This is a genomic window from Streptomyces sp. NPDC002851 (assembly GCF_053591935.1).
In genome coordinates, this window is sequence record NZ_JBSFUT010000016.1 from 1 (window position 1) to 187,143 (window position 187,143).

Here is a 187,143-nt window from a genome sequence, read left to right on the forward strand (position 1 = left end):
GTCCCGTCGGGGGCCGCTGGGCACCGTTCCCGTACGGTCGCTGGATTTGCGCTGGATCCCCAGAACCTCCGGCACGGTTCTTGCAGGTGACAGCGGTTTCCCACATATTCTGGTGATTCGTCTCGGGGCCGCCGTAGCATCGGTTCTACGGTTCGGCAAACATGCAGGTCGGCTAGGTGCGTTCCAAGAGGTGGACGGCGTCGTCCCACGACCGTTGCTGGATCCGTGCTGGATGAGCTGACAGTTCGTCATTCGTGGTCAGCTCTCGTTCTTCGTACGGTTGCTGGATTGTTGCTGGATGCGGCTGTCGAGGCCTCGTTGAATGAGACCGGTACGGCCGCCGCGAGCACATCCGTCACACCCTCGCCTTCATGCTTGTCCACCGGTAGGTCACTGATCTCCTGGCTCGCCAACGAATCTGAAAAGGGAAAGTTGACGACGTCATGGTGGCGCAGCGCGGCCATCCCCAGATCGTGTATTGAGTGTCGGAGGCGGGAGACCAGCCAGATGGGCATCGTCGCCGCGCGGTCGTTCCCGGGACTAGGGGCACGATCGATGCGATGTTGCCCGTGCCCACGGTGACCAACAGCAGGCCGAGGGCTTCCTTGCGCAGTTCGCCGATCGCCGCTTCCCGGATGCTCCCCAGGAGTTCCTCGCGCTGGTCGGCGAGATGCCGCTCCAGCGCCTGTTCGGCCTCCCGCCGTGCGTTCCGCTCCTTGTCGGTGTCGTCCCACAGCCGGTGCACCTGTTGTTCCAGCCAGGTGAGCTGAGCGCCGAGGGGCCCGGAGGGCAGGCTGCCGCGAGTCACCCGTCCGGTCATGCTGGCTGATAGGCCAGCAGGCAAGGGGATGTGCATCTCGCTACGTACCGGACGACGGCAGAGCCGACGGATGGCCCGGTACAGCAATGCCACCGTCCTGCGGCGTCCGGATCGGAATCGCTCACCCGGAGGAGTTCGAGTCCTCACGGGAGTGGCGCCGCGCCAACGGCGTTGCCGTTCACGTAGTCCGAGACCGCGCGACCGAGAGGAGCAGCACATACGACGACGGCCCCCTGCGCCAACAGGGGGCCGCTCACGTAGTCCGATGCGCCCCGATCAATTGGAGGAGACGTCATCAGTTCTGACCCGCACCGCCGGGCACGGCGTCGTACGCGGCGCCTCGTCCGCCGTCGGATCGGCAGGAGTCATGCTCCTGCTGTGGTGGATCCAGCGGCGCTGACAGCCGGATTCCTGGGGCCCCCAGCGGAACCTGGGGGCCCAGGCACGCGGCGTACGCGTCTAGCCGTGCCAACCACGGTAGAGCGGGATTGAGGAACATCGGCGTCGTTGTCCACCCAGGCGCGTTGACCTTCGGGCAGTAGCCCATGGCTCTAACGTCGCAGCATGACGGAACCGATCCCCAACGCCACCCAGGCCGTTCGCTACGCCATCGAGTTCCTGACGCCCTATGTGGCGGCGGACACCGAGCAGAAGCGCCAGGAGGCGGCCGATTACATCGCCCAGAGACTCAGCGGGCCCGATCCCCTCGAACCCATTCACGTGATCCGGGGCCAGCTCTACCTCAACGAGCTACTTCTGCTTTTCCTCGCTAAGGCGAACGGCGCCCAGCCCGAGGAGTACCGGGAGTGGGCCTTGGAGTGGCTGCGCACCAACTCCCCTAAGTTTCCCGAGTAGGGGCCTGCTTGGTCGGCTCAGCCGCACGGCCTCGAAGTTGGCGGTTATTGGACACCCTTGCTGGACACTGGGAGCCGACTCGATCCGGCGTGCCCACCTCAGGCGTCGACGTTCAAAAATCGATCCGTTTGTGAGAAGCACGGGCATGCGGGAATGGGGGCTGCACCCCGAGCATGCCCTACTCGGGATCCGCCGTGCCCTAGGGGACCAGTGTCAGGTCGCTCCGTCCCGTCAGCTTTCGTGCGAGCCAGACGAACGGTTTGTCGAGGTTGGTGCCGGCCAGTGCTGAGGTCTCGCAGTAGGGGAAACCCTTGTCGAGGTGGAAGGTGAGCTGGTCGGCAGGGACCGCCCGCTTCTGGGCGTCCGCCTTGTTCCCGACCACAACCGCGGGGACGTCGTCCGTGGCGCGCGCCACGTGCTGGTGCCAGTTGGGGATTGCCTGGTAGCTGGCTAGCGAGGTCACGTCGAACATGAAGATGGCGCCGTCGGTCGATAGGTAGAACCCATCACGTACGGCGTCGACGCCGAAGTTCTCTTGCCCGGCGGTGTCCCAGCATTGGAACCCGATCTCGCCAATGTTGGTTGACGGGCAGACAGGCGTGATCTCGGCGCCGAACGCGGTCAGGTACTCGCTCTTCGCACCGGCCCCGGCCTTTCTCACGAAAGTGGTCTTGCCCGCATTTCCGTTACCGATGACCACGATCTTGAAAAAAATTGGTTGTGTCCGCAGGCACCCCATCCCTTCACCCGGGGGCCCCGGTGATCGAAAAGTCTGCCGGGCCCCTGTTGGGGCCCTTCCTCGGGTGTCCCCGTTCCGAAGATCACGGAGTCCCGCAGAACACTGCACTCATTCGGGCCTTTGTAACCGTGGGTTTTCGGAAGACCCTCCCTGCGACCCGAAAGTTACGCCGTCTGGACGAAGTGCCCCAGAGCAGTTCAAGAGCCTCGCCGATCTCGTCGTCCGCGACCGAGGCCAGCGGCCGGGACTCGCCGAGCCGTTCGGCGGTCTTGCCCACCCCGATCCCGTAGTTGCGGACCGTGTTCGGGTTGCCGAGCGAGCCCAGGAACATCGGCCGCCGTCCGGACGGTGAGCGCCTTGCCGGTCGGCAGCTGTACGACCGTGGGCACCGCTTCCGAGGAGGAGATGGAGCAGGCCAGGCCGCGCTCGCGCCCGCCAACTCCGGGACGAGGACGAACTGTCGTTCCGCGAGATCGCCGCCGTGCTGGAGGCTGAGGGCATCCGGCCGAGGCGGGGAGCGCTGGCCCCGGAGACCGCTCGCCGGGTGCTCGCCAACACCACCGACCGGCCGCCGACACTCCAGCCGCACCGCAGAGCCGGGGGTTGAGCAGTGGATCTCATGACGTCCCGGTGGTCGCTCGCTGGAAGGCGGCGAGATCATCAACACTGATGCCCAGGCCCAGCAAGCTCATGATGTGCAGTGCGTACTTACGGTCTCCGAACCGTACGACGCTCCCATCGGGCTCACGACTCGCGACTTCCTCGACCGGACGTCCGTTCTCGAACTGATTTAGCACCCAACACAGGTGCTCGAAGTCTCTGCAATTGATGGTGGGCCGATTTCCGATCATGCCCTTACGAGACGCTTGCCGACTCGTCCGATCAAGGCGCCGCGCAGTAGAAGCGGTGCGCTTGGAACTGATGGGGTGCTGACACCACCGCGGCACGCCCGATCGTTGCGCACACCGTTGTTGGACGCCCAGGCGAGGTCCCTGACCACAAGGTGCGGATGCTCAGCAACCGATCAGTTCTTGGACGCTTCCAGAGCACGGACCGGTCTCGAACCGAGAAATTCCGCAGGCCCACGAGGTGGTGCCTGTGGCAGCCCGCCACGGATCACCTCCGCTCGCGCGGAGACCGGCGGCAGGCGTCTCCGCTGCGCTGCGTCACCGGCGGATCACCTCCGCTCGCGCGGAGACCGGTCAGCGGCGCGAGTGTTCCCGATGCGGAACTCCGGCTCACCTCCGCTCGCGCGGAGACCGGAGCTCCCGTGAGGCGTCCACCGGCATGGCGTCCGGATCACCTCCGCTCGCGCGGAGACCGGCGGGTCATCGGCCCCATGGGCAGCGGGAAGACCGGTTCACCTCCGCTCGCACGGAGACCAGACCACATCCGGCGTCCGCCCGTACGCGTTGGTCGGATCACCTCCGCTGGCGCAGAGACCGGTGACGCGTCCACAGGTGACGTCGCAGGTGCGCCGGATCACCTCCGCTCGCGCGGAGACCGGAGCTCGATCTGAGACGGCAGGAGCGTGGCCACCGGATCACCTCTGCTCGCGCGGAGACCGGTCCAACAGACGGCCGTAGTCGGGGTGCATCGACGGATCACCTCCGCTCGCGCGGAAACCGGCTCCTCAGAGCGTTGGATACTCCGCATTACGTCCGCTCGCGCGGAGACCGGGCGCTGTCGTCGCTCGGCTCGCGGATCGTCAGCAGTTCACCTCCGGTGGCGCGGAGACCGGCCCTCTTTCCGGCCGGATACGGAGTCGTGATCGGTTCACCTCCGCTCGCGCCGAGACCGGATGAGCAGCACCATCCGGCAGAGCGCCGGTACCGGTTCACCTCCGCTCGCGCGGAGACCAGGCCCGGACGAAGCCGCGGACGCCGTAGGTCTTCGGTTCACCTCCGCTCGCGCGGAGACCAGGGCGCCGGTGGCCGGTATTCGGCCCGGTACAGCGGTTCACCTCCGCTCGCGCGGAGACCAGGACCCCCACTTCTCCCAGGAAGATATGGACGCCGGTTCACCTCCGCTCGCGCGGAGACCAGGTCCGGGGCACACCTCCTGGACGGCGATGTTGCGGTTCACCTCCGCTCGCGCGGATACCGGCGCATCCAAGGCGCACACGAGGAACTGATCGACGGATCACCTCCGCTCGCGCGGAGACCGGGGGGCCTCGCACAGCGCGCAGTCCACCGGGTCCGGATCACCTCCGCTCGCGCGAAGACCGGCGTGATACTGCCCGGCTCCGAATCCCGGTTGGCGGTTCACCTCCGCTCGCGCGGAGACCGGTCAACGAGGGTGGACGACTACCTCGCTGAGGGCGGCTCACCTCCGCTCGCGCGGAGACCGGCTGGAAGACAAGCTGCCCGCGTAGGCCAAGCTCGGATCACCTCCGCTCGCGCGGAGACCGGCCACCTCGCCCACTCGCCCCAAAAGGGCTAGCCGGATCACCTTCCGCTCGCGCGGAGACCGGAAGCCCACCGACTTTTCCAAGGGCTTCGAGGACGGATCACCTCCGCTCGCGCGGAGACCGGGCACTTGTGCCCGTGCTCGTCCTCAAGGTCACCGGTTCACCTCCGCTCGCGCAGAGACCAGTCTTCCGAGACGGCGGAGAACTGCTGCGCCTCCGGTTCACCTCCGCTCGCGCGGAGACCAGCATGGAGGAAGAGCGTTATGACCGCAGTTCGCCGGTTCACCTCCGCTCGCGCGGAGACCGGCACGTCGCCCGGCAGGCCGACTTCCGCGGCTCCGGACCACCTCCGCTCGCGCGGTGACCGGTGAGGTTCTCCACCTTCAGTTTGCCGAGCGCTGGTTCACCGCCGCTCGGGCGGAGACTGGAACTCGGCCATCAGCTCTGGGTTGGTCATCGGCTCACCTCCGCTCGTGCGGAGACCGGCGGTGCGCGGCGTCGTACGCGTCCATGACGGCCGGTTCACCTCCGCTCGCGCGGAGACCGGATGCGGCCGTTGTCCCGCACCAGGTCGAGGGCCGGTTCACCTCCGCTCGCGTGGAGACCGGTGCTTGATGTACCGCTCGGCGTGAGGCTGCACCGGATCACCTCCGCTCGCGCGGAGACCGGAAGATGTTCCCCGCGATGAGGAACACCCAGGTCGGATCACCTCCGCTCTCGCGAAGAGCACAATCAGGCTTCGAAGGGCGGCATGTCCTTGCCCGGTTCACCTCCGCTCGCGCCGGGGGGCAGGCCTTTCCGACCCAGGTAACACTGTGTGCGACCATGCTTGGGGTCTATGTCTGACATTAGCCACCAGAGCCGCGAACCTGACGTGCGGGCGGCGTGGGCGAAGCTCGGGACGAAACGCGATGCTGTGCCGCATCCGCTGATCTGTCATGCGTTGGACACGGCTGCAGCAGCGGAGGCCATCGCCCGCACTATGTGCCGGGGGGCTCCGGGAGCGGGGCTGCGGCGGATGCTGGAGCCGCTGGGAGAAGCGGAGTTGTGGATCGCGGCCATGTGCGGACTGCACGATCTCGGGAAGTACTCGCCGACTTTCCAGAGTTTGCGGCTGGACGTTGCGGAACGGCATCTGCCCAAGGTGGCAGGACGGGACATGCGGCGGCTGTTGGAGAGCCCTCTAGAAGGCGCTCGCCAGGACGTGCATCACGGCTGGTACACCGCCGTGCACATGCGCGAGCAGCTGCTCCTATGGGGGGCGAAGCCAGACGTGGCGCGGGATATCGCGATGGCGTTGGGCGGGCATCACGGTTCCTTTCCTGACGCCAGCACGCTAGCGGGCGCACAGCACTCGCCAGGAGAGTCAGGACACGCCCTCTGGGCCAACTGGCGCGCTGGCCTAGTGGACGCCTTCCTCCAGGCGTGGGCGCCTACGGCATCTACCGTGGCGTGGGGGCAGGTTGAACGGGATCCGGGCGCCATGGTGGTCCTTGCAGGATTGACAACCGCCGCTGACTGGGTCGCATCCGACCGGCGGGGACTGGCAGATGTGCAAGGGGAGTTCAGTCTTAAGCAGTACACGGACCAGGCGCGCCGGACGGAGGGCAAGAAGGTCGATGGCATCCGGTGGCAAGCGTGGATGCCTCCCAACGACGTGTCATTCCATGGGCTGTTTCCAGACAAGAGCGCTGTGCGGCCGATCCAGAAATCAGTGGAAGAACTGGTCGCCTCAGTGTCCGGACCGGGGATCCTCCTGATGGCCGCTCCAGCCGGGGAGGGGAAGACCGAAGCCGGGTTGCAGGCCGTCACGTCATTTGTGAAGAAGCTGGACTTGGCCGGCTTCTACGTGGCAATGCCGACTCGGGTCACGAGCGATCAGACGTACCGCAGGGCAGCGGAACTGCTGGAGCGTCTAGGCGCGACGTCACCACTGCAGCTCCTCCACTCCTCCGCGGCCGAGGTGCTGGCGGCAGAGCGAAGCCGCAAGGACAGGGCCGGCACACTGCGGCCCAGCGGAGTTGCCCTCGACATCGACTTGCCGACAGCCGCCGCCATACACCACCAGGGAACGAGACAGGTCAGGGAAGCACGCAGCTGGTTCACGCAGAAGAAGCGCGGCTTGCTGGCGCCCATCGGCGTCGGGACCATCGACCAGCTCCTGCTCGCCGCCTTGCGCGGTCGGCACAACTTTCTGCGCCTGACCGGAGTCTCGGGCAAGGTAGTGCTCTTCGACGAGGTGCACACCTACGACGAATACCAACTGACCTTGCTGAAGGCTCTGTTGACCTGGTTGGGCTTTCTCTCGGTTCCGGTGGTACTACAGTCGGCTACGCTCTCCACCCGGCTCAGTCACGCGTTGGCGGACTGCTGGGTCAATGGAGCGCGCACGTCTGCTCCCTGTGGCTCGGACGTCCCCGGCCAGCTCCTTCCGACGCCACTGCCGTATCCGCGCGTGATGTGGGTCGAGGCACAAGCCGCCGAACCTCTCGTGCAACATGTCGCCGCCTCCGCGTTCGCCAAGGATCGTGTCTACCGGATCCACCAGCCGGAGGATCTGAGCCGGGACACCTGGGGGCAGCACGTCGTCAGCGCATTGGAACTGGCCGCGCAGGACCAGTGCGTCGGGGTGTTCCACAACCTCGCCACCCAGGTCGACCGCGATGCCGCCGCAGCCCGTAAGGAGATCGAGGAACGCACCGGTTGGACGGGGATCGAAATCTACGGGCTCCACGCCCGGATGACCGACCAGGAGCGAGCGCAGGCCGACACCACCGTGCGGGGGGCCTTCGGGCCGCCGGACGACCCGGTCACCTCCCGTCCTACACGGGCGGTTGTCTTCGGTAGCCCGCTGCTCGCCGAGGGCCTGGACATCGATTTCGACACGGCGTTGATCGCCCTGGCACCGATCGACCGTATGCTGCAGGCCATGGGCCGGGTCCGGCGGCACCTCCGCGAGAGACCCGGAGGGAACGGCCCCATCCCGATCTCGATCATCGGTGTCTGGGAAGAAACCAAAACCGCCCGGAACGGCCAGAAGACCGTCACGGTTCACTTCCCCCGCTACACCACCACGGTGACCAGCACGGCACTGCTGCTGCGCACCTGGGCGGTGCTGCGGAACAGAGCGGAGATCAGGCTGGATGACCTCCAGCAGCTGATCGACGCAGTGTACGGCGCCGTGCCCGGGCAAGAAGACCCCATCGCCTGCCCGGACGGATGGGAGGCCCAGTGGCAGACAGCGCACGAGACGATGTGGAAGAGCATTAACAAGAAACAGACGAAGGCCCGCGTCGGCACCATCCCACTGCCACGTGCAGAGATCAGCCTGGAAGAACTGACACGCGCTCCGACCAGCTGGCGCGGTACCCGGCTATCACATGACAGCGATTCGTGAACTCACAGCCGCTCATCGGCTGGTGATCGCCCCGGAGAGATCTGAAAAGGCCGTACTCCCGGGGGGAGATCTGCGAGACTACTCCAACGCTCCCGGTCAGGTGTGCCACGGCGCCAACGGGGCGACGGAATCGAAGAGTTGAAGTGGGTGGGGATCACGGGGGTGTCGTTCAATCTGCTGCACGAGCCGTGGCTGCCAGTCGCCCGTCTAGACGGCTCGTCGGCGAAGCTCAGCATCATGGAGGTGTTGGAGCAGGCTAAGGAGTTGCGGGGGCTGGTTGGTGAGACGGCGACCGTCAGCTCGGCACTTCACCGGCTCCTACTAGCGTTCCTCCACCGTGCCTTCGACCGCGTAGACGATGCCCATTGGCGCAAGTTGTGGCTGGCTTCCTCCGAGGCGGGCTTTCCCAAGGCGGAGCTCAATGCATACGCAGAGAACTGGACTGCGCGGTTCGATCTCTTCGATCCGGAGGCACCGTTCTTCCAGTGCCCTGCCGCGCCGGAGCCCCAGAGGTGGCGCAGTCCCGCCGTGCTCGTGGGATATCGCGCCCGCGGGAACAACGCCACGCTGTTCGACCAAAGCACGGACGACGAAACGCTGCTGCTCGCTGCGGACGAGGCGGCACGCTGGCTGGTGACGACCCAGGCGTATGACACGAGTGGCAAGAAGACGGGCTACGACGGTGTCGGCAACCCCTCTGGTGATGCACCTCCCACAGCGCAGTTTGGCTGCGTACTGGTGGAGGCCGACACGTTGTATCGCACTCTTCTGCTGAACCTGATGGACTACGACCCCAACGCCTGGCGGCCCGCTCCCACTGGCCCGGATGACTGTCCTGTGTGGGAACGTCCTCCGCCCGAGGCGGTGCAAGAGAGCAAAAAGCGCCCACCACGCGGCTGGACGGACGTTCTCACTTGGCCTTCGCGCCGTATCCGCTTCTCGCACACCACAGTGGACGGTCGACCCGTGGTCGACGGCGTGATCGTTTCTCCCGGCAGCACATGCGACCTGCCAATCCGGGACTGTGAATACATGGCGGCGTTCCGGGCTCCGTGGTTCGCCGAGTCGGCTTCGAGCACCAGCCGTACGATGCCCAGGCCGGTCCGTCTGGACACTCTGCGCGGCGTGTGGCGGCACAGCCAGGAACTCCTTCTGCCAGCCGAACGGCGCTGGTACAAACCGTACGGCAAGTCCGGGCTCAGATTGAGCGAGACAGGATTCCCCGAACAGGAACCGCAGCGGCTGCGACCTGCGGCTCTGGAGCGCCTCGCGTACCTTGCCGACACAAAGGCCCTGCCCAAGGACACGGTCTACACGCTGCGTGTCTTCGGCCAGCAGGCTGGATCGGGGGGAAGCGGCTCCATTGCGGCCTGGTGCGAGGAGGCGGTTCCAGCGCCGGTCGCTTTGCTACGCGCCCGCAACCCGCGCATCGGGCTGCTCATCGGAAGCGCAGTGGCTCTCGCTGACGATCTGGGATCCATCCTGCGCGCCTTGGAACGCGGATTCCGGCACGAGTTCGACGGACAGTTCACGCTGAAGGAGGAGCGTAAGAAGGAGGATGCGGGTTACCGGTACCAGTCAGAACTCCGCTACTGGCCTCACCTGCAAGCTGAATTCGCCGAACTCCTCCGCAAACTCGCGCTGATGGAGGACATCGAACCCGGCAGTCGTCGTGCGGAATTGGAGACCGGGGCGCTGAACGAGTGGCGCGTCCAGGCCGTTCGCGCAGCCGACGCTGCCGCCCAGCATTGGCTGCTGCAGCAGACACGTGCTGGACGCACCCTCCTGGACGCCAGCGCGCACCACCAGCGTTACTGCGGGAACCGCCAGAACGTCATCCGCGTGTTCGCCCGAGCCGTGGCCGCACGGACCGCGTCGGAGGAAGCATGACCGATCAGCCCACTAACGCGATGCCTGACGGCCGCGAACTGAGAGACAGGCAGAAGGCCTTCGTCCGGTCCCTGTACTCACTGGCCTCCGGACAGGCGCGCAGCAGCAATGGGCAAGACCAGCTCGGGGGTGCTGCCCGCGGCATGTTGGCCCATCTCCGGCGCAGCGCGACACAGGGCCAGCCCAACCTAACCGTCTGCTCCATGGTCTTCGAACACGATCCGCCCCCATCCCAGGTCGACGCCTGGCTGTTCACCGCGAGCCTCTTCGGCTACGCCCCGCAAGCCGCTCCCGCCTCTCAAGAGCTCCGCTCGCTCGGCGCTGCGTTGGGGCACCTGGCCCGCGGGCAGCAGGGCGAGGGGGCGAAGCGGCGGATGGAACACCTCCTGGCCGCGGAGCCCACGAGCCTGCCGTACTACCTGCGCCAGTCCGTACGGCTCGTACACCAGGCCGGCATTCCGCTGGACTTCCTCACCCTCCTCCAGGACATGGTGATCCTCCTTCCCCAGGCTCAAGACGGACGCGACTCGGTCGGCAGAGACCGGCTGCTGCTGCGCTGGGCACAGGAATACCACCGCGCGAGCCAGAGCGAGAAAACCGCCGAGGACAGCGAAGAAGCCGGACCCGAGACCGACGCTGACCTGTACCCGGACAACGAGGACCTGTAGCCAAGCCATGACCGGCTCGCCCCCTGCAACTCATCGGCACGCAACCGACACCGGAGAGTACGTTGATCATCGAGCTTCACCTGCTGCAGTCCTTCCCGGTAAGCAATTTGAACCGGGACGATCTGGGCCAGCCCAAGACGGCCCGCTTCGGTGGCGTGACCCGGGCCCGGATCTCCAGCCAGTCCCTCAAACGCGCGGCACGCGACAGCCTCGATAAGTATGGACTCAACCCGGAAGAGCTGGGAAAACGCTCTAAGCGGCACGGCGAGAAGGCGGCCAGCATCCTCGTCGAACGCGGGATCACGCAGGATCTCGACGATGCCCGCAGTGTGACCGAACTCGCCTTGAAGGTCTTGGGCTTCAAACTGGACGACAAGAAACGCCTGTCCTACCTCCTCTTCCTCCTCTCAACTGCCCCTTATACGCTCGCAGATGCCTGTGAAGAGCACTGGCACACCTTCAAGGACGAACTCGACAAGCGCGACGCGCAGCTGAAGGAGAAGAGCGGCAAGAAGTCGAAGCCAGCGAGTGAAGCGGACTGGATCAAGGCCCTGCAGAAGAGCAAGCCGGGCGAGGGGCCTCTCCTCGCCTTCAAGAAGGCGACGGAAGATGCCTTCCTCCAAGGTGGCCGCCAGGCCGTTGACATCGCCCTCTTCGGCCGCATGATCGCCGACCACTCCCACAAGAACGTCAGCGCAGCCTCTCAGGTCGCCCACGCACTGTCCACACACGGAGTGACCACCGACTTCGACTACTTCACCGCTCTCGACGACTTCTCCCGAGGCGAGGAACCGGGAGCCGGCATGGTCGGCACCATCGAGTTCAACGCCGCCTGCTACTACCGCTACGCGAATCTCGACCTCGACCAGCTGCACGCGAATCTCTGGCTGAACGGCAAGGACGCCGAGGCTGTTCCCGACCCCGAGGACCTGATCGCTCGGGCGGCAGAGGCGTGGCTGCGCTCCTTCATCCACGCCGTACCGAACGGAAAACAGACGACGATGTCCGCCCGAACGGTGCCCGAGACGCTCTTCGCCGTCGTCCGCGACCAGGGCGCCTGGAACCTAGCCAACGCCTTCCTGAAGCCGGTGACTGACACCAACGACCTCCTAGCCGCCTCTACCAACCGACTGCTGCGGCACTACAGCAAGATCGCAACCTTCTACGGCGACGAGCAGATCCGCGGCGGCGTCTTCCACACCCTGGCCGACGACGTCCCAGAGGCCGCCGGCATCGTTGATCCCGCGGCCACCTGCGACGAGTTCATTCAATACGTCCTCGACGCCGCTGGGTGTGCCCGATGAGTGTGCTCCTGCTGACTTTCGACGCGCCCATGCAATCCTGGGGCCAACGGTCACGCTTCACCCTCCGTGACACCGGCGACGAGCCCACGAAGTCCGGTGTAATCGGCCTGCTCGCCGCCGCACAGGGCATCGGACGCGACGAAGACGAGCGCATCCGCCGCCTCGCGACGCTACGGATGGGCATACGCGTGGACCGGGAAGGCGTACGGGATGTGGACTACCACACCGCGCAGAACGTTGCGAAAGCCGATGGCAAGGGCAACCAGCCCGTCGTCTCCCGCCGCCACTACCTCGCCGATGCACTCTTCCTCGTCGCCTTGGAGGGGGAAAACACACAGCTACATGCGTTCCACCAGGCCCTCCTCGCCCCACGCTGGCCCCTCTACTTCGGCCGCCGCTCCTTTGCCCCCGCCCGCCCAATCGTCGCCCCCGACCGAACAGTCGCCATCCAAGACCTGGCGCTCGAGGAGGCCTTGCACACCCAGCCCTGGACCGGCTACGGCACCCCACCCACCGAACACCTGCGCACAATCATCGACACCACCCCCACGGACCCAGGCGCCGAACTCCGCTACGACGTCCCCGACTCGTTTCGGACCAACAACCGGCAGTACCGAGCCCGCTACGTCCGCACCAGCCACGTGCCCTGCCCCGCGCCCACTGCTTCCAGTTCCGCCCTTCAACCCCCGAAGAAGCCATAATGACCACGGCGTCCTCTGCCTCCGATCTCTGGCTCACCCGCATCCTCCTGGATCCGCGCAGCCCTGACGTCCGTCGCGACCTCGCCAGCGCCACCGCTCTCCATCAGACGCTCATGCGCCTGTTCCCTGACGACCTTGGGCTGCATGCCCGTCAGACGGCAGGCGTCCTCTTCCGCCTCGAGGAACAAGCTGAGACCCGGACGATCCTGATGCAGAGCATCCTGGAACCGCGCCTGGAAAACCTCCCCCTCCGCTACGGCAACGCGCTCTCCAAGCCACTCACGCCCCTACTCACTCACCTCCAGTCCGGCACCCCCATCCGCTACCGCATCACCGCCAACGCCATCCGCCGCTTGGGAAAGAACCCCACGACCCCCAACGGCCGTCCCGGTCAGTACCTGCCCCTCCACGGCGCAGACGCGGAAGAATGGTGGCACCGCCAGTCCGCCACGTGCGGCATCACGCTCCACACCGTCCTCGCCACCTCCCTCCCATCCGCCCGTGGTACTCGAACTCCTGACAAACGACGCATCCTCCACGCCCGCACCCGCTTCGACGGCACCGGCACGGTCACTGATCCTCAACAGCTCGCTGAGCGCATCCGCACAGGAATCGGACGCGGGAAGTCGTACGGCTGCGGAATGCTCTCTGTAGCGCCCACGAGAAGAGCAGGGGAGGGCGACCTGATCAGCAATCACTAGACCATGAGCTGGCAAACTGGCCAGAAAGCCGCAGCTCACGCAGGGGCTTCTCCGCCCAAGCGGAGGTGAATCGCACCAAGAAGTGCAGGATGAATACAACAATTCGGCTTCTCCGCGCAAGCGGAGGTGAATCGCACGTCTCGGTACCGTGCCGGTTAGCGGAATGGGCTTCTCCGCGCAAGCGGAGGTGAATCGTGCCAGCGGGCGCTGCGCGGCTTCATCGCCCGGGCTTCTCCGCGCGCGGAGACCGGGAACGTCCCGTGCCCTTCCTCGTAGGTGTCGTCGGATCACCTCCGCTCGCGCGGAGACCGGTCTCCAGGCCAGGGGCTTTCCCTGTTGGTCTGCGGGTCACCTCCGCTCGCGCGGAGACTGGCACTCGAACGAGCGACGGCTCGGGCTCCCGTCGATTGACCTGCGCTCGTGCGAGACCAGACCGAGGGCGACGAGTTCCGCCTCAACAACAACGGTTCACCTCCGCTCGCGCGGAGACCGGAGCACCCAGGCCAAGCCCAGGAACATGCCTACCGGATCACCTCCGCTCGCGCGGAGGCCAGTTGGCGTCGTTGGCCGTGCCGATGGGGCAGGTCGGTTCACCTCCGTTCGCGCGGAGACCGGAGACCGGCGATGTCCTTCCGGGTACACATGCGCGGCTCACCTCCGCTCGCGCGGAGACCGGGGCGCAGGATTGCGGTCATGATGAGGGAGCTCCGGATCACCTCCGCTCGCGCGGAGACCGGATGCGGCCGTTGTCCCGCACCAGGTCGAGGGCCGGTTCACCTCCGCTCGCGCGGAGACCGGCCGGTGTCCGCATGCACATACAGGCACTCGTACGGTTCACCTCCGCTCGCGCGGAGACCGGTACGTTGTCCGGCAGGCCGACTTCCGCGGCTACGGACCACCTCCGCTCGCGCGGTGACCGGTGAGGTTCTCCACCTTCAGTTTGCCGAGCGCTGGTTCACCGCCGCTCGGGCGGAGACTGGAACTCGGCCATCAGCTCTGGGTTGGTCGGGATCGGCTCACCTCCGCTCGCGCAGAGACCGGGAAGTGTCCAACTGGCTGTACGTCGCCAACGACGGATCACCTCCGCTCGCGCGGAGACCGGATGCCCGACCAGTCGTGGGCCTACCTGGTCGGCGGTTCACCTCCGCTCGCGTGGAGGTGGCCCGGTTTTCGAGACCGCCCACGAGCTCGAGATCAAGTCCGCTCCGCGCCTGCGGAGGTGAACCGCCCTACGGGCTTGAGATGTACGCCGGGATGACCGCCGCTTCGCATCCGCGGAGGTGAACCGGAGTCTGGCAAGCCCCCCTGGCCGTTTGCTGATCCGCTCCGCACCCGGAGGTAGGCCGTTGATCGGCCCGGGGATCTGCGTCGCGGACGCTACCTCCGCAGCGGAGTGTAGGAGCAGGTGCGACTGGTACGGGTCTCGTCTGGTGACTTGGCTGCGTTGCTGAGCTGGTCACCGTTACCCGTGGCTTACGGTGTCGGCCACGGATTCCGCGAGTTTGACCATTTCCAGGTGATAGGTGCTCTTGGCCGGGTTGGGGTAGCGGACGCTGTGGCGGTAGTAGCGGTGGAAGGCGATGATGAGCGCTGCGTGCTCGATCTCCATGGGCAGTGCGGCGGCGGCCGTGTCCGACAGCGGTGTGACCTGCTGGTAGCCGTTCACCAGTGCGTTCAGTCGCTCCGTCGTGAGGACGCCGTCTTCCTGTGCCAGTCCCACCGCTGCCATCCCGAGGTCGAGCAGCGGGTCGTCGAGTGAGACGGTTTCCCAGTCCAGTACGGACAGGCTGCCGTCGTCGTGCACGATCACGTTGTCGGCGAAGAGGTCGCCGTGCGCGATCTTCTGTGTGCGTTCGCTGGCTGCTTCGGCGTTGCGGATCTGTGCCAGCTGGTCGGTGAGCCAGGTCGCGAAGGTGCGGTCGGCGAACTGCGGGATGAGGTTCAGCTGGGCGGGGGAGAGGCGGCGGGTGCCGGCCGGGATGTCGTCGAGGCCCTCCGACTGTGGGTCCAGGGCGTGGAGTTGCGCGAGGATGCGTCCCGCCTCGGGGAGCAGTTCTACGGGGAGCGGCTCATGCACTTGCCCCGCGATCCACTTCTTCAGGATCACGGGGCGGTCGCCGAGGCTCGTGATCAGCGATCCGTCGATGGCGGGGACGACCTCGGTGGTCGGCACGCCGAGGCGGAAGACGGCCTGGGTGTGCGTCGCCAGCCGGTGGGCGCTGTTCATGTCGTGGTTGTCGAGGATGGTCAGCGTGAAGTCGCCGCAGATGCTGGAGAGACGGAAGCTCGAGTTCGCCGCGCCTCCTTTGACAGGCTCCAGCTTCGCCTCGTTGAGGTTGTAGCGCTCGCACACGGCGGGCAGGTCGATCTGGTCCATCGTCGTGTACGTGGCCACCCGGTTCAGTCTCCTGTGTCTCTGTATCCGGCGGCCTCTCGGCGCCGGTCGTCCACGATCGAGGTCCAGCGTGCCCGGACCTGATCCTCTTCGTCCACCCACTGAGCGCGCGGCAGGTCGCCGGGCGGCTCCTCGCCTGCCATCAGATAGGCCAGCTCAAGGAGGTAGGCGAACTCCTCGCCCCGTACGCAGGCGCGCAGCTGCTCGCGTGCTTCGCTCAGCAGGGCGGGCTCGCCGAGCACGGCGGCGTGCAGGCAGAGGGCGAAGCGCACATACGCGATAGAGGAGGTCAGCCCGGCCTCGCGGGCCTCGTCGGCGAGTGCCTGGGCGCGGGTCGGTAGGTCGATGGCGACGCCTGCGTCCCGTACGAGTGAGGCGATCTTCGTCTGGATTTCCGCCCACCGGATGGACACTCCGGCCAGTGCGTCCTCGGCTCGGGTGATTTCCTCTCGGGCCCGTGGGCGGCCCTGGAAGGCGGCGGCGAAGGCCAGGCAGGCCTGCGACAGCGCGGCCTCACCCGGCTGGCCGAGGCGCAGCGCCTGATCGCGGTTGACCGCATAGGAGGAGCAGGCGAGCGCCATGTTCCCCTGGGTCCACCACAGGTCGCCGAGCGCACGATCGCGGCGCCCTTCCACACCGAGGGCCTCGGCGGTGGCGTACACCTGGGGAAAGCGCCCCACCCGGCGTGCGAGGTGGACCAGGCCGCGGGCCGCCGTGGGAGCGAGCCGCCCGCCGGCGTCGGCGACCTGACGCATCCCCCGCAGCGAGCGGTCGAAGTTCCCCAGGTCGCGCTCGCACTCCGCGAGGAAGTAGCGCGGCAGCTCCAGCAACGGCGCGGGCAACTGCCCGGAGGCCAGCACCACACGTAACTGCTCGGCGGTTTCGCCCCGATGACGGCGCTGGCGCCGTGCGATCGCGGACAACGCGACGGCCAGGGCCTCGGCGGGACTACTGATCGACGCCTCGCCACTCGCCCCGGCCGTGGACGGCAACTCAATGGGCTCCCACACGAAGTCGTCGACGTAACCGAATGCCGCGTCACCCAGCCAGCCCAGGTCCAGGCCGTAGTCGCGGGCGAGGGTGAGGCCCTGGCGCAGGGCGGCCACCAGACGGGTCCGGTCTGTGTCCGCTTCCCGTCCCAGGGCGTCGAGGGTGCGTTGCGCGGCCCGCCGCCAGTCCGCCTCACTCCAGCGGTCCTCGCTGGTCGAGTCCGCCTCCAGCATCGCCTCCCGTACGAGACTGTGCAGCCGGTACGGCCACGGGGCCCCGGGATCCATGTCCACGAAGGGACGCTCGACCAACTCAAGCGCCGGGGCATCGTGATCGAGGCCCGCGGCCGCCGCGGCCAGTTCGACGGAGAATGAGTCGAGCAGGCTCACCGCGCGCAGAACCCGCCTCACGCTCGGCGTGAGATCGCGGAAGGTCCGGGCCACCAGCGCCGGGAAGTCCAGATTGAACTCATCCAGCTCCGGTACGCGCCCGTTCCTGCGGTACAGGTCCAGGAACCGCATCACCGCGAGGTCCAGATACAGCGGCAGCCCATGGGAGTTGGCCGTCACCAGATGACGCGTACGGGTGTCCATGAGCGGCTGGCCGTCGACGGTCAACCGCTGGCACAGGTACGTCTCGCAGTCTTCCGCGGACAGATAGCCGACGGTGTGCTGGCGTGGCTCTGCCACCGCGCCGCCGACGAGCAGAGGCCAGAACTCCGCCCCGGCCCAGTCCAGTTGCCCCTCCAGCTTCGGATCGTCCCACTGCAGCCGGTTGCGCCCCGTGATGACGAACAGGACGTTCGGCATCAGCCACACCACCCGCTGGATCAGGCGCTCCAGATCGCGGTGCACCCGGTCCCTGACGTCCTCAAAGGTGTCCAGGAGCACGACGAGCGTGGCCTGACGCTTGGCCGGGACCCGGCTGAGATCCCACGCGAGCAGATGCGCGTAATAGCTGAGCGCCTCGAGGTCCGGGTCGGCCTCCAGGAGATCGGCCAGACGCCGGCACTCGGCCAGCGAACGCACCTGGTGGCGGCGGTCGCGCAACGCCCGTACGAGCGAGCGCAGCCCCTGCCCGACGAGCGCGCCCGTCGTCCCGGGCAGCGCCACGGCCTGTGCGACGTCCGCCAGCACCGACTGCATTTGCCCGGACATGGAGCGCGATCCCGGGAACCGGCTGAACCAGGTGCGGCGCCGCAGATACTCCTCGAGCGGCTCCCCTGGATGGTTGCGTTCCCAGTAGCGCTGAAACGCGATGTCGAACGCCGGCATAGGCTCGCCCAGCTCGGCGACGGCCAGCCGCAGGGCGAGCATCAGCGACTCGAAGTCCCCGCCCGCATCACGGGACAAGTCGATGCGCACCGGCGCCACCCGCCCCACCTGAGGATCCAGCGCAGGCCAGTTGGCGCCCCGCGTCTCGCTGTCCACCAGGTGCTCGGCGACGCCACGCGACAGCGTGGATTTGCCTATGCCTCCCACCCCGTAGAAGACGAGCACGTTACGCCGCGGCGCCTCCAGGTCCTCCACGTCGAACCCAGGCTCGCTCACCCACCGCGTATGGCGAGCGAGGCTCTCCGCCACCGTGGCCCACTCATCCCGCCGGTCGGCGAAGAAGTCAACGGCCTTCAGCTCACGGTCATTGGACCGGAACAGCGCACGCAGATCCGATCTGGACACTCTTGGCTACCCCCGGTCATCAACGACTCAACTCACCCAGCTCAGCAGCCTATTTGATGAGTGGTCAAGCACAGGTCGCGATCCGGACAAGGCCCAGGGCCGCAGATCCGTCTAACTAACTCCTCGGCACCTGCCTCCCGTTGCGATCGTGGCCGTCCCACTCTCGCGGAGCCTGGGCATCGACGTCGTCCTGCGTGGCCTGCCATGCCGGTTTACCTCCGCTCGCGCGGAGACCGGTCCGCAGGGTTCCAGTCGTCGGGCACCGTCGCCGGTTCACCTCCGCTCGCGCGGAGACTGGCACTCGAACGAGCGACGGCTCGGGTTCCCGTCGGTTGACCTCTGCCCGCGCGGCGACCGGGTGACCAGCCTGGTCCGCGACGAGCTGGACACCGGATCACCTCCGCTCGCGCGGAGAGCCAGAGAATGCGGTGCCACCCTCCCGAACGCCGATACGGATCACCTCCGCTCGCGCGTTGACCGGGCGACCTGCTCCGGGGTGAGGATCACAGACTGCGGATCACCTCCGCTCGCGCGGAGACCGTTGCTGCGCCTGCCGGGCCGGGGCGATCGGCTCCGGTTCACCTCCGCTCGCGCGGAGACTGGGCCACCAGCAGCGGGATCGGCGAGGGCACCCGCGGATCACCTCTGCTCGCGCGGAGACCAGACCACCGATGTACGGGCCCGCACGCAGGACGTCGGATCACCTCCGCTCGCGCGGAGACCAGGTTCGGCCGCCACAGCCGGTCCTGGTAGGCGGCGGATCACCTCCGCTCGCGCGGAGACCGTTGCTGCGCCTGCCGGGCCGGGGCGATCGGCTCCGGTTCACCTCCGCTCGCGCGGAGACTGGGCCACCAGCAGCGGGATCGGCGAGGGCACCCGCGGATCACCTCTGCTCGCGCGGAGACCAGACCACCGATGTACGGGCCCGCACGCAGGACGTCGGATCACCTCCGCTCGCGCGGAGACCAGGTTCGGCCGCCACAGCCGGTCCTGGTAGGCGGCGGATCACCTCCGCTCGCGCGGAGACCGGCCCAGAGTCGGCACGCCGTTCGCACTCGGTTCACCTCCGCTCGCGCGGAGACCGGTCAACGCGGGTGGATGACTACCTTGCTGAGGGGGGATCATCTCCGCTCACGCGGAGACCAGGACATGGCGGCCAAGGCGTTCTCCGCCGTGGCCGGATCACTTCCGCTCGCGCGGAGACCAGGAGCTCTGTGCGGGAGACGATGTCGATCCGGCCGGATCACCTCCGCTCGCGCGGAGACCAGGGCGTGCGGCTGCGCACGATCGTGCCTGCGCGCGGATCACCTCCGTTCGCGCGGAGACCGTGACACCACCGGCGTCAGCTTGGGCATCCCGTCCGGATCACCTCCGCTTGCGGGGAGACTGGGCCGTCATCGGCGGCATCTCGTCCATCAGCAGCGGTTCACCTCCGCTCGCGCGGAGACCGGGAGCTGGTGCAGGAGTACGGCACGCTGCCCGCCGGTTCACCTCCGCTCGCGCGGAGACCGGAACGCGGCACCAAGGTTGATGGTGTTGGCGGTCGGATCACCTCCGCTCGCGCGGAGACCGGCGTATATCCCACCGCGCTGGCCTTGTCCTCGACGGATCACCTCCGCTGGCGCGGAGAAGGTCGAACGTCAGGTTCTCCAGCAACCAACTGGACGGATCACCTCCGCTCGCGCGGAGACCGGGGGCTGCACCTCGGCACGAACACGCTGCGGCACGGATCACCTCCGCTCGCGCGGAGACCGGAAGGACGACTGGCTCTACGAGCTGTGGCACAGCGGTTTACCTCCGCTCGCGCGGAGACCGGGCCACCAGCAGCGGGATCGGCGAGGGCACCCGCGGATCACCTCCGCTTGCGCGGAGACCGGAGCAGTACCCCAGCGAACAGGATCGTGTGGGACGGATCACCTCCGCTCGCGCGGAGACCAGGCAGGATCGACGCCCTCTTAGTCCGCCTCGGCCGGATCACCTCCGCTCGCGCGGAGACCAGGATCTGGACGTGCGGGTTCATCGCACAGGCTCCGGATCACCTCCGCTCGCGTGGAGACCGGCCCGACGATGGGCCGCGGATCACCTCCGCTTGCGCGGAGACCGGGCGTTCCGCGGCGCGTTCGCCCTCGCGCTCGACGGATCACCTCCGCTCCGCTTGCGCGGAGACCGGCGCTGCTGGTGCTCAGTCGCTGCCTGCGCTGCCGGATCACCTCCGCTCGCGCGGGGACCGGGGCGGCGCGACCAGGACGTGGCAGTTCTACCCCGGATCACCTCCGCTCGCGCGGAGACCAGGCCGGTACCCACGCGGGCTGCTGTGTGTATGACGGTTCACCTCCGCTCGCGCGGAGAACGGCGCGACAAGTACCTCCCCGCGCTGGCCGAGTTCGGTTCACCTCCGCTCGCGCGGAGACCGATGCGGCGAAGACAACGGTTTCGTCTTGGACTGCGGATCACCTCCGCTCGCGCGGAGACCAGGTCTTGGACGGGCGGACCCCGAACGACAGCCGCGGATCACCTCCGCTCCCGCGGAGACCAGGTGTAGGCGTGGTAGGCGGCGTAGGCGTGGGCCGGATCACCTCCGCTCGCGCGGAGACCGGGCTAGGCGATCGGGTTCCTCTGGCTCACCGTGCGGTTCACCTCCGCTCGCGCGGAGACCAGCCACCCGTGATGACGGCGGCCGGGACGGGCACCGGTTCACCTCCGCTCGCGCGGAGACCAGCCGCTGCGCAGCGACCAGGAAGCGAAGAACGCCGGTTCACCTCCGCTCGCGCGGAGACCAGTGCCAGTCCTTGGCGTCCGCGTATCCGGCGATCGGTTCACCTCCGCTCGCGCGGAGACCAGTCCATGGCAAGCCCAAGCCCGCTCCTTGAGGACGGTTCACCTCCGCTCGCGCGGAGACCAGGTGATCGACTTCCTTCGTCGCTCGGACGACGACGGTTCACCTCCGCTCGCGCGGAGACCAGGGCCTGCCCGGCAAGGCCACGTTCACGATCTACGGTTCACCTCCGCTCGCGCGGAGACCAGCCGAACGCCGTCAGCCTGGGATGGTGGCCCCACGGTTCACCTCCGCTCGCGCGGAGACCAGTCTCCTCACCGGCCTCGCCGTATTCTCCCCTGCGGTTCACCTCCGCTCGCGCGGAGACCAGCCGCCGGACTCGCGCAAGTCCGACACAACCGGCGGTTCACCTCCGCTCGCGCGGAGACCAGGCGGCCCTGCACCGTGACCGCGCCCTCCACGACGGTTCACCTCCGCTCGCGCGGAGACCAGGGTGGCGCTGCCCGAGTGCTCGCGTGATGGTGCGGTTCACCTCCGCTCGCGCGGAGACCAGGGCCTCGACCTGGACTGGCTCACCGACGCCGCCGGTTCACCTCCGCTCGCGCGGAGACCAGGTTGAGCTGATCGAAGTGGGCCCTGCCCACACCGGTTCACCTCCGCTCGCGCGGAGACCAGCAGCCCTCGGTGCCCGCAAGGTCGATGTTCACCGGTTCACCTCCGCTCGCGCGGAGACCAGTCGGGCCCCGAGTTCGGTCGCGCCCCATGACGCGGTTCACCTCCGCTCGCGCGGAGACCAGTCCAAGATCCGGCAGATTGAGCGCGGTCGCGGCGGTTCACCTCCGCTCGCGCGGAGACCAGACAAAGGAGGGGGGACCGTGAAAGCCGGACAACGGTTCACCTCCGCTCGCGCGGAGACCAGGCGTTGAGGGCGTTCGGTGTTGGGTGGCCGGCCGGTTCACCTCCGCTCGCGCGGAGACCAGTGGGGCACCCCGCGGGCGCCAACAAGCCGGAGCGGTTCACCTCCGCTCGCGCGGAGACCAGCGCCACGCCTCCACCCCGTCTAGAAGGAGCTGCGGTTCACCTCCGCTCGCGCGGAGACCAGGAGAACCTGCCCCACGGCTGGGACTCGATCGTCGGTTCACCTCCGCTCGCGCGGAGACCAGGTGTTCTCGGCCTCAAGTACCGCGTTCCCGTCCGGTTCACCTCCGCTCGCGCGGAGACCAGGAAACTCGCGGCTGGCGCAGCCACAACCGCAACGGTTCACCTCCGCTCGCGCGGAGACCAGACTTGCTGACCTGGGATTCTACGTGGGCTTTGCAGTCTCTTTACCGTTGGTGGAGGCGCGGTGCATGGGCCCAGTCTATGAAGGCTGAAGGTGCCGATGGACCTCCTGTTTGTGCAGGTCGGGCTCGCTTGTCAGTGGGGGCTGTTAGTCATGGCGTCATGATGAAGCGCGACGTTGCTGTGCCGGTGTGCATGACTGTGGACGTCAGGTTCTGGGGCAAGGAGCGGGGCCTGCCGCGGCCGTATCCGGTGGTCTGTCACCTCCTGGATACCGCTGCTGTCTTCGGGGCGTTGTGGGATGTGCTGCTAGGGGAAGGGGTACAAGAGCGCCTGTCTCGGGCTCTTGGTCTGTCACCGGGGGAGGCGCGGTCGGTTCTGTCGTTCTGGGCGGGGCTCCATGATCTAGGGAAGATCACGCCGCCGTTCCAAGCGCAGGTTCCGGAAGCGTTCTCCGCGGTGCGTGGTGATGCCGCATACGCGTGTGCTCAGGGTGCAGAGCGGGAGCGGGCGTTCCGGCATGAGACTGCTACGCACTGGGCGCTGTCGCAATTGCTGGATGAGGCAGGCTATCCGGGGGCGCGGCGTACGTTGCGGCTGGCGGTGAGCCATCAGGTGGCCCAGTTGCTCGGCGGGCACCACGGCTGTTTCGGTCCAGTGCTCGAGGCGCGAAAGCTGGCGTCGGCGAGCGACTACCAGCCGGGGCTGGGGGAAGAGGGCTGGGCCCGGCAGCGTGCGGCACACTTTGCGGAACTGCGTCGTGTCACTGGTGCTGCTGCGGTGCCGCGGCATGGGCTGCCAGCTGAACTGGCTGTGATCGTGGCTGGGTTGGTGGTGGTCGCGGACTGGCTGGCTAGCCAGAAGCAGGCGATCATCCCCCTGATGCCGAGATCGGGCTGGCGGGGCACGCCCGATGACCTGGAGGCCCACTGGATCCAGGCGCGGAGGGCTGCTCCCGGGCTGGTGCGCAGGGCGCGTCTGGGGCGCGTCGACTTCACCGTTGAAAAGTTCGCGGACATGTTCCCGTTTGAGCCCAATGCCCTGCAGGTCGATCTCGTCGGCCGCCTCCCGTCGCTGGTGGAGGACAGGGGCTCGGGTCTGCTGCTCGTCACCGCTCCGACGGGTGACGGCAAGACCGAGGCCGCCCTGTACGCGGCCTCGGTCTTGGGTCGCTCGGCCGGCGCCCGGGGCCTGTATTTCGCCTTGCCGACGATGGCGACCGCGGACGCGATGTACCCGCGGGTGCGGGAGTTCGCCCGCGGGGCGTTGAGCGGGGAGCGCGCACTGACACTGCTGCACTCCATGGCCTGGCTCAGTCCGGCTTACCGCGACGACGGGCAGATGAGCACGGCCAACTCCGGTGAGGAAGCGGTCAGCGCCGATCCTGCCACCGAGACGGAGGCGGGAACCTGGCTGCGCGGCGCCAAGCGCGGCTTGCTCGCACCGCTCGGCGCGGGCACGATCGACCAGGCTCTCGCCGCGATTCTTCCGCTCAAGTACAACGCGCTGCACCTGTTCGGGCTGTCCGACAAGGTCTTCGTCGTCGACGAGGCCCACGCCTACGGGCCGTGGATGCATCAGCTGCTGTGCCGACTGCTGGAGTGGCTCGGCGCGTTCGGCGCACCGGTCGTACTGCTGTCGGCGACCCTCACCGGCCGTACGGCGCGCTCCTTGCTGGACGCCTACCGCCGCGGTGCTGGCCACAGTGAGGCGTCGGCGGTCGAGCCCTGTTACCCGGGGTGGCTGTATGCCGATGCCGCGACGGGTGAGGTCTCTGTGCCCCGGCACACGGACAGTGGTCGTGCCCGCACCCTGGACGTCGAGCTGCGCCACGTTGCCTGGGACGTCGGTGACGGGCCCGTCACGCCTGTCCGGCCCGGCGGGCGGCGCGCTGCTCTGCGCGAGGCACTGCGTCCCGTAGCCGAGGACGGTGGCACCGCCCTGGTGTGCTGCACCACGGTCGCCGAGGCTCAGCGCACCTATCGCGACCTGCGTCGCGCGTTTCCTGAACTGGCCGACCGCGACGGCGGTTTGAGGCTGCTGCACTCCCGTTACCCCGCCAAGGTCCGGCAGCGCATCACCGCCGAATGCGAGGCGGCATACGGCAAACCGGGGGGTGAGGGCGACGTGGCCCGGCCGCGTGAGGCGTCCATCCTGGTCGCCACCCAGGTCGTGGAGCAGTCCCTCGATCTCGACTTCGACCTGGTCGTCAGCGACCTCGCCCCACTGGCCCAGCTCCTGCAGCGTGCCGGCCGCGGGCGGCGCCACCAGCGCGGTGCCGCGGGTCGGCCCGCCTGGGCCCTGCCCGAGGACCATCCGCGGCTGGTGGTCCTCGAACCCGTCGACGCCGAGGGCATCACCCAAACCCCGCGAAGTTGGGGGACGGTGTACGACGCCGGGCTGCTGCGGCGCACCGCGGTCCTGCTCGCCGAGGAGGCACGCGGCGGCCTCGCCGTACCGGGGGATGTGCAGCGCTTGATTGACGGTGTGTACGCGGAGGAGTTCGTCGACCGGCTGCAGGAGGCGGCCGAGCGGGAACTGCGCCGTATGGACGCCGAGCGTGAGGCGGGGGAGATGGCCGAGGCGCACCTGGCCCGCATGGTGACGATCTGCGCGCCCGCCGACGTGGCGGGCAACCTTCATGAACTCAACCGCCGGGAAGCTGGTGTCACCCAGGATCTGCTGACGACCCGTCTGGGAGCCGACAGTGGCCGCGCGCTGTGCCTGTACGAGCAGGCCGACGGTGCACTCACGCTTGACGAGGCAGGGGACGTGCCGTTGCCGGACGGCGTCGGGCTGTCCCGTGACGACCTGGCCCAGATCATGGCCCACGTAACCCCCGTGCCGGGCCGATGGCTGCAGGGCGGCGAAGGCCACCCGCCACCCAAGGGCTGGGACAAGCAGCCCGTCCTCAAGGATCTGGTGCTGCTGCGGATGCAACCGGACACCAGTGATCGCGAGGGCGGCGGCGTGACCTGGAGCGGCCGCCACGGCACCCGCACCATCACGATCTCTGAGGTCGGCCTCGAAGCCGACTGAACCGATCAATTCCGGTCACTTCACCCGAAGTTGGATCCCTTGGACAGGAACCTTGCCCACGATGGAGGACGCACACAGCCCTCTGGAGCCGCAGGGCCGGTGCCAGCCCGCTCGCGCGGGCACCGGGGCTGGGTGTGCTCGCTCCCATGGACCGGAACCGGCTCACCTCCGCCCTCGCGGAGACCCCAGCCGCCATTGTGCCCGCCGATACACCACGATCAGGAGCCCCATGCCCTCCGGTACCTACAGCCTCCTCGATGAGCGCTGGATTCCGGTCCGCTGGACCGACGAGGCCCACCACGCCAGCACCACCCCCCTCCCCGCCCGGGTCGGCCTGCGGGAACTGCTGCTGCGCAGCCACGAGATAGCCAGCCTCGACATCGCCAACCCGCCCGCGCACGCCGCGCTGCTGCGGATCCTGTACGCCGTGACGGCCCGAGTGACCGAGCTGGACGAGTCCGTCCCCGGCGACTGGGGCACACGACGGGAGACCGTTCTCGCACGGGACTGCCTGCCGGAGGGCGGGATCAAGAGCTACTTCGACCGCTACGGCGAGCGGTTCTTCTTGTACGACCCTGCGGGCGGCCGACCCTGGATGCAGGATCCGCGCCTGGCCGAGCAGTGCGACACCGGCAACACCGCCGGAGTGAACAAGCTGATCATGACGCGCCCTTCGGGCAATAACCACGCCTGGTTCGGGCACGGCAGCGACACGGCCCCGGATCTCCCGGCCGTGCCGGAGGCGATCTTGAACCTGCTGGTGTGGCACTACTACGGACCTCCCGGCCAGTGCTCCGCCCGCAAGGTGAACGGGGTTAAGAGTTCCAACACCAAAGCCGGGCCGCTCCGCAGCGCTCTGTCCTACCACCCTGAGGGTGACACGCTCTTCGTGACCTTGCTCGCGGGCCTGGTGCCGCCCGAGGCCACGGTGCGACGTGAGGAGGACCTGTGCCCCTGGGAGTGGGAGCAGCTCCCGGACCCCGATGCCGCACCGCCGGTGCCGAAGGGCCCCTGCTCGCAACTGACGGCCTGCTCCCAGCACGCGCTGCTCCTCGTGCCGGACGAAGAGAACCCGAGGCTGGTCCGGGACGCTTTCATCACCTGGGCGTATCGCAACGGCCGTATCCCTCGCGCTGACGACTTCCTGATCTGGCAGTTCAAGCAGGACAGCGAGCCGTCTGCGCGTCCGGTCGAGTCTCATCGCGCGCTGTGGCGCGACCTGGACGCGCTCTTGCTCAGGGAACCCTCCGGCACCGTCCAGCTCAGGCGGCCACGGGTGTTCTTCCACGCCGTTGAGGTCTCGGAGTACCTGCGAGTGCGCTCTCTCGGCTTCGATCAGGAAAGGGCGCAAGTCAAGGACACCCAGTTCGTCGACGGCACGACACCCCCCATTCTCGAGTTCGCCGAAGAGCGCGCCCCGCGCACCGCACCGGCAGTGGGCCGGATGCGCCAGCTCGGCGAGACGTACGGGCGCCGCCTGGAACAGGCGGTCAGGAAGGCGTGGGTGGAATACCTCCAGGATTCCAAGGCAGAAGGTGACGCCTGGGCGGCTGAGGCCGCGATCCACTACTGGCCGGCGGCAGAGGCCGAATTCTGGTCACGCTTCGGTGGCTTGGATCCCACCGGCACCGCTCTGGACGCCGGATTCGATCCGGCAGCCACCCGCTCGGCGTTCCTGCGCCTGGCCCTGAAGGCGTACGACGCCGTGACCGGCCCCGTCACCGGCACCCAGCGCGGCGCCAAGGCCGTGTCCCAAGCCCGGATCGAGCTCTACGGCGGCCCACGCAGAACGAAGCAGAAGCAGCCCGCCTAGCCCCTGGCACCCAACGCGAAGGATCACGAACACCGATGAGTACGCACAACAGCGCCGACACTGCCGACGCGTCCGCGCAGCGGCGCGAGCGCCTGCTGCAGTACACCGCAAGGATGGAGCAGCTCTGCCGGGACGACCCGGGAGCCCGCAGCGCCCTGCGCAGCGGACTGCGCCGCGCTCTGAACGACCGCCGCTCCTACCGGATGCACCGCTTCATCACTCCCTGGCTCTCCCGGCATGGCGTGCACCGGGAAAGTGCCCAGCGGGCCTACTACACGGTGGCTGCAATGATCGCGTCCCAGCCGCGCAGCAGCCCCGCCTCCACCGTGGCTGATGAGGAAGCCGGGTCCGGCTCTGCACCGCCGGCAGACCACACCGCGGCCGCGGAGGAGCCGGTCAAGGAGAAGCGCGCCGCACGGTACGGCCAGAGCCTGGGCGCGTCCTTCGCAGTGGCCGTCACCGGAAGCTCGGTGAGGGACAAGGAGATGCGCGAGTCCACGGCCGAGACCCGACTGAACCTGCTCACCCGGCAGAGCACCGAGGGACTGCACCGCCATCTGCCCGCCGCCGTCGGCTACTTGCGCGACCTGGACGTCCCCGTCGACTGGGCCCAGCTCCAGGACGACCTGATGGCCTGGCCGTACCACTCCGGGCGGATCGCCCGCCGCTGGCTCCAGGACTACTACCGGCGGCGCGACGAAGCCCTTCGCCAGCAGGCCGACGACGCCGACCGTGCCGACGCCACCGCAGCCGTCGCCGATTCCTGACAGAACCAGAACCGCCTTTCCACCCCCTGCAGCACCACACCGCTAGGAGACAGCCATGATCCCTATCGCCCGTTTCATCGACATCCACGTCCTGCAGACCATCCCGTTCGCGAACCTCAACCGCGACGACACCAACTCCGTCAAAACCGTCCAGTATGGCCATGCGCTGCGCACCCGGGTCAGCAGCCAGTCCTGGAAGCGTGCCGTCCGCGCCCTGTTCGAGGAGCAGATCGGCCAGGCCGCGCTGCGCACCCGACGCATCGGAGAGCGCGTCACCCAGGAACTCCAGCGCCGCGACTGGCCGCAGGAACTGGCCCAGCGCGCAGGCGCCCACATCGCCGCGGCCAGCAGCATCAAGTTCGAACTCGCCAAAAGCTCAGCCGAATCCAAGCAGACCGTCCCCAACAAGGCCCTGACCAATGCCCTGGTGTACGTCCCCGAGACCGCGGTCACGGAGCTGGCCGACCTCGCCGCCGAGCACCGCGAGCATCTGAACACCGCCAAGGACATCAAGAAGCCCACCGACAAGAGCGTCCTACCCAAGGACGCGGTCGAGGCCGTCCTGCGCACCCGCAACGGGGTGATCAACCTCTTCGGTCGCATGCTCGCCGAAGTCGACGACGCCAGCGTCGACGGAGCCCTACAGGTCGCCCACGCCCTGACCACCCATGAAACCGACGTCGAACTCGACTACTTCTCCGCCGTTGACGACATCACCGCCGCCTGGGGCGACGCCACCGGCAGCGGTCACATGGGCCACGCCGAATTCAGCGCGGGCACCTTCTACCGCTACGCCACCGTGGACCTGCGCGACCTCGCCCACAACATCGGCGACGACCCGCAGGCCGCCCGCGAACTCACCACGGCGTTCTTGACCTCCTTCATCGAGTCACTGCCCCAAGCCAAGAAGACCTCCACCGCCCCGCACACCATCCCCGACCTGGTCCACATCTCGGTGCGCTGCGACCGTCCCCTGTCGTATGCGGCTGCCTTCGAAGAGCCCGTCCAGGCCCGCGCCCAGGGCGGCTTCGCCGAGGTCTCCCGCACCCAGCTCGCCGACTACGCCCAAGCCGCCAACACCCTCCTGGGCACTGGCCGCATCCTGCGCTCGGGCTGGGCCGGCCTGGCGGCCAAGGAACTCACCGGTCTCGGCGAGCGTCACACGTCCTTCGACGGCCTGGTCACCGCTGCCCTGGACACCGCCCTCGCCCAGAACACGGCCGGGGCCACCGCATGAGCCCCGGCACCGAGACTGGCACCGCGCCCGAGGCCGGACTGCTGCTGCGGCTGGCCGGGCCCCTGCAGTCCTGGGGGGAACGCAGCCACTTCAACGACCGCGACACCGCACGCTTTCCCACCCGTTCCGGCGTCATCGGTCTGCTCGCCGCCGCCCTCGGGCGCCACCGAGGACAACCCCTGGACGACCTCGCCCGCCTGTCGCTGACCGTCCGCACCGACCGCCCCGGCGTCCTCCTCAGAGACCTGCACACCGTGGGCGGCGGCCTGCCCCCCAAGGCCACCGTCACCACAGCAGCAGGCAAGAAGCGCTCTGGCGACAAAGCCACCGTCCTCACCCACCGGATGTATCTGGCCGACGCCTCCTTCACCGTGGCCCTCACCAGCGCACCCGAGGACACCCCCGTCCTCGACCAGTTGGCCACCGCCCTGCGCTCGCCGCAGTGGCCCCTCTTCCTGGGCCGACGCTCCTGCCCGCCCGAAGGCCCGCTGCTGCTGGGAACCACACCAGACGCCCTGCGCCACCTCCTGCTGCTGCCCATCGCAGCACCCCGACCCACAAACGGCGCCACCGGCATCGACTTCCTCTCCGACCAGCCACTGGACCGCCTTCCCCTCGACGCGATCGAAGCGACAGCCACCTCCAGCCCTCTGGACGGCGCACACCCCTCCAGCGAGGTCAACGACCAGCCCGTCTCCTTCCACCCCCGCACCCGCGCCTACCGCACCCGCCCCCTGTACCGGCGCACCCTCACCCTGCCCGCCGACCAGTACGCGGGCCTGGGCACCGCCCACCTCAACGCTCTCGGCACCTACGTGCACCAGCACCTGAATCACCCAGAAAGGAGCCGTCGTTGACCACCACGTGGCTCACCCGCATCGTCCCCGACCCACGATCCCCCCACGCCCAGCGCGACCTCACCGCAGCCGACGCCGCCGTGGGCCTGCACCGCCGCCTCATGGCGCTCTACCCCACCGACGCCGGCCCCGACCCGCGCGCCCAATTCGGCGTCCTCTTCCGCACCGAGGACACCCCCACCGGCCCCCACATCCTCCTCCAGAGCACCCACGCCCCTGACCTCTCCCGCCTGCCCGACGGCTACGGCACCTCCCACAGCCGCCCCCTCGACGCCCTCCTGGACGCCCTCAAGCCGGGCCTGACCCTCCGCTACCGCTGCGTCGCCAGCGCCGTACGCAAACCCGGCGCGACCACCCGCGAGCTCTACAACCTGCCCGCCGTCGTCCCTCTCAACGGCCCCGCGGCAGACGAATGGTGGCTACGCCAGGCCGACGCCTCAGGACTCAAACCCCTCACCCTCCACTCCCAACCCCTCGAAGCAGCCCAGGGCACACGCGGCCCCCGCAACACGGACAAGCGACACCGCATCCGGCACGCCCGCACCCGCTTCGACGGCACCGCCGCCATCGTCGACCCCGCCCAGCTCCGCAAGAAGATCATCGAAGGCATCGGCCGCGGCAAGGCATACGGCTGCGGCCTGCTCAGCATCGCCCCCGCACGGAACCCCACATGACCTCCACGACCCCAAAACCCCCACCCAGCACAGCGGATGCCCGGCGCAAACTCGCCGCCCCCACCGTCGCCATGCTGCCCCGCATCGCCGACTCCCTGTCCTTCGTGTACCTGGACATCGTCCGCATCCACCAGGACGACACGGGAGTCTGTGCCGAGGTCACCAGCGAACGCCGCGGCACCGAAACCATCTACCTGCCAACCGCCGCCCTCAGCTGCGTCCTCCTCGGACCCGGCACCTCCATCACCGCCCGCGCCCTGGCCACCTTCGCCCGCCACGGCACCACCGTCCTCGTCACCGGATCCGGCGGCGTCCGCTGCTACGCCGCCGCCCAGCCCGACTCCCTCACCACCACATGGCTCGAACGCCAGACCCGCGCCTGGGCCGACGACACCCGACGCCTGGCCGTCGCCACCGCCATGTACGAAAAGCGCTTCGGCAAGGACACCGTCCCGCCCGGCACCACACTCGCCCAACTACGCGGACTGGAAGGCCAACGAGTCAAGGCCCACTACCGCCTCCTCGCCCGCCAACACAAGATCGGCCGCTTCCGCCGCACCTACGACCCCGCATCCTGGGACACCCAGGACCCCGTCAACCTCGCGCTCTCCTCGGCCAACACCTGCCTGTACGGCATCGTCCACGCCGCGATCCTCGCCCTGGGCTGCACACCCGCCCTCGGCTTCGTCCACAACGGCAACCAGCAGGCATTCGTCTACGACATCGCCGACCTCTACAAAGCCGACCTGACCATCCCGCTCGCCTTCTCCCTGCACGCTTCGCCCAACCCCGAAGCCGAGGCCCGACGCTCCTTCCGCGACGGCCTACGCCTGTTCAAACTCCTCCCGCGCATCGTCACCGACATCCAAGACCTCCTCGAACCAGGCACCACCCGGGAGGTCCCCGACCCCGAAGAACACCTCGTCGACCTCTGGGACCCCATCGCCGGCCCCATCCCCGGCGGCACCAACCACGGAACCGACACCTGACACCACAGCCCAAGGAACCCAGCCCGTGGCCTCCATGATCGTGCTCTCCGCCACAGCCGTCCCCGACCACCTCCGCGGCGCCCTCACCCGCTGGCTCCTGGAGGTCACTCCCGAGTTGTACGTAGGCACCGTCTCCGCCCGCGTCCGCGACGAACTCTGGGATGCGGTAGCCGCATGCACCGGGGACGGGATGTCCGTTCTGGCCTACCCCAGCGACAAGGAACAGGGCTTCGAACTCCGCACCGCAGGAACACGACGCCGTACCCCAAGAGACTTCGACGGCCTCACACTCGTCGCTACCAGCAAGATGGCAAAGGAACTGCAATGCCCCGATAGCTTCGCAGGTCACGAAGCCTGCTCTCCGCGCGAGCGGAGGTGAACCGGCGAGTCCCTCGGCTGCGGCGGTCATGGCCATCTGCTCTCCGCGCGAGCGGAGGTGAACCGTTGAACAAGCGCTTCCGCAATGGCACGTGGTTCTGCTCTCCGCGCGAGCGGAGGTGAACCGCTGTACGAGGTCGCCGCCCACGTCCAACTCTCCTGCTCTCCGCGCGAGCGGAGGTGAACCGGGTGCGGCGGGACGTGTCACGGTGCCTCCCCACTGCTCTCCGCGCGAGCGGAGGTGAACCGGCGCTCAGTTGACCGGCACGCCGTCCTGGCTGCTGCTCTCCGCGCGAGCGGAGGTGAACCGGCGCAGACACCGCCCGGCTCGACTAAAGAGACCTGCTCTCCGCGCGAGCGGAGGTGAACCGCGACGTTCGGGACCCGCCCCGTTGGATTTCCACTGCTCTCTGCGCGAGCGGAGGTGAACCGATGAGCCCGATCTTCGGCAACACATTCCTCGTCTGCTCTCCGCGCGAGCGGAGGTGAACCGCCGGAGGCCGCCGCGTGAGTCCCAAACGAGGACTGCTCTCCGCGCGAGCGGAGGTGAACCGGACCACGGTGTAGAGGATCAGAGGGGTGAACGCTGCTCTCCGCGCGAGCGGAGGTGAACCGCCGGGCTCTCCGGCCCAAGGGTGGACCGCCTCCTGCTCTCCGCGCGAGCGGAGGTGAACCGTCACTGGTGGTGTGCACGCAGGTCGCAGAGGCCTGCTCTCCGCGCGAGTGGAGGTGAACCGTCACTGGTGGTGTGCACGCAGGTCGCAGAGGCCTGCTCTCCGCGCGAGTGGAGGTGAACCGCTCGTCCACGACCATGCGGCCTGGTTCGAAGCCTGCTCTCCGCGCGAGTGGAGGTGAACCGACCCGTCGCGTATAGAGGAGACGTTTGGGGTCCTGCTCTCCGCGCGAGCGGAGGTGAACCGGAGTCGGACCGGATCGCGTCCACCGCGGCGATCTGCTCTCCGCGCGAGCGGAGGTGAACCGAGAACATGGTCAGATCCTGGCACGCGGCAGCCCTGCTCTCCGCGCGAGCGGAGATGAACCGGCGGCAGGCGACGCCTATACCGCCACGATCGACTTGTCTCCGTGCGAGCGGAGGTGAACCGAGGCGGTAGCAGCGCCGGGCCGTCACCATCGCGTGCGCTCCGCCGACGCCGGTGTTGATCCGGTCGTCCCGCTGCTCTCCGCGCGAGCGGAGGCGAACCGGCGGATGCCGCCTCGGTCGTCACTATGGAGCCGGAGGACCCCGGTACAGCGGATTCCTCCGACGCGTATGGCTTTGATCCGCCTGTTCGCTGTCAGTGCTGCGATCTAGAGTGGTTCCTGAGGTCGGGTCGTATGCGGGGAGCCCGGCCGTACGGGGAGGGTGTTGTGGCGGAGAGCGGGGCGGTGGACCCCGAGATGCTCAAGGCGCAGGCGATCGCGACCGCGATGGTGGTGGCTGCCACGCCGAAGCAGTTGCGGGTCGAGGGCGAGACCCTGTCGACGTTCAAGAAGCGGGTGGACCGGCTGCTCATGCAGCTGGAGAAGTCCAAGGCCGCGCCGAAGAACATCGCCAACGGCATGTTGCCGTCCGGGCGTCTGGGGGACTTCGACGAGGCTCAGGATCTGCACAAGGCGTATCAGCACGTCCATGGTCAGTTGGAGAGCCTGTCGAAAATGTTGGGCCTGCAGATCGAGGCCTTGGTGACCACGGTGGACGCGTCCAAAGCGGGCTATCAGAACCTGGACGCGGAGGTGAAGGACCAGTTCAGGCGCATCCGTACCGAGGCAGACGCCATTACGGAGAAGTGGCACCGGCAGGAGGCTGAACCCCGGGGCCGCGGCGACGCTGGGGCTGGTGCCGGGGCGTCCGAGCCGGCACCGGAGCCGACGGACAAGGAAGCGGGGGGGCTGTGATGTCGGTCTCCGACTGGATAAAGGACACGCAGGACCGGGTCGTACGTTCCGGCATTACCGCCCGCTTTCAGACGTACGACCCCGAGCAACTGTGGGCGATGGTCTCAGCCGCGGACGGCTCCACCCCCAAGGAACTGGGCGATCTGCTGACAGCGGCGGCGAAGACGATCCGCCAGATCGGCAGCGACCTGCGCGACCACAGCATGGCGGTGGAGTGGGACGGCGAGGCCGGGGATGCCTTCCGCAAGTGGTGCCACAAGGCCGCGATGACGACGCTGCGCCTGGGTGACTACAGCGAGTCCGCCGGCAAGTGGATGAGCCACGCCGCCGACACCTTGTATGAGGTCAAGCCGCAGATCGAGTCGCTGCGCAACCAGACCAAGGCATCGCAGGCGATCCTCAACGCCCACTCGGCCAACAACGCGGACGTGGGCAACCACGGCGGCGGCTCGTCCGACGCCGAGGTGAAGAGCGCGAAGTCGCAGTACTCCAAGGACCATGCGGATGCGGCCCAGTTGATGACGAAGCTGGCCCAGTCGTACTCGGCCTCGACAGAGCAGATCCAGAAGCTCGAGGCTCCCAAGTTCCCCGAGCTTCCGGAACGGTTTGTACCTCAGGCGAAGAACATCGACTCTCGAGGTGATCTTGCGCGCGATGCCTACACTGGTGCGTCTACACCGTCGCCTGGCTCTATAGGCGCGCACGCCGTACCGGCTTCCCCTGCCGGTAGCGGCACTACGCATCCGGCGCAGGTGACGCCGCCCGACACGAGTCCATTGCCTCCGAGCCGTCCTGTCGGCACAGAGATCGACAGTGTGGTGGCTCCGCCGGAACCTCCGACAGCACCTGTTGCTCCGAGCCCCGGCACGCCACCAGTTGGCAGGCCGGACGGCGCAGCTCCGCCGCCCCTCGCGGTGCCTCCCCTTCCCGGACGTCCCGGCCCAGTGCCCGAAGCCCTGCCGACCGGAAGGCCGACAACCGGCGGGCGCGCACCGTTGCCTCCCTCCCAGGGAGCGATGCCAGGGCGAGGGACTCCCCGGCCTGTGGGCGGCGACAACGGCATCATCGGGGGTCGTCAGGTTCCGTCGGCCAATCGCCCCTCCGGACCTGTACCGCGCGGCACGGTCATTGGGGAGACGCCCCGTCCAGGGCAGGCAACAGTCGGTCGGCCGACCACGCCTGGCATCCCCGGTGGCACTGGAGGAGCCCCAGGACCGAGGCCGGGAGCGCCACCATCTAACGGCATTGTCGGAACACCCCGGCCCACGACATCCGGGGGAACTCCAGGAGCGCCCCGGAACGCCACTCCTGCCTTCCGCGGGGTCGTAGGCACTTCGCACAGCCCCGAGCCCAGGCAGCAGGCTGCTGCCCGGACGGCAGGCAGTCCGACCGCAGGTGGTGTCACTGGAGGAGTGCCGCGGCCAGCGGCTCAGGGGCGCAGCACTGGCTTCACCTCGGGCGGCAGCGGCCTCGTCCGTTCCGAGGGCGGCGCCAGCGATCCAACGCGCCCCGGACAGAGGCCACATGAGGGCTCCGCCTCTCCAACAGACCAGCACAGCCCTCCGCAGAGCCACGACCGCTCAAGCGGCCGCTCGGGTTACGCGACTGAGCCTGAAGAGACCTGGTATCAGGATCGGCGGCGGCCCATTCCACCCGTGATCGAGTAATGCCGCGCCGAACCATTACGAGGACGAGGATGCCCAGCAGCGGGACAGCACGACGCTACGGCCGAACGGCAACCGCAGCTCTGGCGCTGCTACTGACAGTTGTCGCAGCGACGCCGGCCCACGCCGCCAGCATCCGGTCACAGCAGTGGCATCTCGACGCCATGCACGCGGACGAGATGTGGAAGACCAGCACAGGCAAGGGCGTCACAGTCGCGGTCATCGACAGTGGCGTGGAGACCCCGATGGAACTGCGCGGCCAGGTGCTCGACGGCAAGGACTTCACACCCGAATCCGGTGATGAGCACGATGACCTCGACGGGCACGGCACCGGCATGGCCGCACTGATCGCCGGCACGGGAGCAGGGCCTGGTGGCGACGGCGCCTATGGGTTGGCCCCAGGCGCCAAGATCCTCCCCCTGAGAGTGTCGACCAGCACCGGCGGGCCGGCCTTCGACAAGATGCTGACCTCCGCCGTCCGGTACGCTGCCGACTCCGACGCACAGATCATCAATATCTCCATCGCTTCCTCGAAGAAGATCTCGGGCATGGACGAAGCCGTCCGGTACGCACTGGCCAAGGACAAACTGATCTTCGCTGGTGCGGGCAACGGCGGTGAGCTCGGCAATCCCACCGAGTATCCCGCAGCAACGCCGGGCGTGGTGACCGTGACCGCACTCGACCGAGACATCAAGGTCACCAAGGAGTCCAGCCACGGACCCCATGTGGATCTGGCGGCCCCTGGGGACGAGATGGTCGCCGCCTGCGCGGGCAAGACCGGTGTGTGCAAGTCGCACGGCACCAGCGACGCAACCGCCATCGCCTCCGCCTCCGCCGCCCTCATCTGGTCGAAGCACCAGGACTGGACCAACAACCAGGTTCTGCGGGTCATGCTCAACACCGCGAGCAAGCCCAAGAGCGGCAAGAAGCGCACCGACTACCTCGGCTACGGCGCCATCCGCCCCCGTATCGCGCTGAAGGCCCCAGGTGATCCCGGTCGTGCCGATAAGTACCCGCTGCCTGACCTCGCGGCTGATGCCTCCAGCTCGCCATCCCCCGATGATGCAACTCCCGGCACCAGCAGGCAGAAGGATCAGCCGCCGACACAGGAGGCCGCACCGAACTCTGGCGAGGGCACCACGGCGCCGTGGATTGCTCTGGGCGTCGGCGCCGCGGTCCTCTTGGGTGTCGCAGTCGCAGTTCCCGTCCTCCGTCTCCGGAGGCGCTGACGCCAAGGACACCAGCGACTTCTCGGGAACTGACTTGGTCTATCCCTCATCCTCCTCACATTTCTTGAGGAGGTCGGTGGTCTCCGTGTTCTTGAGGAGAACATCGTCACGGGCGTCAGATTCCAACCCCGCAGGCGACTTGAACCCCTTCTCTTGGGCCGCCGTCCAGGAATGGAGCATGGCGATGCTCTGATTGCGGAAGAAGTCTGGAGTTGATCCTGGGCGGCCTGCTCGCCTTGGCGCTAAAGAAGCAGCCGCCTGCCACCCCACGCCAGTCGTATCCCCGTTGCCTTGACCTGCACTTTCTCCCGCCGTGCCTACTCTCAGCGGACAGAGCCTCCCACGGTGATGGAGTTGGCTTCTTCCGGGCACGTGGTTGCGTCTCGGACATGTCGTTGCAGGTCAACGTTTGGTGCAGCCGAACCGTTTGCCCGCCGTGTCGACGAAATTCTCGAACAGATCTAGCGTGCGGGGAACGCCTGGCTGCCCCATGGCGTCGTGGTAGCTCTGCCCGATGTCCATGGAGAAGTACGTGGGCCTACCCGAGCAGTCAGCGACCACATGCCAGGAGTCGAACCCCGAGACCCGATGACCCGCCACCTGTGCCTGCTCCTCATACCCGCGCGAGGACCGAATGCCCGCGATGATGTGCGGCTCCTGGGTCACGACAAATGTGGCGTGCCCCTCAACCTCGCACGACCAGACAGGCTTGGTGCGATCCTGGAGCCTCTCAAGGATGTTCGCCTGGCCCTTCTTCCCGGGGAACTGCAAGCCGTCAATGCCACATACCGCACTGCTTTCTGATGGGCGCGCATTGGGGGCAGCAATGAGGGCGTCGGGGGCGCTGAGGGCTTGTTTCCCCGCACAATTGGCGCTCTTGGCGGCGTTATTGGCGACTTCGGTCAGCATCCGGGAGACCTTCATCGGGTCCGATCCCTCCGGAGCGTATGCCTCGACGATGGCGGGACCGTCGTCTGTGGTGCAGGCGTCGGGGAGCAAAACCCAGCTGTGGTCTGAGCCCACCGCACCCGTGGCACCGTCGGCGAAATAGGACATCCTGGCCGGGCTCAGCCAGCGACCATTGTCCGCGAAGGGGAAGTCGCCGCGCTCGCGGCTCCCCGAGATCTTCAGGGATTCGGTCTCTGACCCCAGAAGGAAGGATGAACTATCCACGGTGCAGGTGAAGTCAAGCCGGTCACCTGACTCGACATCCAGAGCCACTCCGTCGGCAATACGTCCGGACTTGGTGAAGACGGAGCCCGCCGATTCGGCGGATACCAGCCCTCCGCACACGCTTTCCCGGCCGAAGAGGTTGGTGTTCAACCACAGATGCGCACCCACGGCCAGGACGACGACTGCTAGGGCTGGGGCAATGATCTTCCGTCCGAGATGTGGTCGGCCGCTGCTGTTCGTCATTTCATTTCCTCGTACGCAGTGCCGTGAAGGCGTCCTCGCGCCCGGTGATGAAGCTCTGCCTCGCCTCGCCCATGGCATGCCCGTGCGCCTCGGTACCACCGATGCCGTGCTCGCTGCCCCAGCCGCGAAGAAGCGTGTTCGTACCGCCGATGCCGGTTTTTTCGGAAGATGCGGTGCTGTCCTTGGACCTGGCCGCGTCCTCGGCTGCGGCAGCTACGTCCTTGGAGTACTCGTAGGTCGCCGCGTTGAGCCCACACCGTGGTACAAGAGCGGCAAAGACCGCACCGACTACCTCGGATACGGAGCCATCCGCCCCCGCATCGCATTGAAGACCCCCGCCCCTGGCCCTGCCGACAAGTCCCCTCTGCCCGACCTCGCGGCCAACACTCCCAAGTCCCCGTCTACCGATGATGCAACTCCCGGCAGCAGCAGACAGAATGATCAGCCGCCGGCACAGGAGGCCGCACCGAACTCCGGGGAGGGCGCCACGGCGCCGTGGATCGCTCTGGGCGTCGGCGCGGCGGCGCTGTTGGGCATCGCAGTCGCGGTTCCCGTCATCTGTTCCCGGAGGCGCTAACGTCAACTCGGCCGGCGACGTAGCAGGGCGTGCGCCTTGGTCTATCCCTCATCCTCCTCGAACTTCTTAAGGAGGGCAGTGGTTTCTCCGTTCGTGCGGGAAACGTCGTTAAGGGAGTCGCTCTCCAGTCCGGCAGGAAGCTTGAACCCTGGTCCTTGGGCTTCTGCCCACGAGCGGAGCATGGTAAGGCTCTGATTGCGGAAGAGGTTCGAGAGTTCCTGGTTGGTGTCTCCCAATTCCTTCTTCCAGTTGCTGACGATGTGTCCCACAGGGTTGGCTTTATATTCCGGCACTTCGGTTTCAGAGGAAGATGCCATGGCGTTCCGTACGCGCTTCCTCCAGTTCTCGGCGTCCGCTTGCTCGAGACTGGATGTCACATGGCTGGCGATGCCGTCGTATGAGCCGAGGGCCAACGAGTTCCCCAGAGATGAATTCCTCAGCGAGGGCGTCTTCCCGTCCTTGTGTATGTCGGAAAGCTTCTGCGCGGCGTGACGCCCTTCCGCGCTTCTCATTTCGGCATACGCCGAAGGTTCTTCTGACACGGCCCTCATGAGGGGAACCAGTTCGTCATCAGCTACCGTCATACGAACCTGCCCCGAGAGGTCCTTCCAGGGCTTTTCATCAGAAAGGTGCAGTACGTAATCTGCGTCGAGTCCCCTGAGGATTTCATGCGTGTCGAAGGTGTAATCGGCAAGGAGCTGCGCCAGTGGAGTCCTCAATGAGCTCTCAATGGTGAGACTATTACGCTCGCGGAGCTGTCTGCTGATCGATGAGATGATCTCGCGCATCGACTGGGCCTGCTCCATGGAGTGCTGTCCAGGCTTGTCGCCTGCCGCGGCGTCCTTGAGCCTCTCAGCCAGTGCTGAGCAGTCAAGCCCGTCTAGCTGGCCCCCTCCGAGAGCCTTCTCGATACCCTTGTCTGCGCTGATATCGGCACAGGTGACGGTGTCGTCATCCGAATTCACCCACACCCAGGTGCCGATGCCCCCAGCCGTCAGAACGGCAATGCCGACCGTCAGCACTGCCACTCGCATGCCGCGAGTAGAAAACAGGGACACGAAGATCCTTCCCGTTCTATCCACAATCTGAGCTAGCTGGGAGTGTCCTTGAGCATCCCCGCTGCGTCCCCAGCGCCACGGCTGTGCCCGGAGAGGATTGCCTCAGTGAGGTCCTCCGCCATCTCTCTACCTTGCTTGGTCTTCAGGTCGTAACGCTCCTCGCCCCAACCGTGCACCATCAGCTGCATTTGCTCCCGTGCCTTCAGAAACCGGTCATTGACGGCCTCGTTGGCCTCAGCATCAGCGTCTTCCTTCAACTCGCCGCCCCAAGCCCATGCCCATGTGTCCACGCCTCGTTGCAGGGCGTCTCCAACCACGATCGACCCGCCCGCCGTTGGGATGGCCATCGGGGTAACAGCGCCGCCGATGATGTGGTAGGCGACCTTGGACTTCCAGTCCGCGTCGGAATATGCGTCCATCCGATCGTCATCGAGTACGTCCTCGCGGATTGAGGTGAAGACGCCCATGGCTGCACCCGCCTTGTTCAGCGTGTTGCGCTCGGAGGTTGACGTGGCATCCTTCGGGAGGTGGTTGAGTTCGTCGTTGATGAAACGGGATTCAGCCTTGTGTAGCGTCCCGTATGCCTCCGGATCATCGGAAAGCCCTCGCATGACATGAATCAGGCTGTCTGCATGAGACGCCATATGCGCCTGGCCCGGATGCTTCTCGTCCGGGAAGAACCCATCCTTGGCATGCAGCGGATAGTCGCCGTTGAGCCCACCGAGGATTTCGTGGGAGTCAGGCGCGTATTCGCCGAGCGCCTGCGCGATGGGCATTCTGAGGTTCTCGTGGATCTCGGTGTCGGTCCCGCCGTCCAGAACGTTGATGATCTCGTTCATGACGCGGGCCTGTTCCGGGCTGTGCGTGTAGGCAAGCCGGGGATGCTCGTTCTCGCCGATCGGACGATGCCCGGTCGCGGCCGCCTCCAGGGCTGCTGCGAGCCCCTGCCTGCTCGTCGGGTCGTCTTCTTGGGTCCCGGTTGCGTAGAGGATCTTCGGCCAGTCTCGTACCGCCCCGTCTGGCGCTCCCTCGCTGTCGCCCGCGAGGTACTTCAGGTGATTGTTCCCGACATGGTTCTCACCCTCGCCGTTCCCCTTGGGGTCGAAGAAGGCAGTGGCGGCATCGGGATGCTCACTCATGACCTCCATGAGGCCGTCGATGGCATCACTCTTGATCCCCTCGTGGCCCCCTCCCACCTGCGTGAACATGCCCTGGTGATCCTTCTCGGCCTGAATGAGGTCGTCTCCGAGCTCGTACAGGAATTGGCCGTCGAACCGGGCATTGCTGTCCTTCATCAAGCTGACGAGGGACTGGTAGCCATACAAGGGGTCGGTCTTGCTGCCGAAGTTCTTGACTCCGGTCTTGTCGAGGTCGTTCGTCCACTCGCGATAGAACTTGCCCTCGTCGCTGGCGAGCCACTTTTTGAACGCCGGGGAACCAGGCGGCATTTTGGTGACGTTGCCCTTGACTTCGGTCGCACGGGCGACTGTTGTGGCCAGGCCCTCGCGCAGCTCCGCATACTGTTTCCGCTCTGCCTTCCCGCCGTCGCGTGACAGGTTGTTCAGCTGGTTGGCGAGTTTGACGGTGCCGTCGGTACCCATGCCGGTAAGGAACGTCTGGGTGAAGCCCTTCCTGTGCTCGTTGTCGCGGAAGGCTCGCTGGAGCTCTGCGCGTTCGGCGGCAGAGACCTCTTCGCCTCCGTTGATGCGCATGGCGATCTCTTTGGCGTGCGCGGCTTCGTACTTCTCGACATCGCCCTGTGCTTGAGTGTTGAAGCCGTTGATCGTTCCGTCCCGTACGTCGCTGTCGAGAACAACGGCTTCAAGGGCGATCTTTACACCGTCGTCAGCGTCGGTGACGGCCTTGACCGCTTGCTGAATACGTTCCGCCCAGCTGGATTCGGCGCCTCGCAGGTCCGGGTCGTGCTGGGCTGCCCTGACTTCTTGCGGGGATAGGCGGGAGTAGTCGAGCTGCACCATGCCTTGGTCGGACACGCGCATGCCCGCTTTGACGGCGTCATCACGCACTGCCTTGACCTTGTTACGGAGATCGACGAACTGAGCGTGGGCGTCCCGCAGGAGGTCAGCAATGGCCTTTGCCTCCTTCTGGGCCGCCTTGTACTCGCTCAGCGTGATACGGAAGCGGGCGTTAGCCGCCTCCGCGCTCAGGCCCTGCCAGGTCGGGCACAGGGTGATGCCATGGACACTCTTGTCGTACGTGTCCTCGAGCTTCTTGAACTTGGCCGCCATGGCGTCCCATTGCTCGGCCGCCGTGGTGAGCTTGGACAGGTCCGTCGTCATGACTTCGTGGTACGTCGGCATGGTTCCCCCGCGGTGTCCCTCGTGCTGATCAGTACTTGTCGATGCCGGAACGACGTCGGAACTGCGAGGCCACCGCCGCGTCGTTGTCACCGAACGACACGGCGGTCCGGCGTAGCTCCGCCTCGTCGGACTGCAGCCGACCGATCAGCGCTTTCACCTGGCTCTCCCACTTCTTGTGGGCCTTCTTCAGCGCGGTAGACGTATCCCAGCCATGGCCGTCCTTGGCGTCGAACTCCTTGACTGCGGCAGTCGTCGTTTCCTCTGCGGTTCTGCCAGCATCCGCCGTGGGACCTTTCAGGTGCTTGTCGATCGCGTCGGCAGCCTTCCGCTTCTCCGCCGGGCTCGATGCGAAGTCCGGAAGGCCCGTTCCACCAGCGGGCCCGCCACGGCCTTCGCCATCCGGAAAGGCGCCATTGAGCTGCATCTGCGCGGACCTTTGCGCGACAGCTTCCGCTTTGCTCTGCTCCCACTCGTCCCAGACCATGCCGTCCCCTCCCCGACGCCGACCGATCTTGGACCACACTACGTAACAGCAGTCACAGCGAGAAAGGCGGGAGCAGGTCAATGTCAGCGTTGCCACGTCCTGGCCACGGTGTGCTCTGCTCCAAGAGCTCCATGACTTCCTGGGCACAGCCCCATGACAGGGTTACCCCGGCTCCGCCGTGCCCGTAGTTGTGGATGACAGTGGTGCCGTCCGCCTTGCGCGCTGCCTCGACCCGGACCTCGTGCCGGGTGGGTCGGGCTCCCACGCGGTGCTCGATGACCTTCGCGTCAGCGAGACGGGGCTCGATCGCCGTGCACCTGTCGATGATGGCCTGGGCTGCGGCCTCGTCGACCGGCAGGTCGCCGTTGCCGCCGATCGCGGTGCCACCGAGAGTGACGGTGTCGCCGTGCGGATAGATGCAGACGAGGTCCGGGGACAGCCCGGTGTCCTCGGAGAAGAACTCGGTGATCCCGGGGTTCTCCACGATTACGTGCTGTCCGCCGATCGGCCGGACGTCGGGGTCCCGTGCCAGGTCTCCTGCAGTTAGGCCGGCGCAGTTGACGATGGTTGTCGCGTGGGCAATGTCGTCCAGGCTCCGGACAGCGCCTGCCTCGATCTCGCCGCCGAGGGCGAGGAAGCGAGTCCGCAGGTAGTCGAGGTAGACCGGCATATCGATCAGCGGCACGGTGAAGCGGTGGCCGGATACGAATTCTGGTGGGAGTTCGGCAGGTTCGCAGGTGCGGAAGCCGGGGAGCAGTTTGCTCCATGGCGGTGCTTCCAGAGGGTGCCGGGCCGCCTCCACCCCCGTGACCAGGCGGACGCCGGTGCTCTGGGGCACGTCGGGGCCATTCATGCCCCCTGAGCCCTCGTCGGCGGCCTTGGACTGCTGCTGTGCAAGTTCCCGGAAGGCTTTGAGCGAGACCAAGCTCCACTCCCGCACTTTCACCCTGGGCTCCGCGAGATACGGTCCCCACATCGCGCCCGCGGCGAGTGACGTGCGGCCGGGGATCTCCTCGGCCACAATCCGTACCGGCAGTCCCGCTTCCCGCAGGACGACCCCGGTGGTGAGCCCCGAGACGCCTGCGCCCACGATGACTACGAGTTCAGCCTCAGTCATGAAACGACAGTAGTCGTCGCCGCAGAGCGATCGAAAGCGCCCGGCTGGCGGCTGTTGTTACGGCCGCTTCGCCAAGCCCTGCTCCAAGTCCGGCAGGAAGTCCCGTACGTACGGGTTCCGCTGTTTCCTGCGCAGGTCGGCCGCCAGCTGCCGCAAGAGGGCTGTGCTGCGAGGTGAACGTACGGTTTCGAGGCGGGTGACTGCGGTGGTGCCTATCTCGCAGGCGCGTTCCAGGTCGCCCGACGCGCTGTACCCGAGCGCGAGCCACGCTCCTTCGTACAGGGCCCTGCGTTGGCTCGGGTCGCCCTTCGCGACGGCGTGGGCTCCTGACTCCAGTATGGACTCGCCTTGCCTCACGAAGCGGCGGCCCCTTGCGGAGCGGTTCTCGTGGAGGGCTGTGCGACCGAGGCTGATGAGTGCGTAACCGGCCTGGCATTCCAGGTGGTTGGGGGTCAGGAAGTACATCCAGCGGGGATCCTGCTCGGTGCTCGAGCGGTGCTCGATCAGTTCCCTGGCCTGGGCGCTCGTGCGCTCGAAGTCCGCTCCGCGGCCGGCCGCGGCGTACCCGTAGGCGAGTCGGGACAGGACCGAGGCCCGCACAGCGGACGTGCTGCCCTCGCTGGCGCGGCGGGCGGCTTCGCCGAGTGCGATGGCGTCTGCGGGGTGCTGTCGGGAGGCGGCCTGAAATGACATGTCCGCGAGGATGTGGGCGCACAGGGCCTTGTCGTTGACCTGGTGTGCGGCGCGGAGCGCGGTCGCGAAGTACCGCTGGGCCAAGCCGTGTTCGGTGGCGTCGAAGGACATCCAACCAGCGAGCTGGCCGATCTCTGCCAGTGCGCGGATGAGGCGTACGGTCGCGGCGTCGCTGAGATCGCCCTCGTGGAGCAGCAGGCCGACGGATCTGAACTGGGCGCTGACGTAGGGGAGATGGCGGGCACCGCCGTGTTCGTCGTCGAGCAGTTGCAGCAGCGGCAGGTTCTGCTCGACCTGCGCGACCAGAAGGTCTTCGGCGGTGTCCATGGCGAGCCGAGGGCTGAATGGGCTGCGGCCCGCCCCGGACTCCGCACCGGCGGAGGTGAGTCGTGCTGGAACCACCACCGACGAGGAGAGGCGAACCGGACTCCGCACCAGCGGAGGTGAGTCGGCGGTCATGCCGAAGTCGGCAGGGTCGTGGTCTGGGACTCCCGCCAGCGGAGGAGCGTTGCAGGCCGACTGCAAGTACGCCCGTCGTGAGTAAGTAGCTGTTGTCTTTCCGGACTTGAGGACGGTGCTTCTCGCTGGCTAGGCATAGGGTCGGTGATCCGGTGGGAGTGGTGGGCTGTCGTGATCACTGTTCCTGGGGAGGCCGTTAATGCCGTCGGTCGTGGGGTTACTGGAACAGCGTGAGCTCGCTACTCGTCGCCGGGTGGAGGGCTGCGCGAGGAAGCCGACCAAATTCAGGCCGAGTTGGCGGTGGCCGAGCAGGAGTGGAAGGAGTGGGCCATCGCCCGCTCGCGGATCGGCGAGGTCCTGGCTCCGGTCGACGGTACTGGGCACGATCATGCTTCGGCCGCGCCCACTGAGCTGACAGCGGCGACCGCGAAGCCCCGGTCGCAGGTGCCGGTGTGGCGTGAGGGTCTGTCTTGCGGTGTGTCGGTGGACTAGCAGCGCATCGTGCATGCGCTCACGGACCGGCATCGGCTCCACCAAGGACCCTTGACGTGCCAGGAGCTGGCCGCCTTGTTCGGCCTGGACGTGGTGCCGGCCAAGGTGGAGGCGCTTCGGTCGAAGGCGAAACGGCTGGTGGCCTGTGGCTGGCTGGCTGAGCGGCAGACGGGCCGGTTCACGCTGGCAGACGCCGTCGCGTCGCGAGACGGCGGATGGCCCGCAGCAGGGTGGACCCGCTGACCGGGACCGCCATGTGCGCCGTCAGCCGTGCTCCGGCCTGTCCGCCGAGTGCGAGCGCAACGCGTTCCAGCAGACCCTGCGCGGCTGGGGTGCGTCGGCCATAGCGGGTAGTGAGGCCGTCAACCTGCTCAGCGAACGTCCGCTACCCGGGTTGTCGCAGAAGAACCTGCGGACCCCCAGCTCTATCCGGGTTCCCGGCCAGCGACGGCGGTGTCGACCAGGGTGCGCTCGTAGCGACTGTGCACGCGCGGTGACACCGTTCCACATCCAGGACACCGGGCCTCCGGCCCAGCGCAACGCGCCTTGATTCGGACTGATCTCCCGATCGTGGCAACAGCCTCCACCACCCACCCTCGGCAGATGCGGAAACAGGACTCTCAGCAGATCAGCACCTTGACCACCGAGCACCCCGGACGAGTATCACACCATGATCAGCTTCACGGAAATTGCCGAAGACCCAAATCCGCCTGACCGCTGCCACTGGCCCAACATGACTCCGACGTCTGGGACTTCCGGTCATCGAGCAAGCCGGTAACAACGTCCTCGTGGCGTTCGATCCGATCCCCCCGGGTCTGAGCACCGCTCAATGGAGGTGACGGGATAATGCGCCTAAACTCATCACAGGAATGGAATGCGGGAACAAGCTTTCAGTGGCCTTCGAGTCCGGTGATGGGCTGGCCGGTGAGGGCCTGGGCCACCTGCCACAACTGTCCGTCTCGGGATGCCTTAGTGAGGACGACGTCGCCGGGGCGGAGGTGGGAGTGGACGAAGGTGGCGGCGGTCTGGTTGTCGGCGACGATGGCGACTTCGGGGACGCCTGCGTCGGCTGCCGCGAGGGCGAGTTGTTTTGCGAGGTCACCGCCGACGGCGACGAGTAGATCGACGCCGGTTTCGGCGGCGAAGCGTCCGATATTGCGATGGGTTTCGACTGCTTCGTTGCCGAGTTCGAGCATTTCGCCGAGGACTGCGATGGTCCGGCCGCCTTCGCGTCGGCGCGTCTCCTCGGGTGGGCCGAGGATGACGCCGCGGCCGGCGTAGAAGCGGTCCAGGTCCGGCCAGGGGACTTCGTGGAATTGCTGCGAAGTGCCGGGGAAGCCCGACGGGTTGTGGATGACCACGTGCTCCTGGGTGGCGCCGACGGCGAGGACCAGGTGGCCGCCTTGGCGTGGGGGTTCGGGGTCGAGGGTGCGGATGGAGGGGTGGACGGAGAGGATCACCAGGTGGCCGGTGGCGAGGTGTTCGGGGATCTCGGTGGCGGGCAGGTCGGGGCGGGCCTCTGCGTGGATGTCCCAGCGTTCGCGTAGGTACGCGGCGAAGGGGCTGTAGATGAGGCCGTCGAGGCCGCCGTCGTCGCGTTTGACGTAGGCGCCGGCCTTCAGGCATTCCTCGGCCAGGGTCATGGCGGTGGGGGCCGTGTACTCGTCGCGGTTGCCGTGCCAGTGGTGAAGGGCCATGCGCAGGCAGGCGATGCCGCACAGTCGCCAGGACCACCACTCGTACGTCTCCGGGCTGTCGGCGCCGTACGTGTGCCACAGCGGGTCCTCGGCGGCCGGGATCTCGCCGCGGATGATGGCGGGGACCAGTTCGGGGGATGCCCATTGGGCGTAGTACGGGACGGGGTGGATCACGGGCGTGGCGGTGTCGGGATCGCTGGTCTGGCTGTTCGGCATATAGGTCAGTCTTTCGGTCAGGGCACGTAGGAGGGTTTGGTGAAGGCGGTCTTCAGGACGTGTCGCATTAGCTGTGGGTAGCTGATGCCTGCGGCCTTGGCCATGGTGGCGAGGTTTCCACGGGTGGACAGTCCAGGGAGCGTGTTGATCTCCAGGACTGCGGCGCGGTCGCCGTGGACCATGAAGTCGACTCGTGAGACGCCGTGACCGCCGACGAGGCGGTGCACGTCGAGGGCCCGCTGCTGGACCTGGCGGGTCTGCCAGTCGGGCAGCGGGGCCGGGCAGTACTCGCTGCGCAGGGCGGGGTCGTGTTTGGCCTCGTAGTCGTAGAAGGGGCGGGTCGTCTCCACGCCCAGGATCGGCAGGGCGGTCAGTCGGCCCTCGATCTCCAGGACGCCGACGGTGCACGGCATGCCCTGGACGTACTCCTCGGCCATGAACTGTGCGTACGCGTGCTCCCGGGCTGCGTCGATGATGGAGGCCAGTTCACCCTCGTCGCGGGCTACTCCGGAGACCAGGCTGCCGCCGCCGGAGCAGGGCTTGAAGAAAACCGGCCAGCGGCCCAGCGTCAGCTTGACCATGCTGACCATGTGTGCGGTCGACAGCCCGGGGTCGAGGTCGAGCCAGTCAGGGGTGTCGATTCGATGGGCGGACATGAGGCGCTTGAACGTCGGCTTGAACATGCCGATCGCAGAGGCCATCACGCCGGAACCGGTGTAGGGGACGCCGAAGGTGTCCAGGGTTCCCTGGATCTTGCCGTCCTCGCCGCCGAGCCCGTGCAGGCCGAGTAGGGCGACGTCGATGCGGTCAGCAAGCTCGCGGACCGAGGTCTCGGCGAGGTCGATCAGTTCGGTGCGCAGGCCGGTCTGGGTGAGGGCCTTGGCCGCCGCCTCACCGGAGGCGATCGAGCCGGGCCGCTCGGGAGAGTCGCCGCCGCACAGAACCCCTACGCGGGCGGCTTCGAGATCGATTAGGGCAGGCGACATCTGTCGTTCCTTCCTGTCAGGGGTGTCGGACGTGGGTCCGGCGGGCCGGAGTACGGGTATCGCCAAGAGCCCGGCGTGGCTCGGCGCGAGTGGAGGCGCTACCGGGGTGTCCCGGAGGGAATGGCTACGTACAGGAGGGCGAGGATGGCCGCAATGCACGACAGCACGTAGAACGCGATGGCCAGTCGGTGCCACATGGGGGGTTTCTCCTCTTTGTTTTCGCGGGCAGTGCGTCGCTCGTCGGGTGTGCGTGGAGGCAGGCTGCCGGGAGGTACGACCCAGGTGATCCCCTCGGGGGGTTCGCGGTCCACGAGGGTGGCGCCGGGGGTACGGACCGGCAGGGGCGGCTTCTTTACGTCGTTCATCCCTCGGCCTTGTCTCGCTCGGCTTCGGTGCGGGCCTGTGTGTCGGCGTAACTGGACAGGATCTCCAGTGACTTGGCGAGCAGTCGGAGCTCCGCGGCCGGGTCGAAGAGTTCGGTGCTGGTGCGCAGGCGGCGGGCGTGGCGCACGGTGTCCGTGGCGACGTCGCGGGCGCGGCAGTCCGGTAGGCCGTCCGCGTACCGGGTGGCCGGGTCGATGAACTGCCCAAGCCGGTCACGGAGACGGGCACGCAAGTGGGCGGCGGGCTCGCTGGCGGGCGCGTACCGGGCAAGATTCAGTGCGGATGCCACGTCCTGGGTGAGTGACGTTTTCATACCCGCCTGCTTTCGCGGCCGCGGGCCGGATCAGCCGTGTCTTCCAGGTCGTCTGTCGCTTCCAGCGTGTCGATGAATGCCCGAGCCGTTCGGGCCAAGCACCGTGCGTGCGTCCAGGTTCCGAAGGCGGCGTTCCCGTCGCGGTCGGAGGCAAGGAGCTGGTGGGCGTGACTGAGGGCGGTGAGGGCCCGGGCTCCTGCCTCTATCGGCTCCAGTGCCTCGACCCGCGGCAGCAGTGCTCGTACGTGGGCGTCGAGCTTGGCCGCTAGGCGCTCCGCGTCGGGGGAGTCGGGCCGATAGCTGCGGCTGAGGACGTGGTCGCAAAGGTGCGCCGCGTCTCGCGGGTCCGGCCCTTCTGGGAGCTCGGTGGCGAGTGCGGTTGTGGTTGTGGTCGTGGTCGTGGTCGTGGGGATCATGGCGGAAGGAGCTCCCCGCGCTATTGAGGGTGTTCGGGCTGCGACGTTCGGTAACGATGAGTTAGAGCGTCGCGGTGCTCCGGCGGCATCTCCACCGCCATCGGACCGTCAGGTTCCGCATGGGTGGGTGACGGGCGGCGACATCGGCCCGTCATCGCTCCGTCAAGTTGGACCGGAACAGCAGGAATGGCAGCTCGCGGGATGGCCGGGGACCTAGCGTCTGCACCAGCGAACCGCTCCGGGAGGGGGCCACCATGCGGACACTGCTTCACCTGCTCATCACCCAACGCAACTGGCAGTACCCGACGTTCAGGAGCCGGTTCGAGAAGGCGGCGCGCGAGCTGGCCGAGATCGAGGGCACCCCTCACCTCGCCACGCTCGCCCCTTCTGAACGCACCTACGAACGCTGGCACTTAGGCGAGAGTAAGCCGGTCCCGGACGCCCGTCGGATTCTGGCCCACCTCTTCGACCGCTCCATCGAGGAACTCCTCGCGCCACCCCCGGACCCGGGGCCACGCCCACTACCGGCGACTGATCGCGACCAACGGGCGTCGGCGGACGGGGACTTCGCCTTCGGTGCGAACCGCAGGCCGCACAGCACGACTACGTACGAGATGGGAAGGCAGGCAGCCATGGCGGCAAACAGGGCACTGCGGTTCGCGGTGACGGCGGAGTCCACGTTGGTGGGACCGGAGACCCTCGACCACATCCGGGACGAAGTGACCAGGATTGCCGCCGCGTATCCCCGCGTTCCCCTGCACGACATCCTCGCCGACCTCATCGAGATCCAGGACCTCATCTTCCGTCTCCTGGAGTCCGGCCGTCCCACCCCGGCCCAGGCCGTCGATCTGAACCTATGGGCGTCCATGACCTCCGGCATGCTCGCCAAGGCGTCCCACGACCTGTCCGACCCCAAGTCGGCCATGACACAGGCCCGCGCCGCTTATGTCTGCGCCGACCAGGCTGGGCACAACGGCATGCGCGCCTGGATCCGAGGGTTGCAGTCCCTCATCGCCTACTGGGCCGGACGCCCAGAGGACGCCGCTGTGTACGCCGCACGGGGCACCGGTCTGTTCAGCGCTCCGTCCGGAACCGTCGCTGTCTGGCTCGCTGCTCAGGAAGCCCGCGCTCACGCCATCCTCGGCGACGGCGACGGCGTGCACTCCGCGCTACTGCGGGCGGCCGACGCCCGCGACACCACCGTTCGCGACGACCTCGACGCCATCGGGGGCATCCTCACCTTCCCGCTGCCACGTCAGGCGTATTACACCGCCGAAGCCCGCGTCCTGCTCGGCGACACCACCCGCGAAACCGAGCGAGCGGCCGAGGAAGCCGTCCACGCCTACGCCACCGCCCCGGCCGAGGAATGGGCTTTCGGGGACCAGGCCGGGGCCCAGACCAACCTCGCTCTCGCCCGTGTCGCCCGCTCGGATCTCGACGGAGCCGCTGACGCGGTCGGCCCGGTCCTCGACCTGCCGCCCGCCCAGCACAACCACGGCATCGTCGTCTCCGCTCAGCGCGTCCACGAGGCACTGTCCACGGGCCCGTTGCGCAATGCGGCCAAGACCAAGGAACTGCGAGCCGAACTGGAGCTCTTCACAGCCACTCCCACCCCGGCTCTGCCCCGGTAGGGTCCGAGAGCATGTACCCGGTCGAGCACACCAGCCCCCGCCTGCTCCTGCGGGAAATCACGATTGACGACGTGGACGCTGTGCACGCCATCTACGGGGATGCGGAGGCCACGGAGCACCTGTCGTTCGAGCCCCGCACCCGCGACCAGGTCGGCCGCACCATTGCCCACTCCATCACCACGGCTACCGCCCAGCCCCGCGACGAGTACTGCCTCGCCGTCGTCGAACGCGACACCGGCCACCTGATCGGCTATGTACGCCTAGCCCACGACCCTCACCAGCCCAAGGGCGCGACGATGGGCTTCGCCCTCCACCCCAACGCCTGGGGCGTCGGCTACGGCACCGAAACCGTCCGCGCCGTCCTAGCCCTCGCCTTCGACACCCTTGGCCTCCACCGCGTCTGGGCCGCCCGCGCCCCCCTCAACACCGCCTCCCACAAGACCCTGGTGCGCGCCGGGATGACTGAGGAAGGCCGCCTCCGCCAGCACGTCCACGTACGCGGTGCCTGGCGGGACTCCATTACGTACTCGATCCTCGACGAGGAATGGGAGTCGGCCGGAGAGAAAACCGGACCGGGGCGAATGTCATCGGCGAAGCGGTCGAAGACCTTCTGACCAGCGGCTTCCGCTCTTCACCTAGTCCACGGTGTCGTGGTCGCGTCCCGGTCCGCGATCACCGTGGAGGTCCCAGTGACAGCCCCGATTGTGTTCACCACCGCCCTCCTCCTGTCCCTGCTGGCGCAGGCGACCCCTCTCACGTTGGCCGAAGTGCGGTTGTGTGTGCGTCCCGGGCGTGGACGTCACCGGCGGATCACACGCGCACGTCATGCCGCACGGGGAGGCAGGCGATGACAGCGACACCTATCCCCATTGACCCCAACTCCACGCACGTGATCTGGCGTTGGACGAGCTGTACGCCTGGCGCGGTCGCGTGTGCCCGCGCGGCGCTGCGATGCGCTCTCGATCAGCTCGGGTTCTCCGGTGAAGCGATCAGTGACTCTGTGCTGGCGGTTTCCGAGCTGGTAGCGAATGCCGTCGAGCACGCTCAGGGTCCCTACGAGCTGCGTCTGCGTCGCACCGCAGCGGACCTGATCTGCGAAGTCATGGACGGCGATCCACGGATTCCGAGCGTCCCGGCCTCTGTGGTGTCCGCTCCGTTCGTGCCGGTTCCGCATGCGCGGGGTGGTGGCCTGGACGCGCTGTTGACGGTGCTTTCCGAGCGAGGGCGTGGACTGCAGGTAGTGGAGCAACTCACCTGTGGTGTCTGGGGTTTCAGGGTGCTGAAGCGCGAGCGGGCGAAGGTGGCGTGGATGGCGATTCCGGGGCCCTGAGGGCCTACTGATTGACGTGATGCGCGGACTGTCGCCTATTCGGGCGACAGTCCGCGCATTTGCCTGTGGAGTACGCCAAGCGAGAGGCATGGTCACGTAACAGGACGTAATCGAGGCGGAATTGATCCTTCTCGTGATGGTTGACCGGGAGATGCGTGGGTAACTCCAGCCCTATCGGTCACTGAACGTAGTCGACTGGGTGTTCGGTGTGATGGAGGTGGGGCTGGTGAGGAGAAGCAGGCGTAGCCCGTACTTGCCTGTGGCATGTACCGCTGCTCTGGCTATGGCGCTTTCGTTGCTGAGTGGCTGCACCGAAGGCAAGTCGTCCAGCAGACCCCTGCCTGAGGAAACGCCGAGGCCGACGGCCTCTCGCACACCCGATGCGGCGCACGACGAGGCGCTTGCCGTGTACCGGGCGATGTGGCGGGATCTGGTAGCGGTCTCCGCGGCGCCGGACCCGGAGTCTCCGCGGCTCAACGACCATGCCATGGATGGGGCGTTGGAGCTGATGAAGTACGGGCTTCGGAAGGCGAAGAAGGACAAGGTCGTCACCAAGGGGACGCCTGTGCTTGCTCCGGAAGTGGTCTCGGGGACGGAGGCGCAGGTCGTTCTCCGGGATTGCGTCGATGGCAGGAAGTGGCTTCAGTACAAGGCGAACGGTGAATTGAAGAACGACGTGCCCGGCACACACTTCGCGACGGACGCGACCGTCCGCCTTCGTGACGGCGAGTGGCGCGTCAGCGACCTCTATATGCACGGAGCAGGGTCGTGTTGACCTGGGGGCGTTGCATAGCGTCGGGCACCTCGCTGGCCATGGGTGCGCTGGTCTTGGCGCTGCCGTCAGTGGCGCGTGCGGATGAGGGCCGAGGCCTTTACGGCGGTGTCAAGTGCCAGGGCGGCGAATGCAGCGCTGTGGCAGGGCGTACGGAACGGCGCGGCGGTGGACAGTCGCACAGTGTCCCGGCAGCCCGGCCGGAAGGCGGGACTGGTGCATCGGCGTCAGGGTCGGGTTCAGAGCTACCTGCGTGGGAGCGAAGGCCAGGCCAGATGTATGGGCCGCGTGGGGTGCCGTTGCCGATGCAGAACTTTCCCGATGGGCAGGGTGGGGCGGGTGGTGACGCGAAGCCGGAGGGCGGTGAGCCGGTTCCGGTGGAGGTTGTGGTGCAGGAGGCGGTGGAGCAGTTGGAGCTGCCGGAGCCGGTGATTCGCACAAGTCCGGATGAGGACTATGTGCAGGTGGTGCGGGTGCCGACGTGGATGTGGGTTGAGCACTCTACGTGGGAGCCGGTGACAGAGACCGCGGCGGTGGACGGGCTGAAGGTGACGGCGACCGCCAGGCCGAAGCGGGCGGTGTGGTCGATGGGGGAGGGCGGCCAAGTCGTTTGTAAAGGGCCGGGGACCCCGTACTCGGATGAGTACGACGCGAAGGCTTCCTCGCCGGACTGCGGCTACACGTACCGGAAGGCGTCGATCGGGGCGAGGGGCGGGACGTTCGAGGTGTCGGTGCGGGTGATCTGGGATGTCGAGTGGCGCGGTGGCGGGGAGTCGGGTGTGGTGCCGGGGCTGGTGAGGGATGCCGAGCGGCAGCTGGTGGTGGATGAGGTGCAGGCCGTTGTCACGCGCTGAGGGCGCGGACGGTCTGGCGTGACGGTACGGCTCGTGGTGGTGGGGCCGGTCTTAGGACATCGGGAGTCGGGACTCCCGTATTTGTGAGGTGTGTTGTGGGTACCTCCATGTCTTCTTCAGCGGTACGGGGTACGAAGCCCGGGGTGTCGTCTCCGCGGCTTCCCGGGCCGGAGCGCAAGCCTGCGGTTACCGGTGGGCGGCGTCGCAGACTTGGCTGGCTCTGGGGCGGTGTGGGCGTGGTGGCCGCCTCGGCGATTGGGTTCACGCTCGTGGCCCAGCAGGCCGGGGAGCGGGCCGATGTCCTCGTCTTGGCCCGTGACGTGCCTGCCGGGCATGTGCTGGCGCCGTCCGACGTGCGGGTGGTGCAGGTGGCGGCGGACAGCGGTGTTGTGGAGGTGGGCGATCGCAAGGCCGTCCTGGGGCGAAAGGCGAAGGTGCCGCTGTTGCGCGGGACGCTGCTCAACTCCGGTCATGTGGCGGGGAAGGCGGGTTTCCCGCCCCGGGGTTTGTCGCAGGTGGCACTCGCCGTCGAGGCGGGCGGGGCGCCGCCGGACCTTGGGCGAGGGGAGCGGGTCGCGGTCCTTCCGGGCCCCGGCGGTGCCGACGCCGCGCGCGCTGCCGCTGGTGACGATGCCGGGCGTGAGGCCGGGGAGGACGTGCGCGTTTCGGCGGTGGCGGGGACGGTGACCGGGGTGAAGGCCGCGGAGTCCGCCGGTGGACCGCGGGTGGTGACCGTGCTGGTCGAGACCGGTGCGGTGCGGCGCGCGGCCCAGATCGAGCACCCGAGGGTGGTCGTGCTGCCGGCCGAAGGGCGTGAGGCGCCATGAGGAGGCTCGTTGTGGTGGGTTCCCTGACGGGTTCGCCGGGCGTGACCACGACGGCGCTGGCCCTGACGGCTGCCTGGCCGGTCGAGATGGACGGCGGCGTGCGGCCGGTGATGGTGGAGGCGGACGCCTCAGGCGGGGACCTGATGATCCGCTTCGGGCTTGATGCCTCGCCGTCCCTGCTGGACGTGGCGGTGGCAGCCGGGAAACCGGATCCCGGGTCGCTGCTGGGGGCTGTGCGTGAACTGCCCCCTGGTGTCCGGGTGGTGGTTTCGCCTCCTGGGCGGGGACCGTGCCGGGAAGCGGTGCGACTGCTGGCCGCGGTGCCCGGGCGGCGGGTGCTGCTCGGCGGTGAATCGGTACCGGGCACCGTGATCGTGGACGTGGGCCGGATCGGGCCGGAGGCCGAACCGCTCGTGGATGCTGTCGATGAGGTGGTGTTGGTGTCGCGGGGCGGTGCGGAGTCGCTGACGCATATCGCGGCCGGTGAGCTGGGGGTGGAACTGCGTCGTGAGCGGTTGACGCTGGTTGTGGTCGGGCCATGTCCGTATCCGGGGGAGGAGATTGCCGGGTCGCTCGGTGTTGCGCGGGTGGTGCTGTGGCCGTGGGATGCCCGGTCGGCTGCAGGGGTGAGTCATCCGGGGCGGCGTCTTCCGCGTACTGCGGGATGGCGGGTGCCGCCGCTGATGAGGGCCGCTCGTGCGCTGGCCGTGGACCTGGCCGAGCGCTACCAGGAGGAGGCTCCGCTGCCCGTCGGCCAGGGTGAGGACAGCGCCGATGCGGCTGTGGCCGACGGCGGCGCCGAGGCGCGAGCCGGACTCGCTGACCGGGTGCGGCTGGGGCTTGTGCCGTCGGTGGACAAGGACGGAGGGCCAGCGTGAATCCGAACAGCGTGAGTGGCGTGGTTCTAGCGCGTGATGGTGGTGAGCGTGAGCTGGCCGACGCGGTGCGGCAGCGGGTGGTGGCCCGGCTCGCCGGATACGCCGATGAGCGCGAGGCGGCCGGGCTACCGGCGGAGGACGAGACGGCGTGGCGGGCCACCGTGCAGCGGCTCCTCGACGAGGAGCTGGGCGCCCGGCGACGTCAGGCCCTGGCCGCCGGCGGACCGGTCGTAGACGGGGAGATCGAGCAACGCGTCGCGCAGGCAGTGAAAGACGCGCTGTTCGGTACGGGAAGCCTGGAGCGACTCCTTGCGGACGGGTCGCTGGAGAACATTTGCGTCAACGGCTGCGACAACGTATGGGTCAATGACGCCACGGGCCAGTGGCGTCCGGAACGTGCGGTGGCTGCCTCGGACACGGAGCTGATCGAGCTCGTACGCACCCTGGCCGCGGGCACCGAGGGCGAGGAGCGGCGCTTCGACCGGGGAGTGCCACGGCTCAACCTTCAACTGCCCGATGGTTCCAGGCTCTTCGCTGTCATGTCGGTGACGGGCCGGGTGTCGCTGACGATCCGGCGACACCGCTTCCCCGCCGCGTCGATGAGCGAGCTGGTACGGCTCGGGGTGTGCGACGAGGAGATGGCCTCTCTGCTGCGGGCGCTGGTGCGGGCGCGGAAGAACATCGTCGTCGGGGGCGGCACGAACGTCGGCAAGACGACGGTGCTGCGGGCCTTCGCGAACGAGATCCCGCCGACTGAGCGCCTGGTGACGATCGAGGACACCTTCGAGCTCGGCCTGGATGCGGACCGCACGGCGCATCCGAATGTGGTGGCCATGCAGGCCCGCGAGCCGAACATCGAGGGCCAGGGTGGCGTCGACCAGGCCGAGTTGGTGCGGTGGGGGCTGCGCATGTCCCCGGACCGGGTCATCGTCGGGGAGATCCGCGGGGCCGAGGTCATCCCGATGTGCAATGCCATGTCGCAGGGCAACGACGGCTCGCTCTCAACGATCCATGCCTCCACCTCGCGCGGGGTGTTCACCAAGCTCGCCTCGTACGCGGCGCAGTCCCCGGAGCGCCTCACGCTGGAGGCGACGAACCTGATGGTGGCCTCCGCTGTGCACTTCGTCGTCCATCTGGGCTGGGACGCGGCGGGCTGCCGGGTGGTGGACTCGGTGCGCGAGGTCATCGACGCGGACGGGGCGCAAGTCGTGTCCAACGAGGTCTACCGGCCCGGGCCCGATGGACGTGCGGTGCCTGCGGCTCCGCTCCGTGCCGGGACGATCGACGACCTGGTCGCGGTCGGGTACGAGCCTCCCGCTGCAGGGTTCTCGCCGTGGGGTGGTGCGGCGTGAGCGGGCTGTGGACGAGCGATGTGCCTGTTGCTTTGACGGCGGGGCTCGGCGTGCTCTTCGGGCTCGGACTGGTGGCCGTGATCCACGGTCTGCGCCGGGTTGGTGCCGAGGATGGTGCGCGGCCGGGGCTGTGGCGCATGCTGCGCGAGCGGCTGCCCGCGTCGTGGACGGCGCGGCGGGTGGCGGTGGCCGTAGTGTGCGGGGTGGCCTGCGGGGCGTTGACGACCTGGCCGGTGGCCGCGGTGCTGTGTACGGTCGCGATGCTCACCCTGCCCGGACTGCTCGGCCCGGACAAGGAGATGGCACGCCGCACGGAGCGGATGGAGGCGCTGGCCACCTGGACGGAGATGCTGCGCGACACGCTGTCCGCGGCGGCGGGCCTGGAGCAGGCTGTGCTCGCTACCTGCGACATCGCCCCGGCCGCCCTGGAGGGGGAACTGGCGGAGGTGGCCGCATCGGTGCGGGCCGGGCGCCCGCTCCCTGCGGCGCTCCGGGCCTTCGCCGAGGAGGCGGACGATCCGCTGGCCGATGTCGTGGTAGCGGCCCTGGTGATGGCCGCCGAGCAGCAGGCTGCCCAGCTCGCCCCGCTCCTTGGCGAGTTGGCGGAGTCGGTGCGCGAGCAGGTGGCGATGCGGCAGCGGATCGATGCCGGGCGGGCCAGTGTGCGGACCGGGGTCAGGGTCACCGTTGCCGTCACGGTCGGCATGGTGGTCGGGCTGGTCGTCTTCAACCGGCCCTACCTCGACCCCTTCAACACCGCATTGGGCCAAGCGGTGTTGGCGGTGGTGGGCGTTCTGTTCGCCAGCAGCTTCGCGTACCTGACCGCGATCGGGAAGGTCGACGAGCCGGTCCGCCTCATCCGCACCGGCACGGCAGCGGTGACGGCAGGGTCGTCGGCGCCCGGTGACGGGGGAGGTGCCCCGTGATCACGATCGTGCTAGGAGCTCTGTTCGGCGCCGGACTCACCGCTCTGGCTTACGGGCTGCGTCCCCCGCGGCCCGCGCTCGCCGAGGTCCTGGCCGTCCTGAACGCCCCTACGGAGCCGGACGGCCTTGCACCGGTGCGCGATGCAGGTGACGCGGAGTGGGCGACCCGGTTGGGGACGCGCCTGGTGCCCGCGGTGCGGGCCTTGGGCTTCCCGACCGCCTCGCTGCGCGCGGACCTCGCCGTGTGCGGCATCGACGAGGAGCGGCACTTGGCGGGCAAGGCGGCCTGCGCGACAACCGGACTCATCGCCCCCTGGGCTGTGATGCTTGTGCTGAACTGGGGCGCGGGCGTGGAGACGGGCTGGTGGATGACGATCACCGCCGCACTCGCCCTGGCCGTGCTGCTGTTCTTCGCACCCGACGTGAATGTCCGCCAGCAGGCGGTACGTCGGCGTCGGGAGATGCGGCACACCCTCAGCCTCGTCCTGGACCTGACCGTGATCGCGCTCGCGGGCGGTGCCGGCATCCAGCAGGCCCTGGCCCAGGCGGTCGCAGCCCCTGAGGGCTGGGCGGGCGGCAAGCTGCGTCACGCCTTGAACGTCGCGCAGCTGACCCGCACCAGCCCCTGGCCCCAGCTCGGCGGCCTCGGCCGTCAGCTCGCGGTCGGCGACCTGACGGAGCTCGCCTCGACGCTGGGTCTGGCGGGCAGCGAGGGCGCCAAGATCCGCGGCTCGCTCGCGGCGAAGGCATGGGCCATGCGGCGCCGCCGAATCTCGGAGGCCGACGGGCAGGCACAGGCGGCTACCGAGCGGATGTCGCTTCCGGTGGTGGGACTGTTCGCCGCGTTCCTGCTGCTCATTGGCTATCCGGCGCTCGCTCAGGTGATGTCGCTCGCCTGACACCTCCGCACGCTCCGGCACCCCGGACGACCTGAAGACGAAGAAGCAGCACGACTAGTTAGGCAGAAGAAGAGGCACATTATGATTCACCTCGACACCCTGGTCCGACGGCTGCGGGCCCACATGACCGAAGTGCGCGAGCAGGCTCGCAAGGACGGCGGCTACACCACCGAGACCATCGTCATCACCGCCGTGCTGGCGATCCTGGCCCTGGGCGTGGTGGGCGTCATCGTCTCCAAGGTCACCGCCAAGGCCAACGGCATCTCCTTGGACTGACGTCGTGACGCCCCTGTTCAGGCGGCTGCGCGGGCATCTGACCGACAAGGGCGCTGCCGCGACTCAGCTCGTCCTGGTGGTGCCCGCGCTACTGCTGCTCGCGCTGCTCATCGTGCAGTTCGCCCTGTACTGGCACGGCCGTCACATCGCCCACTACGGCGCCCAGCGGGCGCTGGCCGCAGCCCGGGTCGAGGACGGCACCGCCGCGGACGGGCAGGCACGCGGCCGCCGCAGTCTTCAGTCCCTGGGCAGCCGGGTTCTGACCGGCGCATCGGTGACGGTCGACCGCGGCGATGAACGCACCACCGTACGGGTCGAGGGGACGATCACCCGAGTACTGCCCGTCCCAGGCCTCCGGCTGCAGGCCTCCGCCGTGGCCTCGGGACCCACGGAACGGCTCACCAGCCCGAGTGGGGGTCGGTCATGAGACGCCGATCGTGCACCGTTACGGGCGGGGGCGACCGGGAGCGCGGTTCGGCCGCGGTCGAGCTGGTCGTGGTCACCCCGCTGCTGGTGCTCGTGCTGCTCGTGGTGGTCGCGTTCGGGCGCCTGGCGGATGCCCGTCTCGTGGTGGCGGACGCCGCGCACCAGGCCGCCCGGGCCACATCTCTGGCCCGTACCGAGAACGCCGCCCACCGCTCGGCCGAACGCGCCGCGCAGTCGGCGTTGAGCAGCGCCGGGCAATCCTGCGACCGCTCCCAGGTGTATGTGAGCACGGGCGGACTGCGACCGGGAGGCACGGTGCGGGTGCGGGTGTCCTGTACGGCTGATCTGGGCGACCTGACTCGCACGGGCATGCCGGGACAGGTCGTGGTCGAGGGCACGGCTCACTCCATCGTCGATACGTATCGGAGCGATACCCAATGAGGCGATTCCTGAGCGAGCATTTGGCCCGTATCAGGGGCGAGTTGGACGGTCGAGGGGACTGCGGGCAGGTGACCGCGTTCGTGGTGGGCCTCTTCGCCGCGCTGTGGCTCTTCGCCGGGATCGTTGTGGACGGCGGCCTGGTCCTGGCCGGCAAGGCCCGCGCCCTGGACGTGGCCCAGGAGGCAGCCCGCACCGGAGCTCAGCAGCTCGACGTCGCCCAGCTGCGGCGCGGCGACGACGTACGCCTGGTGCGCGACGCGGCGGCCCGCGCGGCCCGAGCGCACGTCGCAGCCACCGGGGACCAGAGTGCGGCATCGGTCCGGGGCGAAGTGGTCACCGTCCGCGTCACCCACCTTCAGCGCACCCAGATCCTGCAGCTGATCGGTCTGGACACGCTCACTGTGCATGCTACCGGCAGCGCCCACGCCGAACGCGCCGCTGGATAAGAGGTGTTCGGGTGCACGGCGGGGTGCGACCGCAGCAGCCGCAATGCCCGGAAGGACTGAGGAGAGGCCGATGGCCCACCACTTCACTTGGCGGCGGCGCCTGGCCGCGGCGGCCACCGCGTGCGCGACCCTGACGGTCACGCTCGCGCTGCTGGCGGGCATCCCATGGCTGCTGTGGACGGCCGTCGGCATCCCGTGGCCTGAACACGTGGCCTCGCTAGGGGAGTTGGGTGACCGGCTGATGCAGCCGGTCACCGACCCCCTCATGCTCGACCTGCTGGCGATGGTGGGCTGGGCGTGCTGGGCGGCCTTCGCTGCCACCGTGATCCGCGAAGCCTTCTGGTACGCGGCCCACCTGCCCCAGCTGGTCCGCAGCCGCCGCGCACATGAGGAGCACCTCGCGACGCTGTCGGTGAAGAACTCGCTGGCCGCGCTGTGCGTCGGCACCCTCGTCGTCGCCTTGATCGGCCTGTGGCGCCCGCAGGCGGTGGCCGCCCACCAACCCGGCTCACTGCCTGACGAGTTGAGACTACAGTTCGCCGTGGCGGCGCCCATTGATCCCACCTCGCCCTCCCCGGCCACCTCACACACCGCATCCCCGGAGCTGCCCGCACAGGCCCCGACAGCGGGGCCTCGTCCGGCGGGCGCCTCGGCCGCGAAGCGGGTGCAAGCGGTGCGGCACGTCACATACACGGTTGTCGAGGGCGACAACCTGTGGGACATCGCGCACCAGCACCTGGGCGATGCCCTGAAGTGGCCACGGATCTACAAACTCAACAAGGACCGCGTCCAGCACGACGGGCGCACCCTGACTGACCCGGACGTGATCAGACCGGGCTGGGAACTGATGCTCCCCGTCCCCGACACGGCCACACCGGCAGACCCCGCGGCCCCGGCACCTTCGTCACCTGCCCCGTCCCCGGAGGGCTCTGCGACGCCGCCGTCCACGCCGCCTCCGGAAGCTTCCGAGTCGGCGCAGCCTGCCCCTGCACCCAGTACGAAGCCGGATGCGGGCTCCGGCCGGGACGAGAACCGGCACTCCCCTGACCCGCCTCGAGATCAGGACCCGCCCGCACAGACCGAACCCCGGACGACGCAGGGCCCGGCCGTCATCGGCCTCGGCCAGGCCGGTCTGATCGGCATCACCGCGGCAGCGGGACTCCTGGCCGCCCGCCGCTACTGGCACCACCACCAGCGCCGTCGGCACAGGCCCGGCCAGGAGACGCCCGCACCAGCCCTGAGCCCGCACGTGGACAAGGCCGCTCAGGCCGCCCACGCCGCCCGACTCCCGCGGGACGAGGCCGCCGACGCACTCGTCACCCGCCGGATGCCACCACAGCCACCGCAACCCGTTCACGTCGTCACCATCGGAGAACGCGATGGCGCCGAGATCCCGCTGGACGAACTCGCGCTGCCAGGAGGCTGTACCTGGACAGGGCCGGGCGCCGAGGCCGCGGCCCGCGCGCTGCTCGCCGGCATCCTCACCGCCGCCGAGCGCCAACGTCCCCATCCCGCGCCCCACGTCACCGCGGCCGTGACAGAGGCACTCGCCGACCGCCTCCTGCCCGGCCTGCCAGAGCAGTTCACCGCCCTGGCCTGCTACACGGACACCACCGAGGTCATCCGGGCCGCCGAGCAGCACCAGCTCCTCCACGCCCGCACCCAGCGGGAACAGGACACCGACGTCCTGACGGCGCCCGATCCCACGGACAGCGGGCCTCCCACGCCGCTCCCGGAGGGGAAGCCGCGGGAAGTGCCGTCCGGTCCCGGCACGTTGGTGCTGCTCGTCGAACCCCGGCCCGTCCACCTCGGACAACTCCAGGCCCTGGCCGCCCACAGCCACGCCAACACGCTGATCGTGGTCAGCCTGGAGGCCGAACTGCCCGGCTCCACACGCTTCGAGATCGCAGCCGACGGTACAACCCACTCCACCGGCCCCGGCGACCGCGCACCAAACCCGCTCCGGTTGTTCCACGTCACCCTCGCCGCCGGGCGCGACCTGCTCGGCTACCTCCTGGCCGCGCATGGCCGCCGCCCGCGCCTTCGCTCCCTGCCGGACCCGGCCCCACCCCAGGCCGCCGAACACGCAGAAGACGAGGAAGACACGGGACCCTCAGGAAAGCCCGCCGACGTGGCGGCTGGCGAGGTGCCAGCTCCGCTTCGAACTCCGCAGGAGAAGGCGGTCCGGCTCCACGTCCTGGGGCCCGTCAGGCTCTACGCCCGCGGCAACCCCGACCCGGTCGGTACCCAGATGCGGCCCGAGGCCCATGAATTCCTGGCTCTGCTGGCCGCCCACCCCGCAGGACTCCTCGCCGCGGATATCGCAGAAAAACTCCGCCTCGATGAAGAGAATGTCGCCGGGGCCTTGAAGAACTTGCGCCGGGCGGTACGTCGCACGCTCCGTGAAGCCACCGGAATCAGCGGTGGCGAATTCATCGTGCTCCAGGGAGAGCTGCACAAACTTAATTCCAGCCTCGTCGAAACCGACCTGGCCGACTTCACCCACGCCGTGCAGAAGGCCGCCGCACTGGATTCGAGTGGCACGTTGGCCGAGCCGCTCGCGGCCATGCGCCAGGCGCTGGCCCACTACCAGGGACCCTTCGCACGCGGCGCCGACTACATCTGGGCCGACACCCTGCGCGAACACCTCACCGTCCAGGCCACCGACACGGCCCTGCGCCTGGCCCATCGTGCTGAGCATGGGGCCGCGCCGGCTCAGCGTGCCGCGGCCCTGGCTCTCCTGGAGCACCTCGGCACCCTCCACCCCGACCACGAAGGTCTCGCCCAGCACACCATTCGCCTCCACCAGGCCGTCGGCCGTCACGACGCCGCGCGCCACACCTACCAACGCCTCCAGCGCCACCTCGCCGAACTCGGCATCGAACCCGACCCCGCCACACACGCCCTGATCCACACCCGCACTCGCGCACGCCAAACCCGGTAAAGGCCCAGCTCACTGCCGCAGCGAGCTAGCCGCAGAACGTCCGGGAGGCCGATGTCGCTTCCGGGGCCGTATCCGGGGTCGTTTCCAAGGCCGTTTCCGTACCCGTCCTTGGAAATGACGCCCCGCCCGCCCCGTGGCCGCAGGTCGCAGCCCCTGCGAGCCACCGCCGTGCGAGGGCGACCGTATATCGGTGCAGCACAGCATCCCGATCTACTGGCAACGGCGCCCCGGCCCGGGCTCGCGACACCCTCACTGACCGCCTGACGCCGCAGTCCGTATCCCTCCGCCGAGACATGGCGGTCCGCTTCCCCTGCTGACGGCCTTCCGGAGGCATCGGCTTCAGGAAGACAGGCGCCCGGCGAGCCGTAGATGCCGCCGTGCCGGGCCGCCGTTCAGGCGGGCGTACGCGTTCTCGAATTCCAGGCGGGGCGCCTACGGGTTCCGGCCGCGTACCAGCGCTGGTGTGCCTTCGAAGGCGTCGCGGCCTGTAGTACTGACGATAAAAAGCGTCGCACGCCCGCGAATACCCCTGAAAAGACGTCGTGAAATTCGAGATATTCCAGCATTATCAAGCCTGGAATCGGCTTCACTGGCCCCCAGGGTCGAGCTATATTTAAATTGTTCCCGAAAGGCGGGGGCGAGGAATTCGAAAGGCTGGAAATCCTCGGCGAGCAAAAGCGCTGTGAAATGGGTCGCCGGGAATAGGGAGGGAGAGCCGTCATGAAAGTCCGGACGGTGAACGCCGTGGAACTGCGGCAGCAGGACGCACTGAATTGGATCGAATTCGAGACCGTGATCTGCCACGACGAGTGGGAGCAGTACGGCTTCGGAGCCTCCGGGCAGAAGGTGACCTTCGCCGGGGTGCTGATGGAGGTCACCAACGGCCAGACGGCCGGGCGGGCCTGGTCCCGGGTCCGGGTGCAGGTGACCGCCCCGGCCACCGGGCAGAGGGTCGAGATCGAGTCGGTGCTCGGCGCCCACCGCACCGTCACCCTGACCGAACTCGACGCCCCCGAACCGCCGGGCGACTCGCCGCAACAGTGCGATGCGGCGGCAGAACCAGCCTCGCAGGAGCCGGAGTTGATGGCCAAGGTCCGCGAGGCGCTGCACAGGGGACAGGTCCCGGCCCACGATCCGGCCACGGGGCGGGAAGGCTGGCAGCTCAGGGATGCAATGGCCGACGGATCCGGTGCGGTCTACCTGACCTGGCACGGCGTGCAGCCGCCGAGCCATGCCGCCACCGAGCGGGACCGGGAGCTGACCGTGGGGGCCGTCACCATGAGCGCGCTGGCCCGGATGGAGCTGTACCTGCGCGCCGAGTTCACGATCCACCGGGTGCACGTGGCCGCTGACCCCCGCGCCGGGATCGCCCCGACCGGCCTGCTGATCTTCGACCCCGACGGCGCGCCCGACGAGACGGAGTTCTGACCGCCCCAACCTTCATGTGACGGGCTGCGGCCCCTCCTGCGCCGCAGCCCCTCACCTCCCCGGCCTCGCGCCCCCGGGTCCCACAGGCCCCGCCTGGTGGTCCTGATGCCCGGCCCTGGCCGCAATCCCCGGTCGATCGTTTCTGCCCGGCCAGCTCCCTCAGCGAGCACACCTTCCTCGTACGACTTCTGGCACGCCGCTGCCTGGCTGTGCCCTGCCCGAAAGGCGATCCGGAGCTATGACCAGCCCCACCCCGCCCGCCCAGCCGACCACCCCGACACCCCCGTCCAGCAAGGCCCGCCCCGGTGAACTGCGGGCCCGGATCGCCCAGGTGCTGGCCGCGAACCAGGCCGCGATGTTCAGCGTCACCGAACTGTCCAACATGCTGGGGCACTCGGGCGGCGCGGTCGGTAACGCCTGCGAAACCCTCGTCTCCAGGAGCGAGGCGGAGCGGTGCGGGGCCAAGCCCCGTATGTACCGGGCGACTTCGGCCACGGCCGCCGCCGCCCGGCAGACCCCCGCCCCCGCCCCGCCGTCCGGTCCCGTCCAGGCATCGGCACCGCCGCAGCCCGCCCCGGCCAGGCCGGACCCGATCGTCCGGCCGAACGGGATGCGCTACCACCCCCGGGCGCTGGCGGAGTTGCCGGATGTTGAGGCATTGCGGCGCCTGCGTACGGCGAATGTGGCGGTCCTGTTGTACGGGCCGCCGGGCACGGGCAAGACGTCGCTGATCGAGGCCGCCTTCGACGACCTGATCACGGTTGCGGGGGACGGGGACACGCAGGTCGGGGACCTGATCGGCGAGTACACCCAAACCACCAGCGGCGGCTACGAATTCATCTACGGCCCGCTGGTGACCGCCATGCAGGAGGGCCGGGCCCTCCTGCTGGACGACGCGACGCTGATCTCGCCGAAGGTGCTGGCTGCCCTGTACCCGGCGATGGACGGGCGGCGCCAGATCCAGGTGAAGGCGCACAAGGGTGAGACGATCACGGCCGCCGACGGGTTCTACGTGATCGCAGGTCACAACCCGGGGGTCCACGGCGCGGTCCTCACCGAGGCCCTCGCGAGCCGCTTCTCGGTGCAGATTCAGGTGAGCTCCGACTACGACCTGGCTGCCTCCTTGAAGATCAACCGAGCGGCGGTGCGGGTGGCCCGCAACTTGGCCACCCTGCAGCAGGCCGGGGACGTCGGCTGGGCCCCGCAACTGCGCGAGCTGATCGCCTTCCAGAAGATCGCCGATGTGCTCGGGGTCCGGGCGGCCTTCGCCAACCTGATCGGCGTCGCCCCGATCGAGGACCGTGACCAGGTCGCCGACACCGTCACCAAGGCCCTCGGCCGCCCCGTCAGCGCTCTCGCCCTGGGCCGCCAGCTCTGAGCCCGGTTTGCCCGGTGGCCCACAGCCTCGTCGCAGGCTCGGCCACCGGCCCCGAAGCACACCCCCGTACGTCTGCCCGGAAGGGACCGTGAATCGCCATGCCTGCCCACGTCCAACACACCCCGACCGCTGTAACGGAGGCCGAACTGGCCCTGGCCTGCTGGGCCGACGACGGCGGCACTGCCCTTGAGCCCGCCAGCGCCGCGCAGTGGCGCCGCATCGGCGCGGCCCTGACCGACCGGCTGCCGGAACTGGCAGGACGCGACGGCATCCTGGTCACCTGTGAGGAACAGACCCGCTCGGGTGCCCCGGCCGCGTTCTTCCCCACTCGGGCGGCCCTGGAAATCGACCGCGCCCTCTTCGCGCCCCGCCCCGCCCGCATCCGTCCGAACCGGGTGGGGGACGAGGTCAACTACCCGACCGCCTGGGGTGCGTTCGTGCACGAGGCCGCGCACGCCGCTCACTCCCGCTGGGCCACTCCACCCGAGCTGCGCGGCACGGCGCTGGACGAGGCGGCCCAACTCCTTGAGGAGTCCCGTGCCGAGCACTGCCACCTGAGTCGCCGCCCGGAGGACCGGCGCTGGCTGCGCGCCACCGTCCGCACCCTGATCCTGCCCGAGATCAACGCCCAGACCCCTGCCGACCCGTGGCGTACGGGCTTCGCGGCTGGGTTGGTCCTCGCCCGGCAGGACGCAGGAGTCCTCGACGACGACGAGACCGCACCCCTGCGCCGCACCGTGGAGAAGATCCTCGGCCCCGACCTGCTCGACACCCTCCGGACCATCTGGACGGCCGCTCACAACACGGCCGATGACGACACCCAACAGATGCTGGGCCACGCCCGCGCCTGGTGCCAGGCCCTTGGTACCGATGCTGCAGGCTGCGTGCCTCCCCTCGACTCGGCCGCCGGAGGCATCGGCGAACTGGCGGCCGCCGTCGGCGAGGTGACCGGTGCCGTCACCGCCCACGAGGCCGCCCAGGCCACCGCCCAGGCCCGCGCCGAGGCGGCCCGTACCGCCCGCCAGGAGGCCAAGGCCAATCGCGCTGCCCGGGAGCGGCAGGCCGCCCAGACCGCCAAGTCGGTCTTCAACCCGGGACAGAAGCCCCACACCCCTGCCCACCGCCGGACCCCGGGCAGGCGCTCGACGTCCCCCGTGCTCGGCACCCGCCCGCCGACCGGTGCGGAGAAGTCGGCGGCCGGGCAGCTCGCCCGTGCCCTGCGCCGCGCGGCCTATCGCGAACCCACCACCACCACCACGGCCTCGGCGGTGCCGCCGGGCCGGTTGAGCATGCGCGGCGCACTGGCCCGGGACGCCCAGCGCGCCGCCGGGGCCACCCCTACGGCCCAGCCCTGGGTACGCACTCAGCGCCGCCACGGCCCGGTGCCGCCGCTGCGGGTCGGCATCGCCGTCGACGTCTCCGCCTCGATGCGCGCCGCCACGGGCCCGGTGGCCTCGGCCGCTTGGATCCTCGCCCGGGCGACCGCCCTGACCGACCCCGACTCGAACACCGCCACCGTCGCCTACAACCGCGCCCTGACCGCCATCACCCACCCCGGCCGCGCCGCCAGCCAGGTCTGCGAGTTCACCGCCCAAGGCGGGGGACACAGCCTCGCCGAGGCCCTCGACGCCCTCACCCACGCCCTCGACCTCGGCCACCCCGATCACGGCCGCCTGGCGGTGATCGCCTCCGACGGCTACTACAGCCCGATCGAGACCGCTGAAGCCGCCGCGCGCATCAGCGACCTGAGCGCCTCCGGGTGCGCGGTGCTCCACCTCGCCTTCGAACCCGACCCGATCCCGCTGCCCGGAGCGACGCTCCTCGAACTCACCGACCCGACCCAGGCCGCCCCGGCGATCGGCCAGGCCGCCACCACTGCCCTCGCCGCCGCAGCCCGGCCCTGACCTCGCCACGAACAACAGATGAGCCACGCAACCGAACACCACGGAAGGGAACTTCCCCCCATGCAGTCCCACGACAGCGCCCCGTACTTGATCACGCCCAGCTACCTAGCTGGCCCTGACGAGAGGGGCAGCACGCATGTCGCAGAGCACCTCCTGCACAGCGGCTGGATCAGCGCACCGTACAAGGGCGGCACGGTCTACGCCCACCGCGCCGAGCGCAGCCTGCTGGAGGCCGTCCACATCCCTGAGGACGCTCCGGCAGCGCGCGGACTGTGCATGACCAGCGGCTGGGAGTTCGCCGCCCGCCGCGCCCCCGGCCAACTCCCCGCGTGCCGGACGTACTTCTGCCCGCAGACCCCACCCGAACTCGTCACCGCACTCGCCACCGCGATCACCGACCCCGCCCCGGAAGTCGTCGGCACCCCGGCCGCCCCACCGCACTACCTGCGGGCCCCGTGCCCTCCGGAAGAAGCCACTCGGCCCCTGGCCGCGGCAGGCTGGATGCGCGATATGGGCCGGTACGAGGACGCCTGGTACGCACCCAGTCAGCAGGCCGTCGTCGTCACCCCGCTCCCACCCGACCCGGACGGGCACGGCGGCGCCAACTGGCTCTTCGCCGCCCGCCGCCACACCGACAACGTCGCCCTGTTGCACGCCATCGCCCACCCCCACACCCCAACGAACCTCATCCACGCCCTGTGCGCGGCCCTCACCGACCCCACCCCCGTACCCCGCCAACACCTCCCCGCCCCAGACGTCGGCCCCGTCACCGTCACCCACCCCTGACACCCGGACGAGCCGCCCCGCGACCGCCGGGGCGGCACCCGACACGGCCCCGACTCACCACCCGACGCGAAGGAACGGCAGACCCCATGACCGACCGCCCCATCCGGCCCCGGAGCACGGTCGCCTCCACGAACAGGCCCAAGACGCCATCCCGCCCCGGCACTACTGCCCTGCGACAGACGCTCGGCCCGAAGGGCTGCGCCCGCCTCGACCTGGACCGCCGCAACCCCCGCACCGCCCTCGGCCAGCTGGCCCAACTCGTCTGCGACACCGCCCGTGAAGCCGACGACCTCCACACCCAACTCCTCGGCCAGGTAGGCGAAGTGAGGGACTGGACGACCCGCCTCGCGGCCCGCCCCAGGCCGATGTTCATGCCCGTTCCCGGAATCCTCGAACCCTTGGCCCACACCATCGACCTCCAAGCCGCCCTTCTGGCCCAGCAACTCGCCCAACTCGACCGCGTCTTGGCCAGCTATCGAAGGACCCTGGACTCTCCCGGAACAGCCAGCGCGTGATCCGTCAGCGGATTCTCACCTCAGTCCCGAGCAGCCAGCTGCGCAGCGGGCCCTTCAGCGCCGATAACGGACGCGTGTCGGCTCGCTGCACCACTCCTCGGTGAAGGAAGACAGACGAGAGCGATGACGCACTCCAGCGCCCCGGCCGACGCACCCCCGGAACGACCCAACTCCATGCGCTGCCCAGTCGGCTGAGACCCCCGCGGCAGGCCAGCAGCCGAGCGAGCCGAGACCGGGAACCCGGCTGCTGGCCGACCAGTTGGGCACCGACGACCCGCTCGCCCACCTGGCCACCCGGCACCCGGAAGGCACCCGGCTGCACCGCCTCGCCCGCGGGCTGATCCAGACAGCCACCGAGCTCGACGCCTACTACGCCGCCGCCCGCGGTGCCCGCCGCCACCTCGGTCGGCTCCGCGCCGCCCAATGTCACCAGCGAGGTGCTCTGGGCGGCGGCCCGGCAGGCCGAAGTCGCCCTCGAACGCTGCGAGCTGACCGACACCGCGCTGGTTCGCTTGCTGGCTGCGTACCAGGACGTCACCAACGCGTACGTGTAGCCAAGGAACCTGCTGCCCCGGCGCCGCTGGAGCGCAGGAAGAAGAACCTTCTGGTTGCGCCGACTGATCATGTGTCCGCCGGGGTTCCGTACGATGGCAGCATACGGTCGGCGTATTGACCTCCTGGCTCTGTTCACGAGTCGCGTACAAAGCCAGACCTCTCCAGGCGTCATCCTGGCAGGACGGGCCCGGGTGGTGGTGGGACGGTCCGCTGCCCGGGGCGAGCGTTGAGTACCCGTGCTCATGCCTTCGGTGCCGCTTGCTTCGTACCGTCGGCCGCATGAGGAATCGCGCCAGGCTCTCGGCCCTGCTGCTTGCCGCGCTGACGGCCACGGCCTGCTCCGTGGTGGAGCGGGAGTATCCCTCCGCCGACCCGACGGCGCTGTCTCAGCGCCTGACACACCGCGCGCAGTGGGCCTACGACCAGACGGCGCTGACACCCCCGCACCGGGCAAGCGCAGGCGCGTGCCTCTTGACCAATCTCGTAGGCTCATCGCATGGCAGCCGACTCTTCCTCCCACGCTCCCGCCGACACGGTGACGTGCCACCTGACCGTGGAGCACCGTCAGTTCTGGGTCACAACGGATAGTCAGCAACACCCGTTTGAGTCAGGGGATGACTTGATCCCCGACAAAGCCAACGATCGCGTTGCGTCGGCTGGACCGGCCATAGCGATCCCCACGGTGGAGCAATGGGCGGACATCGAAGTCACCGTGACTGTTTGGGACGAGGTACCTGCACCGCCTGTCGGCCAATCGCTAGGCGAAGCTGTGTTGCCCGCTGCCGACGACGTTCTAAGGTGCGTTGACTTCCATGGCACACCGCACCCGGTTCTTCCTCTGGTCGGTGCTCCTTCGTACGTCGTGAGCGTATGGCGAAACAGGGATTCAGCAGGTGTGGAACGCTACGAGGTGCGACTGTGCCCTCGCCGTCACGACTGACGAGGGCACAGCTATCACGCGTGGGATCCGCTAGGGAAGAATCCGAACGTAGAACTTATCCTTGTGCAGGATTCGGTCTCCCTTTTGCCATACGGCCAGGGTTCCTCCAGCGGAACCGTTGTGCTTTTCGTTGACGTACTTGATCGAGTAGTTCCCGTCATCTTTACCGGCGCCCTCGTACGTGGAAGCGAACGGGTATTCGTCGCACTCGTAGTCGTCACCCGGCTTGGTGAGCTTGCCGCATTCCGTCTGCACGATCTTCCGATTCTTTTCGTACCGGGCTTTCGCTGCGGCATCCCATCCCGGGTACAGTCGGCTGAGGGGCGTCCTTGAGAAGGTCGACCCCGGAACGGCCTTACCGGCCTTTGGGGGGTCTGTCGCGGCAGGATTGAACTGCGCAGTTTCGATATGTTCGGCAACCTCGCCGTGCTTTGTCGAAGACTTCCAGTAGTGCAGAACGGGTGTAACGCGGTCAAATATCGCGCGCCCCACACTTGGCTGCGGATCTATGTACTTGGAGGAGTCGATGCGTATCCCGGTCTCCCATATCTTGGCGCTGGTTGAATTGACGACCTGTTTGGATCCCACAACGCAGCGAGATATGGAGTCCGGCCCGTACGACTGCGACTTGTCGTCGTAGACTTCGTGCACCGAGTAATGGTCGGTCGTCTCCCACTCCTTCTGAGACGTGGGGTTGTTGCTGAACGCCTGAACCTTGCAGGCAGGGTTTGACCCGTCCGGCCCGTCGTACCCGGCTGTTACGAAGTCATTCCGAAGAATTGACGCGTCTACGGTTTCGCCCTCGCGCTGGAAGGAGTCCAGACTGGTCTGAAGCTGGATTCCTCGAAAGTTGTCCAGAGCGAGGCCCGCAACAGTCTGCACGTAGCGGGTCTTACCCTTCACCACGCCCGTATCGGCGTCGACCGTATTGATCACCAGTTTTCGGACGCTGCAGAACTCGAAGTGGTTTATGATCTTCTCGCCGGTCTTGCCGCCCAGGGCGCCCTGACACTTCTGAAATGTCGGAGGCTGAGCCCTTGTGGACGCGGGAAGTTTTCCAACGTCATCCACTTCATCAGCGAAGACGTTGTAGGTAGCTCCTGTTCGCTGCGCGATGGCGTCCCCGTGCTCTTTCTGGGTCGCGACGCTTACCTTGTCTGAAAGCGCTCGTCTCAGCTGGGAGGGTGTTAACTTCGTTCCGATCGCGGGTGCTGGATTCTTGGGGTCGATGACTTGAGGGGCAGTGTTGACGAGATTTGATCCTTCGGCCGCCTGGGCGCCTGAGGCGGGCAGTAACGCGACGGTGACGGCAGCTGCGGCTGCGAGGGCGAGTCTTCGGTACTTCTGCATGAGCTCCCTCTGTGTCGGGTCAAATTCATGCACCGCAGAATCTTCTGGGCATGATTCGGCATCCGATTGAGCTACCGTCAGGTTCTACAGCGCAATTCCGTTAGAGTGCAACGAAGTAGTGAGATTCTGTCAGGTTGCTACATAAGACCCCGCTGGATCTTCTCCAACCTTCGAGGCGAAGTTGTGACCTTATGACAGTTCAGATTTGGTCGTGGCTAAATCTGTTGGGTAGCGGCAGCAGCGTAAGTTGAGTGGCTTGATTCAGCACGCCCCTTGGCTATTTCGTGCGCCTGATTACGACGGCCAGCAGGCCAATGAGCACTGCGCATCGTGAAGTTGTTGGTCACGTGTCTGGTGTGAGGGGTGGGTAGGTTGCTCGTACTGGTCGTCGGCCCATGTCCACGGTGAAGATCGTCTGACTCGTTGGTTGGGGCTTCCTCGGGTTCCGCTACGCCAGTTGCTGTGCCCCTCCTACGATCCGTCACGGGCCGGTACGCCGGGAGAGTGCGGGCGGGCGTGAGCATGCAGGAGCTGGAGCGGATCACGGCTCGCCGGAATGAAATGGACAGGCCTGCTGAGGAGTTGGCCCAAGCAGCTTCAGGAGGTCCAGACCGCGCGGGAGGAGCTCGTGATCGCCGAGCGGGTACTGAACCGGCTAGCCGAGCAGGACTTGGCCACCAGGCGGTCGCCGCGGCCGTCGCCCGACTGCGGCCCGGGTGGCGGGGCGGGCGGTGCGGCTGATCCCACACCGCAGCGAACATCCCGACGAGGCCACGCTGCCTGCTGACTATCGCAAGAGCCTGGCGATCGAGCGGCCGCCGACGGCCCAGTGCGGGTCAGGACGGTGGGCGAGGAACTGGCCGGTGAGGTGGAGGTGCGCGGCAAGCCGGAACCGCTGCGCGCGAAGATGAGAAAGCTCGCCGCCCGCGGCTGGCTGAACAAACGAGGCGACGGATGGTTCACCGCACGCCGGTATCCGGGCGGGAGGCCGATGCCTCCGTCTCAAGCGCCGACGGGCTGTTCCCACATGTCGGGGGAACAGCCCGGATCGCTGTGTCTCTTCGCTACGTGTCGTTGTCCTGAGCGGCCATCCGGTACGTGCGCGGCCTCTCGGTCACTCGCTCGGCGATGCCCTGCCGGACCAGTTTGTCCAGAGCGTTGGCCACGGCGCCTGAACTGCGTTCCAGTACGCGACCGATGCGGGTGGCGGTGAACGCCTCGCCGGGATGGGCCTTGAGGTGGTCGATGACCATGTCCCGCAGTGCCCCGGGGGCGAGCCGGGTCTTCCCGCCGGGCACGGGGACCGGCTCGGCCGATGCCGTACCGCTCACCTGCGAGTCGGCCTCCGCCCTGCGGGAATCCGGCTCGCCGGGACCGCCCTCGCTGGAACTTGCTTCCTGGCCCGGGCTGTTGGCGCCACCGTCGTCCATCTCACCCGGGCCGCTGTCCGGCTTCGGGGTGCCGTGCTGCTCGGCGATCTCCGGAGCGTGGGCGTCGGGAGAGGTGTCCTGGCTGTGCTCGGGCGCCGGGTACGTGGCCGGGGCGGTGGTGTCGGCGGGGAGCTCCGCCGGGGCGTGTTCCTCGTGTCCGTCGGTTTCGTTGCTGCTGTTGGTGTTTGACGTGGGGGCGGGGCGCCAGTGGTCGGGGGTGCGGCGGGGGCCGTTGCGGGTTCCGGGGGTGCGTACGGCCAGGCCGTGGGTCTCGATTGTGTTGAGGGCCTTGGAGACGGTGGAGCGGGACAGGCCTGTGGCGAGGGCGAGTTCGGCGACCGTGGCGCTCTCGTGCGTTGCGGCGAGCTGGGTGTAGACGTCTGCGGGGTGGCCGGTCAGGCCGTGCAGGGGTTCGGGGTCGGGGACGGAGTGCAGGGTGTGTGTGCTGGTGTCTGGGGTGTCGGTCATGGGTGGGGCCTCAATTCCGTGAGTGTGTGTGGTGTTGAGGTCCCCGGCCGGGGTGCGGGTCCGGTGTTGGGCCTGCGGGTGTTCGCCGGGCGCGTGCGCAGCGCGGGGTTCCGGGTGAACGTGGCTGCGTACCGGCGGGTTCATGGTGCTTGGTGTGCCCGGTCGGTTCGTCGGCCACGACCATGGACGCTCCACGTCCGCAGGAAGTCAAGCGGCGTAAACGCGCAGATCAGAGAGGTGCTGCCGCGGCGTCGGCCAGCGGTCGGGGTGGTGTGCCGATCGGCATACGGGCGCGGGATCTGTCCGGCTCGCGGCGACCGGTCGCGAGCGGCGCGGATCGGGCTGGTCGGACGATCTGTGTGGTTCATGGAGAGTCGGCCGGTGGCGTCGCGGGCCGGGTGGCGAGCTGGTGGTGGATCTGGCGGGCGCGGGCTGGACCGATCCGCAGCTCGGTCCGTAGCCGCCAGATGCTCGCGGGGCGGCCCGTGGTTCGGCGTACGGCGCGGTCGAGGGCGACGGCCCGGTCCCACACGTCGCCGTCTGCCGAGGTGGCTTGAGCGGGCTGGCCTCCGGGTGGGGGCGGGGGTGCCGTCGGCGGGCTGTCGGCCGACACTGGCCCCGTATGGCCGGGTGTCGGCGACGGTGCTGGTGGTGCCGCGGTGCTGCCCCCTGGTCCTCGATCGGCAGCTGTCAGTGCCTCACCGTCCTCGATCGGCGGCGTATCGGCCGGACCACTAGCTGGTCCGGTCGAACCCGCTTCCGTCGGCGTGGAGTTGGGGTGGTCCTCGGCAGGGTCGGTGGTGTCGATCTGGTGCATGAGGTGGGTGATGGTTCGGCGGTAGGCGGCGATCGTTTCGGTGAGGGCGATCAGGAGCAGGGCCGGGGTGAGGTGGAGGAGGACTGCTGCTGGATCTGCCCGGTGGGGCCAGCCGATCTGTCCGTCGGGCCAGAGGGACTCCCACGTGTTCATGAGGGCGGCGGTGCAACCGGCGCTCCAGCGCAGGGTCGTGGACCAGGCGGGTGGGCGGATGCCCCAGGAGGCGAGGCGGGCGTCGACATAGAGGACGCCGGCCAGGGCGATACCGAGCATGGGGTCGAGGAGGACCGCGATGGCGAGGGGGACGCCGCGGCTGGTGGCGAACTGGGTGACGTTGACCGTGGTGAAGACCAGGGCCAGTACGCCGACCGTGCACAGGACTCGGGTCATGAACCTGAGCAGGGCGACGGCCTCGTGCGCGTCCGGATGCTTCATCGCGTGCCACCTGTGCTGGTGGTCGCGCTGGCTGCGGGGCGGGTGGCGCCCTGGTAGGTGGGGCTGTCGGTGTGGGCGGGGGCTTCGCGGACGACCGCGCCCGGGTATGGGGCGTCCACCGCCTGTCCGCCGCCGGTGTAGATCGACACGTGGGTGATGTGCCCCGGGCCGGTGCCAAAGAACAGCAAGTCCCCGGGGAGCAGTTGGGTGCCGTGCGGTACGCGGGGGCCTGCGTCGAACTGCGGCTGCGCCACGCGCGGGATGGTGATTCCGGCGGACCGGTAGGCGGCCCTGGTCAGGCCGGAGCAGTCGAAGCCGCCCTCAGACGGGCCGTCGCCGCCCCAGACGTACGGCGTGCCGATCTGGGCCCGGGCGAAAGCAACTGCTTTTCCCGCCGCTCCTGTTGGTGTCGGTGCGGCGGCAGCGTACTTCGCGGCGGTCTGCAGGACCTGGTTCACGTACGCCTTGCTGTGGTTGTAGTGCCAGATGGCCCGCCGTAGGTCCTTGCCATTCTTCGCGCCGTTGGCGCACAGCAGCCTGGCGGCGGCGTAGACCGCGTCGATCGGGTCCCACGGGGTGGGCGGCTTCTTCCCGCCGGGCGGGACAGGGTACGCGTACGCCTTGAACGTGGAGTCGAGGAACTGCATGGGGCCCTTGGCATTGGCCGAGGAGATCATTGTGGGGTGGCGGCCGTGGTCCGTCTCGACCTTTCCGATGGCCGCGAGGATCGTCCACGGCAGGCCGGGGCACTCGGGGGCGGCCCGCTGGTAGAGGGCGAGCATGTACGGCGGGATGTCGGCGACTGCGTACTTGCTCGGCGTTGCTGATGCTCCGCCGCCCGGCAGGAGGGACGAGATCAGGGTTGCGATGAGTACGGCGGTGAGGAGCGGGAGTGCGAGGACCGTGCAGCCGACGCCCGCGGCGGTCTTCGCGAGCGGGGAGGTCACGGTGCCGTCTCGGGCAGGGGTGGGACGGGGTGGGTGAGGCCGGTGTCGGCGTCGGTGGGTTCCAGGCCGGTGGCTGGGGTGAGGTGCGGCCAGTATGCGGCGAGGGCGGTGAGGGTGGTGCGGTGGGTGCCGGGGCCGAAGGGGGACCACCACGGCCCCCAGGGGCTGGTGGTGGTGTGGTCGGCGGAGCTGGTGGCGATGGCGAGGCCGAGGTCGCGGGCGGGGGCGGCCAGGCGGTGGCGGATGTTGGCTTCTCGGGACGCCGTGCGGGTGTGGATGAGGAGGGCGGGGCGGGTGCCCGTGTTGGTGGCGAAGGTGGCGTAACCAGGGAGCTTGGCCTCGATCCTGCCCAGGGGGCGTTGGGTGCCGGTGTCGTACTCCAGGAAGAACGGCAGGAGTCGGGAGCCGTCGGTGAAGTGGGCGTAGGCGTCGGGGCGGATCATGTCGCCCCAGCGGCGGGTGCAGGAGCGTTCCGAGAGCCAGACGGGCAGGCCGGTCGTGGGGTGAGTCCGTGCGCGCGCGGCGAGGTGGGTGAGGAGGTCGTTGACGCCGAGGTCGTGGCCGAGGGACGGGGAGTAGGCGATGCGGGCGGTGGAGGTGGGGCGCCAGCCGATGGCGGCGCGCTCGAGGCCGGTGTGGGCGGCCAGCAGGGCGGCTCCGGCGGGACCGAGGGTGTAGTGCTCGGGGGCGGAGCCCGACTGGACGAGAGGGCGGAACGAGTCGAGGACAGCGTGGTGGTGGAGCAGGCGAAGTCGGCGTTGGGCGGAGCGCAGAGTGGTGAAGGCGAGGCGGGTGATCTGGTGAGTGGTCAGGACACGGTGCTCGTACAGCATCCGTACCAGCCACAAGTCCCGCGTCGTCAGGAAGCGTGAGAGAGCCGCGACGTCGATGCGTCCTGGCGTGGTGGCGGGGCGTCGGCGGCTCGTGGCGGCGCGGGCCGTGTAGTGCGAGCCGGGGCCGGAGGTGGGGCGGGGGAGTGCGGGCATGACGGATCACCACCAGGTGCTTGCGGGAGTGGGGCGAGGGAAGCCCGTGCAGTGCTGCAGGGGTTAAGGGCCGGTGGCCAGGCGTGGTGCCGTGCCGGAGGCCGCGGCCGCGCGCAAGTCCGCGGCGCGGCCTGGGACGGCGGGAGGCAGGGGGCGCGTGGTGAGGGTGAACGCGGCCGATGCTGCGCCGCCGGTGAGCAGGTGGGCGGCGGCCTGGTAGGGGCCGAGGTGAGCCAGGTCGTGCGCGGCGAGGGTGGGCAGGGTGTGGCGCTCCAGGGCGTTCGCGTCCTCGGGGGAGGCGTTGAAGAAGATCTTGTTGCGGGCGTTGGCGGAGATGCCTTCGCGCAGGTCGCGGGGGAGTTGGGCGAGGTGCTGGTGGGCGAGGGTCATGGCGAGGCGGTAGCCGCGGGCCTCGGCGAGCATGTCCTCCAACGGGTAAGGCAGCGTCAGGAAGTTGTGGCACTCGTCGACGTACAGCGAGGCGTCGATCCGGTCGCGTTCCGGTACCCGAGCGCGGGCCGCGGCGGCCTGCCAGGTCCCGGCGACGATGAAGGAGCCGAGGAGCCGGGCGGTCTCCTCGCCGAGCGCCCCCTTGGGGAGGCGGGCCAGGAGGATGCCGCCGTCGAGGACCTGGGTGAGGTCGAAGGTGGAGGGGCCTGCGGCAATGGCGCGGCGGGCGAAGTCGCGCAGCAGGAAGGCACGGAGCTTGTTCATGACCGGCCCGACGACCGCCGCCCGCGAGGGGTCGGACAGGGACTCGTACCAGGACCAGAAGCCGCGTAGCACTGGGTCCTGCAGAGCGGGGATGAGGCGCAGACGGTAGGCGTGTTCGCCGAGCAGGCGTGGGACGTCGGCCAGAGTGACCAGCTGGCCTGTGCGGTCGCGGTGTTTGAGCAGGGTCAGACAGGCGGCGCGCATGACGTCGTCGGTTCTGGGGCCCCAGAAGGCGGTGAAGATGCGGCGGAAGATGCCGGTGATGTTGTCGACGACGACATCGATGTCCGTGCCGTCCAGGACGTTGAGACAGGGCGGGATATGCCGGTCGTCGGGGTCGATCAGCGTCAGCCGGTCGGCGCAGGTGTCGGGCAGACGGGCCAGCAGATCGGTGACGAGGTCGCCCTTGGGGTCAATGACGATGGCGCCGCGCCGGTTGCGTACGTCGTCCAGGACCAGATTCCCGATCAAGGTGGACTTGCCGGAGCCGGTGGCGCCCATGAGGTGGGTGTGGTGGCGGGCGTCTGGGACGGCGAGGCCGACGCCGCGTCGCGCGCCCGTGTCCGAGCGCCCCAGGGGTTTCACGCCGCTGCCTGGGGTGGGCTCGGGGATGGTGGGCGGGGGCAGGACGGAGCGGGCTCCGGCGCGGCGCAGGCCGGGGGCGTCAGGGTCGAGGGGGAGGTGGGCCAGGGCGGCGAGCTCCGGAACCGACAGCAATGCCGAAGTGGTGGGGAAGTGGCGGTGGTTGAGTTGGGGTTCGGGGCTGTGGAGGCGGGTTCGGGTGAGGTGGTTGCGGTCGGCGTAGAGGCCGAAGGCTGAGGCCAGGCCGTGGGCGCGGCCGCGTACCGCGTCCTCGGCGCGCTCGGCCTTGGGGGAGTTGGTGGCGGCGTAGGTGAGGGAGGTCTGCCACTGGGGGCCCGCGAGTTTGGCGGCGGCCTGCCGCACCGTGGCGGCGTGCTCCGGGTCCTGCCTGCCGGTCGCGGTGCGTTGTGGGCGGTGTAGGAGCAGTGCGGCCAGCGCGGGCAGCCGGTTCGGGGTGTGCCCGGCCTTGAGACGTCTGGCCTGGCGGCGCGCCCGCCGCAGAGCTCGGCCGGTGGCGGGCCGGGCGAGGACTTGGACGCAGGCCGACTCAGTCTCCGCGAGGCCGGTGGCGGCCTGCAGTAGCGCACGCAGGGGGTCGCTGTCGTGATCCGTACGCAGCGGCAGCACGCACGGTCGGGCGGGGCGGAGGCGACCGGCTGTGACCACATGACCGGCAGGCAGGAGAGGCTGCGGGTCGGTGACGCGGGTGTGGGCGCCGGGCCAGGCCGCTTCGACGGCGCGGCGCACCAGGCCGAGCGGTACGCCGCCGGGTACCCACAGGCGGATGCGCAGGCCGGTGTGGGACCAGGCGTATTCGAAGCCGAGGTGCGGCTGGCCGGTGGTGATCCGTCGCCACCAGGGGCGGAGCAGGCCGGACAGTTGGGCCCACAGCACCTCGCCGCCCGTGGGGGTAACGGTGGGTGGGGCGAGGATCTCCACCCAACGGGCCTGATCGGCGAGGCGGCGTCGGCGCCACCCCAGGAGCCAGACGTGTGCAGCGCAACCAGCGGCTGTGGACACGAGAACGGCAGGGAGGAGGAGCGGAGCGATGGCGGCACACCACATCCACGTACCGGTGACGACGTCTGTCCAGAAGCCGCCGGGGTGGGTGAGGAAGTCGGAGAGCGGCCCGTCGGGTGATGCCCACATCTGAGGCGCGTCGTGAACCGTCATCGTTCCCACACCGCCGTCTCGTTCAGGTCATCGGCGGAGCCGCTGAACTCGCTGTCGTTACCGAGGTGCTGGGCGGCGAGTTCGCGCGGGTCTGTGGTGATCACGCCGTGCTCTTCGGGGGCGGCCACGCTGATGAAGGCGACTTTGTGGCGGCGGTCGCCGGTGAGGAGCAGGGCTTCGCCGCGGGTGGCAGAGAGCAGGAACTCGCGCTCGCCGTGGCAGAGGTGGAAGTTCTCTGCGATCTGGTCGATGGCTTGTGGGGCCTGACGGAGCAGGATCTGGGTGGCGGCGTTGGAGACGATGGCCCGGCCGAGTGGGGAGGCTAGGACGTCGTCGGCGTCCTGGGTGACCAGGGCCAGACCGGTCCAGCGCTTGCGGGCGGCCTTGGCCATGCGGAACAGGAACCGGGCGCCGGCCCCGGCCTGCATGAGCATCCACGCCTCGTCGACCACGACAAGGTGCCTGCCGCGACGCGAGCCCAAGGTGACCTGCCGCCAGACCGCGTCGAGGGCGAGCAGCATCGCCGGTGCCTTGACCTCTTCCGGTAGCTGCCGCAGCGCGTACACCACTAGGTGTCCGGAGGTTTCGACGGTGCTGGTGCCGTTGAAGAGGCGGGCGTGCGAGCCGGTGGTGTAAGGGGTGAGCCGCTCGGCCAGTTCAGCGGCCACCTCGGTGGCTGCGTCGCGTAGCCGTGCTTCGAGGTCGGCGAGTTGGGGTGGCGTGCGGGTCCAGGTGCGCGCGTCGGTAGTGATGCTCGCCTGTTCGTAGGTGGCCAGGATCGCGGTGTCGAGGACGGCCTTCTCGGCGGCGGTGAACTCCGAGCCCAGGAGCACGGCGAGGAAGGTGTGCAGGAACAGCACGCGCCGGGTCAGTACCTCGTCACTGGGGTCGGCGGCGGTGGGCAGGTCGAAGGGGTTGAGCCGGACACCGTCGGTGCCGAGTGCGACGACGTGCCCGCCGATGCTCTCGGCGAGACGTACGTACTCGTCCTCCGGGTCGATGACCGAGGCGGTCGCGCCGGTGAACAGGAGCCTGAGCAGCTCGAGTTTGGTCAGATACGACTTGCCGGCGCCGGAGCGGGCCAGGGTGATGGAGTTGTAGTTGTCCTGCGCGAACCGGTCCCACAGCACCGGGGTCCCGGACAGGGCGTTCAGGCCGTAGAGCACGCCGGTGGTCCGGCCGTCGGGGCCGGTGGGTGGGGGCAGGTCGGGGCTGGTGAAGGGGAAGCAGGCCGCCAGCGCGGCGGTGTCGAAGGTCCGGTGGATCTTCAGCGTGTCGATGCCGAGGGGCAGGGTGGCCAGCCACCCGGGCAGCGCCCGGTACGTCGTCGGGGCGACGGACAGGAGCAGCGACTCGGCCACCGCCCTTACAGCGGCGACCTGTTCGGCGAGGGTGTCCTCGTCGGCAGCGTGGACGGTGAGGTACAGGGAGACGTGGAACAGCTTTCCCTCGCCACGGGCAATCCGGTAGGCGAGGTCGGCCGCATCCGCCGCGGCCGCCTCCACCTCCGGGTCGTCGAGCTGTCCCTTCTCGAAGCCGGTGCGCCGTCCGGATTCCAGGCGGGCGCGCTGCTTCTTCAGCCCGGCCGCCGCGACCGGGTTGGGGATGGGGTCGATGTGCAGGGCGATGTCGAGATGTCCGGGGAAGTTCAGGAGTGGGGCGAGCCAGCCGGGGGTGACCTCGGCCGGATAGCCGGTCACCACCAGGGTGGAGGTCAGGTGCGCGCCGACGGCCAGAGTGCGGGCGTGGACCTCGACGGCCTCCGGCCCCACTGCTTCCAGAAGTCGGCTGCCTTCAACTCGCCCCGTGTTGGGGCAGGTTCGGTGCCTGTGCGGGTTGAGCGGGTTCACGGGCGGCCTTCTTCGTCGATCGGGGCGGACGAGGTGATGGGGGTGTCGGGGTTGCACGCCGCGCCGATGAGGCGGGCTGTCTGTCCGGCATCGAGCGGGGTGACCGTGACCTCGGCGGGGGCGAGGGCCCGGGCGGCCTCATCCAGGCGTTGGCGTTCTCGGCCCGTGCCCAGGGCTGTGCGGGCGCCGCGTGGCGGGTGGGGTTCGCGGGCGGTCAGGACGATCTGCCGGGCCAGGGGATTGGCGCTGGTGGCCAGGTCGTTGAGGAAACCGGCGTGAGCGCGGGCGGCTTGTTCCAGGGCCGGGTGCGGCAGGGCTGCGGCGCCGTGCTGCAGGCCGTGGGCGAGCGGGGCGAGGTCGGTGCGGTGGCAGCGCACCAGAAGCTGGGTCGGTCCGGTCAGCGAGTTGAGCCAGCGCGCGAACGCCGCCGTGAGGCCTTGCTGTTCGGTCGCGGAGCGCAGGTCGAAGTTGACCGTTGTGCAGGTCGCCACCGCGGCGTGCCCGTCGCGGCCGAGAGTGAGGGCCCCGGCCGGGGTGATGCCGGTGCAGGGCAGGTCCATTGCGGCTGGCGGCGCCCCCTGGGCTGTTCTCCAGCTCTCGGGGATGATCTCGGGGAGGGGTGGAACTCCTTCGGGGGCGTGCACCTGGCGCTTCGGTGCGCGGGCGTGGGCCCAGGCGGCGGCCGCGAAGCGGTCCAGGCCGATGCCCTCCCGTTTGCCCAGGGCGAGCGCACCGGCCGCGCCGGCGACGGGCACCACCATGACGAGGTAGGCGAGGGGGCTCAGCCAGGGGCGGGTGGCCCAGTAGCAGCCGTACAGCACGAGCGCGACCACCGTGAGGATCGCGGTCTGCCGTGCGGTGAAGGGGCCCAGGAGGCGGTCGGGACGGCTGATATCGGCGGGGATACGGGTGGCGTACAGACCCTCGTCAGGGCCGTGGTGGTCGGGGCTGGGCACGGCGGATCACCTCCGGGTCGGATGCGGTCGGGGTGGGCGGGGCGGCTCCATCGGCAGCCGCAACGGCATCGGGCGCCCCTGGGGGCGGAGGGCCGCTGGCGGGATCGGCCTGCGTGCGGGAACGGGGCCTGTGGGGCGCGGGCCCGTACGGGACTCCGGCACGGCGGTCTGCGGGATCTGAGCCTCGGGCGGGCGCGGGTTCGGTGGGGTGAGAGCCGGTGGGCGGTAGCCGGGCGGGGGAGGCGGTGTCTCCCGGACCGGGTCGGCCGGCGTCGGCCACGGGCTGCTCCGCGGCGGCGCCGCGGACGGGGAGGGCCGAGGGTTCGGTGGTGCCGGACGGGGCCGGCCGCGGGGACTGGCAAGGGCAGTTGGGCCGAGCGCCCCGGACCGGGCGGCTGGCTGCCTGGGTGGGGGAGGTGCATCGGGTGTGGGCCGGTTGTTAGGCCCTGGCCGCAGGGCGCCGGCCGCGGGGCCGCCTCGACTCGTGCCCGCTGGTGGCACGGTGACAGCGCGAGGGGTGGTGGCGTGCGGCCCGGCCGTGGGTCGGTGACTGCCGGGCCCATGCCGCTGCTGGCCGTGGCCACCGAAGAACTGGCCCAGCCTGCCGGACAACCCATCCTGCCGACGGCCGCCGCCTGACGGGCGGGGTGGGCGGGCACCCCCGCCCCCTCGGCCACCGCCCCCGAGCGGGCCGCGCCGACCACCGGGACCGAAGGGAGCGCCTCCTCCGCCGAGCCCGGGACGTCGGCCGCCGCCGCGGCGCAGCAGATGCATCCCGGGCAGGTAGTGCTCCATCAACCGGTAGAGGGCGAGGTGGCGCAGGATGCGCAGGGCGCCCGGTGCGTGGGGCTGGTGGACCGGGGTGCCGCGCAGCACAACCTGCAGGGTCCAGCCGGGGATCTTGAACAGGGCCCAGAACAGGGCGAGTCCGGCCAGCAACGTGCCGAGCTGGTCCGCCTTCGGGATGCCGAGGGCGGTGGCTCCGGGGGCGAAGAACAGCTTCAGCGCGAGGATGAATGTCATCGACTGTGCGACCTGGATGACCAGACAGCCGGCCAGTCCCCGCCACCACAGCCGGGCGATGGGGTCGGTTACGGGGTGTGCGTGGCAGGCCAGGGCGAGCGGGGCCAGAACGGCGAGCAGCGCCATCACAGCGACGCGCACCATGAACCCGATCAGCACCGCCACCACCAGCACGACCACCATGAGCGCGAGGAGCAGCAGGTAGAGCTTCAGCCCCGCCGGGCCGAACAGGGCGAAGGGCAGGACGCGTTCGACCATCCCCTGGGCGGCGTCGGCCATGTCCGTGGCCATGATCGCGTGGGCGAGGGCGTTGGACAGCTCGATCGCCTTGCCCATTACGGTCCGGGACAGCGCCGCGGCGACCATGCCGAACAGCAGTCGCGGGGCGATCTGCTTGAGGGCGTAGCGGGACTGGACGGTCTCGTACCCCATGACCGTGATCCCGCCGAAGGCCACGAACAGCACGTACAGGCCGACGGTGACGGTCAGCATCTGCTGCCACAGCTTCTTGATGTCGGCGTGCTGGGTGACGTCGGGGGTGGCGAGCAGGGTGTCGGCGAGAAATTCGCGGATCGGCTGCATGGCCTGCTCGATCACGGTGCCGAGGAACATCGTGATCGCGTTCGTGACCATGGCCGGTACGTCGAACAGGTCCCCGAAGCCCCAGACGTCGGCGGTGTCGCAGTCGCTCGGGTCCCCGTCGGCCTCACAGGCCGACGGCATCTCGCCCGGCGACGGCTCTGGGGAAGAGGGCTCTTGTGGCGACGGCTCGGGTGAGGGCCGGTCGGGTTCGGGCCGCGGGCCGGGTGAAGGATCCGGTTGGGGCTCCTGCGGCGAAGGGCCAGGTGCGGGCCCGGTCTCTGGACTCGGTTCGGGTTCGGGAGGGCCCGGCGCCGCCGGTGCCACCGCAGGCAGGACACGCAACTCGGCCTCGGCCTGAGAGGCGAGCGGCACCAGGCCCACCATGGTGAGACAGAACAGCAGGGGCAGGGCGCGGAGTCGGCGCCGGATGCGGTTCATCCCCCGCCTCCGCCACCGGCGCCGACAATGCTCTTCAGTACGGTGACGAGGACCGGGGCGAGGATGGCCAGGCCGTAGCCGATGGCGGCGGCCTTCAACGCCCGCTTGGCGGCCTCGACTTCGCCCGGGTCACCCCCGGCCATGAGGTAGCGCAGCCCGCCGAAGGTCAAGAACAGGGTGGCGAGCCCGGCGAGGATGCTGACGATCCAGTTCCGCAGGTTCTTGATCACGGTTGGGACGTCGGCGACCGCCCAGACGTACGGCGGGTCGGCCAGCAGTGCGCACACCGTCACCGCGAGGGTGACCCCGACGCGCAGGGCCCATCGGTCCGCCGCGCTGCGGGGTGGACCGCACGGCCGATGCAGTCGTACGGACATGACGGCACACCTCCAACGGAGCGCGGCAGGAAGACGAGTGAGACGAAGACGAATGGCGAGACCGGCGCGAGGTCTTGACCGGTGCTCCGTGTGCTGGGCGGGTGGGGTGAGCGCGGTCCCTCGGTCCCGGGGCCGTCCTCCCTTGCGGGTGCGGCGGGAACGAGAAACGAGGCTCGGGTGTCAGCACGAGACGGCACGCGCAGCACCCCACCCGGCAACACGACCCGGCAGCGGCCCAGGATCAGCCACGGACCGGATCAGGCGGTGACCCGTCCGTGTGCGGCAGGCACCGGACAGGAACGCTCACCGGTAATAGAGACCCCCTGGCCCGAAAGTGACATCGCAGGGTCCCGGGAGCGCGGCGCCCGTGCTCACTCCTGCGGTCGGCGGCGCAGATGCGCGGCCAGGTGCTCCTCGGCAGCCGTCCGGTGCCGATACAGCTGCCGTACGCTCACCCCGCGTTCGTCGGCAAGGCGCCGCATCGGCTCGCCCTCCAGACGCGTCCGGGCGATCAGCCGCGCCTCGTCGACGTCCACGACACCGTCCCGCACGGCGAGCGCCAGCACCGTGTACTCGTCCCGGCCCTCGCCACTTTCGCCGCCCTCGCCAGACAGCGCGGCATGCTCGACGTCCGGCGTTCGGGCGCAGTCAGCCGATGCTGACCGGTACGCGACGAGACGCCCCAGATGAACACCGTCGGCAGCAGCCTCTCGTACGGCCTGACGGCGAGCGGCGTACACCAGCCGGTGCACCGCCCGGTCGGCCGCCGCGAACAACTCCCGTCCCACATCCGCCGTTTCCGTATCCACGTCGGGCAGAGCGCAGGCCACTGCGGCCAGTGCTTCCTGCTCGACCTCGGCGCGCTCCAGATGAACCGGCCGGGCCAAGCGGGCCATCATCCGCCACAGCACCGGAACCGTCATCGCCACGGCCACGGTGTCCCACGGCGCGCCGAGCCGTTGTGCCCGACGCACCACCTCCCGCCACGTCCGCGCCCGCAGCTGAGCCGAGGTGGCGGGGTGCGCCAGCAGAGTCCGCACTTGATCGACCGCCAGATGCGGCTGCTCCGGCTCGGCACAGACCAAGTCCGCGGGCAAAGTGACCGGTTCGGCCGCAGAGGCGAGCTCGAGGAAGGACTCCTCCAGCGCCTGCAGCGGCGAACGGCCTCCCGCCTGACTGCAGGCGGTACGGCGGGCGGCGGGGCGAGAAGGGTGGTGGTGCATGGCACGACTCCTTGCGGAACGACAGCGAACGGATTCACTGCCGCCCCTTCTGCCAGTCCCCCGCGCCACCACCGCACCGGCAACGGCCCACGCCCGGACCATGAGTGGCCCACTGGCCCGGCGTGTGCGATGGCCCGCCACCGAACCACCCCCGCCCACCAGCAGCGCTCACACACCAGCGTCCGCCGGACTCGAACACGAAGAAATCTTCATCGCGCTCGGAGCAGGGCACGGGACCGTGCTGCGCGGTGGCACGGCAGTGGCCCGCAGGTGGCTCGCCACTGGCTCGCTGCCCCACCCACCTGCACCGATCCCCCCTGCCTACGACACCGCGGCAGCCCGAGATAGGGGACCGGTGCATCGACCTGTCCGGTTCGAACGGCCGGGCTCGGCATGACAATTCGGCCGGGCCACTTCCCTATACGTTCACGTCAGCACCCGACGGTTCCCGCCCCTCGCCTCCCGGGCGCCACCCGCCCATGAACCAAACCCCCTCCCCCTCCCGCACGGCACGGCCGCTCCCGACCACGATCTGGCTCCCACCCACCGACCGAGCAGACACGGCCCCCGCACCGGGACAGATCCTGCCCGCCTGGGCCCACGACAAGATCCGCACCGAGTACACCCGCCGCCCCGGCCACCCGCCCGCTCCAGTGATCCGGATCTCCATCCGGGACACTGGCCCGGGCATGGACGCCCGCACCCCCTGCACCACCGACACGGGAGTGGACAGCAGCCAGAGCACTGGCCCGGCGCGTGTCCTGCTCGCCGAACTCCACCCCGACACCCTCCCCACCACTGCCAACAGCCCCAGCCTGCAGGCCCCGAGCGGCATGCCGGGCGCCATGGAGGACGCCTGGCCCGGCTTCTTCCACCGTGCCCACCGCCTGCTGCCTGACCACGGCGTGCTGCTGCTCGCCACCCGCCAGTGCCGCGACGCCGGAGTCCTCACCGACCCCCTCGGCGCCCTGATCGCCTGCGCGCGCACCGCCGGGTTCCGCTACGTGCAGCACATCGTCATCGCCCACGCCCGCCCCGTCGAACGCCGCCTCGACCCAGAGCTCCCGACCGACGCGAGCCCCGGCGTCGCACACAGCGACTTGCTCGTCCTGACCGCGATCCGCCACGGCTGACACGAAGGAGCCCTACGCCATGCCCGCTTCCGCCGTGTCGGTCTGGAACACCGCCCCCACCTCGGCCCCCGCCCTGCGCAAGGGCCGCTACGTCCCCGGCTCCGCCGCTCACCCCGCCAAGATGCACCCGGGCATCGCCGCCCACGCGATCGCCACCTACTCCCGCCCCGGCGACCTGGTCCTCGACCCGATGTGCGGCATCGGCACCACCCTCGTCGAGGCCATCCACCTCGGCCGCTACGCGCTCGGAGTCGAGTACGAACCAAAGTGGGCCCACCTCGCTCGCCTGAACGCCGTATCAGCAACACGCGAAGGCGGCACCGGCTCGGGCCGGGTCACCTGCGGCGACGCCCGCGACCTGGACGCTCTGATCCCGGCCGCATGCCGCGGCCAGATCGCCCTGGTAGTCACGTCACCCCCATACGGACCGAGCGTCCACGGCCAGGTCCGCTCCACCCGCGAAACCGGCGAACGCGGCGTCGTCAAGAAGGACTACCGCTACGGCCACGACCCCGCCAACCTCGCCCACGTCGGCCTCGACCAACTCCTCGCCGCCTTCACCGACATCCTCACCCAATGCCGCAAGGTGCTGCGTCCCGGCGGCACGGTGGTGATCACCACCCGCCCGTGGCGTGAACACGGCGAACTCATCGACCTGCCCTCCGCCGCCCTCGCCGCAGGCCAGGCCGCCGGAGTCATCCCCGCCGAACGCAACGTCGCCCTCCTCGCCGGAATCCGCGACGGCCAACTCATCGCCCGCCCCTCCTTCTTCCAGATGAAGAACGTCCGCGACGCTCGCCGCCAAGGCATCCCGCTCTCCGTCGTCCAGCACGAGGACGTCCTCGTGTTCCACGCACCCCTGAACCCCCCGACCACCGCCGGTCTTCGCGACGCTCAGCACGTCAGCGGCAGCCGTATCCCCGCAACGGTGGTCATGCGCAAACCGGCAGACACGGCCACCTTCCGCTCCCGCACCTGCACAACCAGCAGCGGAGGCCGCCATGCCTGACGCGGCACTCACCTCCTGGCACCAGACCGAGAACACCACCCTGTACGTCGGCGACGTGACTACGGTGCTGGCCTACCTCCCCGCTGGGAGCGTGAACTGCATCGTCACCTCCCCGCCGTATTACGCGACTCGGGACTGGGACGATGCACGGCAGATCGGCCAGGAACCCACTCCTGCCGCCTACCTGCACGCCCTGCGCGAGGTCTTCCGCGAGGCCCATCGCGTCCTTGCCGAAGACGGCGCCCTGTGGCTGAACATCGCCGACGTCTACGCCACCGGCCCCGCACCCCGCCGTACCGTCACGCCGGGGCACTCGCCGCTGCCGCCGAAGTCCCTCCTCGGCCTGCCCTGGCGTCTGGCCCTCGCTCTCCAGGAAGACGGTTGGATCCTCCGTAACGAGATCATCTGGGCCAAGCCGAACGCGGTGCCCGAGTCGTGCCGTGACCGTCTCGCCCGGCGCCACGAACTGCTCTATCTGCTGACCAAGAACAGCCGGTACCACTTCGATCTGGACGCGATCCGTCAGCGGTACGACGGCGACCGGTCCTTGGTCCGCCGCGCCCATCGCAGTGCCAACAAGCCGAACACCGCCCGAGGCATCTGGCCACGACCGGCACCGCGCCCTTCGACGGCGCTCGGTCGTCCGAACATCCAGCCCAGTGGAGTCCAACACACCGCCTCCCACCCCGGGGGCCGGAACCCGGGCACGGTCTGGACGATCCCGACCCGCCCGAGCAGGCATGCGCACACGGCCCCGTACCCGATCGATCTCGCCCGGCGCTGTATCAGCGCTGGCTGTCCACCCGGTGGAATGGTCCTGGACCCGTTCAGCGGCTCGGGCACCACGCTCGCCGCCGCCCTCCAACTCGACCGCCAGGCCATCGGGATCGACATCCGTGAGGACTTCCAGCGCCTGGCACGCGCCAGGCTTGAGTGGGCGGCGGCGCTCTCATGACTGCCGCCAAGCAGCCGCCCCATGAACAGAGTCCAGCTGGTGAGCGGCTTGACGACGGGCCGGAGCGGGAGCGTCCATGGTCGACGCCCGGCGCGGACCAGGGCTCCGCGCCATCGCGGGCCAGGTCGTCGCGCGAGCCGGGGTGGAAGGGAGACAGCAGCGCGGACACGACGCTAACCCGCCCGTCCCGGCACGCGACCGGTCACGCCACGCGCGGCGGGAGCAACCGGCTGCTGACCGTGGAAGAGGTCGCCGCCTGGCTGCGGGTCAGCGAGCACACCCTCCGCAACAACTACCGCTCCTGGGGCCTTAAGCCCCAGAAGGTCGGACGGCTCCTGCGCTTCCGCGAACGCGACATCACGCACTACCTCGACGAGCACTACGGGTGATGCCCTGGCGCCCGCACCACGTATGGAGGACATCCGGTGGCCACGGTCTACCAGCGCTGCAAGAGCGACAAGCGCAGCCCCAACTATCCATGCACCAAGGCGCGTTGCGGACATCCGTGGACGGTGCGCTACCGCGAGCCCGGCGGCCGGGGAGCGAAAGAACGTCAGGAAAGCTTCACCAAGAAGACCGAGGCGGACGCCTTCGCCGCGAAGACCGAGCGGGACAAGCATCAAGGCGTCTACCTCGATCCCAGACGCGGCGAGATCACCGTCCGGGCCTACGTTGAGGACTGGCTGGAACGCAAAGCCATTATCGAATCCACCCGCGACAGCTACGAGAGCTTCGTACGCAATCACCTCATCCCCGCTCTCGGCGCCAAGACGATCGCCGGTGTGCAGCGCTCCGACATCGAACGGTTCGTCACCACACTGCGCGGCAAGCTCGCCGCCTCCACGGTGCACGACCGGATGAAGATGGTCGGCGGCATCTTCCGCACCGCAGCGGAGGAGAAGCGGCGGGCCGACAACCCCGTCGACGGCGTCACTATCCCCAAGGCCAGCCCGAACGCGGTCGACGAGGACGAGATCCCCACCCTCTACGAGGTCGACCTCCTCGCCAAGCAGATCGCCCCGCACCTTCGCCTGACCGTCTATCTGCCCGCCGCGGCCGGGCTGCGGATCAGCGAAACCCTCGCCTTCACCACCCAGTGCCGCCGCGGCGACTTCATCCGACTGCGCTGGCAGGTCAGCCGCAAAGCCAACCGAGCAGACTGCACGAAACCCTTCGTCCCGCTCAAACACCGCACCGAGGGGGAGTACCGCGACATCCCCCTGCCCCGGTTCCTCGACGAGGAGATCACCGCCCACCTCGACCGGCACGGCACGCGCCAGGTCGGCGCCCTGGAAGTGCTCTTCCAGCCCTTCGGCAAGGCAGAGACGACGATGCCGACCGCCGCCTCCTACGGCTACCACTTCGCCAAAGCCGCCAAGTCCGCCGGTCTCGTCAAACCCGACGGCACACCGAAGTACACGCCGCACAGCCTGCGCCACTTCTTCGCCTCCACCGCGCTCGCGCACGGCATCCCCATCCACGAGGTCTCCCGCTGGCTCGGCCACAAGTCGATCACCACGACCGTCGACATCTACGGCCATCTCGTCCCCGAGGCGTGGGAGCGCTGCCGGACGATCATGCAGGACGCACTCCGCCCCTCAGCGGCCCCCGCGTGACGGATTCCGGCGCGCATCCACGCGTCCCGTCGGGGGCCGCTGGGCACCGTTCCCGTACGGTCGCTGGATTTGCGCTGGATCCCCAGAACCTCCGGCACGGTTCTTGCAGGTGACAGCGTATTCCCACATATTCTGGTGAAACGTTGTAATCCCGACACTCCGTACGGGGGCGCTCGACGATGAACATCCGGTTTCTGGGGAAGTGGCGCAAGCGGCAGGAGGCGGAGCCCGGCGTGCGGCTGGCCGTCGCGTTCGCCGAGAACCCGGAGGGTGTGGCCGAGCTGCTCTCCGAGTGCGAGCTGTTGCGCTCGCAGGCGGGTGGGTACGGGCTTGAACTCGACGACAGTCCCGGCTCGTTGGCGGCCCTTGATCAGTTGCCGCCGCGCTGGCGCGACGATCCCGAGGTGCTGCCCTGGTTGGGCAATGACGCGGGGCTGTATCTCGGCACGGTGATCGTGCGGAACGTTCCCGGTGCCGCTTGGCATGTGTGGCCCGGCGGGCAGCCGATGGTGCGGCTCGCCTCTGGGCGTGAAATTCGGGTCGTCGAGGCGGGCCTGGACTGGGCGGTGAGCGGTGTGCCCGAGCTGTTCCAGGTGTACGCCGAGGCTGCCGAAGCCTGACGTCCCGCGGGTGCCGTGGGTGCCGTGGGTGCCGTGGGTGCCGTGCGTGCCGTGGGTGCCTTGCGCGCCTCGCGTCGCAAATACGGTTAATGCCCTATAAGTGCGTGATAAGTGCGTGTCGCTTATTAAGCCCCATATAGCGGCGGATAGTTTGCGCTGGTCGGCGACAACAGTGATGAGCGACGCGATGAGTAAGTAGGCAGGCATGGCCGTCGATCCGTTGATCGAGCTGCGTGACGTCAACAAGTACTACGGGCAGTTGCATGTCCTGCGGGACATCAATCTCACCGTGGGACGCGGGGAAGTGGTGGTCGTCATCGGCCCGTCCGGATCGGGTAAGTCGACCCTGTGCCGGGCGATCAACCGGCTCGAGGTGATCCAGTCCGGGACGATCACGCTGGACGGGCAGCCGCTGCCGGAGGAGGGCAAGGCCCTCGCCAAGCTCCGTGCCGAGGTGGGGATGGTCTTCCAGTCCTTCAACCTCTTCGCCCACAAGACCGTGCGGCAGAACGTTTCCCTTGCTCAGATCAAGGTTCGGGGGAAGAAGAAGGACGAGGCTGATCAGCGGGCCCTGGAGCTGCTCGAGCGGGTGGGGCTGCGGTCGCAGGCCGACAAGTACCCCGCGCAGCTCTCCGGTGGACAGCAGCAGCGCGTCGCGATCGCGCGGGCGCTCGCCATGAGTCCGAAGGTGATGCTCTTCGACGAGCCGACCTCCGCGCTCGACCCCGAGATGATCAATGAGGTTCTCGAGGTCATGCAGCAACTCGCACAAGAGGGCATGACGATGGTCGTGGTCACGCACGAGATGGGCTTCGCCCGCAACGCGGCCAACCGGGTCGTCTTCATGGACGACGGCCGGATCGTGGAGGACCGCACCCCCGTGGACTTCTTCACCAACCCGGAGAGCGCCCGAGCCAAGGACTTCCTCTCCAAGATCCTCAAGCACTGACGGGGGTCGTGCATCGATGCTGCGTACGTCACGTGTGTCGCGAGCGCTCGCCGGGCTCGCGCTCACCGCCCTGACCGCCGTCGCCGGCGCCGCCTGCGGCAGGGAAGGCAGCCCGCCGGTGAAGGGGCCCGCGCCCGAGGAACTGCCCAAGTACCAGGTGGCGAAGGACTTTCAGCTGCCCGACTCGACCACTTGGAACAAGGCTAAGCGGCGCGGTCGGCTCGTCGTCGGGGTCAAGGAGGACCAGCCGTACCTCGGCGAGAAGGACCCCGCGAGCGGCAAGTACTCGGGCTTCGACATCGAGATCGCCAAGATGATGGCGGCCTCGCTCGGCTTCGCACCGCAGCGGATCGAGTACCGGGCGATCGCCTCGGCCAACCGCGAAACCGCCCTGCAGAACGGGCAGATTGATTATTACGTCGGTACGTACACCATCAACGACATGCGCAAGCGGCTCGTCGGGTTCGCCGGGCCCTACTACCTGGCGGGTCAGGGGCTGCTCGTCAACAAGAGCAACGAGGACATCAAGGGCCCGGACGACCTCGCCGGTAAACGCGTCTGCTCGGCGGCCGGTTCGACCCCGTACCAGCGCATCCAGGCCGAATATCCGCGGGCCGTCCTGGTCGCGTACGACAACTACTCGATCTGTGTCGACAACCTCCTCACGCTCCAGGTCGACGCCGTCACCACCGACGACGCCATCCTGCAGGGCTACGCGGCCAAGGCGCCCGACGAGCTGAAGCTGGTCGGCAAGCCGTTCTCGAAGGAGCCATACGGCGTCGGCGTGCCCCGCAACGACAACGCCCTGCGCTTCGCCCTCGACGACGCACTCGCCGAGCACGAGAAGAACGGCAACTGGAAGAAGGCCTACGACGTGACGCTCGGCCTGTCCGGAGTGCCCGCCCCGGAGCCGCCCGCCATCGACCGCTACCCGGCGAGCTGAGGGGGCCCAAGTGAACGTACTGACGGAGAACTTCTCCACCTACGGCGAGGGCTTCCTCGGCACCGTCCAACTCACCGTCTTCGCCTCGCTCCTCGCCCTCGCCCTCGGATTCATCATGGCGTCGTTCCGGGTGGCACCCGTGGGGTCCTTCCGGGTCTTCGGCACCGTGTGGGTGGCGGTCCTTCGCAACACCCCGCTGACGCTGCTGTTCTTCGCCGTGCTGCTCGGTCTGCCGCGGTTCGGGCTCGTCCTGCCGTTCAAGCTGTTCGCGATCCTCGCGCTCGGCTGCTACACGTCCGCCTTCATCTGCGAGGCGCTGCGCTCCGGCATCAACACCGTGCCCAAGGGACAGGGCGAGGCGGCCCGCAGCCTCGGCATGACCTTCAGCCAGACCCTCAACAACGTGGTGCTCCCGCAGGCGTTCCGCTCCGTGATCCCGCCGGTCGGCTCCACGCTGATCGCGCTCGCCAAGAACTCCGCCATCGCCGGCTCCTTCAGCGTCGTCGAGCTGCTCGGCAGCTACCGGACCCTCAACGAACTGGGCTACAGCATCATCTGGACCTTCATCTGGATCGCCCTCGGCTATCTCATCATCACCCTCGCCATCAGCGCCCTGTTCAACCTCCTGGAGAAGCGCTGGGGAGTCGCCCGATGACCGCCACCCTGACCGCCACCCGGTCCACCGCCCTGTACGACATCCCCGGCCCGCAGGCCAGAAAGAGGCACTTCGCCTACGGCATCCTGTCGACCGTCCTGATTGTGGGGCTCCTCGCATGGATTCTGTATCTGCTGTTCGACACCGACCAGTTCACCGCCACCAAGTGGAACCCCTTCACCTACCAGGGGATTCAGGAGCTGCTGCTCGAAGGGCTCGGCAACACCCTCAAGGCGTTCGGGATCGCCGCCGTGCTCTCCCTCGCGCTCGGTGGGGTCCTCGCGGTGGGGCGGCTCTCCGAGCACAAGCCGGTCCGCTGGCTGGCCACGCTGATCGTCGAGTTCTTCCGGGCCATGCCGGTGCTCGTGATGATCTTCTTCATCTTCGTGGCGCTCCAGGTGCATCCGCTGCCCGCCCTGGTCGCCGGGCTCACGCTCTACAACGGCTCGGTCCTCGCCGAGGTGTTCCGGTCCGGCGTCAACTCCGTGGAGCGCGGGCAGCGGGAGGCCGCGTACGCGCTCGGCATGCGCAAGACGCAGGTGATGTCATACGTCCTGGTTCCGCAGGCGCTGCGCGCCATGTTGCCCGCCATCATCAGCCAGTTGGTGGTGGCCCTGAAGGACACCTCGCTGGGCTTTCTGATCACCTATGAGGAGTTCCTCCATGCCGGGAAGCTGATCGCTTCGAATCTCGACTACGATTTGCCTTTCATCCCGGTGGTGATGGTGATCTCGCCGATCTACATCGGGATGTGCATGCTTCTCTCCTGGTTCGCCCACTGGGTGGCCAAGCGGGAGAGGCGCAGTCCCAAGACGGAGGCCGTGGAAGTCGCCCCGGCAGAACCAGGGACGCTGCTGCCGGGCGGGCAGCAGCACGGATAAGGGCCAGGCCCGGCCGGCGGCAGCCGGAGATCACTCCTCGCGCGGGGTTCCCCCAGGAGAAGGTCAGCTGCGCGCCGGACGGGTTGCGCTCTTACTGCAGCTACTGCAGCTACTTCAGCACGTTCAGCTACTTCAGCGCGCTCTTCGACTGCCACTCCGCCCAGCTCAGGTTCCACTCGCCATAGCCGTTGCCCAGTGCGGCGTCGCCCTTGTGGCCGCTGCCCTCGGTGCGGAACGGGTCGCCGATCTGCACGGCGTCGTAGAGCCACTTCGCGTCCGCGTCGCTCATGCCGACGCAGCCCGAGCTGTGGTTGGTGTTGCCGAAGTACGAGGCGTTCCAGGGCGCGGCGTGGGCGTACATGCCGGACCAGGTCAGGCGCATCGAGTAGTTGACCATCTTGTCGTAGCTGTCGCCGAGGCCGACCGTCTCGGAGTTCATCCTGATCGTGCCCTCCTTGGCCATCAGGACGTTGACGCCGCCCCAGGACGCCTTCTCGCCACCGGGCGTACCGGCCGACATCGGGACCGACTTGACCGCCTGGCCGTCCCGCTCCAGGGTCAGTTGCTTGCTGTCCAGGTCCACCTTGACCTGCTGGTTCCTGCCGACCGTGAAGCCGGTGTCGTAGTCGCGGACGAACCAGCCGCCGCCCTCGCCGGAGTCGACGCCGTTCAGATCGGCGTCCAGGGTCACCTTGGTGCCGGGCTTCCAGTACTCCTTGGGGCGCCAGTCGACGCGGTCCTTGCCGGAGTGGTCCTGGATCCAGCCCCAGGACCCCGTGGTGTTGTTCGACGTCTTGACCTTGAGGTGCTTCTCGACCTCGGCCTTGTTCTTGACCGGGTTGTCGAAGACGATCGACAGCGGCTGGGCGATGCCGACCGTGGTGTCCTTGCCGGGGGCGAGGGTCACCTTGTTGACCTTTCCGGCGGCCTTGGTGCTGAACTTCTTCTTCGCGGTCCTGCTGCGGTCGTCCTTCACCTGGACGGTGTAGGTGGTGCCCGGGGATGCCGCGCGGTCGGAGACCCAGGACTTCCCGTCGTCGGAGATCTTCCCGGCCAGGCTGCCGCCCTCGGCGTCGGCGACCTTCACGTCCGCGAGCTTGCCCTCGGCGGCCTTCACCTTCACCGGCTGCCCGGGCTCGGCCTTGTCGCCGGTGAGGTTCACGGAGACCTTGGCCTTCTTGTCCGCTGCCTCGGCCGCGCCCCCGCTGCCGCCGCAGGCGGTGAGGGCGAGCGCCAGTGCGGCGGCGCTACCGGCGATCGCCACGGTCCGGCGGGACGGGCCGAGCGGCGGGGTGCGGCGGCGTATGTGACTCAACGGTGACCTCCATCGCGTACTCGTTCGTAAGGAATGAGTGGAAAGCCGCACATCGGGTTGCAAGTAAGGGCGAAAACCCGCCACGGGGTGGTGTGAGGTTGATCGCAGACGGCCGGAAGGCCGTCTTGCCGAGCGGGCCCGGCGGCGCCACCTTGGTCGCCATGAGCGACACGGCGGAAATGGACGTCTTCGACCCGAGGATCTACGCGACGGGGGTGCCCCATGCCGTCTACCGGGAGCTGCGCGCGCACCGCCCGGTGGCCTGGCAGGAGGAGTACGAGGTCCTTGGCTGGCCCCCGGGCCCCGGGTTCTGGGCGGTGTCCCGGCACGCGGACGTCGTACGGGTCCTGAAGGACGCCGCGACCTTCTCCTCGCATCTGGGGGCCACCCAGATCCGCGACCCCGACCCGGAGGACCTGCCGTTCATCCGGCGGATGATGCTCAACCAGGATCCTCCGGACCACGGCCGCCTCCGCCGACTGGTCAGCCGGGCCTTCGTGGCCGGGCGCGTCGACCGGTTCGAGAACCGGGCCCGGGGGCGCGCCCGTCAATTACTCCGCAACGCAAGGGAGTTGGCGGACGGCGACGGGGGAGCGGTCGACCTGGTCGGGGCCGTCACGGACGACTACGCGCTGCTCAATCTGGCCGATCTGCTCGGCGTACCCAGAAGCGACCGGCACCTCCTGCTCACCTGGACCGAGCGCGTCATCGGCTACCAGGATCCGGACGAGGCCCCCGCCGTGGTGCGCGGCCCCGACGGGCGGCCGGTCAATCCCAGGTCGCCCGCGATGCTGGCCGAGATGTTCGGGTACGCCCAGGAACTCGCCGCCTACAAGCGGCGCTACCCGAGCGACGACGTGATGACCGCGCTCGCACACGCCACCGACGGCGACACCCGGCTCACCGAGCCCGAGCTGGAGATGTTCTTCTTCCTGCTCACCGTGGCCGGGAACGACACGGTGCGCAGCGCGGCGCCGGGCGGCCTGTGGCTGCTCGCCGCGGCGCCGGACGAGCAGCGGCGGCTGCGGGCCGGATCCGGCAGCCGCGCCTTCATGGACACGGCCGTGGAGGAACTGCTCCGGCGGCATCCGCCCGTCCTCACCTTCCGGCGCACCGCATCCCGCGACACCGAGCTCGCCGGGCAGCCGATCGCGGCCGGGGACAAGGTGGTGGTCCTGCACGCCTCCGCCAACCACGACGAGCGGGTCTTCGCCGACCCGGAGCGGCTCGACCTGGGGCGCACCCCCAACCCGCATGTGTCCTTCGGCGACGGCCCACACGTCTGCCTCGGGGCGCACTTCGCGCGGCTCCAACTGCGGGTGCTGTACGAGGAGGTGGTGCGGTCCCTGCCGGAGCTGACGCTCGCCGGGGCGCCGCGACGCCTCGTGTCCAACTTCATCAATGGCGTCAAGACGCTGCCCCTGGCCCTTGGGGCGGGGTGACCCGGCTCAGGAGCGTGGCGCGCGGTGTGAGGTGCGGGGCGCCGGGGTCGGGGTCGGGGTCGGTAGCGGGGCCTGGGCGGCGCGGGTGATGTCCGCGACCAGTTCGACCACGTCCGGGCCGTACGCCTGGGAGTTGACGACCTTCAGGAGCAGTACGAACGAGTTGGTGCCGTGTTTGCGGGCCAGGCGCTCGTGGTGGCGGGCGAGATAGCGGGTGGCCGCCTGATTGGTGATGCCGCGCTGGCCGCAGAAGAGGAAGACGGGCCTGGCCTCCTGGCCCTGGCCCGCGGTGAGCCGGGCGAGGATGACGTACTCGGTGCGGCCCGGCTCCATCCGGTACCGCTCCGAGCCGATCTGGAAGGCGCCGCGCTCCACGACCGGCTCCGGGTCGGTGTTCATGCGGACGCCGGGCAGGAGCGACTGGAGGTGCGCGGCCATCCGGCGGTTGGAGGCCGGGCCGCCGACGCAGAACTCGGTGCGCTCGCCGAAGCCCTGCTGGGTCCCGTCGTGCGTGATGATCTGGGCGTGCGCGCGGCAGTCCTTGATGAGCGCGGAGAGTTCGAGGAGCGCGAAGGCGTCATTGCGCTGGACCGCGGTGAGTTCGGGGCCGCCCGTGTCCCGGTTGACCACGAGCAGTGACTCGGAGTTGTCGGGCAGCCCGAAGAAGACCTGCTTGCGCCGCAGTTTGCGCCGCCACAGATACGTACGGGCGAACCAGCCGAGGGAGGTGGTGATCCCCGCGGCGATCACCCCCAGGACGATATTGCGGAGGTCTTCATTCATGGCCGGGCACTCTAGCGGCCGGACGTATCGGTGTTCGAGTGGTGGCGGATCTGCGAGGGCGATGAGCGCTACTTGCTGGGGACTGACGCCCACGTCGCCTCGAAGTTACGCTGCTCGCACCGTAGTTGACCGGAGGTACGCATGCGCCGAACCGCTGCGCGTAGTCTGCGAAAACTCTGCTTGGTGTCCCTTTCCTGTGGTCTGGTCGCGGCCGGTGCCGCCCCGGCCGTGTCCGTCGCCGATGGTCCGTCACCGGGCGGTACGCCGGAGAAGTCGCCGGTCGCCGTCGGGTACGGCGGGGCCGTCGCCAGCGTCGACCCGGACGCCTCGGCCGCGGGCATCGAGGTCCTCCGCGAGGGCGGCAACGCCGTGGACGCGGCCGTGGCGACCGCGGCGGCGCTCGGGGTGACCGAGCCGTACTCGGCCGGGGTCGGCGGGGGCGGCTACTTCGTGTACTACGACGCGAAGAGCGGCAAGGTGCACACCGTGGACGGGCGGGAGACGGCGCCGCGCACCGCGGACTCCGGGCTCTTCCTCGACGAGGACGGCAAGCCGATCGACTTCGCGGAGGCCGTCACGAGCGGCCTGGGCGTCGGCACGCCCGGCACCGCGGCCACCTGGGACGCAGCCCTGGAGGCCTGGGGCAGCAAGCCGTTGAAGCGGCTGCTCAAGCCCGCCGAGCGGCTCGCCGCCGACGGCTTCGTGGTGGACGAGACGTTCCGGCAGCAGACCGCGGACAACGAGGAGCGGTTCGCGGACTTCCCGGCGTCGGCCGAGCTGTTCCTGCCCGACGGCGCGCCCCCGGCGGTGGGCTCGGTGTTCAAGAACCCCGATCTGGCGCGTACCTACCGGGAGTTGGGCCGCAAGGGCACCGACGCCCTGTACCGGGGCGAGCTCGCCGCGGACATCGTACGGACCGTGAACGAGCCGCCGGTCGACCCGGATTCCGACCGCGTGGCCCGCCCCGGCGACCTGTCCCGCGTGGACCTCGCCCGCTACCGGACGCTCCGTCAGGCGCCCACGAAGGCCGCCTACCGCGGGCTCGACGTGTACGGCATGGCACCCTCGTCCTCCGGCGGCACCACCGTCGGCGAGGCCCTGAACATCCTGGAGCACACCGACCTCGGCAACGCCGACGAGGCCGCCTATCTGCACCGCTACATCGAGGCGAGCCGGATCGCCTTCGCCGACCGGGGCCGGTGGGTCGGTGACCCGGCGTCCGAGGACGTACCGACGAAGGAGCTGCTCAGCCAGCGGTTCGCGGATTCGCGCGAGTGCCTGATCTCCGACGACAAGGCGCTGACCAGCCCGCTCGCGCCCGGCGACCCGCGCGACCCGCGGCCCTGCGAGGCCGGGGGCTCGGCGGCTCCGACGACGTACGAGGGCGAGAACACCACGCATCTGACGGCCGCCGACCAGTGGGGCAACGTCGTCTCCTACACCCTGACCATCGAGCAGACCGGCGGCAGCGGCATCACCGTGCCCGGCCGTGGCTTCCTGCTCAACAACGAGCTCACGGACTTCTCCTTCGCGCCCGCGAGCCCGGACGTGCACGACCCGAACCTGCCGGGCCCGGGCAAGCGGCCGCGCTCGTCGATGTCCCCGACGATCGTGCTCCAGGACGGCAAGCCGGTCCTCGCGCTCGGCTCGCCGGGCGGCTCCACCATCATCACCACCGTTCTGCAGACCCTCATCGGCGTGGTCGACCGCGACCTGCCGCTCGTCGACGCGATCGCCGCGCCGCGCGCCAGCCAGCGCAACCAGGAGCGCACCGACCTCGAACCGGGCCTGTACGACAGCTCGTTGAGGGGCGACCTGGAGGCGCTCGGGCACGCCTTCAAGGCCAACCCGGAGATCGGCGCGGCCACCGGTGTGCAACGGCTCGACGACGGCCGGTGGCTCGCCGCGGCGGAGAAGGTGCGCAGGGGCGGGGGCTCGGCCAGGGTTGTGGTGCCGAGCCCCTGACGCTCCGTCGGGAGTCCAGACCGTCGTCCACCAGCGTATGGACGCCGGGGAGCGCGCCGACGTGCCGGTGTGCGGCGCGCGCGGCGCGGTGTTCTGGAAGGAGGACCTGGACGTCGACTCGGGGCCGAAGGACCCCATCGGCGAGGCGTCGTACGCCGCCGCGAAGGGGCTCGGGATCGATCCGGACCCGGTGCGGGGCGGGCGCCGGACGGTGTGACGTACATCCTGTTCCCCGACTCGCGGGCGCGGCCGATCGAGAGTCACCGGGCGGCGGTGGAGAGGGGACGGCTCTGGCGCGGAAGTTCGTGGAGGGCGACTGATGAGGCGTACCCGATCGACGTGGTCTAAAGGGCCTAAAGCGCCGTCAGGATGCGCGGGCCCGCGTCCGTGACGGCGACCGTGTGCTCGGCGTGGGCGGCCCTGCTGCCGTCCTGGGTGCGCAGGGTCCAGCCGTCGCGGTCCGGGAAGAAGCCGTCGGTGCCGCCGCCCAGGAGCATCGGCTCGATCGCCAGGACCATGCCGTGCTTGAGCGGGAGGCCGCGGCCGGGGCGGCCCTCGTTCGGGACGGCGGGATCCTCGTGCATATGGCGGCCGATGCCGTGCCCGCCGAAGCCGTCCGGGATGCCGTAGCCCGCGGCGCGGCAGACGCTGCCGATGGCGTGCGCGATGTCGCCGATGCGGTTGCCGACGGTGGCGGCCGCGATGCCCGCGTCCAGGGCCTCGTACGCGGTCTCCATGAGGCGTACGTCGGCGGGGCGCGGGGTGCCGACGGTGAAGCTGATCGCCGAGTCGCCCACCCAGCCGTCGAGCTTGGCGCCGAAGTCGAGCGAGACCAGGTCGCCGTCGCGCAGCCGGTACCGGGTCGGGATGCCGTGCACGATCGCGTCGTTGACGGAGGCGCAGAGCACCGCCGGGAAGGCGGTGGGCGCGAAGTCCGGCCGGTAGCCGAGGAACGGGGACGCGGCGCCGTGCGCACGCAGCACGTCGTGGGCCACCTCGTCGAGTTCGAGGAGGGTCACGCCGACGCGGGCCGCCTCGCGCGCCGCCGTCAGGGCGCGGGCCACTACGCGGCCCGCCTCTCGCATCGCGTCCAGGGACGCATCCGTCTTGAGTTCCACCATGCCAATTACTATACCGGTATAAGAATGGGGTTCGGGAGTAGAGTGGGTCCATGGTCCGCACCCCCTTGACCCCCGAAGAGCGCGAACGCGGCGAGCGGCTCGGCCGCCTGCTCCGCGAGGCGCGCGGCGAGCGCAGCATGGTGGAGGTCGCGGCGGGTGCCGGGATCTCCGCGGAGACGCTCCGCAAGATCGAGACGGGCCGCGCCCCGACCCCGGCCTTCTTCACGGTCGCGGCCCTCGCCGGAGAGCTGGGGCTCTCCCTGGACGAGGTGCTCGCGCGCTGCGCGGCTACGGGGGAGTCCCTCGCCGCCTAGCGCTCGGCGATGTGCGGGGGACGGTCCCCCGCGGAAATCCCGCCGTAGCGTCGCCGTAACGCCGCCGGTGTCGAATGCTGCTATGGCTGCTGTGGATCAACTACCGGCACGAGTCAGGGAGTTCACGAGCTACTTGAGCGGCCTGCACGGGCGGCTCGACCCGGACGACGGCTGGTGCGGGGTGTTCTGGCAGCGCGACCCCGACGGGATGCGGGCCTGCCTCGACGGCCACGAGATGCCGCCCTGGGACGTCGTGGAGGCACTGCTCCATGACCTCACCGCGGCCGCCGGTGTCCCGGCGGCCGAGCAGGAGCGGCAGATCGCACGCGGCCTGTACGACGCCGCCCTCACCGCGTACGACGCCCGGCCCGGCGCCCGCGAACTCCTCGCCGACCGCCTCGACGTCATGCTCCGCGAGCAGCGGTACGCCGCCGAGCGCCACCGCGAGCTCGCCCACGCTCTGGACGCCGCCGCGTCGCCGGTCGACGCGGACCGGATCCGGCTCGACCTGGCCTGGGCCCGGGACGACCACGAGCGGGCGAGTGCGCGCTGTGCGGAACTTCGGGAGCGGATGGTGGAGTTGGACCGGAGGGCGGGGGAGGGGGCGGCTGACCTTCCGGCTGACGTTCCGGCTGGGGTTGAGGCGGAGCCTTTCGCCCATTCCGTAGCTGTCCCGGCACAGTCCGGCCCCGCACCTGGCCCTGCACCTGCACCTGCCCCTGCTCCCGCCCCTGCTCCTGCCCCCGCTCCCGCCCCGAAGGCCCGCCGCCCGCGCGGCGCCCGTTTCGCCGGGCTCGCGGAGTCGGCCGGGGACGATGCCGGGCCCGCGGCCGAGGCTGTTCTTCCAGCGACGAGTCCCACGGTGCCGACGACGCCCGATGCCGCCGCACCCCGTGGTGCCCGTTTCGCCGGTGCCGAGAAGACTCGCCCCGAGAAGGCGCGGCGGCGCGCAACGCCACGGCCCAAGCCCGAGCCGCCCACCGCCCCCGAGCCCCTGACCGCAGACATGCGGCACGACACCGCCCAGGCCGTATCCGACCTCGTACGCCTCCGCACCGAAGGCCGAGGCGGCGAGGCGCACGCCGTGCTCTGCGACGCCGCGCACCGCCCCGCCGCCCAACTCCCGCTCTTCGCCGCCGAGTTGCACCGAGCCGGGCTCGACGCCGACTGGGCGACGCTGCTCTGGGAGGCCGCATCGCTGCCGCCGGAGCGCCTGGTCGAGGCGGCCGATGCGCTCGCCGCCGCCGGGCGGGCCGAGGACGCCGGGCGGCTGCTGCGGCAGGGTGTCGCCCGGCCCGCGCCCGAGATCGCCGCGGCGGTCCTCGCCCTGGACGACCGGGGCCGGGCCCGCGAGTCGGGCGCGCTGCTCGCGGCGTATCTGCGGGTGCGGACGGCGGAGGACGCCGCGCAGGTGGCCCGGGACGCGCCGGAGCGCCTCGTGCCGCGGCTCCTGGACGCGGCGCGGACGGTCTCCGGTGAGAGGTACCGCGATCTCGTGCACGCGCTGCGGGTGGCGGGCCTGAGCGGCTGACGGGGCATAGAAGCCCGTCCGCGTTTGCGGATGTCGGATGTCGGATGCGGATACGGAATCGGGATCGGCATCGGAATCGGAATCGGAATCCGGAAGACACTCACCCCCACGGGTCTTGCCCCGGGCTGTGACGAGGCTTACGTTCGTCCCTCTACGCCCTGTTCTACGGGCGTAGAGGCTCTCTGACGTACCGTCGAAGGAGCAGCTCATGGCCCATGTCGTACGCGCCGCACTGGTCCAGGCGACCTGGACGGGCGATACCGAATCAATGATCGCCAAACACGAGGAGCACGCCCGGGAGGCCGCCCGGCAGGGAGCGAAGGTCATCGGCTTCCAGGAAGTGTTCAACGCGCCCTACTTCTGCCAGGTCCAGGAGGAGGAGCACTACCGCTGGGCCGAGCCCGTGCCGGACGGGCCGACCGTGCGCCGCATGTGTGAACTCGCCCGCGAGACCGGCATGGTGGTGGTCGTCCCGGTCTTCGAGGTCGAGCAGCCCGGCCTCTACTTCAACACCGCCGCCGTCATCGACGCCGACGGCTCGTATCTCGGCAAGTACCGCAAGCACCACATCCCGCAGGTCAAGGGCTTCTGGGAGAAGTACTACTTCAAGCCCGGGAATCTGGGCTGGCCGGTCTTCGACACCGCCGTCGGCAAGGTCGGCGTCTACATCTGCTACGACCGGCACTTCCCGGAGGGCTGGCGGCAACTCGGCCTGAACGGCGCCCAGTTGGTCTACAACCCGTCCGCCACGTCGCGCGGCCTGTCCGCGTACCTCTGGCAGCTCGAGCAGCCCGCGGCCGCCGTCGCGAACGAGTACTTCATCGCGGCGATCAACCGGGTCGGGCAGGAGGAGTACGGCGACAACGACTTCTACGGCACCAGCTACTTCGTCGACCCGCGCGGCCAGTTCGTCGGCGACCCGGCGAGCGACAAGGCCGAGGAACTCATCGTCCGCGACCTCGACTTCGACCTGATCGAGCAGGTGCGCAACCAGTGGGCGTTCTACCGGGACCGCCGCCCGGACGCGTACGAGGGACTGGTGCAGCCGTGATGGACAAGGCAGACCTGCACCACCGGCACCAGGCCGTCCTGCCGGACTGGCTCGCCCTCTACTACGCCGAACCGATCGAGCTCACGCACGGCGAGGGCCGCCACGTCTGGGACGCCGAGGGCAACAAGTACCTCGACTTCTTCGGCGGCATCCTCACCACCATGACCGCGCACGCGCTGCCCGAGGTCACCAAGGCGGTGAGCGAGCAGGCGGGCCGGATCATCCACTCCTCCACGCTCTACCTCGACCGGCCGATGGTCGAATTGGCCGAGCGCATCGCGGCGTTGTCCGGCATCCCGGACGCCCGGGTCTTCTTCACCACCTCGGGGACGGAGGCCAATGACACGGCGCTCCTCCTGGCCACCGCGTACCGCGGCTCGAACCAGGTCCTGGCGATGCGGAACAGCTACCACGGCCGTTCCTTCAGCGCGGTCGGCATCACCGGCAACCGCGACTGGTCGCCCACCGGCCTCTCGCCGCTGCAAACGCTGTACGTCCACGGCGGCGTCCGCACCCGCGGCCCGTTCGCCGACCTGAGCGACGCCGACTTCATCACGGCCTGCACCGCCGACCTGGAGGACCTGCTCGGGCAGACCCGCGGCGCGGCCGCCCTGATCGCGGAACCGGTGCAGGGCGTGGGCGGCTTCACCTCACCCCCCGACGGCCTGTACGCCGCCTTCCGCCAGGTCCTCGACCGCCACGGGGTGCTGTGGATCTCGGACGAGGTGCAGACCGGCTGGGGCCGCACCGGCGAGCACTTCTGGGGCTGGCAGGCGCACGGCCGCAGCGGCCCGCCGGACATCCTGACCTTCGCCAAGGGCATCGGCAACGGCATGTCCATCGGCGGCGTGGTGGCCCGCGCGGAGGTGATGAACTGCCTCGACGCCAACTCCATTTCGACCTTCGGCGGCTCGCCGGTCACGATGGCGGCGGGCCTCGCGAACCTCACGTACCTCCTGGAGCACGACCTCCAGGGCAACGCGCGCCGCGTGGGCGGGCTCCTCCTGGAACGGCTGCGCGCCATCGGCGCCACGACGCCCTGCGTACGGGAGGTACGCGGCCGGGGCCTGATGACCGGCATCGAACTCGTACGCCCAGGCACCGACGAGCCGTACCCCGAGGCGGCCAGCGCGGTCCTTGAGGCGGCCCGCGAGGGCGGCCTGCTCATCGGCAAGGGCGGCGGCCACCACACCAGCGTGCTGCGGATCGCGCCACCACTGACCCTGACGGTCGCGGAGGCGGAGGAAGGGGCGCGGATCCTCGCCGGGGCGCTGGCGTCCGTATAAGCCGTACGCCCGTATCCCCATCCCCGTACCGGCTCGTACCGCCCTGACCGCTCGTACCGCCCTGACCGCCGTGGATGAGCCCGCCGTACCCGTACCGCCGTACAGCCAAGTTGGGAGAGTCAGAGATGACCCGCACACTGATCACCGGCGGCCTGGTCGTCACGGCCGCCGACGAGACACACGCCGACGTACTGATCGAGAACGGCCGGATCGCGGCCCTGGCGGCCCCGGGCACCCAGGACTGGGCGGCGGGCTCGGACCATGTCATCGACGCCACAGGCAAGTACGTGATCCCGGGCGGGGTGGATGCCCATACGCATATGGAGTTGCCGTTCGGCGGCACCTTCGCGTCGGACACGTTCGAGACGGGGACGCGGGCGGCGGCCTGGGGCGGTACCACGACGATCGTGGACTTCGCGGTGCAGAGCAAGGGACAGGCGCTGCGGGAGGGCCTGGACGCCTGGTACGCGAAGGCGGACGGCCAGTGCGCGATCGACTACGGCTTCCACATGATCCTGTCGGACGTGAACGAGTCGTCCCTGAAGGAGATGGACGGCCTCGTCGCCGAGGGAATCAGCTCGTTCAAGCTGTTCACGGCCTATCCGGGCGTCTTCTACAGCGACGACGGGCAGGTGCTGCGGGCGATGCAGAAGGCCGCGGTCAACGGCGGGCTGATCATGATGCACGCGGAGAACGGCATCGCGATCGACGTCCTCGTGCAGCAGGCACTCGCCCGCGGCGAGACCGACCCGCGCTACCACGGAGAGGTGCGCAAGGCGCTGTTGGAGGAAGAGGCCACGCACCGGGTGATCCGCCTCGCCCAGGTGGCCGGGGCGCCGGTGTACGTGGTGCACGTATCGGCCCAGGAGGCGGTCGCGGAGCTGGCCCGGGCGCGGCACGAGGGCCTGCCGGTGTTCGGCGAGACCTGCCCGCAGTATCTGTTCCTGTCCACGGACAACCTGGCGGAGCCCGGCTTCGAGGGCGCCAAGTACGTCTGCTCAACTCCCTTGCGCCCCAAGGAACATCAGGCGGCACTGTGGCGGGGCCTGCGCACGAACGACCTCCAGGTGGTGTCGACGGACCACTGCCCGTTCTGCTTCGTGGGCCAGAAGGAGCTGGGTCGCGGGGACTTCTCGAAGATCCCGAACGGCATGCCGGGTGTGGAGCACCGCATGGACCTGCTGCACCAGGCCGTCCTCGACGGGCATATCTCGCGGCGCCGCTGGATCGAGATCGCCTGCGCCAGCCCTGCGCGGATGTTCGGCCTGTACGGCAGGAAGGGCACGATCGCGCCGGGCGCGGACGCGGACGTGGTGATCTACGACCCGCACGCCGAGCAGACCCTTTCCGCCGAGACCCACCACATGAACGTGGACTACTCGGCGTACGAGGGAAAGCGCATCACCGGGCAGGTGGAGACCGTCCTGTCGCGCGGTGAACTCGTCATCGAAGGGCGGGAGTTCGTCGGCCGCGCCGGGCACGGGTTGTTTGTGGCGCGGGGGACCAGCCAGTACGTCGGCTAGACGGTGGCCACCAGCAGGTCCTCGCCGGTGGACGGGCTCAGGCCGTCCGTCCGGTCGGCGAAGTAGCGCTGCGCGAGGTCCGGGGCCGAGACGTGCCGGGCGTCCCGGAACCCGGCCTCGCGGGCCAGCGCCCGCATCTCCTCCGGCGCGAAGAAGCTGACGAAAGGGGTCCCGGAGGCACGCGCGGACTTCGTCGTCGTACGGAGCACGGAGCGGTCCTGCGGCGCGAGGAGGTCGGATGGCACCAGGAACGAGGTGGCCAGGGTGGAGCCCGGGGCGAGCGCCGCGACCTGGCGCAGCGTCGCCGCGGTCGCGGCCTTCGTGAGGTACATGGAGACGCCCATGGACGCCACGACCGCCGGTCGGCCCGGATCGAAGCCGTCCGCCACCAGCCGCTCCCACCAGGACGAGCCCGCCTCGAAATCGACCGGCACGAGCCGCAGCCAGTCGGGCACACCGAACCCGAGCTCGATCAGACGCCGCCGCTTCCACGCCTGAGAGTCCGGCTGGTCGACCTCGAACACCCTCAGCTCGGCGGCGACTTCGGGCCTGCGCTGGGCGAAGGTGTCCAGGCCCGCCCCGAGGATGACGTACTGCGTGACCCCCTGACGGGCCTGCTCCACGACCAGGTCCTCGACGAAGCGGGCCCGGGCCACGATGGCGGCCCGCATGGTGCGCGTGGCTTCCTTGTCCATGTCGGGGCGGCCGGGCCAGTCGTCGTCGGGTGCGGCAAGGCGCAGGCCGATCTCGTCGTGCAGGACGGGTGGCGACGCGTCGACCCGCAGGTGCAGGGCCCGCCACAGGGCGACTCGTACGGCCGTGCTGTCCATCGCTGTGTTCTGCTCGTCGCTCTGCTCGTCGCTCTGGTGGTCGCTCTGGTGGTGGCTCTGGTGCTCGCTCTGCTCGCTGCTCTGCTCGTCGCTCTGCGAGTCCTGCATGGTGTCCGCTCCTGTGGCCAGGCTTTTCCTCGTCCGTCACCACCACGCTAGGCAGGCGGCCGTTCCCAGCGCTTCTTCAGAATTGCGGTCCGTTCCCGCCCCCTCCGAGCAGGGCATACGACAAGTCCCCACGCCCCGGCGCGCGCTCTTGCCAACCCCTTGGCGGAGGTCCACGATTGACGCTTCCCTCAGGTCCCTCAGGACTCCAGCAGGAGCGCAAGGAGTACGCCATGGACTTCGGACTCGTCCTGCAGACCGATCCGCCGGCCTCCGCGGTCGTGGGCCTCATGCGGCGCGCGGAGCGCAACGGCTTCCGCTACGGCTGGACCTTCGACTCGGCCGTGCTCTGGCAGGAGCCGTTCGTCGTCTACAGCCGCATCCTGGAGCACACCACCAAGCTCACCGTCGGCCCGATGGTCACCAACCCCGGCACCCGCACCTGGGAAGTGACCGCCTCCACCTTCGCGACCCTGAACGACATGTACGGCAACCGCACCATCTGCGGCATCGGACGCGGCGACTCCGCGATGCGGGTTGCCGGGCGGAAACCCAACACCCTGGCCCGGCTCGGCGAGGCCATCGGCGTCATCCGGGATCTGGCCGAGGGCCGCGAGGCGGAGGTGGACGGCCGGGCGCTGCGCATCCCGTGGATCAAGGAGGGCCGTCTGCCGGTCTGGATGGCGGCGTACGGCCCCAAGGCCCTCGCGCTCGCGGGCCGGAAGGCGGACGGGTTCATCCTCCAGCTGGCGGACCCGTTCCTGACCGAGTGGATGATCAAGGCGGTACGCGAGGCCGCCGCGGACGCCGGGCGGGACCCGGCGGACGTGAAGGTGTGCGTCGCCGCGCCCGCGTACGTGAGCGACGACCTGGCGCACGCGCGCGAGCAGTGCCGTTGGTTCGGCGGCATGGTCGGCAATCACGTCGCCGACCTGGTCGCCAAGTACGGGGAGCACTCCGGGCTCGTGCCCGAGGCCCTCACCTCGTACATCAAGGAGCGGGAGGGCTACGACTATCGGCACCACGGCCGGGCCGGGAACCCCGACACCGCCTTCGTACCGGACGAGATCGTCGACCGCTTCTGCCTGCTCGGCCCGCCCGCGGCCCACATCCAGAAGCTGCGGGCGCTGCGCGACCTGGGCGTCGACCAGTTCGCGGTGTACGCGATGCATGACGCGCGCGAGCAGGTCATCGACGCGTACGGTGCCGAAGTCATCCCGGCGCTGAGCGGGCCGCGTTAAGAAGTGCCTCATCAGTCGCCTGCAGCGGGCATCCGGTGCCGACGCGCGCCTCAAGGTCGGCTCGCAGGGCGGCGAGCTCGGCCATGCGGGCGTCGATGACTTGGATCTTCCCGTTGAGCAAGGCAGACAGTGCTTCCGCGGCATCCGGCGCCTCGCGAAGTTCCTCGCCGTGCCGTGCGATCTCCGCCAGTGAGAATCCGAGCGACTGCGCGGTGCGGATGTAGTGCAGCCAGGTCACTGTCTCGGGCGGGAAGTCGCGATAGCCGTTGGTCAACCGTCGACCTGTGACGAGGCCGAGCTTCTCGTAGAACCGAATGGTGTCCTTCGTGATGCCCGCTTGTGCGGCCAGCTCTCCGATACGCATGCCCCTCCGTCGGATCAGGCTTGACCTTGGAGCGTACTCCACTGTTTAGCGTGAAGCGTCGCTGCCCAACACGACACCACTGCGGTGCGCCCGGTGGCCAAGCGCGTGGCCACCTGGTGGACCAAGTGGCCCACCACGACGCGAACTGACTGCGCGTCAACGCATTCCAACCGCATACCTGGAGGGGGAACATGATGCGCATCCATCACCTGAACTGCGGCACGATGCAGCCGGTCGGCGGGCGACTCATCAACGGCAACCGGCTGCCGTTCCGGACCGCCCGGATGATCTGCCACTGTCTACTGATCGAGACCGACCAAGGATTGGTGCTGGTGGACACCGGGGTCGGCCTGTGCGACATCGCCAGCCCCGGGCAATCCCTGGGCCGTGAATTCCTGTTCCTCACCCGTCCGCGCCTGGACCCTGCCGAGACAGCGGTGCGCCAGGTAACCGGACTGGGATACGCGGTCGACGACGTCAGGCACATCGTCTTGACCCACCTCGACCTCGACCACGCCGGCGGGCTGCCCGACTTCCCCAAGGCAAAGGTTCACCTCCACGCGACCGAGCACCAAGCCGCGATGAGGGCCGCCACACGGGCTGAACGTCTCCGATACCGAGCCGGCCAATGGGCCCATGGGCCCGACTGGGTCACCTACAACACCAGCAGCGGAGACCACTGGTTCGGCTTCGAGGGTACGGCAACTCCAGGGAATCTCGGCCGACATCGCGCTGATACCGCTGCCTGGGCACACCCGCGGCCACGCCGGTGTGGCGGTGCGCCGCCACGGGGAAACGGAGAGCGCAACCAGCCCCCAATGGTTGCTGCACGCCGGGGACGCCTACTTCTCCCATGGCGAGATCGATCCACGCGCGCCACGCTCCACGCCGGGATTGGCCCTCTTCCAGACCCTGGTCCAGGTCGACGGCCCAGCCCGCCACCGCAACCGGGCCCGGCTGCGCGAACTGGTCAAAGACCATGGCGATCAGATCGAAATCTTCTCCGCCCATGATCCGGTCGAACTTGACCGCTACCGGTAGAACGAGCCGCGGACCAGGCCAGGCGATGTGTTCCCGCCACTTCCTGACACCCGGCAGTCATGCGAACCGTCCGGGACGACAGATCCGGCCAACGGCCCGCGCCCGGCCACGCCGCCGCACAGCCGCGATGCTGGCTTCGAGGGTCAGGCCACGGTGTGCAGTTGCTATTCCTTACGTGGTCAACGGCATATGTCTGGTTTTCGGTACATGGCCGGTTTGACTTGGTTATTAACCGAAGCTCGACGCGTACTTTCGCTATGTCTCCAAGGGGGACGGTATTCATCAGTACGGCCATACGGATGGGTGCCGCACAAACGTCCGACAGTCAAGGGTGCTACGACGTCAAGAACGTCGACGGCACGAAGAGTCATTGACGCATCATCAACCCTGCGACGCATGGAGGCCCTGAAAGAACATGGCTATTTCTCCTAAGACCGGAGAAGTCCCCGGCCCCGCCGATTCCGGGAGCGAAAACGCAGTGGGGGCGACTTATAAGCCCACAAGGTTTATGCGTCACCCGCTGACGCGGAAGAATCAAAGGGAGCTTGGAATTCTCACCAGTGAGGACCCGCCCATCCTGGGCAGGTGGCGGGAGTGGGAAGAAATGAGCAGGCTGGAGGAAAAGCCCCCGAAATGGGATGAAGTAAGGGGGAAATGGGATAAAGTGAAGGGGAAGGTCCAGAAGAAGTCGCGCGATGAGCCGGAGCGATGGATCGCTCCTGTCGGGTTCTCCATAAACAAGGTGACCTATGGCACCTTCCCGAAGGGGGACTCGGCTCACCGGCGGGGTTGGCGCACCTACATGAATATGGGTGTGCCGCTCATCGAGGAGCGGAGCGACATTCAGCAGCCTCCTCCTGACGTGATCTATCAGAATTCGTTCGTCAACCGAACCGACCCCCGGCCGGTGAGGTGGACCGCCTCTTTCGAGTTCACGATTTCAAACACGATCAGCTGGGAGCTCAAGGGGGAAATACAGCTCAAGTTCGGGGCCAAAGCCATCTCATCACTGCAGCAGCAACTGCAGAAGAGCATGGCGATGAAGCAGCATCAGAAAAGCACCCAGCTCAACAGCAAGGATCGTCAGGGCAGCGACTCAGAGTCCCAGATGGAAGCGACGAGTACGACAACGGCCACGAGTTCGGCCACCGGAACCAGTGAATTGTGGTCGGAGCTGATGCTTGGGATCGCTGCTTCTGTCAGCGGTTCACTGACCACCGAGTTCAAGGGCTCGTTCTCGGTCAGCGGGGAGGTCGAAAGCCGGGCCGTCGTCAGGGCCACGCAGCGACGTAAGGTGAGCAAGTTCGACTATGAACTCCCTATCACCTTTGGTGGGGTCGTCGCCCTGTATTACGACGAGCCGGTGGAGTTCGACAGTATTGAGAATATTCCGGGAGAGGAGGATGACGACACACGGAAGCGCGCGCAGACTCAGGATCAAAGCGGACAGACCGAGCCCGAGAAACACTACAAAGTAGTTGCACGCGCGGTCGATGTCCTCGAGCTGATCGAAGGAGACAAAAAGTACTTCACCCAACAAGGGGAAGCCGAAATCGTCTCTGTCCTCGCCGGGGATGCCGAGGTCTTCGAGCTCGAAGCGCTCACGCTCAACGACGGCATCAAAGACAATCAGGAGGCGCCTTTCTACAGGACTTGATCTTACGTCCATCAGGAAAACCAGGAGGGAAGCTCATGCCTGTCGACAAAGACTCCAACAGTAGTAAAGACGAAGCGGACTCCGCCGAAAAGTCACCCTTCGGCATCCTCTTCAACGGCGGTGAAGCAGGCGCCGGTTCCGCCGAGAAGGCGGCTGAGGATCTCGAAGGAGATACTCCTGGTGCCGGAAAAGGCGCTTGGGATGATGAGGAAGAGAGCGTCTCGGGGAGCGTCTCCGGGTACGTGCACGACTTGGAGAGCGGGCGCGACCCGTGGCACCCGCGCCAGACGGCGCACGGGGCGTTGGATGTGATGAGGGGATTCCTCAGCCCCCATTTCAATAAATTCCAGACGGCAGCCGGTGAGCAGCGTGAAGCCAGCGAGAATCCTAAGTCGACGTCCAGTATGGCATCGTCGACTCTGAAATCATCGGCCGAGGAAGATACATTCAGAAATGCGGTGAAGATCAGCGACGAAGACCAGCCGAGTATCAGCGAAGAAGCGAAAAGGAGACTGAAAGAGGCTCACTACCAGACCGAGGGCGCCGTCTTGATCGTCGGCAAGTTCGGAGAAAGCGCCTATGACGTCGCGCTGGTCCCCTCGGACCACAGCCAGGCATACGTCGTCACGAGCAGCTCGCTGTACAAGGTGGATCTCACCGCCGGCACCAAACGCAAGCTCGTGACGAGCGAGCCCCTGGGCTCGCCACGCGGTGTGGCAGTGGACGGGAACAACAATGCCTATGTCACCGACTACAGCGGCGGTCGTGTGCTCCGGGTGAACCTGTCCACCGGCGAGACCGAGACGATCGTCACCGGCGTGAAGGCGTTCGGCATCGCGCTGGACGAGACGGGCAAGAAGGCCCACGTCACCGACTACGACGCCGGGAAGCTGTTCGCGGTCGACCTGGAGAGGAAAGACCAGAAGGAGTTGATCGCCGATGGCCTGGGGCAGTCCACCACCGGAGTAGCCCTGGACGGGAAGGGCAAGGCGTACACCGGCCACTGGAATCGGGGAGATCTGTGGGAGGTCAACCTCCCGCCTGATGCCCCCGGCAAGCGCCAGGTGGCCGAGGATTCCGGAGCCTACTTCGGAATAGCGCTGGACGGGCGTACGGCCTATGCCGGCGAGCATCTCGACGACTGCCTGTACAAGGTCGACCTGGGCACCGGCAAGCGGAGCATTGCGGTCAGGAAGACCGGCGGCAACTTCTCCCCGCTCGGTCTCGCGCTGGACAGCGATAATGCCGTGCTCTACGTCACCACCTATGAGGGCGGCCAGCTGTGGCGGTTCTCCCTGGGCGTCCTCCGAAGCCCCGAGTTGATCGAAATTACGCCGGGAGTGTAAGGCGCCACATGCGTGCGCCTGTCGAGTCGGTTCCGCAAGACGAGGCACCCCGGCTGCTCAGGCGGGGACGGGCTCCAGGTCAGGATCGTCAAAAGGTGGATAGCTCTCGTTGCCCATCCGCTCGGCCGCATCGATGTAGACGGCAAGAGCGTCGCGAGATTGAGCGAGCTTCTCCATCTGATCGTCCAGTCGCTGGAGCCGTGACCGCATCGCGGCCAGCAACTCGGAACAGCCGGGCAGCTCCGGGGCCTCTCCGACCGCACAGGGCAGCAGGTAGGCGATGTCCTCGGAGGACAGACCGGCGCCAAGCAGGTGCCGGATCTGCTTCACCCGCAGCACGGCGTTCTCGTCGTATTCGCGGTATCCATTCGCGCGGCGGTCCGCCTCCAGCAGGCCCTGGGCCTCGTAGTAGCGCAACTGATGGGCGTTGACGCCCGTCCGGCGACTCAGCTGCCCGATCCGCATCGAAACCTCGCTTGACCTTCACACCGGTATCAACGTTGACGATGCTGCCATGAACAACAAAACCGATACACCCGTGACAGTCATCGGACTCGGACGGATGGGCCAGGCAGTCGCCGGCGCGTTCCTGAAGGCCGGCCATCCCACAACCGTGTGGAACCGAACGACCTCCAAGGCCGACCAACTGGTGGCCGAGGGAGCACAGTTGGCGCCGACAGTTGGTGATGCGCTCAAGGCAGGTTCCCTGACGGTCATCTGCGTCACCGACTACCAGGCCATGCACGAGTTGCTCGGCGCGAACGATATCGAGCTGGACGGCACGATGTTGATCAACCTGACCTCGGGCGACTCGGCCCAGGCCCGGGAGGCAGCCCAGTGGGCCGAGCGGCGCGGCGCGCGTTACCTGGACGGCGCCATCATGGCCATCCCGTCGGGGATCGGGACCGCCGAGGCGGTCATTCTGCACAGCGGTCCGCAGCCGGACTTCGAGGCACACAAGTCAACACTCGACGCGCTCGGCACCGTCACCCACCTCGGCGCGGACCATGGGCTGGCGTCCCTGTACGACGTGGCCGGCCTGGCCATGATGTGGAGCGTCCTGAACGCCTGGCTCCAGGGCACTGCCCTGCTCAGGACGGCCGGCGTTGACGCCGCAACGTATGCGCCGTTTGCACAGCAGCTCGCTGCCGGTGTGGCCGAATGGCTGCCTGGATATGCCGAGCAGATCGACAGCGGCTCCTTCCCGGCAGAGGTGTCGGCCCTGGAGACGGAGGTGCGGTCGATGACGCACTTGATCGAGGAGAGCGAGGCAGTGGGTGTCAACGCCGAACTGCCGAAGCTGATCAAAGCGATGGCCGACCGTTCGATCGCCGCCGGACACGGTGGAGAGCAGTACCCCGTGCTGATCGAAGAGTTCGGCAAACCCCACGACGCCTGACGATCCTGACACCGGAGGCTCTCCCGGGCGCTCTCCCGGACGCTTGTCCTGGGCGTTCGTCCTGGGCGTTCGCGTGGCGGTCCGTCCGGATCGTGATCACGAATGGGGAAAGCGCCTCTGGCCAGGAAGGATGAGGATTGTTGAGGCTGTTGATCCTGCCACCGCCGGAGGCACTTCCCAGGGAAAGAAGCGTATGTCGGGTGTACCCGTCTGTCCGTGCCGAGGGCGGCGGCCGGGCGGCGGCCCGGCGGTGGTCTCGCTGGCTGGAGCGGTACTGCTGGTCGGGACGATCCGCAACGCCCGTCTGGATCAGGCGACGAAACGACGCGGTGGGACTTCGTTTCGGAGGCCGACAAGGCCAGCTTCGTAGTGGCGGGCGCAGGGCCGCCCCTCCGGTGCGAACTCTGCCTCAGTGACGTTCAGCGGGAGACGTTGAAGGGCAGCGTCGTTGTCTACCGGCGTCCGTTGGTCACCGTGGTCGGGCCGGGATCGAGCGGTGCTGGTCGGCCGGGACGGTGCGGGGCCGGGGGAGGCTGGTGAGGGTGTAGAGGACGAGGGCGGTGGCGAGCCCGACGGCCCAGCTGTAGTCGGCGAGCGGGCGGAGCGCGGGGACCGTACGCTGGACGATCCAGTAATCCGCCATCATCACCCCGGCGACCGTGCCGAGCAGCCCGCCCACGACACCGAGCCAGGTGAAGATGTACAGCTCCGGGGTCTCGGTCAGCTTCCACGGCACGACGAGGACGCCGACCACGCCCGTAATCACGGCGCCGGTACGGAAGTTGATGAGCTTCGGGAGCAGGTTCGCCAGGTCGTACGCGGGGGAGACCACGTTTGCCGCGATGTTCACGGAGATCGTCGCGATCAGTACCGTCACCAGGGCGAAGAGCAGCCCGAAGACGTTGTCGCTCTTCGCCGCGAGCTTCACCGGGTCCCACAGCGGCGCCCCGTACACGACCTGCGAACCGGACGTCACCAGGACGGACAGGAGCGCGAACGCCATCATCGTGGTCGGCAGGCCGAGCGACTGGCCCCAGACCTGGGCCCGCTGGCCTTTACCGAACCGCGTGAAGTCGGGGATGTTCAGGGACAGCGTGGACCAGGATAACCAGGCGCTGCCCCAATGAACCTAACGCTTAGCGAAGTCGTCCAACGGCCGCGGCGTTATTCCTTCCTATGCGCCGGCCAAACGAGCTGACACGTGCTCGGGGAGAGCCGAAGGACCGACGCCGATCGTCCGCACAAGTAGGCGTAGCCGACGGCGGTCTGACCGGGCCGCCTTACCGCGATCGAAAAGGCACCCGGGCGCGCTTCCAGCTACCGCTGCCAGTAGCACAATACGCTCCGCGCGGGGCCAGCCCAAGCCAGCGCTGGGACTTGTGCTCGCTCTGCTTCTGCTCACGGTGCTAGTCATGGTCGCGGCCTACTCACGGTGGATCTGCGCGAGGATGCTGCCCTCGCGCTCGGGCGCCGATCTGATCGCCGGGCACTGGCGGCTGCTGACCGAGCTCGGCGCCGTCCCACGAGTGCTGGTCTGGGACAACGAGGGCGCCGTCGGCTCCTGGCGGCCCGGTAGCCCTCAACTCACCGACGAGTTCACCGCGTTCGCCGGACTGCTCGGGATCAAGTTCGTGCTCTGCTGTCGGCGTACATGCGAAAGTGCGCAGGTCGGTACGTGGGAAAGTGCTCCGCTCGAATACGCCATCGCGCTGGCGAGGGTGATGGTGACGGTGACCGTGGCGGTGTGGTCTGACTCAGGTCGGAGTTCGACGGCCAGTAGGCCGTTCGTGCCGACGGTGTCGCTGTGGGTAGGCGATTCCGATGAGTCGATCCAGTTGCTCGGCTCACCTAGGGCGTCTGCTTGGCCTTTGATTCGGAAATCGGACATGGGCCCTCCAGTGGGTTTCGCTCGGTGTGATTACGGGGCGGGCTCGTAGTGGACGGTGGTGTTGGGACATGCCTCGGCGAGCTGGGTCAGGGCGGCCAGCTCGTCGGCGTCGACGGTCAGACGCCAGCGCAACTTGTCTCCGGTCCACTCGGACAAGTAGCGGCACGTCACCTCGGCGTTCGGGAGCCACTCGGCAGGGTCCTTGTCGGCCTTGCTGCGGTTCGAGCCGGCCGTGACGGCGACGAGGGAGGTGTCGGAGTCGAGGTCGTTGGCGTAGGCCTCACGCCGTGCCGCGGTCCACTGCGAGGCTCCCGAGGCCCATGCTTCGGCGAGGGGCACCATGTGATCCACGTCCAGGGCGCCGGCGGAGGTCACCCACTTCGCGTCGTAGTAGGACCACCAGCGGCCGCCGGACAGCTTGCAGCCGGGCAGGACCTCCGGCGCGATGACCGCCTCCGCGAGGAGTACCTCCATGCGCGTGTTGCAGCCATCGGCCGGGTCCTGCCCGGCGTTCCAGTGCTTGAAGCTGCTGCGCCGGTAGCCGTCGCGGCTCTCAGCGGCCAGGGGCAGGCTGGCCGCCGCTTCGGCCAGGGGCAAGGTTTCGGCGGCGTGTGCCGGTGCGGTCATGGTCAGGGGCAGGACGGCGAGCGCGGCTGCGGTCGCGGCGTGCAGAAGAGTCTTGATCACAACGCGAGTTGTAGCGGCCTTGGATCAACCGCCCCGCACGGCAGCCGGGCCGCTCGGCCAAGCGGGTGGGCAAGTTCACCGGAGAAACGATCAACTGCTGTGGCCTGGCGGCAGCCGCGAGGAGAGGCCCGGCGCTGGCGTGAGCGTGCAGCCGCTGTACACGTAGCGGTGTACGCGGCTGTGCACCTTTCACGCGTACGCCGACAGCGCCACGCCCAGACGCGTTCGAGGGACCACAGCAAGGTGAAATACGCGTCGCGCACCAAGGCGGCGTGTGCGACGTCGGGTTGTTGGCCGGGGACGCCCCACCGGAACCAGGACGTCCCGGGCCTGAGCCATATCTCCGGTGGTGAGGTCGTGGTGGAGTTATCGCGCGAGTTCGAACGCGGAGTGGCTGAAGGTACCGCGCGCCAGCCGCCTCACCCACATCACCGACAGCGCGGCGATTACGGCGGGGGCCTTCGACAACCAATCCAGACCTGGTCGCGCGGGCTGCGTTCAGGATGCGGTCCTGGCGGAGCTTGGACGAGGTCAGGCCGAGTGGCCGGAAGGTGTCGTTCATGACTATGGAGGGGACGAGCGGCAACCGGTTGTCGGCCACGTTCTGCTGGCTGAACAGCGGGTAGGGATTGGCCGTCAGCCGTCAGCCGTCAGCCGTCAGCCGTCAGCACCGACGACGGTCGTGAGCCAGTCGTTGGCGAAGGCGTGAGTGACTTCGCCAAGGTAGACGGTGTGCTTCAGGTCCCGTCGGACCGTCAGGCGCCTGCAGCGAGATCGAGGTCGGTGGGACCTCGGTTGCGACGGCGGCACGGGCAGTGAGCAGCCGCCAAGACACCGCGTTGCGGACCACGAGGCGTGGGCGGCACGTCCTCCAAGGCCGTTGAGTCGGTTGAGGTCCGCGTGGACGTCAGCGGTCTGAGACACGTCGCCGCCCAAGCGATCCGCCAGGACGGGGCAGAGATAGGCCAACGTTGCGAACGCGGTCTTGAAGGGGGATGCCCCAGATACGCCAGAAACCTGCTACGGGGTCAGACACTCCAGCTGTAGGTCGGGATCTTCATGTCTGGGATGCGGCTTGCCGCCGTCGGCGCCAGCCGCGGCCGGCGCCGACGGACGCCCCGCAGATGTGGGAATACCCCGTGGCCGACACCCTCGTCGACGAGATCACCTGGCGCCGCCACCTCTGGCTTCACGGCGTGCCCGACGAGTTCGCCGGGTCACTCACGTCCGTTCGCCACCTCAAAATCCCCTGGGACGGCGGTGGTTGCGTGCGTCGAAGGTACACCCCGGGTACGCCGATGGTTGTATGGCCGGGACTGTGAGGCGATTCCTAGGGTTGCGCCCGTGATCAATCTCAGTGGGCAAGTGATCGTCACCAAGTCGGCTCGAGTCCTGGATCTCCATTGGCACTCCGCCATAGAAACGGTTCGTCTCTGCTTGCAGGAGGCACGTCCGACCGTCCAGGTCGCGTTCCTCCTGCGGTTCGCGGTCGGAGTGGCGTCCGCGGCGCAGCTGCCGCACTCCCTGGCGCGGCCCGCGCTCGGCATGGCGTCCCTGTGGTGTGCCGTGGTCTGCGCGTATCTGCTCAACGGTGTCACCGACGTCCGCGAGGACCGGGCCAATGGCTCGCGGCGCCCGATCGCCCGCGGCGACCTCCCCGAGCGGACCGCAGCGAACGGCACCGTGCTGCTGGCCTGCGCCGCCTTCCTCCTCGGCGGGCTTGCGGGGCCCGGGGTGGTGCTCTGGACGGCCGGCTTCCTGGTGCTGAGCTGGGCCTATTCGGCCGAACCGGTGAAGGCGAAGTGCTCCAGCGGGCGCTGCGCGGTGGTGGTGTTCGGACTGGGGGCGACCGCGTACGGGGCGGGGGTCTCGGCGTCCGGCGGCGAGTGGACCGCGACGGGCGTGCTGGTCGCAGGGGTGATGTCGGCCTGGATGGCGCTGGTCGGCGCCGTGGTCAAGGACCTGGGCGACGTCAGCGGTGACGCGGCCGGCGGCCGCCGTACCGTCGCGGTCGTCCACGGTCCGGCGGCCGCGCGGGCCTTGGCGGTGGCCGGCGCCCTCATCGTCGGCGGGGCCGCACCGGCGCTGGCGCTGCTGTGGGCGACGTCCGCCCTGGCGGCCGCGGTGCCAGTGGCCCTCGGGGCGGTGTGGGTCGTCGCCCGGGTGCTGCGCGGCGCCCGTTGCGAACACGCCGACCGCGCGGAACGGCGCGGCGCCTACCGGGTGTTCATGGTCACCCAATACGTCGCGAACCTGACCATGCTGGTTGTCCTGGCCCTGGCGCAGCCCCTCGGGTGAACCGGTCCACCCGAACGACGCGAGAACCGACCACCCTGATCACCCCGACCGCGCCGCTCCAGCGGCGCGGTCAACTCTTTTCCCGGAACGTCTTGTTCAGCGCCTGCACCCGGGAGTTGATGCCGAGCTTGCGGTACGCGTTGTGCAGATGGCGTTTGACGGTCGCCTCGGTGATCTCGAAGCGTCGGCTGATCTGCCGATTCGTCAACCCTTCGCGTACCGCCGCGAGGATCTCCCGCTCCCGCAGCGTGAGCGACTCCAGGGCCTGCGACTCCGGATCCGCCTGGGGCACCGCCCCGGAGGGCCGCGGCGGACGGTCGGCCGGGGTCGGGGTCGGGGCCGTTGGCCGTGTGGCCTCCTCGTAGCCGCGGATTCCCTGATAGAGACGCGTCCCCGTGACCGTACGGAACGTGGTGCTCATCTCCTCCTTGACCGCGTGCCGTTCCTCGGTCGGCACCAGGCCCGCCGCCCGCGCGACCGCCTCCTGCATGGCCTGCCAGAGCACCTCCGCCGCCCGGACCGACTCGGACACCGGGATCTGCTGGGCGACGCGGTGCGCTCCCAGAAGCCGGGAGTACTCCCCCACCCCGGTGACCTTCGCCGGCTGGCCCGTCTCCAGCGACTGCGCGCACTCGGCCACGATGTTCTGTGCCTGGTAACGGCACTGCTGCCAGGCGTCGTCGCGGGTCGCCAGCGGGCTGCCGAGCCGTCGTAGCTCCGCCCGGTACGCCTCGATGATCGCGGATGTGGCAGTACGAAGTTGCTGTGCGGCTGCCTGACGACTCAACTCTTGCTTCCCCTTCCCCGGGGCCGCGGCAGGCCGTTCCGATCGGCCCCGCAGCGTGATCGCGGAGAAACGTAACACCTTCGGTATCAGAGGCAAAGGCCGTCCGAAGGATGGGAAATAAGCAGTCCGGCGGCCTTCGAGCCACGGATTTCGTGGTTCGAGGGCCGCCGGACCGGCGACTCGGTACCCTCAGGACGCCCTGGCCCGTTGGGTGACGACGATGCAGGTGAGCACGATGGCCGCGGTCAGCGGCACGGCCGCGCCGATCTCCTCGCCGAGCAGCACCACGGCCCACACGAGGGTCAACAGCGGCTGTGCCAACTGGAGTTGACTCGCCCGGGCCACCCCGATGAGCCCCATTCCCTTGTACAAGACGACGAACCCGGCGAACTGGGAGACGGCCGCGATGTACGCCATGCCGACCAGAGCCTTGGCAGTGAGGTGCACCGGCTCGTGCGGCAGTGCCCACAGGGACACGACGAGGTTGACCGGGGCGGCCAGGACCACGCCCCAGGCGATGACCCGCCATCCCGGCATGTGGGCGGAGAGCCGCCCGCCGAAGGCGTACCCGGCAGCACAGACGACGAGGGCGCCGAAGAGGTAGAGCTCGGCGACCGTCGGCTTGCCGTGGCTCTGCGAGAGCGTGAAGGCGATGACGGTCGCCCCGCCGGTCAGGGCCGCGGCCCAGAACACCTTCGAGGGACGGCGCCGGGTGAGGACCGCGGAGAACGCCGCTGTGGCCATCGGCAGCGCGCCGATGACGATCGCCGAGTTCGCCGTGGACGAGGTCTGCAGGGCAAGCGTGGTGAGCAGCGGGAATCCGATCGCGCAGCCGCCCGCGACGACGGCGAGCGCGGGCCAGTCGGCACGGGCCGGCAGCGGCGCCCGCGTCACAAGGAGCGCCACGCCCGCGATCACGGCGGCGAGCACACCGCGCACCCCGATGGCGCTCCACGGACCGAATCCGTCGAGGGCCCACACCGTGCCGGGGAAGCTGAAGGAGAAGCTCAACACGCCGAGCGCGGCGTAGAGGGTGCCGCGCGGCACGACCGAGGCGGCGGGCCGGGCGGCGGGTCCGGCGGGCGAGGCGGAGGAACTGGCAGGCGGGGCCGGTGCTGTTGGGGTCTGCTGCGTTGTCATGGTCATCCGTTCTTTCGGTCTCGGGATATGTCTTCAAGGCGTGCGGCGATGGCCTGCGCGAACCGGGTCGCGGAGCCCTCCGCGAAGGGCATGCTCAGCGACGGCTCGCACACTTCCAGTTCGAGCAGTACGGGCCTGCCGTTGCCGTCGCGGATGAGGTCGACGCGGCCGTAGAGCAGCGGCTGCCCCAGCTCAAGGCGTGCCACCACGGCGTCCAGCGCGGCCGAGGCGACCGCCCGTTCGTCCTTGGCGGCCTCCCGCGCGGTGCGGGCGTCCTGCGTGGGGACGTCGACGGTGCCGTCCGGCAGGAGCAGCGCCCGCTTGCGGATGGCGTGGCTGTACGCGCCGTCGAAGTAGATCAGGTCGGTCTCGCCGTCACGGTCGACGGCGTCCAGATAGGGCTGGATCAGTGCGTCGCAGCCCTGCTGGAGCAGCTTGGCGATGTGCCGCGTCGCCTCGGGCTCCTGCGCGCGGGAGAACCGCTGCACGTCCCGCGAGTAGGCGCCCACGGTCGGCTTCACCACGAACTCCGCGGCCTCGGGATGCCGTTCGAGGAAGGCCCGCAGGGCGTCGGCCGGGTCCGCCTCGGGTGCCACGAAGCTGCTCGGCACGACCGGCACCCCGGCCGCGTCCAGATCGCCCAGGTAGCTCTTGTCAAGGTTCCAGCGCACCACTGGGAGCGGGTTGAGCAGATGCGTCACGGCGGTGACGCGCTCGCACCACTGCAGGAAGCGCGGGAGTTGCTCGACGTAACTCCAAGGGGATCGCAGCAGCACGGCGTCGAAGACCCCCCAGTCGATGGCCGGGTCCTCCCAGCTGCATATCTCGGCCCGCAGTCCGGCGGCCTGGCACGCCTCAAGGAGCAGTGGCATGTCGTAGTCGATCGGAAGGCTGGTCATGTCGGTGGCCAGGGCCACGTGGTTGCCCATCGAAATCACTCCATTGATTACCGGGATTACCAGGGGACGGTTTCGCCGCGATGCGTGTACGAGCCGGTCGGGCCGTCGTCGCCGAGCAGGGCCATCGCCATGCCCGTCCGCGCGCCGTCCGGGATATCGAGGTCTCCCTCGCCGTCGTTCATGCCGGTCCGGGTGTAGCCGGGGTGCACGGCGTTCACCTTGATCGGGGTGTCGCGCAGCTCGTAGGCGAGGTGCGCGGTCCAGGAGTTGACCGCACTCTTGGAGGCGCTGTAGGCGGGGAGCGACTTGAACATGTCGCTGTAGGCGTACGAGTCGGGATCGCTGTGCGTGCCGACGGAGCCAAGCAGGCTGGACATGTTCACGATGCGTCCGGCCGGGGACCGTCGCAGCAGCGGCAGCAGCGCCCGGGTCACCTCGACGACGCCGAACAGGTTGGTGTCGAAGGTCTGGCGCCACTGCGCAAGCGGCTGCTCCGATGGCTTCTTGCCGTACTCCTCGATGCGGATCGCGGCGTTGTTGACGAGGATGTCGAGCCGGCCGTACGACCGCTCGACCTCGGCGGCGGCGGCCCGGATGCTGTCGGTGTCGGTCACGTCGAGGAGCAGTGGTTCCACCGCGAGGCCGGTCCCGCGCAGTTCCTTCACCGCCACGGCGACCGCCTCGCGGTTCCGTCCGGCGAGGAGCACCCGGACGCCCTCGGCGGCGAGTTGGCGTGCCGTCTCGAATCCGATGCCGCGGTTGGCGCCGGTGACGAGGGCCAGCCGGGACGAGTGTGACGAGTGTTCGGACATGCGAACCTCCGTAGTGCTAGAGCGTGGTGAGGAATTTCGCGACGGGCGTGCCGAAGCGGTCGATGTCGACGAGGAACGCGTCGTGGCCTTCGTCCGACTCCAGTGCGAGGAACTCGGCGTCCGTGTCGCTGGCGCCGAGACCGTCGGCGATCTCCCGCTGCTGTCTGAGCGGAAAGAGGATGTCGGTCTCCACCCCGATGACCAGCGCCTTCTCAAGCCGTATCCGGGTCAGGGCCTCGGCAGTCGTACCACCGAAGGACTCGCCGAGGTCGAAACGGTCCATGCAACGGCTGAGGTGGAGATAGCTGTTGGGGTCGAATCGGCCGGCGAACTTCCGGGCGTGGCATTCGAGGTACGCCTCGACCTCGAATTCCGGACCGAAGGGTCCGGCGTCCGTGCGGCGCTCCGCCGCGATGCGGGCACGGCCGAAGCGGCTGTCCCATTCCCGGGCCGAACGGTAGGTCGTCATGCCCAGCTTGCGTGCCGTGAGCATGCCGCGGTGTGGGTAGTTCTGCGTGTCGTAGCGGCCGCCGTTCCACTGCGGGTCGAAGCGGATCGCCTCGCGTTGCAGCGAGCGGATCGCCGTCGCGAACGGCAGCGAGTTCGCCGCCCCGCAGATGTTCAGGTGGGCGCGGGCCAGACCGGGGTGCCGGGCAAGGAGGGACAGCGCGGTCATCCCGCCCATGGAGGTGCCGATGAGGCACGCCAGCTGCTCGATGCCCAGGGCACGCACGGTGTGGGCGGCCGCGTCGGCGATGTCCTCCATCGACAGTTCCGGGAAGTCGGGGCCGTACGGCTCGCCCGTGGCGGGATCGATGGAGGCGGGCCCGGTCGAGCCCTTGCAGCTGCCCAGCGCGTTCAGGCAGATCACGTACCAGCGGTCCGTGTCGACCGGCTTGCCCGGTCCCACCATGGTCTCCCACCACCCCGGCGAGGGGTCCTGCGGGTGGGAGGTGACATGGCTGTCGGGCGAGAGGCCGGTGAGGATCAGGACCGCGTTGTCACGTTCGGGGCTCAGCCGTCCGACAGTCTCGTACGCCACCCGCGCACCGGTCAGCGTCCCGCCGCACCGCAGGGTGAACTCATCGGGCAGAGCGGCGAACCGGGCGGCCGGGGGGACGAATTCCCTCCTCACGTCAGTTCCCGGAGTCCAGCGACGCGAGCCATGCGTCGTCCGAGCCCTCGTTGACGCCCTCCATCAGGAACGTGGACAGATAGCGCTCCCCGGTGTCCGGCAGCATGGCGAGCAGCACCGACCCCTCTGGGGCGGTCTCCGCGACGCGCAGTGCGGTGGCCAGGGTGGCACCGGCGGAGATGCCGGCGAAGATGCCCTCCTCCGCGGCGAGCCGGCGTGCGGTGTCACGGCCCACCGTCTCGTCGATGGTGACCAGTTCGTCGATGACGCTGTCGTCGAGCACGCTGGGCACGAAGTTCGGGGACCAGCCCTGGATCCGGTGGACGTTCCACTCCTTCTTGCCCAGGATGGCGGCGTTCTCCGGCTCGGTGGCGACGACCCGGACCCCGGGGCGGGCGGTCTTCAGCATCTGTCCGACGCCGGTGAGGGTGCCGCTGGTGCCGAACCCGGTGACGAAGTAGTCAAGGCGCTTACCCGCGAAGTCGGCGAGGATCTCCGACGCCGTGGTCTCCCGGTGGTAGGCGGGGTTGGCCGGGTTGTCGAACTGGTGGGCCCGGAACCAGCCGTGCTCCTCGGCCAGTTCGTCGGCTATGCGGTTACCGCCGCTGCTGCCCAGCTCGCCGGGGAACAGGATCACCTTGCCGCCGTACGCCCGGATCAGCTTGCGCCGCTCCTGCGAGTACGTGTCACCCATGACCGCGACGAAGTGGTAGCCGCGCGCCGCGGCCACCATCGCCAGGGCGATGCCGACGTTGCCGGAGGTGCACTCGACGATCGTGTCGCCGGGCTTCAGCAACCCCTTGGCCTCGGCGTCGAGGACCACGGAGAGTGCGAGCCGGTCCTTCACCGAGCCGCCGGGGTTGAACGCCTCCACCTTCACGTAGACCGTGGTGTGCGCGGGGCCGAGCCGGTTCAGCTTGACGATCGGGGTACGGCCGACGGTATCGAGGATGCTGTCGTAAAGGGGCATGGGATCTCCTTGGCGGGCTGATGAGGGGAAAGAGGAACCGGGATTACCGGCCGACGAGGGCGTTCTCGAAGACGGGCGCGATCATGTCGAGGATCACGGCGACCGCCCGTTCGTTCAGCGCCTCGTCCGAGGAGGCGTCGAACTCGGCCAGTTCGACCCCGAGCAGCCGGTCCGCCGGGATCGTGTCGAAGACGGTCCGGATCTGCTCCGGGAGCAGGCCGTCGGGGACGGTGTAGTCGGCCGGCACATGGCCCGGTTCGAGTACGTCCCAGTCGATGTGCACCCAGACGGGGCGGTCGCCGATGGCGCCCAGGATGTTCTCGGCCGTCGTCTCTTCGGGCGGGATGACCCGGACCCCGGCCCGGGCGATCAGCTCCGCCTCGGCCTCGTCGATGTCCCGCGTGCCGACAAGGACCGCCTGCGAGGCGGGCAGCCCGGCGCCGTGGCCGCTGTCCCACAGGCCGCACGCGGCGGCGAGGACCATCCCGCCCAGGTAGCCGGTGCCGGTCGTGTGCGGTGTGTTGAAGTCGCCGTGCCCGTCGATGTAGAGCACCACGGCGTCCGGGAGCTCACTGGCCACGACCGGCAGCGTGCCGATGCTCGCCGGGCAGGTGTTGGAGATCAGAACCGTCCGGTGGCCACCGCGGATGCTCTCGCCGACGGCCCGGCCCAGTGCGGTCAACTGGCCCTCGGCCTGCGGAAGGCTGACGCTCCAGTCGTCGGCGGCGGCCGGCGCGGGCTCGCCGATCCAGCGGCCGGTGAGTCCGTACCGCTGCTCCAGAGCGCGCGCAATGCGGGCAGCGCCCTCGATCATCCCGGGCTTTTGGTCGGCCACCCGGCCCTGGGAGACGATGAGTTCGATCATGGGTCAGGACGTCCTCTGCGTGTCGTCGGCGATGTGGGGTTCGAAGGGGCAGGTGTCGGTTCGCCCGGTGTTCTCCTCGATCAGGCCGTACTGGCGCCATTCGAGGGCGCCGACGCCGTAGGAACCCAATTGGGGGGAGTGCTGAATACCGTCGTAATGGTGTATTCGCTCGCGGATGTTGGAGCGCACTTTCCGCCCGCTCGGATTGTCTCCGGCGAACACATCGAACCGCTCCCGCGGATTGATGACGAGAACGAAGGAACCGCCGAGATTCCGGCTGCGGCGAACCCGGTGTGCGGGGTTGCTCATATTGCAGAACAGAGGCATTCCGTTGAAGCACATGGACCAGGTCTCGGCGTCGGGATGCCGGGCGACGTCGGCCGGCCAGGGCGCGGGGTCGATGCGGTGCAGTTCCTGCAGGACGTGCCAGCCGAAGGCGTGCTGGTCCTCGACCGAGTCCGCTGTCACGGCTTCCGGCGAGAACACCACGACCAGCGGATACGCGGTGTCCAGCCGACCGTCCCAGCTTCTGGCCTGCTCGACGTATTCCGTGAGGGCTGCCGCCAGGTGCCCGATGCCGTCGCTCCCGCCGTCCGCCACGAAGACGAATCTCAGGAGCTGCTTGCGGAAGGCGTTCCGCGAGAAGACGCAGGGAAAGTCCGGGTCGGCGAGCCGGGCCGCAATCTCCTCGACTGCGATGCGCTCCCAACCCTCTTCGAATTCACCTGTCTGTGCCTGGGAAACAATTACTGTGGATTTCTGCGACGTATGCACCTAGCCATCCGTTTCTGTGGTTAAGGGCTGCGGTGATGGCCATCGTGACCCGCAGAATCGGAGCGTCACAACAGGTTGAATCGAAGGGTTGAGGAAGGAAGTACAGCCCGTACAACGAAGGTTGTACGGGCTGTACTTCCCCTTGCGAGAAAGGCAGTCAGGCACGGCAGTTGTAAGTTTTGCCCTCCATGGAAACTCACTGCGCTCCCACGTCCGCCAGGCAACCGGGCGGTTGATGCAGCTCCATGACGAGCTCACGGTCACGGGGCTTCCAGGACGAGCCCCTTACCCTGGGTCTAGCCGACGAAGCGCGGGGGCTGGAGCGTGCACTCGGCGGGGCCGTGGGCAGTGGAGGCGGGTCGGACTCTTCTGCGTGAGCTGCCGTAAGGCCAGGGGTGGCCCAGCACGGCTGGCAAGCAGGGAAGACGGAAGTCCGTACTGGACCAGTTCAACGGCCTCCAAGAGCCACACGGCAATCGGCCGCCGCAGCAACAGCGAGAGAGCGCCATCGGCTCGTTCCGGACGGTGCCCCGACACGACAGGTTGCCGCTCTCTATGAAGCAGGGCATCTCTTGGTTCTCTGCGTAAACAACTCACTGACCAGGCACGACTCCCGTGCTCTCCGTAGAGACTTCATCGAGAGGGCGGCCCAGGACAACCAGGCGCTACCCCAAGAAAGTCAGACTCCGGAGCAGCGACCAGCAACACCTACGCGCCGACGAGGGCACCGTCCAGGGCCTACGCGAGGCAGCACCACGACGTCCGCGACTGACGGGAACTACAGCTCCTTCGAGCGGAGCATGACCTCTTCCACGGCCCCGAACTGTCAGCTATGACACAGCAGTTACTGACCGTCTTCGGGCAACTTCGGCACGGGCCGCGAACACCTTGGCTGTCACCCACCGTGACGGCTCCACACAACCTGAGCCAGAGCCGTAAGAAGTGATCGAAGCCAACCCGCCGAGAGCTCGGTGCTCGTGCCCGCCGCGGATCCCGGGCTGAGCAGCCAGCCCTCCGTGTGACGAGCATCACGTACCGGGTCGATAATTTCTTTGCCGGTCCGGCCCTGTGCGAAGGCCTAGAAGAGGAAGCCTTCTTCACCTGTCCTTCAAGGAGCCTGTTCGTGTCCGACGTATCTACGACCATCAGTGAGCGGCTGTCTGCCGTCTGCCGTGTGCGGCTGCCTCTGTTCAGGAGAGGGCGCCGTGTGCGGCTGCTTCGGGAACGTCCCGATGGTTCCTTCGTCATGGAGACGGTGCGGCCGCGTGGATTCGTGGAAGGCCGGGCGGCCCTCCGCCTGAAGAAGCTGGAGTGGCTGCCCAGGCCTGGCGCTGGTTTCGCGGCCAGCTTGCGGGAGTTCCGTCGGGCTCTGGCCGAGGTGTGGACGGAGGACCCTCCGGTTCTGAGCCCGCCCTTGGCCCAGGGTGGTGCCGGGCGGGTACTGCCGGGTGTGGATCCGGACCGGCCGGCGCTGCCGGTCCGGACTCCGGGCGCCGCGCTCAAGCAGGTGGACCTGGAGAATCAGTGGGTGACGGTACGGGTCCCGCATCCTGAACCACACTGGCAGGGTGAGGGGTTGGGCAGGGTGGCCTTCTTCGGACCCGGCAGGTCTGCGCATCCCTTGTCTGTCACGGTGTATGAGGACGGCGCCGTCGACACCTGCCAGCCTCTGGAGTTTCCGACCGCCGATCCAACCCGGATCGGTGTGGCACCTCCCTCGCCGGATGTGATGGCGAAGTCCCCTGTCGTACGGGCGTTGGAGGCGCGGCAGGCCGCGCTGGCGGGCCGTGGTGACCTGGTGGAGCCGTTCACGACGGAGGTGTTGGGGCTGTGGCGCGGGGCCCGCTGGCAGGAGGCCGTGTCGACGGCCTTGCTCGGCGAGTGGGTGGAACCGCTGCAGGAGGGCCGGCGGCTCGACGGAGCGGCGTTGGAGCGGCTACGTGCCGATGCCCGCGCCGCTCACCGGCAGTTGACTCCCGTGTGGCGGCGGCGCACTCAGCAAGGGCGGGTGCTGTTGCTCGACACTCCGCTCGGCGACGGACTCACCCTGCACGACCTCATCGCCTCCGTGATGGATACGGTCGACGAGGTGGGCGAAGTCGAGCCGGATAACGTCCGACTCGCGGCTCTCGTGCGGGCGTTGCTTCCCGCGGAACAGAAGGTGGCTCTGGCCTGGGCGGAACCGGGCGTCGCCACCTGGGCCGACGCCGCTCGTCAGGCCGGGGCCAGCAACCCGGACTTGGTCGGCGAGCGAGTCCGGCGCAAGGTGCGGCGCCTGGCCGCGGAACGCGAGCGGCGTGTCGTTCTCAGGAGCCAGTGTCAGGGGGTCCGGCTGTGACATTGCTGGCAGCTGCCCTGCCGGAGTTCCTCGGCAGCCTCGCCGCCTCCGTGCTGGTCGCCGGTGGCACCTGGGCCGTACGCCGTCTGCGCAGGCAGCGCCGCCTGCGCAGACAGCGGGATGAGAGTGTGCGCGCAGTGGCCCAGTACGGCCACACGGCTCCGCCATCGCGCAGGCTGCGCATGCGGTGGCGGGTGCGGAGGGAATCGAGACCTTGCCGCCCGGGATGCCCCAGCCGATCGCCCTCGGCGATGCGGTGGCGGATCAACCGCACCCCTCCATCGCGCAGGTGAGACCGCGGGCCAGCAGCGTGACGGCCTGCGTTACAACCGACGCTGTCAGCAACCAAGTTGGACGTGGCGGCCAGTCCCTCGTGGCCAGAGCCTGACTTCGTACTCGCTCGGCAAGAGGGCGAACACCTCAGGGTCTGGGAATCCCGGCACGGAGTACGCCGTGCCGGGCACCAGCCCGTCCCCAAGCGCGGTCAGCCGGTCGCACTGCGAACCTCGCCGAGGTCACCGACGCACTGGACAGCGCCGCTTGAGTTGCCTGGGCATCCCCCGTGTGGATAGGTACGTCCTCCCGCTGTCATCAAGAACGGCCCCACGACTGCTGCAAAGCGGCAGAGCTCGCGCCAGGAAGCTGCTGGGCGGCCTGAGCGTTGGGTCTCCAGTGCAGCTGAAACGGCGGGGTGTTATCCACCCACACCAGGCCGCTGACCGAACCGGGGATCAGCGAGTTGATGCACGGACTCAGAGGCAGAAGACCACCTGTCCGGGGCGTCTCGGCCGCGGATCACGGCCTGGGCCTGTTCAGCGCGGGCAACGACCACACCGCCGCCATCCGCGTCGAGTACTGGGACGCGGCCCCGCCTGCCCCCGACAGCAACCCGGCCGGGGGCAGGCCGGTGGCCGCCGAGTTCCCCGTCCGCATCGGCGACGGACCGCTGCTCCTTCAGGGGATGGAGGTCAGCGAGTACGAGGAACTCGACCCGCCGCCCTTCTCCGGCCCCGCCCGCGCCCGGGTCACGTGCACCGGGCGGGAGGAGGCCCACCGCCTGACCTACGAAGAGATCGAGCTGTTCTACGAGGGCGTCGAGCGCTGGGTCGTCCAGCTTTGGCCGGACACCACAGGGCAGGCCCCGAGCAACGGCGACACTGTGTGAGGCCGCGGCAGCGATCCCGGGCTGCGGCTCGCCTGCGATAGGGCCCCGGAGAAGGCGCGTGCCGCGTGCCGCGAGTGCGTGCGTCCATCGCATTCACGTAGCGGCGTGATGAGTTGCCGCCCTATCCACACCCTCTCAGTTTGGCTGTCTCTGTGGGCTGCAGCCCTGCATAAGTGATTCGAGCCCGCCGACGCGTTCCGGCGTTGCGGCAACGGCCTCAGCAAGATTACGGAGAGCGGCGAGGGAATCCCCGTCGCTCAGTCCGGGAACCATGTCGGGAGCCGTGAGCGCGGCGCGCAGCGAGGGCCAGGAGTCCGCCCAGTGGGCCACATGCCAGGTGATCATCTCGTCGAGGAACTTGACCGCTGCCCTGGTCTCTTGGTGGTTCTGGTCTGCGACCAGGCTGCGGCGCCCGGCCCAAACGCGTTCGAAGCACCACAGGAGCGTGAAATACGCGTCCCGGACCGTGGCGGCGTACGCTCCGTCGGCGTCCTGGGGGCGGGCACCGCGGCCGAACGACTCCAAGAGGTCACGGGCCTTGGCCACGTCCCCTGTGGTCAGGTCGTGGTGCAGGGAACGTGCGAGTTCGAACGCGGAATCGGTGAACGTGCCGCGTGCCAGCCGCCGCGCCCACACCACTGAGAGTGCGGCGATGACCGCGGACACCACTGCCACGATGACGCTCAGCCAGTCCGCCATTGCCCCGCTGCCCCTTCCGTACTGCCCTGCGCCGAGTTGTTGAAGAATCCCACAGGTGGGCCGGTGCCCCGGAAGGGGCTGCTTGGGGGCCACCCCGCATGACCCAATCGATGCTCAATGCCGAGAGAACACGTGCAAGGGCGGGGCGTGGGCTACGGCCTGACTTTCGGCTGACCTTTCGCCTCGCTGTAGCGCCCTGTCTCGGGGTTGGTTGTTCCGTTTCGAAACGACGCGGCGGGACTTCGTTTCGGAGGCCGACAAGGCCAGCGTCGTGTTGGCGGGCGCAGGGCCGCCCCTCCGGTGCGAACTCTGCCTCAATGACGTTCAGGGGGAGATGTCGAGGGGCAGCGTCGTTGTCTACCGGCGTCCGTTGGTTACCGTGGTCGGTCCGGGACCGAGCGGTCCTGGTTGGCCGGGACGGTGCGGGCCCGGGGGAGGCTGGTGAGGGTGTAGAGGACGAGGGCGGTGGCGAGCCCGACGGCCCAGCCGTAGTCGGCGAGCGGGCGGAGGACCGGGATCAGGCCGTCCTCGGGGAACGGGCCCTTGCCCGGCGCGGAATGGGACCCGCCCACGGCCAGGGCCCCGCCGATGGCGAAGGCGAGCAGGGCTCGCCAGTTCCAGCCGCCGGTGTACCAGTAGGGTCCGTGCCGGTCGTAGAGCCCGGCGAGATCGAGGACGGTCCGGCGGACGATCCAGTAATCCGCGATCATCACTCCGGCGACCGTGCCGAGCAGTCCGCCCACGACACCGAGCCAGGTGAAGATGTACAGCTCCGGGGTCTCGGTCAGTTTCCACGGCATGACGAGGACGCCGACCACGCCCGTAATCACGGCGCCGGTACGGAAGTTGATGATTTTCGGGAGCAGGTTCGCCAGGTCGTACGCGGGGGAGACCACGTTCGCCGCGATGTTCACGGAGATCGTCGCGATGAGCACCGTCACCAGGGCGAAGAGCAGCCCGAAGACGTTGTCGCTCTTCGCCGCGAGCTCCACCGGGTCCCACAGCGGCACCCCGTACACGACCTGCGAACCGGACGTCACCAGGACGGACAGAAGCGCGAACGCCGTCATCGTGGTCGGAAGACCGAGCGACTGGCCCCAGACCTGGGCCCGCTGCCCCTTCCCGAACCGCGTGAAGTCGGGGATGTTCAGGGACAGCGTGGACCAGAAGCCGATCATGCCCATGAGGGCGGGGAAGAACACCGGCCAGAAGTCCGCGCCCCAGCCCAGCTTGGAGGGCTGGTCGAGCAGTGGCCCGAAGCCGCCCGCCTTCGACGTGACCCATATGAGCAGCACTACGGCGCCGACGAGTACGAACGGCGCCGCCCAGTTCTCGAACCGGCGTAGCGCGTCCATCCCCCGGTAGATGATGGCCAGTTCGAGCGCCCAGAAGATCACGAAGCAGAGCCAGAGGGTCCACGGCTGGCCGCCGACCTCGGCGGCTCTCGTCCAGCCGCCGAACACCTTCCCCAGGAGCAGGAAGATGCCCTGTCCGCCGATCCATGTCTGGATCCCGAACCAGCAGCAGGCCACTGCCGCCCGGATCATGGCGGGCAGGTTCGCGCCGCGCATTCCGAACGAGGCACGCACCACCACCGGGAACGGAATCCCGTACTTCGGCCCGGCGTGGCCCGTCAGGAGCATCGGAAGGAGCACGATGACATTGGCGAGGGTGATGACCAAGACCGCCTGCTTCCAGTCCATCCCGAGCGCCACCAGGCCCGAAGCCAGGGTCCAGGACGGGATGTTGTGCGCCATGCCCACCCACAGGGCCGTGTAGTTGTACACACCCCAGGTACGCCGCTCCGTCGGAACCGGCAGCAGATCCGCGTTGGCGAACCGCGGGTCGTCCAGGGCCACGCCCTCGGCGAGAGACACCCGGCCGTCGGGGTGCGTGCGCTGCGTGGCGTCGGCCGCGCCCGGCGCCGTGTGCGGGCCGGGGCCGGGCATGGGCCCCGGCACGGGAGGAACCGTCGATGACATCGAGCCCTCGCTTTACAGAGTCCGTCGGGGGAGGGGCGAGGTGAGGCGATTTGCGCTCTGGCGATTAACGGTGAGGGAATTCCGCTGTGGGGACGGGACGTTGGGGCGCCGGAACCGGGTCGGAAGCCGTCGTATCGAGTGCGGGGTGCGGGGTGCGGGGTGCGGGGTGCGGAGTAGAGAGACTGTACAGATCCGGCCGCCGTTGCGGGAGTGGCACGCAATGCACCGGTGCCCGGCATGGACAAGAGACGCGCGGTCTGCCGACGACCGTGCCCGAGCGAGCTTGGGCACGGGGGCCGGGTTTGGGATGGCTGGCGATGCCACAACCCAGGGTCGGGGAAGGGGCGTAGCTTCGCTCCGTTCAGGTGCTCCTGCGCTGCGGCCACGAACGCTCCGCATCGAGCTGTGCGGCGTAGGTGCCAGTGAGAGACTCTGCGACAGGGACCTCTGATGCATCGGCACAGGGGCTTCTCGCCAGGGAACGCCCAACTCGCCTCAGACGTTGTGAGGATACGAGACGCGTAGAGTCCTGTGGGTGCTGTAACTGCCTTGGGATGGAAGTGAGTTGGGTAACAGTCGGCTTCTGATCCCCTGTTGCTGGTTGCGGCGTACTGGCGCAGGAACTTGACGCTGCGCCAGCTGCCGTGGCCGCACGGTCGAAGAACTGTCGGTACTCCACCAACCACCAGGTCGTCTTCGCCCCCGACAACCGCCAAGACATCGTGGTGGCCGAGCGCTTGCCGGAAACCGAAACGACTGCAAGGCGTGGGAGGAATCCGGCGCCCAAGCCGCCGTCGGCAAGACCGTGACGATCGCCGACGGCGCACCACGTCATGCGCGGCATCGCCCGCCTGCACAACCTCGCCATCACCGGGTGAGCGAACCACTCACCCGGCGAAGGCACGCACTCTCACCTCACCGAAGATCATTTACGGGACAGTCTTTAGGCAGAAGGGCGGGTGACCACGTTGATGTTGAACGTGTGGGCCCCCAGACCTCCCGCGATGCCCATGAAGAGCAGGGCGAAGTGCTCCTGTCCGCGTGCGGTGGTGATGCCGCCGATGTCCAGCTGGGACGACGGCGGCCAGCCGAGGTCGGTGAGCAGTCGGCCGGTGGTCCGTTTGGCTTCGGCGTCGTCGCCGGAGAGGAAGACGGTGCTCGGGCCGTCGAGACCGTCTGGGGCGGTCATCACGGTGGAGTCCATGGTGCACAGCGTCTTGACGACGGGGGTGAGGGGAAATGCCTCCTGGATCTGTTCACCCAGGCTGCTGTTGGGGTGCGAGAGCTCGGTGAAGTCGTCGGAGAGGCCGACCCCGACATCGATCAGTAGGGTGCCGGCCAGCGCCGGTGCCCCGATGGAGAGCAGCAGTTCTACGGAGACGGTCCCCGGGGTGGCGTTGACCAGTACCTGTGCATGGGTGGCTGTCTCGCTCAGGCCCGCCACGGGGAGACCGAGGTCTGTCCGGTCCTTAGGCCGGCGTGATCCGAGGAGCACGTCGTGTCCTGCGGCGCTCCAGCCGTGGGCCAGTGCTCGGGCGACGTTGCCGGTGCCAAGAAGTCCTATACGCATGGTGCGACGCTAGCCGTCGTCAGGGCTCGTCGAATCGGACCGCGGGCCCGGGTGGAACGGCACCAAAGACCTAGTTCTGCGGTCGCTCGCCACTCGCAACGACAAGACCGCCGACGCCTACCGGGCAGCCGTCACCCTCGTATCGCCCCCGTATCGCCCCCGATGTGGGCGTGACACCTTGACGACAACTCCTAGCCATTGCGTCCATCCCCCGGTAGATGATGGCCAGTTCGAGCGCCCAGAAGATCACGAAGCAGAGCCAGAGGGTCCACGGCTGGCCGCCGACCTCGGCGGCCGTTGTCCAGCCGTCGAACGCCTTCCCCAGGACGCTGCCCGCTACCCGCTGCCCGCTACCCGCTACCTCGTGATCTCCCGGAGTGCCGTGCCCGTGCGGTAGAGCTCGATGAGTAGCGGGCGCAGGGCCTGGCCGGCCCGGGTGAGGTGGTAGCGGGTGCGGACGGGGAAGGCCGGGAGGCGTTCGCGGGTCAGGATGCCCCGGCCCTCCAGGTCGCGCAGCCGCTCGGCGAGCACCTTGGCGCTGATCTCCGGCAGCTGTCCGCGCAGTTCGCCGAAGGAGTGCGGACCGGCCATCAACTCCCGCAGGATGAGCGTGGTCCAGCGGCCGGACACCGCGGCGAGGGCGGCCTCCACCGGGCAGTCGGGCTCGGGGCGACGGGTTCGGCCGTGCTCGTCGGGGACCAACTCCTCGTCCCAGGGGGAGGGTTGGCCCGCCGCAGAGGCGGAGGCGGAGACGGCCGCGGCGGCCGCCGCGTGGGTTTCCGTTTGGTGACCTGCGGCGCCCGGCGGTTGGCTCGGGGCATGAGCCTGCACTCGAACATGAGCCGGAACGCGAGCCGGAACACGAGCGTCACTTCGGACTTCGGGCCTGACCATGCGCCCACTGTCCCCCTCACCAGCGACCCCGGGCAACATCCCTTCGTCTTCGCCACCGCTTTCAACTCCGGCCGCCCGGACGTCCTCGCGCAGGTCTACGAGGAGGGCGCCGTCTTCGTACCGCACTCCGGAGCCGCGCTGACCGGGTCCGAACTGCACCGTGCCAACGCCGAGTTCCAGGCCCTCGGCCTGCCGATCACCGTGCGCCCTCGGCAGACCTGCGTGGCGGGGGACCTCGCCCTGCTCATCGTCGACTGGGTCATCGACGGCACCGGGCCGGACGGGGAGCACCACCACATCGAGGGCACCGCCACGGATGTGGCCCGCCGTGGGCCCGACGGGCTGTGGCGGTATGTGATCGACAGTCCGTTCGGGGGCGGCGGTGCCCTGTTGTAGGGCGGCGGGCGGCTCCCGGTCTACTTCGTCGGTTCCGGAAGCGCGGAGACCGCGGCCTTGGCGGCCCGCACCGCGCCCTCGCGCATGGTGTCCGCCTCGGGGGCGCCCTTGTCCTCGAAGTCGCTGCCGGTGTACGTGACCCGGACGAGGGCATTCCGGTCGCGCACGGTGACGGTGGCTTTCTGGGACTTCTGGCCGTCCTTCGTGGAGCGGTGCGCCGCCGAGGCCGCCTGGTCGCCGAGGTCCGCGATCTTCGTGGTGCCGCCGTCGGCGCCGGTGCGGAACTTGTTGTACGCCGTACGGGCCGCGTCCTCCGTCTTCGTCACCTCGTACGAGACGTCCAGCCAGCGGTAGTCGTAGCCCTTGAGCGCGCTCCACGTGCAGGTACGGCGCCGGTCACGGTCGGTGAGGCTCAGCTCCTTGCCCGCGGTCTTCGCCTCCGGGACGAGCTTCTTGACGGTCTCCTCGGGGAGCGCGTCGCAGGGGGCGGGGGCCTTGCGGTACGTGGGCTCGGCCGCCGCCGCCTCGGCGTTGGCCGGGGCGGCCTTCGCGGCAGGCTTGTCGGCGGGGGCGTAGGGGCCCGTCGTCCATGCCCAACCGGCCGTGGCGAGCGCCACGACCGGCAGCAGACGAGCGACGAGCATCAGGGGCAGGGAACGCACTGCGTCCACCTCCGGCAGCGGAGAGGTGAGGTGTGAGTCACGACAGTGCCACATGTGCCGGCCTGCGCCATAGGGGGGTTTGGGGTGTGAACCCGAGCGCCGCTGGCTAGGGCACCCGGGCCGTCCACTCCGGTGCCGCGAACTTCGTCCGCGCGAGCTCCTTGGCCCGTACGAGCTCTTCCTCCGTCACCTTCCCGGCCGCCAGGCCGTAACGCGTGCGGAACGAGTCGACCATTCGCTCGATGACGGCCTCGCGGGGGAGCCCGGTCTGGCGGCGCAGCGGATCGACCCGCTTCCTCGCGCTCTTCGTGCCCTTGTCGGAAAGCTTCTCGCGCCCGATTCGCAGCACTTCATGCATTTTGTCAGCATCGATGTCGTACGCCATGGTCACGTGGTGAAGCACTGCCCCGGTACCGCCGCGCGGCCCGACCACCCGCTTCTGCGCCGCGCCCGCGATCTTCCCGGCCTCGCTGGCGATGTCGTTGAGCGGCTGGTGCCAGGCCGTGATCCCCATGTCGCCGAGCGCGCCGAGCACCCATTCGTCGAGATAGGCGTAACTGTCCGCGAACGAAAGGCCCTGCACGAGCGCTTCGGGCACCGACAGGGAGTACGTGATGGTGTTCCCGGGCTCCATGAACATCGCCCCGCCGCCGCTGATCCGCCGGAACACCTCGACGCCATGCTGGGCCGCGCGCGCCCGGTCGACCTCGTTGCGCAGCGACTGGAAGCTGCCGATCACCACGGCCGGGGTGTCCCACTCCCAGACGCGCAGCGTGGGCGGGCGGCGCCCGGCGGCCACCTCCTTGGTGAGCACCTCGTCCAGGGCCATGTGCAGGGACGGGTGCTGCGGGCCCTCGTGGATCAACTGCCAGTGGTAGTCCCCCCAGTTGGTGGCGTGCGCCAGGGCGCGGCGGACCGCGACGCCCACGCTCTCCGTGGTCAGGCCGTACAGAATGGTGCCGGCCGGCAGCACCGCGTCGATCCGGGCGGCAAGCCCCGGGGCGTCGGTATCCGCGGGTGCGCCCTCCAGGGCATGGCTCAGCGCCGTGAACGCCTCGTCCGGCCAGAGGAAGAAGTCCCCGGCCACCCGCACGTGGCGCAGCAAGCCTTCGTGCACCTCGACGTCGACCACGACGAGCTTGCCTCCGGGGATCTTGTACTCGCCGTGCACTGTGCTGTCCTCCGGGTGCTTTCGCATTCCGCCTGAACCGGAGCGAATCGTACTCCGGGACCTAGGGGGTGTCTCTCCGATCTTCGCGGGCCGTGGCAGCGGCCGCCGCCCCGTGCCCGGTGCTCCCGCCCCCGTGTCCGGTGCCGCCGCCCCGTGCCCGGTGCCCCCGCCTCCGGGCCCGGTGCCCCCCGCCCCCTACCCGGTGCCCCCGCCCCGGCCGCTAGCCTGCGGCAATGTTCACCACGCGCCCCACCCTCCAGGGCACCTTCGGCATGGTGTCCTCCACGCACTGGCTCGCCTCCCAGTCCGCGATGGCCGTCCTCGAGGACGGCGGCAACGCTTTCGACGCGGCCGTCGCCGCGGGCTTCGTCCTGCACGTCGTCGAGCCGCACCTCAACGGCCCGGCGGGCGAAGTGCCGATCCTGCTCGCACCGGCCGACGGCGAGGTGCGGGTGCTGTGCGGGCAGGGGCCCGCGCCCTCCGGGGCGAGCATCGAGCACTACCGCTCGCTCGGCCTCGACCTCGTCCCCGGCACCGGCCCGCTGGCCGCCGCCGTGCCGGGCGCCTTCGACGCGTGGATGCTGCTCCTGCGCGACCACGGCACCAAATCGCTCGCCGAGGTCCTCAAGTACGCCATCGGGTACGCGGAGCACGGCCACGCGCCCGTGGAGCGGGTCTGCGAAACCGTCGACACCGTCAGGGCACTGTTCGAGAACGAGCCCGAGTGGCGCTCCTCCGCCGAGATCTACCTGCTGGACGGCCAACTTCCGCGCCCCGGCGAGCTCCTGCGCAACCCGGCACTCGCCGCGACCTGGCGCCGCCTGATCGAGGAGGCGGAGACGGCGGCGGAGACCTCCGTGGACGACGGGGCCGTGGACGACGGGGCCGGGGGCGACGGGGCCGGGGGCGACGGGGCCGGGGGTGACGGGGCCGGGGGCGAAGGCGCCCCGACCGCCCGCGTACGGCAGATCGACGCCGCCCGGCGGATCTGGTCCACCGGCTTCATCGCCGAGGCCCTGGTCCGCCAGGCCGCGCGCCCCACCCTCGACACCAGCGGCCGCCGCCACACCGGCACCCTCGCGGCCGCCGACCTCGCCGCGTACGCCGCGTCCTACGAGGCCCCGGCCACGTACGACTGGAACGGCTGGACCCTCTGCAAGGCGGGGCTGTGGAGCCAGGGCCCCGCCTTTCTCCAGCAACTCGCGCTGCTCCCCGAGGACCCCGCCGAGCTGCCCGCCTACGGCTCCGCCGCATACGTGCACCGGCTCGTCGAGGGCTGCAAGCTCGCGATGGCCGACCGCGAGGCCTGGTACGGCGATCCCGATGGCACCAATGTCGCTGACGTATCCCTCGACGAGCTGCTCTCGCCCGCGTACAGCGCCACCCGGCGGGCCCTCATCGGCGCCGAGGCCTCGCACGAGCTACGGCCCGGACGCCCGGGCGGCCGCACCCCGCGCCTGAGCGCGCACGCCACCACCGTCACCTCGGGCGACTACGCCATGGGCACCCCGGTGGCCGGTGCGGGCGAGCCGACCGTCGCCGGGACCGGCGCCACCCGGGGCGACACCTGTCACCTCGACATCGTCGACCAGTGGGGCAACATGGTCGCCGCCACACCGAGCGGCGGCTGGCTCCAGTCCAACCCGGTCGTGCCCGAGCTCGGCTTCCCGCTCGGCACCCGCCTCCAGATGGCCTGGCTCGACCCCGGACTGCCCAACTCCCTTGCCCCCGGCCGCCGTCCGCGCACCACCCTCACCCCGTCGCTCGCGCTGCGCGACGGCGTGCCGGTGCTCGCCTTCGGCACCCCGGGCGGCGACCAGCAGGACCAGTGGCAGCTGCACTTCTTCCTCGCGGTGGCACTGCGCGCACCGGTGCGCGGCGGGCTCGACCTACAGGGCGCCGTCGACGCGCCCAACTGGCACACGGACTCCTTCCCCGGCTCGTTCTACCCACGCGGCATGCGCCCCGGCAGCGTCACCGTCGAGTCGCGGATCGGGGACGAGATCATCGAGGACCTGCGGGCGCGGGGCCACGACGTCACCGTGGGCGGCCCCTGGTCCGAGGGCCGCCTCTGCGCGGTCGCGCGCGACCCGCGGACCGGGGTGCTCTCGGCCGCCGCGAACCCGCGCGGGATGCAGGGCTACGCGGTGGGGCGGTAAGCAGCGGTGCGGCGGTAAGAGGCGGTGGGGCGGTGAGAAGCGGTGGGGCGGTGAGAAAAGCCGTTCCGGAGCGCCGTCCCCCCGACCGCCCGTCCCTCCGATCGCCCGTCCCCCGACGGCCCGACCGCCCGGTCGCCCGACGGCCCGGCCCCGGAAACCCCCGCCTACCTTCCACTGCCGAATGTCAGAGGGGCGTGGTGAGATGGACGCATGATCGAAGAGCTCGAAGGGTTTCTCGAAGGCGGGCCCTCGGGCCCCGGCCCGGCCGCTGCCGAGGAGGCGGTGCGCAAGGCGGCCGCCGCCGAGGTCATGCCCCGGTTCCGGCAGCTCGCCGCGCACGAGATCGACGAGAAGAGCGGCCCGCACGATCTGGTCACGGTCGCCGACCGACGCGCCGAGGAGCACCTCACGGCGTCCCTCACGGCGCTCCTGCCCGGCTCGGTCGTGGTCGGCGAGGAGGCCGTTCACGCCGACCCGACCAAGTACGACGCGCTGCGCGAGGAAGCCCCGGTCTGGATCGTCGACCCCGTGGACGGCACCCGCCAGTTCGTCCACGGCGACCCGGCCTTCTGCACCCTCGTCGCGCTCGCCTGCGGCGGCGAGGTGTTCGCCTCTTGGACGTACGCCCCCGCGCTCGAGGAAATGGCCACGGCGGTACGCGGCCGCGGCGTGTTTCTGAACGGAGAGGCGCTGCACGCGCTGCCTCCGGCCCTCGGCCGCCCCCTCGAAGTGGCCACGTCCCACCCGGACTTCACCACCCCGGACCAGAAGCGCGCCCTGCTCGGCCTGCGCGCGGACGGCGTGCACGCGCGCCCGTGCGGCTCCGCCGGTCTGGAGTACCTGGCCATCGCCAAGGGCGAGCTGGACGCGGTCGCCTTCTCCTGGGAGAACGCCTGGGACCACGCGGCCGGGCTGCTCCTGGTCACCGAGATCGGCGGCGGCCACCGCACCGTCGCGGGCGAGCCCTTCCGGATAACCGGTGGCAACGCCCTGCCGTTCGCGGCGGCCCGCGACGAGGCCACACTGGACACGGTGGTGGGGCTGCTCGCGGCCGGGGGCTGAGCTTCGTCGTACGAGCCCGACTCCCCGTCGTACGGGCTTCGATCTCCGTCGTACGAGGTCCGCGCCCTGTCGTACGGCTTCGACTCTCCGTCGTACGAGGTCCGAGACCTGCCGTACGAGGCCCGAGCCCCGTCGTACGAGGCCTGGCTGAGTGCTCCCACAGGCCCCGTGGGGCTGTCCGTGGCCCGGCATATCCTGTGCTGCAACTGGCCGTCGGCCGACAAAGGAGTCCGAAGTGCCGTCGATGCTTGATGCCGTCGTCGTGGGGGCGGGGCCCAATGGACTGACCGCGGCCGTGGAGCTCGCCCGGCGCGGCTTCTCGGTGGCCGTTTTCGAGGCCAGGGACACCGTCGGCGGCGGTGCGCGCACCGAGGAGCTCACGCTGCCCGGCTTCCGGCACGACCCATGTGCGGCCGCGCACCCGCTGGGCATCGGCTCGCCCGCGTTCTCACGGATGCCACTCGCGCGGTACGGGCTCGAGTGGCTGCACCACCCGCTGCCCATGGCGCACCCGTTCCCCGACGGCACGGCGGCCGTGCTTTCCCGGTCCGTCGCCGAGACCGCCCTGTCGTTCGGGCCGCGCGACGCGGGCGCGTACCGCAGGCTCGTGCAGCCCTTCATCGGCAAGTGGGACACCCTGGTGCGGGACTTCATGTCGCTCCCGCTGACCGCGCTGCCCCGCGACCCCGTGACGCTCGCCCGCTTCGGGCTCGCCGGACTGCCGCCGTCCAGTTGGCTGATGCGCCAACGATTCCGGGACGAGCGGGCCCGGGCCCTGTTCGCCGGGCTCGTCGCGCATGTGATGGCGCCGCTGAACGGGCTCGCGACCAGCGCCGTGGGCCTGGTCTTCGCGCTTGCCGCGCACGAGCGGGGCTGGCCGGTGGCGCGCGGCGGCACCCAGGCGATCTCCGACGCGCTCACCGCGTATCTTCGTGACCTCGGCGGCGCGGTCCACACCGACTACGAGGTCAAGCGGCTCGACGACCTGCCGCCCGCCCGCGCGTATGTCTTCGACACCTCACCGACCGCACTCGCCCGGATCGCGGGGCTCGGGCGGTTCGGTGCGGGATATCGGTACGGCGCCGCCGCGTTCAAGATCGATTACGCCCTGGACGGGCCCGTGCCCTGGACCGCCGAGGAGGCCCGGCGGGCGGGCACGGTGCAGATCGGTGCGAGCCGGGCCGAGATCGGTGCGGCTCTGCATGCCGCGTCCCGCACGGGGGCCGCCCCGGACAAGCCGTTCCTCATCACGGTCCAGCCCAGCGTCGTCGATCCGGGGCGGGCGCCGGAGGGGAAGCAGGTCTTCTGGGCGTACGGGCATGTGCCCAACGGCTGGGACGGGGATCTCACGGATGCGATCGAGCGGCAGTTGGAGCGGTTCGCGCCGGGGTTCCGGGACCGGGTGCTTGCCCGGGCGGTCGCGGGCCCGGCCCAGCTGGCGGCGCGTAATGCCAACTACGTCGGCGGTGACATCGCCTGTGGGGCTGCTGATGGTCTGCAGTTGGTGCTGCGGCCCCGGGTGACGCTGTTCCCGTATCGGACTCCGCATCCGGCGGTCTTTCTCTGCTCGCAGGCGACTCCGCCGGGGCCGGGGGTGCATGGGATGTCGGGGCACAACGCGGCCAAGGCGGTGTGGCGGAGGTTGCGGGGGGTGGGTGGGTAGGTCCCGGACAGGTCGTCCCGGGTAGGTCCCGGACAGGTCGTCCCGGACAGGTCCTGGATAGGTCGGTAGCGCGTGCGGGGGAGGGGGCTTTCTTCCCCAGCCCCGGTCCTTCCCGAAACCAGGAGGCTCCGCCCCCTGGCCCCCATTTCGCGCTGAACGCGCTCATCCTCGAACGCCGGACGGGCTTATGCGTACATCCTGGATGCATGACCTACCTGACCCTCGTCCAAGGCGACATCACCGACCAGCGCGTCGACGCCGTGGTCAATGCCGCGAACTCCTCGCTCCTCGGCGGGGGAGGCGTCGACGGAGCCATCCACCGGCGCGGCGGGCCCGAGATCCTCGCCGAATGCCGTGAGCTGCGGGACTCCCGTTACCCGGAGGGGCTGCCCACCGGCGAGGCCGTCGCCACCACGGCGGGCAAGCTGCACGCCCGCTGGGTGATCCACACGGTCGGCCCGGTGCACTCCCGTACCGAGGACCGTTCCGCGCTGCTCGCCTCCTGCTACCGCGAATCCCTGCGTGTGGCCGCCGAGTTGGGCGCCACCACCATCGCCTTCCCGGCCGTCTCCACCGGCGTCTACGGCTGGCCGCTCGACGACGGCGCGCGGATCGCGGTGAGCACCGTGCGGGAAGCCGCCACGCCGCCCGTCGAGGAGGTACGGTTCGTGCTCTTCGACGAGACCGCATACCAGGCCTTCGAGGAAGCACTGGCCGAGCGAGGTTGATGTCGGATTCTCGCCAGCCGACGCCGTCGCCGTCGGCAAAGCTGGGGGCATGCACACCGACACCGAGAGCTGTCTGCGGGCCGTCCGCTCCAAGGACGCCCGCTTCGACGGCTGGTTCTTCACGGCGGTCCTGACCACCGGGATCTACTGCCGCCCCAGCTGCCCGGTCGTGCCGCCCAAGCCGGGGAACATGCGGTTCTACCCGAGCGCCGCGGCCTGCCAGCAGGCCGGGTTCCGGGCCTGCAAACGGTGCCGTCCCGACACGAGCCCCGGCTCCCCGGAGTGGAACCACCGCGCCGACCTCGTCGCCCGCGCGATGCGCCTGATCGCCGAGGGCATCGTCGACCGCGAGGGCGTCGCCGGGCTCGCCGCCCGGCTCGGCTACAGCACCCGGCAGATCGAGCGCCAGCTCCTCGCCGAGCTGGGCGCCGGGCCGCTCGCGCTGGCCCGCGCACAGCGCGCCCAGACCGCCCGGATCCTCATCGAGACCACCCAACTACCCATGGTCGACGTCGCGTTCGCGGCCGGATTCGCCTCCGTCCGCACGTTCAACGACACCGTCCGCGAGGTCTTCGCCCTGGCACCGAGCGAACTGCGTGCGCGTACCCGGACGCGCGGATCACGACAGGCGACCGCCGCCCGCCGAGCCGACGGCGCCGCACCGGCCACCGCCCTTGCTCCCGCCCTCGGCGTCCCCGCCCTGGGGACCGCCACCCGCGGCGCCGAGGCCACCGCACCACCCACGGACGCCGCTTCCGGAGGCCATGCCTCCGGGATCGCCGCTCGCGGCCTCGAGCCCACCGCACCCGCCACCGAACCGGCCACGAGTGCCACTCCCGGCGCCCCCGCCCCGGGTACCGCCGCCCGCCGTACCGACCGCAATGCCGAAGCCATCGCACCACCACCCACGGACCCTGCCTTCGGCACCCCCACCCCCGGCACCATCTCCCTACGCCTCCCCTTCCGCACCCCCCTGACCCCCGACAACCTCTTCGGCCACCTGGTTGCCACCGCCGTCCCCGGCGTCGAGGAGTGGCGCGGCGGCGCATACCGGCGCACCCTGCGGCTTCCGTACGGGCACGGCATTGTCGCTCTGACGCCGCGGCCCGATCACATCGGCTGTCGTCTGACTCTCACCGATCAGCGGGACCTGACCGTCGCCATCAGCCGTTGCCGTCGGATGCTCGACCTCGACGCCGATCCGGTGGCCGTGGACGAGCAGTTGCGCGCCGACCCGCTGCTCGCGCCGCTGGTCGACAAGGCGCCTGGGCGACGCGTGCCGCGGGCCGTGGACGAGGCGGAGTTCGCGGTGCGTGCGGTGCTCGGACAGCAGGTTTCCACGGCCGCCGCCCGTACCCACGCCGCCCGCCTGGTCATGGCCCACGGCGAGCCGGTCGACGACCCCGAAGGCGGGCTCACCCACCTCTTCCCGGAGCCCGCCGCCCTGGCCGCCCTCGACCCCGAGGCGCTCGCGCTGCCCCGCAGCCGCCGCGCCACACTGCTCACGCTCGTACGCGCGCTCGCCGATGGCAGCCTTGCCCTGGGCGTCGAGTCCGACTGGGCTCAGGCCCGGGCCCGGCTGCGCGAGCTGCCCGGCTTCGGTCCCTGGACGGTCGACGTCATCGCCATGCGGGCCCTGGGCGACCCGGACGCGTTCCTCGCCACCGACCTGGGTGTCCGGCGCGCGGCGGAGGGTCTCGGACTGCCCTCGACCCCGGCGGCGCTCACGGCCCGTGCGGCGGCCTGGCGGCCGTGGCGGGCGTACGCGGTGCAGTACCTGTGGGCGACCGACGACCACCCCATCAACCGGCTTTCCTCGTAAGGAGATGCACGATGCCAAGCACCGGAACGCGTCAGCACACGAGCACCACCGGAACGCGAACGCGCCACCACACCGTCATCGACAGCCCCTACGGCCCCCTCACCCTCGTCGCCACCGACGGCACCCTGTCCGGCCTCTACATGACCGACCAGCGGCACCGTCCCCCGGAGGACACCTTCGGCAGCCCCGACGACACCCCGTTCACCGAGGTGATCGCCCAGCTGGAGCGCTACTTCGCGGGCGAGCTGCGGGAGTTCGACCTGCCGTTGCACCTGGACGGCACGCCCTTCCAGCGCGCCGTATGGGAGCAGCTGCGGCGGATTCCGTACGGCGAGACCCGGTCGTACGGCGAACTGGCCGACGCCCTCGGCAAGCCGAACGCCTCCCGCGCGGTCGGCCTGGCCAACGGCAAGAACCCGATCGGCATCATCGTGCCCTGCCACCGCGTGATCGGCGCGAACGGCGGCCTCACCGGGTACGGCGGCGGCCTGGACCGCAAGCGCCGACTCCTGGACTTCGAGCGGGCCTGAGCCCCCGCCTCGGCCTCAGCCCCACCCTCGAACTCAGCCCCAGCCTCAGCCCTAGCCTCGTCCTCAGCCCCAGCCCCAGCCTCGCCCTCAGCTCCACCCCCGTCCTCAGTCCACCCGGTGGCCTTCCTCCAGCTCCACCGGGCCGGTCCCGTCCGCCAGCGCGGTGAGCGCGGCCGTCAACCGGCGCACCATCCACGGCGGACCGTAGTAGTCCAGGTCGGCGACCGGGACCAGGCGCCAGGAGTCCAGCTCCTCCTCCTGCAGCACGATCGAGTCCAGTTGGTCCTGTGTGAGCACGCCGCCGTCGTACAGATACGCGGCGATCGGCGGCCGGTCCTCGCCGGACACCCAGTCGATGGTGAGCAGCCGTCCGGGCGTCACATCGAGGCCGATCTCCTCGGCGGTCTCGCGGCGCGCCGCCTGCCGGGGCGTCTCGCCGTCGTCGGACTCGATGGTTCCGCCGGGCAGCGCCCAGCCGTCCCGGTAGTTGGGTTCCAGCAGCAGCACGCGCCCTTCGGCGTCGCGGAACAGCACGGACGCCCCGGCGAGGATCCGGGGAAGGCCGGCGATGTACGTGGCGTAGTCGACTGTCACCCGGCCGAGCCTAATCCACCTGGTTCCGGTCCCCGGATCCCGCCGTCAACGCCACCGTCCACTCCGCCAGTTCACTGATCCGCACCCCGTCCCAGCCGAACACGGCGCTGCGCACCGTGTCCCGCAGCGGCTCGACCCAGTGGGCCGGGATCGCCGCCGCGCCGCAGAGGACGCCCGCGACGGAGCCCGCGGTCGCCCCGTTCGAGTCGGTGTCGAGGCCGCCGCGCACCGTCAGGGCGATGGTGTGGCCGAAGTCCCCGTCGCCGTACAGGAGTCCGGCCGTGATGACCGCCGCGTTCGGTACGACATGGATCCAGCCGAGCGGTGCGGTCTCCTCGGCGAGCGTGGCGAGGGTCTCGCGCCAGGGCACGCCCGCCGCGTGCAGCGCGAGCACCCGGCGCACCGTCCGGGCGAGCCTGCTGCCCTCCGGGACCACCGTGAGCGCCGTATCGAGCGCGGCCCGTGCGCTGCCCGCGGTGTACGCGGCGGAGATCAGGGCCGCCGCCCACATCGCCCCGTACACGCCGTTCCCGGTGTGTGAAAGGACCGCGTCACGGCGGGCAAGCGCGGCGGCGCGGCGCGGCTCGCCGGGGCAGGCCCAGGCGAAGACGTCGGCGCGGATCAGGGCGCCGATCCATTCCTGGTACGGGTTGTCGTACGTCGCCGTGAGCGGCGGCTTCAGGCCGTTCGCGAGGTTCCGGTAGGCGGCCCGCTCGGCGGTGTACGTCTGCAGATACGGCAGCCGGAGCAGCCACAGGTCGCCGACCTGCTCGGTGGTGAAGCCGAAGCCGTGGGTGCGCAGGAGCTCCAGGCCGAGGATCGCGTAGTCCACATCGTCGTCCCGGCAGCTGGCGCGGATCCGGCCGCGCACGCACTCCCGCCACTCCGGCCGAAGGAGCCGCTCGTCCTCGGGGTCGGCGGGCTCCGGCAGATAGTCGGTGAGCGGCAGCGCGTCCGCCCGCCGCAGGTAGCGGTCGATGCGCGCGGGCGTCCAGACCTCGCCCTGTTCGACCGGCTTGCCGAGCATGTTCCCGGCGATCCGGCCGAGCCAGCCGCCGAGGGTGCGGTCGCCGAGCGCCGCCCTGTCGAGCTCCGTGCCCACTGGGGTCATGCGTCCGGTTTACCGAATTCCGGGCGCGGTCGCGCGGCCAAAAGAGCCCGTCCGGCGTTTGAGGACGAGCGCGTTCAGCGCGAAGGGGGGCGCTGGGGGCGCAGCCCCCAGTTCCGGCAACCGAGCCGACGGCACGGACACGGGGTGACGGAACCCTGTCCGGAGCCCTCAATCCTCGTCCTGGCTCCGGGACTCGATCCGGCGGGGCCGGTGGTGGCGCACCGGGTCCCGCTGCTCCAGCATCGCGTCGCCGACCATCGCACGGACCGCGTCCCGCAGGCCGTGCAGCGCGTGGTGGCGGGCGGGCCCGGCCCCGGGGTCCTGGCTCAGCTCCTTGTACAGCGACCAGCAGAGCACCAGCATCACGACCACAAAGGGCAGCGCCACCAGGATCGTCGCCGTCTTGAGCGAGTCGAGGCCGCCCGCGAGCAGCAGCACCGCCGCGACCGCGCCCATCAGCACGCCCCACGCGACCACCAGCCAGGTCTTCGGGTGCAGCGCGCCCCGGCTGGTGAGCGAACCCATCACCAGGGAGGCCGAGTCGGCGCTGGTCACGAAGTACGTCATGACGAGCAGCATGGCGACCCAGGACGTGACGGTGGACAGCGGAAGGCCGTCCAGCATGCCGAACAGGGATGCCTCCACGCCCTCCTCCAGCTTCGCCGCCATGTCGACCTTGCCGGTCTCGTCGAGCCGGATGCCGGTGCCGCCCATGACGCAGAACCAGACGACGGTGGCGGTGCTGGGTACCAGGAGTACCCCGATGAGGAACTCGCGGATCGTGCGGCCGTGCGAGATCCGGGCGATGAACGTGCCGACGAACGGTGCCCAGGACAGCCACCACGCCCAGTAGAAGATCGTCCAGGTGCCGAGCCACTCGCTGTCGCCGAACGATCCGGCCCGGGTGGCCATCGGGATCAGCCAGTGGACGTAGCCGCCGATGCTCTCCGGGATCGCGTCGAGGATGAACACGGTGGGCCCGAGGACGAACACGAACACCATCAGGAGCGCGGCGAGCACGATGTTGAGGGTGCTCAGCCACTTCACGCCGCGGTGCAGGCCGGAGAAGGCGGAGACCACGAATGCGGCGCCGAGCGCCAGGATGATGACCAGCTCCAGCGTCTTGGTGTCGGCGACGCCCGCCGTCAGATGCAGGCCCTTGCCGACCTGGAGCGCGCCGAGCCCGAGGCTGGTCGCGGTGCCGAAGACGGTCGCGAAGACGGCGAGCAGATCGATCACCCGGCCCGGCCAGCCGTCCGCCCGGCGCTGCCCCAGGATCGGCACGAAGGCCGAACTGAGCCTGTTCCCACGGGCCTTGCGGAACCCGGCGTACGCGAGGGCGAGCCCGGCGATGCCGTAGATGGCCCACGGGGTGAGCGTCCAGTGGAAGAACGAGTACTGGAGCGCGATGTTCGCGGCGTCGCCGGTCTGGCCGGTGGCGCCGGTCATCGGCGGCGGCGAGAGGTAGTGCTGGAGCGGCTCGCCCACGCCGTAGAACATCAGGCCGATGCCCATGCCCGCGCTGAACATCATCGCGATCCAGGCCAGGTTGCTGAACTCCCGCTCCGAGTCGTCGCGACCCAGGCGGATCCGGCCGAACCGGCTGAACGCGATGACGATGCAGAGAACGAGGAAGATGTCCGCGGCGATCACGAAGAGCCAGGCGAAGTTGGCCAGGACCCAGCCGAGTGCGGAGTCCGAAGCGTCGCTGAAGGAGTCCTTGCCGATCGCCGCCCAGCAGACGACGGCCAGGACCACGACCACGCCGATGCCGACCACGATGGCGTCGGGCCGGTTACCCGACGCGTCGGGCGGGCCGGGCGGTTCGCTGGACGTGGGCTGATCGATCGCATCCGCACTCATGCCGCCCACTATGGTGCGGAATCGTCCTATTTCTTCCGGTGGCACGCCGTCCCTCGCACCGACCGCCATGGGCACGGACGCCCAGGTGAGGTTAAGGTCGCAGCGGCGCGACTGCCTTGACGCGAGCAAGGCCCGGAAAGCAAGGGGATCCAAGGTGGCAGACGCAGCAACTGGTCCGTCGACGGCAACAGCGACCGATCAAGCGGCGGCGCGACGGGTGCTGATAGCGGCGGACAAGTTCAAGGGTTCGCTCACGGCCGTGCAGGTCGCCGAGCGGGTCACGGCCGGTCTCCGGCGGGTGGCGCCGCAGACGACGGTCGAGGCGCTGCCGGTGGCGGACGGCGGCGACGGAACGGTCGCGGCCGCGGTCGCGGGCGGCTTCGAGCGCCGCGAGGTACGGGTCACGGGGCCGCTCGGCGCCGAGGTGACCGCGGCGTACGCGTTGCGCGGCGACACCGCGGTGGTGGAGATGGCCGAGGCATCCGGGCTCCAGCTGCTGCCCGAGGGCGTCTTCGCACCGCTCACGGCCACGACGTACGGCTCCGGCGAGGTGCTCCGCGCCGCCCTGGATGCCGGGGCCCGCACCATCGTCTTCGGCGTCGGCGGCAGCGCCACGACGGACGGCGGGGCCGGGATGCTGGCCGCGCTTGGCGCGCGGTTCCTGGACGAGGACGGCGAGCCCGTGTCGCCCGGCGGCGGCCCGCTGCGCGACCTGGCCACGGCCGATCTGTCCGGGCTCGACCCGCGGTTCGCCGAGGTCGACCTGATCCTCGCGAGCGACGTCGACAACCCGCTGACCGGACCGAAGGGCGCCCCGGCGGTGTATGGGCCGCAGAAGGGGGCGTCTCCGGAGGACGTCGCGACCCTGGACGCGGCCCTGGCCCACTTCGCGGCCGTCCTGGAGAAGTCCGTCGGCCCGAAGGCGGCCGAGCACGCCGCGGCGCCGGGCGCCGGTGCGGCGGGCGGCATCGGGTACGGGGCCCTGGTCGGGCTCGGCGCCCGCTTCCGGCCCGGTATCGACGTGATGCTGGACGTCCTGGGCTTCGCCCCGGCCTTGGAGCGGGCCGACCTGGTGATCACGGGCGAGGGCTCGCTCGACGAGCAGACCCTGCACGGCAAGGCCCCGGCCGGGGTCGCGGCGGCGGCCCGCGAGGCAGGCGTCGAGGTCGTCGCGGTCTGCGGCCGCCTCGCGCTGGCACAGGACGCACTGACGCACGCGGGGATCAGCCGCGCGTACCCCCTGACGGACATCGAGCCGGACGTCGAAAAGTGCATCGCGGACGCGGGCCCGATCTTGGAGCGGGTGGGCGAGCAGATCGCCCGGGACCGACTCATCTGATCCCTCAGCAACGCCCGAGGGGCCCGAACCATCCGTGGTTCGGGCCCCTCGGGCCTTGACGTAAGACCGCCGGTTACGGCAGCTGAGCCGCCTGCGCGGCCTCCCGCGCCTCACGGCGGTTGTCCCGGAAGTTGTTCACCCGGCGGGCCGTGGCGAACAGCGGGATCACCGCACCCATCACCAGCTGCAGCGCGCAGCCGGTCTGGAGGAGCAGCTGGCCGCCCGGTGCGTCGAAGGCCCAGGCCGCGAGCAGGGCCATGCTCAGGACGATCCAGGTGAGCATCGCCACCGCGAGGCGACCCCGCGGCTTCGGGTACTCGACCCGGCTGACCATCAGCCACGCGGTGCCGATGATCGCCAGGAGCGTGGCCACGAAGGGCAGCTCAAGGAGCACGATCGAGACGACCGTCAGCGCGCCGAACGGCGAGGGCATGCCCTGGAAGGTGCCGTCCTTCACGGTCACGCACGAGAATCTCGCAAGCCGCAGCACCACCGCCAACAGCACGACGATGGCGCCCACCGCCGCGACCCGCTGGTACACGGTGTTGTCGGCGACCATGCCGTACACGAGCACGAAGTACGCAGGTGCCAGACCGAAGCTGATCAGGTCGGACAGGTTGTCCAGCTCCGCCCCCATCGGCGACGACCTCAGCTTGCGGGCCACGAGACCGTCGAAGAGGTCGAAGACCGCCGCGCACAGCATGAGGATCACCGCGGTGGCGGCGCTGTTGCGGGCCATGCCCGACTCGTCACTGCCGGTGAGGTGCGGGATCAGGATGCCGGTGGTGGTGAAGTACACCGCCATGAAGCCGCAGGTGGCGTTGCCCAGCGTGAGCGTGTCCGCTATCGAGAGCCGCAGTGAGAGCGGCATCTCTTCGGTCTCGGCGCCGTCACCGTCGTCGGTGTCGTCGACGGCATCGGCGTCCGGAACCCAGCCCGTCTGTGTTTCAGGATCAACCACGGTCAATGCGAGTCACTCCAGCCACAGTCTTCTGGCCGACCTCGACCGCCACGTCGACGCCCTCGGGGAGGTAGATGTCGACGCGCGAGCCGAAGCGGATCAGGCCGATCCGCTCCCCCTGCTCCACCTTCGTGCCCTGCGGGACGTAGGGGACGATGCGTCGGGCGACGGCGCCCGCGATCTGCACCATCTCGATGTCGCCGAGCTCGGTGTCGAAGTGCCAGACCACCCGCTCGTTGTTCTCGCTCTCCTTGTTGAACGCCGGGACGAACCCGCCGGGGATGTGCTCCACGGACGTCACCGTGCCCGCGAGGGGCGCACGGTTGACGTGTACGTTCAACGGGCTCATGAAGATCGCGACGCGGGTGCGTCCGTCCTTCCACGGCATGATGCTCTGCACCACTCCGTCGGCCGGAGAGATGACCCGGCCCTGAGCGATCTCACGCTCGGGGTCGCGGAAGAACCACAGCATGCCTGCCGCGAGAGCGGTGGCGGGTACGGCCACGGCGGCGGCCGCCTTGGAGCGGTGGGCGCGCGCGAGGCCGAGCGCTGCGGTGGCGACGGTCGGCAGAAGCCACGGCGATGCTCCGCGAGCAAGGCGTCCCTTCAGAACGCCGTCGCGTGGTGCAGAGGATTGGCTGTGGGGCATGGATGACCTTCGTAGCGGATGATGCCGCTCAGGAGATGGGGGGACGGCGGCTTTTCCCGGGATGGTATCGGTTGCGAGCCGCAACTGGGCAAGCCAGGAAGCCGAGTCGGCGACCGAAGAGCGTTGACTGAGTGTGATCTTCGTCCCGAAGAAAACCCCCAAATCAGGATCTTCATCCCTGGAATCGGTACTCCTCGAGCAGCCGGCGACCAATGATCATTTTCTGGATCTCGGCGGTACCTTCGCCGATCAGCAGCATCGGCGCCTCGCGGTAGAGGCGCTCGATCTCGTACTCCTTCGAGAACCCGTATCCACCATGAATACGGAACGCGTCCTCTACGACTTCTTTGCAGTATTCGGACGCGAGGTACTTCGCCATCCCTGCCTCGAGGTCGTTTCGCTCCCCAGAGTCCTTTTTGCGTGCTGCGTTGACCATCATCGCATGGGCGGCCTCGACCTTGGTAGCCATCTCGGCCAGCTTGAACTGGATCGCCTGGTGCTGGGCGATCGGCTTGCCGAAAGTGTGACGTTGTTGGGCATACGAGACGCCCAACTCGAAGGCACGCTGCGCGACTCCGCAACCACGCGCCGCAACATTCACACGGCCCACTTCGACGCCGTCCATCATTTGGTAAAACCCTCGGCCGGTGGTCCCGCCGAGCACGCGATTGGCCGGAACTCGCAGTCCGTCCATGATGAGTTCGGTGGTATCCACCCCCTTGTATCCCATTTTGTCGATCTTGCCGGGAATGGTCAGCCCTGGGCGGACCTCGCCGAAGCCCGGCTCCTTCTCGACAAGGAATGTCGTCATCGACTTATGCGGAGCGGTGCCCTCGGGGTGGCCTTCGTCACTCCGGCACAGAACGGCCACCAGAGTCGACGTGCCGCCGTTCGTCAGCCACATCTTCTGGCCGTTGAGGACGTACTCGTCGCCGTCCTTGACGCCCTTCGATGTGATCGCGGACACATCGGAGCCGAGCCCCGGCTCCGACATCGAGAAGGCGCCGCGCACCTCGCCCGCCGCCATCCTCGGCAGGAAGGTGTCCTTCTGCTCCTGCGTGCCGTGCTGCTTGAGCATGTACGCCACGATGAAGTGGGTGTTGATGATCCCCGAGACGGACATCCAGCCGCGCGCGATCTCCTCCACACACAGGGCGTACGTCAGGAGCGACTCGCCCAGGCCGCCGTACTCCTCGGGGATCATCAGGCCGAACAGGCCGAGCTCCTTGAGGCCTTCGACGATCTGCGTCGGGTACTCGTCGCGGTGCTCGAGGTCGGTCGCGACCGGGATGATCTCCTTGTCCACGAAGTCCCGCACCGTGGACAGGATTTCCTGCTGCACGTCGGTCAGGCCGTGGGTCTGGGCGAGTCGGCTCATGGTTACTTCTCCTGTGCCTTGAGCTCGGGGCGGCCGGGCTGCTCGCCGCCGCGCTCCTTGATGTACGTCTCGGTGGGGACCATGACCTTGCGGCGGAACACGCAGACCAGCGTGCCGTCCTGCTTGTAGCCCTTCGTCTCGACGTAGACGATGCCGCGGTCGTTCTTCGACTTCGACGGCGTCTTGTCGAGGACGGTCGTCTCGCCGTAGATGGTGTCGCCGTGGAAGGTCGGCGCCACGTGGCGGAGCGACTCGATCTCCAGGTTGGCGATCGCCTTGCCCGAGACGTCCGGCACGGACATGCCGAGCAGCAGCGAGTAGATGTAGTTCCCGACGACGACGTTCTTGCCGAAGTCCGTCGTCTTCTCCGCATAGTTGGTGTCCATGTGGAGCGGGTGGTGGTTCATGGTCAACAGGCAGAAGAGGTGGTCGTCGTACTCGGTGACCGTCTTGCCGGGCCAGTGCTTGTACACGGCGCCGACTTCGAACTCTTCGTAGGTGCGGCCGAACTGCATGGTGTCTTACGCCTCCGGGGCCTCGAACTTGGACGTGCGCTGCATGCCGGCGGCCCGGCCCTTGCCGGAGATGACGAGCGCCATCTTGCGGCTGGCCTCGTCGATCATCTCGTCACCGAGCATCGCGGAGCCCTTCTTGCCGCCCGCCTCGGACGTGTAGTACTCGTACGCGTCCAGGATCAGCTCGGCGTGGTCGTAGTCCTCCTGCGAGGGCGAGAACACCTCGTTCGCGGCCTCGACCTGGCCGGGGTGGAGCACCCACTTGCCGTCGAAGCCGAGCGCGGCGGCGCGGCCCGCGACCTCGCGGTAGCCGTCGATGTTCTTGATCTGCAGGTAGGGGCCGTCAATGGCCTGCAGGTTGTTGGCGCGGGCGGCCATCAGGATCTTCATCAGGATGTAGTGGTACGCGTCCGCCGGGTAGCCGGGCGGCTGCTCGCCCACGACCAGGGACTTCATGTTGATCGAGGCCATGAAGTCGGCCGGGCCGAAGATGATCGTCTCGACCCGCGGCGAGGCCTGCGCGATCTCGTTGACGTTGTTGAGGCCCTGCGCGTTCTCGATCTGCGCCTCGATACCGATCTTGCCGACCTCGAAGCCCATCGTCTTCTCGATCTGGGTCAGGAGCAGGTCGAGGGCGACGACCTGCTGGGCGTCCTGGACCTTCGGCAGCATGATGCAGTCGAGGTTCTGGCCCGCGCCCTCGACGACCGTGACGACATCGCGGTACGTCCACTCGGTGGTCCAGTCGTTGACGCGCACGACCCGGGTCTTGCCGGTCCAGTCGCCCTCGTTGAGGAACTTCACGATGGTGTGCCGGGCCTCGGGCTTGGCCAGCGGGGCGCAGGCGTCCTCCAGGTCGAGGAAGACCTGGTCGGCATCGAGGCCCTGGGCCTTCTCGAGGAAGCGCGGGTTCGAGCCGGGCACGGCCAGGCAGGAGCGGCGCGGGCGCAGCCGGTTGACCTGGGGAGCGGGGCTGGTCATGCGAGGACCTCCAGGGGGTCGAGCTTGTTCGCTTGCCGGATCTCGTCGACGATACGGCCGATGATCTCCGTGATGCCGAAGTCCTTCGGCGTGAAGACGGCGGCCACACCCGCACGCCTCAACTGCTCGGCGTCGGCATTCGGGATGATGCCGCCGACGATGACGGGGATATCCGTGGCCCCGGCCTGCCGCAGCCGGTCCAGGACGTCGGGCACCAGCTCGGCGTGCGAGCCGGAGAGGATGGACAGACCCACGCAGTGCACGTCCTCCGCGAGCGCGGCGGACACGATCTGCTCGGGGGTCAGCCGGATGCCCTGGTAGACCACCTCGAATCCGGCGTCGCGGGCGCGTACGGCGATCTGCTCGGCCCCGTTGGAGTGCCCGTCGAGGCCCGGCTTGCCGACGAGCAGCCGCAGCTTGCCGGAGCCGAGCTCGCGCGCGGTGCGGTCGACCTTGTCGCGGACCACGGCCAGCGGGGTGCCCGCCTCGACCGGCACCGCGACGGGCGCGGAGGAGACTCCGGTCGGCGCCCGGAACTCGCCGAACACCTCGCGCAGGGCCCCGGCCCACTCGCCGGTGGTGACCCCGGCGCGGGCGCACTCCAGGGTGGCCTCCATCAGGTTGGCGTCGGTGGCCGCGGCCTGCTTCAGCTTCTCCAGGGCCTTGCAGGGGCGCGGGTGGTTGAACGGCGGCTGGTAGCGGGTGTCCCGCCAGTCCTGCAGCGCCGCGGTCACCCGGCCCTCGACCGCCGGGTCCACCGCCATGATCGCGGTGTCCAGGTCGGCGGTGAGCGGGTTGGGCTCGGTCGACTCGAAGCAGTTGACCCCGACGATCTTCTCCTGGCCGGTCTCGATCCGGGCCCGCCGCTCGGCGTGCGAGGACACCAACTGCGCCTTGAGGTAACCGGATTCGACGGCGGCCATGGCCCCGCCCATCTCCTGGATCCGGTCGATCTCCGCGAGCGCCTCGGCGACCAGGGCCTCCACCTTGGCCTCGACGACATGCGACCCGGCGAACAGGTCCTCGTACTCGAGGAGGTCGCTCTCGTGCGCGAGCACCTGCTGAATACGCAGCGACCACTGCTGGTCCCAGGGCCGGGGCAGCCCCAACGCCTCGTTCCAGGCCGGAAGTTGCACGGCCCGCGCGCGAGCGTCCTTGGACAGCGTCACGGCCAGCATCTCAAGGACGATCCGCTGGACGTTGTTCTCCGGCTGAGCCTCGGTCAGACCAAGGGAGTTGACCTGCACGCCGTACCGGAAGCGCCGCTGCTTGGGGTTCTCGATCCCGTACCGCTCAAGCGTGATCTTCTCCCAGATGCGGGTGAAGGCCCGCATCTTGCACATCTCCTCGACGAACCGGACCCCGGCGTTCACGAAGAACGAGATCCGCGCGACCACATCCCCCATACGTTCCTGGGGGACCTGTCCGGAGTCACGCACCGCGTCGAGCACGGCGATGGCCGTGGACATGGCGTACGCGATCTCCTGTACCGGAGTGGCACCGGCTTCCTGCAGGTGGTAGCTGCAGATGTTGATCGGGTTCCACTTCGGGATGTGGTTGACCGTGTACGCGATCATGTCGGTGGTCAGCCGCAGCGAGGGTCCCGGCGGGAACACATGCGTGCCCCGCGACAGGTACTCCTTGACGATGTCGTTCTGCGTGGTCCCCTGAAGCTTCGCGACATCCGCGCCCTGCTCCTCGGCAACCACCTGGTAGAGCGCGAGCAGCCACATAGCGGTGGCATTGATCGTCATGGACGTATTCATCTGCTCCAGCGGAATGTCCTGGAACAGCCGCCGCATATCACCGAGATGCGAGACCGGGACCCCGACCCGGCCCACCTCGCCGCGGGCGAGGATGTGGTCGGGGTCGTACCCGGTCTGCGTCGGCAGGTCGAACGCGACCGACAGGCCGGTCTGGCCCTTGGCGAGATTGCGCCGGTAGAGCTCGTTGGACGCCTCCGCCGTGGAGTGCCCAGCGTAGGTGCGCATGAGCCACGGCCGGTCCTTCTGACGCTCAGTCATATACGTGACCTCTGACCCTCGTACGTCTGGCGGACGTCTCAGACGTTCCGGAACCGGTTGATGGCGTCGACGTGCTGAGCGCGCTTCTCCTCGTCGCGCACCCCCAGGCCCTCCTGCGGGGCGAGCGCGAGCACGCCGACCTTGCCCTGGTGGAGGTTGCGGTGCACGTCGTACGCGGCCTGCCCGGTCTCTTCGAGCGAGTACACCTTCGACAGGGTGGGGTGGATCTTCCCCTTGGCGATGAGCCGGTTGGCCTCCCACGCCTCGCGGTAGTTGGCGAAGTGCGAGCCAATGATCCGCTTCAGCGACATCCACAGGTAGCGGTTGTCGTACTCGTGGTGGTAGCCGGAGGTGGAGGCGCAGGTGACGATGGTGCCGCCCTTGCGTGTGACGTACACGGAGGCGCCGAAGGTCTCGCGCCCGGGGTGCTCGAAGACGATGTCGACGTCCTCACCGCCGGTGAGCTCGCGGATCCGCTTCCCGAACCGCTTCCACTCGCGCGGGTCCTGGTTGTTCTCGTCCTTCCAGAACTTGTAGCCCTCGGCGTTGCGGTCGATGATCGCCTCGGCGCCCATCTTCCGGCAGATCTCGGCCTTCTGGTCGCTGGAGACGACGCAGATGGGGGTGGCCCCACCGGCGAGCGCGAACTGTGTGGCGTAGCTGCCGAGCCCGCCGGAGGCGCCCCAGATAAGAACGTTGTCGCCCTGCTTCATCCCCGCGCCGTTCCGCGAGACGAGCTGGCGGTAAGCGGTGGAGTTGACGAGCCCGGGGGCGGCGGCCTCTTCCCAGCTCAGGTGGTCGGGCTTGGGCATGAGCTGGTTGCTCTTGACGAGCGCGACCTCGGCGAGCCCGCCGAAGTTGGTCTCGAAGCCCCAGATGCGCTGCTCGGGGTCGAGCATCGTGTCGTTGTGCCCGTCGGACGACTCCAGCTCGACGGAGAGGCAGTGCGCGACGACCTCGTCACCCGGGTTCCAGGCGTTCACGCCCGGACCGGTGCGCAGCACGACGCCCGCGAGGTCGGAGCCGATGACGTGGTACGGCAGGTCGTGCCGCTTGGTGAGCTCGGAGAGGCGGCCGTAGCGCTCCAGGAAGCCGAAGGTCGACAGCGGCTCGAAGATGCTCGTCCAAACGGAGTTGTAGTTCACCGAGCTGGCCATGACGGCCACCAGGGCCTCGCCCGGGCCGAGTTCGGGCACCGGCACATCGTCCAGGTGGATCGACTTGCGCGGGTCCTTCTCGCGGGTCTCGAGCCCCTGGAACATCTCCGTCTCGTCCTTGTGCACGGTGATCGCGCGGTACGAGTCGGGCAGGGGGAGTGCGGCGAAGTCGGCGGACGTGGTGTCCGGGGACTGAATCGCGTCCAGGATTTCCTTCACGGTTGCCTCCGGCGAAGCGCGTAGTGAGGGCTACGCGACTTGAGGGTGCGTACTGCTGAGGGTTGCTGCTGTGGAGGTGCCGTCGGTTCGGCGGGTGGTTCTAGAGGTGCGGCAGCGCTTGGTGTGGCGCGGGAGGTTGCCTGTGACGCAGGCGTCCGGGCGGGGCGATCCCCGGCGTGGGGGATGGCTGGGACAGCCGACGTACGGAGGATCTCTGCACGCCGGCCGCCCGGACTGAGACTCAAGGTATGGCACGGCGTGCCAGGCCGCAAGACACTGGGTGCCAACAAATTCTCTCAGTTGTCACCGGGCGGGTTCAGATGAGCGATGATCGATCATTGCAGGTCAGGGGGGGTGCGTCGCGCTGAACGCGCTCGTCCTCAAACGCCGGACGGGCTACCTATAGCCCCCCGGCGTTTGAGGAGCGGGGGTCCGGGGGCAGCGCCCCCGAAGCCGCTGCAAGCTTTCGGGAAGGGGCGGGGTGGGTTCTAAGAACGCTCTCGCAGTGCGGACTCGATCGTGGCCATGACCTCGTTCAGCGGAGCGTCCGTGCGGGCCACGGTCACCAGGACCTCGCCCTGCGCCGCGACAGCGGCAGACGCGGGCTTCGGGGCGGAACGGCCCGCCCCGATCCCCGTACCGAAGGTCTTGCGGACGATCGCGAAGGCGCGGTCCAGCTGGGCCTCCACGTCGCCCTGGCCGCCTGCCCGGAGCCAGCGGCGGAGTACGTGGTTATGGGCCGTGACCACCGCCGAGGCCGCGACCTCCGCGAGGAGCGGGTCGTCGTTGCCGTCGCGGTGGTCGTGCTCGTCGAAGTGGCCCAGCAAGTAGCGTGTGAAGAGGCGTTCGTAGCGGGCCACCGAGGCGATCTCGCGCTCCCGGAGCGTGGGCACCTCGCGCGTGAGGCGGTAGCGCTCCACCGACACCGTCGGTGACGCCGCGTACATCTTCATGACTTCCTTGATGCCGCGGCACACCGTGTCCAGCGGGTGCTCGTGCGGGGGCGCCGCGTTCAGGACCGCCTCCGCGCGGACCAGGGTGTCGTCGTGGTCCGGGAAGATCGCCTCTTCCTTGGAGCGGAAGTGCCGGAAGAAGGTGCGCCGGGCCACCCCGGCCGCCGCCGCGATCTCGTCGACGGTGGTCGCCTCGTACCCCTTGGTGGCGAAGAGTTCCATCGCCGCGGCCGCCAGCTCCCGGCGCATTTTGAGGCGCTGCGCCGCGGCGCGGCTGCCCGCGGGGGTCTCCGTGGCTTCGGGCGCGACGGGCGTACGAGGGGACTTGGCGGCCTTGGACATGGACCGAACGTACTGCATGGTGGCGCCATGCTGCGCCTCAGGGACGGTACTGCCCGGTGGCCCGCCCGGGGGTCCGAGCAGCCCGCCCCAGTCGGCGCCCCGCTCAGCGTCCGGCATATTCGCGGAAACCACGCCCCGTCTTGCGGCCCAGGCAGCCGGCCGCGACCAGGTGCTCGAGCAGCGGCGCCGGGGCCAGGCCCGGGTCGCGGAACTCGCGGTGCAGAACCTGCTCGATGGCGAGCGAGACGTCCAGGCCGACGACGTCGAGGAGCTCGAAGGGGCCCATCGGGTAGCCGCCGCCCAGCTTCATCGCGGTGTCGATGTCGTCGAGCGTCGCGTAGTGCTCCTGGACCATCTTCACCGCGTTGTTCAGGTACGGGAACAGGAGCGCGTTCACGATGAAGCCCGCTCGGTCGCCGCAGTCCACCGCGTGCTTGCGGATCTTGGTGCAGACCGCGCGGACCGTGGCGTGCACATCGTCCGCGGTGAGCACGGTGCGGACCACCTCGACCAGCTTCATCGCCGGGGCCGGGTTGAAGAAGTGCATGCCGATCACGTCCTGCGGGCGCGAGGTGGCGCGGGCGCAGGCGACGACGGGCAGCGAGGACGTGGTGGTGGCCAGGATCGCGCCCGGCTTGCAGACCTTGTCCAGGGTCGCGAACAGCTGTTGCTTGATCTCCAGGTCTTCCGCGACCGCCTCCACCGCGAGGTCGACCTCCGCGAAGGCGTCGAGCGAGTCCGCCGCGGTGATCAGGCCCAGGGCCGTGTCCCTCGCCTCCGCGGTCATCCGGCCCTTGTCGACGGAGCGCGAAAGCGACTTGGCGATACGGGACTTGGCCTTGTCCGCCTTCTCCTGGCTGCGGGCCGCCAGGACCACCGCGTACCCGGCCTTCGCGAAGACCTCCGCGATGCCCGAGGCCATCGTGCCCGAACCCGCGACGCCGACCGACGAGACCGGGCGGCCCTGGTCCGCCGCCGCGTCCGCGAGCGGGGTCTTGGCGTCGCGCACCACCGTGGCGCTGCCCGGCTGTGCGTACGTGTAGAAGCCGCGGCCCGCCTTGCGGCCGGTCAGTCCGGCCTCGCTGAGCTGCTTGAGGATCGGCGCCGGGGCGTGCAGGCGGTCGCGCGAGGCCGCGTACATCGCGTCAAGGACGGTGCGCGCGGTGTCGATGCCGATCAGGTCGAGCAGCGCGAGCGGGCCCATCGGCAGCCCGCAGCCGAGCCGCATCGCGGCGTCGATGTCCTCGCGGGACGCGTAGTTGGCCTCGTACATCGCGGCGGCCTGGTTGAGGTAGCCGAAGAGCAGCCCGTCCGCGACGAACCCGGGCCGGTCGCCGACCGAGACCGGCTCCTTGCCCAGGTCGAGGGCGAGCCCGGTCACGGCCTCGACGGCGGCCGGGTCGGTGAGCACCGAGGAGACCACCTCGACCAGCTTCATCGCCGGGGCCGGGTTGAAGAAGTGCAGCCCGAGGACGCGCTCGGGCTTGGCCGAGTCGGCGGCGAGCCGGGTCACGGAGAGGGCGTTGGTGCCGGTCGCGATGATGGTGTCCGGCCGCACGACGGCGTCGAGTTCGCGGATCACCTGGTGCTTGATCTCGTACGACTCGGGGACCACCTCGATCACCAGGTCGGCCTCGGCGGCGGCTTGGAGGTCGGTGAAGGTGCGGAACCGGGTGAGCGCGTCGCGGCGCTCCTGCTCGGTGAGGCGCTCGCGCTCCACGGCGCGCGCCGTGGAAGCCTCGACGGCGGTCACGGCCTGGGCGGCCGCGGCCTCACTGATGTCGATGCCGACGACCTCGCGGCCGGCGCGGCTGAGGATCTCGGCGATTCCGGTACCCATGGTGCCGAGTCCGATCACGGCCACGGTGTGCAGAGAAGGACGGTCCATCGCGGACTCTCCAGGAGGGTGTGAGTGACGACTGGGAGGGTGCACGGCACGAGGTCCTGTCGTCAGACTCGCGTCGCGCGGCAGGCGGGAGTCTGACGACAGGGCCTAGGCCTAGGCCGGGCCCGGCGCGGTAAGGGCTGCCGGGCGGCGGACGGCGAAATGCGGCCATACGACCGGGAGTTGAGTGGCGTGGCCACCGGGGCCGCAGTAAGGCGTGCGGATCCCGGTGAGAGGCGCGGGCCCTGTCCCGGGGCCGCGTCGTACGCGTGGTGCACAGCACCGAACCGACTGACTCCCTCGACGGCTGCGTCACCAGGCCGTCGAGAGTGGGTGCGGGTGTGGTGGCCCGCTCGTCTGAGCTTAACTGCCCAGTAACGAGCGCGCCAGACTTCGGGAGTACCCGAATCCTGTGACCTGGATCGCGGGTCAAAGCGGGCGTTGTGCGCACTAAAGTTGTCGTTATGAACGAAGAGTTGCGGCCGGTGACGGAACGCTTACGGCGGGAGGCCGTCGCGGGAGGAGCCTCGGCGGCGTACGAAAAGCTCCTCGCGACCGACGATCCCGATGCCCTCGCCCGGGTCCTCGTCGAGCCCGCACAGCCTTTGTGGGCCCGCGAGTTGGCCGCGTTCCGGCTCGGCCGCGCCGGTGACCGGAGGGCCTTCGAGTCGCTTGTGCTGCTGCTCAACCACCGCGATCCGGAGCGCTGTGCCGCCGCCGCGCACGCCCTGGCCCGGCTCCGCGATCCGCGCACGGCGCGTGCCGCGGCCGCCCTCGCCACGAATGAACTCCGGGTCGCCTACGCCCTGCACCCGGTCCGGCTGCTCACTTCGCTGCGGGCGCCCGAGTCGGTGCCCGCACTGATCACGACCCTGGAGCGACGGTTGCGGTCCCCCCGTGACCCGTACTGGAAGGTGGCCCTCGCCTGCGTGGAGGGCCTGGGCGCCTTGGGCGATCCGCGCGCGGTATCGGTCCTCACCGCCGCCCAGGCGCACCCGCGGCTCGCGGCGGCGGCCGCGGGGGCGCTGGGGCGGGTGGAGCGGAGCTGAGTACCACCAGCCCGTCCGGCGTTTGAGGACGAGCGTGTTCAGCGCGATCACGGGGGCCTGGGGGGGGAAGCCCTCAGTTTCGGGAAGGGGCGGGGTGGGGGAGAAGACGCCGGACGGGCGTGACCGTTGCCCCGCCCGCCCGGCATTCGACCCGTTACGGCGTCACGGCCGGAAGCCCAACAGTCCATGCAAGGTGGATCCGCTGCCCGAAGCGGTCGGGGAAGCCGCGGACTTCTCCGGCTTGGGGTCCGCCTGTGCCGGACACGTCGCGTCGGCCTCGCCGTGGCCGCGCGGTACCTCGCCGTTCGTGAGGTACGTCGCCAAGTGCTCGTCCAGGCAGGCGTTTCCGCTCAGCGTGACGCCGTGGTTGCCGCCGCCCTCCTCGACCACGAGGCTCGAGCCGTGCAGCTTGTGGTGGACGGTGACCGCACCCTCGTACGGGGTCGCCCCGTCCTCCGTGGCCTGGAAGATCAGCACCGGCGGCAGCTCGGCGTTGGACACGTCCGGCGGGGTGAGCGAACCGGTGGGCCAGAACGCGCACGGTGCGTTGTACCAGGCGTTGTTCCAGGTCAGGAAGGGTGCCTTGGCGTGCGCCAGCCAGTTGTCCTGCCGCCATTGGTTCCAGTCGCGCGGCCACGGCGCGTCCCGGCACTCCACCGCGGTGTAGATCGAATAGCCGTTGTCACCGGCCGCGTCGACCGCCGCGAACTTCTCGTACGCCTGCACCAGCGGACCGGAGTCCTTGTCGTTGGCGTACGCCGCGAATGCCGCGGCCAGCTCCGGCCAGTAGCCGTTGAAGTAGCCACCGGGCAGGAACGTGTCCTCCAGCTCGCCCGCGCCGACCTTCTTGCCCGCGGGCTCCTCGGTCACGGTCGCGCGCATCGCGTACCACTTGGCCTCGACCGCGGCCGGGTCGGTGCCCAGCTTGTACGTCTTGTCATGCTTCGCCACCCAGGCCGCGAACGCCTCGTGGCGGGCCTCGAAGGCGTAGTCCTGGTTGAGGTTGTCGTCGTACCAGACGCCGGTCGGGTCGACGACCGAGTCAAGGACGGCCCGGCGGACCCGGTCGGGGTGCAGCTTGGCGTAGACGGCGCCGAGGTAGGTGCCGTACGAGTAGCCGAAGTAATTGATCTGCTCGGCGCCGAGGGCGGTCCGGATGACGTCCATGTCCTCGGCGGCGCTGACCGTGTCGATGTGGTCGAGCAGCTTGCCGTACTTCTTGCCGCAGGCGTCGGCGAACGCCTTGGCGCGCTTGAGCTGGGCCTTCTCGACGGACGGGCGGTCCGGTACGGAGGCGGGACGCACCGGGTCGAAGTGGCCGGGCCTGCAGTCGAGCGCGGGCTCGCTGGCGCCGACCCCGCGCGGGTCGAAGCCGATCACGTCGTACTGCGCGGCCACCTTCTCGGGCAGCGAGCCCGCCACGAAGCCGGCCAGGCCGAGCCCGCTGCCACCGGGCCCACCGGGGTTGACCAGGAGCGGTCCCTGGTACGTCTTGGCCGTGTGCGGCACCCGGGACAGGGCGATGGTGATCTTCTTGCCGTCCGGCTCGGCGTGGTCGAGCGGGACCTTCACGGACGAGCACTGCAGGGTCGGATAGTCCTCGGTGGCGCAGTCGGTCCACTTCAGGGTCGTGCGCGCCGACGGGGCTCTGGCGGTGGTGCCGGATGCGGGGTCGGCCGCCGACGGCACGGCCGTGACCAGGCCCCCCACTGCCGCGGCGGCGGCGAACAGCGCGACCGTACGTTTTCTCAGCCTTCTCATCTGACCTCCCGGGACGGGGGGTTCGGACTGTGCACACCACAGCCCCCCGCGGCATGGTCCCGGAAAATGGATCACGACATGCGCGTTACGCCGGAACTCGAAGCTTGCTCAGGCCCGGCTGCGGCGGGACCCCGTCCCAGGGGTGGTCAGAGAAGGGTGAGTTGGGTGGCCTCGGGGGCGGGGGAGCCGACCGGCTCGGGCGCCTCGGTCAGCTCGGCCGGGCGGGGCCGGATGCGCCGGGCGGCGCCCGAGTGCGTCGGCCCGATGCCGAACTCCTCGGCCAGCTCGTGCACTTGGCGCGTGATCCGGCGCTGGTACCACTTGGGGGCGTACGCCCCGGCCGCGTACAACCGCTCGTAACGCCGTACGAGATGAGGGTGGTGTGCGGCCAGCCAGCTCATGAACCACTCGCGCGCGCCCGGCCGCAGATGGAGCACGAGCGGCGTGACAGAAGTGGCGCCCGATGCCGCGATCGCCCTTACGGTGGCGCGCAGCTGGTCGGCCGAATCCCCGAGGAAGGGGATCACCGGGGCCATGAGGACCCCGCAGCCGATGCCGTGGTCGGTCAGGGTGCGGACGACATCCAGGCGCCGCTCGGGCGCGGGCGTGCCCGGCTCCACCGTGCGCCACAACGCGTGGTCGGTGAAGCCGACCGAGACGGAGATGCCGACATCGGTGACGTCCGCGGCCTGCCGAAGGAGGTCCAGGTCGCGCAGGATCAGGGTGCCCTTGGTGAGGATCGAGAACGGGTTCGCGTGGTCCCGCAGCGCCTCGATGATGCCCGGCATCAACCGATAGCGGCCCTCGGCCCTCTGGTAACAATCGACGTTCGTGCCCATCGCGATGTGCTCGCCGTGCCAGCCACGGCCCGCGAGCCGGTTGCGCAGCAGCTCCGGGGCGTTGACCTTCACCACGATCTGCGAGTCGAAGCCCAGCCCGGTGTCCAGATCGAGATAGCTGTGCGTCTTGCGCGCGAAGCAATACACGCACGCGTGCGTGCAGCCCCGGTACGGGTTCACGGTCCACTCGAAGGGCATACGGGAGGCGCCGGGCACCCGGTTCACGATCGACCGGGCCCGGACCTCGTGGAAGGTGATGCCGCGGAACTCGGGGCTGTCGAAGGTCCGGGTGGTCACCGCGTCCGCGCCGAAGAGCGCGGCGGCGTCGTTGGCGTCGGTCGTCAGTCTGTCCCAGCGCATGGCGCCTCCTCGGTAGCACTGCCGCACACAATAGAACATGTGTTCCCATGATCGTGCGAGCTGACCGCACCCCTGTCCGGAGGGCTTCGTTCCGGGGGTCACAATGGGGCGGCACGCAGCAAGCACACAGTGGAGGAAGTGCCATGGCACAGGTCGAGGCCGTGACCGAACGGACGATCGCGGCGGAGCCGGACGATGTGTTCGACGCGATCGCCGACTACAAGAGCGTCCGCCCCAAGATCCTGACCGCGCACTTCAGCGAGTACGAGGTGCGCGAGGGCGGTGACGGCGAGGGCACCCTCGTCCACTGGAAGCTTCAGGCCACCAGCAAGCGGGTGCGCGACTGCCTCCTCGAGGTCACCGAGCCGACCGACGGGCAGCTCGTCGAGAAGGACCGCAACTCCTCGATGGTGACCACCTGGACCGTCACCCCGGCGGGTGAAGGCCGGGCACGCGTGGTTGTCTCGACCGTGTGGAACGGGGCGGGCGGCATCGGCGGCTTCTTCGAGAAGACCTTCGCACCGAAGGGCCTCGGCCGGATCTACGACGAGGTCCTCGGGAAGCTCGCCACAGAGGTGGAGTAACGGCGGCGGGAACCGGAGCAACGCCCGGCCGGGCGTCGCTGGTTCGGGTGGTTTCCCGCACCGGGCCCCGTACCGGCCCCGGAACGGACACTCGCCGCCGCGGCGATCAAACCCCCTGATCCGCGCGCTGAGTTGACCCGCCCCGACGGCCAACACCCCACTCACGTACCGCCTTTGAGGCGATCTGATCGGTTCCTTCTCGCTTGCTCGCGTTAGCGCGCGATGCGAGAAATGTGCCGCGCAGAAGCGATTGAGGGGAGCGGTACGTGGGTGGGACGACGCTGGTGAAGGACGGGCGGCCCGGCTCGGCCACCCCCGCCGCACAACCGGCGGAACCCCCCGTTCCACCGCCACCGCCCGGACCGCGCACACCGGACACGGACTCATGATCGGCGTCCAGGCGATCATCGCGGACCTCGTGCCACCCCGCCGACGTGGCCGCTACATGGGCGTGATCGGCGCCGGGTACGGACTTGCCTCCGTGGCGGGCCCGCTGCTCGGCGGCTTCTTCACCGACCACGCATCCTGGCGCTGGTGCTTCTACATCAACGTGCTCTTCGGCCTCGTCACCCTCGCCCTCATCGCCGTCGTCCTGAAACTGCCCAAGCCCACCGCACGCGCCCGCTTCGACATCCTCGGCGCCCTGCTGCCCGGACGGCACGCCGGTCCGGGACGCCGCGGTGACGCTCACGGACGTACGCGGCGAGGTCGTCGCCACCACGCGCAGCGGCCGCGAAGGGGGCCATGTCATCACGGAGTTGGTGGCCGGCGAGTGCACCCTGGCCGCCAGCGCCCCCGCCTTCCGGCCCGCCGCCGCCCCGGTCAGCGTGCAGGCATCCCGCGAGACCCGGCAGGACATCGAACTCGCGGGCGGCGCGGTGCTGCGCGGCACGGTGCGCGCGGGCGGCGGGGCCCGGTGGAGGACGCCCGGGTCACGCTGCTCGACGCGGCGGGCAACGTGGTGGACACGCTCACGACGGGCCCGGACGGCACGTTCCGCTTCGTCGACCTGTCGTCCGGCGAGTACACGGTGATCGCCGCGGGGTACCCACCGGTGGCCACGGTGCTTCAGGTGGCGGGGGGCGGGCGTACGGAGCGGGACGTGCAGTTGGGACACGAGGACTAGCAAAGGCAGCCCGTCCGGCGTTTGAGGACGAGGCCTTTCAGGTCGAAGCGGGGGGTCCGGGGGCGCAGCCCCCAAGTGCGGCAACCCGGCCAACGGCACGGATACATGATCCGGAGGAATTACCGGATTGGGGCCCACGGCAACTTGTTCCAGTCGTACCGTGGTGGTGGCGTTGCAGATCTTCGTGGCGCCACGGGAAGGAGCCCAGAACCATGGAGCGAGCCACTCCGGGTGGCCCGGTGCGGGACCAAGCCGTGACCGGCCGCATTCCCCTGGCCGTGGTCATCGTGGACGGCGCGGGCCTCGTCTCGCACTGGAGCAGCGGGGCCCGGCGCCTGTTCGGTGCCTCGAAGGAGGAGGCGATCGGCCGGCCCGCCCTCGATCTGCTTCCGGTTTCGGGCGCGTTGCCCAAGGACCCGGTTCAATACGGCGGCCGCTACGACGACTTGGGCCCCGACCTGGAGGAGTCACTCGGCGGCCGTACTTCGTACCCGGCCGCGGGCCGTGCCCGGCTCGCCGACCCGACCCCGGGGCGGGACCGCGTGGACGTGCTGTGGTGGGCGTACCCGCTGGTGGGCCCGGGCCCCGAGCGGCTGCTCGTACTCGCCGCGGACGCCGCCCGCCTGCAGCGGGACTCCGCGGAGGCGGGCGCGGTCGAGGAGGACGCCATCGAGCGGATCGCGCCCGGCTTCGCCCTGCACACCGTGTTCTCGGAGTTTCCCGGCTCCGACGAGCTCGCCCGCCGACTCCCCGAGATCCTGCCCAGCATGAGCGTCGGCGAGGGCCTCCGGATCGCCTCGCAGGTGCTCGAACTCGGCTATCCCGTCCTGGAGTTCAGCCAGAGCGAGCGCATTCCGGTGACGCCGGACTGGGGCGTTCCGCGACGCGCCGAGCGCAAGGCACGGCGGCAGCGCGCGGCTGAGGCGGCCGCGGCCGGGCTCCCGGCCACCGACGAGTTGCGCCCCGAGGACACCGCGGCGGACCTGGAGTACGCGGCGGTGCGTGAGCGCCTGGAGTTCCTCAACGAGGTCAGCGGCCGGATCGGCACCTCGCTCGACCTGGCGCGGACCATCGTCGAGGTCAGCAAGGCCGTCGTGCCCCGCTTCACCGATGTGGCGGGCACCTACCTGCGCGAACAGGTCGTCGCGGGCGAGGGTTTCCCCGAAGGCACCCCGGACGCCACCACGTTGTGGCACCGCGTGGCGGTCGAGCACACCGACGAACCCGGCCGCTGGGACGATGTCGTACCGGTCGGCGAGTCCATGCCGTTCCCGGTGCACACGCCGTTCTTCCAGTGCATGACCACCGGACAGCCGGTGCTCGTGCCGCGGATCAGCGAGGAGATGGGCACCCGGATCGCCGCGCAGTTCGAGAAGCGCGACATCCGGCCACTGATCAACAACCGCTCCATGCTCGTCGTACCGCTCAAGGCGCGGAACGTCGTCCTCGGCTTCATGATCCTGCTCCGCCACCCGGAGCGCGTCGAGTTCAACGACATGGACCGGGTCACCGGCGCCGAACTCGCCGCCCGCGCCGGGCTCGTGCTCGACAACGCGCGCATGTACACGTACCAGGAGAACGTCGCCGAGACTCTCCAGGACAGCATGCTGCCGCACATCGCGCCCCGGATGTCCGGCTGCGACATCGCCACCCGCTATCTGCCGGGCACCCTGCTCGGCCGGGTCGGCGGCGACTGGTTCGACTCCGTCAAACTGCCCGGCTCGCGCACCGCGCTCGTCGTGGGCGACGTCATGGGCCACGGTCTCAACTCGGCAGCGATGATGGGCCAGTTGCGCACCGCCGTACAGACCATGGCGGCCCTGGACCTGCCGCCCGCGCAGCTGCTCCGCAACCTCGACGACCTGGCGCAGCGGCTGGGCGAGCAGTACCTGGCGACCTGCCTGTACGCGGTCTACGACCCGATCGCGGGCGAACTCACCCTCGCCAACGCGGGCCACATCCCGCCCGTGGTCGTACGCGCCGAGGACGGCCGCAGCGAGCTCCTCGACCTGCCGACGGGCGCCCCGATAGGCGTCGGTGGCGTGCCGTTCGAGGCCATCCGCGTCCCGGTCGCGCCCGGCGACCGTCTGGTGATGTGTACGGACGGCCTGGTCGAGGTGCGCGGCGAGGACATCGGCGTCGGCCTGGCCACGCTCTGCGAGTCGGCCGCGCACCCGGCCGCCGCGATGGACGACGCCTGCGACGAGATCATCCGCGCCCTCAACACGCGCGGCGGCCGCAAGGACGACGTGGCGCTGCTCATGGCCCGCCTGAACGGCATTCCCGGCGATGCCGTGGTGAGCTGGCGGCTCGCCCTGGACCCGCGCGAGGTCGCCCGTGCCCGCCGCCTGGTGCGCGCCAAGCTGCTCGGCTGGGGCCTCGAAAAGCTCGTGGACACCGCGGAGTTGCTGGTCAGCGAGCTGGTCACGAATGCCCTTCGGCACTCCCACAGTCGGCAGGTGGAACTCCGCCTGGTCCGCTCCGACGTACTGCTCTTCGAGGTGGAGGACGACGACCACACTCTGCCCACACTGCGCAGCGCCGGTCCTGAGGACGGGGCCGGGCGCGGCCTGCGCGTGGTGAGCTCCCTGTCGAGGGAGTGGGGCGCGAGCCGGACGGGAGTGGGGAAGTCGGTGTGGTGCGAGATGACGCTGCCACGCCAGGTGCGGCCAGGCAGGTGAGGAACCCGGATTCGAGGGGGGGCGCTCGTGGATCGAACGATCAGTGAAGGAATGCGCGGGTCGCTTGTCCGCGCTCCCCGCTGGCGGTAGACCGTCCCTACGAGATCTTGCGATGGTCCGTGTCGCGGTACCTGGGGAGCTGGTCATGAGCGCTACGAAGCACAGGGAAGCCTGGGAGGGCTTCTGGGAGCACGCACCGGAGGAAGCGGGAGCGGTCCTCTGGGATGCGGAGCCCCAGCGGGTCGCGGGGCGCCATCTGCCCCTGTTCAGGGAGTACTTCGACGCCGCCCTGCCGGTTGCCGATCTGGGCTGCGGCAACGGCACCCAGACGCGCTATCTGGCCACTCAGTACCAGCGGGTGTACGGCGCCGACCTGGCGGCCGCGGCCGTGGGGCGCGCCCACGCGTCCGACCCGGCGGGCCTGGCGAGCTACCGGCAGCTGGACGCGACGGAGCCCGGCGCGGTCGGGCAATTGCACGCCGAGCTCGGCGACGTCAACGTCTATATGCGCGGCGTCCTGCACCAGAGCCTCCCCGAGGACCGGCAGCCGCTGGTCAACGGCATCGCCACGCTCGTGGGGGAGCGTGGGCGGGCCTTCGCCGTGGAGCTGTCCGAGCAGGCTGGGCAGGTCCTCGCGGGTCTGTTGCGGTCGGGGCAGCCGCCGGTATCGCTCCGGCTTGTCATGGAGTACGGCATCGCCCCTGCCGACGTGGCCGACCAGGCAGTGCCGGAGATGTTCCGGGAGGCCGGGCTTTCCGTGCTCGCGTCCGGTCAACTGCCGCTCGCCACCACGGAGGTCGCGGCCGACGGCGCGCCGATCGAGCTGCCCTCGCGCTGGCTTGTGGTGGGCCGCGCAGACTGAGACAAGGGTGCTGCGGGGGCCGTTGGGCCGGATGGGGCGGTGCCAATGGTCTGGGCCAGTGAGAGTTATCCACAGGCCTGGCCGGGGGGTTCGACGACTTGTACGGTTTCGTTGCATGAAGATCCTCATCAGCGCCGATATGGAGGGCGCCACCGGCGTGACCTGGCCCGCCGACGTGCTGCCCGGGACACCCCAGTGGGAGCGCTGCCGCGCACTGTTCACCTCCGATGTGAACGCCGCCGTGCTCGGCTTCCTCGACGGCGGCGCCGATGAGGTGCTGATCAACGAGGCGCACTGGACCATGCGCAATCTGCTCCTTGAGCAACTGGACGAGCGGGCCCAGATGCTCACCGGACGGCACAAGGCGCTGAGCATGGTCGAGGGCGTGCAGTACGAGGGCGGGCGCGCGGTCGACGGCATCGCCTTCGTCGGCTACCACACCGGGGCCGGTACGGAGGGCGTCCTGGCCCACACCTACCTCGCGAACTCGATCACGGGGGTGTGGGTGAACGGCGTGCGGGCCAGCGAGGGCCTGCTCAACTCCCATGTGGTGGCCGAGTTCGGGGTGCCCGTCGTGCTCGTCACCGGCGACGACCTGACCTGCGAGGACGCCCAGGGGTACGCGCCGGACGCACGGAAGGTCGCGGTCAAGGACCACGTCTCGCGGTACGCGGCGGTGTGCCGGACCCCCGCCCGTACCGCCGCCGAGATCCGCTCCGCGGCCAAGGAGGCGGCCGGGCTCGCGCGACGCCACGAGCCGGTGCGGGGCGGCCCGTTCACCGTGGCCCTCGAATTCGACGCCGAGCACCTGGCCCTGGCGGCCACCGTGGTCCCCGGCGTCGAGCGGGACGGCGAGCGCAGAGTGGCGTATACCAGCGGCACGATGTACGAGGGCATCCGCACGTTCAAAGCGGTCACGACGGTCGTCTCGGCGGCGGTGGAGGAGCAGTATGGCTGACACAGCAGGCCGGGCCGCCGTCGACCAGGGCGCGCTCGACGAAGTGGTGCGCTTCACCTCCGAATTGATCCGGATCGACACCACCAACCGCGGCGGCGGCGACTGCCGGGAGCGGCCCGCCGCGGAGTACGCGGCGGAGCGGCTCGCCGACACCGGACTCGAACCCGTGCTTCTGGAGCGCACCGAGGGCCGCACCAATGTGGTGGCCCGTATCGAGGGCACCGAACGCACGGCCGACGCCCTCCTGGTGCACGGGCATCTGGACGTGGTGCCCGCAGAGGCCGCGGACTGGCAGGTCGACCCGTTCTCGGGCGAGGTGCGCGAGGGCGTCGTGTGGGGGCGCGGCGCCGTCGACATGAAGAACATGGACGCGATGATCCTGGCCGTCGTCCGCGCCTGGGCGCGCGCGGGGGTCCGGCCCCGCCGGGACCTGGTGATCGCGTTCACGGCGGACGAGGAGGCCAGCGCGATCGACGGCTCCGGCTTCCTCGCCGACCACCACGCCGGTCTCTTCGAGGGCTGTACGGAAGGCATCAGCGAGTCCGGAGCCTTCACGTTCCACGCCGCCCCCGGCCTGACCGTCTACCCGATCGCCGCGGGGGAGCGGGGCACCGGCTGGCTCAAGCTGACCGCACGCGGCCGCGCCGGGCACGGCTCCAAGGTGAACCGGTCCAACGCCGTGACCGCGCTGGGCGCGGCCATCGCCCGGATCGGGGCGTACGTCTGGCCGGTGCGGCTGACCCCGACGGTGCGCGCGGCGCTCGCCGAACTCGCCGCGCTGCACGGCGTGGAGACCGACACCACCGACAGGGACCTGGACGTGGACGAGCTGCTCGGCAAGCTGGGCCGGGCCGCGTCCCTGGTCGAACCCACCGTGCGGAACAGCACCAACCCGACGATGCTGCAGGCCGGTTACAAGATCAACGTGATCCCGGGCGAGGCCACCGCCTACGTCGACGGGCGCTTTCTGCCGGGCGCCGAGGACGAGTTCCGGGCCACCCTGGACCAGCTGACCGGGCCGGACGTGGACTGGGAGTTCCACCACCGCGAGGTGGCCCTCCAGGCGCCGGTGGACTCGCCGACGTACGCGAAGATGCGGGCCGCCGTCGAGGAGTTCGCGCCCGAGGGCCATGTCGTGCCCTACTGCATGTCGGGCGGCACGGACGCGAAGCAGTTCTCCCGGCTCGGCATCACGGGGTACGGCTTCTCGCCGCTGAAGCTGCCCGAGGGCTTCGACTATCAGGCGATGTTCCACGGGGTGGACGAGCGGGTGCCCGTGGAGGCCCTGCACTTCGGGGTCCGGGTCCTTGACCGATTTTTGCGAACGGCCTAGGGGGGACGGGGGAAGACCATGATGCGCACGCTGCCGTACGGCGCTTGGGCGTCGCCGATCGACGCGGCGCTCGCCGCCACGCACGACGGGCGGCCCGAGTACGTCGGGTTCGTGGGGGACGAGGTCTGGTGGACCGAGCCACGGCCCACCGAGGGCGGCCGCCGGGCCCTGGTGCGGCGCCGGGCCGACGGCCCGGAGGAGACCGTGCTTCCGGCCCCGTGGAACGTACGCAGCAGGGTCATCGAGTACGGCGGCGTGCCCTGGGCCGGCACCTGGCACAGGAACGGCCCGCTGATCGTCTTCGTCGACTTCGCCGACCAGCGGCTCTACGCATACGAGCCGGACGCGCCCGGCACCGCGCCGCGCCCCCTCACCCCCGTCTCACCGGTCGGCGGCGGACTGCGCTGGGCGGATCCGCAGCTGCACCCCGAGCGGGGCGAAGTGTGGTGCGTCCTGGAGGAGTTCACCGGGGACGGCCCGGGCGACGTACGACGCGCGGTGGTAGCGGTGCCCCTGGACGGCTCGGCCGCCGACGACCGGGGCGCGATCCGCGAACTCTCCGACGGCCGCCACCGCTTCGTCACCGGCGCCCGCCTCGCCCCGGACGGCCGCAGCGCCGCCTGGATCGGCTGGAACCATCCGCATATGCCGTGGGACGGCACGGAGTTGGTGGTGGCGGAGCTCGCCGGAGACGTCGTGAGCGAGGTGCGGACCGTGGCCGGTGGGGTCGGCGAGTCCATTGCCCAAGTCGACTGGGCGGCCGACGGGTCGTTGGTGTTCGCCTCGGACCGGAGTGGCTGGTGGAACCTGTACCGGGCCGAGCCGCGGGGCGGGGCGGTGCGGCTCTGCCGCAGGGAGGAGGAGTTCGCCGGGCCGCTGTGGAAGGTGGGCCTGCGCTGGTTCGCGCCGCTGGAGAGCGGCCTGATCGCCGTTGTGCACGGTCGGGGCGCCACGGCGCTCGGCATCCTCGACCCCGAGACCGGCGAGGTGGTGGACGCCGCGGGCCCCTGGACCGAGTGGTCCCCGACGCTCGCCGTGCACGGCAGCCGGGTCGTCGGCGTCGCGGCGAGCCCGCGCAGCGCGTACGAGGTGGTGGAGCTGGACACCGCGACCGGGCGCGCGCGGGTGATCGGCGCGGAGCACGACGACCCGGTGCACCCGACGTACTACCCGGAGCCGCAGATCCGCACCTTCACCGGGCCGGACGGCCGGGAGATCCACGCCCACGTCTACCCGCCGCACAACCCCGGCCACCGGGCGCCCGACGACGAGCTGCCGCCCTTCGTGGTCCGGGCGCACGGCGGGCCCACCGACCGGGCCCCGCTCGTCCTCGACCTGGAGATCGCCTACTTCACCTCACGGGGCATCGGCGTCGCCGAGGTCAACTACGGCGGCTCGACCGGGTACGGCCGCGCCTACCGCGAGCGGCTGCGCGAACAGTGGGGCGTCGTGGACGTCGAGGACTGCGCGGCCGTCGCGCGGGGCCTGGCCGACGAGGGCACCGCGGACCCCGACCGCCTCGCCATCCGCGGGGGCAGCGCGGGCGGCTGGACGGCGGCGGCGTCCCTGGCGACCACGGAGGTGTACGCGTGCGGGACCATCGTGTACCCCGTGCTCGACCTGACGGGCTGGGCGAGCGGCGGAACGCATGACTTCGAGTCACGCTATCTGGACTCTCTCGTAGGCCCGTTCCAGGAGGTGCCGGGGCGCTACCGGGAGCGGTCACCGGCCCACCACGCCGAGCGGATCACCGTGCCGTTCCTGCTCCTCCAGGGCCTGGACGACGTGATCTGCCCGCCCGAGCAGAGCGAGCGGTTCCTGGAACGGATGGCCGACCGGCAGGTCCCGTACGCCTATATCGCCTTCGAGGGAGAGGGCCACGGCTTCCGCCGAGCGGACACCATGATCCGCGTCCTGGAGTCCGAACTCTCCCTGTATGAGCAGGTATTCGAGCTGAAGACGCTCGACATCCCGAAGCTGGAGCTCACCAAGTGACCCGGGAGCGGGCCGGACTCAGGCGTCCGGAGCGGCTTGTCGCGGGGGACCGGGTGGCCGTGGTGGCGCCGAGCGGGCCGGTGCCCGAGGAGCGGCTGCGGGCGGGGGTCGGACTGTTGCGGGGCATGGGGCTCGAACCGGTCGTGATGCCTCATGTGCTCGACGCACACCCGGAGTTGGGGTATCTCGCCGGGTCCGATGCCGACCGGGCGCGGGATCTGCGGGACGCCTGGTGCGACCCGTCGGTGGCGGGGGTGTTCTGTGCCCGGGGCGGGTACGGCGCGCAGCGCATGGTGGAGCTGCTCGACTGGGAGGCGATGCGGGCCGCGGGCTCCAAGGTGTTCCTCGGGTTCAGCGATGTCACCGCGTTGCACGAGGCGTTCGCCGTCCGGCTCGGCCTGGCCACGCTGCACGGGCCGATGGTCGCGGGCGCGGACTTCTTCGCCAGTGAGCGGGCGCGGGAGCAGCTGCGGGCCACGCTGTTCGAGCCCGAGTCGGTGCGGAAGCTCACCGGCGGGCGGACCCTCGTGCCAGGGCGCGCCGAGGGCGTCACGCTCGGCGGCTGCGCCTCGCTGCTCGCCGCGGAGCTCGGCACGCCGAGGGCGAGGGCCTGTGCGCGTGGGGGCCTGCTGTGTCTGGAGGACACCGGCGAGGAGCCGTACCGGATCGACCGGATCCTCACCCAGCTCCTCCGCTCCGGCTGGCTGGACGGCGTCGCCGGGGTGCTGCTCGGGTCCTGGGTGGAGTGCGGCCCGTACGGGGAGGTGCGGGCGGTCTTCGTGGACCGGCTCGGCGGACTCGGGGTGCCGGTGGTCGAGGAGTTCGGCTTCGGGCACGGTCACGATGCGTTGACCGTACCTCTGGGCGTACCGGGGATCCTTGATGCGGATGTGGGTGAACTGACGCTGGAGATACCGGCGTTGAGGGAGCGGGAGGTGTCTGGCGTGCGTGGCTGACGTGCGGGCCGAGCCTGTCGTGCGTGCGGTCTCTGACGTGACTGACGTCCCTGACGTGCCCGACCTGGCTGATTGCTTGATGCGCCGTCAGGAACCCGCCTTCACTGAATCTCCCTCGAATGCCCGGTTTTTCACTCTGCATGACCATTGACCCCCTGCTGACACGTGCCACACGATAAGCGCGCTCACGGACATACCGTGGGTAATCAGCCTCGGTGTGGAGGTCCCGCGTGCCCCCGGTCCACGCTCGTGTCCGTTACCGGAAACCGATGGCGGCAGTGGTCGGTGCCGCGCTTCTCGCCCCGCTGACCTTGGCGGCGCCCGCTCGCGCAGCGGACCCCGCGAGGGGTGAAGTCACGGTCAGCGCACTGAAGTTCACGGTCGACGCGGGCGGCAAGAGATGCGTCGTCGACGCAGACCTGCACCGTCCCGCCGGGGTCGACGCCGAGCACCCCGCGCCCGCCGTGCTCACCACCAACGGCTTCGGCGGCAGCAAGAACGACGGTGCCACGGCCGCCATCGCGCGGGCGTTCGCTGAGCGTGGCTATGCCGTCCTTGCCTACTCGGGGCTCGGTTTCGGCAAGAGCGGCTGTCCGATCTCGCTCAATGATCCGCGGATCGACGGCAAGGCGGCCTCGAGCCTGATCGACTTCCTGGCCGGTACGCGGGCCGCCGACGACGGCACCCGCGTGGACTTCGTCCGGAGCGACGGCGACGGTGACCCGAGCGTGGGGATGATCGGCGGCTCGTACGGCGGCTCCATCCAGATGGCGACGGCCTCGCAGGACCGCCGCGTCGACGCGCTCGTGCCGCTGATCACCTGGAACGACCTGGCGTACGCGCTCGACCCGAACAACACCGCACAGCACAGCGGCGTCTCGTCCGACACCCCGGGCGCGTACAAATACCAGTGGACCAACGGCTTCTTCGTGATCGGTGAGGCGCAGGGGCTGCTCAACCCGAGTCTCGACCTGTCCCGGCTCGGCGGCTCCGGCTGTCTGCACTTCGTCGCCGAAGCCTGTGAGACCAAGCGGCTCCTCGACACCCATACGTACCCCGCCGACCGCACCGCGCGGATGCTCGCCTATGCGCGCTCGGTGTCCCCGGTGTCGTATCTGCACCGGGTCCGCACGCCCACGCTGCTCATCCAGGGCCAGGCCGACACGCTGTTCAATCTCAACGAGTCCGAGGCGACGTACAAGGCGCTCAAGAAGCAGGGCACCACCACCCGGATGATCTGGCAGTCCTGGGGGCACAGCGGAGGCATGACCGATCCGGCGTCCGGTGAGCTCAACCTGGGCGCGGGCAACCTGGAGACCTCGTACGTCGGGCGGCGCATCCTGGCCTGGTTCGACCACTACCTGTGGGACAACAAGGGCGCCGACCTGGGGCCGAACCTCGCGTACTACCGGGACTGGCAGCCCACCGAGGACGCCTACGCCACCGCGTCGGAGGTGCCCGCGCTCTCGCAGAAGCTCTATCTCTCCGGCGACGGCAAGCTGGTCGACAACCGGTCCAAGGTGGCGCGTGGCAGCCGCGAGTACCGCAACCGGCTCTGGCCGACCAGCCACTCGGAGAACCCCGTCGTGAACTCCATCGGCCTGAACGACCCCGCGCCGAGCGACGGCAAGGGCACGTATCTCGGCTGGACGACCGAGCCCCTGACCGAGGCCACGGACGTGGTCGGCGCTCCCAGGGTCACGCTCAAGGTGGTCTCTCCCGAGGCGGAGAAGTCCCAGAACTCCGGGGACGCGGCCGATCAGCTCGTGCTCTTCGCCAAGCTGTACGACATCGCGCCCGACGGCACGAAGACGCTCGTGCACCGTCTGATCGCCCCCGCGCGGGTGCCCGATGTGACCCGGGAGTTCACGGTGACGCTGCCCGGCATCGTGCACCGGTACGAGAAGGGCCACCGGCTCCAGTTCGTGATCGCGGCGAGCGACGACGCGTACTACGGGAACCGTGGGATCAAGTCGGTGACCGTCACCAGTGAGCCGAACGACACAGGTGTCCTTGAGCTGCCCGTGGTGCGATAGGGGGATGAGCCCGAACCGCACACGCGGCTACCTCGCCGCAGGGCCCCGCGTCGCCATCAGGCACCTCGCCTACGCCGACAGCGGGGCCTTCGTCGCGCACGCGCGGGAGAGCCGCACGCTGCACCATCCCTGGCTGGCGCCGCCGCTGACCGCCGCGGACTTCGCGGTGTACGCGAAGCGGCTGATCGACGAGCCGGACCGGGTCGGCTTCCTGATCTGCGAGCCGGGCGACGCAGCCGTAGGTGGTACGGGCGAGCGCATCGCCGGGTTCGTCAACATCAACAACATCGTCCGGGGCGCCTTCCAGTGCGGCGCCCTCGGATACGGGGCCTTCGCACACGCGGCGGGGCGCGGCCTGATGACCGAGGGGCTCGGGCTTGTCATCCGGTACGCCTTCGGGCCCGCGATGGGCCTGCACCGTCTGGAGATCAACGTCCAGCCGGGCAACGCCCGCTCCATCGCGCTCGCCCAGCGCTGCGGCTTCCGATACGAAGGCTTCTCGCCGGACTTCCTGTTCATCAACGGCGCCTGGCGGGACCACGAACGGTGGGCGCTGACCCAGGAGATGTTCGAGATGCTCGACGAGATGCCCTGGGACGTGCCCGGAGAGGGGCCCGAGGACGTGCCCTGGGACGTGCCCGGGGAGTCCTGAGAAGACCGGCGGCCCCCTGGTCAGTACCGCACGCAGCGGGTTCCATGGTCGGGTGACGACGATCCGACGTGACGTACTGACGCTGCCCGGCGCCGAGTTGGGCCCGGAGAACCCGCTGCCCCCACTGCGCACCCTGCACGAACAGCACACCCTCGACGAGCGGGACCGGGCCGCGCTGCCGCGCGAGATGGCCCGGCAGATCGGGTACGAGCCGCTGCGTGGCGTGCTGCCCGTGCGGATCCTCGACGGGTACGGACGCGACCGCGCGCCGATCGACCTGGACACGATCGTGATCGAGAACGACCGGCTGCGGGCCACCGTCCTGCCGGGGTTCGGCGGCCGCGTGCACTCGCTCGTGCACCTGCCGTCCGGGCGCGAACTGCTCTACCGGAACCCGGTGTTCCAGCCGGCGGACTTCGCGCTCAACGGCGCCTGGTTCTCCGGCGGCATCGAGTGGAACATCGGCGCCACCGGGCACACCACCCTCTCCTGCGCGCCCGTGCACGCCGCGCGCGTGCCCGCGCCCGACGGCGGCCGGATGCTCCGCTTGTGGGAGTGGGAGCGGCTGCGTGACCTGCCGTTCCAGGTGGATCTCTGGCTGCCCGACGGCTCCGACTTCCTGTACGTCGGCGTCCGCGTCCGCAATCCGCACGATCGGCCCGCGCCCGTGTACTGGTGGTCCAATATCGCCGTCCCCGAAGAGCGCCGCGTGCTCGCCCCCGCCGAAGGGGCCTGGCACTTCGGGTACGAGCGCAGCTTGAGCCGGGTGCCGGTGCCCCGCGACGCGACCGGCACCGACCGCACGTACCCACGCAGCAGCACCTACCCGGCCGACTACTTCTACGAGCTGGACGACGGGGAGCGGCGCTGGATCGCCGCGCTCGACGACGAAGGTGACGGGCTCGTACAGACCTCCACCGATGAGCTGCGCGGCCGCAAGCTCTTCCTCTGGGGCACCGGCGCGGGCGGCCGCCGCTGGCAGCGCTGGCTCACCGAACCCGGCACCGGCGGCTATGCGGAGATCCAGGCCGGGCTCGCCCGCACCCAGCTCGAACACATCCGGCTCGACCCGGAGAGCGAGCTCACGTGGCTGGAGGCGTACGGTCCGCTCACCGCCGCACCCACCGCCGTGCACGGGGACGACTGGGCGGCCGCCCGCGCCGAGGTCACCAACCGCCTGGAGGCCGCACTTCCGCGCGCGGCGGTCGACGCGGCCCACGCCGCCTGGCGCCCGTACGCCGACACCGAACCCGGCGAGCGGCTCGCCCAGGGCTCCGGCTGGGGCGCCCTCGAGGTGCTTCGCACCGGGGTCAAGCTGCCGGGCACACCGTTCGACGAGGCCACGCTCGGCGACGTACAGGCCCCGTGGCTCGAGCTGTTGCGGGGCGGGGCGTTCCCGCGGCCGCGTGAGGTCGTGCCGCCCGGTCCGACCCTGGTCGCGCCCGGGTGGCGGGACATGCTGGAGACAGCGCCCGCCGAGCCGCTCACCGAGTACCACCTCGGGGTGGCCCAGTGGCACGCCGGTGACCGCGCGCAGGCGGTACGCAGCTGGGAGCGCGGCCTCGAATGCCGGGCCCCGACCCCGGCCCCGTCCCGCTGGCCGTTGCTCCGCTGCCTCGCGGCCGCCGACGTGGCGACGGGCCACCGGGAGCGGGCCGCCGACCGGTACGCCGAGGCGTTCGACGACCTGTGCGCCGAGCGGCGCGGCGGCCCGGAGTGGGACGCGGTCACCGGGGCGCTCGGCCGCGAGGCGATCGAGGCGCTGCTATGCCCCGACCTGGCCGCCGACCGCACCGCCGAGGTGCGCCGGGTGTGGCAGCGGCTCACGCCCGAGCACCGCGAGCGCGGCCGCTTCCGGCTCCTCGAGGCGCAGTTGCTGCTCGCCGAGGGCGAACGGGACGCGGCGCGGGCGCTCTTCGACGCCGGGTTCGAGGTGGCCGACCTGCGGGAGGGTGCGGAGGTGCTGGCGGAGACGTGGGCGCGGATCACGGCGGATCCGCTGCCCGAGGAGTACGACTTCCGGATGCGGCCGTGAGACAGCGGCCGCTTCCCCGTGCCGCGGGGCCCCGGCGCCGCGCGCTTCGCCGAGGGCAGAACGACGGGGCCGGTGCGATCGGCGTATCCGCTCATATCCTGAACGGGTGACGACCAACGCGACGCCGAACGAAGCCCGCCGGACCGCCGATGTCATCCCGCTGCGCCCCGACCCCGCCGCTCCCGTCGCCCCCGCCGCCCCGGGCGCTCCCGGCGGCAAGGAGCCGCTGTGGCGGGACCTCGTCGGAGACGTCCTACGGCGTGAACGGCAGGCGCAGGAGCGCACGTTGAAGGACGTGGCCGACGAGGCGAGGATCTCCATGCCGTATCTCTCCGAGGTCGAGCGCGGCCGCAAGGAAGCCTCGTCCGAGGTCCTCGCGGCCGCCGCCCAGGCGCTCGGGCTCGGCCTCGGGGATCTACTGGCCCGGGTGCACGGGGAGTTGGTGCGCAGCCGCCCGGTGAGCTCGATCAGCTCGGTGAGCCGCGCGACGACCCGGGCCACCACGTCTCAGGCGACGACCACGCGCTGCCAGCTCCGCCTGGTGGCCTGACGACAGGACCTAGGGGGAGACACCCCCTAGGCCGCGGCCGCCGCGAACGGCCGCCGACGGGAGAGCACTTCGTCCGCGAGGCCGTACTCCACCGCCTCCTGCGCGGTGAAGACCTTGTCGCGGTCCATGTCGGCGCGGAGTCGCTCCGTGTCGTGCGGGGTGTGCCGGGCGAGGACCTCCTCGATCTGGGAGCGGATCCGGAGCATTTCCTTGGCCTGAAGGCTCAGATCGGAGACCGTGCCCTGTCGCCCGCCGCTCGCGGGCTGCCCGAGCAGCACCCGGGCGTGTTCGAGCACGAACCGCCGCCCGGGGTCGCCGCCCGCGAGCAGCACGGCCGCGGTCGAGGCGGCCTGGCCGACGCAGTACGTGGCGATGGGCGCGGTCACGAAGGTCATCGTGTCGTAGATCGCCATGAGCGAAGTGATCGAGCCGCCGGGCGAGTTGAGGTAGATCGCGATCTCGGCCTCGGGGTTGGCGGACTCCAGGTGGAGCAGTTGCGCGATGACGACATTGGCGACGCCGTCGTCGATCTCGGTGCCGAGGAAGATGATCCGCTCCGAGAGGAGCCTGCTGAAGACGTCGTACGACCGCTCGCCCTGCGGGGTGCGCTCGACGACATGCGGAATCGTGTACTGGCTCATGTCAGACCCCCAGTCCCATCGGCCGACGGTCGGCGGCCGGGCGTACGTCCGCGAGGGACTCCACGACGTGGTCGACCATGCCGTATTCCTTGGCCTGTTCGGCGGTGAACCAGCGGTCGCGGTCGCCGTCGCGGGCGATGGTCTCCTCGCTCTGGCCGGTGTGCTTCGCGAGGAGCTCCTCGGTCCGCTTCTTGGTGAACTCCAGGTTCTCCGCCTGGATCGCGATATCGGCGGTGGTGCCGCCGATCCCGCCGGACGGCTGGTGCATCATGATGCGCGCGTTGGGCAGCGCGTACCGCTTGCCGGAGGTGCCGACGGTGAGCAGGAACTGGCCCATGCTCGCGGCGAAGCCCATGGCGAGCGTGGCGACGTCGTTGGGGATCAGGCGCATCGTGTCGTAGATGGCCAGGCCCGCGGAGATCGAGCCGCCGGGGCTGTTGATGTAGAGCGCGATGTCGGTGCGCGGGTCCTCGGCGGAGAGCAGCAGCAGCTGGGCACAGACCCGGTTCGCGGAGATATCGTCGACCTGGCTGCCGAGGAACACGATGCGCTGGCCGAGGAGTTGGGCGGCCAGGTGGTCGTCGAAGCGGTTCGCGGGAGTGTCGCCGTCCTCGGCGAGCCTTACGGGCGGTTGCATACGTCCTCCTTGGTTCGTACGGCGTGGTCGTACGCCGTCGGCGTCGTCGGTGTGTCCACCTTCGGCGCCGACGAGGAGGTACGTAAGAGATCTTGGCCGTGAGCAGATCTGCCCACGGCAGAGCGAGCGGATCGGACGAGCTCAGGCTCAGGCGGCGGAGCCGTCACCCTTGCGGTCGGCGTACTCGAAGACCGAGCCGTCCGGGTGCAGGGCGATCAGGTTGCGGCCGAGGGGGGTGGGCACCGGGCCCGCGATGACCTTGGCGCCGGACTCGTTGAGGAGCGTGTACGCCTCGTCGACATCGTGGACCGCGATCGTCGCCGCGACCTTGCGCAGTACGTCGATCTCGGCGGCCGGTCCGCTCATCAGGAGGAAGCAGCCGACCGCCGCGACGGACACCCCGCCGCGCTGGAAGCGCAGCGCCTCGGAGCCGGTGAGCCGCTCGTAGAACGCGACCGAAGTGTCGAGATCGTCCACGCATACGCGCAGCGTGGTTCCCAGAATTTCCATGGGGACGAGGGTAGTTGGCGCGAAGCGCCCGGGGGAGGTGACCGGGGGAGGTGATCGCTTCGCGGGATCTTCGCGGGATCGTCAGACCCGGCAGAGGATCTCGGCGTTCAGGACCGCGAACCAGCCGTCCGGGCAGCTGCCCCACTCGCGCCAGGCCTCGGCGATCGTGTTCAGGCCGTCGGGTGTGGTGTGGCCGCCGGAGACGGCGATCCGGCCGTAGCGGGACGCCGTCGTACGCTCCGCCCACAGGTCGCTCCACCAGGCCCGCTCCTCCTCGGTGCTGTAGCACCAGGCGGAGGCGGTCGCCGTGATGTCGGTGAACCCGGCCTCCAGGGCCCAGGACTTGAGGTAGCGGCCGGCGTCCGGCTCGCCCCCGTTGGCCCGCGCCACCTCGCGGTACAGGCGCACCCAGTCGTCCAGGCCGGGCGCCGCCGGGGACCAGGTCATCGCGGCGTAGTCCGCGTCCCGCACCGCGACGAACCCGCCCGGCCGCACCACCCGGCGCAGCTCGCGCAGCGCCCCCACCGGGTCGCTCAGGTGCTGAAGCACCTGGTGGGCGTGGGCCACACAGAAGGTGTCGTCCTCGTACGGCAGCGCGAGCGCGTCGGACGTCTCGAACTCCACGTTGTCCAGGCTGCGTTCGGCCGCCGTGGCGCGGGCCCGCTCCAGGACGCCCGGATCGGCGTCCACGCCGACCACCCGGCCCTGCGGGACCCGTGCGGCCAGGTCGGCCGTGATCGTGCCGGGACCGCAGCCCAGGTCCAGGATCCGCATGTGCGGCTTGAGGGAGCCGAGCAGATACGCGGCCGAGTTCTCGGCGGTGCGCCAGGTGTGGGAGCGGAGCACGGAGGGGTGGTGTCCGTGCGTGTACGCGGCGGTGTCGGCGGCCTCGGGTGCGGTCATGGCCGGGCTCCTTCCGGGAGAGGGCGACAGATCGACCGTACGTGATCGTTTTGAATAATGAGACCTGCGTCTTGTTATTTGGACTGGGGCTGGCTCGCCGTTGTGCGGGAGCCGTGGGTACGGAAACTCGTTTGCCGCCCCACGTCCCGCCCGCTCACAATGCGTAACCATGGGACATCTGGAAGCCGCGCACCTCGAGTACTACCTGCCGGACGGGCGCGCCCTGCTCGGCGACGTCTCCTTCCGGGTGGGCGAGGGCGCGGTCGTGGCCCTCGTCGGGCCGAACGGCGCGGGCAAGACGACCCTGCTCCGGCTGATCTCCGGCGAGCTGAAGCCGCACGGCGGCACCGTCACCGTGGGTGGCGGACTCGGCGTGATGCGCCAGTTCGTCGGGTCGGTACGGGACGAGTCCACCGTCCGTGACCTGCTCGTTTCCGTCGCCCCGCCGCGCATCCGGGAGGCCGCGGCGGCCGTCGACGCCGCCGAGCAGGCCATCCTCACCGTCGACGACGAGGCCGCCCAGATCCAGTACGCCCAGGCCCTCGCCGACTGGGCCGAGGCCCGCGGCTACGAGGCCGAGACGCTCTGGGACATGTGCACCACGGCCGCGCTCGGCATCCCGTACGACCGCGCCCAGTTCCGCGAGATCCGCACCCTCAGCGGCGGCGAGCAGAAACGCCTCGTCCTGGAGGCCCTGCTGCGCGGCACCGACGAGGTGCTGCTCCTCGACGAGCCGGACAACTACCTCGACGTCCCCGGTAAGCGCTGGCTGGAGGAGCAGCTCGACCAGACCCGCAAGACCGTGCTCTTCATCTCGCACGACCGCGAACTGCTCGCCCGATCCGCCGACAAGATCATCAGCGTGGAGCCGGGACCGGCCGGGGCCGACGCGTGGGTGCACGGCGGTGGCTTCGCCACGTACCACGAGGCCCGCCGGGAGCGGTTCGCGCGCTTCGAGGAGCTGCGCCGCCGCTGGGACGAGAAGCACGCCCAACTGAAGAAGCTCGTTCTGAACCTCCGTCAGGCCGCCTCCATCAGCGACGTGATGGCCTCACGGTACTCCGCCGCGCAGACCCGGCTCCGCAAGTTCGAGGAGGCCGGGCCGCCGCCCGAGCCGCCCCGCGAGCAGGACATCACGATGCGGCTGCACGGCGGCCGTACCGGCGTAAGAGCCGTGACCTGCAAGGGACTTGAGCTCACGGGTCTGATGAACCCCTTCGACCTGGAGGTCTTCTACGGCGAACGGGTCGCCGTGCTCGGCTCCAACGGCTCCGGCAAATCACACTTTCTGCGGCTCCTCGCGGGGGACGAGGTCGCGCACACCGGGGAGTGGAAGCTGGGCGCGCGCGTCGTGCCCGGGCACTTCGCCCAGACACACGCGCACCCCGAGCTGTTCGGCCGTACGCTCCTCGACATCCTGTGGCGCGAGCACGCCCAGGACCGCGGCGCCGCGATGTCCCGCCTGCGCCGGTACGAGCTGACCGGACAGTGCGAGCAGCCCTTCGACCGGCTCTCCGGCGGCCAGCAGGCCCGCTTCCAGATCCTGCTCCTCGAACTCGCGGGCTGTACGGCGCTGTTGCTCGACGAGCCGACGGACAACCTTGACCTGGAGTCGGCCGAGGCGTTGCAGGAGGGGCTCGAGGCCTTTCAGGGGACGGTGCTTGCGGTCACGCATGACCGGTGGTTCGCGCGGGCCTTTGATCGGTATCTGGTGTTCGGCGCGGACGGGAAGGTGCGTGAGACGGCGGAGCCTGTGTGGGACGAGCGGCGGGTGGGGCGGGCGCGGTAGGAAAATCAAGCCCGTCCGGCGTTTGAGGACGAGCGCTCCCCCAAGCTCTCAACTGCGTTCGAGCAGGGAGGTACCCCCCTGCGCGATATCTGCGGCGGGGTCCGGGG

150 protein-coding genes, 9 pseudogenes and 2 CRISPR repeat arrays are annotated in these 187,143 nt (G+C 69.4%); of the genes and pseudogenes, 92 read left to right on the forward strand and 67 right to left on the reverse strand.

The window, feature by feature from the left end; all coding sequences use genetic code 11:
• Positions 1-355 precede the first annotated feature (355 nt).
• Positions 356-820 carry a hypothetical protein gene (locus ACWD10_RS18355; protein ID WP_451092102.1) on the reverse strand — a complete coding sequence of 155 codons (465 nt, stop codon included), beginning with the start codon at positions 818-820 and terminating at the stop codon, positions 356-358.
• Positions 821-1,085: 265 nt separating this feature from the next.
• Between ACWD10_RS18355 and ACWD10_RS18360 the strand changes: the two genes are divergently transcribed.
• Positions 1,086-1,220: a hypothetical protein gene (locus ACWD10_RS18360; RefSeq protein WP_451092104.1), complete on the forward strand. Its 135-nt coding sequence runs from the start codon at positions 1,086-1,088 to the stop codon at positions 1,218-1,220.
• Between the two features lie 164 nt (positions 1,221-1,384).
• The gene (locus ACWD10_RS18365) at positions 1,385-1,675 is read left to right on the forward strand and encodes a hypothetical protein (RefSeq protein WP_451092106.1); all 291 of its coding nucleotides are present in this window, start codon (positions 1,385-1,387) and stop codon (positions 1,673-1,675) included.
• Positions 1,676-1,874: 199 nt separating this feature from the next.
• Here the strand turns inward: ACWD10_RS18365 and ACWD10_RS18370 are convergent, their stop codons facing one another.
• Both ACWD10_RS18370 and ACWD10_RS18375 read right to left on the reverse strand, forming a co-directional pair.
• Positions 1,875-2,375 carry a GTP-binding protein gene (locus ACWD10_RS18370; RefSeq protein ID WP_451092108.1) on the reverse strand — a complete coding sequence of 167 codons (501 nt, stop codon included), beginning with the start codon at positions 2,373-2,375 and terminating at the stop codon, positions 1,875-1,877.
• 214 nt (positions 2,376-2,589) lie between these two features.
• Positions 2,590-2,803: pseudogene (locus ACWD10_RS18375) on the reverse strand (site-specific integrase); the annotation flags it as partial.
• A 2,859-nt stretch (positions 2,804-5,662) separates the two neighbouring features.
• Between ACWD10_RS18375 and ACWD10_RS18380 the strand changes: the two are divergent.
• The 6 genes from ACWD10_RS18380 (at position 5,663) to cas6e (ACWD10_RS18405) (ending at position 13,485) form a co-directional block, all read left to right on the forward strand.
• Positions 5,663-8,221, forward strand: coding sequence for a CRISPR-associated endonuclease Cas3'' (locus tag ACWD10_RS18380; RefSeq protein ID WP_451092110.1), 2,559 nt, complete (start codon positions 5,663-5,665; stop codon positions 8,219-8,221).
• A 162-nt stretch (positions 8,222-8,383) separates the two neighbouring features.
• The gene (gene casA / locus ACWD10_RS18385) at positions 8,384-10,111 is read left to right on the forward strand and encodes a type I-E CRISPR-associated protein Cse1/CasA (protein WP_451092112.1); all 1,728 of its coding nucleotides are present in this window, start codon (positions 8,384-8,386) and stop codon (positions 10,109-10,111) included.
• A 20-nt stretch (positions 10,112-10,131) separates the two neighbouring features.
• Positions 10,132-10,779 carry a type I-E CRISPR-associated protein Cse2/CasB gene (casB, locus tag ACWD10_RS18390; protein WP_451092373.1) on the forward strand — a complete coding sequence of 216 codons (648 nt, stop codon included), beginning with the start codon at positions 10,132-10,134 and terminating at the stop codon, positions 10,777-10,779.
• 62 nt (positions 10,780-10,841) lie between these two features.
• Positions 10,842-12,083: a type I-E CRISPR-associated protein Cas7/Cse4/CasC gene (cas7e, locus tag ACWD10_RS18395; protein WP_451092114.1), complete on the forward strand. Its 1,242-nt coding sequence runs from the start codon at positions 10,842-10,844 to the stop codon at positions 12,081-12,083.
• The gene (cas5e, locus tag ACWD10_RS18400; protein ID WP_451092116.1) at positions 12,080-12,784 is read left to right on the forward strand and encodes a type I-E CRISPR-associated protein Cas5/CasD; all 705 of its coding nucleotides are present in this window, start codon (positions 12,080-12,082) and stop codon (positions 12,782-12,784) included. Before cas7e (ACWD10_RS18395) ends, cas5e (ACWD10_RS18400) begins: the two co-directional genes overlap by 4 nt.
• Positions 12,784-13,485 (forward strand): type I-E CRISPR-associated protein Cas6/Cse3/CasE, encoded by a 702-nt coding sequence (gene cas6e, locus ACWD10_RS18405; protein ID WP_451092118.1) that lies wholly within the window; start codon positions 12,784-12,786, stop codon positions 13,483-13,485. Before cas5e (ACWD10_RS18400) ends, cas6e (ACWD10_RS18405) begins: the two co-directional genes overlap by 1 nt.
• 1,462 nt (positions 13,486-14,947) lie before the next feature.
• Here the strand turns inward: cas6e (ACWD10_RS18405) and ACWD10_RS18410 are convergent.
• Both ACWD10_RS18410 and ACWD10_RS18415 read right to left on the reverse strand, forming a co-directional pair.
• Positions 14,948-15,880 carry a phosphotransferase gene (locus ACWD10_RS18410; RefSeq protein WP_451092120.1) on the reverse strand — a complete coding sequence of 311 codons (933 nt, stop codon included), beginning with the start codon at positions 15,878-15,880 and terminating at the stop codon, positions 14,948-14,950.
• Between the two features lie 5 nt (positions 15,881-15,885).
• Entirely contained in the window at positions 15,886-18,549 is a 2,664-nt protein-coding gene (locus ACWD10_RS18415) for an ATP/GTP-binding protein (protein WP_451092122.1), read from the reverse strand.
• Between the two features lie 2,202 nt (positions 18,550-20,751).
• Positions 20,752-22,611: direct repeats of the CRISPR family, unit length 30 nt; unit sequence CGGTTCACCTCCGCTCGCGCGGAGACCAGG.
• Between the two features lie 157 nt (positions 22,612-22,768).
• Here ACWD10_RS18415 and ACWD10_RS18420 point away from each other — a divergent pair.
• From ACWD10_RS18420 to ACWD10_RS18460, 9 genes and pseudogenes are all read left to right on the forward strand, one after another.
• Positions 22,769-25,645 carry a CRISPR-associated endonuclease Cas3'' gene (locus tag ACWD10_RS18420; protein ID WP_451092124.1) on the forward strand — a complete coding sequence of 959 codons (2,877 nt, stop codon included), beginning with the start codon at positions 22,769-22,771 and terminating at the stop codon, positions 25,643-25,645.
• A 229-nt stretch (positions 25,646-25,874) separates the two neighbouring features.
• Complete coding sequence (casA, locus tag ACWD10_RS18425; RefSeq protein ID WP_451092126.1) at positions 25,875-27,458, forward strand: type I-E CRISPR-associated protein Cse1/CasA; 1,584 nt, start codon at positions 25,875-25,877, stop codon at positions 27,456-27,458.
• A 35-nt stretch (positions 27,459-27,493) separates the two neighbouring features.
• Complete coding sequence (casB, locus tag ACWD10_RS18430) at positions 27,494-28,225, forward strand: type I-E CRISPR-associated protein Cse2/CasB (protein ID WP_451092128.1); 732 nt, start codon at positions 27,494-27,496, stop codon at positions 28,223-28,225.
• A 55-nt stretch (positions 28,226-28,280) separates the two neighbouring features.
• A complete protein-coding gene (cas7e, locus tag ACWD10_RS18435; protein ID WP_451092130.1) occupies positions 28,281-29,462 on the forward strand; it encodes a type I-E CRISPR-associated protein Cas7/Cse4/CasC in 1,182 nt (393 codons plus the stop codon).
• Positions 29,459-30,319, forward strand: coding sequence for a type I-E CRISPR-associated protein Cas5/CasD (gene cas5e / locus ACWD10_RS18440; RefSeq protein WP_451092132.1), 861 nt, complete (start codon positions 29,459-29,461; stop codon positions 30,317-30,319). Before cas7e (ACWD10_RS18435) ends, cas5e (ACWD10_RS18440) begins: the two co-directional genes overlap by 4 nt.
• Positions 30,316-30,993, forward strand: coding sequence for a type I-E CRISPR-associated protein Cas6/Cse3/CasE (gene cas6e, locus ACWD10_RS18445; RefSeq protein ID WP_451092134.1), 678 nt, complete (start codon positions 30,316-30,318; stop codon positions 30,991-30,993). The genes cas5e (ACWD10_RS18440) and cas6e (ACWD10_RS18445) overlap by 4 nt, the downstream gene beginning before the upstream one ends.
• Before the next feature lie 71 nt (positions 30,994-31,064).
• Complete coding sequence (cas1e, locus tag ACWD10_RS18450) at positions 31,065-31,982, forward strand: type I-E CRISPR-associated endonuclease Cas1e (RefSeq protein WP_451092375.1); 918 nt, start codon at positions 31,065-31,067, stop codon at positions 31,980-31,982.
• A 25-nt stretch (positions 31,983-32,007) separates the two neighbouring features.
• Positions 32,008-32,313: pseudogene (gene cas2e, locus ACWD10_RS18455) on the forward strand (type I-E CRISPR-associated endoribonuclease Cas2e); the annotation flags it as partial.
• 23 nt (positions 32,314-32,336) lie between these two features.
• Positions 32,337-33,563: a CRISPR direct-repeat array (repeat unit 29 nt; unit sequence CTGCTCTCCGCGCGAGCGGAGGTGAACCG).
• Positions 33,564-33,728: 165 nt separating this feature from the next.
• Positions 33,729-34,256, forward strand: a complete 528-nt coding sequence (locus ACWD10_RS18460; RefSeq protein ID WP_451092136.1) for a hypothetical protein — start codon at positions 33,729-33,731, stop codon at positions 34,254-34,256.
• Positions 34,257-34,545: 289 nt separating this feature from the next.
• On the opposite strand, the gene ACWD10_RS18465 is transcribed toward ACWD10_RS18460, so the two are convergent.
• Positions 34,546-34,839 carry a hypothetical protein gene (locus ACWD10_RS18465; RefSeq protein ID WP_451092138.1) on the reverse strand — a complete coding sequence of 98 codons (294 nt, stop codon included), beginning with the start codon at positions 34,837-34,839 and terminating at the stop codon, positions 34,546-34,548.
• 1,113 nt (positions 34,840-35,952) lie between these two features.
• On the opposite strand from ACWD10_RS18465, the gene mycP reads away from it, so the two are divergent.
• Entirely contained in the window at positions 35,953-37,149 is a 1,197-nt protein-coding gene (mycP, locus tag ACWD10_RS18470; protein ID WP_451092140.1) for a type VII secretion-associated serine protease mycosin, read from the forward strand.
• A gap of 402 nt (positions 37,150-37,551) precedes the next feature.
• Here the strand turns inward: mycP and ACWD10_RS18475 are convergent, their stop codons facing one another.
• From ACWD10_RS18475 to ACWD10_RS18500, 6 genes are all read right to left on the reverse strand, one after another.
• Complete coding sequence (locus ACWD10_RS18475) at positions 37,552-38,565, reverse strand: hypothetical protein (RefSeq protein WP_451092142.1); 1,014 nt, start codon at positions 38,563-38,565, stop codon at positions 37,552-37,554.
• Positions 38,566-39,183: 618 nt separating this feature from the next.
• Positions 39,184-40,176: a hypothetical protein gene (locus ACWD10_RS18480; RefSeq protein ID WP_451092144.1), complete on the reverse strand. Its 993-nt coding sequence runs from the start codon at positions 40,174-40,176 to the stop codon at positions 39,184-39,186.
• Positions 40,177-40,232: 56 nt separating this feature from the next.
• A complete protein-coding gene (locus tag ACWD10_RS18485) occupies positions 40,233-42,500 on the reverse strand; it encodes a hypothetical protein (protein ID WP_451092146.1) in 2,268 nt (755 codons plus the stop codon).
• 49 nt (positions 42,501-42,549) lie between these two features.
• Entirely contained in the window at positions 42,550-43,005 is a 456-nt protein-coding gene (locus ACWD10_RS18490) for a hypothetical protein (protein ID WP_451092148.1), read from the reverse strand.
• 52 nt (positions 43,006-43,057) lie between these two features.
• A complete protein-coding gene (locus tag ACWD10_RS18495; protein ID WP_451092150.1) occupies positions 43,058-44,122 on the reverse strand; it encodes an FAD-dependent oxidoreductase in 1,065 nt (354 codons plus the stop codon).
• Positions 44,123-44,179: 57 nt separating this feature from the next.
• On the reverse strand, positions 44,180-45,274 hold the full coding sequence (locus tag ACWD10_RS18500; protein WP_451092152.1) for a transcriptional regulator: 1,095 nt from the start codon (positions 45,272-45,274) through the stop codon (positions 44,180-44,182).
• Positions 45,275-45,473: 199 nt separating this feature from the next.
• Between ACWD10_RS18500 and ACWD10_RS18505 the strand changes: the two are divergent.
• A pseudogene (locus ACWD10_RS18505) lies at positions 45,474-46,009 on the forward strand (hypothetical protein).
• Positions 46,010-46,656: 647 nt separating this feature from the next.
• Here ACWD10_RS18505 and ACWD10_RS18510 read toward each other — a convergent pair.
• The 4 genes from ACWD10_RS18510 to ACWD10_RS18525 all read right to left on the reverse strand — a co-directional run bounded on the left by ACWD10_RS18510 (position 46,657) and on the right by ACWD10_RS18525 (position 49,778).
• Entirely contained in the window at positions 46,657-47,679 is a 1,023-nt protein-coding gene (locus ACWD10_RS18510; protein WP_451092154.1) for a glutamate ligase domain-containing protein, read from the reverse strand.
• Between the two features lie 17 nt (positions 47,680-47,696).
• Positions 47,697-48,665: a D-alanine--D-alanine ligase family protein gene (locus ACWD10_RS18515; RefSeq protein WP_451092156.1), complete on the reverse strand. Its 969-nt coding sequence runs from the start codon at positions 48,663-48,665 to the stop codon at positions 47,697-47,699.
• Between the two features lie 361 nt (positions 48,666-49,026).
• Positions 49,027-49,362 carry a hypothetical protein gene (locus ACWD10_RS18520; protein WP_451092157.1) on the reverse strand — a complete coding sequence of 112 codons (336 nt, stop codon included), beginning with the start codon at positions 49,360-49,362 and terminating at the stop codon, positions 49,027-49,029.
• Complete coding sequence (locus ACWD10_RS18525) at positions 49,359-49,778, reverse strand: DUF6415 family natural product biosynthesis protein (protein WP_451092159.1); 420 nt, start codon at positions 49,776-49,778, stop codon at positions 49,359-49,361. The genes ACWD10_RS18520 and ACWD10_RS18525 overlap by 4 nt, the downstream gene beginning before the upstream one ends.
• 254 nt (positions 49,779-50,032) lie before the next feature.
• Between ACWD10_RS18525 and ACWD10_RS18530 the strand changes: the two genes are divergently transcribed.
• From ACWD10_RS18530 to ACWD10_RS18630, 21 genes are all read left to right on the forward strand, one after another.
• A complete protein-coding gene (locus tag ACWD10_RS18530; RefSeq protein ID WP_451092161.1) occupies positions 50,033-51,409 on the forward strand; it encodes a hypothetical protein in 1,377 nt (458 codons plus the stop codon).
• An 11-nt stretch (positions 51,410-51,420) separates the two neighbouring features.
• Complete coding sequence (locus ACWD10_RS18535) at positions 51,421-52,023, forward strand: GNAT family N-acetyltransferase (protein ID WP_451092163.1); 603 nt, start codon at positions 51,421-51,423, stop codon at positions 52,021-52,023.
• A 233-nt stretch (positions 52,024-52,256) separates the two neighbouring features.
• Positions 52,257-52,739 carry an ATP-binding protein gene (locus ACWD10_RS18540; protein ID WP_451092165.1) on the forward strand — a complete coding sequence of 161 codons (483 nt, stop codon included), beginning with the start codon at positions 52,257-52,259 and terminating at the stop codon, positions 52,737-52,739.
• A 283-nt stretch (positions 52,740-53,022) separates the two neighbouring features.
• On the forward strand, positions 53,023-53,514 hold the full coding sequence (locus tag ACWD10_RS18545; protein ID WP_451092167.1) for a hypothetical protein: 492 nt from the start codon (positions 53,023-53,025) through the stop codon (positions 53,512-53,514).
• Between the two features lie 302 nt (positions 53,515-53,816).
• On the forward strand, positions 53,817-54,365 hold the full coding sequence (locus tag ACWD10_RS18550) for a hypothetical protein (RefSeq protein ID WP_451092169.1): 549 nt from the start codon (positions 53,817-53,819) through the stop codon (positions 54,363-54,365).
• A gap of 236 nt (positions 54,366-54,601) precedes the next feature.
• A complete protein-coding gene (locus ACWD10_RS18555; RefSeq protein ID WP_451092171.1) occupies positions 54,602-55,192 on the forward strand; it encodes an SAF domain-containing protein in 591 nt (196 codons plus the stop codon).
• Positions 55,193-55,203: 11 nt separating this feature from the next.
• Positions 55,204-56,070 carry a MinD/ParA family ATP-binding protein gene (locus ACWD10_RS18560; RefSeq protein WP_451092173.1) on the forward strand — a complete coding sequence of 289 codons (867 nt, stop codon included), beginning with the start codon at positions 55,204-55,206 and terminating at the stop codon, positions 56,068-56,070.
• On the forward strand, positions 56,067-57,422 hold the full coding sequence (locus ACWD10_RS18565; protein WP_451092175.1) for a CpaF family protein: 1,356 nt from the start codon (positions 56,067-56,069) through the stop codon (positions 57,420-57,422). The genes ACWD10_RS18560 and ACWD10_RS18565 overlap by 4 nt, the downstream gene beginning before the upstream one ends.
• Positions 57,423-57,442: 20 nt before the next feature.
• A complete protein-coding gene (locus ACWD10_RS18570) occupies positions 57,443-58,348 on the forward strand; it encodes a type II secretion system F family protein (RefSeq protein WP_451092177.1) in 906 nt (301 codons plus the stop codon).
• Positions 58,345-59,247, forward strand: coding sequence for a type II secretion system F family protein (locus tag ACWD10_RS18575; protein ID WP_451092179.1), 903 nt, complete (start codon positions 58,345-58,347; stop codon positions 59,245-59,247). The genes ACWD10_RS18570 and ACWD10_RS18575 overlap by 4 nt, the downstream gene beginning before the upstream one ends.
• 81 nt (positions 59,248-59,328) lie before the next feature.
• Entirely contained in the window at positions 59,329-59,523 is a 195-nt protein-coding gene (locus ACWD10_RS18580) for a hypothetical protein (protein WP_451092181.1), read from the forward strand.
• A 4-nt stretch (positions 59,524-59,527) separates the two neighbouring features.
• A complete protein-coding gene (locus ACWD10_RS18585) occupies positions 59,528-59,950 on the forward strand; it encodes a TadE/TadG family type IV pilus assembly protein (RefSeq protein ID WP_451092183.1) in 423 nt (140 codons plus the stop codon).
• Positions 59,947-60,390, forward strand: coding sequence for a TadE/TadG family type IV pilus assembly protein (locus tag ACWD10_RS18590; protein ID WP_451092185.1), 444 nt, complete (start codon positions 59,947-59,949; stop codon positions 60,388-60,390). The genes ACWD10_RS18585 and ACWD10_RS18590 overlap by 4 nt, the downstream gene beginning before the upstream one ends.
• Before the next feature lie 68 nt (positions 60,391-60,458).
• Positions 60,459-60,836, forward strand: a complete 378-nt coding sequence (locus tag ACWD10_RS18595) for a pilus assembly protein TadG-related protein (protein ID WP_451092187.1) — start codon at positions 60,459-60,461, stop codon at positions 60,834-60,836.
• A 70-nt stretch (positions 60,837-60,906) separates the two neighbouring features.
• Entirely contained in the window at positions 60,907-63,780 is a 2,874-nt protein-coding gene (locus tag ACWD10_RS18600) for a BTAD domain-containing putative transcriptional regulator (protein WP_451092189.1), read from the forward strand.
• 720 nt (positions 63,781-64,500) lie between these two features.
• Positions 64,501-65,208, forward strand: coding sequence for a hypothetical protein (locus ACWD10_RS18605; RefSeq protein ID WP_451092191.1), 708 nt, complete (start codon positions 64,501-64,503; stop codon positions 65,206-65,208).
• A 322-nt stretch (positions 65,209-65,530) separates the two neighbouring features.
• Positions 65,531-66,586, forward strand: a complete 1,056-nt coding sequence (locus tag ACWD10_RS18610) for an AAA family ATPase (protein WP_451092377.1) — start codon at positions 65,531-65,533, stop codon at positions 66,584-66,586.
• A 98-nt stretch (positions 66,587-66,684) separates the two neighbouring features.
• Entirely contained in the window at positions 66,685-68,490 is a 1,806-nt protein-coding gene (locus ACWD10_RS18615; protein WP_451092193.1) for a hypothetical protein, read from the forward strand.
• A gap of 60 nt (positions 68,491-68,550) precedes the next feature.
• Positions 68,551-69,276 (forward strand): DUF317 domain-containing protein, encoded by a 726-nt coding sequence (locus ACWD10_RS18620; RefSeq protein ID WP_451092195.1) that lies wholly within the window; start codon positions 68,551-68,553, stop codon positions 69,274-69,276.
• Positions 69,277-69,362: 86 nt separating this feature from the next.
• A complete protein-coding gene (locus tag ACWD10_RS18625; protein WP_451092197.1) occupies positions 69,363-69,791 on the forward strand; it encodes a hypothetical protein in 429 nt (142 codons plus the stop codon).
• Between the two features lie 386 nt (positions 69,792-70,177).
• Positions 70,178-70,345 (forward strand): hypothetical protein, encoded by a 168-nt coding sequence (locus tag ACWD10_RS18630; RefSeq protein WP_451092199.1) that lies wholly within the window; start codon positions 70,178-70,180, stop codon positions 70,343-70,345.
• A 971-nt stretch (positions 70,346-71,316) separates the two neighbouring features.
• Here ACWD10_RS18630 and ACWD10_RS18635 read toward each other — a convergent pair.
• The 11 genes from ACWD10_RS18635 to ACWD10_RS18685 form a co-directional block, all read right to left on the reverse strand.
• Positions 71,317-72,669, reverse strand: a complete 1,353-nt coding sequence (locus tag ACWD10_RS18635; RefSeq protein WP_451092201.1) for a NucA/NucB deoxyribonuclease domain-containing protein — start codon at positions 72,667-72,669, stop codon at positions 71,317-71,319.
• A 1,031-nt stretch (positions 72,670-73,700) separates the two neighbouring features.
• On the reverse strand, positions 73,701-74,534 hold the full coding sequence (locus ACWD10_RS18640) for a MarR family transcriptional regulator (RefSeq protein ID WP_451092203.1): 834 nt from the start codon (positions 74,532-74,534) through the stop codon (positions 73,701-73,703).
• Positions 74,535-74,898: 364 nt separating this feature from the next.
• Complete coding sequence (locus tag ACWD10_RS18645) at positions 74,899-75,786, reverse strand: extensin (RefSeq protein WP_451092205.1); 888 nt, start codon at positions 75,784-75,786, stop codon at positions 74,899-74,901.
• Positions 75,783-76,733: an NlpC/P60 family protein gene (locus ACWD10_RS18650; RefSeq protein ID WP_451092207.1), complete on the reverse strand. Its 951-nt coding sequence runs from the start codon at positions 76,731-76,733 to the stop codon at positions 75,783-75,785. Before ACWD10_RS18650 ends, ACWD10_RS18645 begins: the two co-directional genes overlap by 4 nt.
• Positions 76,730-77,719 (reverse strand): replication-relaxation family protein, encoded by a 990-nt coding sequence (locus ACWD10_RS18655; RefSeq protein ID WP_451092209.1) that lies wholly within the window; start codon positions 77,717-77,719, stop codon positions 76,730-76,732. The genes ACWD10_RS18650 and ACWD10_RS18655 overlap by 4 nt, the downstream gene beginning before the upstream one ends.
• Before the next feature lie 63 nt (positions 77,720-77,782).
• On the reverse strand, positions 77,783-80,188 hold the full coding sequence (locus ACWD10_RS18660; RefSeq protein WP_451092211.1) for a type IV secretory system conjugative DNA transfer family protein: 2,406 nt from the start codon (positions 80,186-80,188) through the stop codon (positions 77,783-77,785).
• On the reverse strand, positions 80,185-81,960 hold the full coding sequence (locus ACWD10_RS18665) for a VirB4 family type IV secretion system protein (RefSeq protein ID WP_451092379.1): 1,776 nt from the start codon (positions 81,958-81,960) through the stop codon (positions 80,185-80,187). The genes ACWD10_RS18660 and ACWD10_RS18665 overlap by 4 nt, the downstream gene beginning before the upstream one ends.
• 74 nt (positions 81,961-82,034) lie before the next feature.
• Positions 82,035-82,994 (reverse strand): PrgI family protein, encoded by a 960-nt coding sequence (locus ACWD10_RS18670; RefSeq protein WP_451092213.1) that lies wholly within the window; start codon positions 82,992-82,994, stop codon positions 82,035-82,037.
• 6 nt (positions 82,995-83,000) lie between these two features.
• On the reverse strand, positions 83,001-85,037 hold the full coding sequence (locus ACWD10_RS18675) for a hypothetical protein (protein WP_451092215.1): 2,037 nt from the start codon (positions 85,035-85,037) through the stop codon (positions 83,001-83,003).
• Positions 85,034-85,414, reverse strand: coding sequence for a pilin (locus ACWD10_RS18680; RefSeq protein WP_451092217.1), 381 nt, complete (start codon positions 85,412-85,414; stop codon positions 85,034-85,036). The genes ACWD10_RS18675 and ACWD10_RS18680 overlap by 4 nt, the downstream gene beginning before the upstream one ends.
• A gap of 371 nt (positions 85,415-85,785) precedes the next feature.
• Positions 85,786-86,637, reverse strand: a complete 852-nt coding sequence (locus ACWD10_RS18685) for a hypothetical protein (protein WP_451092219.1) — start codon at positions 86,635-86,637, stop codon at positions 85,786-85,788.
• Between the two features lie 479 nt (positions 86,638-87,116).
• Between ACWD10_RS18685 and ACWD10_RS18690 the strand changes: the two genes are divergently transcribed.
• From ACWD10_RS18690 to ACWD10_RS18735, 10 genes are all read left to right on the forward strand, one after another.
• The gene (locus tag ACWD10_RS18690) at positions 87,117-87,770 is read left to right on the forward strand and encodes a hypothetical protein (protein WP_451092221.1); all 654 of its coding nucleotides are present in this window, start codon (positions 87,117-87,119) and stop codon (positions 87,768-87,770) included.
• A gap of 19 nt (positions 87,771-87,789) precedes the next feature.
• Positions 87,790-88,779, forward strand: coding sequence for a TRM11 family SAM-dependent methyltransferase (locus ACWD10_RS18695; protein WP_451092223.1), 990 nt, complete (start codon positions 87,790-87,792; stop codon positions 88,777-88,779).
• Positions 88,772-89,734, forward strand: a complete 963-nt coding sequence (locus ACWD10_RS18700) for a DNA-methyltransferase (RefSeq protein WP_451092225.1) — start codon at positions 88,772-88,774, stop codon at positions 89,732-89,734. Before ACWD10_RS18695 ends, ACWD10_RS18700 begins: the two co-directional genes overlap by 8 nt.
• On the forward strand, positions 89,731-90,123 hold the full coding sequence (locus ACWD10_RS18705; RefSeq protein ID WP_451092227.1) for a helix-turn-helix domain-containing protein: 393 nt from the start codon (positions 89,731-89,733) through the stop codon (positions 90,121-90,123). Before ACWD10_RS18700 ends, ACWD10_RS18705 begins: the two co-directional genes overlap by 4 nt.
• Before the next feature lie 36 nt (positions 90,124-90,159).
• Positions 90,160-91,350 (forward strand): tyrosine-type recombinase/integrase, encoded by a 1,191-nt coding sequence (locus ACWD10_RS18710; RefSeq protein WP_451092229.1) that lies wholly within the window; start codon positions 90,160-90,162, stop codon positions 91,348-91,350.
• A gap of 179 nt (positions 91,351-91,529) precedes the next feature.
• Entirely contained in the window at positions 91,530-91,970 is a 441-nt protein-coding gene (locus tag ACWD10_RS18715; RefSeq protein WP_451092231.1) for a DUF6278 family protein, read from the forward strand.
• 205 nt (positions 91,971-92,175) lie between these two features.
• Positions 92,176-92,919, forward strand: a complete 744-nt coding sequence (locus tag ACWD10_RS18720) for an amino acid ABC transporter ATP-binding protein (protein ID WP_451092233.1) — start codon at positions 92,176-92,178, stop codon at positions 92,917-92,919.
• A 16-nt stretch (positions 92,920-92,935) separates the two neighbouring features.
• Positions 92,936-93,862: a glutamate ABC transporter substrate-binding protein gene (locus ACWD10_RS18725; RefSeq protein ID WP_451092235.1), complete on the forward strand. Its 927-nt coding sequence runs from the start codon at positions 92,936-92,938 to the stop codon at positions 93,860-93,862.
• Positions 93,863-93,872: 10 nt separating this feature from the next.
• On the forward strand, positions 93,873-94,517 hold the full coding sequence (locus ACWD10_RS18730; RefSeq protein ID WP_451092237.1) for an amino acid ABC transporter permease: 645 nt from the start codon (positions 93,873-93,875) through the stop codon (positions 94,515-94,517).
• The gene (locus ACWD10_RS18735; protein WP_451092239.1) at positions 94,514-95,398 is read left to right on the forward strand and encodes an amino acid ABC transporter permease; all 885 of its coding nucleotides are present in this window, start codon (positions 94,514-94,516) and stop codon (positions 95,396-95,398) included. Before ACWD10_RS18730 ends, ACWD10_RS18735 begins: the two co-directional genes overlap by 4 nt.
• A 127-nt stretch (positions 95,399-95,525) precedes the next feature.
• Here ACWD10_RS18735 and ACWD10_RS18740 read toward each other — a convergent pair whose 3' ends face one another.
• Complete coding sequence (locus ACWD10_RS18740; RefSeq protein WP_451092241.1) at positions 95,526-96,713, reverse strand: L,D-transpeptidase; 1,188 nt, start codon at positions 96,711-96,713, stop codon at positions 95,526-95,528.
• A gap of 161 nt (positions 96,714-96,874) precedes the next feature.
• On the opposite strand from ACWD10_RS18740, the gene ACWD10_RS18745 reads away from it, so the two are divergent.
• Positions 96,875-98,155 (forward strand): cytochrome P450, encoded by a 1,281-nt coding sequence (locus ACWD10_RS18745; protein WP_451092243.1) that lies wholly within the window; start codon positions 96,875-96,877, stop codon positions 98,153-98,155.
• Between the two features lie 6 nt (positions 98,156-98,161).
• On the opposite strand, the gene ACWD10_RS18750 is transcribed toward ACWD10_RS18745, so the two are convergent.
• Positions 98,162-98,938: a hypothetical protein gene (locus tag ACWD10_RS18750; protein ID WP_451092245.1), complete on the reverse strand. Its 777-nt coding sequence runs from the start codon at positions 98,936-98,938 to the stop codon at positions 98,162-98,164.
• A 141-nt stretch (positions 98,939-99,079) separates the two neighbouring features.
• Here ACWD10_RS18750 and ggt point away from each other — a divergent pair, with 141 nt between their 5' ends.
• Together ggt and ACWD10_RS18760 are read left to right on the forward strand one after the other, a co-directional pair.
• Positions 99,080-100,903, forward strand: a complete 1,824-nt coding sequence (gene ggt, locus ACWD10_RS18755) for a gamma-glutamyltransferase (RefSeq protein WP_451092247.1) — start codon at positions 99,080-99,082, stop codon at positions 100,901-100,903.
• Positions 100,904-100,940: 37 nt separating this feature from the next.
• On the forward strand, positions 100,941-101,120 hold the full coding sequence (locus tag ACWD10_RS18760; protein WP_451092249.1) for a hypothetical protein: 180 nt from the start codon (positions 100,941-100,943) through the stop codon (positions 101,118-101,120).
• A gap of 136 nt (positions 101,121-101,256) precedes the next feature.
• Here the strand turns inward: ACWD10_RS18760 and map are convergent, their stop codons facing one another.
• Positions 101,257-102,024: a type I methionyl aminopeptidase gene (gene map, locus ACWD10_RS18765; RefSeq protein ID WP_451092251.1), complete on the reverse strand. Its 768-nt coding sequence runs from the start codon at positions 102,022-102,024 to the stop codon at positions 101,257-101,259.
• A 50-nt stretch (positions 102,025-102,074) separates the two neighbouring features.
• Between map and ACWD10_RS18770 the strand changes: the two genes are divergently transcribed.
• The 5 genes from ACWD10_RS18770 to hydA all read left to right on the forward strand — a co-directional run bounded on the left by ACWD10_RS18770 (position 102,075) and on the right by hydA (position 107,729).
• Positions 102,075-102,338, forward strand: a complete 264-nt coding sequence (locus ACWD10_RS18770) for a helix-turn-helix domain-containing protein (protein ID WP_451092253.1) — start codon at positions 102,075-102,077, stop codon at positions 102,336-102,338.
• An 82-nt stretch (positions 102,339-102,420) separates the two neighbouring features.
• Positions 102,421-103,869: a hypothetical protein gene (locus ACWD10_RS18775; RefSeq protein ID WP_451092255.1), complete on the forward strand. Its 1,449-nt coding sequence runs from the start codon at positions 102,421-102,423 to the stop codon at positions 103,867-103,869.
• 208 nt (positions 103,870-104,077) lie between these two features.
• Positions 104,078-104,920 carry a nitrilase-related carbon-nitrogen hydrolase gene (locus ACWD10_RS18780; protein ID WP_451092257.1) on the forward strand — a complete coding sequence of 281 codons (843 nt, stop codon included), beginning with the start codon at positions 104,078-104,080 and terminating at the stop codon, positions 104,918-104,920.
• On the forward strand, positions 104,920-106,206 hold the full coding sequence (locus ACWD10_RS18785; protein WP_451092259.1) for an aspartate aminotransferase family protein: 1,287 nt from the start codon (positions 104,920-104,922) through the stop codon (positions 106,204-106,206). The genes ACWD10_RS18780 and ACWD10_RS18785 overlap by 1 nt, the downstream gene beginning before the upstream one ends.
• Positions 106,207-106,331: 125 nt before the next feature.
• Positions 106,332-107,729, forward strand: a complete 1,398-nt coding sequence (gene hydA / locus ACWD10_RS18790; protein WP_451092261.1) for a dihydropyrimidinase — start codon at positions 106,332-106,334, stop codon at positions 107,727-107,729.
• Here the strand turns inward: hydA and ACWD10_RS18795 are convergent.
• The gene (locus ACWD10_RS18795; RefSeq protein WP_451092381.1) at positions 107,726-108,559 is read right to left on the reverse strand and encodes a class I SAM-dependent methyltransferase; all 834 of its coding nucleotides are present in this window, start codon (positions 108,557-108,559) and stop codon (positions 107,726-107,728) included. The genes hydA and ACWD10_RS18795 overlap by 4 nt on opposite strands.
• A gap of 338 nt (positions 108,560-108,897) precedes the next feature.
• On the opposite strand from ACWD10_RS18795, the gene ACWD10_RS18800 reads away from it, so the two are divergent.
• Positions 108,898-109,905, forward strand: coding sequence for a TIGR03842 family LLM class F420-dependent oxidoreductase (locus ACWD10_RS18800; RefSeq protein WP_451092262.1), 1,008 nt, complete (start codon positions 108,898-108,900; stop codon positions 109,903-109,905).
• Here the strand turns inward: ACWD10_RS18800 and ACWD10_RS18805 are convergent.
• Positions 109,877-110,269 carry a MerR family transcriptional regulator gene (locus tag ACWD10_RS18805; protein ID WP_451092264.1) on the reverse strand — a complete coding sequence of 131 codons (393 nt, stop codon included), beginning with the start codon at positions 110,267-110,269 and terminating at the stop codon, positions 109,877-109,879. The genes ACWD10_RS18800 and ACWD10_RS18805 overlap by 29 nt on opposite strands.
• A gap of 284 nt (positions 110,270-110,553) precedes the next feature.
• On the opposite strand from ACWD10_RS18805, the pseudogene ACWD10_RS18810 reads away from it, so the two are divergent.
• From ACWD10_RS18810 to ACWD10_RS18825, 4 genes and pseudogenes are all read left to right on the forward strand, one after another.
• A pseudogene (locus ACWD10_RS18810) lies at positions 110,554-110,922 on the forward strand (MBL fold metallo-hydrolase); the annotation flags it as partial.
• 169 nt (positions 110,923-111,091) lie between these two features.
• Positions 111,092-111,310 (forward strand): hypothetical protein, encoded by a 219-nt coding sequence (locus tag ACWD10_RS18815; RefSeq protein WP_451092395.1) that lies wholly within the window; start codon positions 111,092-111,094, stop codon positions 111,308-111,310.
• Positions 111,311-111,914: 604 nt separating this feature from the next.
• Positions 111,915-112,967: a gluconolaconase gene (locus ACWD10_RS18820; protein WP_451092266.1), complete on the forward strand. Its 1,053-nt coding sequence runs from the start codon at positions 111,915-111,917 to the stop codon at positions 112,965-112,967.
• Between the two features lie 35 nt (positions 112,968-113,002).
• Complete coding sequence (locus tag ACWD10_RS18825; RefSeq protein ID WP_451092268.1) at positions 113,003-114,313, forward strand: hypothetical protein; 1,311 nt, start codon at positions 113,003-113,005, stop codon at positions 114,311-114,313.
• A gap of 57 nt (positions 114,314-114,370) precedes the next feature.
• Here the strand turns inward: ACWD10_RS18825 and ACWD10_RS18830 are convergent, their stop codons facing one another.
• Positions 114,371-114,778 (reverse strand): MerR family transcriptional regulator, encoded by a 408-nt coding sequence (locus ACWD10_RS18830; protein ID WP_451092270.1) that lies wholly within the window; start codon positions 114,776-114,778, stop codon positions 114,371-114,373.
• Positions 114,779-114,827: 49 nt separating this feature from the next.
• Between ACWD10_RS18830 and ACWD10_RS18835 the strand changes: the two genes are divergently transcribed.
• The gene (locus tag ACWD10_RS18835; protein WP_451092272.1) at positions 114,828-115,712 is read left to right on the forward strand and encodes an NAD(P)-dependent oxidoreductase; all 885 of its coding nucleotides are present in this window, start codon (positions 114,828-114,830) and stop codon (positions 115,710-115,712) included.
• Between the two features lie 469 nt (positions 115,713-116,181).
• Here the strand turns inward: ACWD10_RS18835 and ACWD10_RS18840 are convergent.
• Positions 116,182-116,814 (reverse strand): annotated as a pseudogene (locus tag ACWD10_RS18840) (cytosine permease); the annotation flags it as partial.
• A 295-nt stretch (positions 116,815-117,109) separates the two neighbouring features.
• Between ACWD10_RS18840 and ACWD10_RS18845 the strand changes: the two are divergent.
• Positions 117,110-117,352 (forward strand): annotated as a pseudogene (locus ACWD10_RS18845) (DDE-type integrase/transposase/recombinase); the annotation flags it as partial.
• A 278-nt stretch (positions 117,353-117,630) separates the two neighbouring features.
• On the opposite strand, the gene ACWD10_RS18850 reads toward ACWD10_RS18845, so the two are convergent.
• Complete coding sequence (locus ACWD10_RS18850) at positions 117,631-118,287, reverse strand: HNH endonuclease family protein (protein WP_451092274.1); 657 nt, start codon at positions 118,285-118,287, stop codon at positions 117,631-117,633.
• 1,437 nt (positions 118,288-119,724) lie between these two features.
• On the opposite strand from ACWD10_RS18850, the gene ACWD10_RS18855 reads away from it, so the two are divergent.
• Positions 119,725-120,585 carry a UbiA family prenyltransferase gene (locus ACWD10_RS18855; protein ID WP_451092276.1) on the forward strand — a complete coding sequence of 287 codons (861 nt, stop codon included), beginning with the start codon at positions 119,725-119,727 and terminating at the stop codon, positions 120,583-120,585.
• A gap of 70 nt (positions 120,586-120,655) precedes the next feature.
• On the opposite strand, the gene ACWD10_RS18860 is transcribed toward ACWD10_RS18855, so the two are convergent.
• The 8 genes from ACWD10_RS18860 to ACWD10_RS18895 all read right to left on the reverse strand — a co-directional run bounded on the left by ACWD10_RS18860 (position 120,656) and on the right by ACWD10_RS18895 (position 127,967).
• The gene (locus ACWD10_RS18860; RefSeq protein ID WP_451092277.1) at positions 120,656-121,372 is read right to left on the reverse strand and encodes a helix-turn-helix transcriptional regulator; all 717 of its coding nucleotides are present in this window, start codon (positions 121,370-121,372) and stop codon (positions 120,656-120,658) included.
• 189 nt (positions 121,373-121,561) lie between these two features.
• Positions 121,562-122,512, reverse strand: a complete 951-nt coding sequence (locus ACWD10_RS18865; protein WP_451092279.1) for a DMT family transporter — start codon at positions 122,510-122,512, stop codon at positions 121,562-121,564.
• 2 nt (positions 122,513-122,514) lie between these two features.
• Positions 122,515-123,441, reverse strand: coding sequence for an ATP-grasp domain-containing protein (locus ACWD10_RS18870; RefSeq protein WP_451092281.1), 927 nt, complete (start codon positions 123,439-123,441; stop codon positions 122,515-122,517).
• A gap of 26 nt (positions 123,442-123,467) precedes the next feature.
• Positions 123,468-124,223, reverse strand: coding sequence for an SDR family oxidoreductase (locus ACWD10_RS18875; RefSeq protein WP_451092283.1), 756 nt, complete (start codon positions 124,221-124,223; stop codon positions 123,468-123,470).
• Positions 124,224-124,239: 16 nt separating this feature from the next.
• Positions 124,240-125,358, reverse strand: coding sequence for a homoserine O-acetyltransferase MetX (metX, locus tag ACWD10_RS18880; protein WP_451092285.1), 1,119 nt, complete (start codon positions 125,356-125,358; stop codon positions 124,240-124,242).
• 1 nt (position 125,359) lies between these two features.
• Positions 125,360-126,328: a cysteine synthase A gene (gene cysK / locus ACWD10_RS18885; protein WP_451092287.1), complete on the reverse strand. Its 969-nt coding sequence runs from the start codon at positions 126,326-126,328 to the stop codon at positions 125,360-125,362.
• Positions 126,329-126,371: 43 nt separating this feature from the next.
• The gene (locus ACWD10_RS18890; RefSeq protein WP_451092289.1) at positions 126,372-127,193 is read right to left on the reverse strand and encodes an arginase family protein; all 822 of its coding nucleotides are present in this window, start codon (positions 127,191-127,193) and stop codon (positions 126,372-126,374) included.
• Between the two features lie 3 nt (positions 127,194-127,196).
• On the reverse strand, positions 127,197-127,967 hold the full coding sequence (locus tag ACWD10_RS18895; RefSeq protein WP_451092291.1) for a YqcI/YcgG family protein: 771 nt from the start codon (positions 127,965-127,967) through the stop codon (positions 127,197-127,199).
• 1,018 nt (positions 127,968-128,985) lie between these two features.
• Between ACWD10_RS18895 and ACWD10_RS18900 the strand changes: the two genes are divergently transcribed.
• Positions 128,986-130,305, forward strand: a complete 1,320-nt coding sequence (locus ACWD10_RS18900; protein WP_451092293.1) for a hypothetical protein — start codon at positions 128,986-128,988, stop codon at positions 130,303-130,305.
• A 742-nt stretch (positions 130,306-131,047) separates the two neighbouring features.
• Positions 131,048-131,470 carry a hypothetical protein gene (locus tag ACWD10_RS18905; protein ID WP_451092295.1) on the forward strand — a complete coding sequence of 141 codons (423 nt, stop codon included), beginning with the start codon at positions 131,048-131,050 and terminating at the stop codon, positions 131,468-131,470.
• Between the two features lie 135 nt (positions 131,471-131,605).
• Here ACWD10_RS18905 and ACWD10_RS18910 read toward each other — a convergent pair whose 3' ends face one another.
• Together ACWD10_RS18910 and ACWD10_RS18915 are read right to left on the reverse strand one after the other, a co-directional pair.
• Positions 131,606-132,169 (reverse strand): hypothetical protein, encoded by a 564-nt coding sequence (locus ACWD10_RS18910; RefSeq protein WP_451092297.1) that lies wholly within the window; start codon positions 132,167-132,169, stop codon positions 131,606-131,608.
• Between the two features lie 374 nt (positions 132,170-132,543).
• Positions 132,544-134,151, reverse strand: coding sequence for an NCS1 family nucleobase:cation symporter-1 (locus tag ACWD10_RS18915; protein WP_451092299.1), 1,608 nt, complete (start codon positions 134,149-134,151; stop codon positions 132,544-132,546).
• 644 nt (positions 134,152-134,795) lie between these two features.
• Here ACWD10_RS18915 and ACWD10_RS18920 point away from each other — a divergent pair.
• Positions 134,796-134,974: pseudogene (locus ACWD10_RS18920) on the forward strand (IS5/IS1182 family transposase); the annotation flags it as partial.
• A 120-nt stretch (positions 134,975-135,094) separates the two neighbouring features.
• On the opposite strand, the gene ACWD10_RS18925 reads toward ACWD10_RS18920, so the two are convergent.
• The gene (locus tag ACWD10_RS18925) at positions 135,095-135,721 is read right to left on the reverse strand and encodes an NADPH-dependent F420 reductase (protein ID WP_451092300.1); all 627 of its coding nucleotides are present in this window, start codon (positions 135,719-135,721) and stop codon (positions 135,095-135,097) included.
• A 357-nt stretch (positions 135,722-136,078) separates the two neighbouring features.
• Entirely contained in the window at positions 136,079-136,552 is a 474-nt protein-coding gene (locus ACWD10_RS18930) for a winged helix-turn-helix transcriptional regulator (RefSeq protein ID WP_451092302.1), read from the reverse strand.
• On the opposite strand from ACWD10_RS18930, the gene ACWD10_RS18935 reads away from it, so the two are divergent.
• Entirely contained in the window at positions 136,541-137,011 is a 471-nt protein-coding gene (locus ACWD10_RS18935) for a YybH family protein (RefSeq protein WP_451092304.1), read from the forward strand. The genes ACWD10_RS18930 and ACWD10_RS18935 overlap by 12 nt on opposite strands.
• A gap of 20 nt (positions 137,012-137,031) precedes the next feature.
• Here the strand turns inward: ACWD10_RS18935 and ACWD10_RS18940 are convergent, their stop codons facing one another.
• Together ACWD10_RS18940 and ACWD10_RS18945 are read right to left on the reverse strand one after the other, a co-directional pair.
• The gene (locus tag ACWD10_RS18940) at positions 137,032-137,673 is read right to left on the reverse strand and encodes a hypothetical protein (RefSeq protein WP_451092306.1); all 642 of its coding nucleotides are present in this window, start codon (positions 137,671-137,673) and stop codon (positions 137,032-137,034) included.
• A 106-nt stretch (positions 137,674-137,779) separates the two neighbouring features.
• Positions 137,780-138,844 carry a lipoate--protein ligase family protein gene (locus ACWD10_RS18945; protein ID WP_451092383.1) on the reverse strand — a complete coding sequence of 355 codons (1,065 nt, stop codon included), beginning with the start codon at positions 138,842-138,844 and terminating at the stop codon, positions 137,780-137,782.
• Between the two features lie 233 nt (positions 138,845-139,077).
• Here ACWD10_RS18945 and ACWD10_RS18950 point away from each other — a divergent pair, with 233 nt between their 5' ends.
• From ACWD10_RS18950 to ACWD10_RS18975, 6 genes are all read left to right on the forward strand, one after another.
• Complete coding sequence (locus ACWD10_RS18950) at positions 139,078-141,003, forward strand: gamma-glutamyltransferase family protein (RefSeq protein WP_451092308.1); 1,926 nt, start codon at positions 139,078-139,080, stop codon at positions 141,001-141,003.
• A 210-nt stretch (positions 141,004-141,213) separates the two neighbouring features.
• Positions 141,214-142,065, forward strand: coding sequence for an inositol monophosphatase family protein (locus tag ACWD10_RS18955; RefSeq protein WP_451092310.1), 852 nt, complete (start codon positions 141,214-141,216; stop codon positions 142,063-142,065).
• A 235-nt stretch (positions 142,066-142,300) separates the two neighbouring features.
• Positions 142,301-143,728, forward strand: a complete 1,428-nt coding sequence (locus ACWD10_RS18960; RefSeq protein WP_451092312.1) for a phytoene desaturase family protein — start codon at positions 142,301-142,303, stop codon at positions 143,726-143,728.
• 206 nt (positions 143,729-143,934) lie between these two features.
• On the forward strand, positions 143,935-144,456 hold the full coding sequence (locus ACWD10_RS18965) for an O-acetyl-ADP-ribose deacetylase (protein ID WP_451092314.1): 522 nt from the start codon (positions 143,935-143,937) through the stop codon (positions 144,454-144,456).
• A 49-nt stretch (positions 144,457-144,505) separates the two neighbouring features.
• On the forward strand, positions 144,506-146,278 hold the full coding sequence (locus ACWD10_RS18970) for a DNA-3-methyladenine glycosylase 2 family protein (RefSeq protein WP_451092316.1): 1,773 nt from the start codon (positions 144,506-144,508) through the stop codon (positions 146,276-146,278).
• Positions 146,279-146,289: 11 nt separating this feature from the next.
• On the forward strand, positions 146,290-146,808 hold the full coding sequence (locus ACWD10_RS18975; RefSeq protein ID WP_451092318.1) for a methylated-DNA--[protein]-cysteine S-methyltransferase: 519 nt from the start codon (positions 146,290-146,292) through the stop codon (positions 146,806-146,808).
• A 105-nt stretch (positions 146,809-146,913) separates the two neighbouring features.
• Here the strand turns inward: ACWD10_RS18975 and ACWD10_RS18980 are convergent, their stop codons facing one another.
• The 3 genes from ACWD10_RS18980 to ACWD10_RS18990 all read right to left on the reverse strand — a co-directional run bounded on the left by ACWD10_RS18980 (position 146,914) and on the right by ACWD10_RS18990 (position 150,376).
• Entirely contained in the window at positions 146,914-147,402 is a 489-nt protein-coding gene (locus ACWD10_RS18980; protein ID WP_451092320.1) for an NUDIX domain-containing protein, read from the reverse strand.
• 10 nt (positions 147,403-147,412) lie between these two features.
• Positions 147,413-148,513 (reverse strand): ADP-ribosylglycohydrolase family protein, encoded by a 1,101-nt coding sequence (locus ACWD10_RS18985; RefSeq protein WP_451092322.1) that lies wholly within the window; start codon positions 148,511-148,513, stop codon positions 147,413-147,415.
• A gap of 168 nt (positions 148,514-148,681) precedes the next feature.
• The gene (locus ACWD10_RS18990; protein ID WP_451092324.1) at positions 148,682-150,376 is read right to left on the reverse strand and encodes a BCCT family transporter; all 1,695 of its coding nucleotides are present in this window, start codon (positions 150,374-150,376) and stop codon (positions 148,682-148,684) included.
• A gap of 154 nt (positions 150,377-150,530) precedes the next feature.
• Here ACWD10_RS18990 and ACWD10_RS18995 point away from each other — a divergent pair, with 154 nt between their 5' ends.
• Positions 150,531-151,715, forward strand: a complete 1,185-nt coding sequence (locus tag ACWD10_RS18995; protein ID WP_451092326.1) for a glycerate kinase — start codon at positions 150,531-150,533, stop codon at positions 151,713-151,715.
• Between the two features lie 73 nt (positions 151,716-151,788).
• Here ACWD10_RS18995 and pssA read toward each other — a convergent pair whose 3' ends face one another.
• The 9 genes from pssA to ACWD10_RS19040 all read right to left on the reverse strand — a co-directional run bounded on the left by pssA (position 151,789) and on the right by ACWD10_RS19040 (position 162,782).
• Positions 151,789-152,586, reverse strand: coding sequence for a CDP-diacylglycerol--serine O-phosphatidyltransferase (gene pssA / locus ACWD10_RS19000; protein ID WP_451092385.1), 798 nt, complete (start codon positions 152,584-152,586; stop codon positions 151,789-151,791).
• 82 nt (positions 152,587-152,668) lie between these two features.
• Complete coding sequence (locus ACWD10_RS19005) at positions 152,669-153,325, reverse strand: phosphatidylserine decarboxylase (RefSeq protein ID WP_451092328.1); 657 nt, start codon at positions 153,323-153,325, stop codon at positions 152,669-152,671.
• Between the two features lie 172 nt (positions 153,326-153,497).
• The gene (locus tag ACWD10_RS19010; protein WP_451092330.1) at positions 153,498-154,703 is read right to left on the reverse strand and encodes an acyl-CoA dehydrogenase family protein; all 1,206 of its coding nucleotides are present in this window, start codon (positions 154,701-154,703) and stop codon (positions 153,498-153,500) included.
• A 2-nt stretch (positions 154,704-154,705) separates the two neighbouring features.
• A complete protein-coding gene (locus ACWD10_RS19015; protein ID WP_307712601.1) occupies positions 154,706-155,218 on the reverse strand; it encodes a MaoC family dehydratase in 513 nt (170 codons plus the stop codon).
• Positions 155,219-155,224: 6 nt separating this feature from the next.
• Positions 155,225-156,199, reverse strand: a complete 975-nt coding sequence (locus ACWD10_RS19020; RefSeq protein ID WP_451092333.1) for an HpcH/HpaI aldolase/citrate lyase family protein — start codon at positions 156,197-156,199, stop codon at positions 155,225-155,227.
• A complete protein-coding gene (locus tag ACWD10_RS19025; protein ID WP_451092387.1) occupies positions 156,196-158,265 on the reverse strand; it encodes a protein meaA in 2,070 nt (689 codons plus the stop codon). Before ACWD10_RS19025 ends, ACWD10_RS19020 begins: the two co-directional genes overlap by 4 nt.
• Positions 158,262-159,599: a crotonyl-CoA carboxylase/reductase gene (gene ccrA / locus ACWD10_RS19030; protein WP_451092335.1), complete on the reverse strand. Its 1,338-nt coding sequence runs from the start codon at positions 159,597-159,599 to the stop codon at positions 158,262-158,264. The genes ACWD10_RS19025 and ccrA overlap by 4 nt, the downstream gene beginning before the upstream one ends.
• Positions 159,600-160,087: 488 nt before the next feature.
• Positions 160,088-160,894: a TetR family transcriptional regulator gene (locus ACWD10_RS19035; protein ID WP_451092337.1), complete on the reverse strand. Its 807-nt coding sequence runs from the start codon at positions 160,892-160,894 to the stop codon at positions 160,088-160,090.
• A 103-nt stretch (positions 160,895-160,997) separates the two neighbouring features.
• Positions 160,998-162,782 (reverse strand): 3-hydroxyacyl-CoA dehydrogenase family protein, encoded by a 1,785-nt coding sequence (locus tag ACWD10_RS19040; protein WP_451092339.1) that lies wholly within the window; start codon positions 162,780-162,782, stop codon positions 160,998-161,000.
• Between the two features lie 461 nt (positions 162,783-163,243).
• Here ACWD10_RS19040 and ACWD10_RS19045 point away from each other — a divergent pair, with 461 nt between their 5' ends.
• Positions 163,244-163,828: an adenylosuccinate lyase gene (locus ACWD10_RS19045; protein WP_451092341.1), complete on the forward strand. Its 585-nt coding sequence runs from the start codon at positions 163,244-163,246 to the stop codon at positions 163,826-163,828.
• Positions 163,829-163,990: 162 nt separating this feature from the next.
• On the opposite strand, the gene ACWD10_RS19050 is transcribed toward ACWD10_RS19045, so the two are convergent.
• Positions 163,991-165,580, reverse strand: a complete 1,590-nt coding sequence (locus tag ACWD10_RS19050; protein WP_451092389.1) for an alpha/beta hydrolase — start codon at positions 165,578-165,580, stop codon at positions 163,991-163,993.
• Positions 165,581-165,735: 155 nt separating this feature from the next.
• Positions 165,736-166,788, reverse strand: a complete 1,053-nt coding sequence (locus tag ACWD10_RS19055) for an Rv2578c family radical SAM protein (protein ID WP_451092343.1) — start codon at positions 166,786-166,788, stop codon at positions 165,736-165,738.
• A 143-nt stretch (positions 166,789-166,931) separates the two neighbouring features.
• Between ACWD10_RS19055 and ACWD10_RS19060 the strand changes: the two genes are divergently transcribed.
• The 13 genes and pseudogenes from ACWD10_RS19060 to ACWD10_RS19120 all read left to right on the forward strand — a co-directional run bounded on the left by ACWD10_RS19060 (position 166,932) and on the right by ACWD10_RS19120 (position 182,556).
• Positions 166,932-167,372: an SRPBCC family protein gene (locus ACWD10_RS19060; protein WP_451092345.1), complete on the forward strand. Its 441-nt coding sequence runs from the start codon at positions 166,932-166,934 to the stop codon at positions 167,370-167,372.
• Positions 167,373-167,757: 385 nt separating this feature from the next.
• Positions 167,758-167,979 (forward strand): annotated as a pseudogene (locus tag ACWD10_RS19065) (MFS transporter); the annotation flags it as partial.
• A 46-nt stretch (positions 167,980-168,025) separates the two neighbouring features.
• A pseudogene (locus tag ACWD10_RS19070) lies at positions 168,026-168,498 on the forward strand (carboxypeptidase regulatory-like domain-containing protein); the annotation flags it as partial.
• Positions 168,499-168,710: 212 nt separating this feature from the next.
• Positions 168,711-171,179, forward strand: coding sequence for a SpoIIE family protein phosphatase (locus ACWD10_RS19075; RefSeq protein WP_451092391.1), 2,469 nt, complete (start codon positions 168,711-168,713; stop codon positions 171,177-171,179).
• A 145-nt stretch (positions 171,180-171,324) separates the two neighbouring features.
• Positions 171,325-172,041 carry a methyltransferase domain-containing protein gene (locus ACWD10_RS19080; RefSeq protein WP_451092347.1) on the forward strand — a complete coding sequence of 239 codons (717 nt, stop codon included), beginning with the start codon at positions 171,325-171,327 and terminating at the stop codon, positions 172,039-172,041.
• Positions 172,042-172,156: 115 nt separating this feature from the next.
• Entirely contained in the window at positions 172,157-172,999 is an 843-nt protein-coding gene (locus tag ACWD10_RS19085) for a M55 family metallopeptidase (protein WP_451092349.1), read from the forward strand.
• Positions 172,992-174,332, forward strand: a complete 1,341-nt coding sequence (locus tag ACWD10_RS19090) for a M20/M25/M40 family metallo-hydrolase (RefSeq protein WP_451092351.1) — start codon at positions 172,992-172,994, stop codon at positions 174,330-174,332. The genes ACWD10_RS19085 and ACWD10_RS19090 overlap by 8 nt, the downstream gene beginning before the upstream one ends.
• Positions 174,333-174,353: 21 nt before the next feature.
• Positions 174,354-176,327, forward strand: a complete 1,974-nt coding sequence (locus ACWD10_RS19095; protein WP_451092393.1) for a prolyl oligopeptidase family serine peptidase — start codon at positions 174,354-174,356, stop codon at positions 176,325-176,327.
• Positions 176,324-177,283, forward strand: coding sequence for a S66 peptidase family protein (locus tag ACWD10_RS19100; RefSeq protein WP_451092353.1), 960 nt, complete (start codon positions 176,324-176,326; stop codon positions 177,281-177,283). Before ACWD10_RS19095 ends, ACWD10_RS19100 begins: the two co-directional genes overlap by 4 nt.
• A gap of 269 nt (positions 177,284-177,552) precedes the next feature.
• Positions 177,553-179,319 carry a CocE/NonD family hydrolase gene (locus ACWD10_RS19105; RefSeq protein WP_451092355.1) on the forward strand — a complete coding sequence of 589 codons (1,767 nt, stop codon included), beginning with the start codon at positions 177,553-177,555 and terminating at the stop codon, positions 179,317-179,319.
• Between the two features lie 4 nt (positions 179,320-179,323).
• Positions 179,324-179,971 carry a GNAT family N-acetyltransferase gene (locus ACWD10_RS19110; protein ID WP_451092357.1) on the forward strand — a complete coding sequence of 216 codons (648 nt, stop codon included), beginning with the start codon at positions 179,324-179,326 and terminating at the stop codon, positions 179,969-179,971.
• A 52-nt stretch (positions 179,972-180,023) separates the two neighbouring features.
• Complete coding sequence (locus ACWD10_RS19115) at positions 180,024-182,006, forward strand: DUF5107 domain-containing protein (RefSeq protein WP_451092359.1); 1,983 nt, start codon at positions 180,024-180,026, stop codon at positions 182,004-182,006.
• Between the two features lie 106 nt (positions 182,007-182,112).
• A complete protein-coding gene (locus tag ACWD10_RS19120; protein WP_451092361.1) occupies positions 182,113-182,556 on the forward strand; it encodes a helix-turn-helix domain-containing protein in 444 nt (147 codons plus the stop codon).
• Positions 182,557-182,582: 26 nt separating this feature from the next.
• Here the strand turns inward: ACWD10_RS19120 and ACWD10_RS19125 are convergent, their stop codons facing one another.
• The 4 genes from ACWD10_RS19125 to ACWD10_RS19140 form a co-directional block, all read right to left on the reverse strand.
• Positions 182,583-183,197, reverse strand: coding sequence for a ClpP family protease (locus ACWD10_RS19125; protein ID WP_451092363.1), 615 nt, complete (start codon positions 183,195-183,197; stop codon positions 182,583-182,585).
• Position 183,198: 1 nt separating this feature from the next.
• Complete coding sequence (locus ACWD10_RS19130) at positions 183,199-183,834, reverse strand: ATP-dependent Clp protease proteolytic subunit (RefSeq protein ID WP_451092365.1); 636 nt, start codon at positions 183,832-183,834, stop codon at positions 183,199-183,201.
• Positions 183,835-183,981: 147 nt separating this feature from the next.
• Entirely contained in the window at positions 183,982-184,344 is a 363-nt protein-coding gene (locus tag ACWD10_RS19135) for a VOC family protein (RefSeq protein ID WP_451092367.1), read from the reverse strand.
• A gap of 81 nt (positions 184,345-184,425) precedes the next feature.
• Positions 184,426-185,247, reverse strand: a complete 822-nt coding sequence (locus ACWD10_RS19140) for a methyltransferase domain-containing protein (RefSeq protein ID WP_451092369.1) — start codon at positions 185,245-185,247, stop codon at positions 184,426-184,428.
• Positions 185,248-185,416: 169 nt separating this feature from the next.
• On the opposite strand from ACWD10_RS19140, the gene ACWD10_RS19145 reads away from it, so the two are divergent.
• Positions 185,417-187,036 (forward strand): ATP-binding cassette domain-containing protein, encoded by a 1,620-nt coding sequence (locus tag ACWD10_RS19145; protein WP_451092371.1) that lies wholly within the window; start codon positions 185,417-185,419, stop codon positions 187,034-187,036.
• Positions 187,037-187,143: the final 107 nt, after the last annotated feature.

Bases quoted from the DNA above. Each gene is read 5' to 3' on its own strand.
- ACWD10_RS18825 (WP_451092268.1), top strand. From the start codon at position 113,003: ATGCCTGTCGACAAAGACTCCAACAGTAGTAAAGACGAAGCGGACTCC.
- cas1e (WP_451092375.1), top strand. From the start codon at position 31,065: ATGCTGCCCCGCATCGCCGACTCCCTGTCCTTCGTGTACCTGGACATC.
- ACWD10_RS18805 (WP_451092264.1), bottom strand. From the start codon at position 110,269: ATGCGTATCGGAGAGCTGGCCGCACAAGCGGGCATCACGAAGGACACC.
- ACWD10_RS18795 (WP_451092381.1), bottom strand. From the start codon at position 108,559: ATGGACAGCACGGCCGTACGAGTCGCCCTGTGGCGGGCCCTGCACCTG.
- ACWD10_RS18770 (WP_451092253.1), top strand. From the start codon at position 102,075: ATGGTCCGCACCCCCTTGACCCCCGAAGAGCGCGAACGCGGCGAGCGG.
- ACWD10_RS19090 (WP_451092351.1), top strand. From the start codon at position 172,992: ATGGCTGACACAGCAGGCCGGGCCGCCGTCGACCAGGGCGCGCTCGAC.
- ACWD10_RS19145 (WP_451092371.1), top strand. From the start codon at position 185,417: ATGGGACATCTGGAAGCCGCGCACCTCGAGTACTACCTGCCGGACGGG.
- ACWD10_RS18590 (WP_451092185.1), top strand. From the start codon at position 59,947: ATGAGACGCCGATCGTGCACCGTTACGGGCGGGGGCGACCGGGAGCGC.
- ACWD10_RS19035 (WP_451092337.1), bottom strand. From the start codon at position 160,894: ATGTCCAAGGCCGCCAAGTCCCCTCGTACGCCCGTCGCGCCCGAAGCC.
- ACWD10_RS18515 (WP_451092156.1), bottom strand. From the start codon at position 48,665: ATGTCGCCTGCCCTAATCGATCTCGAAGCCGCCCGCGTAGGGGTTCTG.
- ACWD10_RS18525 (WP_451092159.1), bottom strand. From the start codon at position 49,778: ATGATCCCCACGACCACGACCACGACCACAACCACAACCGCACTCGCC.
- ACWD10_RS18615 (WP_451092193.1), top strand. From the start codon at position 66,685: ATGCCTGCCCACGTCCAACACACCCCGACCGCTGTAACGGAGGCCGAA.
- ACWD10_RS18735 (WP_451092239.1), top strand. From the start codon at position 94,514: ATGACCGCCACCCTGACCGCCACCCGGTCCACCGCCCTGTACGACATC.
- ACWD10_RS19015 (WP_307712601.1), bottom strand. From the start codon at position 155,218: ATGCAGTTCGGCCGCACCTACGAAGAGTTCGAAGTCGGCGCCGTGTAC.
- cas7e (WP_451092130.1), top strand. From the start codon at position 28,281: ATGATCCCTATCGCCCGTTTCATCGACATCCACGTCCTGCAGACCATC.
- ACWD10_RS18725 (WP_451092235.1), top strand. From the start codon at position 92,936: ATGCTGCGTACGTCACGTGTGTCGCGAGCGCTCGCCGGGCTCGCGCTC.
- ACWD10_RS18605 (WP_451092191.1), top strand. From the start codon at position 64,501: ATGAAAGTCCGGACGGTGAACGCCGTGGAACTGCGGCAGCAGGACGCA.
- ggt (WP_451092247.1), top strand. From the start codon at position 99,080: ATGCGCCGAACCGCTGCGCGTAGTCTGCGAAAACTCTGCTTGGTGTCC.
- ACWD10_RS18360 (WP_451092104.1), top strand. From the start codon at position 1,086: ATGCGCCCCGATCAATTGGAGGAGACGTCATCAGTTCTGACCCGCACC.
- ACWD10_RS18985 (WP_451092322.1), bottom strand. From the start codon at position 148,513: ATGACCCCAGTGGGCACGGAGCTCGACAGGGCGGCGCTCGGCGACCGC.
- ACWD10_RS18660 (WP_451092211.1), bottom strand. From the start codon at position 80,188: ATGACGGTTCACGACGCGCCTCAGATGTGGGCATCACCCGACGGGCCG.
- ACWD10_RS19125 (WP_451092363.1), bottom strand. From the start codon at position 183,197: ATGAGCCAGTACACGATTCCGCATGTCGTCGAGCGCACCCCGCAGGGC.
- ACWD10_RS18955 (WP_451092310.1), top strand. From the start codon at position 141,214: ATGATCGAAGAGCTCGAAGGGTTTCTCGAAGGCGGGCCCTCGGGCCCC.
- ACWD10_RS18690 (WP_451092221.1), top strand. From the start codon at position 87,117: ATGAACCAAACCCCCTCCCCCTCCCGCACGGCACGGCCGCTCCCGACC.
- ACWD10_RS18950 (WP_451092308.1), top strand. From the start codon at position 139,078: ATGTTCACCACGCGCCCCACCCTCCAGGGCACCTTCGGCATGGTGTCC.
- ACWD10_RS18760 (WP_451092249.1), top strand. From the start codon at position 100,941: ATGGACGCCGGGGAGCGCGCCGACGTGCCGGTGTGCGGCGCGCGCGGC.
- hydA (WP_451092261.1), top strand. From the start codon at position 106,332: ATGACCCGCACACTGATCACCGGCGGCCTGGTCGTCACGGCCGCCGAC.
- ACWD10_RS18865 (WP_451092279.1), bottom strand. From the start codon at position 122,512: ATGACAACGCAGCAGACCCCAACAGCACCGGCCCCGCCTGCCAGTTCC.
- ACWD10_RS19080 (WP_451092347.1), top strand. From the start codon at position 171,325: ATGAGCGCTACGAAGCACAGGGAAGCCTGGGAGGGCTTCTGGGAGCAC.
- ACWD10_RS18970 (WP_451092316.1), top strand. From the start codon at position 144,506: ATGCACACCGACACCGAGAGCTGTCTGCGGGCCGTCCGCTCCAAGGAC.
- ACWD10_RS18365 (WP_451092106.1), top strand. From the start codon at position 1,385: ATGACGGAACCGATCCCCAACGCCACCCAGGCCGTTCGCTACGCCATC.
- ACWD10_RS19095 (WP_451092393.1), top strand. From the start codon at position 174,354: ATGCGCACGCTGCCGTACGGCGCTTGGGCGTCGCCGATCGACGCGGCG.
- ACWD10_RS18715 (WP_451092231.1), top strand. From the start codon at position 91,530: ATGAACATCCGGTTTCTGGGGAAGTGGCGCAAGCGGCAGGAGGCGGAG.
- ACWD10_RS18890 (WP_451092289.1), bottom strand. From the start codon at position 127,193: ATGATCGAACTCATCGTCTCCCAGGGCCGGGTGGCCGACCAAAAGCCC.
- ACWD10_RS18915 (WP_451092299.1), bottom strand. From the start codon at position 134,151: ATGTCATCGACGGTTCCTCCCGTGCCGGGGCCCATGCCCGGCCCCGGC.
- ACWD10_RS18510 (WP_451092154.1), bottom strand. From the start codon at position 47,679: ATGCCGAACAGCCAGACCAGCGATCCCGACACCGCCACGCCCGTGATC.
- ACWD10_RS19130 (WP_451092365.1), bottom strand. From the start codon at position 183,834: ATGCAACCGCCCGTAAGGCTCGCCGAGGACGGCGACACTCCCGCGAAC.
- ACWD10_RS18800 (WP_451092262.1), top strand. From the start codon at position 108,898: ATGGACTTCGGACTCGTCCTGCAGACCGATCCGCCGGCCTCCGCGGTC.
- ACWD10_RS18705 (WP_451092227.1), top strand. From the start codon at position 89,731: ATGACTGCCGCCAAGCAGCCGCCCCATGAACAGAGTCCAGCTGGTGAG.
- ACWD10_RS18545 (WP_451092167.1), top strand. From the start codon at position 53,023: ATGGCGCTTTCGTTGCTGAGTGGCTGCACCGAAGGCAAGTCGTCCAGC.
- ACWD10_RS18680 (WP_451092217.1), bottom strand. From the start codon at position 85,414: ATGTCCGTACGACTGCATCGGCCGTGCGGTCCACCCCGCAGCGCGGCG.
- ACWD10_RS18905 (WP_451092295.1), top strand. From the start codon at position 131,048: ATGCACGGACTCAGAGGCAGAAGACCACCTGTCCGGGGCGTCTCGGCC.
- ACWD10_RS18700 (WP_451092225.1), top strand. From the start codon at position 88,772: ATGCCTGACGCGGCACTCACCTCCTGGCACCAGACCGAGAACACCACC.
- ACWD10_RS18830 (WP_451092270.1), bottom strand. From the start codon at position 114,778: ATGCGGATCGGGCAGCTGAGTCGCCGGACGGGCGTCAACGCCCATCAG.
- ACWD10_RS18720 (WP_451092233.1), top strand. From the start codon at position 92,176: ATGGCCGTCGATCCGTTGATCGAGCTGCGTGACGTCAACAAGTACTAC.
- ACWD10_RS18780 (WP_451092257.1), top strand. From the start codon at position 104,078: ATGGCCCATGTCGTACGCGCCGCACTGGTCCAGGCGACCTGGACGGGC.
- ACWD10_RS18490 (WP_451092148.1), bottom strand. From the start codon at position 43,005: ATGGTCTGGGACGAGTGGGAGCAGAGCAAAGCGGAAGCTGTCGCGCAA.
- ACWD10_RS18695 (WP_451092223.1), top strand. From the start codon at position 87,790: ATGCCCGCTTCCGCCGTGTCGGTCTGGAACACCGCCCCCACCTCGGCC.
- ACWD10_RS18495 (WP_451092150.1), bottom strand. From the start codon at position 44,122: ATGACTGAGGCTGAACTCGTAGTCATCGTGGGCGCAGGCGTCTCGGGG.
- ACWD10_RS19075 (WP_451092391.1), top strand. From the start codon at position 168,711: ATGGAGCGAGCCACTCCGGGTGGCCCGGTGCGGGACCAAGCCGTGACC.
- ACWD10_RS19105 (WP_451092355.1), top strand. From the start codon at position 177,553: ATGGCGGCAGTGGTCGGTGCCGCGCTTCTCGCCCCGCTGACCTTGGCG.
- ACWD10_RS18750 (WP_451092245.1), bottom strand. From the start codon at position 98,938: ATGAATGAAGACCTCCGCAATATCGTCCTGGGGGTGATCGCCGCGGGG.
- map (WP_451092251.1), bottom strand. From the start codon at position 102,024: ATGGTGGAACTCAAGACGGATGCGTCCCTGGACGCGATGCGAGAGGCG.
- ACWD10_RS18835 (WP_451092272.1), top strand. From the start codon at position 114,828: ATGAACAACAAAACCGATACACCCGTGACAGTCATCGGACTCGGACGG.
- ACWD10_RS18870 (WP_451092281.1), bottom strand. From the start codon at position 123,441: ATGGGCAACCACGTGGCCCTGGCCACCGACATGACCAGCCTTCCGATC.
- ACWD10_RS19135 (WP_451092367.1), bottom strand. From the start codon at position 184,344: ATGGAAATTCTGGGAACCACGCTGCGCGTATGCGTGGACGATCTCGAC.
- ACWD10_RS18535 (WP_451092163.1), top strand. From the start codon at position 51,421: ATGTACCCGGTCGAGCACACCAGCCCCCGCCTGCTCCTGCGGGAAATC.
- ACWD10_RS18485 (WP_451092146.1), bottom strand. From the start codon at position 42,500: ATGACGACGGACCTGTCCAAGCTCACCACGGCGGCCGAGCAATGGGAC.
- pssA (WP_451092385.1), bottom strand. From the start codon at position 152,586: ATGCCGCTCTCACTGCGGCTCTCGATAGCGGACACGCTCACGCTGGGC.
- ACWD10_RS18925 (WP_451092300.1), bottom strand. From the start codon at position 135,721: ATGCGTATAGGACTTCTTGGCACCGGCAACGTCGCCCGAGCACTGGCC.
- ACWD10_RS18580 (WP_451092181.1), top strand. From the start codon at position 59,329: ATGATTCACCTCGACACCCTGGTCCGACGGCTGCGGGCCCACATGACC.
- ACWD10_RS18625 (WP_451092197.1), top strand. From the start codon at position 69,363: ATGACCGACCGCCCCATCCGGCCCCGGAGCACGGTCGCCTCCACGAAC.
- ACWD10_RS18380 (WP_451092110.1), top strand. From the start codon at position 5,663: ATGTCTGACATTAGCCACCAGAGCCGCGAACCTGACGTGCGGGCGGCG.
- ACWD10_RS18775 (WP_451092255.1), top strand. From the start codon at position 102,421: ATGGCTGCTGTGGATCAACTACCGGCACGAGTCAGGGAGTTCACGAGC.
- ACWD10_RS18550 (WP_451092169.1), top strand. From the start codon at position 53,817: ATGCAGAACTTTCCCGATGGGCAGGGTGGGGCGGGTGGTGACGCGAAG.
- ACWD10_RS18965 (WP_451092314.1), top strand. From the start codon at position 143,935: ATGACCTACCTGACCCTCGTCCAAGGCGACATCACCGACCAGCGCGTC.
- casA (WP_451092126.1), top strand. From the start codon at position 25,875: ATGCCCTCCGGTACCTACAGCCTCCTCGATGAGCGCTGGATTCCGGTC.
- ACWD10_RS18600 (WP_451092189.1), top strand. From the start codon at position 60,907: ATGGCCCACCACTTCACTTGGCGGCGGCGCCTGGCCGCGGCGGCCACC.
- ACWD10_RS18785 (WP_451092259.1), top strand. From the start codon at position 104,920: ATGGACAAGGCAGACCTGCACCACCGGCACCAGGCCGTCCTGCCGGAC.
- casB (WP_451092373.1), top strand. From the start codon at position 10,132: ATGCCTGACGGCCGCGAACTGAGAGACAGGCAGAAGGCCTTCGTCCGG.
- ACWD10_RS18645 (WP_451092205.1), bottom strand. From the start codon at position 75,786: ATGAAGCATCCGGACGCGCACGAGGCCGTCGCCCTGCTCAGGTTCATG.
- ACWD10_RS18820 (WP_451092266.1), top strand. From the start codon at position 111,915: ATGAGCAGGCTGGAGGAAAAGCCCCCGAAATGGGATGAAGTAAGGGGG.
- ACWD10_RS19110 (WP_451092357.1), top strand. From the start codon at position 179,324: ATGAGCCCGAACCGCACACGCGGCTACCTCGCCGCAGGGCCCCGCGTC.
- ACWD10_RS19045 (WP_451092341.1), top strand. From the start codon at position 163,244: ATGAACGAAGAGTTGCGGCCGGTGACGGAACGCTTACGGCGGGAGGCC.
- cas5e (WP_451092132.1), top strand. From the start codon at position 29,459: ATGAGCCCCGGCACCGAGACTGGCACCGCGCCCGAGGCCGGACTGCTG.
- ACWD10_RS18990 (WP_451092324.1), bottom strand. From the start codon at position 150,376: ATGAGTGCGGATGCGATCGATCAGCCCACGTCCAGCGAACCGCCCGGC.
- ACWD10_RS18685 (WP_451092219.1), bottom strand. From the start codon at position 86,637: ATGCACCACCACCCTTCTCGCCCCGCCGCCCGCCGTACCGCCTGCAGT.
- mycP (WP_451092140.1), top strand. From the start codon at position 35,953: ATGCCCAGCAGCGGGACAGCACGACGCTACGGCCGAACGGCAACCGCA.
- ACWD10_RS19005 (WP_451092328.1), bottom strand. From the start codon at position 153,325: ATGCCCCACAGCCAATCCTCTGCACCACGCGACGGCGTTCTGAAGGGA.
- ACWD10_RS19010 (WP_451092330.1), bottom strand. From the start codon at position 154,703: ATGAGCCGACTCGCCCAGACCCACGGCCTGACCGACGTGCAGCAGGAA.
- ACWD10_RS18475 (WP_451092142.1), bottom strand. From the start codon at position 38,565: ATGACGAACAGCAGCGGCCGACCACATCTCGGACGGAAGATCATTGCC.
- ACWD10_RS19140 (WP_451092369.1), bottom strand. From the start codon at position 185,247: ATGACCGCACCCGAGGCCGCCGACACCGCCGCGTACACGCACGGACAC.
- ACWD10_RS18500 (WP_451092152.1), bottom strand. From the start codon at position 45,274: ATGACCGCCGACTCACCTCCGCTGGTGCGGAGTCCGGTTCGCCTCTCC.
- cas6e (WP_451092118.1), top strand. From the start codon at position 12,784: ATGACCACGGCGTCCTCTGCCTCCGATCTCTGGCTCACCCGCATCCTC.
- cas5e (WP_451092116.1), top strand. From the start codon at position 12,080: ATGAGTGTGCTCCTGCTGACTTTCGACGCGCCCATGCAATCCTGGGGC.
- ACWD10_RS18530 (WP_451092161.1), top strand. From the start codon at position 50,033: ATGCGGACACTGCTTCACCTGCTCATCACCCAACGCAACTGGCAGTAC.
- ACWD10_RS19040 (WP_451092339.1), bottom strand. From the start codon at position 162,782: ATGGACCGTCCTTCTCTGCACACCGTGGCCGTGATCGGACTCGGCACC.
- ACWD10_RS19085 (WP_451092349.1), top strand. From the start codon at position 172,157: ATGAAGATCCTCATCAGCGCCGATATGGAGGGCGCCACCGGCGTGACC.
- ACWD10_RS18935 (WP_451092304.1), top strand. From the start codon at position 136,541: ATGAGCCTGCACTCGAACATGAGCCGGAACGCGAGCCGGAACACGAGC.
- ACWD10_RS18875 (WP_451092283.1), bottom strand. From the start codon at position 124,223: ATGTCCGAACACTCGTCACACTCGTCCCGGCTGGCCCTCGTCACCGGC.
- ACWD10_RS19055 (WP_451092343.1), bottom strand. From the start codon at position 166,788: ATGCGCTGGGACAGACTGACGACCGACGCCAACGACGCCGCCGCGCTC.
- ACWD10_RS18355 (WP_451092102.1), bottom strand. From the start codon at position 820: ATGACCGGACGGGTGACTCGCGGCAGCCTGCCCTCCGGGCCCCTCGGC.
- ACWD10_RS19020 (WP_451092333.1), bottom strand. From the start codon at position 156,199: ATGACCAGCCCCGCTCCCCAGGTCAACCGGCTGCGCCCGCGCCGCTCC.
- ACWD10_RS18520 (WP_451092157.1), bottom strand. From the start codon at position 49,362: ATGAAAACGTCACTCACCCAGGACGTGGCATCCGCACTGAATCTTGCC.
- cysK (WP_451092287.1), bottom strand. From the start codon at position 126,328: ATGCCCCTTTACGACAGCATCCTCGATACCGTCGGCCGTACCCCGATC.
- ACWD10_RS19060 (WP_451092345.1), top strand. From the start codon at position 166,932: ATGGCACAGGTCGAGGCCGTGACCGAACGGACGATCGCGGCGGAGCCG.
- casB (WP_451092128.1), top strand. From the start codon at position 27,494: ATGAGTACGCACAACAGCGCCGACACTGCCGACGCGTCCGCGCAGCGG.
- ACWD10_RS18640 (WP_451092203.1), bottom strand. From the start codon at position 74,534: ATGACCGACACCCCAGACACCAGCACACACACCCTGCACTCCGTCCCC.
- ACWD10_RS18420 (WP_451092124.1), top strand. From the start codon at position 22,769: ATGATGAAGCGCGACGTTGCTGTGCCGGTGTGCATGACTGTGGACGTC.
- ACWD10_RS18910 (WP_451092297.1), bottom strand. From the start codon at position 132,169: ATGGCGGACTGGCTGAGCGTCATCGTGGCAGTGGTGTCCGCGGTCATC.
- ACWD10_RS18480 (WP_451092144.1), bottom strand. From the start codon at position 40,176: ATGCGAGTGGCAGTGCTGACGGTCGGCATTGCCGTTCTGACGGCTGGG.
- ACWD10_RS18540 (WP_451092165.1), top strand. From the start codon at position 52,257: ATGACAGCGACACCTATCCCCATTGACCCCAACTCCACGCACGTGATC.
- ACWD10_RS18675 (WP_451092215.1), bottom strand. From the start codon at position 85,037: ATGAACCGCATCCGGCGCCGACTCCGCGCCCTGCCCCTGCTGTTCTGT.
- ACWD10_RS18620 (WP_451092195.1), top strand. From the start codon at position 68,551: ATGCAGTCCCACGACAGCGCCCCGTACTTGATCACGCCCAGCTACCTA.
- ACWD10_RS18975 (WP_451092318.1), top strand. From the start codon at position 146,290: ATGCCAAGCACCGGAACGCGTCAGCACACGAGCACCACCGGAACGCGA.
- ACWD10_RS18655 (WP_451092209.1), bottom strand. From the start codon at position 77,719: ATGCCCGCACTCCCCCGCCCCACCTCCGGCCCCGGCTCGCACTACACG.
- ACWD10_RS18745 (WP_451092243.1), top strand. From the start codon at position 96,875: ATGAGCGACACGGCGGAAATGGACGTCTTCGACCCGAGGATCTACGCG.